Below are 224,435 nucleotides of genomic sequence, written 5' to 3' on the forward strand. Positions count from 1 at the left end.
AGGACGGGCGGCTCTCGGACTGCCGTACGGGAGTGGGCTCTTCGCGGCGGTTCGAGGAGGAGGCCGAGCCGAGGACGTTGTCCCGGCGGGCCGGCGGCTGGCCGCCGTCGAAGCCGGCCGCGATCACTGTGACACGGACCTCGTCGCCGAGGGCGTCGTCGATGACCGCACCGAAGATGATGTTGGCCTCGGGGTGGGCGGCCTCGCTGACCAGCTGGGCGGCCTCGTTGATCTCGAACAGGCCGAGGTCGGAGCCGCCGGAGATGGAGAGCAGCACGCCGCGGGCGCCGTCGATGGACGCCTCGAGCAGCGGCGAGGAGATCGCCATCTCGGCCGCGGCCACCGCGCGGTCGTCGCCGCGGGCCGAGCCGATGCCCATGAGGGCCGAACCGGCCTCGGACATCACGGACTTGACGTCGGCGAAGTCGAGGTTGATCAGACCGGGCGTGGTGATCAGGTCGGTGATGCCCTGGACACCGGAGAGCAGGACCTGGTCGGCCGACTTGAAGGCGTCGAGCACCGAGACCTGGCGGTCCGAGATGGACAGCAGCCGGTCGTTCGGGATGACGATGAGGGTGTCGACCTCTTCCCGAAGTTCGGCGATGCCGTCCTCGGCCTGGTTGGCGCGGCGCCGGCCCTCGAAGGTGAACGGACGGGTGACCACGCCGATGGTGAGGGCGCCCAGGGAGCGGGCGATGTTGGCCACGACGGGCGCGCCGCCGGTGCCGGTGCCGCCGCCTTCACCGGCCGTGACGAAGACCATGTCGGCCCCCTTGAGGACCTCCTCGATCTCCTCGCGGTGATCCTCGGCGGCCTTGCGGCCGACGGCCGGGTTGGCTCCGGCGCCGAGTCCGCGGGTGAGTTCGCGACCGACGTCGAGCTTGACGTCGGCGTCGCTCATCAACAGCGCCTGCGCGTCGGTGTTGATGGCGATGAACTCGACGCCCTTGAGACCGACCTCGATCATCCGGTTGATGGCATTGACACCACCGCCGCCGACACCGATGACTTTGATGACTGCGAGGTAGTTCTGCGGTGCTGCCACGTCGAAGGCCTCTCGCCTCGAGTTACGTGTCGCCGTATCGCGGGTCATGCGATCCGGCGACGGATGCCGATTGGGACGGTCCGTAGCGCCGACCCGAACCCTAACGTTGAAGTTTAGGGTTACCAGTGTGTCCGTTCCTTGAAGTCTTCTGAACAGGACACTAAGTCGACAAGTGGCGCACGTTCAACGAACACGCCGAACCTCCCGTTTTTCTTTTCACCCTATGTGATCAGGCGTAGCGCTGCCCAACCAGGGTGCTGGCCTGCGCGGATGTGCGTCAACTCCCCGATGACGCAGGGGCGGTGGGAACCGAGACGTCGAAGTACCGCGCATCCGGCGCCGCTTTCATGAGAGCGGTGAGCGTACGGGCCTTCAGAGCGCCCCTCTCACCACTCCCCCACAAGACGGTCCGGCCGTCGCCCAACTCCAGCGAGATGTCGTCGTAGGAGCGCACTTTGACGGTCCGGGTGTCGCGGGCGACTGCGGCCGGAACGGCACGTGCGACGCGCACCGCCTCGCGCACCAACCGGTCCTCGTCGAAGCGTCGCAGGCTTGCGGCGGACGAGCCCGCGGAGGACAGGGCAAATTCCAGTGCGGGAACGCCTTTCGGAGCCCGAGAAACCGTGGCGAAACGGACACCTTCATCGTCCACTTCGATGAAGTTTCCGCCCTTTTGGACAATCAGAACCGGAGTGCGTTCAACCACTTTCAGGCCGATTCCGTGGGGCCAGGAACGGACCACGTCAACCGTGTCAATTCGGGGCAGTTTCGCGCGCAGTCGCGTCTCAATCACATCGGTGTCGACGGAAATCAGCGGTGCCCCGACGGGGACTTCGGCGGCCTCGCGCACCTGCGCGGGGGTCAGAACCCGGGTTCCGGAGACCGACACCCGTTCCACGCGCAGCCATTGAGAGCCGTACAACAGCCATACGCTGCCCGCGCCGAGGAGAACGAGCGCGACGGCAAGGATGATGATCGTACGAAGGCGGGTCAGCCTCAACCTCCGTGCCGGAGGCGGGCCGGACGACTCCTGCTGGCTTTCACCGCGTTCGGCGGTGGTCGGTCCGGCCACGCTCCCTGCCCTTCGTTCATGCGGTCCTAGTGATGTGCACGACGGGCGGCGATCGCCTCGTACACCATGCCGACGAGCAGGTCGTCGGCGTCCCGGCGGCCGAACTCGGCGGCGGCGCGGGACATCTCGTACAACCGGTGCGGGTCGGCGAGCACGGGCAGGACGTTGGCCCGTACCCAGTCGGGCGTCAGTTCCGCGTCGTCGACCAGCAGTCCGCCGCCGGCCTTGACCACCGGCTGGGCGTTCAGCCGCTGTTCGCCGTTGCCGATGGGCAGCGGTACGTAGGCGGCCGGCAGTCCGACGGCGGAGAGTTCGGCGACGGTCATCGCGCCCGCGCGGCAGAGCATCATGTCGGCAGCGGCGTACGCGAGGTCCATCCGGTCCAGGTAACTTACCGGGATGTACGGGGGCATTCCCGGCATCTGCTGTACGTGCGGCAGTTCGTTCTTCGGGCCGACCGCGTGCAGGATCTGGATGCCGGCCTGCTGCAGCCAGGGCGCGACCTGCTGGACGACCTCGTTGAGGCGGCGGGCGCCCTGTGAGCCGCCGGAGACCAGCAGCGTGGGCAGGTTGGGGTCGAGGCCGAACATCGCGCGGGCCTCGGGGCGGGCGGCGGCCCGGTCGAGGGTGGCGATGGTGCGGCGCAGCGGGATGCCGATGTAGCGGGCGTCGCGCAGCTTGCTGTCCGGGGTGGAGACGGCGACCTTGGCCGCGTAGCGCGAGCCGATCTTGTTGGCAAGGCCCGGGCGGGCGTTGGCCTCGTGGATCACGATCGGCACACCGAGGCGCTTGGCGGCGAGGTAGCCGGGCAGGGCCACGTACCCGCCGAAGCCGACGACCGCGTCGGCCTTGGTGCGCTCGAGGATCTGCTCGGTCGCCTTGATCGTGCCGCGCAGCCGGCCCGGGACGGTGATCAGTTCGGGCGTCGGCTTGCGTGGCAGAGGTACGGCGGGGATCAGCGCGAGCTCGTAGCCCCGCTGCGGAACCAGCGTGGTCTCAAGGCCGCGTTCCGTGCCCAGGGCCGTGATCCCCACGGTGGGGTCCTGCCTGCGCAGGGCGTCCGCGAGGGCGAGCGCGGGCTCGATGTGGCCGGCGGTCCCCCCACCGGCGAGTACGACATGCACCGAAATTCACCGCTCTCCGGACGAGCGCGCCGCCGAGGCACGCCGTCGCATCGTGTTCCATCTCCGAGGCCCCCGTGCCGACGCGGCGCCTCCCGCCCGCTTTCTACCAAAGCGAGGTTGCCGCATCGAAAGCGCCGCCCGCGCAGCGGGCTCGTCACGCGCGAACGCGATCAGCAGCCCGATGGCGAACATGGTCGGCAGCAGGGCGGACCCTCCGTAGGAGAACAGCGGGAGGGGGACGCCGGCGATCGGCAGCAGGCCGAGCACCGCACCGATGTTGATCACCGCCTGCGCGGTGATCCAGGTGGTCACGCCTCCCGCGGCATACCTGACGAAGGGGTCCTCCGTGCGTCCGGCCACGCGGATACCCGCATAGCCTAGAGCCGCGAAGAGGGCGAGCACCGACAGCGTCCCCGCAAGGCCCAGTTCCTCACCGGTGACGGCGAAGATGAAGTCCGTGTGGGCTTCCGGGAGTTGGCCCCATTTTTCCACACTCGCGCCGAGTCCGGATCCGAAGATTCCGCCGGATGCGAGCGCGTAGATCCCGTGCACGGCCTGCCAGCAGTCGACCGGTCCGGACTGTGGTGAGGTCGCGCCGATGCAGGACAGGCGGGCCATGCGGTTCGGGCTGGTCTTGATGAGGATCACACCGAGAACGGCGGCGATCGACAGCACCCCGGCGAACAGCCGCGTGGGCGCACCGGCCAGCCACAGCAGGCCGAACAGGATCGCCGTGAGGATGATCGCCGTACCCATGTCGCCGCCGAGCATGATCAGCCCGAGCAGCATGAAGGCGGCCGGAACGAGCGGCACCAGCATGTGCTTCCACTGGTTGAGCAGCCTCTTGTCCTGCTTGCGGGCGAGCAGGTCGGCGCCCCACAGCACCAGGGCGAGCTTGCCGAACTCGCTGGGCTGGATCTGGAAGGAGCCGCCGAGCGAGATCCAGTTCTGGTTGCCGTTGACCGACATCCCTATCCCCGGCACCTGCACCAGCGCCATCAGGAAGACGGCGCCCGCGAGGATCGGGTAGGCCAGCGCGCGGTGCAGCTTGACCGGCATCCGGGAGGCGACCAGCAGCAGTACGCCGCCGATCACGGCCGCGAGCAGCTGCTTGCGGAAGAAGTACGAGCCCGGCAACGACATCTGCAGCGCGGTGATCTGGGAGGCCGAGTAGACCATCACCAGGCCGAGCACGGTGATCAGCAGACTGCCGCCGAGGATCAGGTAGTACGCGGTCAGCGGCCGGTCCCAGGCACGCTTGGCGTTGAGGTACAGACGGCGTAGGGGGTTGTCGCGGGGCGACCGGCTCACGGCGGGCCGTCGGACGGCCCGCTGCACGGGCGGACGTCCGGTACGACTACTGGGCATCAGCGCCTCCGCTACGTCGGTCAGGAGCCGAGTTCGCGAACCGCCTCCGCGAACGCGTCACCGCGCTTGTTGTAGTTGGCGAACATGTCCATCGAGGCGCAGGCCGGGGCCAGCAGCACCGTGTCGCCTTCGACGGCGAGCCGCTGGGCCTCCTGGACAGCCGCGAGCATCGCCCCAGTGTCGGTCCGGTCGAGGTCGACGACGGGTACTTCCGGCGCGTGTCGCGCGAGGGCTTCGCGGATCAGGGCGCGATCGGCGCCGATGAGCACGACTCCGCGAAGTCGCTTTGCCGACTTGGCGACCAGCTCGTCGAAGGTCGCGCCCTTGGCGAGCCCGCCCGCGATCCAGACGATGGACTCGTACGCCGCCAACGAGGCTTCCGCGGCATGCGTGTTGGTCGCCTTGGAGTCGTCGATGTACGCGACCCCGTCCACGTCGGCCACATGCGCGATGCGGTGCGCGTCCGGGGTGAAGTTCCTGAGGCCGTCCCGTACGGCCGCTGCGGGCACCCCGAAGGCGCGCGCGAGGGCCGCCGCCGCAAGGGCGTTGGCGATGTTGTGCGGGGCCGGCGGGTTGACGTCGGCGACCTCGGCGAGCTCCTGGGCGTTCTTCTGCCGGTTCTCGACGAAGGCGCGGTCGACCAGGATGCCGTCCACGACACCGAGTTGGGAGGGGCCCGGGGTGCCGAGGGTGAAGCCGATGGCCCGGCAGCCCTCCTCGACGTCGGCCTCGCGCACCAGGTCCTCGGTGGCCTTGTCGGCGACGTTGTAGACGCAGGCGACGCGATTGCCTTCGTAGATACGGCCCTTGTCGCGCGCGTACGCCTCCATGGAGCCGTGCCAGTCGAGGTGGTCGGGCGCCAGGTTGAGGACAGCCGCCGAGTGGGCGCGCAGGGAGGGCGCCCAGTGCAGCTGGTAGCTGGACAGCTCCACGGCGAGGACGTCGTACTGCTCCTCGCCGAGCACCGCGTCCAGGAGCGAGACGCCGATGTTGCCGACGGCGGCCGTGCGCAGGCCCGCCGCCTTCAGGATCGACGCCAGCATCTGGACGGTGGTGGTCTTGCCGTTGGTGCCCGTCACCGCCAGCCAGGGGGCCGCGTCGGGTCCCCGCAGCCGCCAGGCGAGTTCGACGTCGCCCCAGATCTCCAGGCCGGCTTCGCGAGCCGCGACGAACAGCGGCTTGTCCGGCTTCCAGCCCGGTGCGGTGACGACGAGTTCGGTGCCCTCCGGCAGGGTCGCGCCGTCACCGAGGCGCACGGTGATGCCCAGAGCCTCCAGTTCGGCGGCCTGTTCACGCGCGCGTGCGTCGTCGCCGTCGTTGACGACCGTGACAACGGCCCCGCGCGCGTGCAGCACCTTGGCCGCCGGGATACCGGAGACGCCGAGCCCGGCGACGGTGACGTGCTTGCCCTGGAAGTCGGAAGGCACCGAGGAGATCACTTGTCCGCTGCCCATCCCGCGTAGAAGAGGCCCAGTCCGACGATCACACAGATGCCCTGGATGATCCAGAAGCGGACCACCACAAGAACCTCGGACCAGCCCTTGAGTTCGAAGTGGTGCTGGAGTGGCGCCATCCGGAAGACGCGCCTGCCGGTGAGGCGGAAGGAGCCGACCTGGATGACCACCGACATGGTGATGAGGACGAACAGGCCGCCCATGATGGCCACCAGCAGCTCCGTGCGGGAGAGGATGGCCAGGCCCGTGAGGACACCGCCGAGCGCGAGCGAACCGGTGTCGCCCATGAAGATCTTGGCCGGCGAGGTGTTCCACCACAGGAAGCCGAGGCAGGCACCCATCAGCGCGGAGGCGATGACCGCGAGGTCCAGCGGATCGCGCACCTCGTAGCAGGCGTTGGGGTTGGTCAGGGTCTGCGCGTTGGCGCAGGACTCCTGGAACTGCCAGACGCCGATGAAGGTGTAGGCGCCGAAGACCAGCACCGAGGCGCCGGTGGCGAGACCGTCCAGACCGTCGGTGAGGTTCACGCCGTTCGACATCGCGAGGATCATGAACAGCGCCCAGACCACGAACAGCACCGGGCCGATCGACCAGCCGAAGTCCGTGATGAACGACAGCTTCGTGGAGGCCGGGGCGTTGCCGCGGGCGTCCTGGAACTGCAGGGCCAGCACCGCGAAGCTGATGCCGACGATCAGCTGGCCGGCCATCTTCGCCTTGGCGCGCAGACCCAGCGAACGCCGCTTGACGATCTTGATGTAGTCGTCGAGGAAGCCGACCAGGCCCATGCCGACCATCAGGCCGAGCACCAGCAGACCCGAGTAGCTCGGGGTGTAGCCGGTGATGAGCTTCGAGAGGAAGTACGCGGCCACCGTCGCCAGGATGAAGGCGATGCCGCCCATGGTCGGCGTACCGCGCTTGCTGGCGTGCTCGCGCGGGCCGTCGTCGCGGATGTACTGGCCGTAGCCCTTGCGGGCGAGGAGCTTGATCAGCAGCGGGGTGCCGACCAGGGTCAGGAAGAGGCCAATGACTCCCGAGAACAGGATCTGCTTCATCATCGGGCGGCAACCTCACCCTCGGCACCCGTCTCGAGCAGCGCCTGGGCAACGCTCTCGAGCCCCACCGAACGGGACGCTTTCACGAGTACGACGTCCCCCGGGCGCAACTCGCTGCGCAACAGGTCGATCGCCGCCTGTGCGTCGGACACGTGCACCGACTCCTCACCCCACGAACCCTCGTTATATGCGCCCAGTTGCAGCCAGGACGCTTCCCTGCCCCCGACCGCGACGAGCTTGCCGACATTGAGCCGGACAGCTAGCCGCCCGACCGCGTCGTGCTCGGCGAGCGCCTCGTCCCCGAGCTCGGCCATCTTGCCGAGCACCGCCCAGGTCCGCCGCCCCCGGCCCATGGCCGCGAGCGCGCGCAGGGCGGCTCGCATGGACTCGGGGTTCGCGTTGTAGGCGTCGTTGACGATGGTCACGCCGTCCGGCCGCTCGGTGACCTCCATGCGCCAGCGGGAGAGGGAGCCCGCCTCGGAGAGCGCGGTGGCGATCTCTTCCGCGGACATGCCCAGCTCATGGGCGACGGCGGCCGCGGCGAGCGCGTTCGACACGTGGTGCTCACCGTACAGGCGCATGGTCACGTCGCTTGCACCGGAGGGTGTGTGGAGCCTGAAGGCGGGCTGTCCTGTGTCCGTGAGTCGCACGTTCTCGGCACGTACGTCCGCTTCGTCGGCCTCTCCGAAAAGGATCACCTTCGCCTTCGTACGGGATGCCATGGCCCGTACGAGGGGGTCGTCCGCGTTGAGGATCGCGGCACCGTCTTCCGGAAGGGCCTCCACGAGTTCGCCCTTGGCCTGCGCGATCTGCTCGCGGCCGCCGAACTCGCCGATGTGGGCGGTGCCGACGTTGAGGACGAGGCCGATCTTCGGGGGCGTCAGATCCGTGAGGTAGCGGATGTGGCCGATGCCGCGGGCGCCCATCTCCAGCACGAGGAACCTGGTCTCGTCGGTGGCGCTGAGTGCGGTGAGCGGCAGCCCGATCTCGTTGTTGAGCGAGCCCGGCGTCCACACCGTGGGGGCCTTGCGCTGCAGGACCTGGGCGATCAGGTCCTTGGTGCTGGTCTTGCCCGCGGAGCCGGTGAGGGCCACGAGGGTGGCGCCGAGGCGTCGTACGACATGACGGGCGAGGGCGCCGAGGGCGCTCTGGACGTCCTCGACGACGATCGCGGGGACACCGACGGGGCGCGACGCGAGAACCGCGACCGCACCCGCTTCGACGACCTGCCGGGCGAAGTCGTGGCCGTCCACGCGTTCGCCGACGAAGGCGACGAAGAGGCTGCCGGGTTCCACCTCGCGGGAGTCCCGGACGACCGGAGCGGTGACCTGGACGGACGGATCCGGTATGTCATGCGTCTGCCCGCCGACGACTGCTGCGATCTCGGCGAGAGAGAGGGCGATCACAAGTTCATCCCTGGGTCTTCTGGATGGCTTCTCGAAGCACCTGGCGGTCGTCGAAGGGACGGACCACCCCGGCGATGTCCTGGCCCTGCTCGTGTCCCTTGCCCGCGACCAGCACGGTGTCTCCGGGCCGCGCTCGGGCGACGGCGGCGGCGATCGCGGCGGCCCGGTCCTCGAAGACCTGGACCTCACCGCGTTCGTGTGCTGGTACGGACGCCGCGCCCTCGAGCATGGTTGCAAGGATCGCGAGGGGGTCCTCGGAGCGGGGGTTGTCCGAGGTCAGTACGGCGGTGTCGGCAAGGCGGGCCGCGGCGGCGCCCATCGGCGCGCGCTTGGTCTTGTCCCGGTCGCCTCCGCAGCCGAGCACGACGTGCAGCTTGCCCTCGGTGACATGCCGCAGGGCGCGCAGCACCGATTCGACGGCGTCGGTCTTGTGGGCGTAGTCGACGACCGCGAGATACGGCTGGCCGGCGTCCACGCGCTCCAGTCGCCCGGGCACGCCCGGCACGGCCGCGATGCCGTCGGCGGCGGTCTGCGGGTCGAGCCCGGCGGCGGCAAGGGCGACGATCGCGGCGAGGGTGTTGGCGACGTTGAAGGGGCCCGGCAGCGGCGCCTTGGCCTCGATGCGCTCGCCCTGGGGGCCGATCACGGTGAACGTCGAGTCGAGTTGGCCGATCTCGACGTCCTCGGCGCGCCAGTCGGCGTCCGGGTGGCCCTCGGCGGAGAAGGTGACGACCGGGACCGAGGCCTCGTGGACCAGCCTGCGGCCGTACTCGTCGTCGAAGTTGACGATGCCGAGTTTGCTGCGTTTCGGGGTGAACAGCTGTGCCTTGGCCCGGAAGTAGTCCTCCATGTCGGAGTGGAACTCCATGTGCTCCGGGCTGAGGTTGGTGAACACGCCGATGTCGAAGACGCAGCCGTCGACCCGGCCGAGCACCAGCGCATGGCTGGAGACCTCCATGGCGACCGCCTCGACACCGCGCTCGCGCATGACGGCGAACAGGGCCTGCAGGTCGGTGGCTTCGGGGGTGGTCCGCTCGGACTTGATGCGCTCGTCGCCGATGCGCATCTCGACCGTGCCGATCAGGCCGGTGTTGTTCTTGGTCTTCAGACCGCCCTCGACGAGGTAGGCGGTGGTGGTCTTGCCGGAGGTGCCGGTGATGCCGATCTGGAGCAGGTCGCGGCCCGGGTGACCGTAGATCGTGGCCGCCAGCTCGCCCATCTGCCCGCGCGGGTCGTCGACGACCAGGACCGGCAGGCCCGTCGCCGCGGCACGCTCGGCACCGGTCGGGTCGGTCAGCACGGCGACCGCGCCGAGGCCGGCGGCCTGCGTGACGAAGTCGGCGCCGTGCAGGCGGGCGCCCGGGAGGGCGGCGTACAGGTCGCCGGGGCGGACGGCGCGCGAGTCATGGGTGATGCCCGTGACCTCGGCGGAGCCCTGCGGCGCGGCGGCACCCAGCTGATCGGCGAGCTCCGCGAGGGGTGTCGCGGAAACCTGCACCGGCCTGGGCGGCCCCGGGTATGTCACGGATGCGCCCTTCTGGGTGGTTTGGGACTGATCAGCGTGTGGCACGGCGGTGAGCGTACCGGGCGCACCCGCTTGCGAGCTAAATAGGGGCCCGCGCGCAGCGCGGTCCGGCAAGGGCGGTGGCGGGAGACGGGTGGGCGAGGGGCTGGGGGCGCCCGGGTTGCCGGAGTCGGGGGTGATCATGGTCACGGAGCGTTCCTGGCTGGTTGCGCTGATCAGGGCTAGAAGGTGACGGGCAGGTTCGCGGCCTTCGCGCCGGTGGGCGGGACCTGGAGGGTCTTCAGTGCGAACTCCATCACTTCCTTGTAGATGGGTCCGCAGATCTGGCCGCCGAAGTAGCTGCCGCTCGTGGCGTTCTGGATGGCGCAGTAGACGGTGATGCGGGGGTTGTCCGCGGGTGCGAATCCCGCGAACGACGAGGTGTAACCGTGGTACTTGCCGGTGGCCGGATCCACGCGGTTGGCCGTACCCGTCTTGCCCGCGACCCGGTAGCCGGGGATGCGCGCCTTGTTGCCGGTGCCCTCCCGGTCGTCCACGACCGACTCCAGCATCTGGGCGAGGGTCCTCGCCGTCTTGGCGCTGACGACCCTTGTCTTCTTGGGCTTGGCGGCCGGTGTGAAGCGTCCGTCCGGTCCCTTGGTGCCGCGCACCAGCGTGGGTTCGACGCGTACGCCGCCGTTGGCGATCGTCGAGTAGACGGAGGCCGCCTGCATCGCGGTGACGGACACGCCCTGGCCGAAAGGAATCGTGTACTGCTGCGAGGTCGACCACTTGTCGGGCGGCGCGAGGATGCCCTTGGTCTCGCCCGGGAAGCCGAGTCCGGTGTAGCTGCCGATGCCGAACTTGCGCAGGTAGGAGTAGAGGACCTGGTTGGCCTGCTTCTGCGTCTTGCCGAGCTGGCCGGTCGCCAGGATGGTGCCGATGTTGCTGGACTTGGCGAGCACGCCGTTGAGCGTCAGGTCCCAGGTGTCGTGGTCGATGTCGTCCTTGAAGAGCCGGTCGCCGCGGTGCAGCCGGTTCGGCACGACGACGTGCGTCAGCGGTGTGGCGACGTTCTCCTGCAGTACGGCGGCCATCGACATGACCTTGGCGGTGGAGCCGGGCTCGTAGGCGTCCTCCACCGCCCAGTTGTGCAGGACGTCCCCGTCCGCCTTGGACAGGTCGTTCGGGTCGAAGCCGGGCGAGTTGGCCATGGCGAGGATCTGGCCGGTCCGGGTGTCCTGCACTATCACGTAGCCGCGGTCCGCCCCGGACTTCCTGACCTGCTCGGAGATCGCGTTCTGCGCGGCCCACTGGATGTCGCGGTCGATGGTGAGCTCGACATCATTGCCGGGCACCGCAGGGGTCTCGGTGGAGCCCACGGTGGGCACCAGACGGCCGCCGGACTGGGCGTAGCGGATCTTGCCGTCCTTGCCGGCCAGCTCGTTGTTCAGCTGCTGCTCGACGCCGCCGCCGCCCTGGCCCGAGTCGTTGACCCAGCCCAGTATCCCGGCGCCGAGGTCGCCGTTGGGGTAGATGCGCTTGGTGCTGGGGGTCGAGAAGACGCCGGCGAGGGCGTTGACGGTGGACTTGTCGGTCTGGGCCTTCGCGTTGAGCGCGGCCTTCAGGTCCTTGATCTGCGTCCACACCTGCGGGATCTGGCGGCGGGCGAGCAGGACGTAGCGCAGCCCCTTGTTCTTGGGGCGGAGCTTCTGGACGATCTTGTCCTGGTCCATGCCGATGATCGGCGCGAGGAGCGCGGCCGCCTGCTCGGGCCCGTCGTCGACCTTCAGCTGTTTGCGGGTGAACATCGTGGGGTCGGCCGTGATGTCGTACGCGTCCACGCTGGTCGCCAGCTCCACGCCGTTGCGGTCGGTGATGCCGCCGCGCTCGGCGGGCAGGATCTGGCCGACGTACCGGTTCTGCTCGGCCTTGGCGGCGTACGCGCTCGCGTCGACCGCCTGCACCTGCAGCAGTCGTACGACGAAGGCGATCAGCACCAGCGTCAGCGCGAGGCTGACCATGCGCAGCCGGGGGCGGGGGCTGCCCAGCCTCAGGATCTTGGGGGCCCCGGGACGGGCCGCTGCCGGGCGGCGGGCCGGGCGGGCGCCGGGGCCCGGGCGGCGCCGGCCGGAGGCGGGCCGGTCGGCACGCGCGGGGCCGGGCACGCGGCGGCGCGGCGGTTCCCTGTCGGACACTTCCGTCACCTGCCGAAGGTCGGGGTCGTCGGGTTGGAGGCGGCTTCCGAGACGGGGATCTCGGCGGGGGACGTGCTGGGGACCGTGGTGAAGACGACGGGCTCCGGCGGGCGCAGCACGAGCGGTGGCTCGGCGTAGCCCGCCCCGGAGGCGGTCGAGGGGACGCCCTTCACGGTGCCGTCGGGGCTCAGGAATGCGGGATCGCCACCCGGGATCATGCCGAGCTCGCGGGCGCGGCGCTGGAGGGCCTCCGGTGCGGAGTAGGAGTCGATGTCCCGCTGCAGCGCCTGTTCCTCGTCGGTGAGGTTCTTGGTGTCCTTCTGCAGGTCGTCGAGCTTGAACGAGCCCTCGCTGAGCGCGGAGTTCAGCACCAGGAGCCCGATCAGGCCGCCGCCGAGAAGGAGTACGACGAGGAGGACGAAGGGGGTGCGCGCCGCCTGTCCACGAGTTCCCGGTCCGGGGAAGAGCCGTGCGAGACGAGCGGCCCGCCCCCTCAGTTCGGGTTTCCTGCTCACTCGGCCTCCAGTGAGTCCGGTTTTCCAACCCGCCTACGCGCCAAGTCGTTCACACCCGGCTCACTCACTCACGTCCTCCCTGATGCGCTGGGCGCCGCGCAGTCGCGCCGGTGCCGCTCGCCGGTTCTCGGCGACCTCTTCCTCGGTGGGAAGTTCGGCACCGCGGGTGAGCAGCTTGAGCCGGGGTTGGTACTGCTCGGGGACGATCGGCAGCCCGGGGGGCGCGGTGTTGGCGGCGCCGGCCGCGAACACCTGCTTGACCAGGCGGTCCTCGAGCGAGTGGTACGACAGGACGGCGATCCGTCCGCCCACGTCGAGCGCCTTCACGGCGGCCGGGATCGCCCGCTCCAGGACGGAGAGTTCGCCGTTGACCTCGATGCGCAGCGCCTGGAAGGTGCGCTTGGCGGGGTTGCCGCCGGTGCGCTTGGCGGCCTGCGGCAGCGCGTCCCGGATCAGCTCGACGAGCCGCGCGCTGTTGCTGAACGGCTCCTTCTCGCGCTCGCGCACAACGGCGGCGACGATCCGCTTGGCCTGCTTCTCCTCGCCGTACGCGCGCAGGATCCGGACGAGTTCGCCCGCCGGGTAGGTGTTGAGGACCTCCGCGGCGCTCATGCCGGCCGTCTGGTCCATGCGCATGTCGAGCGGGGCGTCCTGGGCGTAGGCGAAGCCGCGGTCCGCCTCGTCGAGCTGCATGGAGGAGACGCCGAGGTCGAACAGGACGCCCTGCACGCGCGCGATGCCGAGCCTCTCGAGTACGTCCGGGAGCTCGTCGTAGACCGCGTGCACCAGCGTGGCGCGCTCCCCGTACGGCGCGAGCCGCTCGCCGGACAGGCGCAGCGCCTCCTTGTCGCGGTCGAGGGCGACCAGCCGGGCCTCGGGGAACTGCGTCAGCAGGGCCTCGCTGTGGCCGCCGAGGCCGAGGGTGCAGTCGACGACCACCGCGCCCGGCCGCTGCAGGGCGGGGGCCAACAGGTCCAGGCACCGCTGGAGCATCACCGGGACGTGTCGACTCTGGCTCAAGGGGCCCTCTCAGGTCCGGCGCGGGGCGTACGCACCGCCGGGTCCCCGCCCGCTCGTGAAGGGGAGGTCTGCCGGCGCCAAGAGCGTCAGCCGACCGCGAGCGGGAGGAGGCCGAGCCGTACGTACGCGCCGCGCACGTGGGGAGACCGTCCGTGCCTGGGGCCTCCGGGAAAATCAGTCCAGCAGGGAGAGCCTCGCCTCCCGCTTCGCGTCACTTTAGTCCACGGTGTCTCGCGGTCAATCAACCGGCCTGCGCGTCGCGGACCTGCATGAGTGCGAAGCGGCATATCCGGGAAAATCACCCGTACGGCTTCGCCCCCGCCGCCTATGTGGGTTACCTCACAAGAGGACCGTGATGACGCTCTTTTCCCGCTCTCACACCAGGACCGGATCGCATGTGACCAGTACCGTCATAGGTATGACGACTTCTGCATCCGTTCCCACCGAGTCCGAAGGCGCCATACACGGCGGCACCGTCACCGACCGCCTCGTGGAGGCGAACGAGCGGTACGCCGCGGCATTCACCGACCCCGGGATGGACGCCCGCCCCGTGCTGCACGTCGCGGTCGTGGCCTGCATGGACGCCCGTCTCGACCTGCACGCCGCGCTCGGCCTGGAGCTCGGCGACTGCCACACCATCCGCAACGCGGGCGGTGTGGTCACCGACGACGTGATCCGCTCGCTCACCATCAGCCAGCGCAAGCTCGGCACCCGCAGCATCGTCCTCATCCACCACACCGGTTGCGGCCTGGAGGCGATCACCGAGGACTTCCGCACCGAGCTGGAGATGGAGGTCGGCCAGCGCCCGGCCTGGGCCGTCGAGGCCTTCCGGGACGTCGACCAGGACGTACGGCAGTCCATGCAGCGCGTGCGCACCTCGCCTTTCCTCCTCCACGCCGACGACGTGCGCGGCTTCGTCTTCGACGTGAAGACGGGTCTGCTGCGCGAGATCGATCCGACGTAACGGCTCCCGGCCCCTCTCGTTTTTCGCAAAACCCGCGCATCCTGGAGCCCAAGCGCCGTAAAACCCGACATATCGCAGCCAGTTGTCCACAGTCGAGTGACACGAATCGGTAACGGCAGCAAGAATGCGGTGTGTGGCATCCCGCGGAACTTTCCACGCGTGGTGTCCGTGTTCCAGGGGTGGGCCGGTCCGCACAGCAGAGCGTCGGCCCGGAGAAAGAACGGGCCGAGGAGGGCCGGGTGACGACCTATGACGATCGAGCGAGCCTTACAGATCTGACTGCCACTGTGGAGCGGGTCCGCAGTTCGGTGGAAGGAGTGATCGAGGGCAAGCCCGAGGTCGTACGGCTTTCGCTGACCGTACTGCTCGCCGAGGGACATCTTCTGATCGAGGATGTCCCCGGCGTGGGCAAGACCATGCTCGCGAAGACGCTGGCGAAGTCCATCGACTGTTCGGTGCGGCGCATCCAGTTCACGCCCGACCTGCTGCCCTCGGACATCACCGGTGTGTCCATCTGGGACCAGCAGCGCCGGGACTTCGAGTTCAAGCCGGGCGCGATCTTCGCGCAGATCGTGATCGGCGACGAGATCAACCGCGCCTCGCCGAAGACGCAGTCCGCGCTGCTCGAGTCGATGGAGGAGCGCCAGGTCACCATCGACGGGCAGACCTACGAGCTGCCGAGCCCCTTCATGGTGGTGGCCACGCAGAACCCGGTCGAGATGGAGGGCACCTACCCGCTGCCGGAGGCCCAGCGCGACCGCTTCATGGCCCGGGTCTCGGTGGGCTACCCCAGCGTGGAGGCCGAGCTGCAGATGCTCGACGTGCACGGCGGCGTGTCCCCGCTGGAGGACCTGCAGCCGGTGGCGCACGCGCACGACATCGTGAAGCTGATCGAGGCGGTCCGCGGCGTCCACGTCGCGGAAACGGTCCGGCGGTACGCGGTGGACCTGGTCGCCGCCACGCGCAGCCACCCCGACCTCAGACTCGGCGCCTCGCCGCGCGCGACGCTGCACCTGCTGCGCGCTGCGAAGGCCTCCGCAGCACTGAGCGGCCGGGAGTACGCCCTGCCGGACGACGTGCAGGCGCTCGCCGTCGCCGTCCTGGCGCACCGTCTGCTGCCCACCGCGCAGGCCCAGCTCAACCGCCGTACGGCCGAGCAGGTCGTGCAGGAGATCCTGCAGCGCACCGCGGTGCCCGCAGCGCCCCAGCAGCAGGGCAACTTCGGCGGTCTTGGCCATGGCGCTCCGGCGTATCCCCAGCAGCCGCCGCGGAGGCTGTGATGACCTCCGGGGGGACGGGGCACGCGGAGGCCGACCGGGGCGAGAAGGGCGGCATCCGTACGGCCCTGGCGGGTCTGACCACCCGTGGACGCTCCTTCCTGGCGGCCGGTATCGCGGCCGCCATCTGCGCCTACGTCCTGGGCCAGAGCGACCTGCTGCGGGTGGGCCTGCTGCTCGCCGTGCTGCCCCTGGTGTGCGCGCTGTTCCTGTACCGCACGCGCTACCGGGTGGCCGGCAGCCGTCGGCTCTCCCCCGCGCGCGTGCCCGCCGGCAGCGAGGCCCGCGTCCATCTGCGGATGGACAACGTCTCGCGGCTGCCCACGGGCCTGCTGATGCTCCAGGACCGGGTGCCGTACGTGCTCGGCCCGCGGCCCCGCTTCGTGCTGGACCGGGTCGAGCCTGGCGGCCGCCGCGAGGTGTCCTACCGGGTCCGCTCGGACCTGCGCGGCCGCTACCCGCTGGGCCCGCTGCAGCTGCGCCTGACCGACCCGTTCGGCATGTGCGAGCTGACCCGCTCCTTCTCGTCGTACGACACCCTGACGGTGATCCCGCGCGTGGAGGCGCTGCCGCCGATCCGGCTGAGCGGGGAGGCGAAGGGGTACGGCGACGGGCGGCAGCGCTCGCTCGCGCTGGCCGGCGAGGACGACGTGATCCCGCGCGGGTACCGCTACGGCGACGATCTGCGCCGCGTCCACTGGCGCTCCACCGCCCGCTACGGCGAGCTGATGGTGCGCCGCGAGGAGCAGCCGCAGCGCGCGCGGTGCACGGTGCTGCTGGACACCCGGGGCATCGCCTTCGAGGGCGCGGGCCCGGACTCGGCCTTCGAGTGGGCCGTGTCGGGCGCGGCGTCCGTGCTGGTGCACATGCTCGAACGGGGCTTCTCCGTCCGGCTGTTGACGGACACCGGCAACTCGGTGCCGGGCGAGGGCGCCGACGGGTTCGCGGGCGCGAGCCAGGAGACGGCCGACTCGGCGGGGTTGATGATGGACACCCTCGCGGTGGTCGACCACTCGGACGGCTCGGGCCTGTCCCGGGCCTACGACGTGCTGCGCGGCGGGAACGAAGGGCTGCTGGTGGCCTTCTTCGGCGACCTCGACGAGGAACAGGCGGCGGTAGTCGCCAAGATGCGGCAACGCAGCGGCGGCGCGGTCGCGTTCCTGCTGGACAGCGATGTGTGGGTGCGGGAACCGACCGATGTGGCCGGGCCGTTGGACATGCGTGAGGAGCGGCTGCGGATGCTGCGGGAGGCCGGCTGGACGGCCGTGAGCGTGCCGCGGGGCGCTTCGCTGGGCGAGCTGTGGCGGCAGGCGGACCGCGACCGCGCGGGTCTCGCGGCGACGGGCGGGACGAACGGCGAGGGGGCGAGGTCATGAGCGGTCGGGCCCGACTGGCGCTGTGCGCCTGGGCGGCCACGCTGATGGCATCCACCGCCCTGCTGCCGCTGGTCTCGCCGGCCACCTGGATCCTGCAGGTGGCGTTCCTGCTGGGCGTGCAGACGGGCGTGGGCGCGGTGACCCGGCGGGTGCCGCTCGCGCGGCCGCTGACGGTGGCGGCGCAGGCGCTCGTCACGCTGATGCTGCTGACGCTGGTCTTCGCCCGGCAGCAGGCGTTCATAGGGATCGTCCCCGGCCCGGAGGCGTTCCGCCACTTCGCCGACCTGCTGCAACAAGGCGGCGACGACATCGCTCGGTACGCGATCCCGGCACCGCTGGAGTCCGACGGCATCCGGCTGATGCTGATCGGCGGGGTCATGATCATAGGGCTCGCGGTGGACACCCTCGCGGTGACGTTCCGCAGCGCGGCTCCGGCCGGGCTGCCGCTGCTCGCGCTGTACTCCGTCGCCGCCGGGCTGTCCGACGGCGGCGCGGACTGGCTGTGGTTCCTGGTCGCGGCGGCCGGCTATCTGCTCCTGCTGCTGGCCGAGGGGCGGGAGCGGCTCTCCCAGTGGGGCCGGGTCTTCGGCGGCGGCCCACGCGCTCCGGGCGGGGAGCCCGGCGCGGTGGCGCCGATCCGCACCGGGCGGCGCATCGGCGTGGTCGCGCTGGGCCTCGCCCTCGTGGTGCCGGCCGCGCTGCCCTCGATGAGCGGCGGCCTGCTGGACGCCGCCAGGACGGGCGTGGGCTCCGGCACCGGAAGCGGCGGCACCATCTCCGCGGTGAACCCGCTGGTGTCGCTGCGCGACAGTCTGAACGTGGACGAGGACCGTCAGGTCCTGTCCCTGAAGACCAACAGCAACGACATCTCGAACCTGTATCTGCGGATCGTGTCGCTCGACGACTTCGACGGCAGCACGTGGAAGCCGGCCAAGCGGCACATCGTCGCCGTGCCGAAAGACTTCCCGACGCCGAACGGCCTGGGCCCGGACGTCAAGCGCGCGGAGATCCAGACCCGTATCTCGGCCGCCGACTGGTACGCCCAGGACTGGCTGCCGATGCCCTATCCGCCCAGCGGCGTGGACATCGAGGGCAAGTGGCGTTACGAACCGGTGGGCATGACGCTCGTCGGCGACCACGGCCAGACCACGCGCGGCAAGACCTACCTGGTCAAGAGCCTCGACGTGCAGCCGACTGCGGAGCAGCTCGCCAACGCGCCGGAGCCGCCCGCCTCCCTGAGGCGCGACTACACCAAGGTGCCGGACTCGGTGCCCGCGGTCGTCGCGCAGACCGCCCGCAAGGTCACCAAGGGGGCGGCCAACTCCTACGAGAAGGCGGTCAAGCTCCAGGACTACTTCGCCCTGACCGGCGGCTTCCAGTACAGCACCCAGGTGCAGGTCGGCACCGGCCCGCAGGCGATCGCCAAGTTCCTGAAGGACAAGGAGGGCTTCTGCGTCCACTTCTCCTTCGCGATGGCGGCGATGGCCCGCACCCTGGGCATACCGGCCCGGGTCGCGGTGGGCTTCGCCCCCGGTACGCCGCAGGCGGACGGCTCGGTGTCGGTGGGTCTGAAGGACGCGCACGCATGGCCCGAGCTGTACTTCGAGGGCGTGGGCTGGACCCGCTTCGAGCCGACGCCGAACCGGGGCGTGACTCCCCCGTACACGCAATCGGAGACGCCGGGCAACGGCCTCCCGGACGTCGTGCGGCCCTCGCAGACGGCGGGCTCCTCCTCGTCGACGGCACCGTCGGCGAGCACGAGCTGCTCGGTGCAGGACAAGAAGGACAACCTGTGCGCCGGCGCGGTCCCGCTGGACACGGTCAAGCCTGGTGACGACGGTCCCCCCTGGTACCAGATCGCCGCGTGGACGCTGCTGGGTCTCCTGGTGCTCGCGCTGCCGCTGCTGCCCATGCTGTGGCGGCTGCGACGGCGTTCGGTTCGGCTGGCCTCGGCCCAGCACGCCTCGTCCGGCCTGGCCTTGGCCAAGGGCGAGCGCAGACGACGGGGCGCGGGCGAGGCGACCACGGACGACGTCGCCGTGACCGCCCCGCCGATGTCGGTGCAGGCGGACGCGCGGTTCGCCGCGGAGGTGACCGCCGGGTACGTCCTGGCCGTCTGGCGGGAGCTCACCGACACGGCCTGGGACTACGGCATCGTGCCGGACGACGCACTGACCCCGCGGAAGGCGGCCGCGCGGATCGTGCGGCTCGGGGAGCTGGACCCGGCGACGGCCCAGTCGGTGCACCGGGTGGCCGGTGCCGTGGAACAGGTGCTGTTCGCGCCGGAGCCGCAGGCGGTGCCCGGACTCGCCGAGGAAGTGCGCAGGCTGCGGGCGGCGCTGCGGGCGAGGGTCAACTGGACCACGCGCGTGCGTGCGGTCGTCGCTCCTCGGTCGGCGATCCGCGCGGTGTGGGACGTCATGGACCGCTGGACGGCCCTCAAGGCCCGCACGGCCGAGAGCTGGTCGAGCGTGCTGGTGCGACTGCGGCGCCCGTCCGGGCAGCAGAGCGGCTGACGGTCCGAACGTTCGGCCCCGGCCCCGGCTTCTCCGGGGGCCGGGGCCGGCTGCTGTGGTCCCGGCACTGTGCCCCTGTTCCGGGCGTGCGTGAGGGGGTGACCACCCTCGGGTGGTCACCCCCTCATCTGCATATGGGAGCTGCTCGTCGAGCGAAGAGGAGCTAGTGGCCCTGCTCGTCGCGGCGCCGCTGCCAGCGCTGCTCGATCCGGTCCATCATGGAGCGCTTCTGCCGGCCCTGACGGCGCGCGTGCGGGGCGCCTGCGGCGGGCTGCTCGCCCGGCTTGGGGGCCTTGCGCCAGCCGGTCACCGCGAGAACCGCGCAGCCCAGCATGACGAGGAAGCCCACCACGCTCAGCCAGACCTGCTTGGCGACCATTCCAGCCATGAGGAGCGCGATACCCACGAGGAAGCCCGCGACCGCCTGGTAGACCCGCCGCCGGGTGTACGTACGCAGCCCGCTTCCCTCGAGCGCCGACGCGAACTTGGGATCTTCGGCGTACAGCGCTCGCTCCATCTGCTCGAGCATGCGCTGCTCGTGCTCCGAGAGCGGCACGGAGTCCTCCTCATCGTGCGGTCGCCGGGGCGACCCGGGGGTCCCTTCAGGATAGGCAGGGAATCGCCCCCGTGAAACCCGCCCCTCTGCGCCAATTGGCCAACCGGAACCCGCCATGGACGTCCCGGCTCGCTGAATCTTGCATTCCCCAGCGGCCGACCCGTCATGCCGGGCGGTCTCCCTCGATCATACGGCGCTGGACGCCCGATCGGGGGGCCTGTGGCGTACTCCATCCGCACCCAAGTCCCTGATCAGCGGCGCGACGCGGGAGGCGGCTCAGGCCTCGGCCGCCCCCGGGGTCTCACCGAGCACGTGGAGCTGGGTGGCCACGGAGTGGAAGGCGGGGAGTTCGGCCGCCGCCTCCTCGAGCTTCAGCAGTGCCTCCACGGCACCCGGTTCGGTGTCCACGAGGACGCCCGGGACGAGGTCGGCGAAGACCCGCACGCCGTGCACGGCGCCGACCCTGAGGCCCGCGCCCTCGACCAGCCCGGTCAGCTGCTCGGCGGTGAAGCGGCGCGGCACGGGGTCGCCCTCGCCCCAGCGGCCGTTCGGGTCGGCGAGGGCCTGCCGGGCCTCCTTGAAGTGGCCGGCGAGGGCCCGCGCGAGCACGGCGCCGCCGAGGCCGGCGGCGAGCAGGCTGAGGACGCCCTCGGACCGCAGGGCGGCCACCGCGTTGCGCACGCCCTCGGCCGGGTCGTCGACGTACTCCAGGACGCCGTGGCACAGCACGACGTCGTAGCCGCCGCGCTCGACCACGTCGAAGAGGCCGTGGGCGTCGCCCTGGACGCCCGTCACGCGGTCGGCTACGCCGGCTTCGGCGGCGCGGCGCTCCAGCGCGAACAGGGCGTTCGGGCTGGGGTCGACGACGGTGACCTGGTGGCCGAGGCGGGCGGCCGGCACCGCGAACTTGCCGCTGCCGCCCCCGGTGTCGAGGACGTCCAACGCCTGGCGTCCCGTGGCCTTGACCCGGCGCTCGAGGGCGTCCTGGAGGACCTCCCAGACCACGGCGGTACGGAGGGAGGCGCGGGGACGCGTGGGGTCCGACACGGCAGTTGACTCCTCGGCGCGGCACCGCCCATGGCACGGCGGAGCGAACGGGACGCCTCCCCGGCCCGGGCTGCGGGAGGAAGGCTTCAGGCGCCCTCCACCCTATTGCCTCCGCCGCCGCACCCGGCCACCACGGTGGCGTGCCCCAGCGGACGTCTCGTACAGCGGACCTGCTCATCCGGTGTCCGGTAAGTCGCGGTCGCGCTCCGGGTCGGCCTGCGGGTGGTCGGCGTCCTGGCGCGGCTGCGGGAGGACCGGCTGGAGGACGAGCATCCGCTCGACGAGGCGCAGGAACATCGCCACGTCGCGTATCAGGTCGTCGGCGTCCCGGCGGCTGGCCGCACCCTGGATGCCGGCCTCGGCCCGGGCGCGGCGCCGGGCGCCGGAGGCGAACAGCGCGCTCCACTCGGCGAGTTCGGGCGCGATTTCGGGGAGCACTTCCCAGGCGCTCCTGATGCGGGCCCTGCGTCGGGAGCTCGGCTCCGGGCGGCCTCGCGCGGCGAGCACGGCGGCGGCCGTGCGCAGGGCGGCGAGATGGGCCGTGGCGTAGCGCTCGTTGGGCGTTTCGAGGACGGCTGCCTCGTCCAGTCCGGCGCGGGCCTGGGCGAGCAGGTCGAGGGCGGCGGGCGGGGCGGCGGTCCGGCGCAGCACCGGGTGCACGTCGCTGGCCGGACCGGTCAGTGAGGGGGCAGGGCCGGTGGCGCGGCGCCGGCGGGCGGCTGCTGCGTGGTAGCTGGCCATGACGAACCTCCTGTCGTCTTTGTGACGGCGCTGTGGCCGTATGTGTCCATCGTGCGGTATGGCACTGACAATCCGTTCTGACCTGCGCCTTTGCTTCGATCGAAGGTTCGGGATAGTTTTTGCACTGACCAGTCAGTTCAAATTCAGGGGATGGGGGGAGCCGTGTCCGGAACCGGAGTCACGGCCCATGGCCTCGGACTCAGGGGCCCGCGCGGCTGGGCCTTCCGCGACGTCACGTTCGACGCGGAGCCCGGCTCGCTGATCGCGATCGAGGGAGCGTCCGGCTCCGGCCGTACGTGCCTGCTGCTCGCGCTCACCGGGCGGATGAAGGCCACCGAGGGGACGGCGACCGTGGGCGGGGCACGGCTGCCCAAGCAGTTGGCGGCGGTGCGCCGCGTCAGTGCGCCGGCCAACGTCGCCGGGGTCACCGACCTCGACCCGGCGCTCACCGTCGGGGAGCACCTGCGCGAACGGGCGCTGCTGCAGCGGAGGTTCGGCGACTCGCTGCGCGCGCTGCTGCGCCCGCGTGCCGAGCGGGCGGCCCAGGCGCAGTTGCGGATCGACACCGCGCTGGCTGCCGCGGGGCTGGACCGGGAGTCGCTGCCCAAGGGCTCCCGGACGTCCGTACGGGATCTCGAGCGGCTGGAGGCGCTGCGGCTCTCCATCGCGCTGGCTCTGCTCGGCCGTCCCCGGCTGCTCGGCGTCGACGACACCGACCTCAAGCTCTCGGACGCCGAACGGGCCGAGGCCTGGGCGCTGTTGAGGTCGATCGCCGAGTCCGGGACGACCGTCCTGGCGGTGTGCAGCGAGGCTCCCGAGGACACCGTCGTCGTCACCACTGCGGGGAAGGAGAAGACCGATGCGCTCGCCGAAACTGGCCGCTCTTGAGCTCAGGCGCTTCGGCAGGGGCAAGCTGCCGAGGGCCGCCCTGGTGGCGCTCCTGGTGCTGCCGTTGCTGTACGGCGCCCTGTACCTGTGGTCGTTCTGGGACCCGTACGGCCGTCTGGACCGCATCCCCGTGGCGCTCGTCAACGACGACAAGGGGGCGACGGCCGACGGCAGGAAGGTCGAGGCGGGCGACGACATCACCGAGGGGCTGCGCGACAGCCAGGTCTTCGACTGGCACGAGGTGAGCGCCGACGAGGCACGCGCGGGCGTGGAGGACGGCAGGTACTACCTGTCGCTGACCATGCTGGCCGACTTCAGCCGGCGGATCGCCTCCAGCGCGGGCGCCTCCCCCGAGGCGGGCGCGCTCCAGGTGCGTACGAACGACGCGAACAACTACATCGTCGGGCAGATCTCGCGGACGGTGTTCAGCGAGGTGCGGACGGCCGCGTCCACCAAGACGTCGCGGACCTTCCTGGACAAGATCTTCATCTCGTTCTCCGACATCCACGGTGCGACGGTGAAGGCGGCGAACGGCGCCGACAAGCTCAACGGCGGCATCGGGAAGGCGGAGAAGGGCTCGAAGGACCTCGCCGACGGGCTGACGGACGCCAAGGACGGCAGCGGCAAGCTGTCCAAGGGCCTGAAGAAGCTCGACACGGGCGCGGGCGACCTGGAGGACGGTTCGAAGCAGGTCGCGGCGGGCACGCAGACGCTCGCCGACAAGGTCAACGCGGTCGACAAGAAGGTCGGCCCGTTCCTGAAGGACAACGAGAAGACCATCGGGGACACCGCCCGGCTGGTCGCCGACTCCTCCAAGGCGATCCGCCACAACCTCGACACCCTGGTGAAGACGGCTCCGGTCGCCGCCAAGGGCGCCCACGCGGCCTCCGACACGCTGGACGACGTCTACAAGGCACGCTGCGAGGACGCCGTACTGCCGGATCCGGCCTGCTCGGACCTGAAGAAGGCGAAGGACGCGGCCGCCGACGTGGCGACGGTCGCAGACGACCTGAACACGCTGATCGGCGACCAGGACGGCGACCTGAAGAAGCTCGACAAGAACCTGGCCACGCTCCAGACGCAGGCCCAGGCGCTCGCCGACCGCGCACCGCACCTCTCCGAGGACCTCGACGACGCCGTATCGAAGATCAACAAGCTGAACGAGGGCGCAGGGAAGGTCGCCGCGGGCGCGAAGAAGCTGCACACGGGGCTCGGCACGGCCGACAGCGGCGCCGGAGACCTGGACGAGGGCGTGGGCAAGCTCAAGACGGGCGCCGAGACCCTCAACGGCGGCATGTACAAGCTCGTCGACGGCTCCGGGAAGCTCGCGGGCGGGCTGCACGACGGCGCCGGGAAGATCCCCGACTACGACAAGAAGGACCGCGATCAGCGCACCGAGGTCATGGCCGACCCGGTCCAGCTGGTCTCCAAGGACCTGCACAAGGCGCCCAACTACGGCACCGGGTTCGCCCCGTACTTCATTCCGCTGTCCCTGTGGGTGGGTGCGATGGTGGCGTACATGCTGATCCCGCCGATGAACCGGCGTGCGCTCGCCGCGGGCGCCTCGGCGTGGCGGATCGCGCTGGCGGGCTGGCTGCCGGTGGTGGCGGTCGGCGTGCTGCAGACGGTGGCCCTGATGTCGGTGCTGCACTGGGCGATCGGTCTGCAGATGGTGCGGGCGGCCGGGACGGTGGGCTTCCTGTGCCTGGTGACGGCGTGCTTCGCGGCGATCGTGCAGTGGCTCAACGCACGCTTCGGAGCGGCCGGCCGGATCCTCGTACTCGCCCTGCTTATGCTGCAGTTGACGTCCGCGGGCGGCACCTATCCCGTGCAGACCAGTCCGGGCTTCTTCAACGCGATCCATCCCTTCCTGCCGATGAGTTACGTCGTGGAGGCCCTGCGGAGGCTCATCACGGGCGGCGGCATCGGACCGGTGTGGCACGCGTGCGTGGTGCTCGTCGCGTTCACCGCGGGCGCCCTCGCGCTGACCGCGGTGTCGGCCCGCCGGCGTCAGGTGTGGACGCTGGACCGGCTGCACCCGGAGCTGAGCCTGTGAGCCCGCGGGTGACTTCTCCGGGGACGGCTCCTGTGACAATCAGGACCATGGAAAGCAGCAGCGCCACGCCGGGCGTCAGCACCCGCCGCGAGGCCACCCGGCAGAAGCTCTACGAGGCGGCCGTCACACTCATCGCCGAGCAGGGCTTCTCCGCCACCACGGTGGACGAGATCGCGGAGCGGGCCGGGGTCGCGAAGGGCACGGTCTACTACAACTTCGCGAGCAAGTCCGTCCTCTTCGAGGAGCTGCTGCGGCACGGGGTGGGACTTCTCACCGCCTCCCTGAGGGAAGCGGCCGAGCGGACGGCCCGGGACGGCGGCAGCAAGGTGGACGCCCTGGATGCGATGGTCCGGGCGGGCCTCGTCTTCATCGACCGCTACCCGGCCTTCACGCAGCTGTACGTGGCCGAGCTGTGGCGCACCAACAGAGCCTGGCAGTCCACGCTGATGGTGGTGCGGCAGGAGGCCGTCGCGGTCGTCGAGGGCGTGCTGCGCGAGGGCGTGGAGAACGGCGAGTTCAGCGACGAGATCGATGTGTCGCTGACGGCGTCGGCGCTGGTCGGCATGGTTCTGGTGGCCGCGCTGGACTGGCAGTCCTTCCAGCCCGAGCGCTCCCTGGACGACGTCCACGCGGCGCTGTCCCGGCTGCTCCAGGGGCGCGTGAGCGGCCACCGCCAGGAGCGCTGACGACACACGAAAGCGCCGGTCCGATGTGGCCGCGTCCCCCGCGGGCCACCTCGAACCGGCGCCTTCTCGTGCTCCCCCGTACTTCCCCCTGGTCCCCCCGTTGGGCCCCCGTTTCGGTCGTTCCCCCGGGTCCCCCGTGCCTCGCTCCCGCCGACAACCGCCGGCGGAAGGAGCGGATCCGGTGCCGCCCCGTTCCGGCGCCCCGTGTCGCCGGTGCCGGAGCCGTGCCCCTTTTCCGTGTCTCCACTGTCTCGTTCACGCAGGTCGGGGCCCATCCGCGCGCGTACTCAACTCACTCACTAGGTACGGATACTCAGCCGTGCGCACTCACCCCCAGAACGCTCCGTTGCCCACTGGTTACGTTCGCCCCCGCGCCGGTACTCCCCTCATGCGCACCACTCGTGCCGTGACTGTCAGTGGCGGTCGATAAAGTCGCAGGCATGGGACGGATTGCGGTGATCGGCGCCGGGATGGGCGCGATGGCGGCCGCCGCCCGGCTGGCCGTCGCGGGCCACCGGGTGGCGGTGTACGAACGCACGGAGACGTACGGCGGCGCGGTGCGCCGGTTCGAGCGGGACGGGTTCGGCTTCGACACCGGCCCCGGGCTGCTGACACTGCCGGCCGTGTACCGCGATCTGTTCATCAAGACCGGCAAGCAGCCGCTGGAGGAGTGCGTCGAGCTGGTCCAGGTCGACCCGTCCTCGCGGCACGTCTTCGCGGACGGCACCGAGGTGTCGCTGCCGAACGCCTCGCGCGCGGGCGTCGTCGCCGCTCTGGACGAGGCGCTCGGGGCGGGCGCCGGCGCCCGCTGGGGCGACTTCCTGTTGCGGGCCCGCGAGGCCTGGGACCGCACCCGCCGGCCACTCCTCGAGGAACCCCTGTGGCCCAACTGGTCGGTACTGGCCGAGCGCGAGCCGTACCCGGCGGTCCCGCACAAGCGGCTGCTGCGCACCCGTCGGGCCGTCACACTCGCCGAGATCGGCGCCTGGGAGTTGCGCGACCCGCGTCTCGCGGCGCTGCTGGACGGCTACGCCCTCACATACGGCGTCGACCCGGGCACCGCCCCGGCGAGCGCGGCCGTGCTGCCGTACATGGAGCATGCCTTCGGCACCTGGTATGTGCGGGGCGGCATACGGGAGTTGGCGCGCGCGGTGTACGAGCGGTGCCTGGCGCGGAAGGTCGAGTTCGTCTTCGGCGCGGAGGTCACCGGGGTCGTGGAGAAGGACGGCCGGGCGGCGGGTGTGGAGCTGGCCGACGGAGCGGTGGCGGAGGCGGACACCGTCGTGGGTGCTGGGCCCTGGCGGCTGCGCGGTCTCGTGCCGGGGCGGGAGCTGTACGGGGCGAAGGACCTCGCACCCGGCGCCGAGGGCCTGCATCCGGGCCGGGTGGTGGTCTGCCTCGCGCTGCGCGGCGGGCGGGAGCCGGACGCTGTGCACCGCACGGTGGTGCACGCACCGGCTGCGGCGGACGAGCTGTCCCTGTTCGGTCCGGGCGGAGTGCCCGAGCGGCCCACGGTCCGGGTCGACCGCCCGGACGACCCGGCCCTGCGCCCCGACGACGCGCACGAGTCCGTGGTGCTGACCGCGACGGTGCCCTCCGGGACGGGGTACGACTGGGCCGCGCCGGGGGCCGCCGACGCCTTCGCGGACCGGATGGCCGCCGCCGCCGAGCACGCGATACCGGGGCTGCAGGAGCGGACGCTGTGGCGGGAGGTCCGTACGCCCGTGCACACAGAGCGGGAGACAGGGGCCGAGGGCGGCGCCGTCCCCCCGCCCTCGCTGGCGTCCGCCGAGGGAACACTGCACCCGTCCAACTGCCCGGCGATACCGGGCCTGTTCACCGCCGGTGGCTGGTCGCACCCCGGTGGCGGGCTGCCGCACGCGGGCATGTCGGGCGCGCTGGTGGCGGGGCTGGTCGTGGAGGGGCCGGAGTTCCGGGGCTCTCAGTGAGCGCCTGCCGCTGAGGGGTCCTCAGAAGGAGGGGCCTCAGAAGCGGTACTGCTCGTCGTACCCGGCGCCGCCCTGCTGCTGTTGCTGCTGTCCGTTGCCCTGGTACGGATACGGCTGCTCCTGCGGGAGTTCGCCGCCGTAGTAGGTCTCGTCGGTGCGCTGCTGCGGGACCCAGACGCCCCCGGACGGGGTCTCGCCACCGTACGTACCGGTGGCGTACTGGTCCTGGCCGTAGGCCTGCTGGCCGTACTGCCCGTACGAGGTGTCGTAGCCGCCGCCGTAGGTCTGGGTGCCGATGTACGGGTCGGAGTAGGCGGCGTACTGCTGCTGGCCGGTGGTGTCGTAGCCGTACTGCTGCTGGTCGTAGCCGGTGTAGCCGTCGTACGCGTAGCCCTGGTCGGCGCCCTGGGCGGCCGTCGCGTACTGGCCCTGGCCGGTGTTCGCGTCGGCGGCGGCCGCGTATGCGGAGTCGCTGTATATGCCGTAGGAGCCGGTGTCGTCGGGCAGCGGCTGCGGCTCGTACACCGCGGTGGACTCGGCGGCCGCGGGCCGGGCGGGGGCGAAGACGTCGTCGCGGTCGTACTCGTCGTCCTGGCCGTAGGCCACGCTGTCGCGGTGGTACGAGCCTGTGTCGCCGTAACCGCCTTCGCCCGGCTCGAGGTCGGAGACCTCCAGCGTCGGGTCCTGGCGGTCGGGCTCACCGCGGCCGCGCTTGCTGCCGCCGAGGCCCGAGCGGCTGACCGCCCAGCCGGAGGCGAAGCCGCGGCGGAACGACAGCGTGACGTAGGTCTGGCCGACCGCGAAGGCGGCCGCGCCCAGGCCGATGACGATCACTGAGGGGATCAGCACACCGACCACGACGCCGAGGAAGCCGACGAAGGCGAGCAGCCGCCAGCGCAGCCGCGCCTTGTACTGCAGCAGCACTTCACCCAGCAGCCACAGCGCCACGATTCCGAACGCGATGTAGAGGACCGTCCAGCCCATGTACGCCCCTCTCCCAGTCGCCGCTACGCAGTGTGTCGTATACCCGTGCGGCCGGTCTAGGCCTGCGGGGGATGGTGCAGGCCCAGGTTCTCGTAGATTTCCAGCGTCGCCGTGGAGTTGTTGAGCGTGATGAAGTGCAGTCCGGGCACTCCCTCGGCCAGCAGCCGTGCGCAGAACTCCGTGGCGAATTCAATGCCAATGGAGCGTACAGCGGTCGGATCGTCTTTTGCTGTGAGGATCCGCTCTTTCAGGGCGGAGGGGATGTGGGCGTTGCTGAGCTGCGGCAGCCGCTCCAGCATCTTCACGCTGGTCACCGGCATGACCTCGGGGATGACGGGGGTCTCGCAGCCGGCCGCGGCGACTCGGTCACGCAGCCGCAGATAGGACTCCGGCTGGAAGAACATCTGTGTGATGGCGTAGTCGGCGCCGGCCCGGCACTTGTCGACGAAGTGGGTGACGTCCGCGTCCCAGTCGGCGGAGCGCGGGTGCATCTCCGGGAAGGCCGCGACGCCGACGCAGAAGTCGCCCGACTCCTTGATGAGACGGACGAGTTCGGCGGCGTAGGTCAGGCCCGTCGGGTGCGGCACCCAGTCGCCCATGGGGTCGCCGGGCGGGTCGCCGCGCACCGCGAGCATGTTGCGGATCCCGGCGTCGGCGTACTGGCCGATGATGTTGCGCAGCTCGGCGAGGGAGTGGTTGACCGCGGTGAGGTGGGCGACCGGGGTGAGCGTGGTGTCGGCGGCGATCTGCTCGGTCGCCTTCACCGTGCCCGCGCGGGTGGAGCCGCCCGCGCCGTACGTCACGGAGACGAAGCTGGGGGCCACGGCCTCGACCCTGCGGAGCGCGTTCCAGAGGTTCCGCTCGCCCTTCTCCGTCTTGGGAGCCCAGAACTCGAACGAGTACGTCGTCTTGCCCGTCGCGAGCATGTCGCGGACGGTGCGCGCGTGGTCAGTCCTGGTGGATGCGGTTCCGAGGGCCATACCCGCAGGTTAGCCAGGGGCAGACGGTCCCCCAACCGGACGTCGGAAATTTGCCCGATTTGTCGAGTTGTTGTCCACGCCTTGGACAAACGTGAGACGGCTGGAGGCGGTGGGCCGTCCCTACGCCTGCCGCAGGCGCTTCGTGAATTCCGCCGCCGCGGCGCCCGGGTCCTCGGCCTCCGTGATCGCGCGGACGACCACGACCCGGCGGGCGCCGGCCTCCAGCACCTCGTCGAGGTTGCCGAGGTCGATGCCGCCGATGGCGAACCAGGGGCGGTCGGTGCCGAGGGCCGCGGTGTGGCGGACCAGGTCGAGGCCGGGTGCGTGGCGGCCGGGCTTGGTGGGGGTGGGCCAGCAGGGGCCGGTGCAGAAGTAGTCGACGCCCTCCTGGACGGCGGCTGCCTCGGCTTCCGCCTCCGCGTGTGTGGAGCGGCCTATGAGGACGTCGTCGCCGAGGATCGCGCGGGCCGCGGGGACCGGGAGGTCGCCCTGGCCGAGGTGGAGTACGTCGGCGCCGGCGGCGTGCGCGACATCTGCGCGGTCGTTGACGGCGAGGAGCTTGCCGTGGCGGGCGCAGGCGTCGGCGAAGACCTCGAGGTGCTCCAGCTCCTCGGCCGCCTCCATGCCCTTGTCGCGCAGCTGCACGATGTCGACGCCGCCCGCGAGGACGGCGTCCAGGAACGCGGGCAGGTCGCCCTGCTTCCTGCGGGCGTCCGTGCAGAGGTAGAGCCGGGCGTCGGCGAGCTGGGCGCGGGCGTCGGTGCCGGACGTGACGGGCATGCGGGGTCCCCCGGTGTCGGTGGTGTACGGGCCGCGGACCGGTGCGGTCGGCCGCGACCGGGCCGTAGTGAACCACAGGCGTGGCTCGGCCATGGCCGCGGTGGACCGCGGCCGTGGCCCTCGCCGGCCACGGCCCGTACGCCGGACGGTGTTCAGTCGGCCTGTTCGGTCAGGCCTGTTCGGATCAGACGGCGAGCGCCTGGGCCCGGCGCTTCACCTCCGTGCCGCGATTCTCGCTGAGCGCCTGCGCGGGGGTGCCGGGCAGGCTGTCGTCGGGGGTGAAGAGCCACTCCAGCATCTCTTCGTCGGAGAAGCCGTCGTCCCGCAGGAGCGTCAGGGTCCCGGTCAGGCCCTTGACGACCTTCTGCTCGGCCCCGTCGATGAAGGCGGCGGGGACGTGCAGCGCGCGGTTCTCGCCGCGGCGTACGGCGATGAGCTGGCCCTCCTTGACCAGCTGCCGCACACGCGTCACCTCGACATCGAGCATCTCTGCGATGTCGGGGAGGGTGAGCCAGGCGGGGACGAGAGCATCGATCTTTGCGTCAATCTCGGTCACGGAACAAGCCTGCCATCCCGCACTGACAGTCGGAAGCCGGGAGGGCCCGACCTGCGCTTTCGCGCTACGCCGTGGCCGCCTTCAAGGGCCGTGCCGGATCGGCCAGCAGCGCCGGATCCATCGGCGTGCCCGCCTCGATCAGGCGCCTGCCCTGCGCCAGGTCCCGCGGGCGGCCCACCGCCAGCAGGGCGACGAGGCGGTTCTCACGGAGCCAGCAGACGGACCAGGCGGGGCCGGAGGGGTCGCCGCGCCACAGGGTCGTGTCGGCGGAGGTGTGGTGGCCGGCGTACTGGACGAAGCGGCCGAACTGCTCGGACCAGAAGTAGGGGACGGGGTCGTAGACCGCGAGGGGCTCATCGGTGGCCTCGCCGATGATGTTCGCGGCGACCGTGCGCGGGCCCTGGAGGGCGTTGTCCCAGTGGTGGACCAGCAGGCGCTCGCCATACCTTCCCGAAGGGAAGGATGCGCAGTCGCCGACGGCGTACACGTCCGGTGCCGAGGTGCGCAGGTGGTCGTCGGCCACGACCTCGCGGTGCGCCCCGAGGTCGATGCCGGAGTCGGCGAGCCAGGCCGTGGCGGGGCGCGCGCCGATGCCGACCACGACCGCGCCCGCGGGCAGCCGGGCGCCGTCGTCGAGGACGACCTCGCCGGGTTCGACGCGCTCCACGCGCGCGTGTGTCCGCAGCGAGGCGCCGGCGTCGGCGTACCAGCCGGTCATCGGCGCCGCCACCTCGGCGGGCAGTGCGCCCGCGAGCGGCCGGTCGGCGGCCTCGACGACCGTCACCGTGCAGCCCGCCTCGCGCGCGGCGGTGGCGAACTCGGCGCCGATCCAGCCCGCGCCGACGACCACGATGTCGTGCTGCCGGGCGAGCACGGGCCGCAGCCGCTCGGCGTCGTCCAGGGTGCGCAGCAGATGCACGCCGGGCACGCCCTCGGCGCCGGGCAGCCGGATCGGTTCGGCGCCGGTGGCGAGGACCAGGACGTCGTACGGGACGGGCCCGGCCTCGGTGTCCAGTTCGTGCTCGCCGGGGCGCACGCCCAGTGCCTCGCGCCCCAGCTGCAGCTCGATGCCGAGCGACTCGAAGTCGACGTCGAAGGCGGAGCCCTCGGACTTGCCGAGCAGGACGGCCTTGGACAGCGGCGGCCGGTCGTACGGCTGGTGGGGCTCGGCGCCGATCAGGGTGACGGTGCCGGTGAAGCCCTGTTCGCGCAGGGCGACGGCGGTCTGCACACCGGCCATTCCCGCGCCGACGACGACCACGCGCCGCCCCGGTGACGTGCTCGCTTCCCGTGTCTGCTCGCTCACCTGATCACCATAGACAACTGACAAATTGTCAGTCAGGAGTCGTGCGCCGTGACCTGCTGCACAAGGGCCGGCTCAGGCGTCGGCGACCTGCTCCACCACGCTCGTCCCGCTGCCCGGCTGCGACTCCCACTCCCAGGTCTCCTCCAGCCTCACGCGTCCGTCCGGCAGCTCCACCACCGTCGACACGCAGTGCCCCGAGGACGTCGTCCCGTCGTGCTTGAGCTGCACATACCGGAAGTCCAGCCGGTCACCCGACCGAGTACCCACCAGATGCCCGCGTACGACGTCGCCGCCCGCGTACTCGGCCCAGATCTCGCCGTCCTTCTCGTGGTACGTGAAGCGGGTACGGGTACCCACCTGACCTGGGGCCTGGTCGGCGACGGGCGCGAGGACGAGGCCGTCCAGCGAGCGGGGCATGACAGGAGGCTCCCTTACAGAGGCGTCGGGGGTCGGGCTAGGGTGGCCAACGTACAAGCACTCGCGGGAGCCCGGACGCACCGGGCTGAGAGGGAGGCTGGCGGCCTCCGACCGTACGAACCTGATCCGGGTCATGCCGGCGAAGGGAGGGGCTGGACGCCCATGTCGTCACGTACGTCAGACGTCCTCGTCATCGGGGGCGGAATCATCGGCCTGGTCACGGCCTGGCGCGCCGCGCAGCGCGGGTTCGCCGCGGCCGTCGTGGACCCCGAACCGGGCGGCGGGGCCGCCCAGGTGGCCGCCGGGATGCTGGCCGCGGTCACCGAGCTGCACTACGGCGAGCAGACCCTGCTCGGCCTGAATCTCGCCTCGGCCCGCCGCTACCCGGACTTCGCGGCCGAGCTCACCGAGGTCACCGGGCTCGACCTCGGCTACCGCCGGTGCGGCACGCTCGCCGTCGCGCTGGATGCCGACGACCGCGCCCACCTGCGCGAACTGCACGCCCTGCAGCGGCAGTCGGGCCTGGAGTCCGAGTGGCTGTCGGGGCGCGACTGCCGGCGCCTGGAGCCGATGCTCGCGCCGGGCGTGCGCGGGGGGCTCAGGGTCGACGGCGACCACCAGATCGACCCGCGTCGCCTGGCGCGCGCGCTCGTGGCCGCGTGCGAGCGGGCCGGCGTCGTCTTCCACCGGGTGTGGGCCGAGCGTTTCCACGTCGTACGGGACCGGGCAGCCGGTGTCACCACGGCGGACGGCGCCGAGCTGGGCGCGGGCCAGGTGGTGCTGGCCGCGGGCAGCCTCAGCGGGCGGCTGCCGGGCGTCCCGCACGATGCACTGCCACCCGTGCGACCGGTGAAGGGGCAGGTGCTGCGGCTGACCGTGCCGCAGCGGTTCGCGCCCTTCCTGAGCCGCACCGTGCGCGCCGTCGTACGCGGCAGCCATGTCTACCTGGTGCCGCGCGAGAACGGCGAGCTGGTGATCGGCGCGACCAGCGAGGAGCTGGGCTGGGACACCACGGTCACCGCGGGCGGGGTGTACGAGCTGCTGCGCGACGCGCACGAACTCGTCCCCGGGATCACCGAACTGCCCCTGACGGAGACACGCGCGGGCCTGCGCCCCGGCTCCCCCGACAACGCCCCGCTGCTCGGCCCGACGGAACTGCCCGGCCTGCTGCTGGCCACCGGCCACTACCGCAACGGTGTGCTGCTCACGCCGGTCACCGGCGACGCCATGGCGCATGCCCTGGCCACCGGTGAACTCCCGGACGAGGCCCGCCCGTTCACCCCGAAGCGCTTCGCGCGCGTGGAGCAGCCCGCATGAACATCTCCGTCAACGGAGAGCCCCGGGAGTTCGCCCCCGGCACGGCTCTCGACACCGTCGTGCACACGCTGACCCCGGCCCCCTCCGGAGTGGCCGCCGCCCTGAACGAAACCGTCGTCCCGCGCGCGCAGTGGCCGTCGACGTCCCTGACCGACGGGGACCGCGTCGAGGTCCTCACCGCCGTCCAAGGAGGCTGAACCATGGCCGACGACCCCCTTGTCATCGGCGGTACGTCCTTCACGTCCCGCCTGATCATGGGCACCGGCGGTGCCCCCAGCCTCGAGGTGCTGGAGCGGGCGCTCATCGCCTCCGGCACCGAGCTGACCACGGTCGCGATGCGGCGCGTGGACCCCTCGGTGCACGGTTCCGTTCTGTCCGTCCTGGAGAAGCTCGGCATCCAGGTGCTGCCGAACACGGCCGGCTGCTTCACCGCAGGAGAAGCCGTGCTCACCGCCCGTCTCGCCCGCGAGGCCCTCGGCACCGACCTGATCAAGCTCGAGGTCATCGCCGACGAGCGCACCCTTCTGCCCGACCCGATCGAGCTGCTGGACGCCGCCGAGACCCTGGTCGACGACGGCTTCACCGTGCTGCCGTACACGAACGACGACCCCGTGCTGGCGCGCAAGCTGGAGGACGTCGGCTGTGCGGCGATCATGCCGCTGGGCTCGCCGATCGGCTCCGGGCTCGGCATCCGCAATCCGCACAACTTCCAGCTGATCACCGAGCACGCGCGCGTGCCGGTGATTCTGGACGCGGGTGCCGGTACGGCGTCGGACGCGGCGCTCGCCATGGAGCTGGGGTGCGCGGGTGTGATGCTCGCCTCGGCCGTGACGCGGGCGCAGGAGCCGCAGCTGATGGCCGAGGCCATGAAGCACGCGGTGGACGCGGGCCGGCTGGCGTTCCGGGCGGGCCGCATCCCTCGCCGCCACTTCGCCGAGGCGTCCTCGCCCCACGAGGGGCGCGCGCACCTGGATCCCGAGCGCCCCGCGTTCTGAACGGACGTTCGAAAAGATCCGGAAGTCGGTGCGACGTCCGTCACAGCTCGGCTGCAGTACCGCCCCGATCCCGCAGGAACCAACGGCCCTGTCAGTCGCGGCTCGTACACTCACCTGCGTGGATACGACCCTTCAGGACCCTCTGGTCGGGCAGGTGCTCGACGGGCGCTATCGCGTGGACGCGCGGATCGCGGTCGGCGGGATGGCCACGGTCTACCGGGCCCTGGACACCCGCCTCGACCGCGTGCTCGCGCTCAAGGTGATGCACCCGACGCTTGCGGCCGACGGCTCCTTCGTCGAGCGGTTCATCCGGGAGGCCAAGTCGGTCGCGCGCCTCGCGCACCCGAACGTGGTGCAGGTCTTCGACCAGGGCACCGACGGGTCGTACGTCTATCTCGCCATGGAGTACGTCGCCGGGTGCACCCTGCGTGACGTGCTGCGCGAGCGCGGGGCGCTGCAGCCGCGCGCCGCCCTGGACATCCTCGAGCCGGTGCTCGCCGCGCTGGGCGCCGCGCACCGCGCCGGGTTCGTGCACCGGGACATGAAGCCGGAGAACGTGCTGATAGGGGACGACGGCCGGGTCAAGGTCGCCGACTTCGGCCTCGTACGTTCCGTGGACACGGTCACCAGCACGACCGACACCGTCCTCGGCACGGTCTCCTACCTCGCGCCGGAGCAGATCGAGCACGGCACGGCCGATCCCCGGGTCGACGTGTACGCGTGCGGTGTCGTCCTCTACGAGATGCTGACCGGCGACCGGCCGCACGCCGGGGACTCCCCCGCCACCGTCCTGTACAAGCACATCCACGAGGACGTCCCGCCCCCGTCGGGCGCCGTGCCGGGGCTGCCGTACGAGCTGGACGAGCTGGTCGCCACGGCCACCGCGCGCACCCCCGACATCCGTCCGTACGACGCGGTGGCGCTGCTCGCGCAGGCCCGCGAGGCGCGTGCCGCGCTCAGCGCCGACCAGCTGGACGCGATGCCGCCGCAGGCGCTCGCGCCGGAGCACCTGGACATCTCCGAGGACCGTACGAGCGTCATCCCGCGCGCGCTGACGCTGCCGCGGCTGCTGCCGGTCAACGAGGACGAGCCGGAGCCCGCGCTGCACCGCACCAGCCGGCTGGAGTCACCCCCGCCACCGCCCCCGCGGCGGCGCGGTGCGCGCTCCCGGCGCGGTCCGCTCGCGATCGTCGCCGCCGTGCTGCTGATCCTCGGTGTCGGCACGGGCGTGTGGTACATCAACTCCGGCCAGTTCACCAAGGTCCCGCCGGTGCTGGCGAAGACCCAGACGCAGGCCACGCAGCAGCTGCAGAAGGCCGGTCTTGACCTCGGGTCGGTCAAGCACGCCTACAGCGACACGGTGAAGCGCGGCACGGTCATCACCTCGGACCCGGCGCCCGGCTCCCGTATCCGCGACAACGCCTCGGTGTCGCTCACCATCTCCGACGGCCCGCAGACGGTGAAGGTGCCCGACCTGAAGGGCTACCGCCTGGACAAGGCACGGACCCAGCTGAAGGGGGCCGGCCTCGAACCGGGCATGATCACCCGTGAGTTCAGCGACGACGTGCCCAAGGGCTTCGTGATCTCCACGGACCCCGAGGCGGGCACCACGCGGCGCGGCGGCTCGGCGATCGCACTGAACGTCAGCAAGGGCAGCCCGGTGGACGTCCCGGACGTCACCGGCGAGGACCTGGAGGACGCGAAGGCCGACCTGGAGGACGCAGGCCTGAAGGTGAACGTCGCCGCCGAGCGGGTCAACTCGGAGTACGACAAGGGCCAGGTCGCCCAGCAGACACCCGAGGGCGACAGCCAGGCCGCCGACGGCGACACGGTCACACTGACCCTGTCCAAGGGCCCGGAGATGGTCGAGGTCCCGGACGTCACCGGCGACAGCGTGGACGACGCGAAGAATGCGCTGGAGGACGCCGGCTTCCAGGTGGACGAGGACCGCGGTCTGCTGGGCCTGTTCGGCGACACGGTCAAGAGCCAGTCCGTGGAGGGCGGGGAGACGGCGCCCAAGGGGTCGACGATCACCATCAAGATCCGGTGATCCGCGCGGGCGCTCGACCCGAGATCCGGTGCCGGAGCAGGTCGTACCGCATGACACCCTGAACGGGTGAAGAGCCAGCACCTTGCCCCCTCCCGCAACCCCGTCGGCGGCCACGTCCCCGTGGCCGGCGGCCTCCACTCCGTCGGCCTGTCCTACGCCCACGACCTGAAGGCCGAGACCGTGCAGGTCTTCGTCGCCAACCCGCGCGGCTGGGCCACGCCCGCCGGCAATCCGCGGCAGGACGAGGAGTTCCGCGCGGTGTGCGAGGCCGAGTCGATTCCGGCGTACGTCCATGCCCCGTATCTGATCAACTTCGGCTCGCACACCGAGGCGACCGTGGAGAAGTCGGTGGAGTCGCTGCGGCACTCGCTGCGCCGCGGGCGGGAGATCGGGGCGCTCGGCGTGGTGGTGCACACCGGCAGCGCGACCGGCGGCCGGGAGCGGTCCGTGGCCCTGAAGCAGGTACGGCAGTACATGCTGCCGCTGCTCGACGAGCTGACCCACGACGACGACCCGTTCCTGCTGCTGGAGTCGACGGCCGGGCAGGGCGCCTCGCTCTGCTCGCGGACCTGGGACTTCGGGCCGTACTTCGAGGCGCTGGACGCCCATCCGAAGCTGGGCGTCTGCCTGGACACCTGCCACATCTTCGCGGCCGGGCACGACCTGACCGGGCCGAGCGGCATGCACCAGACCCTCGATCTGCTGGTGGACACGGTCGGCGAGGGCCGGCTGAAGCTGATCCACGCCAACGACTCCAAGGACGTGGTCGGCGCGCACAAGGACCGGCACGAGAACATCGGCGCAGGTCACATCGGCGAGGACCCGTTCCGGGCGCTGATGACCCACCCCGCGACCGAGGGCGTACCGCTCGTCATCGAGACGCCCGGCGGCAAGGAGGGGCATGCGGCGGACGTGGAGCGGCTGAAAAAACTGCGCGATTCCTAGCCCGTTCCGGAATACCCCTAGGGGGTATACGGTTCCTGCTCGGTGCAGGAACCGTTACCGGCATTGGGGGCAGTCATGCAGCACGAGGCACACGCACACCAGACACAGGCACAGGCACATCAGACACACGCACACCATCACCCGGCGGCCGCGACCTGGAGCACGGCCGCCCAGGCCACGCTCCACTGCCTCACCGGGTGCGCCATCGGCGAGGTGCTCGGCATGGTGATCGGCACCGCGCTGGGCTGGGGCAACGTCCCGACGACGGTCCTGGCGATCGTCCTCGCGTTCTTCTTCGGCTACTCGCTCACCCTGCGTGGGGTGCTGAAGGCCGGCCTCGGTTTCCGTGCGGCCTTCCGGGTGGCGCTGGCCGCGGACACGCTGTCCATCGCCGTGATGGAGCTGATCGACAACGGCGTGATCGTCGTGTGGCCGGACGCGATGGACGCGGAGCTGATGGACGCGCTGTTCTGGATCTCGCTCGCGCTCTCGCTCGTGATCGCCTTCGTGGTCACCGTGCCGGTCAACAAGTGGATGATCGGGCGCGGCAAGGGCCACGCGGTGGTGCACCAGTACCACTGAGACACCCGCAGGACGCCGGGAGTCAGAGCTCGGGACCGTCCCCGGGCTCCTCCTGGTAGGAGTAGCGCTGTTCCTTCCACGGGTCGCCGACGTTGTGGTAGCCGCGCTCCTCCCAGAAGCCGCGGCGGTCGGCGGTCATGTACTCCACGCCGCGCACCCACTTGGGGCCCTTCCAGGCGTACAGATGGGGAACGACGAGGCGCAGCGGGAATCCGTGTTCCGCCGTCAGCAGCTCGCCGTCCTTGTGGGTGGCGAAGATGGTCCGCTCGGAGGCGAAGTCCGCAAGGCGGAGGTTGGAGCTGAATCCGTACTCGGCCCACACCATCACATGGGTGACGGCGGGCGCGGGCGGCGCGATCTCGAGGATCGTACGGGCCGGAATGCCGCCCCATTCGGCGCCGAGCATGCTGAACTTCGTGACGCAGTGCAGGTCGGCGACGACGGTGGTGTACGGCAGGGCTGCGAACTCCTCATGGGTCCAGCAGTGCTTCTCGCCGTCCGCGGTGGCGCCGAAGACCCTGAACTCCCAGCGCTCCGGACGGAACTTGGGGACGGGTCCGTAGTGCGTGACCGGCCAGCCGCGCTGCAGCCGCTGCCCCGGCGGAAGCTCGGGCTGAGCTGCTCCTCCCGAATCGCGTTCTCCCGATTCACGCTCCACCGGCTGACCCATGACTCCATCCTGACAGACCGGGAACAGTGCGCTTGACCGCCCCTTTCCAAATCGGGGCAACTACGACTAAGCATGCACTTACTTACTAAGTGAAGACTTACTGGACGATCTTCGTCGCCAGTGCAATCATGCGGCGCAACCTGCCAGTTCCCCCGCGTTGGAAGGAGCCTCTGCGATGCAGGGCGACCCCGAGGTCATCGAATTCCTCAACGAGCAGCTCACCGGTGAGCTGACCGCGATCAACCAGTACTTCCTGCACGCGAAGATGCAGGAGAACTTCGGCTGGACGAAGCTCGCGAAGTACACCCGGCACGAGTCGTTCGACGAGATGAAGCACGCCGAGGTGCTCACCGACCGGATCCTCTTCCTCGAGGGGCTGCCGAACTACCAGCGGCTCTTCCATGTGCGCGTGGGGCAGACGGTCAAGGAGATGTTCGAGGCGGACCGGCAGATCGAGGTCGAGGCGATCGACCGTCTCAAGCGGGGCGTCGAGGTGATGCGGGCCAAGGGCGACATCACGTCGGCGAACATCTTCGAGTCGATCCTCGAGGACGAGGAGCACCACATCGACTACCTCGACACACAGCTGGAACTGGTCGAGAAGCTCGGCGAGGCGCTGTACATCGCCCAGCTGATCGAGCAGCCGGAGAGCTAGGCGGCTTCCTCGAGGTCCGCGATCTCCGAGAGCGCCGGCTTGCCCTGATCGGCCAGCTCCCGACGCGGGCACGCGCCCCTGCCGAGCAGCGCCTGAATACGGCGTACACACGAACCGCAGTCCGTGCCCGCCTTGCAGGCCGACGCTATCTGCCGGGGCGTGCAGGCACCGTCCTCCGCGTGCTTTTTGACCTGCTGCTCTGTGATGCCGAAGCAACTGCAGACGAACACGCGGTTCACCTCCCGGCGGGATCGTGGTGCCATCCCCGTTGATCGGTGAGGCTAACCTAACCTTACCCGTCGCTCAGGAGTCGCAAAAGTGGAGCGGGGCGCGGATCGTATGTGATCCGCGCCCCATTCACGTCCCTGTAACAGGCACCCCTGTCACTGGTCCCTGTACATCTCCGCGACGAGGAACGCCAGGTCGAGCGACTGGCTGCGGTTCAGGCGCGGGTCGCAGGCCGTCTCGTAGCGCTGGTGCAGGTCGTCGACGAAGATCTCGTCGCCGCCGCCCACGCACTCGGTGACGTCGTCACCGGTGAGCTCGACGTGGATGCCGCCCGGGTGGGTGCCCAGGCCCTTGTGGACCTCGAAGAAGCCCTTGACCTCGTCGAGCACGTCGTCGAAGCGGCGGGTCTTGTGGCCGGAGGCCGCCTCGAAGGTGTTGCCGTGCATCGGGTCGGTCACCCAGGCCACGGTGGCGCCGGAGGCGGTGACCTTCTCGACCAGCTCGGGGAGCTTGTCGCGGACCTTGTCGGCGCCCATGCGGACGATGAAGGTCAGCCGGCCCGGCTCGCGGTCGGGGTCGAGGCGGTCGATGTACTGCAGCGCGTCCTCGGCCGTAGTGGTCGGGCCGAGCTTGATGCCGATCGGGTTGCGGATCTTCGAGGCGAACTCGATGTGCGCGTGGTCCAGCTGCCGGGTGCGCTCGCCGATCCACACCATGTGCGCGGAGACGTCGTACAGCTGCCCCGTGCGCGAGTCGACCCTGGTCAGCGCCGACTCGTAGTCGAGCAGCAGCGCCTCGTGCGAGGAGTAGAACTCGACGGTCTTGAACTCCTCCGGGTCGGTGCCGCAGGCCCGCATGAAGTTCAGCGCGTTGTCGATCTCCCGCGCGAGCTGCTCGTAGCGCTGGCCGGACGGGGACGACTTCACGAAGTCCTGGTTCCAGGCGTGCACCTGACGCAGGTCGGCGTAACCGCCGGTGGTGAAGGCGCGCACCAGGTTGAGCGTGGAGGCGGAGGCGTTGTACATCCGCTTCAGGCGCTCGGGGTCCGGGATGCGGGCGGCCTCGTTGAAGTCGAAGCCGTTGACGGAGTCGCCGCGGTAGGTCGGCAGCGTCACGCCGTCGCGGGTCTCGGTGCCCTTGGAGCGCGGCTTGGAGTACTGGCCGGCGATCCGGCCGACCTTCACGACCGGCACCGAGGCGGCGTACGTCAGCACGGCGCCCATCTGGAGCAGGGTCTTGAGCTTGTTGCGGATGTGGTCCGCGGACACGGCGTCGAAGGCCTCGGCGCAGTCGCCGCCCTGGAGCAGGAACGCCTCTCCCTTGGCGACGGCCGCCATCCGGGCGCGCAGCTGGTCGCACTCGCCCGCGAAGACGAGCGGCGGATACGACTCGAGGTCCGCGATCACTGCGCGCAGAGCCTCGGTGTCGGGGTACTCGGGCTGCTGCGCCGCGGGCAGGTCTCGCCAGGTGTTGCCAGCGCTCGCGCTGGTCTTAGCGTTCACGGTCACCCCGTAAACATTACGGGGTCGTGTCGACTGATTTTCCCCGTGCTCGTCTGGTGAGACGGAGGGATCACGGTCCGGACGGCGGGCTCGATGGTGCGGTAGGGTGCCTCGCATGTTCGCGCTTTCGACCCAGAACTGGTGGTGGACCGCTCATCCGGCGGCCCACTGACTGCGCGTACGCAAGACTTCGCGAAGGCCGCCCGAGGGGCGGCCTTCGGCGTTTCCGGGGTCGTTCCTCACCGATATCGACATCGACGGAAGAGGAACCATGGATCTCGTACGGCTCCTGCACGACCCCCGCCCTTTCGCCCTGCTCCGCCGCCGCACTCCCGGCCACGACGAGCACACGGTCGAGCTGCTCCTCGGCCCGGTGACCACGTACGACCGCCTCGCCGACCTCCCCGACGAGGGCCTCGCGCTCGTCCCTTTCCGCCAGATCCGCGAACGCGGCTTCGACGTCCGCGACGACGGGACGCCGCTGACCTTCCTCACCCCCGAGGAGTCGTACGAGATCCCGCTCGCCGAGGCCCTGGAGCAGCTCCCGGCGCAGGACGTGCGCGTCGAGGGCGGGGGCTTCGACGTCGACGACGAGGAGTACGGCAAGATCGTCGGGCGGGTGCTGCGGGAGGAGATCGGGCAGGGCGAGGGCGCCAACTTCGTGATCCGGCGGACGTACGAGGGTGGGATCCCGGGGTTCTCCCGCAAGGACGCCCTCGCGCTGTTCCGGCGGCTGCTGGAGGGCGAGCGGGGCGCGTACTGGACGTTCGTCGTGCACACCGGGGAACGCACGCTGGTCGGGGCCAGTCCCGAGGTGCATGTGCGGATGTCCGGCGGCACGGTCGTCATGAACCCGATCAGCGGGACGTACCGATATCCCGCCGAGGGGCCGACGCCCGAGCACCTGCTGGACTTCCTCGCCGACGGCAAGGAGATCGAGGAGCTGTCGATGGTCGTCGACGAGGAGCTCAAGATGATGTGCACCGTCGGCGACATGGGCGGGGTCGTGGTCGGCCCGCGGCTGAAGGAGATGGCCCATCTCGCGCACACCGAGTACGAGTTGCGCGGCAAGTCGACGCTGGATGTGCGGGAGGTCCTGAAGGAGACCATGTTCGCGGCCACCGTCACCGGGTCGCCGGTGCAGAACGCCTGCCGGGTCATCGAGCGGCACGAGGTCGGCGGGCGCGGCTACTACGCGGGCGCGCTGGCGCTGCTCGGCCGGGACTCCGGCGGCGCCCAGACCCTCGACTCCCCCATCCTCATCCGCACCGCCGACATCTCCTCCGACGGGCAGCTGCGGGTGCCGGTCGGCGCCACGCTGGTGCGCGGGTCGGACCCGGCGAGCGAGGTCGCCGAGACGCACGCGAAGGCGGCGGGAGTGCTGGCGGCTCTCGGCGTACGACCGTCCCGGCCGCGTGCGGAGCACGCGCGCGTACGTCTCTCCGACGACCCACGCGTGCGTGCCTCACTCGACGGGCGCCGGGCTTCCCTCGCGCCGTTCTGGCTGCGGATGCAGGAGCGGTCCGCGGAGCTCGCCGGACACGCCCTGGTCGTCGACGCCGAGGACACCTTCACGGCGATGCTCGCGCACGTGCTGCGGTCGAGCGGCCTGGAGGTGACCGTCCGGCGCTACGACGAGACCGGGCTGCGGGAGGCGGCGCTCGCGCACGAGGGGCCGGTCGTGCTGGGCCCCGGCCCCGGTGACCCCTCCGACCTGGACGATCCGAAGATGCGCTTCCTGCGGGACCTGACCGCCGAGGTGATCCGGGAGAACCGGCACGGCGTGCTCGGCGTCTGCCTGGGCCACGAGCTGATCGCGGCCGAGCTGGGCCTGGAGATCGTACGGAAGGAAGTGCCGTACCAGGGGGCACAGACGACGATCGAGCTGTTCGGGCAGGCTGAGACCGTCGGCTTCTACAACAGCTTCGTGGCGCGCTGCGACGACGAGGTGGCCGAGGAGCTGTCCGCGCACGGCGTGGAGGTGAGCCGGGCGGACAACGGGGAAGTGCATGCCGTACGGGGACCCGGATTCGCCGGCGTGCAGTTCCACCCGGAGTCGATCCTGACGCTCAACGGGGCAGCTGTCGTACGGGAGTTGGTGGGTCAGCTGCGCGGGACCAGCACGTTCTCGGAGCGGCGGCCGGCCGTGTAGTCGAGGACGTTCCTCACCGTGGCGTCGATGATCTGGCCGACGGCGTCCTCGGTGTAGTACGCCTGGTGGGAGGTGACCAGGACGTGCGGGAAGGTCACCAGTCGGGCCAGGATGTCGTCCTCGATCGCCTCCAGAGACCGGTCGACGTAGAAGAGCCCGGCCTCCGCCTCGTACACGTCCAGGCCGACGCCCGTGAAGCGGCCCTCGCGCAGTTCGGCGACGAGGGCCGCGGTGTCGATCAGGCCGCCGCGGCTGGAGTTGATCAGAATCGCGTCGTCCTTCATCGTCTTCAGGGCTTCGGCGTCGATGAGGCGCTGGGTCTCCGGCATCAGCGGGACGTGCAGGGTGACCAGGTCGGACTCGGCGAGGAGTTGCTCCTTGGGGACGTACTTCATGCCGAGTTCCAGGCAGCCGGGGTTCTCGGCGACGTCCCAGCCGAGCAGCCGCATACCGAAGCCGTGGGCGATCCGGGTGAAGGCCTCGCCGATCTTGCCGGTGCCGAGGACGCCGACGGTGCGGCCGTGCATGTCGCGGCCCATCAGACCGTCGAGGCGGAAGTCGAAGTCACGCGTGCGCGTGGAGGCGCGGACGATACGGCGGTTGACCGCCATGGCGAGGGACCAGGCGAACTCGGCGACCGAGTACGGCGAGTAGTACGAGACCCGCGCGATGGTCATGCCGAGGCGTTCGGCGGCCTCGATGTCGATGTTGTTGAACCCGGTGGAGCGCTGGGCGATCATCCGCGTGCCGCCGGCGGAGAGGAACTCCAGGACGCGGGGGCCGAGTTCGGCGTTGACGCTCGTGGAGACGACCTCGTAGCCGTTGGCGATGGGTGCCGTGTCCTCGTTGAGGAACACGTCCAGGCACCGGACCTCGTGGTGCCCCCGGAAGGCCCGCTCGATCAGGGGCTTCTCGTCCGCCTGCACGCCGAAGGCCAGGATTTCCACGAAACGGCTCCCGTTCTGGTGGGTTATGGGCCGAATATACGGCCCATAACCCGCGCGTGCCGGTTCGGAGCCCGTCAGCCGAAGAAGACCCCGACCTCCTCGTACAGCTTCGGATCGACCGTCTTCAGCTTGGCCGTGGCGTCCGCGATCGGGACGCGGACGATGTCGGTGCCGCGCAGGGCGACCATCTTGCCGAAGTCGCCGTCGCGGACGGCGTCGATGGCGTGCAGGCCGAAGCGGGTGGCGAGCCAGCGGTCGAAGGCGCTGGGGGTGCCGCCGCGCTGGATGTGGCCGAGGACGGTGGTCCGGGCCTCCTTGCCCGTGCGCTTCTCGATCTCCTTGGCCAGCCATTCGCCGACGCCGGACAGGCGGACGTGGCCGAAGGAGTCGAGGGACTCGTCCTTGAGCACCATGTCGCCGTCCTTCGGCACGGCACCCTCGGCGACGACCACGATCGGGGCGTACGACGCCTTGAAGCGGGAGGTGATCCAGGCGCACACCTGGTCCAGGTCGAAGCGCTGCTCGGGGATGAGGATGACGTTGGCGCCGCCCGCGAGCCCGGAGTGCAGCGCGATCCAGCCGGCGTGACGGCCCATCACCTCGCAGACCAGGACCCGCATGTGGGACTCGGCGGTGGTGTGCAGACGGTCGATGGCCTCGGTGGCGATGCCGACCGCGGTGTCGAAGCCGAAGGTGTAGTCGGTGGCGGACAGGTCGTTGTCGATGGTCTTCGGGACGCCGACGACGGGGACGCCGTACTCGTCGGTGAGGCGCGCGGCCACGCCCAGGGTGTCCTCGCCGCCGATCGCGATGAGCGCGTCGACCTCCAGCTTGGCGAGGTTCTCCTTGATCCGGCGGATGCCGTTCTCCTGCTTCAGCGGATTGGTGCGCGAGGAGCCGAGGATGGTGCCGCCGCGGGGCAGGATGCCGCGCACGGCGGGGATGTCGAGACGCACGGTGTCGCCCTCGAGGGGTCCTCGCCAGCCGTCCCGGAAGCCGACGAAGTCGTAGCCGTACTCCTGCACGCCCTTGCGGACGATGCCCCGGATGACGGCGTTGAGCCCGGGGCAGTCGCCGCCTCCGGTCAGTACTCCGACACGCATGGAAATGTCCCTTCGCCACGGTTGCCTGGTGACAGCCACGCTAATGGTGATCCAGGTCACAGAGGGATGGGCGGGAAGGGCAATTCCGGTGAATCAGCAGGCGGTTGGTTTACTCGTCGTCAAGTCCGCGCTCGATCGCGTACCGCACGAGTTCCACCCTGTTGTGCAGTTGCAGCTTGCCGAGGGTGTTCTGGACGTGGTTCTGGACCGTGCGGTGGGAGATGACCAGGCGTTCGGCGATCTGCTTGTAGCTCAGCCCCTTGGCGACCAGGCGCAGCACCTCGGTCTCGCGGTCGGTGAGCTGCGGGACCTTGGGGTCGTCGGCGTCGGCGGAGGGCGCGGGCTCGGAGGCCAGGCGGCGGTACTCGCCGAGGACCAGTCCGGCCAGGCCGGGCGTGAACACCGGGTCGCCGACGGCCGTGCGGCGCACCGCGTCCAGCAGCTCCTCGGTCGACGCCGACTTCAGCAGATAGCCGGTGGCTCCCGACTTCACCGCTTCCAGTACGTCGGCGTGCTCGCCACTCGCGGAGAGGACCAGGACGCGCAACGCCGGGTTGTGCCCGACGAGTTCCTTGCAGACCTGGACGCCGGGCTTCAGCGGCAGGTTCAGGTCGAGCACGAGCACGTCCGGCGCGGCGGCCTTGGCGCGGCGTACGGCCTGGTCGCCGTCGCCCGCGGTGGCGACCACGTCGAAGCCGGACTCGGTCAGGTCGCGGGCGACGGCATCGCGCCACATGGGGTGGTCGTCGACCACCATGACCTTGATCGGGCCCTGCTGCTCACTCATCGATGCCCCGCCTTCCCCCGTGGGTCCTTCGCGTTCTTCGGTACCTTCAGTTCGACCTCCGTGCCCTGCCCGGGCACCGAGATCAGTTCGGCGCTGCCGCCGAGTTCGCGCAGCCGGCCCCGGATCGACAGGGCGACACCGAGCCGCCCCTCCCCCTCGGCCTGCGCGAGGCGCCCTTCGGGGATGCCGGGTCCGTCGTCCCGTACGGTCACCACGACCTCGTCGGGCTCTTCCTCGACGAGGATCCACGCGCGCGCGTCCTCGCCGGCGTGCTTGCGTACGTTGTCCAGGGCGGCGCCGACGGCCGCGGCCAGCTCCTTCGCGGCGGGCGCGGGCAGCAGCACCGGAGCGCCGGGCTCGGCGAAGCTGACCTTCGCGGCGGCGTACGAGGCGAGCAGCGCGCGCAGGTCCACCGGGGCGTCCTCGTCGTACGAGGGCTCCTCCACGGCTCGTACGACCGCGCCCTCGGCCGCGTCCTCCGAGGCCCGCGAGACGGGCAGCAGGCCGCCGGAGACCAGCGTGCGCAGCGCCACTTCCTGCTCGCCGGCCATCCGGCCCAGCTCGCCCGCCTCACCGCCGATGACGGCGCCGCGGCGCTGCACCATGGCCAGCACCTGCAGCACGCTGTCGTGGATGTCCCGGGCGAGCCGCTCCCGCTCCCGGGTCGCGGCCTCGATCTCCAGGGCGCGGGCGAGGGTGCGCTCGGAGGCGCGGGCGACCTCGACGACGTAGCCGATGGCGATGGAGGCGACCCAGACGAGGATCACGTTGTGGACGGTGTCGCGCGCGGGGGCGCCGCGCTCGATGAGGTTGGCGGCGGCGACCGGTGTGGAGGCGAACGCGGCCCAGCGCCAGCCGCCCTTGATGGCGTACGCCAGGACCGAGCCGGCGGTCCATATCGACGGCAGGGTGGGGCCGCCGCTCTGGATGTGCTGCTCGTTGACCGCGAGCGGGGTGAGCAGGATGCCGGTGAGCGCGATGGCGAGGTCGATGGCGAGGAAGCGCTTGGTGCAGGCGGCCGCGCTCTGGACGCGGGGCAGGGTGGCGAGGGTCCAGAGGAACAGGACGACGTAGTAGACGATGGCGACGCCCGCGTGGTCGTACTCGTCGTAGGCGGTGGCGAACAGGCCGACCGCGTACAGCATCGTGAGCACCCGGTACGCGGAGAGCGCACGCCACAGCGGCTGCTCGACCGACATTCTCATGACCCGCTCGCGCCTGGCCATCTCCCCACCCCCCACAAGAAAGGCCCCCCGCACAGGCAAGAGCCTAGGCCCCGGACTTCTCCTTCTTGGCCAGCTCCTTGGCCTGTTCCTTCTCGGCCTTCGCCGCTTCCGCGATCTGGCGCTTGGCCGCGGTCGCGTAGATGTCGACGTACTCCTGGCCGGAGAGCTTCATGATCTCGTACATGACCTCGTCGGTCAGCGCCCGCAGTACGAAGCGGTCGTGCTCCATGCCCTGGTAGCGGCTGAAGTCGAGGGGCTGGCCGATGCGGATGCCGGGGCGCATCAGCTTGGGCATGACCTTGCCGGGCGGCTGGATCTTCTCCGTGTCGATCATCGCGACCGGGATGACCGGCGCGCCGGAGGCGAGCGCCACGCGCGCGAGGCCGCCGGGCTTGCCCCGGTAGAGACGGCCGTCGGGCGAGCGCGTGCCCTCCGGGTAGATGCCGAACAACTCGCCGCCCTCCAGGACCTCCAGGCCGCTCTTGATCGCCGCCTCGCCCGCGCCGCGCGCACCGGAGCGGTCCACCGGGAGCTGGCCCACGCCCTTGAAGAAGGCGGCCGTCAGCCGGCCCTTCACTCCGGGTGTGGTGAAGTACTCCGCCTTCGCGATGAAGGTGACCTTGCGGTCGAGGACCGCGGGCAGGAAGAACGAGTCGGAGAAGGAGAGGTGATTGCTCGCCAGGATGGCGGCGCCCTCGGCCGGAATGTTCTCCAGGCCTTCCACCCAGGGTCTGAAGGCGACCTTCAGCGGTCCCCCGATGGCGACCTTCATCGTGCCGTACAACAACCGAGTGCCTCCTGTTTCCGTCGATCAGACCTTAACCCGGCGCACTGTCAAAGGAGCCGACGGCCCTGGTCGGTGTCAGTGCGGTCGCGTACGGTGAAGCACACCTGGACTTCACGTCACTCTCATGAACAGTCACTCTCATGAACAGGAGACCGATGGTGCCGGTCCTTCCTGGAGCCGAGCCGTACCGCCATGAGGGCGGGGAGATCGGCGTCCTCCTCTGCCACGGCTTCACCGGTTCCCCCCAGTCGCTGCGCCCCTGGGCGGAGTACCTCGCCGAGCAGGGCCTGACGGTCTCGCTGCCGCTGCTGCCGGGCCACGGCACGCGCTGGGAGGACATGCAGCTCACCGGCTGGCAGGACTGGTACGCGGAGGTGGACCGCGAGCTGCGCGCCCTGATCGAGCGCTGCGAGCAGGTGTTCGTGGCGGGCCTGTCCATGGGCGGGGCGCTGGCGCTGCGCCTGGCCGCGCGGCACGGGGACGCGGTCAGCGGCGTCGCCGTCGTCAACCCGGCGAACAAGGTGCACGGCCTTTCCGCGTACGCCCTTCCGGTGGCCCGCCACTTCGTCCGTACGACGAAGGGGATCGCCAGCGACATCGCCAAGGAGGGCAGCGCGGAGCTGGGCTACGACAAGGTGCCGCTGCACGCGGCGCACTCGCTGCGGAACTTCTTCCGGCTGGTCGACGGCGAGCTGCCGCAGGTCACGCAGCCGCTGCTGCTTCTGCACTGCCCGCAGGACCATGTCGTGCCGCCGGCCGACTCGGCGCGGATCCTCAGCCGGGTGTCGTCGCGGGACGTGACGGAGATCCTGCTGGAACAGAGCTACCACGTCGCGACGTTGGACCACGACGCGGACCGGATTTTCGAGGAGAGCCTCGCGTTCATCGGCCGGCTCGCACCCAGTCTCGGCAAGGAAGGGACGGCCGCAGGTGGCTGAGCACGACTCGGATCGCGAGGACCGCGAGCCGGAGGAGCAGGGCGTCCCGTTCGACGAGGACGCCGCCTGGGCCGCGATCGTCGCCGGGTACGGCGAGGAGCCCAAGGACCCGCCGGGCAGCAAGCCCTTCAGGTCGGTGGAGGACCTGGCCCTGCCCGAGCCGGACGCGGAGGAGCCCGAGGCCGACGCACCGAAGCAGGAGAAGCCGGCCAAGCCGCTCGGCGGCTCCGTCTCCTTCGCGCCCGGCGTCGGCCCGCGCGACTACACGACCACCGAGCCGGCCGAGGACGACTTCGACGAGGACGACGAGGGCCACTTCGTACCGCCGGAGCCGCCGCCGCTGCCCGAGGCCGACGCGACCGCGAAGTTCGCCTGGCTCGGGGTGATCGGCGGCCCGATCCTGCTTCTGCTGGCGGTGCTGTTCGGCTGGGACATGACCTGGTGGCTCGCCACGCTCGGCATCGGCGGCTTCCTGGGCGGGTTCGCCACGCTGGTGATGCGGATGCGGACGGACGACGAGGACGACGGCGATCCGGGACGCGGAGCCGTCGTCTAGCTCGCAGGGATTTTGAGGGCGGCCAGGACCGGCAGGTGGTCCGTGGCCGCCCTCAGGTCTGTCTCCGTCACTCCGGGGTGGCCGAGCGGGACCCCGCAGCCCAGCACCTCGATGCCCTTGGTGGCGAAGATCGCGTCGATGCGCTGGAAGGGCGTGACCGGCGTGAAGGTGAACTCGCTGCCCCAGGGGGCGGTGGCCCAGCAGTCCTGGAGGCCGTCGGCGAGGCGCTCGAAGGTGCGGCCGGTGGGGCGGTCGTTGAGGTCGCCGCCGGCGATCGCGTGCTCTGCGCCGAGGCCCGCGAGACGGTCCAGGAGCATGCCGCCCTGCTCGTACCGCTCGTCCTTCTGCAGGGAGAGGTGGCAGCTCAGGACACCGAGGCGGGCGGCGCCGAAGCGGACGACGGCGGTGGCGAAGCCGCGCCGGTGGAGGCCCGGGGTGAGCGGGAGGAGCACGTCTTCCGTCCGCTCCACGGTGGCCCTCAGGTTGCACAGGATCGCCGGGCCCGCGGCTGTCGCCCCACCGGTGAGGATGACCTGGCCGGAGGCGGCCGCCAGCCGGGCCAGCTTCTTGCGCCAGCGGAAGAAGCGGGGGGCCTCCTGGATCAGGACCAGGTCGGGGGCGCAGGCGGTGATCACTCGGGCGAGGGCGCGGGTGTCGTCACGCATGGAGCGGATGTTGTAGCTGAGGACGCGGATGACGGCTGAACCGTCTGGTTCGGTACGGGAGTTGGGCAGCAGCGGGATCGAGGTCGCCATGGCGATCAACATACGACGAGGCCCGCCGTCCCGGGGGCGGGCTCGGCGGGCACGGTCGTACGAAACCAACTGGTGCTACATGATCGGGTCGGGCTCGCGCGCCAGGTCCGCCGCGCCCACCAGGCCCGCCTTGTTGCCCAGCTGGGCCGCGATGACGTCCGCCACCGGGCGCCAGTTGCCGCCCACCAGCCAGCGCTTGTAGGACTTGCGGATGGGGTCGAGGACCAGTTCGCCCTCGTCGGAGAGGCCGCCGCCGACGATGAAGGCGGAGGGGTCGAAGAGCGAGGCCAGGTCCGCGAGGCCTGCGCCGGCCCAGCGGGCGAGCTCGCGGTAGGAGTCGACGGCGACCGGGTCGCCCTGGCGGGCGGCCATGGAGATGTGCTTGCCCTCGATGCCCTCGGGGCTGCCGTCACCGAGGCCGAGCAGGATCTCGGCGTTCTCGGGGGTCGCGTTGGCGCGCTGCTTGGCGTATCTGACCAGGGCGCGCCCGGAGGCGTACTGCTCCCAGCAGCCCTGCGAGCCGCAGCCGCACAGCAGGCCGTCCGGGACCATGCGGATGTGGCCGAACTCGGCGGCGACGCCGAAGTGGCCGCGGCGCAGCTTGTTGCCGATGATGATGCCGCCGCCGAGGCCCGTGCCGAGGGTGATGCAGATGACGTTGCGGTGGCCCTTGCCGGCGCCGAACTTGTACTCGCCCCACGCGGCCGCGTTGGCGTCGTTCTCCACGACGACCGGGAGGCCGACGCGGGCCTGGACCTTCTCCTGGAGCGGCTCGTTGCGCCAGTCGATGTTGGGCGCGAAGTAGACCTCCGAGCGCTGCCGGTTCACGTAACCGGCGGCGCCGATGCCCACGCCGACGATCTCGTGCCCGGCGCGCGCGCCCTCCACGGCGGAGGCGATGGCGTCCACGATCGCCTCGGGCGTACCCGGGGTCGGCACCTTGTGGGTCGAGAGGATGTTGCCTTCCTCGTCGACCACACCGGCCGCGATCTTGGTACCGCCGATGTCGACGCCGATGGTGAGTCCCATGAATCCCTCAGTTTCGGTCGAGCCCCGCTACGGCCAACCGTACCCGAGGCCCTGGCGTGGGGTTCCCGTCGTCCGACCGGCGGACGGGCCCCACGGCCTCTGAGGGTGTCAGTCCAGGTCGATGCGCTGCCCGGGGCCCGTGCCCTCGCCACCGTCCCTGTTGTGCTCGTCCAGGTCCTTGTGCAGGTCGGTCGTACGGGCCGTCCAGCGCTGTTCCTGGGCCTGGACCGCGGAGCGGTAGGCGGCGAGCAGTTCATTGCCGGCCGCCGCCAGGTGGTCGAAGACGTCCGGGTTGCGCTCTATGACCGGTTCGACCGCGGCCTTTGCCTGCTGGACGACCTGCTTGACCACCTGCTGGGCGGCGGGTCCGGCCACCGCGCCGAACAGCGGCGACTGGATGGACGACAGCTTCTCCGAGACGGCGTCGACGAGCTTGCGCAGTTCCTCGGCGGCCGAGCCCGGGGGCGGGCCGTACTCGGCGCGGCGGCGGGCCTTCTCCGCCGCGAGATCCTCGGCGCACGCCGTCGCCCAGGCGTCGGCGTCGGTCGCCCGTACCTCGTCGATCGCCTCGTGCTCTTCGGCGTCGGACGGGGGGAGCTCTTCGCTCATGACGACCTCCTGACTACGGTTCGTCTCTACGACGTTACCCGAATGGGCGTACGTGGTTCACGGCCTGTCCGGCCACAGACCCGGGTCCGGCGCGAACCGGATGCGCAACTCGCCCTCGCGCAGCGCCGCCCCGTCGACGGTGCAGCGGCGCAGGGCCGACGGCAGCGGGACGATACGGCGGAACTGCCCGGCGGCGACCACGAGTTCGTCGCCGCGCCGGATCAGGTCCAGATCGTCGCGTATCGCACCGGGCAGCGGGATGTGCCAGACGAGCACGCCGTCGTCGGCGAGCCGGTCGGTGACGGGCCACTCGACGGTGGAGGTCGTGTCATTGACGCCGGGGACGGCGAGGGCGGTGAGGTCGTCGGTGCCGCGCGGGTCGTGCCCGAGGTGGGCGACGGTCCGGACGTCGTACGGCTCCTGCCACTCCTCCAGGGCCTTGCGCTGCTGGGCGACGGGGCCGGCCAGCCAGTCGTGCGCGGCGGCCTCGGGCAGCACCCGGTTGGCGACCAGGGCGTCGGGGCGCAGGCCGCGCAGGGCCAGGGCGAGCCCGGCGGCGCGTACGGCGTCGGCGCCGGCCGGGCCGGGTTCGGCGACCAGCCGTACGACGGTGTTCCGGTCGGCGAGGACGGCCTCGACGGCGCCGAGTTCCAGGTCCCAGCGGGCGACGGTCTCGTACAGCCACTCCGAGGGCATGGGGACGCCGGCCAGCCGCCCGAGGACGGGGCGCAGGGCACGGGCCGCCTGCCGTTCGGGCGGGAGCAGCCGGCGCAGATAGCGGCGCAGTTCCTCGGGCAGCGCGAGCAGGGCGAGGGCCTGCGGGGTGGCCGGGAGGTCGACGATCAGCAGGTCGTGGGCCTCGGCGAGGGCGGCGTCCCGGAGGGCCCGCAGCAGGGTGAGCTCCTCGGCACCGGGGAGGGGCGTGACCTCCTCGGCGTCCAGCCGGGAGGCTCCCAGGAGATCGAGGACACCGGCGGCACGTTCCTGGAAGCCGGCGAGATCGTCCCGGAAACCGGCGGTGGCGTCGGGCCGCCACGCGGTGAGGTTCGGGGCGGCCCGGACGGGGGCCGCCCCCGTCGCCACGCCGAGCGCCGCACCGAGGGTGTCGGTGCGGTCGGCACTGAGGACCAGGGTGCGGGTGCCCTGGCGGGCGGCGGCGAGAGCGGTGGCGGCCGCGACCGTCGTACGCCCGCTGCCGCCAGGGCCCGTGATCAGGATGGTGCGCATGAGGCTGAACGGTACCTGTGCCTGGCCGGCGGCTGACCCGTGGCCGACGTCGGCCCGTCGCCCCTGGGGGCTGCCGACCCCGGACTCCCGCTTCGGCCAGGAGGGAGCCGCCTACTTCTCGCCGGCCTCCACCCGCTTCTTCAGCCCCGCCAGCGCCCGGTCGATGATGACCTTCTCGGCCTTCCGCTTGATCATCCCCAGCATCGGGATCTTGACGTCCACGGTGAGCTGGTACGTGACCTCGGTCGCCCCCGCCCCGGCCGCCTTCAGGATGTACGAGCCGTCGAGCGACCGCAGCATCTGGGACTTGACCAGGGTCCAGGAGACCTCGTTCTCGCCGGTCCAGGTGTACGCCAGCACCTGGTCGTCCTTGATCGCGCCGGCGTCCATGACGAGGCGGACCTGCTCCGCGCGGCCCTGGGCGTCGGATTCGAGGACCTCCGCCTCCTTCACCTCGCCGGTCCAGTCCGGGTAGCGGGCGAAGTCGGCGATCACCCCCATGACGTCGGCCGGTGCCGCCTCGATCGTGATGCTCGAGCTGGTGTGTTCCGCCATCGCCGTGGCTCCTCCAGATGCGGGCCGGTAAAGAGGTCGTCCTACGCACGGTGTGCGCAGCGTGAAGGCTACCGCGCACATGACCACCCGACTTCACCCCCACCTGCGTTAGGGCCTGCCTTTCGGGCCGGCTCGGCGTCGCGGGCCCTGGGACGCCCTCCCCCACTGCCTCACAGGCGTGGGGGACCCCCAGCGGCGTTGCCGTCACTCTCGGCTTCGCTCGAGCGGGGGGACCCCCATGGCCCCGCTCGGGCAGGCCGAGAAGTGCCGTCTCCCAAGGCCGACCCGGCCCGAAAGACAGGCCCTGATTCACCATTCAAGCGCCCACGGCTTCCCGCTCCCCGCGAAGTGCCCCACGTTCACGCACTCCGTGGCACCGATCCGCATCCGACGTACCAGCGGCTGGTGGACGTGGCCGAACAGGGCGTAACGGGGTCGGGTTCTGCGAATTGCCGCCAGCAGGGCGCGGCTGCCGCGCTCGAAGCGGCGGGCCACCGTGTCGTAGACGAGCTCCGGGACCTCCGGCGGGATGTGCGTGCACAGCACGTCCACCTCGCCCACCGCTTCGATCTTCGCCGCGTACTCCTCGTCGCTGATCTCGTACGGCGTGCGCATCGGGGTCCTGAGGCCGCCGCCGACGAAGCCGAAGGTCCGGCCGCCGATCTCCGCGGTCTCGCCGTCCAGCACGGTCGTGCCCGGTCCGGCGTACTCCGGCCAGAGAGGCGGCATATCGACATTGCCGTACGTCGCGTACGTCGGTGTCGGGAACGCCGCGAACATCTCGGCGTACTGCTTGCGCACCGCCTTCTCGATCGCGGCGGCCCGGTCCATGCCGATGCCGCCCCACAGCCGGGCCCCGAACTCCCTGGCCTCCTCGAAACGGCGGGCGGTGCGCAGTTCGACGATGCGGGAGGCGTTCTCCTGGCCGAACAGATCGGGGAAGATCCCGCGCGAGTGGTCGGCGTAGTCCAGGAAGAGGACCAGATCACCCAGGCAGATCAGGGCATCGGCGCCCTCGCCGGCTCGGGCCAGGTCACGGGCGTTGCCGTGCACGTCGCTGACCACATGGACACGTGTCCTGCGGTTGCCGGCTGGTGTGGATGCCATGGTGATCAAGGGTAAGCGTGTGGGGTGTACGTGAACAGTGGCGGCGGGACCTGCGGTTACTGGCCGGTCAGTTAGCGGGTGGACTACCGTACGCGTAGGAACACCAACCTGTGTGACGCAGCGAACATCTCGCCGGGAACCCCTGTCGAAGAAGCCATACCGGCGGGTAACGTCCGGGCAGTCCAGTCGTGCTCAGTATTTCAACCACTGAATCCCTGAGCACCTGCCCGAGCCTTGGACCCACCGTCGCATCACACAACGTCGTGGCGCCGGCGCCTTATTAGGAGCAGCAGTCTTGCGCGAGTTCAGCCTTCCGGCTTTGTACGAGGTCCCTGCGGACGGCAATCTCACCGACATCGTCCGCAGAAACGCCGCGCAGCATCCCGACGTGGCCGTGATCGCCCGCAAGGTGGGCGGCCAGTGGCAGGACGTGACGGCCACGGCCTTCCTGGCGGAGGTGCACGCGGCCGCCAAGGGGCTCATCGCCTCCGGCGTCCAGCCCGGTGACCGGGTCGGCCTGATGTCCCGCACCCGGTACGAGTGGACGCTGCTGGACTTCGCGATCTGGAGCGCGGGCGCGGTCACCGTGCCGGTGTACGAGACCAGCTCGCCGGAGCAGGTGCAGTGGATCCTGTCCGACTCGGGCGCCACCGCCATGATCGTCGAGCTGGACAACCACACGGCCGCCGTCGAGTCGGTGCGCGACCATCTGCCCGCCCTCAAGCACGTCTGGCAGATCGAGGCCGGCGCGCTCGAGGAGCTGGGCAACCTCGGCAAGGACGTCACCGACGCGATGGTCGAGGACCGCAGCTCGCTGGCGCGGGCCGACGACCCGGCGACGATCGTCTACACCTCGGGCACCACCGGCCGCCCCAAGGGCTGTGTGCTCACCCACCGCAGCTTCTTCGCCGAGTGCGGCAACATCGTGGAGCGGTTGCGTCCGCTGTTCCGCACGGGCGACTGCTCCGTGCTGCTCTTCCTGCCGCTCGCGCACGTCTTCGGCCGGCTGGTGCAGATCGCGCCGATGATGGCGCCGATCAAGCTGGGCCTGGTCCCGGACATCAAGAACCTCACCGACGAACTGGCCTCCTTCCGGCCGACGTTGATCCTCGGTGTGCCGCGCGTCTTCGAGAAGGTCTACAACTCGGCGCGCGCCAAGGCGCAGGCGGACGGCAAGGGCAAGATCTTCGACAAGGCGGCGGACACCGCGATCGCGTACAGCCGCGCGCTGGACACCCCGTCCGGTCCCTCGCTCGGTCTGAAGATCAAGTACAAGACGTTCGACAAGCTCGTCTACAGCAAGCTGCGCGCGGTGCTCGGCGGCCGCGGCGAGTACGCGATCTCCGGCGGCGCCCCGCTGGGCGAGCGCCTGGGTCACTTCTTCCGCGGCATCGGCTTCTCGGTCCTGGAGGGCTACGGCCTGACCGAGTCCTGTGCCGCCACCGCCTTCAACCCCTGGGACCGCCAGAAGATCGGCACGGTCGGCCAGCCGCTGCCCGGCTCGGTGATCCGTATCGCGGACGACGGCGAGGTGCTGCTGCACGGCGAGCACCTGTTCAAGGGGTACTGGAACAACGAGGCGGCGACCGCGGAGGCGCTGGCCGACGGCTGGTTCCACACCGGTGACATCGGCACCCTGGACGAGGACGGCTACCTCAGGATCACCGGCCGCAAGAAGGAGATCATCGTCACCGCGGGCGGCAAGAACGTCGCCCCGGCCGTGATCGAGGACCGCATCCGGGCGCACGCCCTGGTCGCGGAGTGCATGGTGGTGGGCGACGGGCGGCCGTTCGTGGGCGCGCTGGTCACCGTCGACGAGGAGTTCCTGGGCCGCTGGGCCGACGAGCACGGCAAGCCGGCGGGTTCCACCGCGGCGTCGCTGCGCGAGGACGCGGACCTGCTGGCCGCGATCCAGTCGGCAATCGACGACGGCAACGCCGCGGTGTCGAAGGCGGAATCGGTGCGGAAGTTCCGCATTCTGCCCTCCCAGTTCACGGAGGAGTCGGGCCACCTGACGCCGTCGCTCAAGCTCAAGCGCAATGTGGTGGCGAAGGACTACGCGGACGAGATCGAGGCCATCTACGCGAAGTAGCAGGCCCCTTGACGGTTCGTCATGGCGCGGTGTCCTCTGCGAGGACCCGCGCCATCGTCCGTTCGGCGAGCGCGGTGATCGTCACGAACGGGTTCACGCCGATCGAGCCGGGCACGAGCGAGCCGTCGGTGACGTACAGCTTCGAATACCCCTTCACCCGGCCGTAGTTGTCGGTCGCCCTGCCGAGCACGCAGCCGCCCAGGGGGTGGTAGCAGAAGTCGTCGGCGAAGACCTTGTTGGACGAGCCGAAGAGGTCGTAGCGGTAGATCGTGGCGTTCGCCGAGTTGATCCGGTCGAACAGCTTCTTGGCCATGCTCACCGACACCGCGCTCTGTGCGGCGCTCCAGCCCAGCTTCACGCCCCCGCTCGTCGAGTCGTACGTGAACGCCGCGCGCTCGGGGTTCTTGGTGATCGCCAGGTAGAGGCTGACCCAGTGCTCCAGGCCCGTCGGCAGCGGGGCGATCTCCGCGAAGACGGGGTTGGCGGTGTTGGCCCAGTCGTCGATGCCCATGACCGGCATGGTCGACTGGTTGGCTCCGACGGTGTCCCACAGGTGGTTGGCGCGGCCCAGCATCACGTTGCCGTTGGTCCCCCACCCGGCGCCGACGCTCGCGTCCAGCGCGGGCAGCGTGCCCGTCTCCCGTGCCCGGACGAGGAGTTCGGTGGTGCCGAGGCTGCCGCCGCCGAGGAAGAGGTACGTGCAGCCGTACTGCTTGGTCTCGACGACCGCTCCGGTGTTGTCGATCCGGTCGGCGGTGAGCAGCCAACTCCCGTCGCTCGCCCGGCTGATGGCCTTGACCCGCTCCATGGTGTTGATGGTCACGTTCCCGGTGCCGAGCGCGGAGGCGAGGTAGGTCTTGTCGAGGCTCCGCTTGCCGTAGTTGTTGCCGTAGATCACCTCTTGGCCGAGCGCGGACTTGGTGGCCGTACCGGCCGCCTCGCGCTGCATGTAGTCGAAGTCGTAGACGTTCGGCACGAAGGTGGTCTTCAGGCCGGCGTTGGCCGCGGCCTTCCGGGAGGTCCGGGTGAACCGGTACCACTCGGTCGACTCGAACCACGTGGGGTCGACGGTGTTGACGCCGAGCATGGAGCGGGCGCGCGGGAAGTACGTGTTGTACATCTCCGCAGCGTCCACGGTCGGGAACTGCTCGGCGAAGTACGACTGGAGCGGGGTGACCGCCATGCCGCCGTTGACCAGGGAGCCGCCGCCGACACCGCGCCCGACGTACACGGACATGTTGTCGTAGTGCACGCGGTCCAGGACGCCGGGGTACGGGCTGATGTCCTTGTTGACCACGTCCAGCCACAGGAACGTGGCCAGCGGGGCCTCCGTGCGCGTCCGGAACCACATCGAGCGCTGGTCCGGGGCGGCGGTGGAACAGAAGATCTTGCCGTCGGAGCCGGCCGTGTTCCACAGGCGGCCCATCTCGAGGACGAGGGTACGGATGCCGGCCTGGCCGAGGCGGAGGGCGGCGACCGCGCCGCCGTAGCCCGAACCGACCACGATGGCGGGGGAGTTGTCGACGGCGGCCGCTTCCTCGGCGGCCTGGGCCGACTGGAGTCCGATGCGGGTGAGACCGGCCGCGGCGGCGGTCTGGAGGGCTACCATGCCCAGGATTTGACGTCTCGTCAGCTGACGCTGCATCAGTTTTGCTGTCATGCGCGCAGCATCGGCGGATTATTTCCCTCCGCCTAGAGCAACGTCTTCAACTTCTCCGCCAACAAATCCCAGCGCCACTTCTCCTCGACCCACTCCCGTCCCCGCTCCCCCATGCGGCGCCTGAGTTCCGCGTCCCCGAGGAGTACGACGATGCGGTCCGCGGTCTCCTCGGCGGAGCCGCCGCGCACCACCCAGCCGGTCTCGCCGTCGAGTACGGCGTCGGGCGCGCCGCCCGAGTCGCCCGCGACCACCGGCAGCCCGGTGGCCGACGCCTCCAGGTAGACGATGCCGAGGCCCTCGACGTCGAGGCCGCCGCGGCGGGTGCGGCACGGCATGGCGAAGACGTCGCCGGCGCCGTAGTGGGCGGGCAGCTCGGACCAGGGCACGGCGCCCGTGAAGCGCACCGAGTCGGCGACGCCGGTCTCGTGCGCCAGCTTGCGCAGCTCCTTCTCGTAGGGCCCGCCGCCGACGATCAGCAGTACCGCGTCCGGCTCGGCGGCGAGGATGCGCGGCATCGCGAGGATGAGCGTGTCCTGTCCCTTGCGCGGCACCAGCCGGGACACGCACACGACCACGGGCCGGTCCGTCAGCCCCAGCCGCGCCCGGACCACGTCACCGCCCGACTCCGGATGGAAGGTTTTCTCGTCGACGCCCGGCGGCAGCTGCACCATCCGTCCGGCCGCCTGGGGCGTCAGCGCGGCGGCGATGCGCGAGCGCGTGTACTCGCCGAGGTAGGTGATCGTGTCCGTCGACTCCCCGATCCGGCGCAGCAGCTGCCGCGCGGCCGGCAGCTGCGCCCACCCCGCCTCGTGCCCGTGGGTCGTGGCCACCAGCCGCTCGGCACCCGCCTTCCGGAGCGCCGGCGCCATCAGGCCGAGCGGCGCCGCCGCCCCGAACCACACCGACGTACAGCCGTGCTCGCGCAGCAGCCCGACCGCCCGCCGGGTGGCGCCCGGCGTCGGCAGCAGCATCGTCGTCGCATCCCGTACGACCGTGAAGGGCTGCTCGGCGTCGAAGGCGGCCGTAGCCTCGATCCCCTCCTTGCTGCGCTTCCAGGTGGACGCGTAGACGACGAGGCGCCCGGGGTCCAGGCGCAGTGCCATGTTGTGCAGGAACGCCTGGATACCGCCCGGACGGGGCGGGAAGTCGTTCGTCACGATCAAGGTCTTGTGCATCGCCGCCGACCCTATCCAACGCTCGCGCACAGCTCGCCACGGCCACGTTTATGGCGAGCACACAGCAACGCAGGACATCATGTCCACACAGGACGAGGAAGCAGGCCAGGCCGGGAAAGTCAGCGAACAGGGGCTCAGGTGGACATTGCGGGTGCAAGGCGGTCCCTGGCGGGGCTGCTGGGGACCTGGGGCCTCACCAGGCTGCTGTTGCTGCTGTTCGTCTTCAAGGTCCACGTCTTCCCCGGCCCGGACGTCACCAGCGACGTGTCCGTGATCTACCAGGGCTGGTACGAGACGCTGCGCACCGGCACCTTCCCGCTGGACGACGTCACCTGGCAGTACCCGCCCGCCGCCGCCCTCGCGATCCTCTCCCCCGGGCTGCTGCCCTTCCTCGACTACGCGTCCGCCTTCTTCGTCCTCGCCTTCGTGGCCGACCTGGCCGTCCTGTGCCTGATGCTGTACGCCGGTCTGCGCCCGGGCAAGTCGCTGCGCGGCGCCTGGGTGTGGGTGGTGGGCGTACCGCTGCTCGGGCCCACCGTGTACGCCCGCTACGACGTGATGGTGACCGCGGTGGCGGTGGCCGCGCTGCTCGCCGGCGCCCGCCATCCGCGCGTGATGGGCGCCCTCGTGGGCTTCGCGGCGATGCTGAAGGTGTGGCCGGCGCTGCTGCTGGTCGGCGTCCGCAAGCGTGCCGCCTGGGGCTGGGCGGCGGGCACGGTGGCCGCGCTGGCGGCGCTGTTCGCGGTGTCCATGCCGGGCGCGTTCTCCTTCCTGACCTTCCAGCGCAACCGCGGCACCGAGGTGGAGTCGCTGGGCTCGCTCGTCTTCCACGTCGCCCGGCAGTTCGGCTGGGACGGCCAGGTGCTGCTGAACTACGGCTCGGTGGAGTTCCTCGGCCCGTATGTGAGCCTGGTCAGCTCGGCCGCGCTGTTCCTGACCGGCGTCGCCTTTGGCTGGATGCTGCTGTGGCGGCTGATGGCGACGCGCTTCCTGCCGAACACGCTCGCCGACGCGGCCTTCGTCGGGGTGCTGATGTTCACGGCCACCAGCCGGGTGATCAGCCCGCAGTACATGGTGTGGCTGGTCGGCCTGGCCGCCGTCTGCCTGTGCTTCCGCAGCAGCCGCATGCAGCTGCCCGTGTACCTCGTCCTCGCGGCGGCCTTCGTGACGGTGCTGGAGTTCCCGATCTGGTTCGCGCACGTGGTCGCCAGCGACACCCTCGGCGTCACCCTCCTGATCCTCCGCAACGGCCTTCTGGTCGTCGCCGCCCTGCTCGGGGCCGTGGAGCTGTGGCAGTCGACGGTCTCCCGCGAGCCGGTCCCGCCGCTGCCCACTCAGGCGACCCGCACCAAGGAGACCTCCACCTCCTCCTGACGCCGGGTACGGGCGAACAGCACCGCCACCACCGCGCACTGCACGGCCATCGCGAGCGCCAGCGCCAGGCACACGCCCGGCAGGCCGAGCCCCGACAGGCCGTACGCGAGCGGGAGTTGGACAGCCGTGCCGAGCACCGTCACCCGCAGCAGCACCGGCGCTCCCCCGCTCCCCTCGAAGACCCCGCCGAGCGCGATGAAGCCGGCCATCAGCAGCAGGTACGGCCCGATGCAGCGCAGGAACAGCACACCGGCGTGCGCGACCTCGGGCCCGGCGCCGAAGGCGGCCATGATCCAGGGGGCAGTGCAGAACAGGAGCACGGCCGCCCCCAGCCCGACCGTCCCCGACACCAGCACCGCCTGCCGCCCGATGGCCCGCCCCGCGTCCCGTCCGGCGCCGCGGGTGTGGGCGGTGTGGATGGACGCGGCCTGCCGCACCGAGTAGAAGGCCATGGTGGCGATGTACATGACCTTGTACGCGATCGAGTACGCGGCCACCGCCGTCACCCCGAGCCGGGCCACGATGGCGACCAGGACCAGCGCGCCGCCCTGCCGCACGGTGAAGTCGGCGGACATCGGCAGCCCGGTCCGCAGCGTGCGCCGCAGCGCGGCCCCGACGGGCTCGGCGGGCGGGACCCCCAGTGCCGTACGCAGCAAGGCGTTCCGGCGCAGTGCGGCCAGCCCCGCCCCGAGGGCCACGCAGCGGCACAGCACGGTCGAGGCGGCGGCGCCGCGGACCCCGTAGAGGTGGATGAGGAACGGGTCGCACACGAGGATCAGCCCGTTCGCGAGCAGCGCCAGCCGCATGGGCGTCTTGGTGTCGCCGGCGCCCTTGAGGATGCCGTCGACGAGGTTCTGCGCGAAGAAGACGGCGATGCCCGGCAGCGAGATCGCGAAGTAGGCGACGGCGAGCGGCACGGCCGAACCGTCGCCCCCGCCCAGCACCAGCCGGGCCAGCGGCTCGCGCAGCAGCAGCCCGCCCACCGCGACCACCGGCGTCACCAGCGCGCACAGCGCCCAGCCCCCGCGCACGGCGGCCCGCACCGCCCCCGGATCCCGCGCCCCTCTGGCGTGCGCGACCAGCACGGTCGTACCGGAGGCGAAGACCAGTGAGACGCCGAGCAGCACGTTCTCGGTGTTGGTCGCCACGGCCACGGCGGCCACGGCCGGACCGCCCAGCCGGGAGACCCAGACGGTGTTGATGATCCCGGCGGCGACGGTCGCGAGGAGCGAGAAGTAGACCGGGCGGGCGAGCGAGACGAGCTGTTTCCGGTGAGCGTTCACGACGATCCGACCCTCTCGATACGAGCTACCTCGATTCGAGGTAGCTCGATAAGAGGTACCATCGACGCACCGCGCCCGCAAGGAGGAAACGTTGCTGGAACTGTCGATCCTGGGCTTCCTGGCCGAACAACCGCTGCACGGCTACGAGTTGAAGGAGCGCATCAAGGCCCTGAGCGGCCACGTCCGCCCGGTCAGCGACGGCGCCCTCTACCCGGCCCTCACCCGCCTCGTCACCGCCGGCAAGCTCGACCAGCACACCGAGCCGGGCGCGAGCGCGGCCCCGCGCCGCATCCTCTCCCTCACCGACAAGGGCCGCGAGGACCTGCTGGAGCGCCTGCGCCACCCGAAGCAGCCGGAGATCACCGACCAGGTCCGCTTCAACACGGTCCTGGCCTTCCTGCGCCACCTGCCGGACCGCCACGAACAGGCCGCGGTCCTCCGCCGCCGCCTGGAGTTCCTCGAGGCTCCCTCCAGCTTCTTCTACGACGCCGGGAAACCCGTCCGCGCGGAGGAGGCGGACGACCTCTTCCGGCAGGGCATGCTGCGGGTGGCGCGGGCGACCGGCGAGGCGGAGCGGGCCTGGCTGGAGGAGGCCATCGGCCTTCTGGACAAGAAGAATTGACCTGGATCAGCCGAGTTGAGCCCGGAGGTAGTCCCGCCACTCCTGCGTGAACTGCTCCAGGGTCGTCCCGAGCACCTTCTTCAGCGCGGTCTCGACCGAGCCGGCCCGCTGCCCGTGGTCGCCGACGGCCCGGTAGAACTGTTCGAGCTTCACCGCGTCCCAGTGCTCGGCGATCAGCCGGCAGGCCAGCCAGCCGCCCTCGTAGGCCTGCGCGAGCTTCGTCGCGTCGCCGCTGAACCCGAAATCCTTGTCGGTCGGCAGATCCGCCGGCACATTCCCCGCGGCCACCGCCCGCGCCAGCTCCGGCGCGGCCTCGGACGGGGTGCGGTCCGTGCCGCGGTAGCCGATCCAGTCGGCGTACCCCTCGGACAGCCACAGCGGGGTGGCCGCGGTGGTGTGGGCGCGGGTGGCGACATGGGTGGTCTCGTGGGTGAGCACGACCTGCTTGCCGAGGGTGCCGAGGAGGGCGTACGCGTCCGGGTTGACGATGATCCGGTCCGCGGGCGCGGTCGGCGGGCCGCCCACCTCGCCGGTGGTGACCGCCGCGATCCCGCGGTACTGGGAGGCGGGCGAACCGAGCAGCCCCGCCATGCCGTTCACCGAATCCGGTACGAGCACCACGACATGCCGGGCCCAGTCGCTCCCCCACGCCCCCGACACGGCCGGCACCGCGGTGTCGGCGAGATCGGCGTAGGTGTGCAGCGACTCGTTGGAGTGCCCGACGCCGAGGACGAGGCTGTGGCTGCCGCGTACGACGGTCACCTGGCCCTGGTCCCACAGCTGCTGGGCGGACTTCCGGGCGGGCTTGTCGGCGTCCACGTGCCAGCGCCCGTCCGTTTCCCGACTCAGGGTCAGGGTGCGGCCGACGGTGACGGGGGCCTTGTCGTAGCCCTGGAGCTCGTAGCGCAGTTCGGCGTCGGCGGTGGCCCGGTCGCCGGTGCGGTGCAGGGCGGTGACGCGGTAGGACCAGGACGCGAGGGGCACCCCGCGCAGGTTCTCGAACCAGCCGAGCGCGCCCGTCTTCAGGAAGGCGCTCTGGTCGCGGTCGAGGACGGCGGTGGACCGCCGGTCGAGGAGCCGCTGCAGATCGGCCCTGGCACTGTCGGCGGCGGGCTGCCCGCCGCACCCCACCAGCGAGACGAGCAGCAGCACGAGCGCCACCGCTGAGAACCTCGACGCCCGCCTGCGACCAGCCATCTTACGATCGTACGGTCGATGAAGGCGTGTGGTCAGACCCTGGTGACCGAGGACACCGGCATCATGCCCACCGGGTCGTAGCGCACGGGCGCGCCGGGATAGGGCGCGTGGATCACCTGGCCGTTGCCCATGTACATCGCGACATGGCTGGCGTCGGAGTGGTAGGTGATCAGGTCGCCGGGCCGTGCCTCGGAGAGCGGGATGTGCTGCCCGGCGTACCGCTGCTCCTGCGAGGTGCGCGGCAGATGCATCCCGGCCTGCGCGTACGCCCACTGCATCAGGCCCGAACAGTCGAAGCCGGAGGGGCCGTTGGCGCCCCAGACGTACGGGCGGCCGAGCGCGGAGCGGGCGGCGGCGATCGCGGCGGCCGCGCGCGCCGAGGACGGCAGGGCGCTGCCGAAGTCCGGGATGCCGCCGGCCCGGGAGGCGCGGGCGTAGGCGGCGCGCTCCGCGTACGGCAGGGAGTTGAGCAGCCGGCGGGCCTTGGCGAGCTTCCGCTCGACGGCCTTCTTGTGCGTGGCGACGGCCTTGCGGCTCCGCTCCAGCTCGGCGAGTTCGCCGACCGCCTCGGCGCGCTCCTGGGCGAGGTCGCGCATGGCCGACTGCAGGTCATCGAGTTCGCCGGCATCGTGGGCGGTGATCCGGTCGAGGACGGAGGCCTTGTCGAGGTAGTCGGCCGGGTCGTCGGAGAACAGCAGGGCCAGGGCGGGGTCGATGCCGCCGGAGCGGTACTGGGCGCCCGCCAGCGAACCGAGCCTGTCCCGCATGGTGTTGATGCGTTCCTGCTGCCGGGCGATCCGGTCCTGTGCGTCACCGACCTGTCTGCGCAGCGTTGCGGCGCGCTCGTCGGCCTTGTTGTAGGCCTCGGTCGCCTTCTCGGCCTCCGCGTAGAGGCGGTCCACCTCGGCCTTGGTGTCCTCGTGCGGGGCGGCGTTCGCCGGTACGGCGCCGAGGGCGGCGGCCGCGGCGGACAACACACACAGGGCGGCACCGGCGCCCTGATTGAACCCGGACGTCGGTGCAAGGCGGCGATGGGACCCCACGGGAAGCCGCGCTCCTTCCGTTGGCGACAGGGACTGCCTCCCCGCCGCAGCGGGGAAACGCGGCAGACAGTAGCCGCGCGGCAGCGCCTCGGCCAAAGACCTCCGTGGGCACACACAGTGACGCCCCGCCTCTGACGCAGGTCATCGGCGGGGCGTGCGGTCAGCGCGGCTTCGCGCAATTCGCCCGTTCGGGCGGCGTGGTGTCCTGATCTTGAAACAACCCTCGGCGGGCGCTGGTCAGATGCGGACGCCGAACTGGAAGGGCATGTTCCCGATCGACTCGTAGCGCACGACGGTGCCGGTGCGCGGCGCGTGGATCACCTGTCCGTTGCCCGCGTAGAGGCCGACGTGGTGCATGTCGCTGTAGAAGATGACCAGGTCGCCGACCTTGAGCTGGCTCTGGCTGTAGATGCGCGTGCCGTAGCTGGCCTGGGCCTGCGAGGTGCGCGGGATGGAGACGCCGGCCTGCGCGTAGGCCCAGGAGGTCAGGCCCGAGCAGTCGTAGGAGGCGGTGCCGGTGGCGCCGTAGACGTACGGCTTGCCGAGCTGGGTCTGGGCGGCCTTGAAGGCGGCGGCCGCACGGCCGGAGGCGGAGGCGTCGTCGCCGAGGTCCACGCGCGAGGCGGCGTCACGGCTGGCGCGCTGGTCCGCGGCGTTGAGCGCCGCCCGCTCGGCGGCCGTCAGGGTGTTGAGGAGCTTCTGCGCCTCGGCGAGCTTGCCCTGGACCTGCTTCTTCTTCTTGGCCAGTTCGGTGCGGGTGGAGGCGAGGTCCTTGAGCTTGTCGGAGGCCTCGGCCCGCTCCTGGGCGAGTTCGCGCTGCTTCTCCTGGATCTTCTTCAGCGCCTCGACCTGCTGTGCGCTGAGCTGGTCGGCGGTGGACGCCTTGTCCAGGTAGTCGTCGGGGTTCGACGAGAGGAAGAGCTGGAGGGAGGAGTCGATCGTGCCGGTGCGGTACTGGGCCGCCGCCGCCAGACCTATCGAGTCGCGCAGGGTGTTGAGCTCTTCCTGGCCGCGCGCCACGTTGTCCTGGATGGTGGAGATCTCCTTCTGGAGCTTCTCCTGCTTCTCCTTGGCGCCGTTGAGCTTCTCGGTGGCCTGCTCGGCCTCCTCGTAGAGCTTGTCGACCTTCGCCTTGACCTCGTCCTTGCTGGGCTTCTCGCTCGGCGCGGCGTTGGCGGCCTGCGCGCTGAACGCGACAGCGGCGGCGGCTGCGGTGGTCAGCACGGTCACGCGTGTGCGACTCGGCTGCTTGGGTCGGCGATGGGACGGCACGGAGGTGAACTCCTTCTTCTGAGTGATCACCCGCTCGGAGGTTCGGAGCCAGACCCTAGTGATGTTCCTGTGATCAGATCAAATCCTCCCACCAAAAAAACCCGTCACGCAATGCATTCTTTGCACACAACTCACATGGTGTGATCCACGGTTGACGCTACGTTGCGTGACGATCCCGCCAATTCGGGCATTAAACCTGCAAGTTCGACGTTTGAGACAGGCGCTGCGGCAGGCGCTACGACAGCCGCTTCAGAAGCATCGCCGAGGCGACCGGCCGCGCCCCCGCGCGGGCCACTCCGTCGGCCACTTCCCGGTCGGTCGAGGCGACGATGACGGGCCGGCCCGGCGGCTCGGCGCGCACCAGCTGGCGGATCAACTCGTCCGCGGTGACGCCCGGTTTGGAGAACAGCACCCGCACCCCGCGCGGCGGCGCGAGCAGCACCGGCGCGGCCAGCTCGGCCCCGTCGAAGACACAGGTCACCTCGGCGCCGGTCTGGGCGGCGAGCTGGGAGAGCTGCCCGAGGAGCCTCAACCGCTGCTTCTCCAGGGGCATTTGGGGATAGCCGGTCTTGGTGACGTTGTAGCCGTCGACGACCAGGTGCGCCTGCGGCAGGGCGAGCAGCTGGTCCAGGATGGCCGGATCATGCTCGGACAGGGCCCGTGCGGCGATGTCCTTCGGGGTCATTCGTCCCGGTTCGACCGCATCGACGGTCTCGGCGGGCCGTACGGACACGGGCGGCAACGCCAGCTCCCGGCGCAGCCCTTGGGCCGCGTCCAGCACGGTGTCCAGAAGCAGACGCACGCGCATGTCCTCGACGCTGCGCCCCTCCCGCGCTGCTTTGCGCGTGGCCTCCAGGGCGGCCTCCGCCTCCCCGAGCCGCGCCTTGAGCCGCCGGGTCTCGCTCTCGGCGGCGGACACCTGGGCCTGCCCGTCGGTGCGTACGGCCTCGATCTCGGCCTGTGTCTTGCGCAGGGCCGCCTCGCCCCGCTTGACGTCGCTGAGGGCCGCACGCAGCTTGCGGTGCAGCGAGTCGGCCTCCTTCTTGGCGGCGTCCAGCTCGGTGCGCAGCTGCTCGGTGTCGGCCCGGGTCTGCTCACGGGCGGCGGCGAGCTCCTCGCGCAGCCGCTCCAGCTCGACCCGGCTCTCCTCGTCGGCACGCTCGGCATCGGCCCGCTGGGCCTCCTCGCCGGCCGCGGTCACGAGCTTCACCCAGCCCGTGGGGCGCAGAACATAGGCCGCGGCCGCCACGTCGAGCGGATCCGCGGCCGGGGGCGGCGAGCCGGAGTCGAGAGCGCCGGCGAGCTCCGGCTGGGCCTCTCTGAGCTTCTCCCCGATGCGCTGCCGGAACAGCGGATCGGTCTCCAGCGCGGCCGCCATGGCGTTGCCGGCGAACTTGGCCCGACGGTTCGGGGCGAACCGGGCGTACTGCCGCAGTTGGGCGGGCAGTTCGGCGACGGTCAGCCCGCCGAACCCGTCCGAGACGATCTGTACGACTCTGCGGCGCACTCCGTCGGGCAGCGGACGGTCGAGCACCTCGGCGGCGCCGTCGCCCGGCCCCCCGCCTGTGGTCTCCACCATCCGTCACACCCCAATACCTGTGGGGCCGCTCCGCTCAGGAGTCGGCGCCCGGCCTGTCCACGAGTTCCACCTGGTCCACGGCGTTGCACCAGCGGCAGCGCACCGACTCGATGGTCTCACTGACCACCTCGCGCTCCTCGACCTTCGGCTCGCCGGCCAGATCGAGGTGGATGTACTCGACGACCTTCGACGAGCGGGTCACGTCGAAGCGCGTGAGGTTGCCGCAGAGGGTGCAGCGCCACCGCGTCGTGGCGGTCGGGAGGGGAACCGTCATCGTGACCGTGCTCTTTCCTTCTAGTGTCCGTGACGCGCCAGCTTCCCTGGGCGTGTGGCTCGTAACCCTACGGCCTGGCGGGGACTCGCCGCCCGTCCGCCCACGGCGGCGAGGCGGTCTGTGCGAGTGCGTCCCGTTGCGTCATGCTCTGTGTTCATGATCAGCAACTGGAGCGGGACGGTCGGCAGAGCTTTCCGGACGGCCCGCAGGCCGTCCACACCGGTCACGTACGGCCTGATCGCCCTGTGCTGCCTGATCTTCCTGGCCGGCCCGGCAGCGGGCCTCAATCCGGCCTACGGCTCCGGAGACGCGCTGTTCGCCGCCCAGCGTGCCTATTTCCACCGCTGGGGCGTGGTCCCGGCCGAGCTCTTCGAGGGCTCCCCCAGAGCCGCCCTGACCCCGGCCACGGCCCTGTTCGTCCACGGCAGCTGGGTACACCTGCTCGGCAACATGCTCTTCCTCTACGTCTTCGGGGTGATGACCGAGGAACGGATGGGCCGCGTGCAGTTCACCCTCTTCTACGTCGGCTGCGGCTATCTCGCGCTGCTGGGGTACGCGGCGGCCAACGCCGAGTCCGAGCAGTCCCTGGTGGGCGCGTCCGGGGCGATCTCCGGGGTCCTCGGTGCGTTTCTGTACCTGTTCCCCGGCGCCAGGGTGACCAGTCTCCTCCCGTTCCTCTTCTTCCTCCCGCTGCGCTTCCCGGCCTGGGTGGTCCTGCCCTTCTGGGCGGCCCTGCAGTGGCTGGCGGCGCAGCGGGCGGCACAGGGGCCGGGGGTGGCGTATCTGGCGCACCTGGTGGGCTTCGGGCTGGGCTTCGTCTACGCATGGGCCCGTTTCCGCCGTACGACTAGAGTGAACTCCGCCCCAGCTCCGGCCCCCGAGGGAGAGAACCAGCCGTGATCACCGCGATCGTCCTCATCAAGACCAGCGTGGACCGGATCCCCGAGATCGCGGAACGGATCGCTGCGCTGGAGTCCGTGAGCGAGGTCTTTTCCGTCACCGGTACCTACGACCTGATCGCCATGGTGCGCGTGAAGCAGCACGAGGACCTGGCGGAGGTCATTCCGGGCAGCATCAGCAAGATCCCCGGCGTGGAGGCCACGGACACGCACGTCGCGTTCCGCACCTACTCCCAGCACGACCTGGAGGCGGCGTTCGCGATCGGTCTGGACAACTGACCGCCTGAACACCGCCTCCGGGCGTCGATCACCTACCGCCTCACACCGCCGGGACGCAGCGGCCGTCCTCCGTGCGGTACTGCCACTTGGCGCCGTTGGTCACCAGTTCCCGCACCGCGGTGACGAAGCGCTCGACGTGCTCGTCGGGGGTGCCGGCGCCGAAGCTGACGCGGATCGCGTTGAGGGACTTCTCGCCCGGGGCGGCCTCGGGGGCGCCGCACTCGCCCTGGGTCTGCGGGTCGCTGCCCAGGAGGGTGCGGACCAGCGGGTGGGCGCAGAAGAGGCCGTCGCGGACGCCGATGCCGTACTCGGCGGAGAGGGCGGCGGCGAAGTGCGAGCTGTTCCAGCCCTCGACGACGAAGGAGATCACGCCGACCCGCGGGGCGTCGTCGCCGAAGAGGGAGAGGATCCGGACCTCCGGGACCTCGGCCAGGCCCGCCCGCACCTTCTCGATCAGGTGCTGCTCGCGGGCGACCAGCGTGTCGAAGCCGGCCTCGGTGAGGGCCTTGCAGGCCGACGCGATGGAGTAGGCGCCGATCACGTTCGGGGAGCCCGCCTCGTGCCGGGCGGCGCTGTCGTGCCACTCCACGTCCACGCCGCCGTCCTCGCGCCGGGTGACCTTGCGGCTGGCGCCGCCGCCCGCGAGGTAGGGGTCGGCCGCCCGCAGCCAGTCGGCGCGGCCGGCCAGGACGCCGGAGCCGAAGGGCGCGTACAGCTTGTGGCCGGAGAAGGCGACCCAGTCGACGTCGAGGTCCTGGACGGAGACCGGGTGGTGCGGGGCCAGCTGGGCGGCGTCCAGGACGATGCGGGCGCCGTGCGCATGGGCCGCGGCGGCCAGCTCACGGACCGGCCACAGCTCGCCGGTGACGTTCGAGGCGCCGGTGACGCAGACCAGGGCCGGGCCGTGGCCCCCTTCAATGGACACAGTGCGGTCGGCGAGGGCGCGCTCCAGGGTCTGTACGGCCTGCTGCGGGGTGCGCGGGGCGTTGAGGTAGGTGACCCGGGCGTCCTTCCAGGGCAGCAGCGAGGCGTGGTGCTCGGTCTCGAAGACGAAGACCTGGCAGTCGGCGGGGAGCGCGGCGGCGAGGAGGTTCAGGGAGTCCGTGGTCGAGCGGGTGAAGATCAGCTGGTCGTCGGCGCGGCAGTCCAGGAACTCGGCGACCGTCCTGCGGGCGTTCTCGAACAGGTCGGTCGACAGCTGGGAGAGGTAGCCGGCGCCGCGGTGGACGCTGCCGTAGTACGGGGCGTAGGCCGCCACGTCGTCCCAGACGCGCTGCAGGGCGGGGGCGCTGGCCGCGTAGTCGAGCGCGGCGTAGGTGACTTCGCCGCCCGTGACGAGCGGGACGGTGACATCCCGGCCCAGAACGGGCAGCGGGGCACAGACAGAGGTGGCGGCGGCAGCGGTGGAGACAGACATGGCGAACTCCTGTGAGAGGTAAGCGCCCGGGGCTGGAAGCCCCAAAAGGACGCAGCGCCGTACCGGACGGTGCGTCGACGGCACGGGAGAAAGTGAAAGGGGTATGCGGAGGCGGGGCTCGGCGCCCTATCGCATTCGCTTGCTCACAGAAGACTCCCTCGAACGACCAGGACCCCTGGTTTCGAGAGGGGCCCGCGCTTGCCGTAGACCTCGCTGCCTACGGCCTGGTCTTCACCCGGGGCACCCCGCCACGGACGGAGGGTTGCCGGACAGTCGGCCGGGGCCTCATGACTGTCACTCATGACCTGGGAAGGAACGTACGTGAAGTGATCGCGGTCCCGCAACTCGTGTCCGAATTACGGGACCGCGCTCCTCTGTCATGCGTTGCTGGCGGCGACCCAGCGCTCCAGCGCCCGCTTGGCCGACCCCGAGTCGATCGACTCGGCGGCCTTGGCCATGCCCGCCCGGAGCTGCTCGGCGAGGGAGGCTTCCGTCGGGTCCAGGGCGGCCAGGGCGGCCGCCGAGTTCAGCAGGACGGCGTCGCGCACGGGGCCCGTCTCGCCGTCCAGCAGCCGCCGGGCGACCTCGGCGTTGTACGACGGGTCACCGCCCCGCAGGGCCTCCACCGGCACCAGCTCGATGCCGACGTCCCGCGGGTCGAACGACTCCTCGGTGACCTTGCCGTCCCGGACGATCCAGACGTGCGAGGTGGCCGTCGTCGTCAGCTCGTCGAGGCCGTCGTCGCCGCGGAACACCAGGGAGGAGTTGCCCCGCTCGGCCAGGACGCCCGCGATCATCGGCGCGATGCGCGGGTCGGCGACACCGACCGCCTGGGCTTTCACCTTCGCCGGGTTGGTCAGCGGACCGAGCGCGTTGAAGACGGTCCGGATGCCCAACTGGCCGCGCGCGGCGGCGACATGACGCAACGCCGGGTGGAACTTCACCGCGAAGCAGAAGGTGATGCCCGCCTCCTCCGCGACCTCGGCCACCCGCTTCGGCGTCAGGTCGAGGTTGACGCCCAGCTTCTCCAGGACGTCCGAGGCGCCCGACGCGGACGACGCCGCCCGGTTGCCGTGCTTGACGACCTTCGCGCCCGTGCCGGCCACCACGATCGCCGACATGGTGGAGATGTTCACCGTCTTCGCGCCGTCGCCGCCCGTGCCGACGATGTCGACCGTGCGGCCCGACACCTCGATGACGTTGGCATGCTCGTACATCGCCCGGACGACACCGGTGATCTCCTCGACGGTCTCGCCCTTGGCGCGCAGGGCGACGACGAAGCCCGCGATCTGGGCATCCGTCGCCTCGCCGCGCATGATCTGGTCCATCGCCCAGGCCGTCGCGTCGGCGCTCTGGTCACGGCCGTACAGCAGGGCGTTCAGTACCTCGGGCCAGGAACGGCCCGCCGCGGTGTCGCCTCCAGCGGGGGTCACAGCGCTCATAAGGCCGCTCCTGGGTGTCGTAGAAGAGTGGGAACTCCTTGAGGAGTCCGACCCCACCCTATCCAGCTCAGGGGCATGGAGAAGGGCCCCGTCCGAACACCGGACGGGGCCCTTCTGCCGCGCTGTGGCGAGCGCAGCGATCAGTGGTGGCCGTGGCCGCTCGTGATCTCCTTGTACTCCTCGACGGTCGGCTTCGGGATCTGGGACTCCTCGCCGAAGTACGCCTCGCTGAGCTTGGCGCGCAGCTTCTCGGCGCCCTTCACCTTGCGCTCGACGCCGTTCTCGTCGACCGTCGGGCCGATCTCGAGCGGCTTGTACTGCTCGTGCGCCGTGAGGGTGTGCAGTGCGTCCTGGCTGAGCGGCTCGTGCACCTCGATGAACTCACCGTGCGGCAGGCGCTTGATGATGCCCGACTCGCGGCCGTGCAGCACCTTGTCCTTGTCCCGGCGCTGCAGGCCGAGGCAGATCCGCTTGGTGGCGATGAACGTGAGCACCGGCACGATGAAGAACGCGCAGCGGACGAACCAGGTGATCGCGTTGATCGACAGGTGGAAGTGGGTCGCCCAGAGGTCGTTGCCACCACCGACGAGCAGCACGAAGTACCAGGAGATCCACGCCGCACCGAAGGCGGTACGCGTCGGGGCGTTGCGCGGGCGGTCCAGGATGTGGTGCTCACGCCGGTCGCCGGTGACCCAGGACTCGATGAACGGGTAGACCGCGATCGAGACCAGGACCAGCGGGAAGATCACCAGCGGGATGAACACACCCAGGACGAGCGTGTGGCCCCACAGGTTGATCTCCCAGCCCGGCATGACACGGATCAGACCCTCGGAGAAGCCCATGTACCAGTCGGGCTGGGCGCCGGTCGACACCTGGTCCGGACGGTAGGGGCCCATGGCCCAGATCGGGTTGATCGAGGCGATCGCCGCGATGGCCGCGATGACACCGAAGACCAGGAAGAAGAAGCCGCCGGCCTTCGCCATGTACACCGGCAGCAGCGGCATGCCGACGACGTTGTTGTTCGTCTTTCCGGGACCCGCGAACTGCGTGTGCTTGTGGTAGAAGACCAGGATCAGGTGGCCGACCACCAGGCCGAGCATGATGCCCGGCAGCAGCAGGATGTGGATCGAGTAGAAGCGGGCCACGAAGTCGCCGCCCGGGAACTCCCCGCCGAAGAGGAAGAACGACAGGTACGTGCCGACGATCGGCACGGACAGGACCGCGCCCTCCATGAAGCGGACACCGGTGCCGGAGAGCAGGTCGTCCGGGAGCGAGTAACCGGTGAAGCCGGTGAACATGCCCAGGACGAACAGCAGGAAGCCGAACAGCCAGTTGACCTCACGCGGCTTGCGGAACGCACCGGTGAAGAACACGCGCATCATGTGCACGAACATGCCGGCGAGGAAGATCAGCGCCGCCCAGTGGTGGATCTGCCGGATCAGCAGACCACCGCGCACATCGAAGGAGATGTGCATGGTCGAGTTGAACGCCTCGGACATCAGCTGGCCCTGCAGCGGGACGTAGCTGCCGTGGTACTCCACCTCGTTCATCGACGGGTGGAAGAACAGCGTCAGATACACACCCGTGAGGATGATGATGATGAAGCTGTAGAGGCAGACCTCGCCCAACATGAACGACCAGTGGTCGGGGAAGATCTTGCGCATGTTGGACTTGGCCAGGGAGTAGATCCCCAGGCGGCCGTCGGCCCAGTCGGCGACCCGCTCGCCGGCGGGCGCCTTGCCGCGGCGTGCGGCGTTGTTCCCGTTGGTCTCGTTGGTGCTCATCCGCGCTCCCAGAATGCAGGACCGACGGGCTCTTCGAAGTCGCCGAGCGCCTCGAGGTAGCCCTCGTCGTTCACGCCGATGCGCAGCTGCGGCAGGGCGTGACCGGCGGGGCCGAAGATCACTCGGGCACCGTCGGAGAGGTCGAAGGTGGACTGGTGGCAGGGGCACAGCACGTGGTGCGTCTGCTGCTCGTACAGCGAGATCGGGCAACCGACGTGGGTGCAGATCTTCGAGTAGGCCACGATGCCCTCGTAGGACCACTCGAGTTCCTGCTTGTCCTTGATGTTGTCCGGCTGGATCCGGACGATCATCAGGGCCGCCTTGGCGATCTCGGTCTGGAACTCCTCGTCGTGCTCCTCCAGGCCCTCGGGCTTGGCGAAGGTGAGCGAGCCGACCGCGACGTCCGAGGGACGCAGCGGCAGGTTCGTGTTCATGTTGACGAGCAGCTTGCCCTTGGACCACAGCGTGTGGCGCAGCTTGGTCCCGGGCAGCGGACCGAGGTCGCGCAGCAGCATGACGCCGGAGAGCGGGAACAGGGCCAGCGCACCGAACATCGTGTTGCGGATGAGCTTGCGGCGGCCGAGCGCGGACTCCTTGGCGCCCTGCTTGAAGTCGGCCATGACCTTGGTCTTGACCTCGGGCGACGCCTCGATGGGGTGGCGCTCGTCGGCGATCTCCACGTCGGACATCAGGGTGCGGGCCCAGTGGACCGCGCCCGCGCCGATCGCGAACAGGGCCAGACCGAGGGTCAGGCCGAGCGCGAAGTTCAGCGCGTTGATGTGCCCGATCGGGAAGACGTAGATCGCCCTGTCGTGCGGGATGGCCACGTACGAGGCGATGAAGCCGACCGTGGCCAGCATCGACACCGTGAACAGCATGGCCACCGTGCGCTCGGACCGCCTGGCGGCCCGCTCGTCGATGTCCTGCACCCGGTGCTCATGGGGCGGCAGACCGGGGTCCGCGAACGGGTCCTTCTCGTCCGCGATGCCAACGGTGCCGTGCGCGTCCTGCTCAGCGGGCAGGTTCTCTTCTGGAATGTCTTGGCTACTCATGACTTCTTGGCCTTTGCGGTCCGAGCGGCGACCCAGACGGCGACCGCGATCAGCGCGCCGAGTCCGAAGATCCAGGCGAACAGGCCTTCGGAGACCGGGCCGAGACCGCCCAGCTCAAGACCGCCGGGGCTTTCGGTGTCGTCTCCGTTGACCGCGTTCAGGTACGCGATGATGTCCTTCTTGTTCTGCTCCGACAGCGTGGTGTCGGGGAACGACGGCATGTTCTGCGGGCCGGTCTGCATGGCCTCGTAGATGTGCTTCGGGTCGACGCCCTCGAGGCTCGGAGCGAACTTGCCGTGCGTCAGCGCACCGCCCTTGCCGGTGAAGTTGTGGCACTGCGCGCAGTTGGTGCGGAACAGCTCGCCGCCCTTGGCGATGTCGGCACCGTCCGGGCCGTACTCCGCCTTGGTCGGGATGGAGGGACCGGCGCCGAAGGAGGAGATGTACGCCGCGAGCTGGTCGATCTCGGCCTGCGTGTAGATGACCTTCTTCTTCGGGACCTGCGCGCCCGGCTGCTGGGCCGGCATACGGCCGGTGCCGACCTGGAAGTCGACGGCCGCGGCGCCCACGCCCACGAGACTCGGACCGTCGGAGGTGCCCTGACCGCCGGTGCCGTGGCAGCTGGCGCAGCCCACGGCGTAGAGCTTCTTGCCCTCGTCGATGGCGAGAGACTGGGCGGTTTCATCGGCCTGCGCCTTGCTCGCGGGTGCGAACGCGGCGTACAGCCCCCCGGTGCATGCCAGCGCGAGGAGTAGGACGACGAGCGCCGCCATGGGATGGCGTCGTCGTGCGGAGAGCTTTTTCACGGATTACCCCGGTGTCAGGATCTTCTGCGTCGATGCTTTGGGTATGTGCGCCGCGCGGGCGCACGCGGGAACGGGCCCGGCTACTTGATCAGGTAGATCGTGGCGAAGAGGCCGATCCACACGACATCGACGAAGTGCCAGTAGTAGGACACGACGATGGCCGCGGTCGCCTGCTCGTGGGTGAACCTCCTCGCCGCGTACGTGCGGCCGAGGACGAACAGGAAGGCGATGAGGCCGCCCGTCACGTGCAGGCCGTGGAAGCCGGTGGTCAGGTAGAACACCGAGCCGTACGGGTCGGAGGAGAGCGAGAGCCCGTCCTTCTTCACCAGCTCCGTGTACTCGAAGATCTGACCACCGATGAAGATCGCACCCATCACGAACGTGATGATGAACCAGCCCCGGAGCTTCTTCACGTCCCCGCGCTCGGCGGCGAACACGCCGAGCTGGCAGGTGAGGGAGGAGAGCACCAGGATCGTGGTGTTGGTCGCGGAGAACGGAAGGTTGAGATGGCTCGCCATCTCCTTCCAGTGATCCGGACCGGTCACCGATCGCAGGGTGAAGTACATCGCGAAGAGGGCCGCGAAGAACATCAGCTCGGAACTCAGCCAGATGATGGTTCCGACGCTGGTGAGGTTCGGCCGGTTGACCGACGGGTGCGCGTGCCCGGTTTCTACTGTCGTTGCTGTCGCCACGACCGACATTATGTCGGTCGCTTATCCCGCCCTCACTCCGGGGGGTGCCGTTCGGAGTGTTGCTCCCGTCGATACCGGTGTTGACGTGGTGTTGAACGGAGTAACATCCGCCGCAACGGGCCTTTCCGTACGACGCCGACGTCTCGGAGGAACAATGCAGCCGACCGCCACGGTGCTGGTCTACAGCGACGACTCCAACACCCGCGAGCAGGTGCGGCTGGCGACCGGGCGAAGGCCCGCTCCCGACGTTCCCGTCGTCGAGTTCGTGGAGTGCGCGACGCCGGCCGCCGTCGTCAAGGAGCTGGACCGGGGCGGGATCGATGTCTGCGTCCTGGACGGCGAGGCCGTGCCGATGGGCGGCATGGGCGTGTGCCGGCAGATCAAGGACGAGGTGTTCAACTGCCCGCCGGTGCTGCTGCTCATCGGGCGGCCCCAGGACGCGTGGCTGGCCACATGGAGCCGTGCGGACGCCGCTGTGACGCTGCCGGTGGAGCCGGTGGAGTTCGCGTCGGCCCTGGCCTCCCTGCTGCGGAAGAAGAGCCTTCAGCAGAGCGCCTAGACGCCTCACACGGACTGTGGGCGCAGCCTCGCCGCATCCTCCGGGCGGGGCCCGTCCGGTGTCCCGCTCACCAGGGCGCTGCCCTGGCGCCATTTCTTCCAGTCCAGGTTCCAGTCGCCGAAGCCGTTGCCGAACGTCTCCATGGTGTCGCCCTGGGAGTTGACGACCCTCACGACGTCGCCCTCCTCGACATGGTCGAAGAACCACTCGGCGTTGCCGGTGCTCATGCCGGTGCAGCCGTGGCTGACGTTGGCGTATCCCTGGGAGCCGACGGACCAGGGGGCGGCGTGGACGTACTCGCCGCTCCAGGTGACGCGGGTGGCGTAGTAGACGGGCAGGTCGTAGGAGTCCGCGGAGCCCTCGGAGATGCCGACGGTGGCACTGCGCATACGTACGAAGTACTCCTTGCCCAGTACCACCTTGACTCCGTTGCGGGTGTCGAAGCCGGGCTTGCCGGTGGTGACGGGGATCTGCTTGATCTCCTCGTCGTTCTTGTAGAAGGTCATGGAGTGGGACGCCGCGTCGGTGACGGCGATGACGCGGTCGCCGATGGTCAGCTTCAGGGGCTTGGTCTTCGTGCCCCACAGCCGGTCGCCGACCTTGACGCCGTCCAGGTCGCTGCGCACCTGGACGGTGGCGTGCGCGGGCCAGTAGTCCTTGGGGCGGTAGTGGAGTTCCTTGTCGTCCACCCAGTACCAGGTGCCCTGCACGGCGGGCACGGAGTCCACCCGTAGCGCCCGTTCGACGACGGCGCGCTGTGCCTTGTCCTTGACGGGCTTGTTCAGCTTGGCGGTGATGGGCTGGCCGACGCCGTACTGGCCGGACTTGGGCCCGAATTCGACGGTCAGGCGCTTCTTGGTGGTGGGCTTGCTGGTGTCGAAGGCGAGGACCTTGCGGCCCGGCGCCCCGTCCTCGTCCTCCGTGCTCACCCGCACGGTGTAGTGCGCGTCGGCGGCCAGCGGGGAGGTGCTGTGCCAGCGGGTGCCGTCGGCGGAGAGTTCGCCCGTCACAAAGCGTCCTGTGGCATCTATGGCCGTGACGTCCGTGATGCGGCCGTCGTCGTCCTCGGCGGTGACCTCGAGGGGCTTGTCGGGGTCGGCCTTCTTGCCGGCCCCCTTCGGCCCGTTGAAGGAGATCTGGTCCGTCGCGTCGTACGGCTTGTCGGTCAGCGGGTTGCCGCCGCCGCTGCAAGCGGTGCCGCCCGCACCGAGGGCGACCACCAGCATCGTGCAGCTGACGACGGTACGGGTGCGCGGAGTGTGGTTCATGTCCCCGACGCTATGGACGTTCGTCAAGCACGGCGCGCCGGGTGACTCGTACGAGGGAACATCATTGCGGCAAACGCAGGAGCCCGGACCCTCCTGACGGAGTGTCCGGGCTCCCGTTGTGCTCGGGTCGTGCTACTGGGTGCGGTTCTCACCGCGGTAGTACTCGAAGACCCAGCCGTACAGGCCGACCAGGATGATCGGCGCCGAGAAGTACAGCAGCCACCAGCCGATCGCGATCGACAGGAAGGCGAACGCGCCACCGACCGCGAGGGCCAGGGGCTGCCAGCTGTGCGGGCTGAAGAACCCGACCTCGCCGGCGTCGTCCGCGACGTCGGCCTCCTTGTTGTCCTGCGCACCCGCGTCGACCCGCCGGGCGGTGAAGCCCAGGTAGAAGCCGATCATGATGCACAGGCCGAAGGCCAGGAAGAGCGCCGTGGTACCGGCCGGCTCCTTCGACCACACGCCATAGACAACCGCCATGGCGAGGACGAAGACGCTCAGCCACATGAACATCTTGCCCTGAACCTTCACTTGCCGGCCTCCTTGCCACCAGCCAGAGCCTTCTCACCGTGAGGCGCGTTCTCGAGCTGGTCGAGGGCCGCGATCTCAGGGTGGTGCAGGTCGAACGCCGGGGATTCGCTGCGGATCCGCGGCAGGGTGAGGAAGTTGTGCCGCGGCGGCGGGCAGGAGGTCGCCCACTCGAGCGAGCGGCCGTAGCCCCACGGGTCGTCGACCTCGACCTTCTTGCCGTACTTGGCCGTCTTCCACACGTTGTAGAGGAACGGCAGGATCGACATGCCGAGCAGGAACGAGCTGATCGTCGAGATCGTGTTCAGCGCGGTGAAGCCGTCGGCCGCCAGGTAGTCGGCGTAACGACGCGGCATGCCCTCGGCGCCCAGCCAGTGCTGGACCAGGAAGGTGCCGTGGAAGCCGATGAACAGCGTCCAGAAGGTGATCTTGCCGAGGCGCTCGTCGAGCATCTTGCCGGTCATCTTCGGCCACCAGAAGTGGAAGCCGGAGAACATCGCGAAGACGACGGTGCCGAAGACGACGTAGTGGAAGTGCGCCACCACGAAGTACGAGTCGGAGACGTGGAAGTCCATCGGCGGCGAGGCCAGGATGACACCGGTCAGACCACCGAAGGTGAAGGTGACCAGGAAGCCGGTCGCCCAGAGCATCGGGGTCTCGAAACTCAAGGACCCCTTCCACATCGTTCCGATCCAGTTGAAGAACTTCACGCCGGTCGGTACGGCGATGAGGAACGTCATGAAGGAGAAGAACGGCAGGAGCACACCGCCGGTGACGTACATGTGGTGGGCCCACACCGTCACGGACAGGCCGGCGATCGCGATGGTCGCGCCGATCAGGCCCATGTAGCCGAACATCGGCTTGCGGGAGAAGACCGGGATGACCTCGGAGATGATGCCGAAGAACGGCAGCGCGATGATGTACACCTCTGGATGGCCGAAGAACCAGAAGAGGTGTTGCCAGAGCAGTGCGCCGCCGTTTGCCGAGTCGAAGACATGCGCTCCGAACTTGCGGTCCGCCTCCAGGGCGAACAGCGCGGCCGCGAGAACCGGGAAGGCGAGCAGGACCAGCACCGCGGTCAGCAGCACGTTCCACACGAAGATCGGCATGCGGAACATGGTCATGCCCGGCGCGCGCATGCAGATGATGGTGGTGATGAAGTTGACCGCACCGAGGATGGTGCCGAAGCCGGAGAAGGCCAGACCCATGATCCACAGGTCGGCGCCGATGCCCGGCGAGCGGACCGCGTCCGACAGCGGGGAGTAGGCGAACCAGCCGAAGTCGGCCGCACCCTGCGGGGTGAGGAAGCCGCCCACCGCGATCGTCGAGCCGAACAGGTAGAGCCAGTAGGCGAACATGTTCAGCCGCGGGAACGCCACGTCGGGCGCGCCGATCTGCAGCGGCATGATCCAGTTCGTGAAGCCGGCGAACAGCGGCGTCGCGAACATCAGCAGCATGATCGTGCCGTGCATCGTGAACGCCTGGTTGAACTGCTCGTTCGACATGATCTGCAGACCAGGCCGGGCGAGTTCGGCGCGCATCAGCAGCGCCATGACGCCGCCGATCAGGAAGAACGCGAAGGACGTGACGAGGTAGAGCGTCCCGATCGTCTTGTGGTCAGTGGTGGTGAGCCACTTGATCACGACGTTGCCGGGCTGCTTGCGCCGGACCGGCAGCTCGTCCGCGTAGTGGGACTCTGCCGCGGCACCCTGGGGTTCGTTGAGGATGCTCACAGGTTGTTCGTCTCCCGGTTCTTCTCGTGGCTCGTCTGCGCGATGCCGGCGGGAACGTAACCGGTCTGCCCCTTCTTGGCGAGGTCCTTGAGGTGCTGCTGGTAGCGCTCGGGGGAGACGACCTTCACGTTGAACAGCATCCGGGAGTGGTCGACGCCGCAGAGCTCGGCGCACTTGCCCAGGAAGGTGCCCTCCTTGTTGGGGGTCACCTGGAAGGCGTTGGTGTGGCCCGGGATGACGTCCATCTTCATCAGGAACGGCACCACCCAGAAGGAGTGGATGACATCACGCGAGGTGAGGACGAAGCGGACCGTCTGTCCCTTGGGGAGCCACAGCGTCGGACCCGGGTTGCCGGTCTGCGGGTTCCGCGTGCCCGGCGTGCCGACGTCGTAGACACCGCCGGCGTCCGCCGGGAAGTCCTTCTTGAACCGGTCCGGGATCGCGGCCAGGTTCTTGTCGGTCTTCGCGTTACCGGGGACACCCTCGACGGGCGTGATGTAGTTGAAGCCCCAGCTCCACTGGTAGCCGACGACGTTGACCGTCACTTCGGGCTTCTTGTCCGTGAGGCTGAGGAGCTTCGTCTCGTCACGGGCCGTGAAGTAGAACAGCACCGAGACGATGATGAGCGGAACGACCGTGTACAGCGCCTCGATCGGCATGTTGTACCGGGTCTGCGGAGGAACCTCGACCTTGGTGCGGCTGCGCCGGTGGAAGATCGTGCTCCACAGAATCAGGCCCCACACCAGCACGCCGGTGGCCAGCGCGGCAGCCCAGGAGCCCTGCCACAGGGAGAGGATCCGCGGAGCCTCTTCCGTGGTCGGGGTGGGCATACCAAGGCGGGGGAAGTCCTTGTATGTGCAACCGGTGGCGGTCGCCAGGACCAGGCCCGCGGTCATTGCCTGCAGCAGCTTCCGCCGCATCGGGCGCCGCGGCGAGCGGTCGGAGCCGTTGGGACTCACGTAGCGCCTTCCCGAGAGTCTCGCCCGCGCGGATTGGCTGCGGCCTGCCTTCTTCGGTGGTCGGTCGCCGCCCTGCGTCGGGCAGGGGTTTGGATGTTTATGCGGACCAAACCCTAGCCGACGCCCTCCGGGGGTTCAGCGGGAGGGGTGCCTAGTCACTCGGTGGGTTCGCTTGTTTGGCGGGTGCGGGTTGTCGGTGGCTGGTCGCGCAGTTCCCCGCGCCCCTTCGGGACGCTTGCCTGACCGGCGGTTTAGCGTTGCCGTCATGGCCTACTTCGACGCCGCTTCCGCCGTCCCGCTCCATCCCGTTGCCCGTCAGGCGCTGTTGGCCTCTTTGGATGAGGGATGGGCCGATCCCGCCCGTCTGTACCGGGAAGGCCGCAAGGCTCGGATACTTCTGGACGCCGCGCGGGAGGCTGCTGCCGAGGCGGTGGGGTGTCGGGCGGACGAGCTCAGCTTCACCTCGTCCGGTACGCGGGCCGTACACGCCGGGATCGCGGGGGCGTTGGCCGGGCGGCAGCGCGTGGGACGCCACCTGATCGTGTCAGCTGTTGAACACTCCTCCGTGCTCCATTCGGCCGAAGCCCACGAAACCGCCGGGGGGACGGTCACGCAGATCGCGGTGGACCGGCAGGGCATGGTGGCGGCTGCGTCATACGTCGACGCACTGCGCCCCGACACCGCGCTGGCCTGTCTGCAGTCCGCCAATCACGAGGTCGGAACCGAGCAGCCGGTGGCCGAAGTGGCTGCGGTGTGCCGGGAGGCCGGGGTGCCGTTGCTCGTGGATGCCGCCCAGTCGCTCGCGTGGGGGACGGTCGAGGGGGACTGGTCGCTGTTGGCGGCCAGTGCGCACAAGTGGGGTGGGCCGTCCGGGGTGGGGCTGCTTGTCGTGCGGAAGGGGGTGCGGTTCGCGGCCCAAGGGCCCGTGGACGAGCGGGAGTCGGGGCGGGCGCCGGGCTTCGAGAACCTGCCCGGCATCGTCGCGGCGGCGGCTTCGCTGCGGGCCGTGCGTGCCGAGGCGGAGCAAGAAGCCGTGCGGCTGCGGGAGCTGACGGAGCGGATTCGGGTGCGGGTGGCGAAACTGGTGCCCGATGTGGAGGTCGTGGGCGATCCGGTGCGGCGGCTGCCCGGGATCGTCACCTTCTCCTGTCTCTATGTCGACGGGGAGACATTGCTGCACGAGCTGGACCGGGAGGGTTTCTCCGTCTCGTCCGGGTCGTCCTGTACGAGCAGCACGCTGACGCCCAGCCATGTGCTGAAGGCGATGGGGGTGCTGAGTGAGGGGAATGTGCGGGTTTCGCTGCCGCTCGGGACGCCGGAGGAGGACGTCGAGCGGTTCCTGGCGGTGCTGCCGGGGGCGGTGGCGGGGGTGCGGGAGAAGCTGGGGGCGCCGGTTCCAGTGACGGTGCGGCAGGAGGACGCGCTGGTCGTGGACGCGCTGGGCAAGCTGTGCCCGCTGCCCGTCATCGAACTGGCCAAGGTGATCGGCGACGTCCCGGTGGGCGGCACGGTCAGGGTGCTGGCCGACGACGAGGCGGCCCGCCTGGACATCCCGGCGTGGTGCGCGATGCGGGGGCAGGAGTACGTGGGCGAGGAGCCGGCGGAGAAAGGAACGGCATATCTGATCCGCCGGGTGAGCTGAACGCCCTCAGGGGCGCGGGGAACTGCGCGACCAGCCCCCACGCGCCCGGGGACGGCGAATCAGCCCAGGTACCCCTGAACCTCGGCCGCCGCATCATGCCCGTACGCCTTGGTGAAGCGGTCCATGAAGTGGGCCCGCCGCAGCTGGTACTCCTGGGTGCCGACCGTCTCGATGACCAGGGTGGCGAGCATGCAGCCGACCTGCGCGGCCCGCTCCAGCGAGACCCCCCACGCCAGTCCCGACAGGAACCCCGCGCGGAAGGCGTCGCCGACGCCCGTGGGGTCGGCCTTGCGGTCCTCGTCGGGGCAGCCGACCTCGATCGGGTCCTCGCCGTCGCGCTCGATACGGACGCCGCGCGCGCCGAGCGTGGTGACGCGGTGGCCGACCTTGGCGAGGATCTCGGCGTCGGACCAGCCGGTCTTGGACTCGATCAGGCCCTTCTCGTACTCGTTCGAGAAGAGGTAGGTGGCGCCCTCCAGCAGTATCCGGATCTCGTCGCCGTTCATCCGGGCGATCTGCTGGGAGAAGTCGGCGGCGAAGGGGATCTGGCGGGAGCGGCACTCCTCGGTGTGGCGGAGCATCGCCTCGGGGTCGTCGGCGCCGATCAGGACCAGGTCGAGGCCGCCGACACGGTCCGCGACGGTCTTCAGCTCGATCTGGCGGGCCTCGCTCATCGCGCCCGTGTAGAAGGAGCCGATCTGGTTGTGGTCGGCGTCCGTGGTGCACACGAAGCGGGCGGTGTGCAGGGTCTCGGAGATCCGGACCGAGTCGGTGTCGACGCCGTGCCGCTCCAGCCAGGCGCGGTACTCGTCGAAGTCGAAGCCGGCGGCGCCGACCAGGAGCGGGTTGGTGCCGAGCTGACCCATGCCGAAGGCGATGTTCGCGCCGACGCCGCCCCGGCGTACGTCGAGGTTGTCGACCAGGAAGGAGAGCGAGACCGTGTGCAGCTGGTCCGCGACGAGCTGGTCGGCGAAGCGGCCGGGGAAGGTCATGAGGTGGTCGGTGGCGATGGAGCCGGTGACTGCGATGCGCACGGCGGGGACTCTCCTGAGGGGAGACGGATTGACAGTTCACGCTACCGGGTCGTAGCAGTGCTCTGAAGTGGCCAAAACTACCCGATAGTAGATCTTTCTTCGCGGGGTGCTGCATGCATACGGTTCCGCTATGACGAACCTCAAGGTCCACTCCCCGGCCCCGGTCGACCTCGAAGGCGACATGGCGTCCCTGTGGGGGGACTGCGCCAGGATGGTCCCGCACTGGGCTGCTCCCGACCGGGTTGCTTCCCACCCGGTCTCCCCGTCACTCATCCACGGCGTGCAGGTACCGCCGAAATCGGCCCGGCTGCTGGACGCGATGTCGGACTACGGCGACTGAATCCGGCTGCGCAATCCGGATCGGCGCGTTCGAGGGAACCGCGCGCTCCCCCGGTGCGTCCCATCGCCGTCCCCCGTAAAGGGGATGCGCGATACGACCCCCCGCAGGCCGTTTTGACAGGGCCGGGTCAGGGTCACGGACAGCACGTGAAGGAGCGATGCGGTGACTACCGAGCGACCCGACGACGACGCCGAGGAGCAGGGTGCCGTGGAGGAGCAGGGTGCCGAGGGCACCGAGGCTCCGGGGGTCACGGAGGGCGATACGGAAACCCCCGAGGCGGGCGCCCCTGAGGGGGAAGGTGCCGAGGCCGAGGAGACCACCGCGTCCGAGGCTGCCACGGCCGAGGGGGATGACGACGACATCCCCGACGCCACCCCCGGCCCCGAGGCCGAGCACCCCCGCCCGCCCCGCCGCCGCTCCCCCGTGCTCATCGCCTCCGTCGCCGCCGCCGTGCTGCTCGTCGGCGGTGGCGGGGCCTACCTCGCGGCGTCCGCCGCCGGCGGATCCGGTGGCGGTACGAACTCCGGGACGCCCGGTGACGACGGCACTCCCCCGCCGCTGGCCCTCGACGGCTACTCCGAGGGCGGTACGAACGGGATCGCGCCAGGCGAGCCCAACCCGTACGGCGTAACGTACAAGATCGACGGCAGTCTCCCCGACGGACCGGACTCGGCGCCCGTGTACCGGGCCTCCGGCGAGGTCACCAAGGACGAGGTGGCCCGGCTGGCGAAGGCGCTCGGGCTGGACGGGACGCCCGTGGCGACCGGGCAGGCCTGGCAGGTCGGACCCGGCAAGGACGGCTCCGGGCCCAGCCTCGTGGTGAACAAGCAGGCGCCGGGGACCTGGACCTTCCATCGGTACGCGGCCGGGACCGACGCCTGCCAGAGCATGACCGCATGCACGAAGGACCCCGCCAACCCGGCCGGCGACACGGTGAGCGAGGCGGCCGCGAAGAAGGCGGCGGCGCCGGTCCTGAAGGCGTTGGGTCAGGACGACGCGAAGGTGGACGCGAGCCAGGTCATGGGCGCCCAGCGGGCGGTGAACGCCGACCCGGTGGTCGGCGGACTGCCCACCTACGGCTGGTCGACCGGCCTCACGGTGAGCGCACAGGGCGAAGTGGTGGGCGGCAGCGGTCAGTTGAAGGCGCCGGTCAAGGGGGACACGTACCCCGTGCTGGGCGCGCAGAAGACGCTGGACCTGATGAACGCGGCGCCGACCACCGACCACCGCATGGGCATCGGCGGCTGCGCCAGCCCCGTTCCGCTGAAGGACCGGCTGGAGGCGCCCTGCGGCCAGTCGACCTCGACCTCCGCGGCGACGGCCACGCCCGCGAAGGAGACCGTCACCGTCGACAAGGCGGTGTTCGGGCTGGCCGCGCGGGCCGTGGACGGACGTCAGGCGCTGGTGCCGTCCTGGCTGTTCCAGGTGAAGGGCGCGGGCGCGCAGAACGGCTTCACGGTGACGTATCCGGCCGTGGACCCGAAGTACCTGGCCTCGAACTCGCCCTCCGGGGAGCCCACCCCGTCGGCGACCGCACCGAGCGACGAGCCGACCTCGGGGCCGGTCACGCGGGACGTCGCGGTGGAGGGCTACACGGCCGACGGCAGGGACCTGACGGTGACCTTCACCGGCGGGGTGTGCGCCTCCTACGAGGCGAAGGCGAGTGAGAACTCCGACAAGGTGACCGTGACGGTGACCGAGACCAAGGAGCGGGGCAAGGTCTGCATCATGATCGCCAAGGAGATCGAGAAGACGGTGCAGCTGGACGAGCCGCTGGGCGACCGGAAGGTCGTCGGCTCGGACGGCAAGGAGATCCCGCAGGTGAAGCAGGGGGCGCGGCTGCCGCGGACGTCGGCCGGGGTGCAGTAGCGCCGCAGATACGCGAAGGCGGCGGCCCTGTCGGAGGGGGCCGCCGCCTTCCGCTGTTCGTCTGTGCCTTCCGGGCTCAGCTGAAGGAGTCGCCGCAGGCGCAGGAGCCCGTCGCGTTCGGGTTGTCGATCGTGAAGCCCTGCTTCTCGATGGTGTCCACGAAGTCGATGGACGCGCCGCCCAGGTACGGGGCGCTCATACGGTCGGTGACGACCTTCACGCCGCCGAAGTCCTTGACCACGTCGCCGTCGAGGGAGCGCTCGTCGAAGAAGAGCTGGTAGCGCAGGCCGGAGCAGCCGCCGGGCTGAACGGCGACACGCAGGGCCAGGTCGTCACGGCCTTCCTGGTCGAGCAGGGCCTTGACCTTCGCCGCGGCGGCGTCGGACAGGATGATGCCGTCGGTGACGGTGCTGGTCTCGTCCGATACGGACATCTACATCTCTCCCGGGTTGTACGGAGACTGCTTGCCGACGATTGCAACCGCCGGGGCCGCGGATTCATTCCGGGCCGAGCAACTTGTCTTTTCGCCTGTCCTTTCATGCTCGCACACCGGCGAGGAAGCGAACAGCGGCCCGGAGGTCGCCTGCCGGTGAGGCACCGGGATTCATGTCACATCGACGTTATGACCATCGTCAAAGTGACGTGAAGCGGGTTATGATAGATAGCGTCAGTTCGACGAGAAGCACTCCCGCAGAGAACATCCGCAGAACAGAAAGGGTGCGTGTCGTGACCACCGCCCAGACCACGGAGCTCGACGTACAGCCGACTCCGCTCGCCCTGCTGCTGCTCGGCCGCGAGGCCGACCCGAAGAGCGAGCGGGGCGTCGAGTGCCCCGGCGACCTGCCCTCCCCGTCCGACCCGGACCTGGTGGCCCGCGCCCGCGCGGCCAAGGAGAAGCTCGGCGACAAGGTCTTCGTGCTCGGCCACCACTACCAGCGCGACGAGGTCATCCAGTTCGCCGATGTCACGGGTGACTCCTTCAAGCTGGCCCGGGACGCGGCCGCGCGCCCGGAGGCCGAGTACATCGTGTTCTGCGGTGTGCACTTCATGGCCGAGTCGGCGGACATCCTGACGTCGGACGACCAGAAGGTGGTCCTGCCCGACCTCGCCGCCGGCTGCTCGATGGCCGACATGGCGACGGCCGAGCAGGTCGCCGAGTGCTGGGACGTGCTGACCGAGGCGGGCATAGCCGAGCAGGTCGTGCCGGTCTCGTACATGAACTCCTCCGCGGACATCAAGGCGTTCACGGGCAAGCACGGCGGCACGATCTGCACGTCGTCCAATGCCAAGAAGGCTCTGGAGTGGGCCTTCGAGCAGGGCGAGAAGGTGCTGTTCCTGCCCGACCAGCACCTGGGCCGCAACACCGCCGTCCGCGACATGGGCATGTCCCTCGAGGACTGCGTCGTCTACAACCCGCACAAGCCGAACGGCGGGCTGACGGCGGACGAGCTGCGCGCCGCGAAGATGATCCTGTGGCGCGGCCACTGCTCGGTGCACGGCCGCTTCTCGCTGGACTCGGTGAACGACGTGCGCAAGCGCATCCCGGGCGTGAACGTCCTCGTCCACCCCGAGTGCAAGCACGAGGTCGTGGCCGCGGCCGACTACGTCGGTTCGACGGAGTACATCATCAAGGCCCTGGAGGCCGCGCCCGCCGGCTCCAAGTGGGCCATCGGTACGGAGCTCAATCTCGTACGGCGCCTCGCCAACCGTTTCGCGCCCGAGGGCAAGGAGATCGTCTTCCTCGACAAGACGGTCTGCTTCTGCTCGACCATGAACCGCATCGACCTGCCGCACCTGGTCTGGGCGCTGGAGTCGCTGGCCGAGGGCAACCTGGTCAACCGGATCGAGGTCGACAAGGAGACCGAGGCGTTCGCGAAGCTGGCGCTGGAGCGGATGCTGGCGCTGCCGTAGGGCTCCTGCGGCGCCCGCTCACCCCGCCGAGGGGTGAGCGGGGTCCAGGCTGAAGACCGTCCCGTTCGGTGTGTTCACGACCACCGCCCCGCCGTACAGCGACACCCTGGACTTGGTTGTGTCACCGCTGGCGAGTTGGTCGGCCTGGGCGCCGGTCTCCCAGAGCAGCGTGCCCTTGCGGGAGTCGAGGGCCGCTACTCGGCCGCTGATGCTGGCCAGGTAGAGCGTGTGGGTGGTGGGGTCGTAGGTGGGCCGGCCCGAGTCCTCGACGCTGGTTCGGGTCTGCCAGAGCTGTTTGCCGGTCAGCGGGGAGACCGCGGTGACCTGGCCGTTGGCTCCGGTGATCCAGACGGTGTCGGCGGCGAGGCGGATCGAGCCCGTGTAGGTCTTCGTGAGTTCTGTCGTGGTGGTGGCGCCGGTGTCCGGGTCGAGGAGCCGGATCTCGCCGAACGTGTTCTTCTGGTCGAGGCGGGCCGGGCCGGAGCCGCCGTCGACCGCGACGGCGACGGCGAGGCGGCCGTCGACGGTGCCGATCAGGCCGCTCCCGTTCGGGGTGCTCAGACGGCGGGTCACCGTTCCGTCGGTCTTGTTCAGTTCCAGGAGTACGGCGTCCTTGGACTCGTCGTCCGGGAAGCAGTGCGCGTACAGGCGGGAGTCCGCCGTCTCGAAGGTGCAGTAGTCGCCGGCGGGCAGCTGGGCGGTCCAGTGGTCGGTGCCGGTGCGCGGGGAACGGGCCGTCACCAGCCGGCCGCTGGAGTCGGGGGTCATGACGAGGTCGCCGGCCATGAGCTGGTCGACGCTCGGCCCTCCCCGGTCGCGGACCCACAGCTGATCGCCGGTCTCGGTGTCGAGGGCGACGATGCTCGACTTGGTGCCCCCGTCGGCCGCGTAGACGTCGTGCTGGAGGAGCATCGCGTCGTCCCGCACCCCGAGGAGTTCGAAGCTGTTCCCCGACGAGTCCGTGCCCTCGGCGGAGGTCGCGAGGGACGAGCGCCAGACGGTGGCGCCGGTACGGCCGTCCAGACGGACCGGGAGGATGGTGTTGCCCGCGCAGTAGACCGCCTTCTCGTACGTCTGGCAGATGGCGTCGGCCGTGTCCTCGCCGGCCTTCGCCAGCGGGTTGACCTCTCCCGACTGTGCGGTCTCGAACATCGTCGTCTGCCAGGCCTGCCAGCCCTTGGGCACCGCCGGCCAGCGGGAGCTCCCGGACGTGGCGACCGAACTCGTCTCCTGGGGGGTGTCCGAGAATCCCGGGCCGAAGCGTATGTACCAGAGCAGGCTCAGGCTCACCGCGCCCAGCGTGCCGACGGTCACCAGCAGGGGGCGGCGGCCCCAGCGAGCCCGGCGGCGGGGCCTGGGCAGGCCGGTCACCGCCGCCGGGTCGGCGCCGCCGTAGGTCTCCTCGACGGTCCGCAGGTCGGCCAGACGCAGGGTCGTGGTGTCCGGGTCCATGGGGTCGGGCTCGGGCAGGGCCTCGGCGAACTCCTTGGCCAGTACGTCCAGTTGGGGCCGGTCGGCGGCGTCCTTGACCAGGCAGCGCTCCAGGACCGCGCGCAACGGCCCCGGTACGCCGTCCAGTCCTGGCGGCTCGTGGACGACCCGGAAGGCGGTCAGGTACGGGCTGTCGGCGTCGAAGGGGCCGCGTCCGGTGGCCGAGAAGACCAGGAGCGCGGCGAGCGAGAAGACGTCCGAGGCGGGTCCGACCGTGCGGGCGTCGGTGAACTGTTCCGGTGACATGAAGGGCGGGGTGCCGATCATCTGGCCGGTCTCGGTGAGGGTCTGGTGGTTCTCGGCGGCGCGGGATATGCCGAAGTCGATGACGCGGGGGCCGTCCTCGGCCATCAGGACGTTGGCGGGTTTGAGGTCCCGGTGCACGACTCCGGCGCGGTGGATGTCCTGCAGCGCCTCCACCAACCCCAGGGCCAGCCGCCGCAGTTCGGTGCCCTTGAGGGCGCCGTGGTCGCGGATCCGTTCGGCGAGGGAGCTGCCGGGGACGTACTGGGTCGCCATCCAGGGCCGTACCGCCTCCGGGTCGGCGTCCACCACGGGCGCGGTGAAGGCGCCGCTGACCTTGCGGACGGACTCGATCTCCTGCCGGAAGCGGGCGCGGAAGACCTTGTCCTCCGCGTACTGGGCGTGCACCACCTTGACGGCGACGTCACGGCCCGAGCGCGATCTGCCCCAGTAGACGACGCCCATGCCTCCGGAGCCGAGCCGGTCGACCAGCTTGTACCCGCCGACCGATTTCGGGTCGTCCTTGTGCAGTGGCACCGCCGGGATCCCCTTCACCGTAAAGCAGTTCGAGGCACAAGATACATAACCGCGAAACGGCGGCGGCCGGGTGCCGAACCACAGAGGGTTCGGCAGCCGGCCGCCGTGGGACTCGGGCCGTCAGACGCCCGCGGGCTGCGGCTCCTGCACCGGAGTGCCGGTTTTCGCCGCCTTCTTCGCCGCCCGCTTCTTCGCCCGGCGCTCCTTGCGGAGTTCGAGCATCGCGTAGAGCGTCGGGACGAGGAGGAGGGTCAGCAGCGTCGACGTGATCAGGCCGCCGATGACGACCACCGCGAGCGGCTGGGCGATGAAGCCGCCCTCGCCCGTGACGCCCAGGGCCATCGGGAGCAGGGCGAAGATCGTCGCCAGGGCCGTCATGAGGATCGGGCGCAGACGGTGCCGGCCGCCCTCGACCACGGCCTCCACGACGCCGTAACCCTGCTTCCTGTACTGGTTGATCAGGTCGATCAGCACGATCGCGTTGGTCACCACGATGCCGATCAGCATCAGCATGCCGATCATCGCGGGGACGCCCATCGGAGTGCCGGTGGCGACCAGCAGGCCGATCGCGCCCGTCGCCGCGAAGGGGATCGAGACCAGGAGGATCAGCGGCTGGGCCAGCGAGCGGAAGGTCGCGACCAGCAGCATGAAGACGATCGCGATCGCCGCCAGCATCGCCAGGCCCAGGTTCTTGAAGGCGCTGTCCTGGTCGGAGGTGACTCCGCCGATCTCGGCCGTGGCACCCGCCGGGAGCTTCAGGGCGTTGATCTTCGACTGGAGCTTGGTGCTGACCGCGCCCGTGTTGTCGCCGGTGGGCTTGGCGGTGATGGTGGCGGCGCGCTGGCCGTCGATACGGGTCATGGAGACCGGACCGTCGACCAGCTTCACCGTGGCGATGTCACCCAGCTTCACCGGGCCCAGCCGGAGGTCCTTCAGCTGGTCCGAAGTCACCGCCGGCTTCGCCGACTTGATGACGACGTCGCGCTCGGTGTCGTCCAGGATCGCCTTGGCGGCGGTGGTGCCCTTGACCGCCTGGGCGACGGCGGCGCCGAGCGTCTGGTCGTTGAAACCGGCCGCGGCCGCCTTGGAGTTGGCCTTGACCGAGATGCGCGGCACGCTCTGCGACAGGTCGCTCGTCACGTCGGTGACGTGGTCCAGGCCCGCCACCGCGGTGCGCACCTGCTCCGAGGCCTTGCTCAGGACGTCCGCGTCGGCCGCCTTCACGACCACGCTCAGGTCCTGGTTGCCGAAGCCGTCACCGGCCGAGACCGTGGTCGTACCGATGCCGGAGAGCTTCTTCAGGCCCGCCTCGATGGAGTCGGTGACGTCCGTGGACTTCGCGTCGTCCTTCAGCATCACCTGGTACGAGGCCTGGTTGGTGTCCGTGCCGCCGCCGAAGGCCGCCAGGAAGCCGGACGAGCCGACGGTCACCTGGTAGTCCTTGACGCCCTTGGTGTCCGCGAGCAGCTGCTCGACCTTCTTGGCCTGCTCGTCGGTGGCCGCCAGGCTGGTGCCGGGCTTCAACTCCTGCTTGACGGTGAGGACTTCCTGCTCGCCCTGGTCGAAGAAGTTCGTCTTCAGCAGGGGTGCCATGGCGAAGGTGCCGATCAGGATCACGGCCGCGAGCAGCACGCTGGTCAGCCGGCGGCGGGTCGCGAAGCGCAGGACGGGGACGTAGAAGCGCTGGAGGCGGCTCCTCGCCTCCTTCTCCTCGGCCGTGCGGCGGGCCTCCTCGGCGTCGTCCGGGGTGCCCTTGGGGGCGCGCAGGAACCAGTACGACAGGACCGGTACGACCGTCAGGGAGACCAGCAGCGATGCCAGCAGGGCCGCCGTCACCGTCAGGCTGAACGGGCCGAACAGCTGGCCCACCATGCCGCCGACCAGGCCGATCGGGAGGAAGACGGCGACCGTGGTGAGGGTGGAGGAGGTGACCGCGCCGGCGACCTCGCGGACCGCCTTGAGGATGGCCTCCTGGCGCTCCTCGCCGTAGCCGAGGTGCCGCTTGATGTTCTCCAGGACCACGATCGAGTCGTCGACGACCCGGCCGATGGCGATGGTCAGCGCGCCGAGCGTCAGCATGTTGAGCGAGAGGTCCCGCGTCCACAGCACGATCAGGGCGAGGACGACCGAGAGCGGGATGCTCACCGCGGTGACGAGCGTCGAGCGGATCGACGCGAGGAAGACGAGGATGACCAGGACCGCGAAGAGCAGGCCGAGCCCGCCCTCCGTCGTCAGGCCGCTGATGGACTTGGAGACCGCCGGGCCCTGGTCGCTGACGACCGTGATCTTCGTGGCGGAGCCCAAGTCCCCCCGCAGGTCGGGGAGTTTGTCCTTGACCGCGTCGGAGATGGCGACCGCGCTGCCGTCGTGGTCCATGGTGACCTGGACGGCGAGGGAGGGCTTGCCGTCGGTGCGGGTGATGGAGTCGGCGGTGGCCTGCTGCTGCTCGACGGTGGCCACGTCACCCAGGCGGACCGGCTTCTTCGCCGAACTGCCCTCGCCCGTGACCATCAGGTCCTGGATCTGGGCGAGCGAGGTGAAGCCGCCGCCGACCTGGACGGTGCGGTTCTGGCCGTCCTCGGCGAAGGAGCCGGCCGGGACGGTCGCGCCGCCCGCCTGCAGGGCCTGGGCCAGGGACTGGGTGGTGAGGCCTGCGGCCGCCAGCTTCTTGTCGTCAGGCGTGACCGAGACCTGCAGGTCGCGCACGCCGCCGACGGTGACCTGGCCGACGCCGCCGATGTTCTTCAGGTCCGGCACGACCGTCTTGTCGAGCTGGTCGGCGAGGGCCTGCTGGTCCTTGTCGGAGCTGACGGCGAGGACGACGGTCGGGATGTCGTCGGTGGAGCCGGCGACGACCTGCGGGTCGACGTCGTCCGGGAGCTGGACGCGGGCCCGGTTGACGGCCTGCTGGACGTCGGCGACGAGCTGCTTGGTGTCGGGTCCGTAGTCGAAGGACGCCATGATCACGGCGTTGCCCTCGCTGGCCGTGGAGGTGACGCCCTTGATGCCGTCGACCGCTTCGAGGTTGTCCTCGAGGGGCTCGACGACCTGCTTCTCGACCACGTCCGGGGAGGCGCCCTGGTAGGGCGCGAGCACGGACACGACCGGCAGTTCGATGGAGGGCAGCAGTTGCTGCTTGAGCTGGGGTATCGCTATCGCCCCGAAGGCGATGGCGATGATGGACATCAGACCGATCAGGGCCCGTTGCGCGAGGCTGAACTTGGACAGCCAGGACATGGGTCAGGAATCTCTCTTCTGGAGCGGCAGAAGTGGTGGCTCCTAAACCCTGTGGCATCTGTGAGTGCTGTTTCGTAGCCCCCAGGTCCATTTCCTTGTACGGCGCATACTCCGGCCGCAGTACGGCCGGGTTGAGCTCACTCCACCCTTGGACGTACCAGCCCGGACTCGTACGCGATCACGACGAGCTGGGCCCGGTCGCGGGCGCCGAGCTTGGCCATGGCCCGGTTGACGTGCGTCTTCACGGTGAGGGGGCTGACCTCCAGGCGCTCGGCGATCTCGTCGTTCGAGTGGCCGCCGGCGACCTGGACGAGGACCTCGCGCTCGCGGACGGTGAGGGCGTCCAGCCGTTCGGTGCGGGCGGGGTCGCGGTCGTCGTCGCCCGCGCCGCCCTGGGCGAGGAAGCGGGCGATCAGGCCCTTGGTGGCGGTCGGGGAGAGCAGGGCCTCGCCGCCGGCCGCGACGCGGATGGCGGCGAGCAGCTCGTCCGGCTCGCTGCCCTTGCCGAGGAAGCCGGAGGCGCCCGCGCGCAGCGACTGCACCACGTAGTCGTCGACCTCGAAGGTGGTCAGGATGACGATCCGCACATGCGCGAGGGTGGGGTCGGTGCTGATCATCCGGGTGGCCGCGAGGCCGTCCGTGCCCGGCATCCGGATGTCCATCAGCACGACGTCGGCCCGCTCCTCCTTGGCCAGCCGCACCGCCTCCGCGCCGTCGGACGCCTCACCGACGACCTCCATGTCGGGCTCGGAGTCGACGAGCACGCGGAAGGCGCTGCGGAGCAGGGCCTGGTCGTCGGCGAGCAGGACGCGGATGGTCATGCGGGGTCCTTTGCTGCACATGGGGCGGTTGTCCTACGACAACTTCCGCGGGGTGCGCAGAAGTTCCGCACGTCGGTCATACGGCGTCTTCCGCCGCCCGGGAGCGGGTCTTGACCGGCAGGATCGCATGGACGCGGAAGCCGCCGCCGTAGCGCGGGCCGGTGGTGAGGGTGCCGCGCAGGGCGGTGACGCGCTCACGCATGCCGAGCAGGCCGTGGCCGCCGCCGTTGTCGGGTTCGCCGTCGGGGGCGGTGTCCTCGCCGGTGCCGTTGTCGAGGACCGTGACCTCGATGTTCGGCCCGACGCGGACGACGCTGACCTCGGCCTTCGCCTCCGTACCGGCGTGCTTCTGGACGTTGGTGAGGGCTTCCTGGATGACGCGGTAGGCGGCGAGGTCGACGGCGGCGGGCAGGGTGGTGCCGTGGTCGGCGCGGGCGACCTCGACGTGCTGGCCCGCGCTGCGGAAGGTGCCGACGAGTTCGTCGAGGCGGTCGAGGCCGGGGGCGGGCTCGGTGGGGGCCTCGGGGTCGCCGGACTGGCGCAACAGGCCGACGGTGGCGCGGAGTTCGTTGAGCGCGGAGCGGCTGGCCTCGCGGACGTGGGCGAGGGCTTCCTTGGCCTGGTCGGGGCGCTTGTCCATGACGTGCGCGGCGACTCCGGCCTGCACGTTGACCAGGGCGATGTGGTGGGCGACGACGTCGTGCAGGTCGCGGGCGATACGCAGCCGCTCCTCGGCGACCCGGCGGCGGGCCTCCTCCTCGCGGGTGCGCTCGGCCCGCTCGGCGCGTTCGCGGATGGCCTGGACGACGGCTCTGCGGCTTCGTACCGCATCCCCTGCGGTCGCGCCGATGCCGGTCCAGGCGAAGATGGCGAGGTTCTCCTGGGCGTACCAGGGAAGCGGGCCGAACAGCATGGAGGCGCCGGTGAGGACCGTCATGGTGAGCAGGCCGAGGCGCCAGGTGGTGGGGCGGTCGGTGGTGGAGGCGACGGTGTAGAGGGCGATGACGGCGGACATCGCGACGGGGGCGCGGGGGTCGCCGACGATGCACTCCACGAGGGAGACGGTGCCGGTGAGGGCGAGGACCGTCCTGGGGGCGCGGCGGCGGAAGACCAGGGCCAGGGCGCCGAGGGCCATGAGCACGAGGGCGAGGACGTCGGGGGTGCGGACGCCCCAGGTGACGCCGTTCTTGCCGTGCGGGTCCACGAAGGAGCCGGCCACCATGCAGGCGAGGACGCCGGCCGCCAGGGTCGCGTCCAGCGCGAGGGGGTGCGCCTTCAGACGACATCTGGTGCGCTCGATTGTGCCGCTCACGCTTGAACAGTACGGGGCGCTCGACCGAGCCGGAACTGGTGGTAGCCGTACCTTGCCGCACCGTTGACCGGGGGCCTGCAGCCCCCGGACCCCGTCACCCGGGAATCAGCCCGTCGTCGCTGAGCAGCTCCCGGACCTCCTCCAAGGTCGCGTCGGCCGACGGGAGGATGAGTTCCGACGGTTCGAGGGAGTCGTCCGGCAGCGGGGTGCCCAGTTCGCGGACCTTGGAGAGGAGGGCCGTCAGGGTGCGGCGGAAGCCGGGGCCGTCGCCGTTCTGCATCTCCCGGAGGAGCTCGTCGTCCAGTTTGTTCAGTTCGGTGAGGTGGCTGTCCGCCAGCCTCACCTGCCCCTCCCCCATGATCCTGACGATCATGTCGCCCATGTCGGCCTCCTAGGCGTGGCCCCTACTGCTTGTCGAAGCGCGGGGTGTCCTGCGGCTGCTGCTGGGACTGCGACTCGCCCGTGCCGCCCTCGATCGCCTGCTGGGGCGATCCTCCGGCGAGCTCCGCCTTCATGCGCTGCAGTTCCAGCTCTACATCCGTACCACCGGAGAGCCGGTCCAGCTCGGCCTGGATGTCGTCCTTGTGCATGCCGGACTGGTCGTCCAGGGCGCCGGAGGCGAGCAGTTCGTCGATGGCGCCGGCCCGGGCCTGGAGCTGTGCGGTCTTGTCCTCCGCGCGCTGGATCGCCAGGCCGACGTCGCCCATCTCCTCCGAGATGCCGGAGAAGGCCTCGCCGATGCGGGTCTGGGCCTGGGCCGCGGTGTAGGTGGCCTTGATGGTCTCCTTCTTCGTACGGAAGGCGTCGACCTTGGCCTGCAGGCGCTGGGCCGCCAGGGTGAGCTTCTCCTCCTCGCCCTGCAGCGTCGCGTGCTGCGTCTCCAGGTCCGTCACCTGCTGCTGGAGGGCGGCGCGGCGGGAGAGCGCCTCGCGGGCCAGGTCCTCACGGCCCAGCGCGAGCGCCTTGCGGCCCTGGTCCTCCAGCTTCGTGGACTGCGACTGCAGCTGGTTGAGCTGGAGCTCCAGGCGCTTGCGGGAGGTCGCCACGTCGGCGACGCCGCGGCGCACCTTCTGGAGCAGCTCCAGCTGCTTCTGGTACGAGTAGTCGAGGGTCTCGCGCGGGTCCTCGGCCCGGTCAAGGGCCTTGTTCGCCTTCGCGCGGAAGATCATCCCCATACGCTTCATGACACCGCTCATGGGCTTCGCGCGCCCCCTTCTGACGGACTTCCAGCTCCAGCTCTGCGACAGAACCCACAGTACGGGCCCTGCATCCATTGACGCACTGTTCCGGGACGGATGCGCTCATCCCCAAGGACGACTGCGTCCGGCCCCGCTCCGGCGTAGGGAGTAGGTGCCCCCCTGGGAAAACCGCACCCTCTGTCCCTTACATGACGACTGGTGTTGCCGGATCGTTCCCCGCCGGGCTGGGGTCCAACCCCGGGCACCCCGTACCCTTGGGTTTTGTGTTCCGTAGCCGTTCCAAAGATGAGAAGGTCCCCACCGACAAGGTGCCGGTGACCGACTCCAACGAGTCCCGTCACCCCGAGGCCAAGAAGGGCCGCCCCACGCCGAAACGCAGTGAGGCCCAGTCCCAGCGCCGCAGCGTGGCCAACACGTCGATGACGCGCAAGGACGCCTCCAAGCGTCAGCGCGAGGATCGTCGTGCCGCGCTGGAGCGACAGCGCCAGGCGCTGGCCGGCGGTGACGAGCGGTACCTCCCCGCCCGCGACAAGGGCCCGGTCCGCAAGTTCACGCGTGACTTCATCGACTCGCGGTTCAACGTGGCGGAGTTCTTCCTGCCCATGGCCGTGGTCATCCTGGTGCTCAGCGTGGTGCGGGTGGCTTCGCTGCAGAACATCGCGCTGCTGCTGTGGCTCGTCGTGATCGTGCTCATCGTGCTCGACGCGTTCGTCACCGGCTTCCGTCTGAGGAAGCGGCTCGCCGAGCGCTTCCCCGACCAGAACCGCAAGGGTGCCGTCGCCTACGGCCTGATGCGTTCCCTCCAGATGCGTAGGCTCCGGCTGCCGAAGCCGCAGGTCAAGCGCGGAGAGCGGCCCTGAGCACGACGTCTTTCTCCGGGGGCGCGGCCGATGCCTGGCTGAGCAGGCTGGGCGGTCTGCGTGATGTCGTACGGCAGGAACTGGTGGCGCGGCAGCTCGACGAGCAGATCGTGGCGCGGTTCCCGGTCGGGCAGCGGCTGCGGGTGCTCGACGTCGGGATGGGCCAGGGCACGCAGGCGCTGCGGCTGGCCCGGGCCGGGCATCAGGTGACCGGTGTCGAGCAGGATCCGAAGATGGTCGCGGCGGCGCGTGAGGCGCTGTCCGGTGAGCCCGAGGGCATCCGGGAGCGGGTGCGGATCGTCGAGGGCGACGGACGGGACACCGGGGTGCACTTCCTGCCCGGCAGCTTCGACGTCGTGCTCTGCCACGGCGTACTCATGTACGTCGAGGAGCCGGACCCCCTGCTGGCCGGGCTCGCCCGGATGCTCGCCCACGGCGGGCTGCTGTCGCTGCTGGTGCGCAACGCCGACGCGTTGGCGATGCGGCCGGGCCTGTCCGGCGACTGGGCCGGCGCGCTGGGCGCCTTCGACACCGTCTCGTACACCAACCGGCTGGGCCTCGACGTCCGGGCCGACCGGCTGGCGACCCTGACCGCGACGCTCGCCGGGATCGGCGCGCCGCTGCACGCCTGGTACGGGGTGCGGGTGTTCACGGACACGGCGGCCGACGACGCGGAGATCCCGGCCGACGTGGAGGCCCTCCTCGCGGCCGAGGAGCGGGCCGGACGGACGGATCCGTACCGCTCGGTGGCGGCGCTGCTGCATCTGTGCGGAGTGCGCGGCTAGGTGTGCTGTCCGGCCGATCAGGTCGGCCCCGGGAGACAGCGCCTCTCGCACCGACCCGAGCGGGGTCTGGGGCGTGCAGCTGCAAGGCGGAGGAGGGCGTCGACGCGGAGCGTCGGCAACCGACGACAACGCCGCTGGCGGTCCCCACGCCCTTAAGGCAGTGGGGGAGTGCGTGCCAGACCCCGCGACGCCGGACTGATCCGAAAGACAGGCCCTGAGCCCATTCGGGTGCGCACCGCAAGCCGGGTATTCGGCCCGAAGTCAGACTCGGGGCATGGACGTTTCCCGTATCCGTGCGCTGCGGCTGCTGGTGCCCGGCGCCGCGCTCTTCTGTTCGTTCGCGCTCGTCACGGGCTGCTCCGGCTCCGGTCCCTCCTCGGCGAAGGAGAAGTCGACGTCGCAGGCCGCGCAGGCCGCCGTTCCGATGTCGGGCAACGACCTGCAGAGCGCCTACCAGAGAGTGATCAAGGACGTTCTGCCGTCGGTCGTCCAGATCCAGGCCAGCAACGATCTGGGGTCCGGGATCGTGTACGACGACAAGGGGCACATCGTCACCAACGCGCACGTGGTCGGCGACGAGAAGACCTTCAAGGTGACGACGGCGGGCAGCGAGGACACGTTCACGGCCAAGCTCGTCTTCTCGTACCCGGAGCAGGACCTCGCGGTCGTCAAGCTGGACAGGATTCCGAACGGGCTGAAGGCGGCGGCCGTCGCGGACTCGTCGAAGGTCATGGTGGGACAGATCGTGCTGGCGATGGGCTCGCCGCTCGGGCTCTCGTCCAGCGTGACGCAGGGGATCGTGTCGGCGACCGGGCGGACCGTCACCGAGGGCAGTTCGGACGGCGGTACGGGGGCGACCATCGGGAACATGGTGCAGACGTCGGCGGCCATCAACCCCGGCAACAGCGGCGGCGCCCTGGTCAACCTCGACGGGCAGGTCGTCGGCATTCCGACGCTCGCCGCCACCGACCCCAACTTCGGGGGCAGCGCGGCGCCCGGCATCGGGTTCGCGATCCCCTCGTCGATGGTGAAGACGGTCGCCGACCAGATCGTCAGGGACGGCAAGGTCACCGACTCGGGCCGGGCCGCGCTCGGCATCACCGGCCGTACGGTCGTCGACGACAGCTTCCAGCCCGCCGGGGTGGCCGTGGTCTCGGTGAAGAGCGGCGGGGCGGCCGACAAGGCCGGCATCCAGGCCGGGGACGTCATCACCAAGCTGGGCAACACGGACATCACCACGATCACGTCCCTGTCCGAGGCACTGGCCGCGGACAGCCCGGGGGACAGGACGACGGTGACGTACACACAGAACGGCAGTCAGAAGAAGGCCGACGTGACGCTGGGCGAGCAGTGAGCAGGGGGCGGCTCGCACCGCCCCCTCCTTGTGGGCTACGCCTCCTCGGCGTGCAGGCTCATCGGCCCGTAGATCTCCGTGGAGTCCTCGTACAGCCGTACCTGGTCGGCGCCGCCGTCCTGCAGGGCCTTCCAGTGCTCCCCGATCCAGGACTCGGCGTCACCCTGCGTGGTGAACTCCTCGGGCTGCACCGCGGGCGGGACCTCCGCCCCGTCGGACTTCTCGAACCGCCACGTCCATGCCGCCATGTAGGCCTCCCGTGTCCGAACACCTGCAAAACAGAAGCCGGATCTTGGTCCGGCTCCTGCGTGAAGACTAGTCGGATGCGCAGCACCTGCGCAGAGACGCGAAAATCACTTCCGTGGAAGTGACTCTGCTCGGCACCGGTGCCCCCGCGGGACTCCCCCGCCCCGACTGTCCCTGCGCGGCCTGTGCGGTTGCGCTGGGCGAGGACGCGCGGGCGGCGACCGCCGTACTTGTGGACGGGACCCTGCTGCTCGATCTGACGCCGGGCGCGGCGTTCGCGGCCGCGCGGGCCGGGCATTCGCTCGGCGGTGTGCGGCAGGTGCTGCTGTCGCATCCGCACGACGGGCCGGCCGTCGAGGTGCCGGCGGGGCTGCCGCAGCCCGCGCGGGTGCCGGACGGGCGGGAGTTGGCGCTGCTGACGGGGCATCGGGTGCGGGCGGTGTCGATGGACTCGCCGGGCACCGGGTACGCGGTGACCGGGCCGAACGGGCAGCGGGTGCTGTATCTGCCGCCCAAGGGCGCGCCGGCCGGGCTGGAGAACGGCTCTGTGGAGTCCTACGACATGGTGCTCGTCGATGTCGTGGGGCGGCCGGACGCGCTGGCGAAGCTGCGGGCGGTGGGGGCCGTGGGGCCGACCACCGATGTCGTCGCCGTCCATCTGGACCATGACGTGCCGCCGGGGCCCGAGCTGCGGCGCCGGCTGGCCGCCGCGGGGGCGCGGGCCGTGCCGGACGGGGCGACGCTGACCGTCGGTGTGTACGAGGACGTGCCCGATGTGCCGCGCCGGACGCTGGTGTTGGGCGGGGCGCGGTCCGGGAAGTCGGTGGAGGCCGAGCGGCGGCTGGAGGCCTTCCCGGACGTGCTGTACGTGGCGACGGGCGGCTCGCGCAACGGGGATGTGGAGTGGGCCTCGCGGGTGGCCGTGCACCGGGATCGGCGGCCCGGGTCGTGGCGTACGGCGGAGACCTGCGATCTGGTGCCGCTGCTGGCGGCGGAGGGGCCGCCGCTGCTCGTCGACTGTCTGTCCCTGTGGCTGACGGACGCGATGGACTCCGTCGGGGCGTGGGACGACGCGGAGTGGGCGGACGGCGGGGAGCGGGCCCTCAGGGAGCGGGTGCAGGAGCTGACCGAGGCGGTGCGGGCGACCCGGCGGACCGTGGTCGCCGTATCCAATGAGGTGGGGTCGGGCATCGTGCCCGCCACGGCGTCCGGGCGGCGCTACCGCGACGAACTCGGGCGGCTGAACACGGCGTTCGCCGGAGAGTGCGAGCAGGTGGTGCTGGTGGTGGCGGGACAGGCGATGGTGCTACGGGGCTGACGGCATCCGGCGTGCGATGACGCGGTACGTCTGCGGGAACCGGCCCAGGACGTGACGGCTCGTCGCGACGAGCGTGCAGTCGTGGGACTCGAGCCGGGTGCGGAGTTCGTCGGACTGAAATGAGGGGGTCTCCACGAGGAGGAGGCCGCCGGGGCGCAGGACCGTGAGGGCGGCGCGGAGTTCCTTGTCGGTGTCCGGGACGGGCGAGCGGTGGCGGAGCAGTGAGACGACGTCGTAGCGGGCGCGCAGGATCGTGGTGATGTGCGGGTCCGTCACGTTTCCCGTGAACGCCTCCTCGATGCGCTCGGCATGGCGGGCGTACGCCACGCTCGTGGTGGGGTCGAGGCCGTCGAAGGAGGTGTAGGGGAAGAACTCCTTCGCCGTCTCCGGGAAGTGAGCGTCGCCGGTGCCCACGTCCAGCCAGCTCTCCGGTTCGGGCAGGAGCCGGTGGATCGCGCGGGCCGTCGAGCGGTGGCGTCGTTGTCGGTCGAGGACGCTGACACGGGTGCGCAGGCGTTCCATGGGGGCTCCCGGAGACGTAGAACAATCCGCTGCAAAACGGAACATATGACGTCTCCATCTCGGGAGCAACGACGTCACGCGCGCGTGGTGACCATGTGGCGCTGTCCTGTTCGATCGGTGCCGGTACTGTTCGGCGAATGAGCTCGCTTAATCTCGACGACTTCACCGATCTGATCGAGCGCCCCGACGGTGGGGTGCGCCGCGACGCCGAGGCGCGCCGGGAGCGTCAGGTCGTGCCGCCCGGGTCGCTGGGCCGCCTCGACGACCTGGGTGAGTGGCTGTCCGCGGCGCAGTCCGCCGTGCCGGTGCGGCCGATCGAACGGCCGCGGGTGGTGCTCTTCGCCGGTGACCACGGAATCGCCGAACGGGGCGTCTCCGCACAGCCCTTGGGCACCGCGGACAGGCTGGTGCGGGAGGTCCTGGAGGGCGGCCGTCCGGTGTCGGTGCTCGCCCGGCGGCTGGGCGTGCCGGTGCGGATCGTCGACATGTCCCTGGACTGCGACCCCGAGACCCTGCCCGACGAGGTCGTACGGCACCGGGTGCGGCGCGGCAGCGGGCGTATCGACGTCGAGGACGCGCTGACGCTCGAGGAGGCGGAGGCCGCGTTCCTCGCGGGCGTCGCGGTGGCCGACGAGGAGGCGGACGCCGGTACGGATCTGGTGGTGCTCGGCGATGTGAGCGTCGGCGGGACCACGGTGGCGGGCGTACTGATCGCCGCGCTGTGCGGGACCGACGCGTCGGTCGTCACCGGCCGGGGCGGGCTCGCGATCGACGACCTGGCGTGGATGCGCAAGTGCGCGGCGATCCGTGACGCGCTGCGCCGGGCCCGGCCGGTGCTCGGGGACCAGCTGCAGCTGCTGGCGACGGTGGGCGGCGCGGACGTCGCCGCGATCACGGGCTTCCTGCTGCAGAGCGCGGTGCGCAAGACGCCGGTGATCCTGGACGGGGTCGTGGTGGCCGCGTGTGCGCTGGTGGGCCAGCGGATCGCGTTCCGGGCGCCGGACTGGTGGCTGGCCGCGCACGACAGCGGCGAGCCCGGACAGGCGAAGGCCCTGGACCGGATGGCCCTGGAGCCGCTGCTTTCGCACGGGGTGACCGTGGGCGAGGGCGCGGGCGCCCTGCTGGCGCTGCCGCTGGTGCAGGCCGCGGCCGCGCTGGCCGCCGAACTGCCCGAGAAGCCGCAGGTCGTGGAGGAACCGGAGAAGGAAGAGGAAGACGAAAAGGAAGACAGCGAGTAGGCCGGAGAAGGGTCGGAAGTCGACCGACCCCAGCCGAAAGATGGAGTGGTTGGCCAGGGCATCCCCCATATGATCCCCTCTCATGGGAGATGCCCGAATTGACGCCTTGCAGGTACGCACCCCGGCACCGCCGGGTGAGCCGGCCCGTCCGTCCACCACCGCCTCGCGGCGGGCCGCCGCCTTCGCCGTCTGGTACCTGCGAGCCGTCGCCTTCGTCAACTTCCTGAGCGCCGTATGGGTCTCCCTGGGGCAGGACGTGCGGCGGCACAACCAGGAGAACTTCTTCACGCCGTACTTGCTGACGGCCGGCTTCGCCTCCGGTGTGTTCACGGCGTTCCTCGCCATCACCATGCGGCGCCGCAAGCGCGCCGCATGGATCCTGAATCTCGCCCTCGCGGGCCCCTTCCTCGCGCTGTTCGCCTTCGCGATGTCGTTCGCGGAGATCCGGCAGTACGCCCAGAACTGGATCTCCCTCGGCCTGACCGCCGCCTTCCTCGCCGCTCTGCTGGTCGGGCGGCGCGAGTTCTACGCCAAGGGCGACCGCTCGAACCCGAGGCTCGCCGCGGCCGTCGCGGTGGGCGGCACGCTGGTGGCCTCGCTGCTCGCCGCGCTGCTGGTGACGGTCACCAACCAGGCGCCGGACGCGGCGAGTTCGACGTTCCCGGAGCGCTGGCGCTACGGCACCTTCCGCCTGGTCTCGGTCGCCGTCGACGAGTCCCACTTCCCCGGTGTCGACGCGCCCAACTGGGTCAACGTCGCCATCAACGTGCTGAGCACGCTCCTCGTCCTCGCCGTCTTCTACGCGGCCTTCCGCTCCCGGCGCGCGGTCGATCCGCTCACCGAGGACGACGAGAAGCAGCTGCGGGCGCTGCTGGAGCGGCACGGGGAGCGGGACTCGCTGGGGTACTTCTCGCTGCGGCGGGAGAAGAGCGTCGTGTGGTCGCCGACCGGGAAGGCGGCCGTGGCGTACCGGGTCGTGGGCGGGGTGTCGCTGGCCTCCGGTGATCCGATCGGCGACCTGGAGGCCTGGCCGGGCGCGATCGAGCCGTGGCTGGCCGAGGCGCGCGCCCACGGCTGGATCCCGGCGGTGATGGGGGCCGGCGAGGAGGCCGGGACCGTGTACGCGCGGCACGGTCTGGACGCGCTGGAGCTGGGCGACGAGGCCCTGGTGGAGGTCGCCGAGTTCACCCTCGAGGGGCGGGCCATGCGGACCGTGCGGCAGGCCTACAACCGGGTGAAGCGGGCCGGGTACAGCGTGCGCATCCGGCGGCACGAGGACATTCCGGCCGACGAGATGGTGTATCTGCTGAAGCGGGCGGACGACTGGCGCGACGGGGCGACCGAGCGCGGGTTCAGCATGGCGCTGGGGCGGCTCGGGGACCCCGAGGACGGGCAGTGCGTGATGCTCGAATGCACCGACGGCGACGGCGAGTTGAGGGCGCTGCTGTCCTTCGTGCCGTGGGGGCCGGGCGGGCTCTCGCTCGACCTCATGCGGCGCGACCGCGACTCCGACAACGGGCTGATGGAGTTCATGGTGATCGAACTCCTGCGCCGCGCCGGAGAGATCAAGATCACCCAGGTGTCACTCAACTTCGCCATGTTCCGTTCGGTCTTTGAACGTGGCGCACGTCTTGGTGCCGGGCCGGTGCTGAGGCTGTGGCGCTCGCTGCTCAGCTTCTTCTCGCGCTGGTGGCAGATCGAGTCGCTGTACCGCGCCAACGCCAAGTACCGGCCCATCTGGGAGCCGCGCTTCCTGCTCTTCGAGAAGAGCGCGGACCTGCCGCGCATCGGCATCGCGTCGGCCCGCGCGGAGGGGTTCCTGGAGGCGCCGGGGCTGCCGAAGTGGCTGCACCGCAGGCACCTCGAAACGCACCGATAGAGCGCCCGGACATGCACAGATGAGGACCACCGGATGAAGAGGCTCGCCCGCTGGGCCCGCGCCGAATGGGGGCTCCTGTACATCACGGTGCGGGAGCCGCTGGTCAAGCGGCGCTGGCGGGCGTTCCCGATGACCCTCGGGGTGGTGGTCCTGACGGCGGTCGTCCAGGTCGTGCAGAACCAGTCGTGGGGCTATGGGTTCGTGCAGAACATCGGGGCGGTGCGGGCCGAGGACCCGCTGTGGCTGGCGCTGCTGCGCACTCCCCTGTCGCTGTTCGTCCCGGCGCTGGACCTTCCGGTCTGGGGTGCGCTCGCGCAGATCCTGTTCGTGTTCGGGATCGCGGAGATCTGCATCGGCCGCTGGCGCACGCTCGTCATCGCCTACGCCGCCACCCTCGCCGGGACGCTGTACGCGCGCCTGGGCATCCGGCTGGGCTTCGACAACCCCTTCGGGCTGCCCTCCTCGGACGCCCGGGTCGTGGACACCGGCCCGTCGGCGGCGGTGGTGGGCCTCGCCGTGTTCCTAGGGTGGCGTTACGGCGCGTATGTCACGGCGTGCGCGGTGACTGCGGCGATGGCGGTCGAGGTCTTGCTGAAGGGCAACCTCGCCGGCAAGGAGCACATGGCGGCGATCGCGGCGGTGGGGGTGCTGTGCCTGATCTCGGCAGTGCGGCACCGTCACCGGCCGATCGCGCGGTTCGGCTCGGGATCGGGCTTTCCGCCGACCAGATCCTGAAACTTCCGGCGCGGGCCCGCCCATCGCTTGTCGTGGTGGTAGGCGCGCAGGATGGCCCTGGCGCGGGCGCGCGGGCGGCGGCGGTAGAAGCGTCTGGCCCACGGCGAGGCGGGGCGGGCCAGCCGGACGATTCCGATCAGGCCGATGAACGGGACGATCACGCTGAAGATCGCCATCCGGGCCTTGCCCTTGCTCAGGACGGCCAGCGAGAACAGGAAGTTGACCACGACGGTCGAGATCACGCTGCCGCGGTCCTGCAGCTCGTCCTGGGTCATGTCGTTGACCCCGAACGGCGAGAAGCCCGCCAGCATCAGCCCCACCAGGGCCGCCGTGAGCACCACGACCTCGACGCTCTTGCGGCCCTCCTCGGTCCAGTAGACGTCGTCGAGATGCAGGATCAGCGCGAACTCGTCGAGGACCAGGCCCGCGCCCATGCCGAAGACGACCGCGAAGACGGCCGCGCCGAACCCGTACCGGCTGCTGGCGACCGCCCCGAAGCCGCCGAGGACGGTGAAGACGACACCGGGCACCACGTGGTGGATGTGCAGCCCACCCGCCTTGACGTTGCCGAAGGGCCCCTTGCCCGCCCGGATGAGGCGGGTGACGAACCGGGTGATCAGGAACGTCAGCACGAACGCGGTCAGCGCGAGGAGCAGCGGCAGCTTGCCGGGCTCGATGATGTTGCGCTGCAGCCAATGTCCCATAAACGCACTTTATCCACGGGTGCCGCCGCTCTCCTGGCGACCGCCGGGTAACCTGCGCCGGTGCCCGAACCCTCCAAGACCCCCTGGCCGGACGGCCTCCGCTTCGCCTTCGGCACCCTCACCGTGCTCCCGGTGACGGTGACCCGCTGGGACCGGGACGCCGCACGCGGCGGCATGCTCTGCGCCCCGCTGGCCGGGCTGGTCGTCGGCGGGTGCGCGGCCCTGGTCGGCGTACTGCTGCTGGCGCTGGGCGCGGGCGCGCTGCTCGCCGCCGTCGCCTCCGCCGCCGTGCCGGCCGCGCTCACCCGCGGGCTGCACCTCGACGGGCTCGCGGACACCGCGGACGGGCTCGGCAGCGGCAAGCCCGCCGAGGACGCGCTGCGGATCATGAAGCAGTCGGACATCGGGCCGTTCGGGGTGATCACCCTCGTGCTCGTCCTGCTCGCCCAGGTGGCCGCACTCGCCCAGGCCTACGGCGACTCGTGGGCCCGGGGGGCGCTCGCCGCCGTGGTCTCGGCGACCGCCGCCCGCCTCGCGCTCACCCTGGCCGCCCGGGCGGGTGTGCCGGCCGCCCGCCCGGAGGGGCTGGGGGCGGCGGTCGCGGGCGTGGTTCCGGTACGGGCGGCGCTGCTCACTGCGGTTCTCGTGTCCGGGGCGGCCGCGGCCGGGGGTGCGCTCGTGGGGATGTACGACATCGTCCGTACGGCGGCGGCGGTGATCGTCTCTGTCGCCGTGGCCGAACTCCTCCTGCGCCACTGCACGCGCCGCTTCGGCGGGGTGACCGGCGATGTGTTCGGCGGGCTGGCCGAGACGGCTGCGACGGTTTCGCTCATCGTGCTCTCGCTGGGGCAGTAGTCTCTTCCGCCGTACACGGACAAGTGATCGTGATCGGGGGATGTTCGTGCCGAAGCTTCGTCGTGCCGTGGCCTGGTTCATCGACTTCGCGCTGGTGCTCACGCTGGCGACCGGGCTGGCCGTGCTCACCTTCCACCGGATATCGGCGCTCGTCACCGATGTGCCGGAACTGGCCACCCGCGGCGGTCTCGACCTGCTGACCTCGCGCGGTGACGTGATCGACGCCTCTCAGGACCTCGGGCTGTCGCTGTGGGACAAGGCGGTCCTCGACGTCGAGGAGGCCTTCGGGGTGCTGATCGTGGCGACGTTCCTCTATCAGTGGGGCTGCCTGGCGCTTGCCGGTCGGACCGTCGGCAAGGGGCTGCTCGGGCTGAAGGTGACTCCGAGCGCCCCTCGCCGGGCCGCGGTGCGCGCCGCGATCACCACGACCGCCGACATCGCGATCTACGCCGTCGCCTGTGTGCTGCTGGTCGAGGGGTACTTCTTCCTGTCGGTGCTGGTGTGGACGCTGGCCGTCGTCGTGTTCTTCGTCAACGCGCTGCCGGTCTTCTCGCCGACCCGGCGCTCGCTGGCCGACCGGGTGGCCGGCACGGCGGTCACCGGGCTCGGGATCAGCACGCCCGGCGCCACACCCCCAGTTCGTACTTTTTGAGCATCGAGCTCAGCTTCAGACGGCGGGACTGTGCGCAGAAGCGGCTCGTCGGCAGCTCGTACTCGACGTGGAAGACCGCCTTGTCCGCCTTGATGAAGGGCTTCATGGCGGCGCACTCGCCGTACTGGGCGCACTGTTCGTTGACCGCGAAGTCGAAGTCCCGTACCAGTGCCGGGATTTGGTCCAGGTCGTTCTTCAGGCCGACCGCCATGCCGCGGTCGTGGGCCAGTTTGGCGATCAGGCGGTTGTAGCGGAGCTGGTCGGCGGCCTCGAGGGGGAAGCCGGTGCGGTTCTTGTAGCCGTCCATGTTGTCGGGCTCGACCGCGTCGAAGCCCTTCTTGCGGCACATGTCGAAGCGGTCCGCCATCAGCGGTTCCAGTACGTCGGTGCGGCGGATGTCGAGCCAGCGCTCGCCCTTCCAGCCGTTGCCCTTGCCGATCACCGACTGCGGGAACTTCCTGGCGTCGGGCCGCCAGTCCTCCCAGGCACCGGTGGAGAGGTAGCAGATGACCTTGCGGTCCTTGCGGTGCAGCGTGGTGACCGTCGCCTTGGGCTGGTCGAAGCCGTCGATGTCGTAGACCGGCGCGTCGACGGAGGTGTCGACGCGCCCGCTGAGCTGCCACTGCCAGGCCACGCCGGGGCGCGGCTGCCAGCGTTCGCCGGACGGCTCGGAGTCGGGCACGGTGCTGCAGCCCGCCGACAGCAGAAGCAGGGCGAGCAGGGGGATGGTGCGTCTCAACGCGCTGGCTCCAGGGTGTGGGGAAGCGTTCCCCACGGATGATCTCCGACGCCGGTTGCGGCGCAGCACACCGAGGCCCCCTTCGGGCCCTGCTCCCAGGTGACGGGTTCGCGCCCGCTGCCCGTCGGCGTGCACGCACGCGCGTAGGCTCATCTCGAGTGTTCGCCGCACCGGGGAAGGCCCCGCTGGAAACGCACCCTGAACTCGGATCTAGGGTCGGCTGTCGGGCCCGGTCGACCCACACAGATCGACTACAGAAACTTCACATCGGAAGCGAGATTTCACCACCGTGACTGCTCTCACTCTCAGCACCGCCGCGGCGTCCGGTCTGCGGGCCGACGCGATCGTGATCGGTGTGGCCAAGGGCGCGAAGGGCCCGGTCGTCGCACCGGGCGCCGAGGCCGTGGACAAGGCCTACGACGGCAGGCTCGCCGGCGTCCTGGAAACCCTCGGTGCCTCCGGCGCCGAGGGCGAGGTGACGAAGCTGCCGGCACCGTCCGGCTTCAAGGCCCCGCTCGTGGTGGCGGTCGGCCTGGGTTCGGAGCCCGAGAAGGACTCCGGCTACGCCGCCGAGTCCCTGCGCAAGGCCGCCGGTGCCGCCGCCCGTACCCTCGCCGGCGCCAAGAAGGCCGCCTTCGTCCTGCCGGTCGGGGACGCCTCGGACGTCGGCGCGATCGGCGAGGGCGTGCTGCTCGGCGCGTACTCCTTCGACGCCTACAAGGAGAACGGCAAGGACGAGAAGGCCAAGAACGGCAAGGCCCCGCTCGCCGAGGCCGCGCTGCTCGGCGCCAAGCCCCGCGACAAGGAACACAAGGCGGCCGTGGAGCGCGCCACCGCCGTCGCCGAGGAGCTCAACCGCGCCCGCGACCTGATCAACACCCCGCCGAACGACCTCGACCCGGAGGCGTTCGCGGCGGTCGCGACGGCCGCGGCCAAGGAGCACGGCATCAAGGTGCAGGTGCTCGACGAGAAGGCGCTGGAGAAGGGCGGCTACGGCGGCATCCTCGGTGTCGGCGCCGGCTCCGCGGCGGGTCCGCGGCTGGTGAAGCTGTCGTACACCTCCTCCAAGGCGAAGAAGCACCTCGCGCTCGTCGGCAAGGGCATCACCTACGACTCGGGCGGCATCTCGCTGAAGCCGGCGGGCCACAACGAGACCATGAAGTGCGACATGAGCGGTGCGGCGGCGGTCTTCGCGGCCGTGGTCGCCGCCGCGCGTCTCGGCCTCGAGGTCAATGTGACCGGCTGGCTGGCGCTCGCCGAGAACATGCCGTCGGGTTCCGCGACCCGGCCCGGTGACGTGCTGCGCATGTACAGCGGCAAGACGGTCGAGGTCCTCAACACGGACGCGGAGGGCCGTCTGGTCCTGGCCGACGCGCTGTGGGCCGCCTCCCTGGAGAAGCCGGACGCCATCGTGGACGTCGCGACCCTGACCGGCGCGATGATGCTGGCGCTGGGCAGCCGGACGTTCGGGATCATGGCCAACGACGACGCGTTCCGCTCCGCGCTGCACGAGGCGGCGGAGGAGGTCGGCGAGCCGGCCTGGCCGATGCCGCTGCCGGAGCACCTGCGCAAGGGGATGGACTCCCCCACCGCGGACATCGCCAACATGGGTGAGCGGATGGGCGGCGGCCTGGTCGCGGGGCTGTTCCTGCGGGAGTTCGTGGGCGAGGGCATCACCTGGGCGCACCTGGACATCGCGGGGCCGGCCTTCAACGAGGGCGGGCCGTTCGGCTACACCCCCAAGGGCGGTACGGGCACGGCGGTGCGGACGCTGGTTCGGCTGGCCGAACTCACCGCGGCCGGCGACCTCGGGTGAGGTTGCTCTGAAGGAAAGGGGGCTCCGCGCGCGGGTAGGGCGGAGCCCCCTCATTCATGCGCCTCATCGGTCCGCTCGACCGAACGTGGGACGTCTCACACACCGGCCCGGCGTCTCGAACGTCCCGGACAAGTGCGAAGATGGGGCTCGGCAGGACAGGGCCCCCACCACAGGGCCGAAGAAAGAGCGGCCGGACACCAGCCGCCGACCGGTCACGGACGACCGGCGTGGCGCACATGCATGGAGGACGTGACGTGGCGAACGACGCCAGCACCGTTTTCGACCTAGTGATCCTCGGCGGTGGTAGTGGCGGGTACGCCGCGGCCCTGCGCGGGGCGCAGCTGGGCCTGGACGTCGCCCTGATCGAGAAGGACAAGGTCGGCGGTACCTGCCTGCACCGTGGGTGCATCCCCACCAAGGCCCTGCTGCACGCGGGCGAGATCGCCGACCAGGCCCGCGAGAGCGAGCAGTTCGGTGTGAAGGCCAGCTTCGAGGGCATCGACATCGCCGGGGTCCACAAGTACAAGGACGGCGTGATCTCCGGCCTGTACAAGGGGCTCCAGGGTCTCGTCGCCTCCCGCAAGGTGACGTACATCGAGGGCGAGGGTCGTCTCTCCTCCCCCACCTCCGTCGACGTCAACGGCCGGCGCATTCAGGGCCGCCACGTCCTGCTGGCGACCGGCTCCGTGCCGAAGTCGCTGCCGGGCCTGGAGATCGACGGCAACCGCATCATCTCCTCCGACCACGCCCTCGTCCTGGACCGCGTGCCCGAGTCCGCGATCATCCTGGGCGGCGGCGTCATCGGCGTCGAGTTCGCCTCCGCCTGGAAGTCCTTCGGCGCGGACGTCACCGTCATCGAGGGTCTGAAGCACCTCGTCCCGGTCGAGGACGAGAACTCCTCCAAGCTTCTTGAGCGCGCGTTCCGCAAGCGCGGCATCAAGTTCAACCTGGGCACCTTCTTCTCCAAGGCCGAGTACACCGCCGACGGCGTCAAGGTCACCCTCGCCGACGGCAAGGAGTTCGAGGCCGAGGTCCTGCTGGTCGCGGTGGGCCGCGGCCCGGTCTCCGCCGGTCTCGGCTACGAGGAGCAGGGCGTCGCGATCGACCGCGGCTACGTCCTCGTCGACGAGTACATGCGCACCAACGTCCCGACCATCTCCGCCGTCGGCGACCTGGTCCCGACGCTCCAGCTCGCGCACGTCGGCTTCGCCGAGGGCATCCTGGTGGCGGAGCGTCTGGCCGGTCTGAAGACCGTTCCGATCGACTACGACGGTGTGCCCCGGGTGACGTACTGCCACCCCGAGGTCGCCTCCGTGGGCATCACCGAGGCCAAGGCCAAGGAGATCTACGGCGCGGACAAGGTCGTCGCTCTGAAGTACAACCTCGCGGGCAACGGCAAGAGCAAGATCCTGAACACCGCGGGCGAGATCAAGCTCGTCCAGGTCAAGGACGGTGCCGTGGTCGGCGTCCACATGGTCGGCGACCGCATGGGCGAGCAGGTCGGCGAGGCCCAGCTGATCTACAACTGGGAGGCGCTGCCCGCCGAGGTCGCCCAGCTCATCCACGCCCACCCGACGCAGAACGAGGCGCTCGGCGAGGCCCACCTGGCCCTGGCCGGCAAGCCGCTCCACTCGCACGACTGACCCTCGGTCGACGAAGCGACGACTCAGACTTCCGCAATTCGTAAGGAGCAACCGAAACCATGGCGGTTTCCGTAACCCTTCCGGCGCTCGGCGAGAGCGTCACCGAGGGCACTGTCACCCGCTGGCTGAAGGCCGAGGGCGAGCGCGTCGAGGCCGACGAGCCGCTGCTCGAGGTCTCGACCGACAAGGTCGACACCGAGATCCCCTCCCCTGCCGCCGGTGTCCTCGCGTCCATCAAGGTCGCCGAGGACGAGACCGTTGAGGTCGGCGCCGAGCTGGCCGTCATCGACGACGGCACGGGCGCGCCCGCTGCCGCCCCGGCCCCCGCCGCTGCCGAGGCTCCGGCCCCGGCCGCCGAGCCCGCCCCGGCGCCGGTCGCCGAGGCCCCGGCCGCCCCGGCCCCCGCGCCCGCCGCCGCCCCCGCTGCCGCTCCGGCCGGTGGCGCGTCCGGCACGGACGTGGTCCTCCCCGCGCTCGGCGAGTCCGTCACCGAGGGCACCGTCACCCGCTGGCTGAAGGAGGTCGGCGAGGAGGTCGCGGAGGACGAGCCGCTGCTCGAGGTCTCCACGGACAAGGTCGACACCGAGATCCCCGCGCCGGTCGCCGGTGTGCTGCTGGAGATCGTGGTCGGCGAGGACGAGACCGCCGAGGTCGGCGCCAAGCTGGCCGTCATCGGCGCCCCGGGTGCGGCTCCGGCCGCTGCCCCGGCCCCCGCCGCTCCGGCCCCGGCTGCCGAGGCGCCCGCCCCGGCTGCCCCCGCTCCGGCCCCGGCCCCGGCGCCTGCCGCTCCGGCTCCCGCGCCCGCCCCGGTTGCCGCCGCCCCGGCTCCGGCTGCCCCGGCCCCCGCGCCGGTCGCTCCGGCCCCGGTCACCCCGGCTCCCGCCGCGCAGGCCACCGACGAGGGCGCCTACGTCACCCCGCTGGTGCGCAAGCTCGCCGCCGAGAACGGCGTCGACCTGGCCGGCGTCAAGGGCACCGGCGTCGGCGGCCGTATCCGCAAGCAGGACGTCATCGCCGCCGCCGAGGCCGCCAAGGCCGCCGCCGCTGCTCCGGCCCCCGCTGCCGCCGCCGCTCCGGCCGCCAAGAAGGCCCCGAGCCTGGAGGCCTCGCCGCTGCGTGGCCAGACCGTCAAGATGCCGCGCATCCGCAAGGTCATCGGCGACAACATGGTCAAGGCGCTGCACGAGCAGGCGCAGCTGTCGTCGGTCGTCGAGGTCGACGTCACGCGTCTGATGAAGCTGCGCGCCCGGGCCAAGGACGCGTTCGCGGCCCGCGAGGGCGTCAAGCTCTCCCCGATGCCGTTCTTCGTGAAGGCGGCGGCCCAGGCGCTGAAGGCGCACGCGCCCATCAACGCCAAGATCAACGAGGCCGAGGGCACGATCACCTACTTCGACACCGAGAACATCGGTATCGCGGTGGACTCCGAGAAGGGCCTGATGACCCCGGTCATCAAGCACGCCGGCGACCTCAACATCGCTGGTATCGCCAAGGCCACGGCCGACCTGGCGGGCAAGGTCCGCGCCAACAAGATCACGCCCGACGAGCTGTCCGGTGCGACCTTCACCATCTCCAACACCGGTTCGCGCGGTGCGCTCTTCGACACGATCATCGTGCCGCCGGGCCAGGTCGCGATCCTCGGCATCGGTGCCACGGTCAAGCGCCCGGCGGTCATCGAGACCGAGGAGGGCACGGTCATCGGCGTCCGCGACATGACCTACCTGACCCTCTCCTACGACCACCGTCTGGTGGACGGCGCCGACGCGGCCCGTTACCTGACCGCGGTCAAGGCGATCCTGGAGGCGGGCGAGTTCGAGGTCGAGCTCGGCCTGTAGGGCTCGTTGTCCGTACGACGGTGCCCCCGCCCGGAGCTTTCCGGGCGGGGGCACCGTCGTTCTACCGTGGCGTCAGCGTGTGATCGCTCCAGTCCCACAGGGTCTCGACCCACACGTTGGGGACGTCCAGGTGCGGCGCGTACGTCAGATGCCGCGTCCGGTAGGCGTGCAGGACGTCGTAGGTGGCGTCGAGGCAGTCCCGGGAGGTGAGTTCACCGGTCTTGCGGTCGAAGCCGACGAGGAAGCCGCGGCTCTCGACGGTCCGGATCATCGCCCAGGCGTTGTTCACGTCGCTGGTCGAGGAGGAGACGCAGCGGTAACGGCTGTACGGATGGCTGGACTTGCCGGGGTAGTGGGCGTCCCGGGACATCTCGCTGAGCATGCGGGCGTACGTCCCCTTCGCGTGCCAGGCGCCGATGTAGCCGCCGGGCGGGGTGTAGAGCTTGTTGGTGGGGTTCTCCACGGCGCCGTAGACCCACTGGTTCGTGCCGGTGACCCGGAAGCCCCAGCCGACGTGCCCGAACTTCTGCGCCCCGTCGGGCTTGACGAAGACGCAGGCACCGCCGGGTCCGGCGGGCTGCTTCGCGGACGCGAGCGAACCCGCCATGCCCTGGATCTGCGTGCCGCTGCTCCCGGACGGCTCGCCGGTCGCCGCCCTGCTGGGCGCGTCCGATGCCGCCGTGGGCATCTGCCGGCACCCCGTCACGCCGATGACCGCGGCCGCGGCCGCCGCCGCGACGGTCCATCCGAGCCTGCTGCGCCGTACCCCTGTGTTCATGCCGTCCCCCTGATGGTGCAGGGGCGCCCCGCTCGGGTACCCCTTGCCGACCGCGACGGCATCGGCGGCCCGGGGGTTCTGCCGGTGACACGGTGGTGACGACTCCGGGTCCGGCCCGGTACGGGTCTTTACAGCAGCGACGCTCTGTATGGCGTGTAAGTCTCGTCTCACCTGCACGAAAGCGCCCCCGTGCGCCCCTCCTGAAGTCGTCCGCGGCCTTATTGTCTAAACGTCAAACGCCCCAGGGGCCGATGGGCGGCCCCTCCCTAAGGAGCCCTCATGACCGCGCCCGTCGTCCACTCGCTGCGCGAGCAGATCCGCGAGCACATCGTGGAGGGGATCGTCAGCGGGCGCTGGAAGCCGGGCGAGCGGATCGTGGAGCGCCGTATCGCGACCGAACTGGAGGTCAGTCAGACGCCGGTGCGGGAGGCGCTGCGCGAGCTGGAGTCGCTGCGGCTGATCGAGTCGGCGCCGAACAAGGGCGTACGGGTGCGGAATCTGACGGCGGCCGACCTGGAGGAGAGCTATCCGGTCAGGGCCGGTCTGGAGGCGATCGCGGCGGAGCTGGCCGCGGAGCGGCTGGCGGAGGACTGCTCGGCGCTGGAGCCGCATGTGGTCGCGCTGTACGAGGCCGACCGCAACGCCGACGGCACGGGCCAGGTGCGGCACACGGTGGCCTTCCACCGCGAGCTGGTGCGCGCGGCCGGCAACTCGGTGCTGCTGCACACCTGGGAGGGCCTGGGCATCGAGGTCTTCACGGCGCTGTCGATCCGCTGGCTGGGCACGGTGCAGCAGTCGTACGCGGAGGAGCACGAGGAGCTGGTCCAGGCGTTCCGGCGCCGGGATCCTCGTATCGCGGAACTGGTGAAGGCCCATGTGCTGGGCTGCGCGCCGCGCGCCTGAGCCCTGAGCGAGGCGGCGCTCAAACGTGCCTCCGACCTGCGAGAACCCTCGAAAAATTGCGGCACCCGGTGCCTGCCCGAAAGGCACCGGGTGCCTATTTTCTCGTGATCAAGATATTTTGCCCGCAACCCTTTGATCGATCATCGATCAGGGAGTTAGAGTCGCCGACGGGCCGCGCGGCGCAAGCCGCAACGTGTCACAGCACAGAGGCCCGCCGCCCTGTCCTGCCAAAGACCAAGGGCACCCCCGAACCCCTTACCGATGAGGGAACCCCCTTCGACTGAGGAAGGCGGCGACATGACCGACCCCAACGCCATCCAGCCGAGCGAGCTCGACCAGCTCCCCGACCGGGACCCCGAGGAGACCGCCGAATGGCAGGCCTCCCTGGACGCGGTCGCCAAGGCGGCGGGCCCGCACCGCGCCGCGTACCTGATGCGCCGCACGCTGGAGAGGGCGGAGGGCAACGGCATCGCGCTGCCGAAGCTCCTCGAGACCGACTACGTCAACACCATCCCCACCGCCGCCGAGCCGGGCGTGCCCGGTGACGAGGAGATGGAGCGCCGCATCACCGCGTGGAACCGCTGGAACGCGGCCGCGATGGTGACCCGGGGCAGCAAATACGGCGTCGGCGGCCACATCGCCACCTTCGCCTCCGCGGCCTGGCTCTACGAGACCGGCTTCAACCACTTCTTCAAGGGCAAGGAGGCCGACGGCTCGGGCGACCAGCTCTACATCCAGGGCCACGCCTCCCCCGGCATCTACGCCCGCGCCTTCCTCGACGGCCGGCTGAGCGAGCAGCACCTCGACAACTTCCGCCGGGAGTCCGGCGGCAACGGCCTCCCGTCGTACCCGCACCCGCGCCGGCTGCCCTGGCTGTGGGAGTTCCCGACGGTGTCGATGGGCCTCGGCCCGCTCTCCGCGATCTACCAGGCGCGCTTCAACCGCTACCTGACGGCGCGCGGCATCAAGGACGTCTCGCAGTCCCACGTCTGGGCCTTCCTCGGCGACGGCGAGATGGACGAGCCGGAGTCGACGGCCGCACTCGCTCTCGCGAGCCGCGAGGGCCTCGACAACCTCACCTTCGTCATCAACTGCAACCTGCAGCGCCTGGACGGCCCGGTGCGCGCGAACTTCAAGATCGTGCAGGAGCTGGAGGCCCAGTTCCGCGGCGCCGGCTGGAACGTCGTGAAGTCGCTGTGGGGCTCCGCCTGGGACGAGCTGTTCCAGCTCGACACCACGGGTGCGCTCGTACGCCGCCTGCGCGAGGTACCGGACGCGCAGGTGCAGACGTACCAGACGCGCAACGCGGCCTACATCCGCGAGGACTTCTTCGGCAAGGACCCGGCGCTCGTCGAGATGGCGAAGCTGCTGAGCGACGACAAGATCCTCGAGTGCTTCCACCTCTCCCGCGGCGGTCACGAGGCGCGGAAGGTCTACGCGGCCTACAAGGCGGCGCTGGACCACAAGGGCGCCCCGACCGTGATCCTGGCCCAGACCGTCAAGGGCTTCACCCTCGGCGAGGGCTTCGCGTCGAAGAACGCCAACCACCAGATGAAGAAGCTGACGGTGGACGAGTTCAAGCAGATGCGTGACCTGCTCGAACTCCCCATCAAGGACAGCGACTTCGTCGACGGCCAGGTCCCCTACGGCCACCCCGGCGCCGACTCCCCCGAGGTCCGCTACCTCCAGGAGCGCCGCGCGGCCCTCGGCGGCCCGGCCCCCGCCCGTCGTACGCACGCGCTCGCGCCGCTGCCCGCCCCCGCGGAGAAGGCGTTCGCCTCCTTCGACAAGGGCTCCGGTACGCAGAACGTGGCGACGACGATGGCCTTCGTACGCCTGATCAAGGACCTGGTCCGCGACAAGGAGACCGGCAGGCGCTGGGTGCCGATCGTCCCCGACGAAGCGCGCACCTTCGGCATGGAGTCGCTGTTCCCCTCCCTCGGGATCTACTCCCCCAAGGGCCAGACGTACGAGCCGGTCGACCGCGACCAGCTGATGTACTACAAGGAGGCCAAGAACGGCCAGATCCTCAACGAGGGGATCACCGAGGCCGGTTCGATGGCCGACTTCATCGCCGCTTCGACGTCGTACGCGACGCACGGCGAGGCGATGATTCCGTTCTACATCTTCTACTCGATGTTCGGCTGGCAGCGCACGGCCGACCAGATGTGGCAGCTCGGCGACCAGCTGGGCCGCGGCTTCCTGGTGGGCGCGACGGCCGGCCGTACGACCCTGACGGGCGAGGGCCTGCAGCACGCCGACGGCCACTCCCCGGTGATCGCGGCGACGAACCCGGCGGCGCTGTCGTACGACCCGGCGTTCGCGTACGAGGTGGCGACGATCGTGCGTGACGGTCTGCGCCGCATGTACGGCGAGGCGGCGCCGGGCGAGGACCCGAACGTCTTCTACTACCTCACCGTCTACAACGAGCCGCTCCCGCAGCCCGCCAAGCCCTCCGGCCCGGGCATCGACGAGGGCATCGTCAAGGGCCTGTACCGCTTCAACACGGCGGAGTCGGCGGGGGTCTCGCCCACGGCCAACGCCCCGCGCATCCAGCTGCTGGGCTCCGGCACGGCGATCCACTGGGTACTGGAGGCGCAGAAGCTGCTCGCGGAGGAGTGGGGTGTCGCGGCCGACGTCTGGTCGGCGACGTCCTGGACGGAGCTGCGCCGGGACGCCCTGGAGGCGGACGCGGCCCTGCTCCGCGGCGAGGAGCGCGTCCCGTACGTCCGCCAGGCGCTGCACGGCGCCGAGGGCCCGGTGCTCGCGGTCTCCGACTACATGCGCCAGGTCCCGGACCAGATCGCGCAGTGGGTCGAGCAGGACTACTCCTCGCTGGGCGCCGACGGCTTCGGCCTGTCGGACACCCGCGAGGGCGCCCGCCGCCACTTCGGCGTCGACGCCCAGTCCATCGTCGTGGCGGCCCTGGCCCAGCTCGCCAGGCGCGGCGAGGTCAAGGCGACGGCGGTGAAGGAAGCGCGGGGGAAGTACGGCCTGTAAGCCCCCTGCGCTCCTGAGCGCCCCCGAACGGCCCCGGCGAGACAGACACCGGGGCCGTTCGACCTGTGTGTGGGTTGCGGTGGGGGTGCTGCGCTGGTCTCCGCGCCGACGGTCGGTGCGGGGAAGGCACTCCTTTGGACACACCCATTGAGGTCCCGGGAGACAGGGAGCGCCCGGCCAAGGTGGCCAAGTACTTCGCCCCGGGTCCCATCCCCACGAGCACGGAACAGGCCGGTCTGGCCGTGTGCTCCGCGGCCGCCGCGGGTGGCGTGGCGTTGTTTGCGCTGGCCTCGGGCACCGCCTTGCTGCTCGGCGCGCTGCTCGCCGGAGCCGGGGCTGCGGGGGCCTACATGTGCGCCCGCGCCATCCTCCGCATCCGTCGTGGCAACCGCGACAGGGAGCTGAAGTACGAGGTGGCATCCGGCGTCGATACCCCGGAGGGCGGGACGATGGCCGACTGGCTGAAACAGTCCGTCGTCGAGATCATCAAAGCAAGTCCGGTGGGGAAGGACGGAGTCGAGAACCCTCTGTGCGTCGTCGGTCTCCCCTACGCCGACCAGACGGCCCTCGTCACCCGCTACGGAGCCGACCACTTCCGGCGTTTCACCCGGTACGACGTGATCATCCTCCGGGTGACTCCCTGGAATGTGGCCGCATATCGCTACTCGCTCGACATGGGTACCGGCGGATTCCAGGAGACGGCCCGTCACAAGTACCGTCGCGAGCAATTTCCCGTGCCCGACATCGACTGGCTGACCGAGAGCCCGAAGGGCTGGATCGTGGACCGGTGGCGACGGCCCGTGCACATCACGCGATGGTGCCGTTGGCAGATCAGTGTGCCGGGGCGAGAGCTCGGCGTCGCCGTGGATCTCGAATCGGACGACTGGAACTGGCAGGAGGACGGCATGACCACCCTGCGCGAACACGGCGAGCGGGTCTCCCGAAGGATCGACGACCTGCTGAGCTAACGCTTCGGTTGTCAGTGGCCCCGGTCATCATGGCCGTATGCGTGCTGCCCGCCTGATCAAGATGGTGCTGCTTCTGCAGTCCCGGCCGTCCATGACCGCGGCCGAGCTGGCGCGGGAGCTGGAGGTGTCCGAGCGGACGGTCACGCGGGATGCGCAGGCGTTGTCGGAGGCCGGGGTTCCGGTGTACGCGGATCGGGGGCGGGCCGGGGGGTACCGGCTGATCGGCGGGTACCGGACGCGGCTGACCGGGCTGGCCAGGAGTGAGGCGGAGGCGCTGTTCCTGTCCGGGGTGCCGGGGGCGCTGCGTGAGATGGGGCTGGAGGACGCCGCCTCCGCCGCCCGTCTGAAGGTCTCGGCGGCTCTTCTGCCGTCCTTGCGGGACGCGTCGCGTACGGCGGCCCAGCGCTTCCATCTGGACGCGCCGAACTGGTTCACCGAGCCGAAGGCGCCCGGGCTGCTGCCCGCCGTCGCGGACGCGGTGTGGGACGACCGGCGGGTCACCGCGCGCTACCGCAGGCGGGACGGCGAGGTCGAGCGGGAGCTGGAGCCGTACGGGCTCGTGCTGAAGGCCGGTGTCTGGTACCTGTGCGCGCGGGTGGCCGGACCGGGCGGCGGTGCGCACCGCGTCTACCGCATCGACCGGTTCACGGCGGTGGACGTGTCGGCGGACCGCTTCCCGCGGGCCGAGGAGTTCGACCTCCCCGGCTTCTGGGAGGAGCAGGCCGAGCAGTTCGCGCGGTCGATCCTGCGGGCCGAGGTCGTCGTACGACTGTCGGCGGACGGCGTGCGAAGACTTCCGTACGTCGTCGATCCGGCGTCCGCGCGGGAGGCGTTGGCGGCCGCGGGGTCCCCGGACGGGGACGGGTGGCTGACGGTGACGCTGCCCGTGGAGTCGGAGAAGGTCGCCCACTCGCAGCTCACGGGGCTCGGCCCGGAGGCGGAGGTGCTGGCGCCCGAGAGCCTGCGCAGCCGGTTCGCCAAGGACGCGGCACGGCTGGCCCGGCTGTACGACGGGCTGAACGGGACATAACAATCCGCCGCACTCCACGTGCGCCCCACCCGCCCAGGGCCGATGCTGTACCCGTGATGGAAGAGTCGGAGTTCTGGGAGCTGGTGGACGCCGCCCGCGAGGCCGCCGAGGGCGACCCCGAGGAACAGGCGGACCTGCTGGTGGAGCGGCTTCTGGAGCTCGATCCGGAGACGGTCCTGGACTTCGCCCGTCACTTCGAGTCCCGTTACAACCGGGCGTACACCTGGGACCTTTGGGGCGCGGCCTGGGTGCTGCTCGACGGGGCGAGCGACGATGCGTTCGACTTCTTCCGGTGCTGGCTGATCGGCCAGGGCCGCGAGGTGTACGAGGGGGCCGTGCACCATCCCGATTCGCTGGCCGAGCTGCTGGACGACTTCGACGAGGAGATCGACGGCGACGGGGAGGAGCTGGGCTACGCGGCGGACGAGGCCTACGAGCAGCTCACCGGGACCGTCGCGCCCGATCTGGGTATCCCGCCCGCGGCCTCCGAGCCGGAGGGCGCGCCCCTGAACTTCGAGAACGAGCGCATCCTGGCCGAGCGCTACCCCAAGCTGTGGGAACGCTTCCGGGACTGACGACCACGCCTTCATCCGCGCAGCAAAGGGGGATCATGGCCCGCATCCCGTACCCGGAGCGTCCGGCCGACGGCGTGGCGAAGCTTCCGGTGCCGCTCAACGCCTTCCGCATGCTCTCCCACGCCCCGCCGCTGACGGACTCGGCGATCGATCTGGGCCTGGCCGTGCTGCGTGAGTCGACGCTTCCGGTGCGGTTGCGCGAGCTGGTCGTGATGGCGGTCGCCAGCGGTACGCGCTGCGAGTACGAGTCCGTCCAGCACCGCCCGATCGCGCTGAACTCCGGGGTGACACCCGCGCAGTTGGCGGCGATCGCCGAACGGCGCCCGGGCGGGCCGGAGTTCGACGCGACGGAGTCGGCGGCGGTGACGGCGGCCTTCGAGCTGGTGGCCGGGCACACCCTGACGGAGGGCACGTTGTCGGCCCTTCGCGCCCGCTTCACCGACCGGCAGGTGGTCGAGATCGTCACGACGGCCGGCTACTACGTCATGCTCGCGGGCCTCATGAACGGCCTCGGGGTCGACGTCGATCCCTCCGGGGAGCGTTTCCTGGGCCTGTCCGGCGCGGGCGGCGACGGCTGAGGGGACCAGGGGTCAGGGGTGTCCGGCGGATCAGCTGGGCGTCGCGGGCCCTGGCACGCCCTCCCCCAGAGGGGCCCCAGCCGCGTTGTCGTCAGTCGCCGACGCTCCGCGTCGACTCCCTCCTCCGCCTTGCAGCTGCACGCTCCCCCATGACCCCGCTCGGGGCGGTCGAGAGGCGCTGTCTCCCGGGGACGACCTGATCCGCAGGCCACCCCCTAGGCGACGGCCCGACGGCGGGTGGTGTCCGACGGGATGTAGGCCTGCGTCTGGTCGGCCTTCACCGCGTGGTGCATCGGGGCCGCGTTGGCCTGGTCCAGCGCGGACGCGGTGACGGCGGCCGGGCCCAGGATCACGGCGGCGGCCGCGCAGAGCGCCGCCCAGGGGCCGCGGGCACTCCGCTGCCGGCCTTCGGTCTTGTGCGTGGTGTTGTTGAGACTGTTCACTTCTTCCCCACCTCCAGTCAGTGCGTGTGCATGACGATAGGGACCGCGCCTCGGGAAGATCCGTGAGGCGGCTACGAGAAACCTGTGAGGCCATGACCAGCCCGTACGTAAGGGAGATCACTCGCGAGGAACATCTGGCCCATCTGCGGCAGCACCCCGACGCGAGTCATCTGCAGATACCGGAGTGGGCCGATGTGAAGCCCGACTGGCTGGCGGAGAGCGTCGGCTGGTTCGAGGGCAAGCTGATGGTCGCCGCGGCACTCGTGCTGTACCGGCCGCTGCCCGGCACCCGCCGCTTCCTCGCCTACCTCCCCGACGGGCCCGCGATCGACTGGTGGAGCCCGCGCCTGGAACAGTGGCTCGATCCGCTCGTCGCCCACGTGGAGGAACGCGGCGCGTTCTCCCTGCGGATCGGCCCGCCCGTCGTCGTACGGCACTGGGAGGCGGCCACCGTCACCGCGGGCATCGCCGACCCCGGCGTACGGCATCTGCACGATCTTCCGGCGGCCGGTATCGACGGGTACGCGCTGGACGCGGCCGAGCGGCTGGCGCGGCTCGGGTGGCGGCGGTGCGAGAAGGACGACGGCAGCGGCTTCGGGCTGGGGCAGCCGCGCTACGGCTGTCGGATCCCGATCGCGGGACGGTCGGTGAGCGAGCTGCGGGAGGCGCTCGCCCCGCACTGGGAGCAGGCGTTGCGCACGGCGGAGCAGGCGGGCGTCCGCGTCTCCTGGGGCTCGGCCGCCGACCTGCCCGACTTCTACCGCCTGTACGCCGCGACCGCCGCCCACGACGGCTTCAAGGCCCGCCCGCCGGAGTACTTCGCGCGCATGTGGAAGGCCCTCAACGCCGAGGACGACGACCGGCTGCGGATCTATCTCGCCGAGTACGACGGCGAGGTGCTCTCCGCCGCCCTCATGATCAACGTGGGTTCCTGCGCCTGGCACTCCTACGCCGCCTCCGGCCGCCGGGGGCGTGAACTGCGGCCCAGCAGCGCGCTGTTGTGGCGGATGCTGTGCGACGCCCGGGGTGCGGGCGCCGACACGTACGACCTGCGCTCCATCACCCCTGCCCTCACCGAGGACCGGCTGCTCGGCCGGCTGCGTTTCAAGACGGGTGCGGGTGGCCGGGCCGTGGAGTACCTCGGTGAGTGGGAGCGGCCGGTGGGCAGCCAGGGCAGGGTGCTGCAGCGGGCCGTGCGGGTCTATCTCGGGCGCAGGTGAGCCCGCCTACGGGATCCGGCCCTGCAGCCGCGCCGCCTGCTGTCTGATCGCGGGGAGGCGGGCCATGAGGGCCAAGCCGGGGCAGCTGGTCATGTAGGCGTCCTTGTGGCCGGCGAGGGCGGGCAGGGTGGCGGTGGTGCCGGCCGCGTAGCGGCTGAGGCTGTTGCTGGAGACCAGGTGGACCTCGCTGCGCGGGTCGATGCCGGCGAGCCCCAGCTTCCAGGCGGCGAGGGCGGCGATCGCGTCCGTCATCGCCTTGGGCACGGCGACGCCCGCCGTGAAGGTGCCGATGGCGGCGATGCCGGCGGTGCGGTGGTTGAAGCCCTGGGTGTGGGCGCCGGTGACGGGGCGGTCGACGCCGCCCGAGCGGCCCTCGTAGACGGTGCCGCAGCGGTCGACGAGGAAGTTGTAGCCGATGTCGTCCCACTGCCGGGCGCCGGTCTGGCCTGCGTAGAGGTAGCGGATGATGCGGGGGACGTCGGCGCAGTCGTAGCCGTTGGGCGAGTCGGTGTGGTGGACGAAGACCGCGACGACCTTGTCGTCGTAGCGCGGGGGCGGCTGGACGTGCCGGGCGAGGGAATCCAGCCAGACCGACCGGGGCACGATGTGCGGCCTGGCCGCGGTGTACACGGCGGCGGGGCGGGCGGCCACCGGCGGCCGGTGCTTGGCGCCCGTGTGTCCGATGCCGTCCGCGCACAGCACCAGCCCGAGGGCGGCGGCCAGTCCGGGCAGCCAGGACAGCAGCAGGCGCGCGGGGCGGGGTATGTGCGCGCGTGCTGGCCGTGGTCCTCGCGATCTGCGGACACGCATGGCTTCACTCTCGGCCCGATCCGTTGCGCCCGCGATGTGTGCTGTGCCACCCGGTGGAACCATCGTCCTGGTCCGAGACGTTTTTCCTGATGCACGCACGCGTGGCGGGTTCCGGCCTCCACGCGCGCGTGGCTGATCACTGGGCCCGTCCTGCGCGTATTAGGGGATCTGAGAGAAAGGCGGCTCCGTGGACCTGCTCGACATCCTGCTGTTGCTGGTGGTTGTGGCCTACGCGGCGTCCGGCTACCGGCGCGGACTGGTGGCCGGCTGCGTCTCGCTCGCCGGGTTCGTGGGCGGCGCGGTGATCGGCGTGTGGGTGCTGCCGTGGGTGATGGACCTGGTGACGGCGGGGACGACCCGCGCGACCGTGGCCGCGGTGCTGACGGTGCTGGTGCCGGCGGTGGTGGGGCACGAGCTGGCGGGGCGGCTGGCGCTCCGGCTGCGCCGGGAGCTGGACCAGGGGCCGCTCAGGGTGGCCGACGGGGTCGGTGGGGCCGCGGCCAACTCGGTGGCGGTGCTGATCGTGGCGTGGGTCGCCGCGAGCGTCCTGGGCGCGTCCTCGTCGCCGCTGGTCACGACCGCGATTCGGGACTCGGCGCTGCTCGGCGCCGTACAGGACGCCATGCCGAACACGACGCCCACCTGGTTCTCGCGGGCCACGTCGGCGCTCACCCAGGCGGGCTTCCCGCAGGTCTTCAACCCGTTCGAGAACGAGTCGACGGCCGAGGTCGCCAAGCCCACCGGCGACAGCGTCACCGTGAGCGCCACCAACGCGGCCAAGCTGAGCACGGTGAAGATCGAGGGCGTCTCCGGCGACCAGGGCCGCGAGGGCAGCGGGTTCGTGTACGCGCGCGAGCACGTGATGACCAACGCGCATGTGGTGGCGGGCATCGACGACCCGAGCGTGCGGATCGGCGGGGTCGGGCGGTCGTACGAGGCACGGGTGGTGCTCTTCGACCCGGAGAAGGACGTGGCCGTGCTGTATGTGCCCGGTCTGCGCGCGCCGGTCCTGAAGTTCGACGACGGCGCCTCGCGCGGCGACTCCGCGGTCGTCGCCGGCTATCCGCAGGACGGCGACCTGAACCTCCAGGCGGCCACCGTCGCCAACCGCGTGCGCGCCACGGGCCAGAACATCTACAGCGACGGCATGGTGACCCGGGAGATCTACTCGATCCGCTCGACCGTGCGCCCCGGCAACTCCGGCGGCCCCCTGCTGACGACCGGGGGCCGGGTCTACGGCGTGGTGTTCGCCCGCTCCACCTCGGACAACGAGACGGGTTACGTGCTGACGGCGGCCGAGGTCTCCTCCGATGCCGGGCGCGCGGCGAGCGCGACGGCGGCGGTGGACACGGGGGACCTGGTCACGTCGTAGCAGCTCCCCGGCTCACAGACGGCATCCCATGAAAATGTCGTCCACGTACTCGCCGTCGAGGAGGAACTCCTCGGGCAGCACGCCTTCCACCACGAACCCCTCGGCCTCGTAGAGCCCCCGGGCCGGGGCGTTGTGCCCGAGCACGCGCAGGGTCAGCCGGCGTGCCCCCTGCCGGCGGGCCTCCTCCCGCACGGCCCGCAGCAGCGCCCGGCCGACGCCCGCCCCGCGCGCCTTCTCGGCGACGACCAGCCCCTGGATCTGGCGGACGTGGGAGTTGGACGCGAGAGGGGTCGGGTACCCCAGCCGGATGTAGCCGACGAGTTCCCCCTCGAGCTCGGCGACGAGATGGTCGCGCGGCCCGAACCGCTCGTCGAAGAAGGGTTCGTACGGCGGCTGGGGTCTCGGTCCGACGGAGTGCAGCGTGGACCAGTGCGTCCGGTCGAGGAGACCCAGTGCGTCCTCGTCGTCGAGGGTGGCGTGACGTATGTGCGGTACGGGCATGACGGCCACCCTATGTGCACCCCACGCGCAGAATGGGGGGCATGGAACGTTCCCGAATCGCGGTGGCCGGTGCGTCCGGGCTGATCGGCGGCGCCCTGGTGCGGTCCCTGACCGCCGACGGGCACCAGGTGGTGCGGCTGGTGCGCCGGGCGCCCCGGGCGAAGGACGAGGTCCGCTGGGACCCCGAGGGCGAGCGCGTGGACGCGGCCGGGCTCGCCGGGTGCGACGCCGTGGTCAACCTCGCGGGCGCCGGGGTGGGCAACCGCCGCTGGACGGACGCGTACAAGGCGCGGATCCGCCGCAGCCGGGTACTGGGCACCACGGCGCTGGCCGAGGCGATCGCCTCGCTGGACGAGAAGCCGCGGGTGTTCGTGAACGGCAGCGCGATCGGCTACTACGGCGAGACGGGCGACCGGGAGGTCGACGAGGGCGCACCGCCCGGGAAGGGCTTCCTGCCGGAGCTGTGCGCGGTGTGGGAGGCCGCCACCGCACCCGCGCAGGAGGCGGGCGTGCGGACCGTGTTCGCCCGCACCGGGCTCGTGGTGGCCCGGCACGGCGGCGCCTGGGGGCGGCTGTTCCCGTTGTTCAAGGCGGGGTTGGGCGGCCGGTTGGGAGACGGCCGCCAGTACTGGTCGTACGTCTCGCTGCACGACGAGGTCGCCGCGATCCGGCATCTCGTCGACACCGACGGCCTGTCCGGCCCCTTCAACCTCACCGCCCCGAACCCGCTGACGAACCGTGAGATCACCGCGGCGATGGGGCGCGTGCTGCACCGGCCGACACTGTTCACGGTGCCCGCGCCCGTGCTGCGCACCGTGCTCGGCGAGTTGTCCGGGGACGTGCTGGGCAGCGCACGGGTGCTGCCGAAGCGGCTGCTGGAGTCGGGCTTCACGTTCGCGTTCCCGGACATCGAGGCGGCGATCCGTGCCGCGCGGTGAAGGCCGCGCGACAGCCGCACCGTGACCGTATGCGACCACCGTGCGACCGTGCCCTGTTCATGCGCGACTGTCCTTGACCGATCACGGCCCTAACCTCGACCCGAACTCGGGTATTCCCAGAGCCTGTTGGGGGCATGACGTCTCCACCGGCCGCGCAACCTCGAGGAGGGGCACGTGCTTGAGCCCGCGTACCAGGCGGACGTCGTCATCGTGGGAGCCGGGGTCGCCGGGCTCTCGGCGGCACATCGGCTGACCAGCGCAGGAGTGACGACCGCGGTCCTGGAGGCCGCCCCGTGTGTCGGTGGCCGCATGTCGACCGAGAAGGTCGACGGGTTCCGCCTCGACCGCATCGGACAGCTGCTGTCCACGGCGTACCCCGAACTGCGCCTCACACCCGGCCTCGACGCCCTCGTCCTGCGCCCGTTCGCGCCGGGCGTCCTGCTGCACAGCGACGGCCGCCACCACCGCGCGGGCGCTCAGACGGGCGCAGGGGGCGCAAGGGGCGCACTCCATGCAGTACGCGCCCTGGCGAGCGCCCCCGCCAAGAGCGCCCCGCGCACCGGCGCACCGCTGGGCACGGCCGTCGATCAGGCCCGGCTGGGCGCGGCGCTCACGCGGCTCGCCGGGATGCCCGTCGAACGGCTGCTGTCCCGGCCCGAGTTGCCCGCCGGCCAGGCCCTGGCCGCCCGCGGTGTGCCCGCCCGTACGATCGACGGCTTCCTGCGTCCGCTGCTCGCGGCCCTGCTGTGCGACCCGGACCTGACGACGTCCAGCCGATGCGCCGACCTCGCGCTGCGCGCCTTCGCGTGCGGACGCCTGTGCCTGCCCGAGGGCGGCGCCGAGATGCTGCCGGAACTGCTCGCCCGGGCCCTGCCGCCGGGCACGGTGCACACCGGAGTCCGGGTCACCTCGGTCTCCACCAGCAAGGTGACCACGGCCGAGCACGGTGAGATCCGCTGCCGGGCCGTACTGCTGGCCACGGACGCCCGCGATGCCGCCGAGCTCCTGCCGGGTCTGCGCGTACCGGACTTCCACCCCCTGACGCTGGTCCACCACACGACGGACGACCCGCCGGCAACGGGCGCGTCCCTCCTCCTGGACGCCGACCGCGGCGGCCCGGTGGCCCACACGGCGATCGTGAGCGCGGTGGACCCGACCCGGGCCCCCGCAGGCCGCGCACTCATCACCTCCACGGTCCTGGGCCGCCCCCCGGTCGACCTGGACACCGCCGTACGCATACACCTCTCACGCCTCTACGGCACCCCCACCCACCGCTGGGAAACCCTCGCCGTCCACCACACCCCAGAGGCCGTCCCCGCCATGCGCCCACCCCACGACCTCCGCCGCCCCGTAAGGCTGTTGGCGGGCCTCTACGTCTGCGGCGACCACCGAGACACCAGCACGGTCCAGGGTGCCCTCCACTCGGGCCACCGCGCATCGACGGCGATCCTGACGGACCTGGGAGCATCCGGATCCATGCACAGGGCGGACCCCCTCCCCACAACGGAGGCCGCCTGAAGCGGCTTTGGGCTTTTGGCTTTCAAGGGGCCGCGGGACTGTATCGACATGCGGCTCCGCCGCGTGGGCGCGACCAGCCACGACGGTGGCGCGCAAAGCACAACACGGTCGGAGTCACGGCGAACAACTACCCCAGTGCCGCGACCTTGTCGCGATATCCCCGCACAGGCGCCGCGTCCTTGTACGGCTCCAACCGCCGCTCGAATTCCCGCACATACTCAACCGCCCGCACCGACCGCATCTCGGCGGCCGCCCCCGCCGCTTCCGCCCCCAACGCACAGGCCTGATCAAGCTCCCCCAGCCCCAGCCGCGCAGAGGCGAGCACCACCCGGCAGAACAACCGACTCCGGGCAAAGGAGGGCGCCCGCAGCTGAAGCGACCGCTCGGCATGCTGCGCCGCCGCACGAAACTGCTGCAGATCCCGGTGCGCATGCCCGAACTCATCCGCTAGCTGCGCCTCGTCGAAGAACCGTGCCCAGTAAGGGACTTCGTCCCCGGCCCGCGCAGCCTCCAGCGCCCGCTCCGCACGCACCAGCGAGCCCGTGCAGTTCCGCACCTCCCCCAGCACCCCGTGCCCGCGCGCCTCGGCCGAGTGCAGCAACGCCTGCACGACGGGCGGCGCGTTGGTCCCGACCCCCTGCTGGGCGACCCGCGCGAGCTGCACGGCCTCGCGCCCGTGCCCGAGATAGACGGCCTGCCGGCTCATGGTGACCAGGACGTACGAGCCGTACGCCCGGTCCCCCGACGCCTGCGCCAGCCGCAGCGACTGCACGAAGTACCGCTGGGCGAGCCCGTGCGCGGCGATGTCGTACGACGTCCAGCCCGCGAGCCGCGTGAGGTCGGCCACGGCCGCGAACAGCCGCCGCCCCGTCTGCTCGCCGTACGTGCCGCGCAGCATCGGCTCGCACTCGTGCTCCAGGTAGCGCACCAGGGCCTGGCGGGCGTGGCCGCCGCCGTACATGTTGTCGAGGGTGCGGAACAGTTCGCCGACCGAGCGGAGCGCGGCGATGTCGCCGCCGGTGACCTTCTGGCCGGGGCCGCGCTCGGCCCGGCCGCGCTGCTGCGGGACGACCGGGCGGCCCTGGGCCGGGACGCGGAGGAGCTGTTCGCCGCGGGCGACCTTGTCGTCGGCCCGGCCGATCAGCCAGTCGCGGCTGGGGACGACGAGCCCGGCCGGCGTGAACGCGATCTTGCGCAGCTCGGCGTGCGAGCCGGAGTCCTTGCGCCACAGCCCGCCGACGATGTCGACGGCTTCCTCGGGGGAAGCGGCGAACTCGAGCCCGGCGTAGACCGGCGCACAGGCGTCGAGCCCGAGGTCCTGGGCGGTGAGGCGGCGGCCGAGGCGGCGGGTGAAGACCTCGGCGATCAGGGCGGGAGTGGTGCCGCGGGGCTGCTGTCCGCGCAGCCAGCGGGTGACGGACGTCTTGTCGTATCTGAGATCAAGCCCGTGTTCGAGGCCGAGCTGATCGACTCGACGGGCGAGACCCGCGTTGGAGAACCCGGCTTCTGCGATGAGCGCGGCGAGCTGTCGGTTGGGCGTGCGCTGCGCGGGTCGTTCCGTCATCTGCGGTGCGGTCTCCTGCCTTTCGGGCCTCCAGGGCCGCTGCCGGCCCTGCTGCGCCCGGATTGCCTGTGAGCAGCCCTTATGGCCTCTGTGAACGGCGCGAATGTAGCGGAGAGTGAGCAGGCGCTCGCACACTTCGACGTTCGTTCATCCGATCGTGTGAGGATTGCCCGCGGGGCTGACGCAGAGCGGTCGGTCGTACAGTGGCGTAGGCACGTTTCGTGCCTTACGACCTTCTAGGGAGGCGCTTGCCGTGAGTGAGCTGCGGTTCGTCCGCATGGGATTCGGTGCCGAGGCCGTCGAGTACCAGGTGGCGTGGGACGAACAGCGCCGGGTGCACGCGGCGCGTTTCGCCGACGAGATCCCCGACACCGTACTGCTCCTCGAACACCCTCCGGTGTATACGGCCGGACGGCGCACGGCGGACAACGAGCGGCCCCTGGACGGCACTCCCGTGATCGACGTGGACCGCGGCGGCAAGATCACCTGGCACGGCCCCGGACAGCTGGTCGGCTATCCCATCCAGAAGCTCCCGCGTCCGGTGGACGTCGTCGCGCACGTACGACGCCTGGAGGACGCGCTGATCCGCACCTGCGCGGAGTTCGGGGTGGAGACCACCCGGGTCGAGGGCCGCAGCGGTGTGTGGGTGCTGGGCGACCCGGTGGAGCAGCGGCCGGCGCTCGGCGGGCTCTCCCTCGACTTCGACCCCCGTCTGCACGACGAGGAGTTCGACCCGCGCATGAACGGCCCGGAGTACGCCCCGTCCAACGCCGGCCAGCGCCGCGAGGACCGCAAGATCGCGGCGATCGGCATCCGCGTGGCCAAGGGCGTCACGATGCACGGCTTCGCGCTCAACGTGAACCCGGACAACAAGTGGTTCGACCGCATCATCCCGTGCGGGATCCGGGACGCGGGCGTGGCGTCCCTGGCCGACGAACTCGGCCGGGACGTGACGATCGCCGAGGTGCTGCCGGTCGTGGAGCGGCATCTGAAGGACGTACTGGAGAACGCGGAGCTCAAGCCCCGGGAGATCGAGAAGGCGACCGCCTGACGCCGGGAATCAGCCCTGGGGCCAGGGGGTTGGCCTGACAGCAGGGGCGAGTAAACACGGGCGTACGCTGGTGTACGCCGAAGAATCGAAGCTACAGGGAGCCGATGTGTCCGCAGTCACACCCGACGGACGCAAGATGCTGCGCCTGGAGGTCCGCAACAGCCAGACCCCCATCGAGCGCAAGCCCGAGTGGATCAAGACCCGGGCGAAAATGGGCCCCGAGTACACGAAGATGCAGAACCTCGTGAAGAGCGAGGGCCTGCACACCGTCTGCCAGGAAGCCGGCTGCCCCAACATCTACGAGTGCTGGGAGGACCGCGAGGCGACCTTCCTCATCGGCGGCGACCAGTGCACCCGGCGCTGCGACTTCTGCCAGATCGACACGGGCAAGCCGGAGGCGCTGGACCGCGACGAGCCGCGCCGCGTCGGCGAGTCCGTGGTCACGATGGACCTGAACTACGCCACCATCACCGGCGTCGCCCGCGACGACCTGGAGGACGGCGGTGCCTGGCTGTACGCGGAGACGGTCCGCCAGATCCACGCGCAGACCGCCGAGCGCGAGGCCGGCCGCACCAAGGTGGAGCTGCTCGCCCCCGACTTCAACGCGGTCCCCGAGCAGCTCGAGGAGGTCTTCTCCTCGCGCCCCGAGGTCTTCGCGCACAACGTCGAGACGGTCCCGCGGATCTTCAAGCGCATTCGCCCCGGCTTCCGCTACGACCGCTCGCTGAAGGTCATCACGGCCGCCCGCGACTACGGCCTCGTCACCAAGTCGAACCTCATCCTCGGCATGGGCGAGACCCGCGAAGAGGTCAGCGACGCGCTGCGGCAGCTGCACGAGGCGGGCTGCGAGCTGGTCACCATCACGCAGTACCTGCGCCCGTCGGTGCGCCACCACCCCGTCGAGCGCTGGGTGAAGCCGCACGAGTTCGTGGAACTCAAGGAGGAGGCCGAGCAGATCGGCTTCTCCGGCGTCATGTCCGGTCCGCTCGTGCGGTCCTCGTACCGGGCCGGCCGGCTGTACCAGATGGCCGTCGAGAAGCGCGGTTCCTACGTCGCTTCGCAGGCCGTCTGACGTTTGCGCCGACCATCTCCGATGGCACGGAGTGCCACCTCTCCGTGTGAATCTGAGCACAAGAAACTACTCGCCGGTAACGGCCGATTCGACGCGGTTCTGACCGTCCTCGCAGATGAGGGCGCCGTCAGGGCCGCGTCAGTGTTTTGACCCGTTGCATCAAGGCTTCATTGGTGTTTGACCGGTCGGTCACGCCCTGGTAACACCAATCAGTGACGCTGGACTCACACCACGTACACCCACACCGAGCGCCCGTATCCGAGGGGGGACCTCCACCATGCAGGCCGCGCCCGTTCGCGCCACCGCGATCCCGTCGTTCACCGATGCACTGCGTGCCGTCGAGTCGCTGCTGATGAGCAGCGGCCAGCGCACCGCCCGTCGCAACGCATGGACCTCCGTCCTGGAGGACCGCCGCCGCGCCAAGGACCGTGTCGAAGCCCAGCGCGTGATCGAGCAGACCCTCGTCACCCACCCCTGAATCCCGTCCTCCGGGCACTGCCGTCGTACGGCGCTCCCGGGGCCACGTAGACTTCGTGGCATGGCGAGGAAGGACACGGCAGCGGACGCTGCGAACCCCGGGCGACTCAAGCAGATCGCTCTGACCTACAAGATGACCCGCAAGGCCGACAAGAAGATCGGTCTTGTACTCGCGGCTGTCGGCATCGGCATCTTCGGTGTTTTCCTCGCGATCGGCTTCTTGATCGGTCACCCCATCTATCTCGGGATCCTGGGCCTGTTGCTCGCCTTCCTCGGGACGGCGATCATCTTCGGGCGCCGGGCCGAGCGGGCGGCCTTCGGGCAGATGGAGGGCCAGCCGGGCGCTGCCGCCGCGGTGCTCGACAACATCGGCCGGGGGTGGACCACCACTCCGGCGGTGGCCATGAACCGCAGCCAGGACGTGGTGCACCGGGCCGTCGGCAAGGCCGGCATCGTCCTGGTCGCCGAGGGCAACCCGAACCGGGTGAAGAGCCTGCTGGCCGCCGAGAAGAAGAAGATGAACCGCATCGTCGCGGACGTGCCGGTGCACGACCTGATCGTCGGCACGGGCGAGGGCCAGGTCGAGCTGAAGAAGGTGCGGACCACCATGCTGAAGCTTCCGCGCGTGCTCACCGGCCCGCAGGTGACGGCCACCAACGACCGGCTGCGCGCCATGGGCGACCTGATGAGCAACATGCCGCTACCGAAGGGCCCGATGCCGAAGGGCATGAAGCTCCCGAAGGGCGGACCGAAGGCCCGCTGAGCGCCTCTTCAAGGCCGCTGACTCCCTCGTACGAGAAAAGGGGGCGCCCGGATCACCGTCCGGACGCCCCCCTTCGTCGTACGAGCGCTAGATACGGACCTCGACCGTGCGGGCCAGGCGGTCGTGGAGGCCCCTGCCGTCGCGGTCCCAGATCAGGGCCGGGACCGCGAGGCACAGCAAGGCGGTGCGAAGGGCGGCGCGCAGCGGGTTGGGGCGGCCCGTGTCCAGGGCGACCACGCGGAGACCGAACAGGCGCTTGCCCGGAGTGAAGCCGATCGTGCCGACCGTCAGGACGCCGAGCAGGAAGAAGACGAGCAGGGCCCAGTTGCCGGTGGCCTGGTTGTAGCCGTGAGTAATAAGACCGTATGCGATCAAGAGGCACAGGCCCCAGTCGACGACGAGGGCTCCGAACCGGCGGCCCGGGCGGGCGATCGAGCCCGGCCCCTCCTCCGGCAGACCGAGCTGCTCGCCCCGGTATCCGAAGTCGACACCGGCCCTCTCTGCGGCCTCACGCGGGCCCGAGAGCCACGAGCCGATTGCATCCCTGTTGTCCACCCGTCCACCGTACTGCGCGCGTTTCGCGATACGGACAGGTGGGGTACACCGGGCTGGGTCCGGTTAACTTGTGCGAAACAAATGGGTCACGCCCGAGAAATCACGCGTCCCTAGTGTCGAGGACAGCGTGTGCCACCGCACTGGCCGCACGAACGAACTACCACCCCGGCAGGACGGTCGGGAGTAGGAGGAGCTGGATGTTCCAGAACGCCGACGAGGCCAAGAAGTTCATCGCGGACGAGGACGTCAAGTTCATCGACGTCCGCTTCTGCGACCTGCCGGGCGTCATGCAGCACTTCACGGTGCCCGTCGAGGCGTTCGACCCGGACGAGGAGCTCGCCTTCGACGGATCCTCGATCCGTGGTTTCCAGGCGATCCACGAGTCCGACATGGCCCTGCGCGCGGACCTGTCGACCGCCCGGGTCGACCCCTTCCGCCGCGACAAGACCCTCAACATCAACTTCTTCATCCACGACCCGATCACGGGCGAGCAGTACTCCCGTGACCCGCGCAACGTGGCCAAGAAGGCCGAGGCCTACCTCGCGTCGACCGGTATCGCGGACACCGCGTACTTCGGTCCCGAGGCCGAGTTCTACGTCTTCGACTCCGTCCGCTTCGCGACCAGCGCGAACGAGAGCTTCTACCACATCGACTCCGAGGCCGGCGCCTGGAACACCGGTGCCCTCGAGGACAACCGTGGTTACAAGGTCCGCTACAAGGGCGGCTACTTCCCGGTCCCGCCGGTCGACCACTTCGCCGACCTGCGCGCCGAGATCTCCCTGGAGCTGGGCAAGGCCGGTCTGCAGGTCGAGCGCCAGCACCACGAGGTGGGCACCGCCGGCCAGGCCGAGATCAACTACAAGTTCAACACGCTGCTCTCGGCCGCCGACGACCTGCAGCTCTTCAAGTACATCGTGAAGAACGTGGCCTGGCGCAACGGCAAGACCGCGACCTTCATGCCGAAGCCGATCTTCGGCGACAACGGCTCGGGCATGCACGTGCACCAGTCGCTGTGGGCCAACGGCGACCCGCTGTTCTACGACGAGGCCGGCTACGCGGGCCTGTCGGACACCGCCCGCTACTACATCGGCGGCATCCTCAAGCACGCCCCGTCGCTGCTCGCCTTCACCAACCCGACGGTGAACTCCTACCACCGTCTGGTCCCGGGCTTCGAGGCGCCGATCAACCTGGTGTACTCGCAGCGCAACCGCTCCGCGGCCATGCGTATCCCGATCACCGGCTCGAACCCGAAGGCCAAGCGCGTCGAGTTCCGTGCGCCCGACTCCTCCGGCAACCCGTACCTGGCGTTCTCCGCGCTGCTGCTCGCGGGCCTGGACGGCATCAAGAACAAGATCGAGCCGGCCGAGCCGATCGACAAGGACCTCTACGAGCTGGCTCCCGAGGAGCACGCCAACGTCGCGCAGGTCCCGACCTCGCTCCCGGCCGTTCTCGACTCCCTCGAGCGCGACCACGAGTTCCTGCTCGCCGGTGACGTCTTCACGGCCGACCTGATCGAGACCTGGATCGATTTCAAGCGCGCGAACGAGATCGCCCCGCTGCAGCTGCGCCCGCACCCGCACGAGTTCGAGCTCTACTTCGACGTGTGATCGACGCCTGAACCAGGCACAGCGCCCGCGCCCCCGCTGTCGTACCGACAGCGGGGGCGCGGGCGTATGTTCTATTCTGCCGGTGACACGACACGGGGGTGGACGGAATGCCGCTGGACGAACACGACGACCCGGAGCGGGAGTTCGACATCAGGTGGGCGGACGCCGCCGACCACAAGGAGCCCTCTGCGCGGGCGCGGATGCTCGCCGCGCGGTGGAAGGAGAACCCGCCGAACCCGCAGCCCTTTCGTGCCGATCCGGAGCCCGTGGCGCCCCGCCGGTCCTCGTGGGTGTCGACGGCCATCGTGCTGGGGTGTGTGGCCGCGGTGATCCTGCTGCTGGGCTACGCGCGGTTCCAGGCCCCGTACTAGAACCGGTTGCGGCCCTGCCGCGGCTGCTGACAGGGACCTTTTGCAGCCCCTAGGGCCGATCGGGACCACTTCATGGGAGTGGCCGGGTGCACACTGGCAGTGGGACGAGTGCCTGACTGCGGGGTGAGGCAGATGCAGAGCCGCTTCCGGAGCGACCGGCGGTTGACCGTGCGGATGACGGTCACGATGTTCCTGCTCGGATTGCTGTACGTGGCCTTCGTCGCCGCGTTGATCGTGTTGCTGAAGTCCTGGTTGCTGGTCGTCGCGCTGGTGGCGGTGATGTTCGTCGCCCAGTTCTGGTTCTCCGACCGGATCGCGATGTTCGCCATGCGCGGGCGGGTCGTGGAGCGCGAGGAGTATCCCGAGCTGCACGCGGTGGTCGACCGGCTGTGCGCGATCGCCGACATGCCGAAGCCGGTGGTCGCCGTGTCCGAGATGGACATGCCGAACGCGTTCGCGACCGGGCGCAATCCCGACCACGCGGTGGTGTGTGTGACGACCGGGCTGCTCAGGCGGCTGGAGCCCGCCGAGCTGGAGGGTGTGCTCGCACACGAGCTGTCGCACGTGGCGCACAAGGACGTCGCCGTGATCACGATCGCGTCGTTCCTCGGTGTGATCGCGGGGCTGATCGTGCGGTTCGCCTTCTACAGCCAGTTGTTCGGCGGCGGGCGGCGGGATCAGAACACCGCGGCGGTCTTCGCCGCCGTGATGGGGGTGTCGGCGGCCGTGTACGCGATCAGCTTCCTGCTGATCCGGGCCCTGTCCCGGTACCGGGAGCTGGCCGCGGACCGGGCGGCGGCGCTGCTCACCGGGCGGCCCTCGGCGCTGGCCTCCGCGCTGACCAAGGTCTCCGGCGACATCGCCCGGATCCCGACCAAGGACCTGCGGACGGCGCAGGCCTTCAACGCCTTCTACTTCACCCCGGCGACGGGCAAGGAGCCGGGCATCGAGCGGTTCTTCTCCACCCATCCGTCCCTGGAGCAGCGGCTCGACCAACTGGGACGGATCTCGGCGGAGTTGGGTGAGGCGGCAACCCCCGGAAAGGGATGATGCATGGGGCTTCTGGACATTCTGCTCGGCCGTACGAAACCGGCCCTGCCCGACCTGGACCGGCTCTTCGCGCTGCCGTCGGCGGCCGTGACCCTCGAGGCCGCGGCCGGTTTCACGCCGACCGGCACCGGCGCGGTGTGCTTCGCCACGGTCGAGGGCGGGGCCTTCGAGCAGACGCACCGGGAGGTCCAGGCGCTGCTGGACGCGGACGCCGACCGGGACGGCCCGCCGGTGGAGCTCAAGCAGGACGAGTACGGCTACTCGTGGCTGGTCTCGCGCCGCTCCCCCGAGCAGTTGTCCGAGCTGGTCAACGACCTGCACGCGGTGAACAGTTCGATGGAGGTCAACGGCTTCGGCCCCCAACTGCTGTGCTCCCTGGCCGGGTTCGAGGCCGAGGGCGGCAAACGGCTCGCGCTGGTCTACCTCTACAAGCGCGGCACGTTCTACCCGTTCGCGCCGCTGCCCGGTGGTGGGCAGCGGCGCGACAACGCGCTGGAGCTGCAGGTGAAGGCGGCCCTCGGCGACGACCTGCGGATGGAGCAGGATCTGAACCGCTGGTTCCCGGTGTGGGGCGCGCCGGGGCTGTGACCGGCGCTCACCAGCGGCTCGGATCGCCTCACTTGCTCTTCTCGCGCTCCTGGCGCCGGGACTCCAGGGGGCGCTCGCGGCGGTAGCGGCGGTCCCACTTGGCCTGCATGTCACGGCGCTTGCGGTAGGCCTGGTACGTCGACGGCATGGCCCCTCCCGAGGAGGAACCTCCCGACGACGCGGCGCCGCCGCCCGACGAGGACGTCGGGGACGAGCTCCGCCCGTACTGCAGGTACAGGAAGAGCACGGCGACCGCGGCCAGCCACCAGACGTGGTTTTCGAATCCTAAGACGACCAGGACGACGGTCCCGGAGATGACGATGGTGCCCATGACGGGCCTCCGTTTGGGCGTGGGTGATCGAGCGGTGATGGTGTGTCTCTCCCGACGGGGCGCTGGGGGAAGGGCGTCCGTCCGTCGGTGCGTTAGAGAGTAGCCCCGAGTCCGCAGGGTGATGCCTGTCCTGCGGAAAGCGGTGGTGGGCAGCTCCGCAACGTGTGTCCAGAGTACGGACGCGATCACTCGCCGTGCATCTGCTTTTCCGCGCCCGCCCACGCCCTCGCCTACTCCGCGGGCACTTCCAGTCGCCGTTCCACTACCTCGCGGGCGACGTCCGTCAGGCGGCGGCGGTGCGAGCGGGCATGGGTGCGCAGCAGGCGGAAGGCCTCGTCGACCGAGATCGAGAGGCGGGCGGCGAGCGTGCCCTTGGCCTGTTCGATGACGATACGGCTGGTCAGGGCCTGCCCCAGCTGGTCGGCCAGGGCGCGGCTCTCGTTGAGCCGGCGCTCCCGCTCCAGGGTCCAGCCGGCCACGTCGGTGAACGACTGGCCCAGCTCCAGCAGCTCGGGGCTCAGCGGGGTGCCGTCGCGGCCCAGCAGTACCAGGGCGCCCAGGGTGTTGTGGCCGACGTGCAGGGGCAGGGCGGCGGCCCGGCCGTAGCCCAGCTGTACGGCCCGGGCGGCGTACCGCGGCCAGTCCCGCTGGGCCCGCTCACCGTCGAGGGGGGTGTCCGGCACCGGGCGGCCGGTGCGCCGGGCTTCCGGGCCGGGCCCTTCGCTCCAGTGGGCGGCGTCGCGCGCCAGCCGCATCAGTTCCTCACCGGTACCCGCCACCTGGGGCGGGGTGTGATCGTCGGGCGCGTACAGGACGATCGCGGCGCAGTCGTCGAGCAGCTCGGATCCGTGGGCCGCGAGGGCCGCGAGGAGTCCGGTCGGGTCGGAGGGGTCGGTGACCGCGCTCGCGGCGAGGTCGACGAACGCCTTCGCCAGCCGCTGCTGTGTCACGGGCTTGCTCATGAGCTTCCAATCACCTCTCGGACGTCGGCCGCGCAGGGATGGGTCCTCGGATACCCCGCATCAGCCGAGACGAAGCTCGCCGCGCAGAATGCGCTCGGACACGGAGTGCGCCGAGGTGCTCTCGGCGAAGGCTCGTGCCTTGATCAGTTCCAGTGCGTCGGCCACCGGGCAGTCGAGCTGCACGGAGGTCATGCCCGCGGCCTGGTGAACCAGGGCGCGCAGGTCGGTGCCCCCGTACAGCTCCGGGTCGCCGTCCGGGTTGAGGATCATGGTGCGGGTCAGGACCTCGGCGACCTCGGCGAAGATGTCCGAGTCGGCGAGGCGCGGGGCCGGATCGAAGACCGTGAGGGCGCCGACGCAGGTGCCCGACATGCGCAGCGGTACGGCCGCCACCTCCTCGATGCCGAGCTCGGTCACCGCAGGCCCGTAGCCGGGCCAGCGGTCGGCCAGCGCCGAGCCGACCGCCGACACCGCACGTGCCTGGCTGGTCGCGTCCTGGGCTGGGCCCTCACCGAGCAGGAACTCCAGCTCCTGGGCAGCACGGGACTGTTCGTCGGAGGCGGCCAGGGAGAGCTGGTCGAAGGTGGCCCCGACCAGCGTGAGAGCGGCGCTCTTGGTGCCGCACGCCGCCGCGACACCTGTCATGAACAGGGGCCGCGGCGTGCTCTTCGCCTCGGCCCAGCCCGCGAGCCGAATCGCGTAGCCCTCGTGGAGCCGGGCGGCGGCCAGGTGACAGGCTGCCGTGGAACGGTGGACGGCGGCCATCCGCAGGTGGACGCCCTTGCTCACTTCGGTGGTCGCCTGCTCGGCGAGGAGGTCGTGCCGTTCGGCGCTGCTGGTCTCGTGCGCGGAGCGGGCACGCGCCAGGGCGGCTCTCCGCTCCGCGGAAGCCATGGGATCCGGGGATCCGCCTCCAGTGGCCATAACGGAATCGTACGCCCCGGCTTCTCACCCGGAGGCGTTTGCCCGGCCTTCCTCCATGAGCAGGACGACTCCGCCGTTGTGACCGTCGAAGGGGCTGCACTGCACCAGGCAGGTGATCGCTCTGCCCAGGCGGTTCACGGCCGGCACCGGCATCGGTGCTCCCCGTCCGCCGGTGTCGACGCAGCGCTGGATGGTCTCGCGCAGCTTCTCGGTGGGCAGCCCGAAGTCGAGGCCGTAGAAGGGCTGGTCGAGGACCTCGTCTGGGCGCAGGCCCCACAGGTCGGCGGCACCGCGGTTCCAGCTCTTGACCTTGAGGCTCTGGTCGAGAACGACGACTCCGGCGGCGACGGAGGTCAGTACGGCCTCCAGGAAGGTGCGGGCCTCGTCCAGCTCCTCGGTGCGCACCCGCATCTCCTCGTTCATGGTCTCCAGTTCCTCGTTGCCCGACTGGAGTTCCTCGTTGGTGGTCTCCAACTCCTCGTTCGTGGACTGCAGCTCCTCGTTCGTGGTCTCCAGCTCCTCGATGCTCGACTGGAGTTCCTCGTTGGTGGTCTCCAGCTCCTCGTTCGTGGACTGCAGCTCCTCGTATGCCGTCTCCAGGTCCTCGCGTACGCGCTTGATCTCGGACTTGAGCTGGGTGGCGACCGTGACGTCGGTGAAGGTGATGTTGGTGGCGGCGACCAGGCCGTCGGCGCCGCTGAGGGGCTGGACGAGGATGTCGTAGTACTGGAGGTCCTCGCCGGTACGGCGCTCGGCACCGTTGACGCGCAGGGTGCGGCGCTCGTGGGTGGCCTGTTCGATCAGGGAGCGCAGTTCGACGGGGCGGTAGGAGATCTCCAGGTCCTGGAAGGGACGCCCGATGTCGTTCGGGGTGAGGCCGAACTGCACGCGCGCGTGGCTGTTGACGAGCAGGACGGTGCCGGCGGAGTCGATGGCCACGGAGGGGCTCGGGGTCGCGTCGAGGATGAGGTCGCGCAGCTGCCGATGGCGGGCCACGGTGTGCAGTTCGGTGCTCATCCCGGCCCTGATCTTCACCGGTGCGGGGTGATACGGCGGCGTGGCCTCGCCCGGGCGTCGCCGGAACATGCGCTGGCGCATGCTCATGACGGAGAACCGGTCGGAGTCGTTGAGCAGCATCTCGGCCTTGCCGAGGAAGAGGAAGCCGCCCTCGCGCAGCGCGAAGTGGAAGCGGTCGACGATCTGCGTCTGCGCCTCGACGTTGAAGTACATCAGTGTGTTGCGGCAGATGAGCAGGTCGAGGCGGGAGATCGGGGCGTCGCGGGTGATGTCGTGACGGCCGAAGATGACCCGGCGGCGCAGGTCGGGGCGGAAGCTGAAACGGGCGCCGTTCTGCTCGAAGTACTTGTCGCGCAGATCGGGTGCGAGCGGTGTCAGGACCTTGGCCGGATACAGACCGGTGCGGGCGTCGCGCAGCGCCTCGTCGTCCATGTCGGTGCCGTAGATCTTGACCCGTTCCAGGGTCTCGTCCAGGCCCAGCGTCTCGGCGAACATGATCGCCAGCGAGTAGGCCTCCTCGCCGCTGGAGCAGCCCGCGCTCCAGACCCGGATCTCCTCGTCGGAACCGCTCTGCGCGAGCAGCTCGGGCATGACCTCGCGTTGCAGGAAGGTCCAGGCCTCGGGGTCACGGAAGAAGGAGGTGACGTTGATCAGGATGGTGTTGAACAGCGCGTTGAACTCGTCCGCGTTCGTCTCCAGGAGGTCGCGGTAGTCGTTGTACGACGTGACCTCCACGTCCGCCATCCGCTTGCGGATCCGGCGGCCCAGCGAGGACCGCTTGTAACCGGTGAAGTCGAAGCCGCGGGCGTCCCTGAGGAAGCCGAGGAGTTCCTCCAGTTCCTCGTCGGTCTCCAGGTCAGGCTGTCCGTCACCCATCGCGTCCGTCACCACTTCTCTGCTACTGCCTCTTGGTCTCGACCAACCCGCGGATCACCGCGGCGATCTCCTCCAGAGGTAGCACGAAGTCCACTGTCCCCGTACCCACCGCTGCATCTGGCATACCTCGGAATTCCGCCGTCGCCGGATCTTGGACGATGACGGTGCCGCCGCGCGACTTGACCGCGTCCACCCCCATCGCGCCGTCCCGCCCGGTCCCGGTGAGCACGCAGGCGATGGCCCGCGGCCCGTACGCCCCCGCGACCGACTCGAACAGCAGGTCGGCGGAGGGTCGCACGAAGTGCACCAGCTCGCTGTCGGTGAGGGTGAGCGTGCCGCCGGGGCCGACGAGCAGGTGCCGGTCCGGAGGTGCGATGTAGACCGTGCCGGACCGGGCCTGCTCGTGATCCTCTGCGAGCTGCACGGCCAGCGTCGTACGGCGGCCCAGGACCTCCGCGATCACGGTGCGGTGCCGGGGGTCGAGGTGCTGCACGACCAGGATCGGCACCGGAAGCTCGGCGTCCAGGCCGCCGAGCAGGGTGACCAGGCCGTTGATACCGCCGGCCGAGGAGGCGACGGCGACGACCTCGAAGCCGTCGGAGGTGGGTGCGAAGGGCTGCACGGTGACAGATTAGGCCTGCTCGGGAGGTCATGGGGGGTGCATCACACCTCGGGTGCCGCGGTGACCACACCGGCGGCGACCGCGGCGCCCAGGGCCGCGTGGTCCGCGGCCGTCTGGCCGGCGTAGCCGAGGGCGAAGTCGGCGACGGCCTGCTCGAAGGTGTCGGCGCCGCCCAGGTAGGCGGCGATGGCGATGCGGTCGCCGGAGCGGGCGTGTGCGCGGGCCAGTGCGGTGCCGCACAGGCGGGCGTAGGCCAGGAGGGTGGTCGGGTCCATGCCGGCGACGTCCGCGGAGCCCTTCATGTCCCGCAGCTGCCGCCAGTAGAAGGCGCGGCCCTGGGGCCCGCTCATCCAGCCCAGGAAGATGTCACTGGCGGCCTGCAGCAGCCGCTGACCTGCGACGACGCGATGCCCGGGGTGAACGTACGGCCCGTGCGGCAGATGCTCCTCCAGTACGGACTTGCGCGCCTCCTTGATCTGCAGGAACAGCGGGTCGTCGGCGTCCCGTCCGGCGAGCAGGACGACGAAGCAGCGCAGGCCGACGCTGCCGACGCCGACGACCTTGCGGGCGGCGTCGACGAAGCGGTAGCGGTCCAGGAGCAGCCGGCGCTCCTCGGAGAGGGTGGAGCGGTAGTCGCTGAAGATCTTGCGCAGGGAGGCGGTGTCGGAGGCGCCGGCGGGTTCGAGGAGCGGCGGGTCGTGGATGAGCCGGCGGCGCCCGTCGACGATCTCGGTCAGCTTGCCGAGGGCGTGCAGGCTGGTGCGGCGCCGGGCCCTGGTGAGGCTGGAGGCGACCTGCCGGCGGCGGCGCGCGGAGCGGGCCAGCGGCAGCAGGCTCTCGGCGTCGATGCGCTCGTACCAGACGTCGAGCTCGCCCCGGCGGGCCAGCCGCCGCATGGTCGTGCGGTATGCGGCCGCCGATTCCGCGGCCGCCCGGCGGACCTTGTCCTCGGGGTGCCCGTTCTCGCGGGCGGCCACGGCCACGCTCGCCGCGAGGCGCTGGACGTCCCACTCGAAGGGGCCGGGGAACGTCTCGTCGAAGTCGTTGAGATCGAAGAGCAGCGCCCGCTCCGGGGAGGCGTACAGCCCGAAGTTCAGCAGGTGGGCGTCGCCGCAGAGCTGCACGGTGAGCCCGGTGTGGGGCCGGGACGCGAGGTCGGCGGTCATCACGGCGGCCGAGCCGCGCAGGAAGGCGAACGGCGACGCGGCCATCCGCCCGTACCGGATGGGCAGCAGCTCCGGCAGCCGGTCGCGCCCCTGCCGTTCCAGTACGGCGACGGGGTCGGACCGGTCGACGGGCGGGACCCAGTGGCCGTGGGCGGAACGGGGCACGCGCTTACGGGCGGCCCGGCCGGCCTCGGCACGGGTCACGGGCGTGGTCATCGCACCCACCGACGCATGCCGCGCTTGCCCATCACGCCTCCGGTTCCGTTGCTGTCCACGCTCTCCTGATCGCAGTGAAGGCGGGGCCGGGGGTGTGCGCATGCCGGGTCCGGCGATCGGGTGACGGCCCGTTGTCAGTGGGGTCCTGCAAGATGGGGGCACGGGTGGTGCGACGGGGAGGCCGGGATGGGCGAGGGCGTGCGGTACATCGGGGTGGCCGAGCGGCGGGCGCGGCTGGCGTTGCGGCAGCGGCTGGCCCCGGTGGCGCGGGCGGGGAGCCCGGAGGAGGTCGCCGGCACGCTGGTCGCGCTGCACGGGTCGGATCCGGCGACGGTGCATCTGGCCGTGGGCGCGCGGCTCGCGGACTCGGCGCGGACGGTGGCGGAGACCGAGCGGGCGCTGTACCAGGATCGGTCGCTGGTGCGTATGCACGGCATGCGGCACACCGTGTTCGTGTTCCCGACGGACCTGACCGCCGTCGTGCACGCCTCGACCGGAATCACGGTCGCCGGGCGCGAACGGGCCTCGCTGCTCAAGGACATGGCGAAGGCCGGGGCCCCGGACGCGGCCTGGCTGAAGGACGTCGAGGAGTCCGCGCTGGCCGCGCTCGAGCGGCGTAGGCAGGCGACCGCGGCCGAACTCGCCGAGGACGAACCGCGGTTGAGAGAGCAGTTCGCGTACGCGGCCGGCAAGAGCTACGAGGGCGTGCACACCGTCTCGACCCGGCTGCTGAGGGTGCTGGGCGTGGAGGGCAAGGTCGTACGGGGGCGGCCGCTCGGCTCGTGGACGTCCAGCCAGTTCCGCTGGGCCGTGGCGCCGCCGCACCCCGAACTCGACGTGGCCGAGGCGCAGTCGGCGCTGCTCGGCCGCTGGCTCGCGGTGTGCGGACCGGCCACGGAGGCGGACCTGAAGTGGTGGACGGGCTGGAAGGTCACGGATGTACGGCGTGCGCTGGCGGCGATCGGCGCGCAGGCGGTGTCGCTGGACGAGGGCACGGGGTACGTCGTCGACGGCGACGTCGCTCCGGTGGCGGGCCCCGCCCGGCCGTGGGCGGCACTGCTGCCCGCGCTGGATCCGACGGCGATGGGCTGGCGGGAGCGCGACTGGTACCTGGCCCCGGAGCTGCGGCCGCCGCTGTTCGACTACAGCGGCAACGTGGGACCGACGGTGTGGTGGAACGGCCGGGTGGTGGGGGGTTGGGCGCAGCGTCCCGACGGGGAGATCGTCTGGCGCCTGCTCGACAGGGACGGTGTGGGGCGTGAGGCGGAGGCGGCGATCGCGGTGGAGGCGGAGCGGCTGCGCGGGTGGGTGGGGGCGACCAAGGTGACACCGCGCTTCCGGACACCGCTGGAGAAGGAGTTGGCGGCCTAGGGCTCTTCTGATGGATCTCCGTGGGAGAAGGAGCGGCGTTCGGTGCGTGCTCTCGGCGTGCCGGGCGGAAGCCCTCGTAGCGGAGCTACTAGGGCTTTTGACCGGTGCGGCGAGAGGGCGTGCCGGGCGTCGCGACGCCGCGGAGATCCATCAGAAGGGCCCTAGCCGCGAGGGCGCGGGAGGGGCCGGTCGCACAGGAACTTCCCGTACACATGGGATCGTCCCGCACGGGGCCGCCCCACAAGTCGCCTGCGCACAAGGAACCCAGCGGATGCACGAGCCCGGTTCGCCCGCCCCCTGCTGCATGCCGCCGGGCGGCGGCCCTGCCGAGCCTCTGCGGATCTCGCCGCCCTCAGCCCGGAGCAGCTCTGCCGATCCCGAGGGGATGGTCCTGCTCCCCGGCGGCGAGTTCCTGATGGGCGCGGAGGACTCCGAGGGGTTCCCGGCCGATGGCGAGGGACCGGTACGGGCCGTGCGGCTCGACCCGTTCCGTATCGACGCCTGCGCGGTGACCAACGCGCAGTTCGCCGCCTTCGTGGCCGACAGCGGTCATGTCACCGACGCCGAGCGCTTCGGGTGGTCGTACGTCTTCGCGGGCTTCCTGCCCGGCAGTCTGCGGCGCGGCGCACCGCGGCCCGAGGCCACGCCCTGGTGGTGCGGTGTCGAGGGTGCCGCATGGGACCGTCCGGAGGGTCCCGGCAGCACCGTCGACGACCGGGGCGACCATCCGGTGGTGCATGTGTCCTGGCACGACGCGACCGCCTACGCCGCCTGGGCCGGCAAGCGGCTGCCCACCGAGGCGGAGTGGGAGTACGCCGCGCGCGGGGGCCCGAAGCAGCAGCGCTATCCGTGGGGCGACGAGCTCGACCCCGGCGGCGAGTACCGCTGCAACATCTGGCGGGGCACCTTCCCCACCAAGAACACCGCCGCCGACGGCTACCGCGGCACGGCCCCGGTCGACGCCTTCGAGCCCAACGGCTTCGGGCTGTACAACACCTCGGGCAACGTGTGGGAGTGGTGTGCCGACTGGTGGACCACCGACCACGGCACCGCGCGCCCGCTCCACAACCCCACCGGCCCGGCCACCGGCACCGCGAAGGTCATCCGCGGCGGCTCCCACATGTGCCACCGCTCCTACTGCAATCGCTACCGGGTGGCCGCGCGCAGCGCGAATTCTGTGGACAGTTCCAGTGGTCACACCGGTTTCCGCTGCGTACAGAGCCCCTGAAGGGCTGTCCACGAACCTCCCGGGCATTGGTCAAAACTTCACCATCTGTCTTCTGCTCGACCGCCACTGTTTCCTAATCTGCGACGTCGCACGCACTGAAAAGTTGTATTCAACTCGTGAGAGGTCGCTGAAAATATGGTGAGCGTCGAGCAGGGCTCCCTGAAGGAGGCCAGGGGTCCCGGCGACCTCAGGCGTGACGTCGGACTGATCGGTCTGATGTGGGCCTCCGTGGGTTCCATCATCGGGTCCGGGTGGTTGTACGGCGCCGAGAAGGCGGTCGTGGCCGCCGGTCCCGCGGCGATCATCTCGTGGGTGATCGGTGCGATCGCGATCGTCCTGCTGGCCCTCGTGCACGCCGAACTCGGCGGCATGTTCCCGGTGGCCGGCGGCACGGCACGCTATCCGCACTACGCCTTCGGCGGCCTGGCCGGCCTGTCCTTCGGCTGGTTCTCCTGGCTGCAGGCGGCCACCGTGGCGCCGATCGAGGTCGAGGCGATGATCGGCTACGCCGGTCACTGGAGCTGGGCGCAGGGCCTGGAGCACAAGGACCAGACGCTGACGGCCTCCGGCATCGTCGTCGCCGTCCTCCTGATGGCCGTCTTCGTCGCGGTCAACTTCTTCGGCGTACGGGCCCTGGCACACACCAACAGCGCCGCCACCTGGTGGAAGATCGCCGTCCCGCTGGGCGCGATCTTCGTCATCGCCGCGGGCAACTTCCACCCCGCCAACTTCCACTCGGAGGGCTTCGCCCCGTTCGGCGCCAAGGGCGTGCTCAGCGCCATCAGCGAGAGCGGCATCATCTTCGCGCTGCTGGGCTTCGAGCAGGCGATCCAGCTGGCGGGCGAGAGCCGCAACCCGAAGCGGGACCTGCCCCGGGCGACCCTCGGCTCGGTCGCGATCGGCGCGGTCATCTACGTCGCCCTGCAGATCGTGTTCATCGCCGCGCTGCCGCACAGCACCTTCGCGAAGGGCTGGACCCACCTCGACTTCCCGGGCATCAGCGGCCCCTGGGCGGGCCTGGCAACCCTGGTGGGCCTGGGCTGGCTCGCGTTCGTCCTCTACGCGGACGCCATCATCTCCCCCGGCGGCACCGGCCTGATCTACACCACCGCCACCTCCCGCGTCTCCTACGGTCTGGCCAAGAACGGCTACGCGCCGAAGATCTTCGCCGCGACCGACAAGCGCGGTGTGCCGTGGTTCGGCCTGATCATCTCCTTCGTGACCGGCGTGATCTGCTTCCTGCCGTTCCCGAGCTGGCAGCAGCTGGTCGGCTTCATCACCTCCGCGAGCGTCCTGATGTACGCGGGCGCACCGCTGGCGTACGGCGTCTTCGCGGACAAGCTGCCGAACCACGAGCGCCCGTACCGGCTGCCCGCCGGCAAGGTGATCTCCCCGCTGTCGTTCATCGTGGCCAACCTGATCATCTACTGGGCCGGCTGGGACATCCTGTGGCGCCTCGGCATCGCGGTCGTCCTCGGCTATCTCCTCCTCGGCGGCTACGCCTGGTGGGCCAACGCCACGGGCCAGCCCGACGCACCGCGGATGGACTTCAGGGCCGCCCAGTGGCTGCCGGTCTATCTGCTGGGCATGGGCGTGATCTCCGCACAGGGCGGCTTCGGCGGCACCGGCAACATCGGCCTGTGGTGGGACATCCTGGTCATCGCCGTCTTCTCCCTGGTCATCTACTACTGGGCCCGGGCCACCGCCTCCCGGTCCGAGGAGATCGAGCGGAGCATCGAGGAGGTCGTGGTCACCGACGCGCCCGCGCACTGACCCGTAAACCCGTCATGGCCCGTCGGCCGCGGCTCTCCCCTGCCGTGGCTGACGGGCCACCGTCATAATGCTCGCGTGACTTCCACGACCCCCCACCCCAACTCCCCTTCCCCGCAGCACTTTCCGGTCGTGATCGTGGGCGCCGGGCCCGCCGGTCTCACCGTCGGCAACATCCTGCGGGCCGCCTCGATCGACTGCCTGGTGCTGGAGGTGGAGACGCGCGAGTTCATCGAGCACCGGCCCCGGGCCGGTGTGATCGAGGAGTGGGCCGTACGCGGGCTCGAACAGCGAGGCCTGGCAGGCAACTTGCTGAAGCGGGCCCAGTTGCACACCCAGTGCGAGTTCCGCGTCGGCGGGCAGCGGCACCGGTTCTCCTACACCGAACTGACGGGGCATCACCACTTCGTCTATCCACAGCCGTTGCTCGTCACGGATCTCGTACGGGAGTACGCGGACCTGCGCGGCGGCGAGATCAGGTTCGGCGTGCGGGACGTCCAGCTGCACGACGTGGGCACGGAGCGGCCGTCGGTGTCGTACACCGATCCGGAGACCGGCCAACGCCGCCTGGTGCACTGCGAGTTCGTCGCCGGATGCGACGGGGCGCGCGGGGTGACGCGGAGCGTGCTGCCGCCCGAGCGGGCCCAAGTCGCCCGGCACGACTACGGCATCGGCTGGCTGGCGCTGCTCGCGGAGGCGCCGCCGTCCAGCGACTGCGTCGTCTTCGGCATCCATCCGCGCGGCTTCGCGGGGCACATGGCCCGCAGCCCCGAGGTCACCCGCTACTACCTGGAGTGCCCGCCCGGCGACGACCCGGAGAACTGGTCGCACGAACGCGTCTGGGCCGAACTGCAGGAGCGGCTCGGCGCGGCCGACCGGCCGCCGCTCACGGAGGGGCGACTGATCGAGAAGCGCGTCCTCGACATGCACAACTACGTCGTCGAACCCATGGCGTTCGGCCGGCTGTTCCTGGCCGGGGACGCCGCCCACCTCACCGCGCCCATCGCCGCCAAGGGCATGAACCTCGCCCTGCACGACGCGTTCCTGCTCGGCGACGGGCTCGTCGCGTACCTCACCAAGGGCGACGCCGGCACCCTCGACGGCTACTCGGCGGCCTGTCTCGGGCGCGTGTGGGACTACCAGGAGTTCTCGCAGTGGCTGTCGGAGGTGTACCACGGCACCTCGTCGGGCGACGCCTACCGCGCGGGCACCACGCTCGCCCGGCTGCGCCGCCTCTTCGAATCCCCCACCGCGGCGGCCGCGTTCGCGGAGCAGTACCTCGGCAAGGATTCCGGTTCCTGACGGGGCGACAGAACACACAGACCGCGCTACACCGTCCATAGGGCATCCAACGGGGGACGCCCACCCGGCATCGTGGGGTGGTCCAAGTGCCTTTCCGCAAGGGGGACATCACCGTCAAGCAGATCGGTCCGAAGACCTGGGAGCTGTTGGCCCCCGTGGAATACGAGGGCCGTGACCGCGATTTCATCGTCCCGCCCGGCTTCACCACGGACTTCGCGTCGGTCCCGACGGTCTTCGTGTGGCTGATTCCGCGCTACGGCGTCTACACCAAGGCCGCGGTCCTGCACGACTTCCTGTGCTGCAACAGCGCACTCGTCAGCCGCAGGGACGCCGACGGCATCTTCCGTCGCGCCCTGCGTGAACTGGGCGTCTCGGTGCTGCGCCGGTGGATGATGTGGGCGGCCGTCCGGGCGGGCGGCCACTGGTCCGGTGCCGGGGTCGGGCAGTGGGTGCTGTGGCTGCTGGTGGCGACGCCGGCCGTTGCGTTCCTGGCCGTGCCCACACTGGTCGTGACCTTCTGGCTGCTTCTCTTCCTTGCCGCCGAGTGGCTCGTTTACGCCGTCACCCCGCCCGGAGTCGCCCCTCCGGCCAACCGGCCCCACTTCACCGGCGCCCCCGGCACTGCGGGCGAGGCGAGCGCGGGCGGGCTGCCCGTGTCACCGCCGGACGAGCCCGGGCCGAGCCCGCAGGTGCAGCCGGAGACACCGTGATCCTCAGTCGTGCAGCGGCCGGTCGCTGAGCCGGTGGTCCGCCACCTTCAGCGCCTCGTCCACCAGCCGCCGCAGATGGCCGTCGCGCAGTGAGTAGACCACCCGGCGCCCCTCCTTGCGTGTGTTCACGAGCCCCGCGAGCCGCAGCCGTGCCAGGTGCTGGCTGACCGCGGGCCGGGCCGCCCCGCACGCCTCCGTGAGGGTCGTGACATCGGCCTCGCCGCCGGTCAGGGCGTGCAGCAGGGTGAGGCGGGTGCGGTCGCCGAGGAGGGCGAGGAGTTCGGCGGCGAGGGCGAACTGTTCCTCGCCCGGGGTGCGCGGATGCGCATCGTGCGCAGTTGATAGGTGCATGCGTGCGCTCATACGCACATAATGGCCTCGTGGGCGTCCCGCGTCCACATCCGCGCGCACCGGAAGGGGCCATCGTGAGCGACCGGCACCACGATCACGACCACGGCGAGCATCAGCACCCGCACGCCCACACGCACCCCCACCCCCGCTCCAGGCTGCGCCACCTCCTCACCCCCCACTCCCACGAGAGCGCCGACAAGCTCGACTCCGCGCTGGAGTCCTCGGCCCGCGGCATGCGCGCGCTGTGGGTCTCACTGGCCGTCCTCGGCGCAACGGCCGTGGCGCAGGCGGTGGTCGTGGTCGTGTCCGGGTCGGTGGCGCTGCTCGGCGACACGGTGCACAACGCCGCGGACGCGCTGACCGCCGTACCGCTGGGCATCGCCTTCGTGCTGGGGCGGCGGGCGGCCACGCGACGGTTCACGTACGGCTACGGGCGGGCCGAGGACCTCGCGGGGATCGCGATCGTGCTGACGATCGCGGCGTCGGCGGCGTTCGCGGCCTGGGCGGCGGTGGAGCGGCTGCTCGATCCGCGGCCCGTCGCGCACGTACCGGCCGTGGCGGTGGCCGCGCTGGTCGGGTTCGCCGGGAACGAGTGGGTGGCCCGGTACCGGATCCGGGTGGGCCGGGAGATCGGCTCGGCCGCGCTGGTCGCCGACGGGCTGCATGCCCGTACGGACGGATTCACATCACTGGCGGTGCTGTTGGGCGCGGGCGGCTCGGCGCTGGGGTGGCAACTCGCCGACCCGCTCGTGGGGTTGGCGATCACCGCGGCGATCGTGCTGGTGCTGCGGGACGCGGCGCGCGAGGTGTTCCGGCGGGTGATGGACGCCGTCGACCCGGAGTTGGTGGACCGGGCCGAGCGGGCGCTGCGCGAGGTGCCGGGCGTGCGGGAGGTCGGTGAGCTGCGGCTGCGCTGGATCGGGCACCGGCTGCGGGCCGAGGTCGCGGTGGTGGTCGACGGCGAGGCGACCGTGCGGGCGGCGCACGGGACAGCCGTCGAGGCCGAACACGCGCTGCTGCACGCCGTACCGAGGCTGACGGCGGCCCTGGTGCACGCCGATCCTGCGCCGGCACCGGGCGAGGCGGACCCGCACCTGACCCTGGCGCATCACGCGAGCCGCTAGGTCGTGTCCGCAAAGTCAGGGCAGCCAGAGTCGTAGGCAGGCGAGGGTGACCAGGGCCTGGTAATGGCGGGCGCGTTTGTCGTAGCGGGTGGCGAGGGCTTTGTTGTGCTTGAGCCGGTTGAAGCAGCGTTCGACGACGTTGCGGCGCCGGTAGGCCGCCCGGTCCAGCCGGCACCGGCTCTCACCCCGCCGGATACGGCCGTTGATCTGGTCGATCCGTTCCGGGATGGCGGCCTTGATGCCCCGCCTGCGCAGGTAGGCGCGGATCTTCGCGGACGAGTAGCCCTTGTCCGCCGCGACCAGCGCGGGGCGGGTGCGAGGGCGGCCGGGCCCGCACCGCTCGATGCGGATGCGGGCCATCACCGCCTCGAACTGGGTGCAGTCGTTGACGTTCCCGGCGGTCAGGGTGAAGGCCAGGGGCCTGCCCTCACCGTCGCAGGCGAGGTGGATCTTCGTGGTCAGTCCGCCGCGGGAGCGGCCGATCGCCTCGCCCGGCCAGTCCTGCCCCCTTTTCGCGCTCCGGCCGCGTGCTGGTGGGCGCGCACGGTGGTGGAGTCGATGGACACGATGGTCCAGTCGACGGCACCGACGGCATCGGAGTGCTGCTGGATGTGGGCGAGCAGTCGGTCCCAGGTGCCGTCGGCGGACCAGCGGCGGAAGCGTTCGTAGACCGTCTTCCATGGCCCGTAGCGTTCGGGCAGGTCTCGCCAGGCCGCGCCGGTGGACAGCTTCCACAGGATGCCGTTGAGGACCTGCCGCCGGTCGCGGACAGGGCGGCCCATCCGCGGCGGAGCCAGTAACGACTCAATGACCGCCCATGCTTGATCAGTCAGCTCGTGACGACGCACCACGAACAGTCCAACGCACCAACCACTTTGCGGACACGACCTAGGGCAGCGTCCGGCGGATCAAGCCGGCGTCGCGGGGAAGGCCTCAGGCGCCCAGCCCCTCCAGCACCACCGCGCCCGGCAGTTCCGCGAACGCCTTGCCCGGGACCAGGAGCTTGCCGCGGCGGCGGCCACTGCCGACCAGGACGTACGGGAGGTCGACGACGGCCGAGTCCACCAACACCGGCCAGTCGGCGGGGAGTCCGATCGGGGTGATGCCGCCGTACTCCATGCCGGTCTCCCCCGTCGCCGTGTCCATGGACGCGAACGAGGCCTTGCGGGCGCCGAGTTGGCGGCGGACGACGCCGTTGACGTCGACCCGCGTGGTGGAGAGCACGATGCACGCCGCGAGTGTCGTCTCGCCGCCCCGCTTGCCCGCCACCACCACGCAGTTCGCCGACTGCTCCAGCAGCTCCCGGCCGTAGTGCTCGACGAAGACGGCGGTGTCGGCCCACTGCGGGTCGGTGTCGACGTAGACGATCTGGTCGGCGGGGACACTGCCGGTCCAGTGGCGTACGGCGTCGGCGACCGGGCGGGTCAGTTCGTCGAGGGCGTCGGGGGCGGCGACGGCGATGTCGAAGTGTCCGATGGGTGCGCGCATGCTCCGCACGCTAACAGGACTGCCGGCACGCGCCTCAGCGGACCGGCGGAACCGAGACCGCCATGACCATCTCCATCGGTACGTCGCCCTCGTTGCCGTACGTGTGCGGGGTGTTGGCCTCGAAGGAGACGCTCGCGCCGGCCGGGACGCGGTACTTCTCGCCGTCGACGGTGAGCGTCAGCTCCCCCGCGGTGACGTGCACGAGCTCGACCGTGCCGGTGGGGTGCGGGTCGGACGCGCTGCTGTCGCCGGGCATGAGGCGCCAGTCCCACATCTCCAGCGGGCCGGGCGCCTCGGTGCCGGCGAGCAGACGGTTGTAGCTGCCCGCGTCGGTGGACCACAGCCGGACGGCCTGCTCCGCGGAGACGATACGGACCTTGGGGCCCTGCCCGTAGTCGAGCAGCGTGGTGATGCTGATGCCGAGGGCGTCGCCGATCTTGACGACCGTGCCGATGCTCGGGTTGGTGCGGGCCTGCTCGATCTGGATCAGCATGCCGCGGCTGACTCCTGCGCGGGCGGCCAGCGCGTCCAGCGTGAATCCGCGCTCGTTGCGCCAGCGCTTGACGTTGCGCGCCAGGGACTGGGTCAGCAGGTCGAGGTCCGACACATTCCGTCCAACTCTTCAGAGCTCGAGGACCACACCCTCGAGGGCAATATTCTGGATGACAGGGTTCACTTGATTGAACTACCGTGTGGTGCACCCGATCATTCACCGAACTGTACTGCGAGGCGAAACGTGACAGCACTCTTCGCCCTGGCCACCAGCCTCCTGTGGGGTCTGGCCGACTTCGGCGGCGGGCTGCTGACGCGGCGCACGCCGGCGCTGACGGTCGTGGTCGTCTCCCAGACGATCGCGGCGGCCGTGCTCGGCGCGGTCGTGGTCGTCACCGGCGGCTGGAGCGAGGCCGGTCCGCGGCTGTGGTTCGCGTTCGCGGCGGGTCTGGCCGGGCCGGTCGCGATGATCTGCTTCTACAAGGCGCTGGCCCAGGGCCCGATGGGCGTGGTGTCGCCGCTCGCCACGCTGAGTGTGGCCGTGCCGGTCGGCGTCGGGCTGTTCCTCGGCGAGCGGCCGGGGCTGCTGCAGGCCGCGGGCATCGCGGTCGCCGTCACCGGCGTGGTGCTCGCCGCCGGGCCGCAGCTGCGGGGTGCGCCCGTGCAGCGGCAGACGATCCTCCTCACGCTGGTCGCCGCGCTCGGCTTCGGCACCGTCTTCGCGCTGATCGCCGAGGCCTCGACCACCGTCACGGGCCTGTTCCTCGCCCAGTTCGTCCAGCGCGTGACGAACGTGCTCGCGGGTGGCGCGGCCCTGTATGTCTGGGTGCGGCGGGGCAACCCGGCGCTGCCGGACGGCCGCTTCCCCTGGGCATCCGTGCCGGCGCTCGCCTTCGTCGGCCTCGCGGACGTCGCGGCGAACGGCACGTACGCGATCGCCGCCCAGCACGGCCCCATCACGGTGGCCGCCGTGCTCGCCTCGCTCTACCCGGTGGTGACCGCGCTCGCCGCGCGCGGCTTCCTCAGCGAGCGGCTCCGCGGCATCCAGGCGGCGGGCGCGGGCCTGGCCCTGGTCGGCACACTGCTGCTGGCCACCGGCTGACTCAGGACTCGACGTCGTCCAGCTCGGCCAGCTTTGCCGCAGCTTCCTCGTCCAGTTCGGCCAGCTTCGCCGCCGTCTCCTCGTCCAACTCCGAGAGCGCGCGCAGCTGGTCGGGGGTGACCCCGTCGGGGATCGGCACCGGCGCGGGCGTCCGGAGCGGCGGCTGCCAGCCCTCCGCGGCCGTCCAGCGCCGTACGACACGGGCCGGCGCCCCCGCGACCACCGCATGGTCCGGCACCACGCCTCGCACGACCGCCCCCGCGGCCACGACCACGTTCCGCCCGATCCGCGCACCCGGAAGGATCACCGCGCCGGTGCCGATCCAGCAGCCGGGACCGATCTCCACCGGCTCCATGCGCGGCCACTGCTTGCCGATGGGCTCGTGCGGATCGTCGTACGAGTGGTTCGTGGACGTCACGTACACGTACGGCCCGAAGTAGCAGTCGCTGCCGATGGTGACCGTCGTGTCGGCGATGACATGGCTGCCGCGGCCCAGGACGACGCCGTCGCCGATGCGCAGGATCGGGTCCGGGCCGAGGTCCAGGTCGGGCATGAGGCCGGCGGTGAGGGTGACCTGTTCGCCGACGATGCAGTGGGAGCCGATGTGGATCCAGGGTTCACCGAAGACCGTGCCGAGCGGGAAGGCGAGGCGGGTGTGGGGTCCCAGGGCGCCGAAGCGGAACCGTCCCGGCCGCTCCGCGGTGACCGAGCCAGTGCGCTGCACCCAGGCCCAGCCCGCGTGGACGGCGCGCTGGGTGAGGCTCCGCCGCCAGGATGAGAACGTGTTCTTGCGCTTCGGCACCCGCTCACCGTACTCAGCGTGAGCTGCGGCCAAGAGGTCGAGGAGCTGTGATCTTCACCCCACAAGGCCAGCAAGCCCCACACCGGGTCCCGTGGGAGCACACGCCGCCGCGGCGCGGTTCACCCGCAAAGGATGAGGTGGGGGTGGCGGGGCCGTGGTGCGCTGGTGGGATGACCCGGTGCGGCATCGTGAGACCCCTCGACCTCGTGGGACGGGTGGCGGGGTTCGCGCTGGTGACCGCCGGCTCGGTTGCCGACCGCGTCATTCGCACGGTGACGTCCGCCGTCGTGGACCGGCTCGACCTGGACGAATTCGCCGCCCGCATCGATGTGAACCGCATCGCCGACCGCGTGGACGTGATGCGCGTGGCGGGGCGGGTCGACGTCGACCGGATCGCCGATCAGGTGGACGTCGACCGGATCGCCGACCGGGTGGACGTCGACCGGGTCGCGGCGCGGGTGGACGTGGACCAGGTGGCGGGGCGGGTCGACGTCGACGGCATCGCGGCCCGCATCGACCTGGACCGGATCGTGGAGCGCATCGACGTCGACCGGATCGCCGCGCGGCTGGACATGGACGCCGTGATCGCCCGGATCGATCTGGTCGAGCTCACCAGGGCCGTGCTGGAGGAGATCGACCTGGGCCGGATCGTGCGGGACACCAGCGGCGGCATGGCCGAGGAGACGGTCGACGCACTCCGGTCGCGGAGCATGCGGGCCGACCGGAGGGTGAACCGCGTCGCCGACCGGCTGCTGCACCGATCCGGCGCGGCCACGGCACAGACCGACGGCCACGGACCGCCCCTCGGACAGTCGCCGTGACACGGGAGGACGACCTGGTCGCCGTGACACCGGGGGACGACCGGGAGCAGGACCCTCACAGCGATGCGGCGGGTGTCGTGACGCGGTGCCTCGCGGGGCTGGTCGACGCACTCGTGGTGGCGGGCATCGGCATCGCCCTGCAGCTCGCGTTCAGCGGCCTGCGGCTGCTCGTCACCGGGCCGCCGATGCGCATGCCCGACCTCTCCGTCTGGCTGACGGGTGTGCTCGGCTGGGCCATCGCCGTGCTCTACCTCGCCGTGAGCTGGGCCTCGACCGGCGGCACCGTCGGTGACTGGCTGCTGGGACTGCAGGTCACCGGCCGCGCCGGGCGGCTGCTCGGGGTGACTCGCGCACTGCTGCGGGCCCTGCTGTGCGTCGCGTTCCCGGTGGGCCTGTTCTGGATTCCCTTCAGCCGGCGCCATGCATCGGTCCAGGACATCGTGACGGCCAGCCGGGTGCGGTATCACCGGTTCTGACCCGCCGACACCCTCCCGTGCGGCAGCAGGGCCGCGGCGCCCAGCCCACCGAGTCCGACGACGCCCAGGACGATCATCGCGGTGGCGTACGCGCCGAAGGCGGGGTCGGCGACCAGGATGGTGCCGGCGATCGCCGTGCCGACCGAAGAGCCCAGGTTGGACACGCTGCGGGACAGGCCGGAGATCTCGCCCTGCCGCTCCTCTCCGAAGCTGGACTGCACCACGTTGACCGAGGGCGTCAGCATCACCCCGAGCCCCAGGCCGATCAGCAGCAGTCCGGGCACGAACGCCCAGGCGCCGGACGCCTGGCGGGCCATGGCGACGAGCACCCCGATGCCGCAGACCGTCACCGCGAACCCGGCCATGACGAGGGTCCGCTGCTCCCGTCGTTCGGCGAAGCGCTCGGCGGCGAGCGAGGAGGCGAGCAGGCCGAGCGTGGCGGCCGTGAAGACGACCCCGGTGCCTATGGCGTCGTAGCCGCGCACGACCTGCAGGTAGGCGGCCGTCACGAACGAGATGCCCATCAGCATCAGCCACTGGAGGTGCTGGGTGACCAGGCCGAGGTTGGAGGTGCGGTTGCGGAACAGGCTCAGGGAGAGCAGCGGTTCGCGGCCGGTGCGTTCCTTGACCCGCGACCAGCGCAGGAACCAGGCCAGGACGAGCGCGCCGGCCAGCAGCATCCCGGCGGCCAGCCAGCCGTTGTCGTCGGTGGCCAGGATGCCCATCACCAGCAGGACGAGACCGGCGGCCGACAGAATTGCCCCGACGGTGTCGAAGTCCCGGCCGGGGTCCGGCGGCAACGGGTCCTCGACCCGGCGGCCGAGCACGATGATCACCGCGACCACCAGTGCCTGGAAGACGAAGGCCGCCCGCCAGCTCAGCACCGAGGTGATGAGCCCGCCGATCAGCGGTCCGGCGGCCGCGCCGATGCCGCCCAGCGCCATGACCGTGCCGAACGCCCGGGCACGCGAGGTCATGTCGGTGAACAGCAGCGTGGTGAGGACGTACACGGGCGGGATGAGCAGGGCCGTACCGATGCCCTGGAGGATCGAGTAGCCGAGGATGAGCACGCCCAGGCCCGGGGCCGCCGCGCAGAGCAGGGCACCGACGCCGTACACGACGAGGCCCGCCACCAGGCACCGCTTGCGGCCGTGGCGGTCGGTCAGTTTGCCGCCGGGGATCATCAGGGCGGCCATGACGAGCAGGAACGACGTGATCGCGATCTGCACGCCCTGGACGGTGGTGTCCAGGTCCTCGCCGATGTCGGTGATCATCACGTTCATGTTGGAGCCGGCGAAGCTGCAGATGAACTGCGCCAGGGCGAGCGGAGCGAGGATCCGCCGCGTGGTACTCCGCGACGGGCCGGGGCGGCCCGCGGGGGTGGGGGTGGGCGGCACGGGCATGGCGGCTCCCGGGCGTCGGCCGTGAGCGCCCGGAACGTCCGGTCCCGAGCGCTCGAAACCCTGCCATCGTCCAGGGGCGTCGATCACCCGTCATCACCCTTGCGAGGTGACGCCGGAACCTCGGGTTCGGCGTAGAAATCATCCAAGAAGGGCCGCGCCCTGCGGCCGTCCCGAAGACGGAGGCCCTGCCATGGCCACCACCACTACCAAGCACCATCGCTCGGAAGGCGCCCTGGCGGCGGCCGGCGGACTGACGGCCTTCGCCTGCGTGATGCTGATCATGTGCGGCATCCTCGACATCTTCCGCGGCATCATGGCGATCGCGGACGACGAGGTCTTCCTCAACACCCGTAACTACGTGTTCAAGTTCGACCTGACGAGCTGGGGCTGGATCCACCTGGGCCTCGGCGCGGTGGCGGTGGCCGTCGGCATCGGTCTGGCCATGACGGCGACCTGGGCGCGGGTGATGGGTGTGGGCATCGCCGCGCTGCTGATCATCGCCAACTTCCTGTCCATCCCCTACTACCCGTTCTGGTCGCTGACCCTGATCGCGCTGTACGCCTTCGTCATCTGGGGCCTGTGCGTGGTGGAGCGGGACGCGGAGTACTGAGGTCCGGAGGCGACACGCATGGCGGACGAACGGGCCGAGCGGATCGCCGAGTTCATCGCACCACTGCGGGTGCGGCCGGGGTCGAAGGTGGACCTGTCCACCGACTTCGACCCCGGCTACAAGGCGGGCATCGCCGGCAAGAAGGACGGCCAGGAGCTGCTGCGGACCGGCGTGACACTCCTGGCCGACTACCAGCGACGGTTGGCGGCCGAGGGCAGATACGGGGTGCTGATGTGCCTGCAGGCCCTGGACGCCGGCGGCAAGGACGGCACGATCCGGCACGTGATGAGCGGGGTGAACCCGCAGGGCGTCCATGTGGCGAACTTCAAGGTGCCCTCCAGCGAGGAACTCGACCACGACTACCTGTGGCGCTACGCCTGCCGGCTGCCCCGGCGCGGCGAGATCGGCATCTTCAACCGCTCCCACTACGAGGAGGTTCTGGTGGTGCGGGTGCACCCCGAGCACCTGGACCGGCAGCGGCTGCCGGAGGAGGCGAAGCGCAAGGGCGTGTGGCGCCGGCGCTACCGGGAGATCAACGACTGGGAGCGCTATCTGTACGACAACGGCTTCCGGGTGGTGAAGCTGTTCTTGAACCTGTCCAAGGAGGAGCAGCGCACCCGCTTCCTCAAACGGATCGACGTACCCGAGCGCAACTGGAAGTTCTCGGCGGCGGACGCCCGTGAGCGCTCCTGGTGGGACGACTACCAGATGGCGTTCTCCCGCATGCTCTCCGCCACCAGCACCAAGTGGGCACCCTGGTACGTGATCCCCGCGGACCACAAGTGGTTCGCGCGCATTTCCGCGGCCGCGGTGCTCGCCCACACCCTGATCGACATCGATCCGCAGTACCCGGAGGTCGGCGAGAAGGTTCGGCACGAACTGTTCGTGGCGAAGGAGGAGTTGGTCGCCTCGGCACCGCCCGGCGCACCGGCCGACCCGTACGCGGCGAAGGCCGAGGCCGACACGGAACGGAGGAACGGACGATGACCTCCTCGGCGGACGCACGGCCCGGCCCGGCGGAGCCGGCCGAGGCCTGGTACGCACAGCCGCCCGGCGCGGTGGCGGCGGCCCTCGGCGTGGACCCGGCCGTCGGCCTCACGACCGCGCAGGCGGCCGAGCGGTTGAGCCGGGACGGTCCCAACGCCCTTCCCGAGGAGGAACCGACGCCGACCTGGCGCCGGGTGCTGGACCAGTACCGCAGCTACATGCAGATCATCCTGGTCGCCGCGGCGATCGTGTCGCTGTTCATCCAGGAGTGGGCCACCGCCGTGCTCCTGCTCGTCCTGACGGTGATCAACGCGGTCATCGGCATGCGGCAGGAGGGCAAGGCGGAGAGCGCCATGAACGCCCTCAAGTCGATGATGAAGGCGACCGCGCGGGTGCGGCGGGACGGGACGGAGAGCGAGATCCCCGCGGAGGAGGTCGTCGTCGGGGACGTCGCGCTGATCACCGCCGGGGACGACGTGCCCGCCGACGGGCGGCTCGTCACCGCGAGCGCCCTGCAGATCGACGAGTCGGCGCTGACCGGCGAGAGCACACCCGCGGCGAAGGACAACGAGACGCTGCGGGGCGCGGGGCTGGGCCCCGGGGACCGTACGAACACGGCGTTCATGAACACGCCGGTCACCCACGGCAGCGGCACCATGATCGTCACCGGGACGGGCTCCGGCACCGAACTGGGCAAGATCTCCGGAATGTTGTCGGCCACCGAACGCGAGGCGTCGCCGCTGACCAAGGAGCTGGACCGGCTGACGCTGTGGATCGCGAGCGCGGCCGGGCTCACGATGATCGTGATGTTCGTGCTGGGGCGCAACCGCGGCGAAGCGTGGGACGCGCTGTTCGTGAGCGCGGTGTCCCTGGCGATCGCCGCCGTCCCCGAGGCGCTGCCGACGGTGACGCAGACGATCCTGTCGCTCGGCGGCCTCGACCTGGCCCGGCATCACGCGATCGTGAAGGACCTGCCGTCGGTGGAGACGCTGGGCTTCACCTCTGCGATCAACTCCGACAAGACCGGCACGCTGACACTGAACCAGATGACCGCCGTGGAGGTCGTGGACGCCTTCGACCGCTACACCGTCTCCGGCACGGGTTACGGCCTGGAGGGCCGGGTCCACCACGCGGCCGGGCGCTCGTCCGACATCGAGGACGCGATCCTGCCGTACCTGGTGGCGAGCGACGCGAAGCTGGTGGACGGCCGGGTGGTGGGCGACCCCACCGAGGGCGCCCTGCTGGTGCTCGGCCACAAGGCGGGCCTGGACGTCGAGGCGACGCGCGAGCGGTACCCGCGCCTTGCCACCCTGCCCTTCGACCCCTCCTACAAGCTGATGGCCACCTTCAACGCGGCCACCGACGCGCGCGGCCGGGAGGTCGTGCGCTGCTTCGTGAAGGGTGCGGCGCCCGCCGTGATGGGGCGCGCCGCAACGGCCCTGTCGGACGGTGCGGCGATCCCGTGGGACGCCGATCTCGACAAGCGGGCGCACGAGCAGATGGAGCGGATGGAGCGGGCGGGCCGCCGGGTGATGGCCGCCGCGACCCGTGATCTGGCACCGGGCGACTTCACGGCCGACGACGACCTGCTCGCGCATGTCACCGGCCTGCAGATGACGAGCCTGGTCGGCATGGAGGACCCGCCGCGCGAGGAGTCCCGGCAGGCGGTGGAGGGCGCCCGGGCGGCCAACATCCGGGTGCGGATGGTCACCGGCGACGACGTCATCACCGGTGCCGCCATCGCCGAACAGGTGGGCATCGAGGGCGGCGCGATCCTCGGCTCGGACTTCGCCGCCCTCTCGGAGGCGGAGCGTCTGGAGCGCATCGACGACATCGGCGTGATCGGCCGGGTCGCCCCCGAGCACAAGGTGCTGCTCGCCGACACCCTCAAGCAGAAGGGCGACGTGGTGGCCATGACCGGGGACGGCGTGAACGACGCCCCCGCCATCAAGGCGGCGGACATCGGGATCGCCATGGGTTCCGGCACCGAGGTGGCCAAGAACGCCGGCCGGCTGATCCTGTCCGACGACAACTTCGCCACGATCGTCTTCGCGGTCGAGCAGGGCCGCAAGATCTACGACAACCTCACCAAGTACATCCGCTTCGTGCTGGTGCTGCTGGTCGTGTTCGTGCTGACCTTCCTCGGCGCGACCCTGTTCAACATCGCGGACGGCGAGCCGTTCACACCGCCGCAGGTGCTGTGGATCCACTTCTTCGTCAACGCCGCCTTCGGCTTCGCCCTGGGCTTCGACCGGGTCAGTCCGGGACTGATGGTGCGCCGTCCGCGGCCGCGCGGCGAGCCGGTCATGACGACGGGCCTGATGGTGACGGTGGGGCTCGCCGGTCTGGCGATCACGATCGGCCTGCTGTCGATGATCAAGCTCGGTGAGACGCGCTTCGACAGTGCCGCGATCGGCAACTCGATCGCGTTCACCTCGTTCGCGTTCTGCCTGATCGTGGCCGCCGTGGAGTGCCGCAGCGAGACCGAGACGGTGCTGACGACGTCGACCTTCGACAGCAGGCAGATGAACTGGGCGATGTTCGGCGAGTTCGTCCTCGCCGTGCTGGCGACCCAGACGGACGTCTTCAACCGGCTGCTCGGCACCACTCCGCTCACCGTGGGCCAGTTCGGGTGGGCGCTGCTGCCGGCCCTCGCCCTGCTCGGGCTGTGGGAGGCCGGCAAGGCCGTCGCCCGCCGACAGCAGCCGGCGCCCGTCCCGGAGGGCTGAGGAGCCGAACTCCCCGCGGAGGCCGCGATGTCAGCTGACGAGTCCAGAGGCCGCTTCGTCCCGCCCGGACTGCGTACGCTCCTGGCCTACCGCCGGGAGTGGCTCGTCAAGGACGTCGTCGCCGGCGTCGTCCTCACCACCCTGCTGGTGCCGCAGGGCATGGCCTACGCGGAGCTGGCGGGGCTGCCCGCGATCACCGGGCTGTACACGTCGGTGCTGTGTCTGCTGGCCTACGCCGTCTTCGGGCCGTCCCGGATCCTGGTGCTGGGTCCGGACTCCTCGCTCGGCCCGATGATCGCGGCGACGGTCCTGCCGCTGATCGCCTCCGGCGGGGACAGCGGGCGGGCGGTGGCGCTGGCCTCGATGCTGTCGCTGATGGTCGGCGCCATCACGGTCCTGGCCGGGGTGTGCCGGCTGGGCTTCATCGCGGACCTCATCTCCAAGCCCACCATGATCGGTTACATGAACGGGCTGGCGCTGACCATCCTGATCGGGCAGTTGCCGAAGCTGTTCGGCTTCAAGACGGACGCCGACGGGCTCCTCGAGGAGTTCGGCGCCTTCTTCCGGGGCCTGGCCGACGGGAAGACGGTGCCGGCCGCGCTCGCGGTGGGCGCCGCGGGGATCGTGCTGATCCTGGTGCTGCAGCGCCGGCTGCCCAAGGTGCCCGCGGTGCTGGTCATGGTGGTCCTCTCGATCGCGGCGACCTCGGTCTTCGACCTGGGCCGGCACGGAGTGAGCCTGGTCGGCGAACTGCCGCAGGGATTCCCGCCGTTGACCTTCCCGGACGTCGACCTGGACGATCTCGCCCCGCTGTTCGCGGGGGCGCTGGGCATCGCCCTGGTGTCCCTGGCCGACACGATCTCCAACGCCTCGGCGTTCGCCTCCCGCACCGGCCAGGAGGTGCGCGGCAACGAGGAGATGACGGCGATCGGCGCGGCGAACCTGGCGGCCGGGCTGTTCCAGGGCTTCCCCGTCAGCACCAGCGGATCGCGGACCGCCGTGGCCGAGCGCGCGGGCGCCAGGAGCCAGCTCACCGGGATCGTCGGTGCGGGCCTCATCATCCTCATGCTGGTCCTGCTGCCGGGGCTGTTCCGCAACCTGCCGCAGCCGGCGCTCGCCGCGGTGGTCATCACCGCCTCGCTGTCGCTGGCCGACCTCGCCGGCACCGCCCGGCTGTGGAAGCAGCGCAGGACCGAGTTCCTGCTGTCGATCTCGGCGTTCCTCGGGGTGGCGCTGCTCGGTGTGCTGCCGGGGATCGCGGTCGCCGTGGGCCTGTCGATCCTGAACGTCTTCCGGCGGGCCTGGTGGCCGTACAACACCGTGCTGGGCCGGGTGCCGGGGCTGCCCGGCTTCCACGACGTGCGCTCCTACCCCGGTGCCGAGCAGCTGCCCGGCCTGGTGATCCACCGCTTCGACGGGCCGCTGTTCTTCGCCAACGCCAAGGCCTTCCGCAACGAGCTCATGCGGCTGACCCGCAACGACCCGCCGCCCCGCTGGGTGCTGCTCGCGGCCGAGCCCGTCACCGACGTGGACACGACCGCCGCCGACGAACTGGAGGAGCTGGACGAGGCGCTCAACGAGCGGGGCATCAGCCTGGTGTTCGCCGAGCTGAAGGACCCGGTGCGGCAGAAGATCGAGCGCTACGAGCTGACCCGCACCATCAACCCCGACCACTTCTTCCCGACGCTGGAGGCGGCGGTCGCCGAGTTCCAGCGCCGGACGGGTGCGGAGTGGACCACGGTCACGACCGAGCGGCCGCCGGCGGGTACCGCCGCCGAACAGCCGCCCGGTTGAAGCGACTTGGGCTCAGTCGCCGTCGGGCGCGATCGACAGCACGTGCGTGCCCCATGCCGCCAGGTCGACGAAGAGCCCGGGCCCGGTCAGCTCGGCACCGTCGCGGGTGTGGCGCACGCGGTCGAGCAGCCCGGTCAACGTCCAGGTACCGGCGCCGAGTTCGGGCCACGGCAGCCGCACCCTGCCCTGGGCCGGGGCGTCGGAGAGGTTGACGACCGTCACGAACCGTCCGGCCGATCCCACCCAGCCCGAGGCGACCAGACTGCGGTGGGAGTCGTTGTCCGGCCAGCCCGCGCAGTCCAGGAGCCGCCAGCGTCCGGCGCGCATCCCGCTGCGGTGGACGGCGGCGAGCAACCGCTCGTGGAACGCGCGCAGTTCGGTGTCGGCGGGCTCTTCCGGACGACGGTCCAGGAAGACGGGCAGCCGGGTGCGGCGGCCGGTGAACTGTCCCTCGTGCCACAGCGTGGCCCCGGGCAGGGTGACGATCAGCACGGCCGCGGCCCGCTCCTTGGCGGGGTGCATCGTGTGTGCGGCGCGCGGCTCGTCGTGGTTCTCCAGGAACCGTACGAGCCGGCGCTGGTAGGCCTCGTCCGCCAGCAGGTGCTGCCGTACCGCTTCGGGGCTCTCGTGCAGTACGCGGTCGTAGAGCCGCTTGTCGTAGCAGAAGTCGAACCCCTGCTGCTGGAGGGCCCATTCGAGGTCCCAGTACGCCTCGGCCATGAAGGTCATCCGGGGGTGCCGGGCGTGGACGCCGGAGATGACCGTGGGCCAGAACTCCTCCTGGGGGCGCGGCCCGGCCCTCCCGCCCCAGGTCCGTTCGAAGACGTCGTTGGTCAGCAGCATCGCCATGTCGCAGCGGACCCCGTCGCACAGGTCCCCGATGTGTCCGAGCACGTCCGTGGTGGCCGTGCGCAGGGCGGGCGCGAAGGCGTTGAGCTGGACGACGTCCGGCCACGGCGGGAAGAAGGGGTCGCGGCCGCGGGCCAGGACGTTGCCGGCCACCGTGAGGAAGGCGGCCGGGTCGCGGCGGGCGTCTTCGTCGCTGCCCCGCACGAAGTACTCGGGGTGCTCCCAGGTCCAGGGGTTGTCGGGGGCGACATGGTTGGGCACGTAGTCGAGCAGCAACCCCACCCCCCGCCGGTCGAGTTCGGCGCGCGCACCGGCCAGGCCCGCGGCTCCGCCGAGGCCCGCGTCGACCTCGTAGCGGCGGATGCAGTACGGCGACCCGGCGATCTCCTCCTCGCGGATGTCCGGCACGGCGTCGGTGAACGCCTCGCGCAGGGACGGGTCGCGCAGGGCGATGGACCGGCCCTCGGGGCTGCGCTCCCACACGCCCATGAGCCAGACGGCGTCGACGCCGTGCGGGGTGATCTCGTCCCAGGCGTCCTTCGGTACGTCGCGCAGTCCCGTGATGCGCCCGGTGCGGGCCGCGATCTCCCGCAGCCAGACACGGGTGTTGACCTCGTGCACGACGGGCTGGGCGGGAAGCTCGCCGGTCATCGCTTCGTCCTCCTGCCTGCCGGCTCGGCGAGAAAGTCGCCGGGGGTGAGGGTGCCGAAGACCGTCATCAGGGTGGCGACGAGGCCGGTCCAGCCGGTCTGGTGGGCCGCCCCGATGCCGGCGCCGTTGTCGCCGTGGAAGTACTCGTGGAAGGAGATCAGGTCCCGCCAGTGCGCGTCGTCCTGGAACTTTCCCTGGCCGCCGTAGACCGGCCGGCGCCCGTCCTCACCGCGCAGGAACAGCCGGGTGAGCCGGTCGGAGATCTCCCGGGCGACCTCGAAGAGGGTCATCCGGGTGCCGGACCCGGTCGGGCACTCGACGGTCAACTCGTCGCCGTAGAAGCCGTAGAGGTTGAGCAGCGCCCGGATGACGAGGGCGTTCATCGGGAACCACACCGGACCGCGCCAGTTGGAGTTGCCGCCGAACATGCCGGTGTCGGACTCGGCGGGCAGATAGCCGACCCGGTACTCCTCGCCATGCACCCAGAAGCTGTAGGGGTGTTCGGCGTGGTGGCGGGAGAGGGAGCGGATGCCGTACGGGCTGAGGAACTCGTCCTCGGACAGCAGGTGCCCGAGGACCCGGAGCAGCTTCTTCTCGTCCACGACGGACAGCAGGCGCGGTCCGCCCGTGACGCCCGCCTGGGCGGATGCGAGCGTCACGGAGAGGGAGGGGTGGCGGTCGGCGAAGCGGCGCAGGCGCTCGCCCAGGCCGGCCACCTTCGCGAGCTGCTGCGGGCGGAAGACGGTGGCCGCGCACAGCGGCAGCAGGCCGACCAGCGAGCGGACCTTGAGGCGCACGGCCTGGCCGTCGGGCAGCCGCAGGACGTCGTAGAAGAACCCGTCCTCCTCGTCCCAGAGTTCGTCGCCGAGGTCGCCGATGCGGTCCATGGACGCGGCGATCCACAGGTAGTGCTCGACGAACTTGAGGACGAACTCCTCGTACGCCGGGTTGTGCTCGACGAGTTCGACGGCGATCTGCAGCATGGACTGGCAGTACAGGGCCATCCAGGCGGTGCCGTCGGCCTGTTCGAGGGTGCCGCCGGTCGGGAGTGGGGCGCTGCGGTCGAAGACGCCGATGTTGTCGAGGCCGAGGAAGCCGCCCTGGAAGACGTTGCGGCCGCCGGGGTCCTTGCGGTTGACCCACCAGGTGAAGTTGGTCAGCAGCTTCTGGAAGGCCCGTTCGAGGAAGGCGTGGTCGGCGCGGCCGGTGGTGCGCTCCTCCATCATGTAGACGAAGTAGGCGGCCCAGGCGTGCACGGGCGGGTTGACGTCCGCGAAGTTCCACTCGTAGGCGGGGATCTGGCCGTTGGGATGCAAGTAGGCGTCCTGCAGGAGCAGTTCGAGCTGCTCCTTGGCGAAGCGGATGTCCACCGTCGACAGGGCCACGGTGTGGAAGGCCAGGTCCCAGGCGGCGAACCAGGGGTACTCCCACTTGTCGGGCATGGAGACGATGTCGTCGCTGACCATGTGGAACCACTCGCGGTTGCGCACACCGTGGCGCGGCAGGCTCCACGGGTCCAGGCCGTGCTCGTTCAGCCAGGCCTCCAGGTCGAAGAGGTAGTACTGCTTGGTCCAGAGCATCCCGGCGAGCGCCTGCCGCAGCACCCGTGCCTCGTCCTCGTTCGCGCCCTTGGGCGTCAACTCCTCGTAGAAGGCGTCGGCTTCGGCGATACGGTCCTTGAACACCGTGTCGAAGCCGCGGGCGAGGGACAGCTTGGAGCCGGAGGGGCCGAGGCGCAGGCGCAGGGTCTCGGAGCCGCCCGCGGGGATGGTGAGAGTGTGGTGCGCGGCGGCCTTGGTGCCCTGCTGGGCCGGGTTGACGGCGCCGCTCTCGCCGTCGACGACGTACCGGCCGATGCCGTCCTTGACGTACGGGGAGGCGTTGGACGTGCCGAAGAGCCGCTCGTTGTTCGTCTCGTTCTCCGTGAACAGAACGGGCACGGAGGCGGCGAACCGGCAGTCGTAGCCGCCGAGTTCGGGGTGTTCGACGTGGATCGTGGTGGTTGAGCGTGAGCCGTCGACCGCGGTCAGCCGGGGCTTGTCGGCGCCCTCCTCCCAGGACCAGGTGTTGCGGAACCAGAGCGTGGGCAGCACATGCACGCTCGCCTCGTCGGGGCCGCGGTTGGCGACGGTGATGCGGGCCAGCACGTCGTCGAAGTCCGCCTTGGCGTACTCGACCGTCACGTCGAAGTAGCGGTCGTCGTCGAAGACGCCGGTGTCGATCAGCTCGTACTCGAAGTCCTGCCTGGTCCGTGACCTGTTGACGGTCACGAGGTCGTTGTAGGGGAACTCCGCCTGCGGGTACTTGTACAGGTACTTCAGGTACGAGTGACTGGGCGTGCTGTCGAGGTAGAAGTAGTACTCCTTGACGTCCTCGCCGTGGTTGCCCTCGCTGTTGGTGAGGCCGAAGGCGCGTTCCTTGAGGATCGGGTCGCGCCCGTTCCACAGGGTGAGCGCCAGGCACAGCCGCTGCTTCTCGTCGCAGATGCCGCCGAGGCCGTCCTCGCCCCAGCGGTAGGCGCGAGAGCGCGCGTGGTCATGGGGGAAGTACGACCACGCGTCGCCCGCGTCGCTGTAGTCCTCGCGGACCGTGCCCCACTGACGCTCGCTCAGATACGGCCCCCACAGCCGCCACCGTCCGTCGTCGTCGCCCCTCGGGCCGATGCGCTCACCGCTCATCCCCATACCCCCTGCCGCAGATCCACCGGGCGACGCCAGTGTGTTGGGGGCTCCGGACGGGTGCCTCACCTGCCGTGGGTGAGACCGCGCCGCACCGCGAGGCCGGGTAGCGGACTCTCACCTTCGGCGGGTGACGCGGAGCGGGAGCGGGCGCGGCTGGATGGAGTGCCACCAGCTCGCCATCACGTCGAAGGGAGCGGCCATGGCCGGGATCGGGCCGGTACAACTGCTGACGGTCGAGTTCGGGCCCGACGCGAAGTTCGAGGGAAGGATCGTCGACGAACTCTGGGCGCTGGAGCGCAGCGGCCAGATCCGTGTGCTCGACCTGCTCTTCGTGCAGAAGGAGTCCGGCGGCGACCTCGTCACCGCCGACTACCAGGCGGAGGGCATGGGAGACACCGTGGCCGCGCTGCTCGGCATTCCGCGCCGGGCCCTCAGGGAGGCCGCGGCGGCCTTCCCGTCCCTGTCCGAGGGCAACGCCTTCGGGCTCGCCCTGGACGAGGTCCGCGACCTCGCGCGGGATCTGGACCCGGGCACCGCGGCCGGGTTCGTGCTGCTGGAGCACATGTGGGCCAGGGATCTGCGGGCGGCGATCCGCGAGTCCGGTGGCGTGCCCGTGGCGGAGGGCTTCCTCACGGAGGAGGTCCTCGAGGGGGTGATCGCGGAGATCGCCGCCGCCATGGCACGGCTCGACGACGCCGAGGAACACAGCCATGCGGGCCGGAGGTCCGGCCCGGACACCAGGAGGTCCTGATGACCGAACTCGTCGTGCTCGGCTTCTCCGACAAGGACAAGGCCGAGGCCGTACTGCGCCTGTCGCAGGAACTGTCCCGGCAGGAGCTGCTGGACCTGGAGGACGGGGCGCTCGCCTGGCGCACCCAGGACGGCAAGGTCCATGTCCGCCAGTCCTTCAGCCCCACCGCGGCCGGTGCCGCCGGCGGCGCCCTGTGGGGAACGCTGTTCGGCCTGCTCTTCCTGATGCCGGTGTTCGGGGCCGCCGTCGGTGCCGCCACCGGGGCGGTCGCGGGGAAGCTCACGGATGTCGGCATCAACGACGCGTTCATCAAGGAGATCGCGGGCACGCTGGAACCCGGCCGGGCCGCGGTCTTCGCACTCGTACGACGCTCCACGCCCGACCGGGTCCGGGAGGCGCTGCGCCCGTTCCAGCCCACCGTGCTGCGCACCTCGCTGACCAAGGACCGGGAGGAGGAGCTGGTCTCCGCCCTGCAGGGGTGAACCACCGACCCCGATGTGCAGGCATGCACCATGCCCTCCAAGGGTGAACAACTGACCGTTGTACCAACTTCACCCGGGTGAGATGGGGTGTTCACCATGGGCCCCCCGCCCGGGTGGGACCACACTCGTCTGACGTGCACCAGCCAGCTCCGAGAGCGAGGTGGCGGCGATGGACGAGATGGACGAGTGGCAGCAGCGGCAGCGGCCGCCGGGGACGCACGTCACCTCCCCGGCGACCGCTCCCCCGGCCCGGATCGGCGTGCCTCCGCTGCCGGCGTGGCTCGTCCCCCGCCCCCGGTTGACGGACCGTCTCTCCCGCGGGGTGCTGGGACCGTTGACCGTGGTGGTGGGGCCCGTGGGCGCCGGCAAGTCGGCACTCGCCGTGGAATGGGCGCACACCCGGGACGCACCCGGCCCGGTGGCCTGGGTCACCTGCGACGGCGCGGGCGAGCAGCCCGAAGTCTTCTGGTCCCGGGTGCGGGCGGCCCTGCGCGAGGCGGGCGTCGACCTGCCCGCGCTGTCGGCCGTACCGCGCCCCCGGGCGGGCGAGGCGCTCCTGCCCGACGCCGCCTCCCGCCTCTCCCCCACCGCCCTCCCCTATCCGGCCTCTCCTGCGTCCCCTGCCGCCGCCCCCGCATCCGCGCCCGCCTCCCCCTCGGTCTCCCCCGCCGTCTCGGCCTCCGTCCCGGTTTCCACGGCCGACTGGCCCCTCCAAGTCGCCGCACTGGCCGCCGCGCTGGCCGCCCGCGAGGACCCCGTCGTCCTCGTACTGGACGACTTCCAGCCGGAGACCGGCTCGCCGGTCGCGCAGGGGATGGTCAGTCTGCTGCGGCACGCGGCCCCCGTACTGCGCGTGGTCGTGGTCTCGCGCCGGGACCCGCCGCTGCACCTGCACCGCCACCGGCTGGCCGGTGAACTCGCCGAGGTGCGCACGGCCGACCTCGCCTTCGACGACCGGGAGACGGCCGCCCTGCTGGCCCAGCACGGCGTCGAGGTGCCCCGGCCGGTGGTGAGCACGCTGCGGAAACGAGCGGACGGCTGGGCGGCGGGACTGCGCCTGGCGGCCATGTCCATGGAGGAGCACCCCCAACCCGAGAAGTTCGTGGCGCAGTTCGCGGGCGACGACGAGGCGGTCGTCAGCTACCTCGTCGAGGAGGTCCTGGACGGCCAGAGCCCCGCCATGCGCAGGCTGCTGCTGACGACCAGTGTCCTGGAGCACCTCAACGCCGAACTGGCCACCGAGCTCGCGGGCAAGGAGGCCGGAGCGCACTTCGCGGCCCTCGTGCGGCAGAACTCCTTCCTCCAGTACGCCGGAAACGGCTGGTACCGCTGTCACCGGATGTTCGCCGACGTGCTGCGGGTGCGCCTGCGCCACGAGGCGCCGGACCTGGTCCCCGGTCTGCACGGCCGGGCGGCCGCATGGCTGGGCGAGCACGGGCTCCTCTCGGAGGCGGTACGGCATGCACTCACCGCGGGCGACTGGTGCTACGCCAGCCGTCTGGTCGTGCATCAGCTGGCGATCGGACAGGTTCTCGCCCTCACCGAGGCCCGGCTGCCCGGCGAACTGGTGCGGCTGACCCCCGCGGACGTCCGCGGGCTGCCCCGGCACTCCCTCGACCCCGAGTCCGCGCTCGTCGCCGCGGCGGCCGCCCTGCGCCGCGGCGAGGAACCGGCGTGCGCCAGGGCCCTGGAGCTCGCCGACCGTCTGCTCGGCGAGCTGCCCGGCGAGGAGGCCGACCGGATCGCGCGCTGCCGGCTGTCCCACGCCGTCATCCGCATGGCCCGGGACCGGTGCCGCGATCCGCAGGCGGCCCGGGCCGCGGCGGCCGACACCGAATGCCTCTTCGCCGATGTGCCGCGCGCCCTGCTGGCGGACCGCCCCGAACTGCGGGCGCTGGCCCTGTCCATCCGCGGCCGCGCCGAGCTGCGGGAGGGCGGCCTCAAGGCGGCCGAGGCCTCGCTGACCGCCGGGCTGAAGGCAGCGGGCGCCGCCGACAACGGCGTACTGCGCCGGGACTGCCTCACCGAGCTGGCGCTGCTGGAAGTACTGCGCGGGCGCTTCCGGGCCGCGGACGAACTCGCCGCGCACGCCCAGCGGCCGCCGCTGCCGGCCTGCACGCCCGGGGACCCGTCCCGGGCGGCGCTGCACGTCGTGCGGGCCTGGGTCGGCACGGCCCGGTTCGAGTCGGCCCGGGCGCGCAGTGAACTCGCCCGCGCCCATGCCGCGTTGCGCACGGCGCCCGACCCGTTCGTGGCCGGTATCGGCTCCCTCGTCGCCCAGCTCGTCAGCGCCGTGGAGAGCGGGACACCGCCGCCCCCCGAGACCGTCGAGGCCATCCCCGACGCCGCCGACTGGCTCGCCGAGAGCCTGCGCCGCCCGGTGCGGCATGCGTGCGCCGCCTCGGTCGGTGCGATCCGCGCCCATGCGCTCCGGCTGCCGCGGGCCGACGGCCGTACCGTCGTGACCGACCGCCGGCAGGAGGACGATCGGTCACCCGTCGACCCGCTCAGCGCCCGGGAGCAGGACGTGCTGCAACGGCTGGCGCAGATGATGACGACGGAGGAGATCGCCGAGGAGCTGTATCTGTCGGTCAACACGGTCAAGACGCACCTCAAGAGCGTCTACCGGAAGCTCGCCGTGACCCGGCGGTCGGCCGCGGTACGGCGAGCTCGCGAACTCCAACTGCTCTGAGGGTTCTCCTTCCGGGCTCCGGGGCTCGCAGGAGTGGGCTCCGGGGTCACAGGAGCCGCAGCTGCCGCGCCCGGTCGAGGGCTTCGGTGCGCGAGGAGACACCGAGTTTGCGGTACACCGCGCGCGCGTGGCTCTTCACCGTGTTGTGCGAGATGAAGAGGTCCGAACCGATCTGCCGGAGCGGTACGTCCTCCTGGAGCCGCACGAGGACGGTGTGCTCACGTTCCGTCAGGGTTTCGGCCGGCGCTACGGGGTCCGGGCGGCCCCGACCGTTCCGAGGCAGTGCGGCCAGAACGGCCGACGCCTCGTCCACCAGTACGCCCGCACTGCGCGGGTCACCCACAGCGACCGCGATGTCCACGAGCGTGTCGGCGACCCACACCAGACAGGTCGCCACCACTGTGTCCGCGCCGGGCTCGTCCGAACCGAGGGCACGCAACCGCCCGTGCAGCGCGGACACCCGCCGGGCGTCCGCATCCTCGAAGGCCCTCTCCTTCCGCCTTCGTTCGCTGCCCAGCACCGCAGGCATGTCCCTCACCTCCTCAGCAGTAGGCGGTACACACCAACGGTGCGGTCCGGGCGCCCGGCGCCGGAAGGGGCCCTACGGACATTTCGTCAAGGAATCGGAAAATGTCAGGGGAAAGTGTCTAGGCCGACGCACCCGAACCGGGGTCCGCGCCGCCCTGTCCGCCGGGCAGCCGCCGTACCTCGACCAGTTCGAGTCCGAGGGCCTGAATGCGGTCCAGGATCCCGTACAGGGCGGCCTGGTCGAGCCCGGCGCCGTGCAGGATCGTCTCCGGCGGGTTGACCGTGACCGTCAGTTCGGCGAAGGCCGTGAGGAAGGGCTGGCCGATCCTGCCCTTGATCCGGATCTCGAAGTCGCCGCCGACGGTACCCGGCTCGTCCCGCTCGGGTCCCGGGCGTTCCTGCGCGGTACCCATGGCGGTCACCTCCGCTGCCGCGGGCCGGGGACTGGGGATTCCCCCCATTCTCCGGGACTCCGGGCCCGGCACATCACACAGCCGGGGTGACGGCGACGGCGAACGGCGCCCGGGCGCCTGCCCGGAGTCATCCACCGCGGGTGAACCCCCGCCGCCTCGTCCGCGGGATGCTCCTGGCTCCCGAGGAGGAGGTGTCCGACATGGCGGAGCAGACATCGGCAGGGCAGACACAGTACGGCGGCGCACCGGCGCCGCAGCCGCGGATCACACCCCTCATGCTCGGCGGAGTCGTGTTCGCCGCGTGCATGATGGGCATCATCGGCCTGTACCACGCGGTTGTCGGCCTGGCCGCCCTCATCGACGACGACTTCTACCAGCAGATACGCAACTACCCGTACGAGTACAACGTCCGCGCCTGGGGATGGCTCCACCTGGGCTCCGGCATCGTCGTCTTCGCCGCCGCCTGCACGCTCTTCTCCGGCAAGCTGTGGGCGCGCGTCGTCGGGATCGTCGTGGCGTCGCTGAGCGCGCTGGAGAACTTCTTCTTCGCGCCGTACTACGCGGTCTGGTCGGTGATCATCATCGGGCTGGACGTGCTGGTGATCTGGTCCCTCGCCACCTACGGCCGTGCCCAGGCCCACAAGGCCTACGGCGCCCCGATGTAGGTCCGCCGCCGCAGGACGGGGCCGTTCAGGACGTCCGGGCCAGACCGAGCCGGACGAGGCGGCGCCAGTTCAGCGGCGGCAGTGCCGCGCGCATCCCCGGGCGGTGGCGCGGCACCAGTACCCGCAGCGCCCGTGGCCGTATCTCGCAGCGGACGGGCACCGGCAGCATCAGTGCCTCGCCGTCGACGCCGGCCGGGATGGAGGGCCGGTCGGCGTCTACGACCACCTCCGGCGCCGTCGCCGTGGTCAGCCCGGCGGCTCGTCCGCCGACCATCAGCCCGGCGGCCTGCGCGGCGCTGTTCACGTCGACGCCGACGGCGCCCAGCTCGCCGCCGTCGAGGCGGGCACGGCGGCCCAGGCCCGCGATGTCGCCGGTGCCGTAGGGGTTGTTGCTGACCAACAGGGCCTGTGGCGTGGTGAACGTCGTCTCCCCGGCGCGGGCGGTCAGCCGTGCGCCCTCGTGGCCCATCAGCAGGTCCGGCAGGAGTTCCAGGGTGGTGCGGGCCTTGTCGTCCCGGTAGGCGGGGCTCTGCACGACCGCGGCGTAGGCGCCGAAGGACACGTTGTTGACGAAGGTGCGGCCGCCCGCGCGACCGAGGTCGACGCGCAGTTCCACGCCGTCGCCCAGCGCGTCCAGCGCCTTGGACGGGTCGTCGCGGTCCAGGCCCAGGTCGAGGGCGAAGTGGTTGCGGGTGCCGGCCGGGATCACCAGGAAGGGCAGGTCGAGCGAGGCGGCAACATCGGCGACCAGGGCCTGGGTGCCGTCCCCGCCGGCGACGCCGAGCAGATCGGCGCCCTCGGCCGCGGCCTTGCGCGCGAGCTCGGCGACATCGGTCTCGCCGGGCCCTTCCAGGAGCCGTACCTGAGCGCCGAGGGCCTCGGCCTTCTCCCGCAGTCCGAAGCGCTCGACCTTTCCGCCGCCCGAGCGCGGGTTCATGATCAGTACGGCGTGGCGGGCCGGCACGGCCGGCCGCTCCGGCATGGGCACGTCGGCGTCGGACCGGCGAAGAGCACGCCGCCCCGCGCCGACCGCCAGCAGCCACAGCGCGGCGGACACGGCGACGACCCACGCCAGATTCGCGCTGGTGTACTGCACCAGCACCCACACCGGTGCGGCGACGGCCAGCAGCAGGGCGAGCAGGCGCGTCACGCGCCGCCTGGTCAGCACCCACCAGATGGCCGCGGCGGTGATCGCCGTGCCGGCCAGTCCGACGCCGACCAGGGCGATGGTCCGCAGTCCGGCGAAGGCGGCCAGGACCAGGACCGACGCCGTGGCAGCCGCCAGCGACGCACGTGCCAGCCACCGCTGCCGGGACGTCGTGGATTCCATGACCACACCATCGCTCCCGGCCCGCCGGAGCGCATCACCCTCGACAGGCGAACCCGGCCGCCCGCCTGCATCACACCCCCAGGGTGACGGCGCGGCTGCCGCTCCGAGCGACAGTCGTACCGGCAGGAAGGGAGCCCGCCATGACCGGAACCAGGCGCATGCATCTCACCCCGCAGGAGCGGGCGGCCCGCGGCCGGGCGGCCCGGACCCTCGTACCGCCCGACAGCCACGCGGAGTTCACGCCCGCCACGGACCGGCCGGACCCCGTCGCCATGGTCGAACAACAGTCCGCGGGCCGGCTCACGGACCTCGTGCCGATCCGCTACGGCCGGATGATGGAGTCGCCGTTCCGCTTCTACCGCGGCGCGGCCGGCGTCATGGCCGCCGACCTGGCCGGCACGCCCTCCAGCGGCTTCACGGCCCAGCTGTGCGGGGACGCGCACATGCTGAACTTCCGGCTGCTCGCCTCCCCCGAGCGGCATCTGATGTTCGACGTGAACGACTTCGACGAGACCCTGCCGGGCCCCTGGGAGTGGGACGTCAAACGTCTGTCGGCGAGCCTCGTCATCGCCGGCCGGGCCAACGACTTCAGCACGAAGGAACGGGCGGGCGTGGTCCGGGAGACGGTGCGCTCGTACCGGGAGTGGATGGACACCTTCGCCGGCCGGCGCAACATCGACGTGTGGTACACGCGGATCGACGCGGACGAGTTGTTCGCCGCGCTCTCCGGCGAACTGGGCCGCGGCGAACAGCGCCGCGTGAGCCGCACGCTCGCCAAGGCGCGCAGCCGCGACCATCTGCACGCCTTCGAGAAGCTCACCCACGTGGTCAAGGGCGAACGGCGCATCGCCCCCGACCCGCCCCTGGTGGTACCGCTGGAGGACCTCCTCCCCGGCGTCGAGCGGGAGCAACTGGAGCAGCAGCTGCGCGAGCTGATCGACCGCTACGGCCACACCCTGCCCTCGGACCGGCGGGCGCTGCTGCACCAGTACCGGGTGGTGGACATGGCCCGCAAGGTGGTCGGTGTGGGCAGCGTGGGCACCCGCTGCTGGATCATCCTGCTGCTCGGCCGGGACGACCAGGACCCGCTGCTGCTGCAGGCGAAGGAGGCAGGGGAGTCCGTGCTCGCCGAGTTCACGGCCCCGAGCGAGTACGCGAACCAGGGCGAGCGGGTCGTCGCGGGCCAGCGCCTGATGCAGGCGACCAGCGACATGTTCCTCGGCTGGGAGCGGGTGGAGGGCCTGGACGGCAGGCAGCGCGACTTCTACGTCCGCCAGCTGCGCGACTGGAAGGCCATACCGCAGGCCGACACCATGTCACCGGACGTGATGCGGCTGTTCGGCCGGCTGTGCGGGGCGAACCTGGCCCGCGCCCACGCCCGCTCCGGCGACCGCATCGCCATCGCCGCCTACCTGGGCGACACGGACGTCTTCGACCGCGCGGTCACGGCCTTCGCCGAGCTGTACGCCGACCGCAACGAGCAGGACCACCGGGCGCTGACGGAGGCGGTGCGCGACGGCCGGGTCACCGCGGTGTCAGCCTGAGGGCGGCGGCGTGAGTCCCAGCCGCCGCGCGACCAGGTCGTCATGGGCGATCACGTATCCCACCGCGATGCCCACGACCACGGTCGCGAAGAACAGAATCAGCCAGGACAGCAGGGTGAAGACGGAGCCGAGCGGCCCGTACCGCTCGACGCTCAGCCGCAGGGAATGCGGCAGCCACAGCCCGGAGACGACCGAGAGCAGGACGACGCCGAAGCCGGTGAGCAGGGCGCCGGGCAGCAGGGGCAGCCAGCCGACCCGCCCGACCAGCAGCAGATGCTGGGTCCACCACCACAGCAGACACGAAGCGAGCAACTGCAGCGGCACGCCCAGCACGGGCCCCGCACCGAAGCCGTCGCGCAGCGTTCCCTGGAGCAGCAGAGCCGCGATCCACACGACCAGCCACGCAGCCCAGCGCCAGAGCACACTGCGCAGCCCGGAGCGCGGCAGATGCCAGGAGCGCTCGCACAGCCGCTGCAGTGCCCGGCTGAAGGCCGTGGCCGACACCAGCGCCAGCAGGACACCGACCGCACCCCAGGTCTCCCGCGCCTGGTCGCCGCCCGTATAGACCTCGTCGACCTGGGCGAGAACCGGACCCGAGGTACCGAGCAGCATCCGCAGCGTGCGCCGGAACTCGTCCCGGACCGCTTGCGGGGAAAACGAGGCGATCGCGAAGAGCAGGGGCAGTGCGGTCAGGAAGGCCTGCGCCGCGAGCCGGGTCGCCATGTCCAGCAGCCCCACACTCACCAGCTGACGGCCGATGCGGCCCACCAGAGGGCGGGCGAGACCCGGGAACGCCATGGCCGTGCCCCCCTCGGACCACCGAAGACTGTCGGCCGATCACTCTCTCCCCGACCCGGCCGCCGTACTTCACCCGCAATGGGTGAGGCGCGCCCCGCCGCGCTCCACCGGCCGTTCATCGCCTACGGTGCGTCCTGTACCGGCGACGAGGAGAGGGCAATGGGGCACAAGGCGTTGATCACGGGCATCGGCGGCAGAGAACCGAGGATCGACTCGGAGGCGTTCGTGGCACCGACGGCGTCGGTGATCGGCGACGTGACGCTGGAGGCGGGGGCGAGTCTCTGGTATGGCGCCGTCGCACGCGGCGACGTCGAGCGGATCTCCGTGGGCGCCCGGAGCAACATCCAGGACAACTGCACCCTGCACGCCGACCCCGGCTTCCCTGTCACCATCGGCGAGCGCGTCTCCGTGGGCCACAACGCCGTGGTGCACGGCGCCACGGTCGAGGACGACTGCCTGATCGGCATGGGCGCGACGGTGCTGAACGGCGCGGTGATCGGGGCGGGGTCCCTCGTCGCCGCGCAGGCTCTGGTGCCGCAGGGGATGCAGGTGCCGCCCGGGTCACTGGTGGCGGGGGTGCCGGCGAAGGTGAAGCGGGAACTGACGCCCGAGGAACGCGAGGGTGTCACGCTGAACGGCACGCTGTACGCGGACCTGGCGAAGGCACACCACGAGGTGCACGAGAAGCCGTAGGACTCAGTCGACGGCCGGGACGGGCTCCGCCTCGGCCGCTTCCCTCTCGGCCGTCGCCTTCTTCGCCTTGCGCCTGATGACCAGCATCGACGTCAGGCCGATCAGGACCGCCACCGCCAGGCCCAGGTACGAGAACCTCTTCAGCCAGTCCTCGGCGACGACACCGACGTAGTAGATGACGGCCGTGGTGCCGCCCGCCCAGCAGATGCCGCCGAGGACGTTGGCGATCAGGAACTTCCAGTACGGCATGTGGAGCACGCCCGCGAGCGGCCCGGCGAAGATGCGCAGGAGGGCGACGAAGCGGCCGAAGAAGACCGCCCACATGCCCCACTTCTCGAAGGAGCGCTCGGCGGTGGCGACATGTCCCTCGCTGAAGTGCCTCGGGAACTTCCTGCCCAGCCAGGCCAGCAGCGGGCGGCCGCCCTTGCGGCCGATCGCGTAGCCGATGGAGTCGCCGACGACGGCACCGGCGGTCGCGCACACGCCGAGGAGGACCGGGTTGATGCCGGAGTGCTGGGAAGCCATGAGCGCCGCCGAGACCAGGACGATCTCGCCCGGCAGCGGGATGCCCAGGCTCTCCAGACCGATGACCAGTCCCACCACCGCGTAGACGGCTGCCGCGGGCACCGTGTCGAGCCACTCCTGGACGTGCAACGCCGGCTCCTCCCGTTTCGTGACCCTCTGTGACTGCGTCCGGGGGTGTTCCCGGCGTGCGCCGCACGGGGGCGCACGCCGGGAAGCCTACCGGGTCAGCCCGCGGAGGCCGCGTCCCACAGATCGCACTGGTGCTCCCGGTGGACGGAGGTGCTCAAGGCGTTCCCGCCCTTGGACGCGGTCTTCAGGGAGAGGATCACGCCCGGACCGGCGGGCATAGTGGGCTGCCCCGCGGCCCGCGGCACACCGTCCCGTACGAAGGATCCCCAGTACTGGACCATCTGCCGGGACAGTGCCTTCTGCTCGGCGTCGAACGGGGATTCCAGACCGAAGTGCTTGAAGAGGTACTGGATCTCGTTCACGTGCGTCGCGCCGAAGTCGAAGTCGGTGTGCAGGTTGCGCAGGGAGGCGAAGGGCGGTGAGGTGCGGTCGGCGAACTCGTACGAGTAGACCGGGCCGCGGGCCGCGAGCAGCCCGTCGAGCCGCAGCGCCGAGCAGCTGAACAGCACGTCGCCCAGCGCGGTGGCGTACGCGATGGTCGGCGTCGGGTAGTCGGCGAGCGGATAGCGCTGCAGCGCCTGCTCGCCGAAGTCGTTCCGCATGACCTCGGGATACTGCTCGGCGGTGAGCGGCGTGCCGTTCAGATCGAAGTTGGCGAAGGCGAACAGCCGCCCCTCGTCCTTGTTCGAGCCGTTGATCACCGGCACCCGGGACGCCGTCCCGTCGGCGATGGCCTGCTCGGGCTGCACCGGCAGGAAGGCGCCGCCGGTCACGGGGCCCCAGTCGAAGTCGCCCTGGGCCTCGAGGACTTCGCGGGCGGACTTGCCGCGCAGGCAGGCAACGGTCGTGCAGCCGAGCTTCTTGGCGAAGTCGGCTCCCTGCGCCACCGCGTCCTGATGGGTACGGGCGCCGCAGTCGTCGTAGGCGCCGCTCTCGATGATGCCCGCCCGGAACAGGCCCTTGGCCGTCGGCGAGGCCAGCTGGGTGCAGACCGAGCGGCCGCCCGCCGACTCGCCCGCGATGGTGACGCGGGCCGGATCGCCGCCGAAGCGGCCGATGTTGGCGCGCACCCAGCGCAGCGCGGCCTGCTGGTCGAGCATGCCGAAGTTGCCGGAGACCTTGTCGCGCGTCTCACCGTCGAGACCCGCCGTGGCGAGGAAACCCATCGCACCCAGGCGGTAGTTGACGGTCACGACGACCGTCCCGGTCTGCCGCGCGAAGGTGTCCGGTACGACGTCCTGACCGGCGCCGGCGGTGAGCCCGCCGCCGTGGAACCAGACCAGGACCGACCGCTTGGCGGAGCCCTCGGGGACGTAGACGTTGAGGTCGAGGCAGTCCTCGGTGTACGACGGCTGGTCGTAGCCGGGGTCCCAACTCGACGTCTGTACGCACTTGTTGCCGAAGTCCCGCGTATCCCGGACCCCTTGCCAGGGCCGCACGGTCCGCGGCTCGCGCCAGCGGAGCGTGCCGACCGGTGGCTGGGCGTACGGGATGCCGAGGAACTGCCGTCCCTCGGCGGTGGTTTCGCCGCGCACGAGTCCCGCGTCGGTGCGGACGACCGGGTCGCCACCCGATGGCGCGGCCTGCGCCGCCGGGAGGGGCGCGACGAGTGCCGCCGCGAGGGCCGCCAGGCCGATGGCGATGCGCCGTATCACGTGCCCACCTCCACGCTGGTACGCAACCGCAGATCACGCGAGGACGCTCCGACCCAAACCGTGCGACGGCCGGTCCCGAGCACCCAATCGTGACGCTTCGGGTCCCATGAGGACAATGTGCGTGCAGCGACTTCCACGGCGATCCGCCGCCGCTCGCCCGCACGCAGCACCACCCGCCCGTAGCCGCCCAACACCCTTACCGCCTGGTCGAGTCGGAGCTCCGGCGACGGTCCGACGTACACCTGCGGCACGTCCACGCCCTCGCGCCGGCCGGTGTTGCGGACGGTGAAGGACACCTCCAGTCCGCGCCTCGTCCGGCGCGCACGGAGGTCCGCGTAGGAGAAGGAGGTGTACGACAGCCCGAATCCGAAGGGGAACAAGGGCCGTACGCCCTCGGCGTCGTACCAGCGGTAGCCGGCGTGGATGCCCTCCGAGTACTCCTCGACGCCGTCGGTGCCCGGGTAGCGGCGGGGGTCACCGGCGACGGGGTGGTGCGCGTCGTCGGCCGGGAAGGACTGGGTGAGGCGGCCGCCGGGGTCGCTGTCGCCGAACAGGACGACGGCGGTGGCGGCCGCGCCCTCCTGGCCCGGGTAGTACATCTGGAGCACGGCGCCGGTGCGCCGCAGCCAGGGCATCGACGTCGAGGACGAGGTGTTGAGGACGACCGTGGTGCGCGGGTTGGCCGCCGTCACGGCCTCGATCAGCTTCGTCTGGTTGCCGGGGAGCGCGACGGTCGTGCGGTCGAGGCCCTCGGTGGCGTCCTCGTAGGCGAACACGACGACGTCACGGGCGGCGCGCGCAACCTTCGCGGCTTCGGCGACGTCCTGTGCCCGGGTGGCGCCGGTGATGCGGCGCAGCCGGAACAGCTGTCCGGCGTCCCCGCCCTGCGCGGTGATCTGCAGTCTGTGGGCGCCCTTGGTGAGGCCGAGCGTCTTGCGGCGGACGGACAGGCCGTCGGGGTCGGCGGAGACCAGGCCGCCCGAGAAGTACTCGCCGTAGCCGGGGGCGAGCGGGAAGAGGTCCTCGCCGTCGAGCAGGACCTTGGGGCGCAGGGTGGGGGCGGCGGAGTAGTGGATGACGAAGGTCCACTCGTCGGCCTCGGAGGCGGTGAGCGTGCCGTCGTAGGTCCAGGTCTTTCCCGCGCCGACCTGGACGCCCTCGCTGTCGAGGGCCGGGCTGAGCGCCGATGCCGGGATCGCCTTGCCGAAGAGGTCCTCGCCGAGTGCGTAAGTGACCTTTCCCGCACGGGACTTGATGGCGTCGAGCGGGCTGTCGGCGCGGTCGGGGACGACGTGCGCGCTGCCGCCGCCGCTGACGAAGGGCAGGGTGCCGGTCGGGCCGATCACCGCGACGGTGCCGCCGGGGGCCAGCGGGAGGGTGCGGTGCTCGTTGCGCAGCAGGGTCGCGCCTGCCTTGGCGACCTCCAGGGCGACGGCCGCGCCCGCCGGTGCGTCGCGCTCCGGGCGCGGTGGCGCGCTGCCGTCGAGGAGGCCGAAGCGGTCCATGACGGCGAGGACGCGGCGCACGGCCCGGTCGACGTGGTGCTCGGGCACGCTGCGGTTCTTGACGGCCGTCTTGAGCGCCGTACCGAAGTACGTGCCGTCGGGCATCTCCATGTCGAGGCCCGCGGCGATGGCCTTGACCGTGCTGTGCGCGGCGAACCAGTCGGTCATCACCCAGCCCGCGAAGCCCCACTGCTCGCGCAGGACGTCCGTGAGCAGCGTCTTGTTCTCGCAGGAGAACGTGCCGTTGACCTTGTTGTAGGCACCCATCACGGCGCCGGCGCCGGCGCCGACGGCCGCCTCAAAACCGCGCAACTCCAGCTCGTGCATGGTCTGTTCGTCGACCCGCACGTCGATGGAGTCGCGGTCCTTCTCCTGGTTGTTCATCGCGAAGTGCTTGACGGTGGCGATGAGGTGCTCGCCCTGGATGCCGCCGATCTCCGCGGCGACCATGTCGGACGCCAGCAGCGGATCCTCGCTGAACGTCTCGAAGTTGCGGCCCGCGTACGGGGTGCGGATGAGGTTGACCATCGGGGAGAGCAGCACGTCCTGGCCGAGTGCGCGGCCCTCGCGCCCGATGACCTGCCCGTAGCGGCGGGCAAGGTCCGGGTCGAAGGCGGAGGCCAGCAGGACGGGGGCGGGCAGGGCGGTGGCGTGCTGGGTGACGCGGACGCCGGCCGGGCCGTCGGCGAGGCGGAGCGGGGGGATGCCGAGGCGAGCGACCCCGGGGATGTAGCCGGCCTGGCCGAGCGAGTCGGGGTCGGTGGCGCCGTGCAGGAGGGAGATCTTCTCGTCGAGGGTGAGCTTGCCGATGAGGCCTTCGACGCGGGGGCCGGCCCCCGCCTCGGGTCTGTCCAGCGCGTGTGCGGGAGGGGTGAGACCGCTGGTGGCCGCCGCGGCGACCGCGATCGCGCCGCCCAGCAGACGCAGCGCGGATCTCCTGGAGACAGTGTCGGTCATGAGCCGTCACTCCTTCGGTGTGCGGGCACGACGTTGTGAACCGCCGCACGCCCCGGTGACCCGGCTCTGCGTTCGGCATGTGAACGCATTGAGCGTCAGTACCGACCTGACACCCCGTCGGACACCACGGCGCGGCGGGAAAACTATGACCGGAGGTGACTCGTGTCAATGATGCGAACAAGAAACGGTTCGAATGCCGACAAGAAACGAAGACGGGCCCATCCCGGTGCGGGATGGGCCCGTCGGGGCGGGTCCGCTTCAGCGCGGGGCGGGCCCGAGGGCGGTGGTGACCGCGTCCAGTACGTGCGCCGGCCGCGTGCGGACCACGTCGAGCGGGACCGGTAGCGGGGTGGGCGCCGGGGAGGGCGCGGTCTCGCTGTCGACCGGGGCGAACCGCTCCTCGTACGGCCCCTCGTGCCGCTCCCCCTCGGGCTTCTGCTGCGGAGCCCGGCCGCCGGGCGGCGGTTTCGGCGCGCCACTGGAAGTGCCGGGAGAATTGGGCGAGTCGGGCGAGTCGGGGATGTTCGGGGCTTGCAGGGCTGGTGGGCGACCGCCCTTCTGCGCTTCGCCCTTCTTCTCCGTGAGACCCGCGCCGTCCTCGACCTCGAGCATCCACCGCTGGGCGGCGGATCCGTCCCGTTCGGCCACCGTGACGCCCTTGCCCTTCCCGGGCGCGACCAGCAGCCCCTTGCCGCCGCGCAGCAGGAGTTCGCCGCGGACCGTGAGGTCGTAGCGGACCTCGCCCGCGTGCACGACGCAGCCGGCCAGGACCACCGAGCGCCGGCCGGCGTCGGAGGCCAGGCACAGGGTGGGGTCGGCGCCGCTGCGCAGCAGCCCGTCGTCCTGGTACGACCACTGCTGGGACACGGCGGACGAGCATGCCGCCAGCACGGCCGCGGCGCGGGACTCGACCCGGCCGCCGTCGACGTCGAGGCAGAGCCCGGCGGAGGCGTTGCGGAGCCTGCCGCGGCCGACCTCGACGGGCTGTCCCGCGGAGGCGGCCGACGGCGACCCCGCCGACGAGGTGTCGTTCGCGGACGTCGACGGGCGAAGGGTGCTGCTGCTCTGCGCCCCCCAGGTGGCGTGCGGGTCGGGGACACCGTTGTCGTCGGACCAGCTCCTGGTGGCGAGAACGGTGGCGAGCAGCGCGAGGGTCGTCACGCCGATGCCCACGGCCACGGCCTTGGTGTGCCTGCGCGACACGGCGGGACGGTGCCGTCCGCCGCCCCCGGAGCGCGCGCCGGCACCCCAGGGCCGTTTGCCGCCGCGTCCGGCCGGCGTCGTGCGGTCCCCGCCGCGGCCGGGGCGGGAGTCGAGATAGCGCCGGGCACCCCAGCCGAGCACGGTCTCGGCGAGGAGTTCCTCCAGCCCGCCCTCGAAATGGCTGAGCTGTTCCGCGGCGTGACGGCAGTAGCGGCACTCCGTCAGATGCTGCTGGACATCGGGCAGCAGGGCGCCGCCCCGGCGTATCGGGACGTCGAGGAGACGGTTGTAGAAGCGGCATTCCTTGCCGGGCGCGAGTTCCCGGTGGGCGCGTACACAGCCCGTCCGGAATTGCTCGCGCGCCTGCTCGAGGGCCGCGGACGCGGTGGGCACGTCCACCCCCAACAGACCAGCCGGTACGGTTATGGGTTCGGCCTCGACCTCCACATGCCAGAGCAGGCATTGCGAAGCACCCGGAAGGGCCCGGAATGCCCGCTCGGCGAGCTGTCGCCTTTCGGGCGTCACGGACCGTGCGGCACGCAGTCCGCGACCGCCGGTCGGTTTGCGGAGTTCCGGCAGGAGAGCGGAAATACCGTCGTCCGCGGCCCACTCCTTGACCGTCTCCCGTACGACCGTGAGCAGTTGCGGACGCAGCGCACCGCCGGCCGGCCTCCCGAGCACCCGGTGGAACGCCGCGGCGCCCGCCATCGACGCCGGACTCTCCCCGGAGACAAGGCATATGACTGCGTAGTCGTACGTCGCCTGCCAGTGCCGCGCCAGCAGCAGAGCGCCCGCCCGGGCGCCCTCGACGCCCGGGCCCAGCTGTGCGACCAGATTGCGGTCGGACTCCGCCGGCCCCGATCCGGGCCGCGGCGGGTACGGCGGGCGTGGGGGGTAAGGGGATTGCACTGAACCATTTCCTTCCAAGCCGCAGGACGACAAACGGAATGCATGCGTCCACCGGAAAGCAGGTGCCTGATTGGTGCATACCTATGCGCGTCGGGTACCGGGACCGCTATAGGGCCGCTCACTTTCGCACAATTGACGCACAGGAAACAAGGAGTTCGAGTGACCCAAGTTCAAAACGCGGTAACTTCAGATAAGTTACCGGCGGTACCCGCACCCTCATTCGAAATAACCGGCGCATGAACGCCAACTTGTGTGCGCCGAAAGGCAGTTGGCACACGAAATCTCCACCGCGTGCGGACGCACAGCGAGCTCCGAAGTTTCTCTCGGGAAGCTCTCATACCGGTACGCCAGCATGGGCCGCATGATCGCCCCCCACGCTTCGAGCGCCCCCGCCACCGCCCGCACGGTCACCAAGGCCGTCGTCCCGGCCGCCGGACTCGGCACCCGCTTCCTGCCCGCGACCAAGGCCACTCCCAAGGAGATGCTGCCGGTCGTGGACAAGCCGGCCATCCAGTACGTCGTCGAGGAGGCGGCCGCGGCCGGCCTGGACGACGTGCTGATGGTCACCGGCCGGCACAAGCGGGCCATCGAGGACCACTTCGACAACGCCTTCGAGCTGGAGCAGGCCCTGGCCGCCAAGGGAGACGCGGTACGTCTGGACGCCGTGCGCGACCCGGCCCGGCTGGCCAACATCCACCACATCCGCCAGGGCGAGCCCCTCGGCCTCGGACACGCGGTGCTGTGCGCCCGCCGGCACGTCGGCGACCAGCCCTTCGCGGTCCTGCTCGGCGACGACCTGATCGACCCGCGAGAGACGCTGCTCAGCCGGATGCTCGACGTCCGGGACCAGTACTCCGGCAGCGTCGTGGCCCTGATGGAGGTCCCGCCGGAGCAGATCCACCTCTACGGCTGCGCGGCCGTGGAGGCGACCGGCGAGGACGACGTGGTGCGGGTCACGGGCCTGGTGGAGAAGCCGTCGCGCGAGAACGCCCCCAGCGCCTACGCCGTCATCGGCCGCTACGTCCTCGACCCGGCCGTCTTCGACACCCTGGAGCGCACCCCGCCCGGCCGCGGCGGCGAGATCCAGCTGACCGACGCGCTCCAGGAACTCGCCGCGGGCGGCACGGTGCACGGGGTCGTCTTCGACGGCCTGCGCTACGACACCGGCGACAAGGCCGACTATCTGCGCACGGTGGTCCGCCTGGCCTGCGACCGCGACGACCTGGGCCCCGAATTCGTGGCCTGGCTCAAGGAGTTCGTGGCGGGACTGGAGGGCGAAACGGTGACCGGCCGGAGGCAGCTCGCGGCCTGAGCACACGGCGATGCACGCCGAGGGCCCGGGTCACGTCTCGGGTGACCCGGGCCCTCGGCGGCAGCGGCTCTCAGCCGTTCGGGCGGAGCGTCCAGACGACCGTCATCTCGCCGGTCACGGCACCGTCCCCGCGGCGGATCTCGATCATCACCGGGAACTCGGGGCGACCCCCGGCGTCCAGCTCGGCGACGACCTCGGCGGCCGGGCGGCCGAGGACCGCGGTGGCGGTGACGACTCCCATCGCGAGCTTCTTGTACGCGATCTCGGCGCTCACCGCGAGCGGCACCGCACGCGCGAGCTGTTCCCCGAACGCGGCCAGCACGACCGTCCCGCTGGCGGTCTCCCCGAGCGTGAACATCGCTCCGGCGTGCGGCCCGCCCACGTGGTTGTGGTACTCGCCCTGGTCCGGCAGGGCCACGACCGCCTTCTCCGGCGTGGTCTCCAGGAACTCCAGGTTCAGGGTCCGGGCCATCGGCACGGTGGCGGCGAGCATCTCGCCGATCGACATCTGGTCTGCGCTCATGACGGCAAGGTTACCCGCGAGTAGCCTCGGCTGGCCAGAGCCGCTCCCGGCGCCGTTCGATGATCGTCGTATCCTTACGGCCCATGTGGCCAGGAGAGCAGTCGCCCGGGGGCCGGCCCGATCAGCAGCAGGACGCCAATCCGTACCGGCAGCCCGGATACCAGCAGCCCAACCCGTACCAGCAGCAGCCGTGGCAGGCCCCGACCGCTCCGGCGCTGCCCGAGACGCGTGGTGCGGGGCGCCGTACGAAGGTGGTCGCTCTTGTCGCGGCCACGGTGGTCGTGGTGACCGCCGCCGTGACCGGAGCCGTCCTGCTGACCGGCGGCAGCGACGACCGGGCGGATCCCGATCCGACTGGTTCGGCGAGTCCGCAGGCTTCCGGCAGCGGGAACCCGCGGGCGTCCGACGGCACGAAACCGACCATCGCCGGCTGGAAGGTCGTGGCCAACCCACAGCTGGGTGTCCTCTTCGACGTTCCGGCCGACTGGGCGCCCCAGTCGCCGAGTTGGGTCTCGTACGTCTCGGAGAACGACGATCCCGACGACACGCCCCTGGTCGCCATGAAGGCACCCGCGGTCCTCAAGCAGCAGTGGTGCGGGGCCGACGACGACAAGGACGGCAAGGTCGACTACACGTCCCTGGCGAGCGCGGGCACCCGGCGGAACAACGGCGCGAAGAACACCGCTGAGATCGCCCGCGCGGACTCGGCGACCTGGGTCTACGGCAGCTACACCCAGCCGGACCACAAGAAGGTCACGACCGGACCCGTCACCTCCTTCACCACGGCCTCCGGACTCACCGGCAGCGTCGCCACGTCCCGGTCGTCGGGTGTGAAGAAACTGCACAAGTGCGCCTCGGACGGAAAGGCGACGACCTTCGCCTTCAAGAACGCCGCGGGCGATCTGGCGTCCTGGTCGTTCGTGGGCGCAAGGGGCGTGGGCGAGGAGGTCCCGGACGCCACGGTCAGGAAGGTCCTGAGCACCGTACGGCTCTACACACCCCCCGAGGACTCCTGATTCGCTACGGCCCTGACGAACCGCAGTGACCGAATCGTGTCCCCGGCGGCACTAGGGTGACTGCACATGTGGCCAGGACAGCAGCCGCCCGGGGGCGAGCAGAACGCGCAGGGGCAGAACCCCCAGGCGCCGAACAACCCGTACCAGCAGCCGGGATACCAGCAGCCGAATCCGTATCAGCAGCCCGGATTCCAGCAGCAGCCCAACTCCTATGCGCAGCAGCCGCAGTGGGGCCCGCCGGATCCGGCCGGGGCGCCGCAGCCGCCGAGCGGCGGTGGCGGCAACAGAACGAAACTGGTCGCGATCGTGGCGGCCACGGCCGTGGTCGTGGCCGCCGGCGTCACCGGCTTCCTGGTGCTCGGGGGCGACAAGGACGACAAGGCGGACGGTGGTTCGGGCAAGAAGGTGCGCCAGTCGCCCTCCGCGTCGGTGAGCCCGAGCGACTCCGCGTCGGCGGCGGACGACAACCCGCGCGGCGGCGACACCGCGAAGGCGACCATCGCCGGCTGGAAGGTCGTGGTGAACCCCAAGTGGGGCACCGCCTTCGACGTACCGGCCGACTGGGAGGTCGACTCCCCCGGCACGCTGATCGGCTTCGAGGACAAGAGCAAGGACGCCGGCAGCAAGCCGCTGATCACGATGTCGGCACCGGCGTACTACAAGTCCAAGTGGTGCACGTCCGACGACGACAAGGACGGCAAGACGGACGACACCGCGCTCGCCGCGGTGGGTACCAAGGGCGCGGACGGCGCGAAGAACACCGACGAGGTCGCCGTGAACCAGGTGCCGTGGTGGGTCTTCGGCGGGTACACGCAGCCGGACAAGAAGAGCATCACCTTCGACAAGACGGCCAAGAAGTTCACGACGACCTCCGGCATCTCGGGCAGTTACGCCTGGGCCCGGTCGAAGAACAGCCCGGAGATCGGCAAGTCGAAGTGCGCCAGCGACGGCAAGGCCATCTCGTTCGGCTTCAAGAACTCGGCCGGGGACTTCGTGGCCTGGAACCTCTACGCCGCGACCGGCGTCAAGGGCGAGGTCCCCGACACGACCATCCTGAAGATCATGAGCACGGTGCGGCTGTCGGGCGAGGATCCGACGGGGTGAGCGGCAACCGGTAAGCGGGGACGGTCAGTTGGAGATGCCGCTCGCGGCGTCCCTGTGCGTGCGGTTCACCCGATGCCGAACGCCCCGTCGGGGGGCTCGGGTGACGGTACGGCGTCCTCGTCCCGTACCGGTCGGGCGCCGCGGGTGAACTCCCGGATGCCCGGCCCGTATTCGACCCGGGCCGGGAAGGCGTCGCCCGCCGTGAGGCGGGCCAGGGCCACCGCGTCCAGGGGATGGTGCGCGGCGGCGAGCACCGCGTTGCCGAAGCGGCGGCCGCGCAGGACGGCCGGTTCGGCGATCAGCACGAGCTCCTCGAACACCGCCGCGAAGGTGGCGAGTTGGGAGCGGAGGAAGGCGAAGGGCGCGGCGTCGGCGAGGTTGGCCAGATAGACGCCCGTGTGGCGCAGTACGCGGTCGGCCTCGCGGGCGTAGGCGAGGGTGGTGAGGTGCGCCGGGACGCGGGAGCCGCCGAAGACGTCGGCGACGAGCACGTCCGCGGAGTGTGCGGGGGCGGATTCCAGCCAGGCGCGGGCGTCGGCGGTGTGCAGGGTGATGGCGGCGCCGTCCGGCAGCGGCAGGTGCTCCACGACCAGCTCCAGCAGGGCCCGGTCCGCCTCGACGACGTCCTGCCGGGAGCCGGGCCGGGTCGCCGCCAGGTACCGGGGCAGGGTGAGCGCGCCCCCGCCGAGGTGCAGCACGTCCAGTGGACTCCCCGGCTCCGCGACGATGTCCAGTACATGCCCGAGCCGCCGCGCGTACTCGAACTCCAGGTGCTCCGGCTCGTCCAGATCCACGTACGACTGCGGCGCCCCGTCGACGGTCAGCAGCCAGGCCCGCTTCCGGTCGACGTCGGGCATCAGCTTGGCGGTGCCGTGGTCGACGGTCCTGGTCACGGGTATGGGTTCGGTCACAGCTTCATTGTGGGCCCCTGCAGTGCCCCGAAGGCGCGCGGGGAACCGCGCGGCCGGCCACAGCCGGCCGGCAGTCCCCCGCACACTTCGGCCGCCCTCACACGAGGGCTGTCACGGTCCCGGCTCCGACGGTCCGTCCGCCCTCACGAATGGCGAACCCGAGCCCGGGCTCCAGAGGAACCTCACGCCCCAGCTCGACGGTCATGGTGACCGTCTCCCCGGGCCGCGCGACCGCCACCGCGCCGAGGTCGACGTCACCGACCACGTCCGCGGTCCGGATGTAGAACTGCGGGCGGTACCCCGTCGACACCGGTGTCGTACGCCCGCCCTCGCGCGTCGACAGCACGTACACCCGCGCGGAGAAGCGGCGACTGGGCGCCACACTGCCCGGCGCGGCCACCACATGCCCGCGCCGCACCGCGTCCCGGGGAACGCCTCGCAGCAGCAGCGCCACGTTGTCGCCGGCCTGCGCCTCCTCCATGGGCTTGCCGAAGGTCTCCAGGCCGGTGACGACGGTCTCCAGCCCGGCGCCGAGCACTTCGATCCGGTCGCCCACGCGGACGACACCGCGCTCGACCGCGCCCGTGACCACCGTCCCCCGGCCGGTGATCGTGAGCACGTTCTCGACCGGCAACAGGAACGGCGCGTCCAAGTACCGCTCGGGCATGGGCACATACGTGTCCACCGCGTCGAGCAGCGCCTCGATGGACGCCGTCCACCGCGGGTCGCCCTCCAGCGCCTTGAGCCCCGAGACCCGTACGACGGGTACGGAGTCGCCGCCGTAACCCTGCGCGGTGAGCAGCTCGCGGACCTCCAGCTCGACGAGGTCGGTGAGCTCCTCGTCGCCCGCGTCGGCCTTGTTGAGCGCGACGACGATGTGGTCGACGCCCACCTGCCGGGCGAGCAGCACGTGTTCGGCGGTCTGCGGCATGATCCCGTCGACCGCGGAGACGACGAGGATCGCCCCGTCGAGCTGCGCGGCACCGGTGACCATGTTCTTGACGTAGTCGGCGTGGCCCGGCATGTCCACGTGCGCGTAGTGGCGGGTGTCGGTCTCGTACTCGACGTGCGCGATGTTGATGGTGATGCCGCGCGCGGCCTCCTCCGGGGCGCGGTCGATGCGGTCGAACGGCACGAACGTGCCGGTGCCGCGCTCGGCCAGCACCTTGGTGATGGCGGCGGTCAGGGTGGTCTTGCCGTGGTCGACGTGACCCATGGTGCCGATGTTCAGATGTGGTTTGGTGCGCACGTAAGCCGTCTTGGGCATGGCGATACCTCGAAGCCTCTTCGTCAGGAGAGAGATGGGGACCCCAAGGACTCGCCGACCCTCCCCCTGCGGGGTCCGCCGGACGATCCGGAGAGGGTCAGCTTCGGGCGCCGTCGACTGCGGCGACGAGTACGGGAACGGCAGCCTTCGGGGCATCCGCGACCGCGGATGCTGCGAGGTGGAAGGCGTACCGGAACATGACGTCGATCATTGCCGACGCTTTGCCCGGCGTCGAATGGTTTTTCCCCCGGGGGCCGGTTCACGCCCCGATGTTCTTCAGCGCCTCCCGCACCGACAGCGGCGCGAACCGCCCACGCTCCCGCGCCAGGAACGCCCGTACGGCCTCGGGGTCGGTCTTGGCGTACTCGCGCAGACACCAGCCGATGGCCTTGCGGATGAAGAAGTCGGGGTGTGCGGACTGGCGCAGGCAGTAGCCGAAGAGGCGTTCGGTGTCGGTGCGTTCCTTGTAGCGCAGCTGGTGCAGCAGGGCGGTGCGGGCGACCCACAGGTCGTCGTCCACGATCCAGCGGTCCATGTCGGCCGTGAGCTTCGGGTCGGCCGTGACCAGGGCGCCCACCGTGTGCGCCGCGAGCGCGTCGACCGTGTCCCACCAGGAGACGGTGGTGACGAGGTGCCGGGCCACCGGGAGGAAGCCGGAGGAGCACGCGCGTGCGTGGCGGCGCAGATAGTCCACGGCGAAGTAGTGGTACTCGCGTTCGGGCAACTGCCAGCAGCGCAGGGCGATCGCGGTGCAGTCGACCTCGTCGGGGCGGGGCAGGCCCTCCACGACGGTGCGGGACAGGGCCCTGCGGACGGGTGTGGTCAGGCCCAGGAAGGGGGCCACGTCCTTCATGTACGCCCGCATGGGCGCGGCTCGCCCGGGGTCGGCCGCGGCGGCGTACGTGGCGGTGAGCCGCTCCAGCACGGTGTCGGCGAGTGTGCTGAACGGCACGTCCACGATGCCCGCATCTGTGACGCCCATGGGACGAACCATACGGCGATCACACACATTGGTCGGTTAGTGTCACCGGATGCTCGATGCCACCACCCGCTCTGGGGGCACCGCCACGGCCTCTCCCCGGGCCGCCGCCACGGAGCTCGCCGTCGCCGTACCCGTCCCGGCTCCACAGGGCCTCGGCGCGCGCTGCACGCGCGTGCTGCTCTCGCCGTGGTCGCGGTTGTCCCTGCTCGTCGTCCTGCTCGCGGCCGCCGCGAGCGCGGTGCTGCTCTTCGAGCCGCAGCGGCTGCTGGCGCACGGCTGGCCGCCGCAGCTCGGCGGAGCCGCGGCGGCCATGGTGTTCGCGGGGGCCTACGGACTGTGCACGGTCGCGTTCGTGCCGCGGCCGCTGCTGAACCTCGCCGGGGGCGCACTGTTCGGCTCCCAGATGGGCATAGGCACGGCCCTGGCGGGCACGGTGCTCGGGGCCGGAATCGCCTTCGGCCTGGGCCGGGTGCTCGGGCAGGACGCGCTGCGTCCGCTGCTGCGGGGCCGGCTGCTGAAGGCGGCGGACGGGCAGCTCAGCCGGCACGGCTTCCGCTCGATGATGGCGGCCCGGCTCTTCCCCGGGGTGCCGTTCTGGGCCGCGAACTACTGCGCCGCCGTCTCCCGCATGGGCTGGGTGCCCTTCCTGCTCGCGACGGCCCTCGGCTCGATCCCGAACACCGCCGCGTACGTCGTCGCCGGCGCCCGCGCCTCGTCGCCGACGTCCCCGGCCTTCCTGATCGCGATGGCCTGCATCGCCCTGCCGGCCCTGGTCGGCACGGTGGTGGCATGGCGCAAGCGGCACCACATCCGGGGCTGCTGACCGCCTACGCGGCTTCCAGGATCATCGCGTTGGCCAGTCCGCCCGCCTCGCACATCGTCTGCAGGGCGTAACGCGCTCCACGCGCGCGCATGGCGTGCACCAAGGTCGTGGTCAGCCGGGTGCCGCTCGCGCCGAGCGGGTGCCCGATGGCGATCGCGCCGCCGTGCACATTGACCTTGGCGAGATCGGCGCCGGTCTCCTGCTGCCAGGCCAGGACGACGCTGGAGAACGCCTCGTTGACCTCGAACAGGTCGATGTCGCCGAGGGTAAGACCGGCCCTGCGCAGCACCTTCTCGGTCGCCGGGATGACGCCGGTGAGCATCAGGAGCGGGTCGGAGCCGGTGACGGAGAAGCTGTGCAGCCGGGCGAGCGGGCGCAGCCCCAGCCGGGCGGCGGTCTCACTGGACGTGATCAGCACGGCGGAGGCGCCGTCGTTGACGGGGCTGGCATTGCCCGCGGTGACGTTCCACTCGATCTGCGGGAAGCGCTCGGCGAACGCCGGGTCGTGGTAGGCGGGCCGGAGTCCGGCCAGGACCTCGGTGGTGCTGTTCGGCCTTACGCACTCGTCGCGCGTGACACCCTCCAGGGGCGCGACCTCGGCGTCGAAGAGACCCTGCTGCCAGGCCGCGGCGGCCTTCCGATGCGACGCGACGGCGAAGGCGTCCATCTGCTCGCGGGTGATCGACCACTTGGCGGCGATCAGCTCGGCGCTGATGCCCTGCGGGACCAGGCCCTCCGGGTAGCGCTCGGCGACTCCGGGTCCGAAGGGGTCCTTGCCGGGCGGCACGTTCGACCACATCGGTACGCGGCTCATCGACTCGACACCACAGGCGACGACGAGGTCGTACGCCCCCGACATGACGCCCTGCGCCGCGAAGTGCACGGCCTGCTGGGAGGAGCCGCACTGGCGGTCCACCGTGGTCGCCGGGACCGAGTCGGGGAAGCCCGCCGACAGGACCGCGTAGCGGGTGGTGTTCATGGCCTGCTCGCCGACCTGGTCGACGGTGCCGCCGATGACGTCGTCGATCAGCGCCGGGTCGACGCCGGAGCGGTCGACGAGGGTGCGCAGGGTGTGGGCGAGGAGCTCGACGGGGTGGACGTGCGCGAGGGAGCCGTTCGGCTTGCCCTTGCCTATCGGGGTGCGTACGGCTTCGACGATCACTGCGTCACGCATGGTGCGGCCTCCACGACAACTGCCGGACAACTGCCAGGGACTACCGGTGAGTAGGAAATCCAAACTCACCATAACCGAGCGGGTTGGAAAATCAAACCCTCTCCTAGACTGGGCGTCATGGCCGCCACCAAAGACCCGCGCCCCTGTTCCATCGCCGACGCCCTGGCGCTCGTCGGCGAGAAGTACTCCCTGCTCGTCCTGCGGGAGGTGTGCCTGGGCAACGGCCGCTTCGACCAGCTGGTGCGCAACATCGGCGCCCCGCGCGACGTCCTGACCACCCGGCTGCGGCGGCTCGTGGACGCCGGGATCCTGACGAAGCGCGTCTACAGCGAGCGGCCGCAGCGCTTCGAATACCGGCCGACCCGTGCGGGGCTCGAACTGGAGCCGGTCCTGATGACCCTGATGGAGTGGGGCGACCGCCACCTGCGCAAGGACGGCGACCGCCCCATGGTGATCGAGCACATCTGCGGCAACGAACTGGTCCCCGTTGTCACCTGCCGGGCGTGCGGCGAGGCGGTGCGGCACGAGGACCTGACCGCCCACCCGCAGGCCACGGGCTGGACGGTGACGGGTCCGACAGCGGCCTGAGCATGGTCATGTTCAGGTAAACGTCGACGTCGGGCGGGCACAGGCGCCCCTATGCTCCCGCTGTGAACAGTCCCCTCAGCAAGGCGCCACTGCCGCTCGCCCGGTGCACGCAGGCCGTCATACCCGTGGCGGCAGTCGCGGACGTCTTCCGGGCCCTGGCCGTCAGGGCTCACCGCCTGCACCCGACAGACGCGTCGCTCAACAGGTCGGGGTTCGCGTCGATGGTGTTCGTGTACCTGACGACCGCGGCGATCGTGCTCTTCCTGGTGTGGTTCAGCCGCTGCCGGCGCAACGCACAGGTGCTCTCCCCCGGCGCCGTCACGGGATCCGGCGCATGGGCCGTCCTCGCCTGGCTGATCCCGATGGTCAACCTGTGGGTCCCGCGGGGGCTGGTCCTCGAGGTACAGCGCGCGAGCAGCGCCGACACGACAACGACGGGCCGCGACGAGGTCCTGGTCAACGTCTGGTGGGCGGCGTGGGCCGGGCACACCGTGCTCACCGCGGCGTCCCAGCTCGGCGGCGGGACCTCGCTGCCCCTCCTGGTGGTGGCGGAGGTCCTCGAAATCGCCGCGGCGGTCCTCGTGGTGCTCGTGATCCAGCGCATCACCACGCTGCAGAGCAGGGCTCTCGCCGCCGGTTCGCCGGTCGCGCCCCTCACGCCCGCCGCTTAGGGGCCCTGGTACACGTCCAACCGCCCGCACATCCCGAACTTCCCGTACGCCGAAGGCAGTTCGGCCCGTACGACAGCGTCCGCGAGGTGGCCGGCGTCGCCCTTCTCGAGGCGGTCCAGCTGCTCCCCCGTCGCCGCCGCGGCCGCCTCGGCGCCCCGCTGCCAGCGCTCGCGCCACTCGGCGAGACGAGGGCGTACCAGTGCCGCGGCGGCGCGGTGGAAGGCGGCCAGCGGTGCGGGGCCGTCCGCGTCGCGCAGGGCGCGGTAGCCCTCCAGGGCCAGGTCACGGCGGGCCCGGGCGACGCGGGCCTGCTCCTCCTCCGGTGCGTCCGTCGGGATCCTGGTCGCGGCGGTGTACGTCCCGGGGTCGGTCAGGTACTGCGGCGGCAGCGTCAGCACCGCGTCGCCCGCCTCCGGCAGCCCGCTGTTCTGCATCAGCACCGTGATGCGCAGGTCGTCCTCGTTGACCAGCCGGTGGATGGTGCCCGGCGTGAACCAGGCGACTGTGCCGGGTACGAGGGGCGTGACCTCGTACCCGGACGTCGTGAGCGTCTGCACCGCGCCCCGGCCGCCGGTGACGACGTACCCCTCCGAACAGGTCAGGTGCATATGGGGAGTTCCGCCGCAGACGCCGTCGGCGGCGGGCCAGTCGTAGACGGACAGGTGCGAGACGGCCACTCCGCCGGGCAACCCCGTGAAACCGTTCACCACGGATGCGCCTCCAGGTACTTGGCGATCTCCTCCCGCTCCCAGGCCCCGTCCGCCACGACGACGCGGTAGCGGCGGGTGAGCGTGTCGCCGGGGGCGAGTTCCAGTTCGTCGTAGAACGCCCAGGAGGGGGCCACCGCGGCGAACGGCTCGTTGCGCACGAACCAGTGGGCGGGGTGCGTCCCTTGGGAGCCGTCGTGATCGTTCTCGGGGGCGTGCGCGAAGACGAGGGTGGCGTGGCCGTCGGTGCCGTCGTGTTCGCCGGAGTAGGCGAGCCAGGGCGCCTGTTCGCCCATCAGGCCCGGACCCTCGGACTCGGGGCCGATGATCCGGCCGTCGCGGAAGGCACGCGGGCCGCGCCAGAACAGGCCGGTGTAGCCCGCCAGTTCACGCCCCGCGGTGGTCGGACTGCCGAACAGCAGCGGCTCGTCACGGCGGTTGGTGACGGCACTCGTCCAGGTCAGCGCCCAGGAGCCGGACTCCCGGTCGACGTCGTGGATCTCGATCCGGCGCTCCTCGTCGACCCACAGTTCGCCGTTGTACGGATGCCAGGTCAGCCGCTCCGCGATGACGACACGATCGTCACGGACCGCCACCTCGTCGAAGGACACGTGGGCCATCGAGCCGACGCGCTCGGGGAGTTCGAGGTAGCCCTCACCGTGGATGTACGAGTTGCCGCCCCACAGGTTGGCGCCCGACAGATGCGAGGCCGTCAGCTGCAGGCCCTTGTGCCAGCGGTGGTCGTTGGGCCGGTAGTCGGTGACGACGTCGCCGGCCAGGGTGCGCAGGGGGTGGACGTACGGCTTCGGCGACTCCCAGGCCGCCTCCGGGGCGTAGACGTAGCTGAGCAGCTCGACGCCGGTGGACGGTTCGGTGATCGTGATCCGGTCGCCGTGGGCGTGGACGAGGCGCAGGCCGGTCATGCGGAGACCTCCTCGGCGACGACGGGAGCGGGTGCCCAGCCGGGGGTGTTGCCGTGCATGGCCGTGTAGAAGGGATCGCCCAGGCCGATCTCGCCCGCCCTCACCGTCGCGTCCGTGAATGCCGACTTGTACAGCGCGGCGATCAGCTCCAGGCTGGTGCGCCCGTCCGCGCCGCTGCTGCGCGGCCGCTCCCCCGCCCGCATGCTCGCGACCAGCTCCCGCAGCTGCTCCAGGTGCGAGCTCGGTACGTCCGCGCCGAAGTCCTGCCAGGCGGCGACCTCGTCGCCGGACACGTCCGGGGCGGGGGTGATGCGCCAGTTCGCGTTGCTGTGGCCGTAGAGGTGGGTCAGTTCGACGGTGGCGCGCTCGCAGTCGATGCGGATGCGGCTGACCTCGTCGGGGCTCAGGACGCTGTTGACGATCGTCGCCAGGGCGCCGTTCTCGAAGCGGACCAGGGCGGTGGAGACGTCCTCGGTCTCCACGTCGTGCACCAGGCGCCCGGCCATCGCGCGCACCTCGCTCCACGGGCCGAGCAGGTCCAGCAGGAGGTCCATCTGGTGGATGCCGTGTCCCATCGCCGGCCCGCCGCCCTCGGTCGCCCAACGGCCGCGCCAGGGCACGGCGTAGTAGGCGGTGTCGCGGTACCAGGTGGTCTGGCAGTGCGCGACGAGCGGCCGGCCCATGGCCTTCTCGGCGAGCAGACGTCGTACGTGCTTCGAACCCGAGCCGAAGCGGTGCTGGAAGACGATCGAGGCGTACGGGCCGCCGTCCTTGCCCTCCTCGGCCTCCACTGCGTCGTAGTCGGCGAGCGTCGGCACCGGCGGCTTCTCGCACCACACCCACGCCCCGGCACGCAGCGCGGCGATGGTCTGGTCGCGGTGCAGTGTCGGCGGGGTGCAGATGCTCACCAGGTCCGGTTGCTGCTCGCGCAGCATCTGCTCCAGGTCGGTGTACGCGTGCGGGATCCCGGCCGTCCGGCAGAACTCCTCGACCGCGGTGGCATCGATGTCAATCGCGGCGACGACCTCCGTCTCGCCCTCCTCCGCGAGCTTGGCCAGCGCGGACAGGTGCGAGCCCCGCCCGATGGCACCGGTGCCGACGAGCGCCGCCCGGATACGGCGGCCGGTGAGCGGGGCGGAGGGAGGCCGGGACGCCCCTGGGCGGGTCTCGGACGTGGACATGGACCTGATCAGCACTCCTCCGGGGACGACGAGCCGGCGAGGAAGAACAGCAAGCACTCACCCGACAAGCAGGCAACTCACGCAGCAAGCGCTTTCCCCTCCGGTGAAAAGTAAGCTCCGCCCCCGTGGCCGGTCAACACCACAAACGCCGAGGCCGCCGGCCGCCTGCGAAACCCCTGTGCCGGGCCTGTCGTCCGGGGACGCTACGCTGCCGTGTGATCTCCGCGCCCGGCGGCGGCGATCACCGTGCCCGGCGGCGCGGTACGCCCGGCGCCCCTTCCTCCATCAGCACTTGGACTCCGTAACTTCATGTCTTGGTTTGAATCCCTCGTCCTCGGACTCGTCCAGGGGCTGACCGAGTTCCTTCCCGTCTCCTCCAGCGCGCATCTGCGGCTGACCGCGGCCTTCTCCGGCTGGAAGGACCCGGGCGCGGCCTTCACGGCGATCACGCAGATCGGCACGGAGGCAGCCGTGCTCATCTACTTCCGCAAGGACATCGGGCGGATCATCTCGGCGTGGGCGCGTTCGCTGGCGAACAAGGAGATGCGCAAGGACCACGACGCGCAGATGGGCTGGCTGGTGATCGTCGGCTCGATCCCGATCGGTGTGCTGGGGCTGCTGTTCAAGGACCAGATCGAGGGGCCGTTCCGCGATCTGCGGATCACCGCGACCATGCTGATCGTCATAGGCGTGGTCATCGGCATCGCCGACCGGCTGGCGGCACGCGACGAGACCGGCGGCCGCCACCGGGCGCCGAAGCAGCGCAAGACCCTCGAGAACCTGGGCGTGAAGGACGGCCTGATCTTCGGCCTGTGCCAGTCGGCGGCCCTCGTCCCCGGCGTCTCCCGCTCGGGTGCCACCATCAGCGGCGGCCTGTTCATGGGCTACAAGCGCGAGGCCGCGGCCCGCTACTCCTTCCTGCTCGCGATCCCCGCGGTGCTGGCCTCGGGCCTGTTCGAGACCAAGGACGCGCTGGAGAGCGACCATGTCTCATGGGGCCCGACCCTGTTCGCGACGGTGATCGCCTTCGCGACCGGATACGCCGTCATCGCGTGGTTCATGAAGTGGATCTCCCACAAGAGCTTCATGCCGTTCGTCTGGTACCGCATCGCGCTCGGCATCGTGATCATCGCCCTGGTCTCGGCGGGCGCGCTCAGCCCGCACGCGGCGGAGTCGGCGGGCTGACCTGCTCTTCGGGCAGGGCGAGCGCCGAGGGTTCAGGGTCGATCGCCGTGCCGTTCGCCACGTAGGCGATCGTGCGGTACCAGCCGGCGAGGACGAGGAATTCCAGGGCCTCGCGTTCGTCGAGGTGCTGGCGCAGGCCTGACCATGCCTCGTCGGTCAGCCGCGAGCCGGTGTGCAGTTCGTCGACGGCGCGGAGCAGGGCCGTCTGGCGGGACGACCAGGCCGGGTCGTCGGGGGTGCCGGTCGCGGTCAGGGTGATCTGCCGCGGCGTGAGACCGGCCACTTCGGCGTACGCCGCCATGTGCACACCCCACTCGTAGCCGCAGCCGCTCCGGGCACAGACGCGGGCGATCACGAGTTCGCGGTCCGCGTCGGACAGTCGGCCGTGGACGAGGAGGCCCGCGCCCAACGCCCGCATGCGTGAGGCGAGTTCGGGGTGGCGTTCCAGGACCTTGAAGAGCATCAGGGGTTCACGGTCGACGCCCGGAGGCATCCACCGGTGCAACGCGCGGTCGGCTTCCGGGGTGTAGGGCGGCGTGACGCCGTCGATGCGCTGTTTCATGCCCACCGACTCTTGCGCTTCTGAAATCGAAGCGCAAGGGTGAAGGGGGAACATTCATGAGCGACGCACCCCGATGACGCACCGCGGTGCGGATCGAACCGAGAGGAGGCCAGTTGGGATCGGCGCCCACTCCCGGCCGCCCCGTACGCGGATCCACCACCGGCCGTCCCGTCATGGCCGCGCTGGACCTGCTGGGCCGGCGCTGGACGCTGCGCGTGATCTGGGAACTCCATCAGCACGGCGACCCGATCGGCTTCCGGGACCTGCAACGCCGTTGCGACGGCATGTCCTCCAGCGTCCTGTCCACCCGGCTGACCGAGCTGCGCGAGGCGGGCATCACAGCCCCGACCTCCGAGTCGACCTGGCACCTCACACCGCTCGGCGCCGACCTGGTCACTGCGATGCGGCCCCTGCTGGACTGGTCACGGGTGTGGGCCGAGCAACAGAAGTGACGGTGCTTCAACACCGCGCCGCGATGCGGGAGTTAAACCGCCCCGCACAGGACCGCCACGAAAATCCGTGACCAATCACATACGTCCTCAGTAGCCATCCGGTAGCGCACTGTCAGTGCTTGCCCCTAGGCTTGTACACATGTCCCCCGATTCCGTGACCCGTGGTTCCGTGCGCTCTGCTGCCGAGGTGAACGAGCAGATCCGTGCCCTGTGGATGCGCGCGGGCGGTTCCCTCTCGGCTCAGGAGCGCGCGGAGTACGAGCTGTTGGTGGTCGAGTGGGCGGCGGCGATCCGGAGCGACGTCATCGAGGCTGCCTGAAGAAGACCCTCTGCTACGGCAGTTGTGGCGCCGTGGGCAGCATGACGTGCTGCCGGACGAGTTCGTACGACCTCAGTCGGTCGGCCAGCGCATAGACCGGCGTCACCAGCATGAGCTCGTCCGCACCCGTCACGTCCACCAGCTCCCTCAGACGCTTGTCCACGATCTCCGGTGAGCCGTGGGCCTGTTGGGCGCGGAAGCCCGTCAACGCCCGTGCCTCCTCCGGAGTGAACGAGTGGGCGGCCGCCTCCTCGGGCGTCGGGAAGGGAATGTCTCCCCGCCCCTTGAGCAGTCCGGCCTTGACGACGTCCATCGGGCCCGCGAGGTGGACCGCCTCCTCCTGCGTCTCGGCGCACACCGTTTCCACGCAGACCAGCACGCGGGGACGCCCGCACCAGCGGGAGGGCGAGAAATGCTCGCGGTAGTGATCGAGCGCGGCGAGGGTGTTGTCGGGGCGGATGTGGTGGGCGAAGGCGAGGGGCAGCCCGAGTTCCGCGGCGAGCGCCGCACCGGCCGTGCTCGACGCCAGCAGCCACGGCTCCGGCAGCGGGCCCAGCGCGACCTCGTCCACCAGGAAACGCAGCGTCTCCGCCACGTCGTCGCGGTACTCGTCGTCCGTCGCGGGCCCGGCCCCGCGCCGCAGTGCCCGCGCCGTCGGCTCGTCGAAGGTGCCGGGGCCGCGGCCGATGCCGAGGTCGATCCGGTCCGGGTGCAGCGCGGCCAGTGTGCCGAACTGCTCCGCCAGCATGATCGGGGCGTGGTTCGGGGCGAGCACACCCCCGGAGCCGAGACGGATCGACGACGTCGAGGCGGCGGCGTGCGCGGTCAGGACGACCGGCGGAAACGCGCCAATGGCCGGGGAGTGGTGATGCTCGGCGTACCAGAGCCGCAGGTAGCCGAGGTCGTCCAGGCGCCGGGCGAACTCGGCGGTGTCCCGTAGCGTGTCCGCGGCCCGGGCGCCCGCCTGGACCATGGCCACTTCGAGCGCGCTGAGCGGAACGTCGATCATCCGGCCAGTATAGGAAGGGATGTTGGCGGCGAACCTGCCAACTTCCGCGCTCGCGCCCGCCGTTCGCATCGCACGGGTCGCCGCACGCCTCTTGGCCCGGCCCGTCCCATGCCCAACACTGAGCCGATGACACAGCGAGTGGAGCTGGCGACCGTCATGGACCGGCTGGCCGTCGACGAGCTGGTCACCGACTACGCGGTGGCGGTGGACGACGGCGACTGGAGGGCGTACCGGGGGCTGTTCACGCCCGACGGGCGCGCGGACTACCGCTCGGCCGGCGGTATCGAGGGGGCCGCGGGGAAGGTCGCCGAGTGGCTCGCCGAGAGCATGCTGCTGTTCCCGATGCGGCAGCACCTGATCGTCAACCGCCGGGTGCGGTTCGGGCCCCTGGAGCAGGACGTCGGCGACACCGCGCGCGTGCAGGCCGACTACGTCAACCCGATGCGGTTCGCCAAGGACGGCGGAGAATCGGCCGCGCCCGACTTCGTGTGCGGCGGCCGCTACCGCTTCGGCCTGCTGCGCACCCACGACGGCTGGCGGCTGCGCGAGGTGGTCGTACAGGAGAAGTGGCGCCGGCTGCCCGAGCCGCACTCCGCGCCCGCGGGCGGCTGAATCCGGACCTCCTGGCCGAGATGAGCCCCCTGGCCGAGATCACCGGAAGCACGCACACTGGAGCCAGCCGCCGGGTAGGGAGGTGCCGTATGAAGACCTTCGGTCACTGGCTCGCCTCCCCGTGGCGGCGCTCGGCGCTCGCAGCGCTCGCCGGCGCCCTGCCCGTGTTCGCGTTCCCCGCGCCGTCCCTGTGGTGGTTCGCCTACGTCGCCCTGGTCCCCTGGATCGTGCTGGTCCGCTCCGCGCCGACCGGGAAACGCGCCGCGTACGACGGCTGGTGGGGCGGGTTCGGCTACATGGTGGCCGTGCACCACTGGCTGCTGCCGAGCCTGCACGTGTTCATCTTTCTCATCGCCGCGCTGCTGGGCGCCCTGTGGGCCCCGTGGGGCTGGCTCGTGCGCCGCTTCCTGGGCGGGGTGCCCGGGCCGGGGCGGGGTCTGGCCGCCCTCCTCGTGCTGCCGTCGGCCTGGCTGATGGCCGAGCTCGTGCGCTCCTGGCAGGGGCTCGGCGGCCCCTGGGGCATGATCGGGTCGAGCCAGTGGGAGGTGGAGCCCGCGCTGCGGCTCGCCTCGGTCGGCGGGGTGTGGCTGCTCAGCTTCCTGGTGGTGGTCGTCAACGTCTCGGTGGCCGTGCTGGTGTCGGTGCGTGAGTCCCGGGTGCCGGCCGTGGCGGGACTCGTCGCGACCGCCGCGGTCACCTCGGCGGCCTGGGTGTGGTCACCGCTCCCGGACGTCGACGGCCGGACGCGGATCGCCGTCGTACAACCCGGCGTCATGGACGGCGCCGACGCACGCTTCGACCGCGAGGAACAGCTCACCCGCAAGCTCGCCGGACAGGGCGTCGACCTGATCGTCTGGGGCGAGAGCAGCGTCGGCTTCGACCTCGGCGACCGGCCCGACCTCGCCCGGCGGATAGCGGCGCTCTCCCGTGAGACGGGCTCCGACATCCTGGTCAACGTCGACGCCCGCCGCTCCGACAAACCCGGCATCTACAAGAGTTCGGTGCTCGTCGGCCCGGACGGCCTCACCGGCGACCGCTACGACAAGATGCGGCTCGTACCCTTCGGCGAGTACGTCCCCTTCCGCTCCGTGCTCGGCTGGGCGACCTCCGTCGGCAAGGCGGCCGGCGAGGACCGCAGGCGCGGCTCGCAGCAGGTGATCATGAACGTCGGGCACGGCCTGCGCGTCGGCCCGATGGTCTGCTTCGAGTCGGCCTTCCCCGACATGAGCCGTCATCTCGCCCAGGACGGCGCCGATTTGCTGATAGCCCAGTCCGCGACCTCGACGTTCCAGCACAGTTGGGCCCCGGAGCAGCACGCCTCGCTCGCCGCACTGCGCGCTGCCGAGACCGGGCGGCCCATGGTGCATGCGACGTTGACCGGGGTTTCGGCGGTGTATGACGCGAGCGGGCATCGGATCGGCTCGTGGCTCGGTACGGGCGACAGCAGGTCAGTGGTATATGACATTCCACTGGCCCACGGCGTCACCCCGTACGCCCGCCACGGCGACTGGCCGGTGCACGGCGCGCTCCTGATCCTCGCCGTGTGCTGCGCGGTCGAGGGCATACGAGCCGTCCGCCTCAGGCGGCCCGGTCCTGCACCGCACGTACCACCCGCTCGCACAGTTCGTGAGTCGCCAGCGCGTCCCGGGCGCTGAGCACCTTGCCCGCGCGCACCGCGTCGAGGAAGGCCAGCACCGCCTGCTCGATGCCGCGCTGCCGCGCCACCGGCACCCAGTCGCCGCGCCGCCGCACGGTCGGCTGGCCCTTGTGGTCGATCACCTCGGCGAGGTTGAGCACCTGACGCTTGGTGTCCTGCCCGGACACCTCGAGGATCTCCTCGGCCGAACCGCTGAGCCGGTTCATCACACCCAGCGCGGTGAAGCCGTCCCCGGACAGCTGCAGCACGACGTGATGCAGCAGCCCGCCCTCCACGCGCGCGCGTACCGTCACGTCGTCGACCGGCCCCGGCACCAGAAAACGCAGCGTGTCCACGACATGAATGAAGTCGTCGAGGATCATCGTGCGGGGCTCCTCCGGCAGCCCGATCCGGTTCTTCTGCATCAGGATCAGCTCGCGCGGATGGTCCGCGCACTGGGCGTACCCGGGCGCGAAGCGTCGGTTGAAGCCGACGGCCAGGCTGACGTTCCGCTCCTCGGCGAGCGCCACCAGCCGCTCGGAGTCGGCGAGTTCGTAGGCGAGCGGCTTGTCGACGTACGTCGGCACGCCCGCCTCCAGCAGCCGGGTCACGATCTCCGGGTGCACGAAGGTGGGCGCGTGCACGAAGGCGGCGTCGAGGTCCTGGGCGAGCAGGGCGTCGAGATCCGCGTGCCGCTGCTCCCGCGGGACACGGAGGCTGTCGCCGACCCGGGCGAGCGTGGCGGGGGTGCGGGTCTGCAGGTGCAGCTCGATCCCGGGAAGGCCGCCGAGCACCGGAAGGTAGGCCTTCTGCGCGATGTCGCCGAGTCCGATGCAGCCGACCTTCACGGGACGGTCTCCTCTAACGGTTGCCTGCCGGGGTCCTGCCGGAAGCATACGGCTGCTGCGGCGGCCGCCAGTCGGCGATCGAGTCGAAGCTGCGCAGCAGGAGCGCGGGTCCCGCCTTGGACAGTGCGGCAATTGCGGTGTTGCGTACGGCGATGGCGGCGCGGTTGCTCATCAGGTTCATGCGGGCCACCTTCACGGACTGGCGCGCGACGGCGGTCGTACGGGGAAGGCGGGCCGTCGTGTACGCGGCGAGGTCGTCGCGGTGGGCGGCGAGCACGACCGCGTCCTCGATCGCCTGGTTGCCGCCCTGCCCGAGCATCGGCGGCATGGCGTGCGCGGCGTCGCCGAGCAGGGCGACCCGGCCGCGGTGGAAGGCGGGCAGCGGCCGGGCGAGGTGGTGGACGTCGTGGCGCAGGACGTCCTCGGGGCGGGCGGCGGCGAGGACGGCGGGGATCGGGTGGTGCCAGTCGCCGTAGCGGCGCAGCAGTTCGGCCCGCTCGTCGTCGGGCGCGCGCTCGCCGGCCGGCGCGAGGGCGGCGGCGTAGGCGTAGATCCGCCCGTCCTTGAGCGGGTGCGTGCCCCAGATACGGCCCCTCCCCCACGTCTCGTGCGAGGCGAACTCGGCGCCGGGCACCGGGATCACGACCCGCCACGTGGTGAACCCGGAGTAGACGGCCCCGGGGTGCTCCGGGAACAGCGACCGGCGTACGGCGGAGTGGATGCCGTCCGCCGCCACGACGAGGTCGGCCTCCAGCTCGCCGTGGGGCGTGCTCACCCGGGCCGGTCGGTCGGCGTCGCCCGGGTCGGCGAGGGTCGCCGGCGCGGCGGTGCGGACGGTGTCCGGCGGGAGCAGGGCCGCGAGGCTGGTGACGAGGGTCGATCGGTGGAGCAGGACGAGGGGGCCGCCGAAGCGCTCGGCGGCGGCGTCGGCACTGGAGCGGGAGAGCCAGCGCCCGCCGGGGGTGCGCAGACCGCCGTCGCCCTGCCAGGCGGCCAGGTCGCGGATCTCGTCGCCGAGCCCGATGACGTCCAGGGCGCGCAGGGAGTTCGGGGCGAGGGAGATGGCGGCGCCGACCGGCTCCAGGGAGGCCGCGCGCTCCAGGACGGTGACGTGCAGGCCGCGCTGGTGGAGGGCTGCGGCTGCGGTCAGGCCGCCGATTCCGCCGCCGATCACGACGGCTCGGCCGGTGGTATGTGACATAGCACTTCCTCGGGTCCGCTGCACGAATGGATAACTACACCTGTAGTGCCACACGGCCTCCACCGTACTACAGCCGTAGTACACCCGGTAGGTTGACCTCCATGTCGACCTCCACCCCCGCAGACACGCCCCCAGACACCCCCGCCACCTCCCGCCCCGACCTCGTCGCCGACACCGCCCTCGCTCTGCTCGCCGAGCGCGGGATGCGCGGGCTGACGCACCGGGCCGTCGACGAGGCGGCCGCGCTGTCGCAGGGCTCCACCTCGAACGTGGCGCGGACCCGGCAGGCGCTGCTGGAGCTGGCGGTGCGGCGGCTGGCCGAGCGCGAGGCGCGCGTGCTGGCCCTGGACGAGATGCCGGACCCGGCGGCCGGGCTCCCCTCCCTCGTCGACGCGCTGGCCCTCGCCACGCACCGCGCCCTGACCCGCAACCGCGAACTGACCCTCGCCCGCTACGAACTCGCCCTGGAGGCGACCCGCCGCCCCGAGCTGCGCGCCTACTTCGACGCGACCGGCGCCCGCTTCCGCGACCAGCTGGGCGGCATGGTCAGGGCAATGGGCTCGAAGGACCCGGCCCGGCACGTGCTGTCGCTGGTGGCCTGGGCGGACGGGCTGATGTTCTCCTGCGTGGCCGGCTCCTTCAATGCGGAGGTGCCGAGCCTGGACGAAGTACGCGCGGGGCTGCGGGAGTTGCTGCAGGGGATGCTGGGCGGCTGAAATCGCGTGGTGGATCCGGGCGGGGTGGGTCAGGATGCGTGGATGACCATCGAACGCCGTGAACCCGCGACCGACGCCGACGAACGCACCATGCTGGAGGGCTGGCTGGACTACCACCGGCAGACCCTGGCGCTCAAGTGCGAGGGGCTGACCGACGCCCAGCTCAGAACCGCCTCCGTGGAGCCGTCCTCGCTGTCCCTGATGGGGCTGGTGCGGCATCTGGCGGAGTGCGAGCGGGGCTGGTTCCGCAAGGTCCTCGCGAACGAGGACGCGGGCCCGATCTACTTCACCGAGGAGGACCCGGACGGCGAGTTCCACCTCACCGAGGCGGACACCTGGGCGGAGGCGTACGCCACCTGGCAGGCCGAGATCGAGCTCGCCCGGCGCAACGCGGCCCGCTTCGGCCTGGACGACACCTCCGAGGGCAAGAGCCGGCGCACCGGCGAGCAGTTCAACCTGCGCTGGATCTACACCCACATGATCGAGGAGTACGCCCGGCACAACGGCCACGCCGACCTGATCCGCGAGCGCATCGACGGCGCCACGGGCGACTGACGTCAGCCTGCCGCGCCCGCACCCTCCGTACGGGGTGCGAGATCACCCGTGCGGGCCAACCTCCGCCTGTCCGCCGTCCGTCGGCCCACCGGACCCGACATCGTTGCGCGGGTGCATCGAACGACGACCACCGCAACGCTCCTGGTCACCGTGGCCGTCTCGGCCCTCTCCGGCTGTGTGACCGTCCAGCGCCCGCCCGCGCCCGGCCCGCCGACGGCGGCACCGTCCCGGGAATCGGCGCCGCGCCCGGACGGCAGCGCGGAGCCACGGGTCGTGCAGGCGCCGGCCCGTGAGGCACTGGAGATGATCGAACCGTCCGGGCAGGCTCGGTCCGATACACCGGAGCCGCATCGCCCGGCGGCCACTGCGCCTTCGTCCGACCGGCCGGGCCGACCGAGCCGACCGCACGGACCGCGCAGACAGCCAGCGGCGCATCCCTCGCACCCGCATCCGCACGCCAAGATCCCCGAGGTGTCCAGGTCGCTCCCCAAGGGGTCGGTTCCCAAGACCGCGGACGTGTGCGCCCTGGGCAGGCAGTACGGGGGCTGGCGGGCGGACAGCCCGGAGGCGGTCATCTGCGAGCAGACGTACGGGCGTTGATACCGACCTCCGCCCGGCCACCCGAACGCAGCCGTCCTACGGCCGCTGCCGCGGTGGCCCCCACACCCCCTCGCCGGAGGCTCCGTCCTCCCCCAACCGCAGTTCCAGCCGGTGGATGGCCGCCCGCACCCCGTCCCCGTAGGGATCGTCCGCGAGTGCCTGTGCGGCTCCGCGGGCCCGACGCAGATGGGTGCGGGCGGCCCCGCTGCGGCCGAGCTTCACGTAGTCGGCCGCGAGGTTCAGGTGCAGCGAGGGGTACAGGGCGCGTACCGCGAGCGCTCCTTCGTGGGCGGCAAGGCGGTCGTCGGTGAGTTCCTCGGCGGCCGTCAACGCCCTTAGATCCCAGGCCAGTTCGTCCGCGGGGTCGTCCTGGGCGTCGGCCATGTAGTGAGCCAGGGTGCAGCGGTGCAGGGGGTCGCCGTCCTCGCCGATCTCCGACCACAGCTGGAGGAAGCGGTGCCGGGCCTCCTCGCGGTCGCCCGCGTGGTGCAGGATGACGACCTGCCCGATCCGCGTCATCACGGCATCCGGCGCCGCCTGCTCCTGTCCTTTGGCCACCGCGTCCTCCGCCCGCTCGTCGGCTGTGCCCTCGACGCTAGCCGCAGCCGCCCGCAATCCCGGTCAGGCGGCACCGTGCCGGGCCGGCGGGAAACCGGCCCGGGGCGGCCGGTCAGCCCAGGTTCGGGACGGTCCAGTCGATCGGCTCGTGGCCCTGCGCCGCGACCGCCTCGTTGATCTGCGTGAACGGGCGGGAGCCGAAGAACTTCTTCGCGGACAGCGGTGAGGGATGCGCGCCCTTGACCACGACGTGCCGGGTCTCGTCGATCAGCGGGAGCTTCTTCTGGGCGTAGTTGCCCCACAGTACGAAGACCGCCGGGTCGGGGCGGTCGGCCACCGCGCGGATCACCGCGTCGGTGAACTTCTCCCAGCCCTTGCCCTTGTGCGAGTTGGCCTCGCCGGAGCGGACCGTGAGCACCGCGTTGAGCAGCAGGACGCCCTGCTGGGCCCAGGGCAGCAGATAGCCGTTGTCCGGGATGGGGGTGCCCAGCTCCTCGTGCATCTCCTTGTAGATGTTGCGCAGGGACGGGGGGATCTTGACGCCCGGGCGGACGGAGAAGCACAGACCATGGCCCTGGCCCTCGCCGTGGTACGGGTCCTGGCCGAGGATCAGGACCTTCACCTTGTCGTACGCCGTTGCGTCCAGGGCGGCGAAGACCTCCTCGCGCGGAGGGTAGACGGGACCGGCCGCCCGCTCCTCCTCGACGAACTCCGTCAGCTCCTTGAAGTAGGGCTGCTGCAGTTCGTCGCCCAGAACCCCGCGCCAGGACTCGGGCAGCATGGCGGTGTCGGTCACGTCAACGTCCTTATGTCGTGCGGTCGCTTCAGGTCTCAGAACCTACAGGCGACCACTGACAACGGCCCCGACTCCCCGAACTCCGCCGCCTACCAGCTGGTCTTGCGGTACAGCTCCCACATCATCATGATCGTCGACGGGTCGAGCGCCCGCTCCGCGCCGGAGATCTCGTCGCTGGCGGCCACGAACTGCTTGCCCTGCCACAGCGGCAGCAGCCGCGCGTCCCTCACGAGGATCTGCTGGGCCTCCTCGAAGTCCGAGACCACATTGGCGCGGTCGCTCTCGCTGCGGGAGCGCGGCAGCAGCACGCCGGTGATCTCGGGCGCCGGGTACGGCGTGCCGAGCGCGTTCTGGTTGCCGACGAACGGCGCGATGAAGTTGTCGGGGTCCGGGAAGTCCGGGAACCAGCCGCGTCCGAACACCGGGTACTCGCCGTCCTGGTAGCCCTTCACATACGTCTTCCAGGGGCGGCTCTTGAGGGTGATCGTGAAGAGGCCGGAGTCCTCCAGCTGGCGCTTGATCTCCGCGAACTCGATCTTGGTGGAGGAGCCGTAGCGGTCGGTGGTGTACCAGAGGGTGAGCGGGACGCGCTGGGTGATGCCGGCCTCGGTGAGGATCTTGCGGGCCTTGGAGGTGCTGGGGCTGCCGAAGTCGTCGAAGAAGTCGGTGGTGTGCCCGGTCAGTCCCTTCGGGACCATGGAGTACAGCGGCTCGACGGTGTCCTTGTAGACCTTGTGCGCGATCGCGCCGCGGTCGATGACCTGGGCGATGGCCTTGCGGACGGCGGCCTTGCCGGCCCAGGAGTCCTTCGGGTTGAACACCAGGTAGTTGATCTCGATGCCGGAGCCCTCGACGAGTTGGAGGTTGCCGCCCGCGTCGTGCTTCTGGAGGTCGACGATGTCGTCGGCGTTGAGGCCGCGGAAGGCGACGTCGAGCTTCTTGGCCTTCAGAGCCGTGACCATGGTGGACGAGTCCTGGAAGTAGCGGATCGTCACTGCGCTGTTCTTGCGGTCGGCGTAGCCCTGGTAGTTGCCGTTCTTGACGAGCACGGCCTCCTTGCCTTCGGTGTACGAGTCGAGGGTGTACGGCCCGGAGCCGTCGACCTCGGAGTCCTTGCGCAGGGAGTTCGCCGGGTACTCCGCGGGGTCGACGATGGACATCGCGGGCGTCGCGAGGACGAACGGGAAGGTGGCGTCCGGCTTGTTGAGATGGAAGACGACTTCCTTGTCACCGAGTGCCTGGACCCGGTCGAGGCTGCCGAGCAGGCCTGCGGGGCCGCCGTTGAGATTGATTTTCCTGATGCGGTCGATCGAGTACTTGACCGCCTTGGCGTCCAGTGTGTGCCCGTCGGAGAACTTCAGGCCGGAGCGCAGTTCGCATCTGTACGTTCTGTTCGAACTGTCGGTGAAGCGGCAGTTGTCGGCCGCGTCGGGCTGCGGAGTGGTCGCGCCGGAGGGGTAACTGAGGAGCGTCTGGTAAATGTTGCGGAACAGTTCCCAGGACTGGTCCCAGGACGCGGCCGGATCCAGTGTGCTGGGGGCACTGGTCGTCCCGACGGTGATCGCCCCTTCGTCGTCGGAGGAGTCCGACGAGAGCACGCCGCATCCGGCCACCAGGGACGATATGGACGCGATGGCCGCCACCTGCCGCAGGCGTCGCTTCCGGTTGAACACGCGCTCGCTCCTCGATCTGCCGTACCAAGGGTCGGCAGACCATACCGCAGCATTCCGCCAACTCCACCTGCTTCGGCACGGCGTTCTTGATCAGCGCGTTCATGACGACGTTGTCAGAGGAATGTGATGTTCCTGTACGTGGACACGGGTGCCGCTTGTGTCCAGCGGCACCCGTGTCATGGGCATGTACAGCCCGGTGCGTCAGCCGACGCCGGCGTTCAGGAAGATCCCGCCGTCGACGACGAGCGTCTGGCCGGTGACCCAGGCGGACTGCTCGGAGGTGAGGAACGCGGTGGCGCCGCCGATGTCGGAGGGCACGCCGAGCCGGGCGAGCGGGTAGGCGGCGGCCGCCTCCTCCTCCCGTCCCTCGTACAGGGCCTTGGCGAACTGGGTCTTCACCACGGCCGGTGCGATCGCGTTGACCCGCACCTTGGGCGCGAACTCGTGCGCAAGCTGCTGGGTCAGGTTGATCATCGCGGCCTTGCTGACGCCGTACGCGGCGATGAAGGGCGAGGGCGCGATGCCCGCGACGGAGGCGATGTTGACGATGGTGCCGCCGTTGTCCTTCTGCCAGGCGTGCCAGGTCTTCTGGGCGAAGCCGAGCGCGGAGATCACGTTGGTCTCGAAGACCTTGCGGGCCACGTTCAGGTCGAGGTCGGCGATCGGGCCGAACACCGGGTTGGTGCCGGCGTTGTTGACCAGGTGGTCGACGCGGCCGAAGGCCTCCATGGCGCGCTCGACGACCTCGGTCTGGTGGTCCAGGTCGTGCGCCTTGCCGGCGACGCCGATGACGCGCTCGGCGCCGAGCTTCTCGACGGCCTCCTTGAGGGCGTCCTCGCCTCGGCCGGTGATGACCACACGGTCGCCGCGGGCGATCAGCGCCTCGGCGACGCCGTAGCCGATGCCGCGGCTGGCGCCCGTGACGATGGCGACCTTGCCGGAGAGTGCGGGCAGTTCAGTCATGAGTGGATGATCTCCTAGTCGAGCGGTCCGCCGGCGACGTACAGCACCTGGCCGGAGACGAACCCGGCCGCCTCGCCCGTGAAGAAGGCGATGGCGTTGGCGATGTCGTCCGGCTCGCCGACGCGGGCGACGGGGATCTGGGTGGCGGCCGCGGCCTTGAAGTCCTCGAAGCCCATGCCCACGCGCGCGGCGGTGGCGGCGGTCATGTCGGTGGCGATGAAGCCCGGGGCGACGGCGTTGGCGGTGATGCCGAACTTGCCGAGCTCCTTGGCGAGGGTCTTGGTGAAGCCCTGCAGACCGGCCTTGGCGGCCGAGTAGTTGACCTGGCCGCGGTTGCCGAGCGCCGAGGAGGAGGACAGGTTGACGATGCGGCCGAAGCCGGCGTCGACCATGTGCTTCTGGACGGCCTTGGACATCAGGAAGGCGCCGCGCAGATGGACGTTCATGACGGTGTCCCAGTCGGAGACGCTCATCTTGAACAGCAGGTTGTCGCGCAGCACGCCCGCGTTGTTGACCAGGATCGTCGGCGCGCCCAGCTCCTCGGCGACGCGCGCGATCGCGGCCTCGACCTGCGCCTCGTCGGAGACGTCGGCACCGACCGCGAGGGCCTTGCCGCCGGCCGCGGTGATCTTCTCCACGGTCTCCTTGCAGGCGGCCTCGTCGAGGTCGATCACGGCTACCGCGCGACCCTCGGCCGCCAGTCGTACGGCGGTGGCGGCACCGATGCCGCGCGCTCCGCCGGTGACCACGGCGACCCGCTGCTCAGTGGTGGACATTGCTGCTTCTCCTCGCCCTCGAGAAAGTACGCCCGCTTTGAAGGTACGTCCGTGCGACGTCTTGGAAAGCCGTCCGTCCGGTGTTGCGTCCGCCAGGTGAGCGACCGCTTAGTACCTTCGGCACACGTGACGCTAGAAGGCCTGGCACTCGGTGTCAACGGCACACGGCGCGGGTGTGATCCATTACCTCACCAGCAGGTCGAGCAACCGCTCCGTCTCGGCCGCCGGATCGGCGGTGAGGCCGGTGTGCACCGGTCCGGGCCGGACGACCGTGGAGCGGGGCGCGATCAGCCACCGGAAGCGCCGCCCGGCGTCGTCGCCCGCGGCCTGCCCCGCCGCGTCTCCTCCGCCGCAGACGCGCTCCACGGCCCCGAGGGCGGCCCGGATGCCGGCCACGTCCGCGTCCGGGTCGAGGGCCAGCAGCCGCGCCTCGTCGAGGTGGGTGCGGGCGCCGACGTAGGCCTTGGCGCGGCAGTAGACCAGGACACCGGCGTTGATGCACTCGCCGCGCTCCACGCGCGGCACGACGCGCAGGAGGGCGTACTCGTAGACGTCCCGTTCGTTCGCCTCGCTGCCCTTGATGATGTGGCGTTCGACCACACTGCCGGCCATGTGGATGTGGCGCTCGCTCACTTGCCCTCCTCGGCGGCGATTCCGGTGATGCGCTCGTGGACGACGGCGCCCCGGGCCAGCAGCGGCCGTGCGTAGGCCCGCCGCAGGTCGTCCGGGGTGTCGAAGCCGGGTTCGTCGGCCAGCCAGGAGTCCGGGATCTCGGCGGTGACCTCGGCGAGGAGGTCCTCGGTGACACGGGGGGCCAACTCGGCGGCGGCGCCCGCGAGATCGGGGGCGAAACGGGCCAGCGCGTGGTCGGAGGCGTCGTAGGGACGGGCCGCCGAGGCCTCGGCGCCGGGCCAGTTGTGGTGCCAGATCATGGTGGCGCCGTGGTCGATGAGCCACAGGTCGCCGCGGTGCATCAGCAGGTTGGGGTTGCGCCAGGAGCGGTCGACGTTGTTGACCAGTGCGTCGAACCAGAGGATGTGCCCGGCCTCCTCGGGGCCGACCGCGAAGGCGAGCGGGTCGAAGCCGAGGGCGCCGGAGAGGAAGTCCATGCCGAGGTTGGTGCCGCCGCTGGACCGCAGGAGCTCCTGGACCTGCTGCTCGGGTTCGCCGAGCCCCAGCACCGGGTCCAGGTCGATCGTCACCAGCCGGGGCACCCGGAAGCCGAGCCGGCGGGCGAGTTCCCCGCAGACGACCTCGGCGACCAGCGTCTTGCGGCCCTGTCCCGCGCCGGTGAACTTCATGACGTACGTCCCGAAATCGTCTGCTTCGACGAGTCCAGGCAGCGAGCCGCCCTCACGCAGGGGCGTGATGTAGCGGGTCGCGATGACTTCCTTGAGCATCGCCCCAGGTTACTGGGGTGTTGGCGGGTGCAGGCGGCGCCCCGGGGGCAGCGGTGCGCCGATACCGACAGCAAAGCGACAGCGTGCCTTTACCCACCTCTCGGCTTGAGCGAGTCAAGATCTCGACACCGTCTGAACAACGGGCGACCGGCGCCCGTACCCGTGTACAGATCTGCGAAACATGCCATGGAAGGGAACGTCAGCATGACCAGCGAATCGCTTCAGCCCACCGGGGCACCGGCCCGCCGTACCGTCGTGACGGCGGTCGGCGCGGCGGGTCTCGCCGTCGCGCTGACCGCGTGCGGATCGTCGGACGACTCCTCCTCCGGCTCGTCCTCCGACACCCAGGCCGGCGCGGACGCGAGCGGCGGTGACTCCGGCGCGAGCAGCAGCGCCTCGTCCGGCTCGGGCGGCGGCACCGCCCTCGCCAAGACCGCCGACATCCCGGAGGGCGGCGGCAAGATCTTCAAGGACCAGGGCGTGGTGGTCACCCAGCCGAAGGCGGGCACCTACAAGGCGTTCTCGTCGAAGTGCACGCACCAGGGCTGTGCGGTGAGCGAGATCTCCAACGGCGTCATCGTCTGTCCGTGCCACAAGAGCGAGTTCTCGGTGGAGGACGGCAGCGTGAAGAAGGGTCCCGCGACCCAGGCGCTGCCCGCCGAGCAGATCACCGTGAGCGGGGACTCGATCACCCTGGCGTGACGCCCGTACGCCGAGGCCGCTTGAAGCAGCCCAGCACCTCGTCCGTGGTCGCGACCGTGGCGACCAATGCGAGGGTGTGGCGGATCATCGCGGGGGTGTAGTCGGCGGGCACCCCCGCGATGGCGTCGCTCGGGACGACGGCGGTGTAGCCGCGGTTGACCGCGTCGAAGACGGTGTTCGGGACCGCCACGTTGGCCGAGACCCCGGTCACGATCAGTGTGCGGCAGCCGAGGTTGCGCAACAGGGCGTCGACGTCGGTGCCCTGGATCGGGGACAGCCCGTGCAGGCGTCGTACGACGAAGTCCTCCTCGGCGACCTCGATCGGGGCCGCCACGCGGACCGCCGTGGTGCCGGACAGCTGCTGGACGGGCAGCCGTTCGGCGGCGCGGAAGAGGCGGGCGTTGCGGTTGGCGCCGCGGCCGTCCGGACGGCGTTCGGCGATGGCGTGGACGACCTGGATTCCGGTCTCGTGCGCGGCGGCCACCAGCCGGGCGATGTTGGCGAGGGCCCCCGAGGAGCGTGCCGCGCGGGCGAGTTCGGGCAGCGCGCCGTCCGGGCCGACGACCCCCTGCTGGCACTCGACGGTGAGCAGCACGGTGGTCGCCGGGTCGAGGAGCTCGCTGAGCTGTTCGTACGACGGCACGGTTCCCCCTCGTCGGCGGTGGTCCGGAGCGGGCGAGAGTAGCCACCATTGCGCGAGGACGGAAGACGACCCATTCTTTTCTGACGTGATGTCAGAGGATCACGGGAGTTCCTCTGACACGACGTGAGAGAAAGAGGGGGCCGCATGACCGTCACTCAACGCCGGGGCCGGAAGATCATGATGACACCCGGTGAGCTGGACGAGTTCCTCGCCACCCAGCGCACCTGCCGGGTGGCCACCGTGTCCGCGGGCGGCGCGCCGCACGTCAGCACGCTGTGGTTCGCCTGGGACGGCACGTCGATGTGGCTGTACTCCGTCGTGCGCAGCAAGCGCTGGACCGATCTGCGCCGCGATCCGCGGGTCGCGATCGTGGTCGACACCGGCGAGGAGTACGACGAGCTGCGCGGCGTCGAGCTGTCCGGAGCCGTGGAGTTCGTGGGCGAGTTCCCGCGCACCGGGGAGCTGTGCGCCGAACTCGACGTCCCGGAGACCCTGTTCGCCCGCAAGAACTTCAACCTGGAGGAGATGCCGCACGACGGCCGGCACGCCTGGGTGCGGCTGACGCCGGACAAGATCGTGTCCTGGGACTTCCGCAAACTCGGGCCCGCATAGGCCTGTTGGGTCAGCCGATCTTCCGCCCCGCGTCCTGGAGTGCCTCCACCGCCGCCCGGATCGACGGGCGGCGGTCGGCGTCCGTGCGCCAGACGGCATAGATCTGGCGCTGCACGGACTGCCGCACCGGTACGGTCCGTACACCCTCCGGCACCGGCCCGCGCCCGAGCCGCGGTGCCACGCAGACGCCCAACCCGGCGCCGACCAGGGCGAGTTGGGTGGGGTGTTCCTCGGCGCGGTGGGCGACGCGCGGTTCGATGCCCTTGGAGCGCAGGGTGTGGATCAGCCACTCGTGGCAGAACTCGTTCTCGCCCCAGGTGATCCAGTCGTCGTCGGCGAAGTCCTCGAGGTCCACCTCTTCCCGGTCCGCGAGGCGGTGCGCCGCGGGCATCGCCACATCCGCCGTGTCGTCGAGGATGACGGCCTTGACGAGCCCGTCGGGCATCGGCAGCGGCCGGTTGTACCAGTCGAGGACCACGGCGAGGTCGAAGTCGCCGCGGACCACGGCGAGGACGGCGGGCTCGGGCTCCGTCTCCCGCGAGGTGACACGCAGCCCCGGATGCGCCGAGCGCAGCGCCGACAGCGCGGCCGGGAACAGTCCGCGCGCCGCCGTCGGGAACGCCGCCAGTCTGAGCTCGCCGACCACCTGACCCCGATGCGCCTCCAGGTCGGACTGGGCGAGCGCGACCTGCGACAGGATGCGCGCCGCGTGCTCGGCCAGCAGCCGGCCGGCGTCCGTGAGGCGCACACCCCGCCCGTTCTTGGCGAGCAGCTGCTGGCCGACCTCGCGCTCCAGCTTGGACATCTGCTGCGATACGGCCGACGTCGTGACATGCAGCCCCTCGGCCGCGCCGCTCACCGAGCCGTGCCGGGCGAGGGCGTCGAGGGTGCGCAGGCGCTCCAGGTTCAACATGTAAGCAATACTACGAGGTACCGGGTGCAAAAACTCGATTGTGCTACGAGGTTTCTGTGTCGCATGGTTGCGACCATGAGCACCGCCACCGCGCCACGGACCCCCGCCCGGTCCTCCTCCGCCGCCCGCCGTCCCGCCCTCGACTGGCGTCTGCGCTTCGGCGGGCTGTCCCTGATCTGGGGCTTCAGCTTTCTCCTCATCAAGGTCGGTACGGAGGGGTACGCGCCGTTCCAGGTCACGCTCGGGCGGCTGGTGTTCGGAACGGCGGTGCTCGCGCTGGCGATGGCGGTCAAAAGGGAGCGGTTGCCTCGGGGGGTGCGGACGTGGGGGCATTTGGCTGTCGCCGCGTTTCTTCTCAACGCATTGCCGTTCTCGCTGTTCGCGTACTCGGAGCTGACGATCCCCTCCACATTGGCGGGTATCTGCAACGCGACGTCACCGCTGTGGGGCATGGCTCTGTCCCTGGTCGCCCTGTCCGAGGACCGGCCGACGCGGGTGCGGGTCGCCGGCCTGGGGATCGGCTTCCTCGGCGTGCTGACGGTCCTCGGGGCATGGCAGGGCTTCCACGGCCTGGACGCCACGGGCACGGCGATGGCGCTGCTGGCTTCCCTGAGCTATCCCATCGGGTGGATCTACGTCCGTCGGACGCTGGCCGGGTCCAGTCACTCGAACCTCTCCATGACGGGGGCGCAGTTGCTGCTCGCCACGGTGCAACTGGCCGTCGTCACCCCACTGTTCACCACGCTTCCGACGCGCGTCCCCCTCGTCCCACTGCTCGCGATCGCAGCGCTGGGTGCGCTCGGTACCGGGCTGGCCGTGCTGATCCAGTACGGGCTGGTCGCCGAAGTCGGGCCGACGACGGCCCAGATGGTCACGTACTTCATCCCGGTCATCGCAACTGCCGCGGGGGTAGCGGTCCTTGGGGAGTCGCTGAGCTGGTCGACGCCGGTCGGGGCACTGATCGTACTGGTGGGGGCGGCACTCACTCAGGTCCGGCCGAAGACCGGCTGAGCCGATCGACCGCTCCGACACCCCCGTACACGGCTATACATAGTTCCGCGCCGACGACGGCTCCACGGCCTTGGCCACCGCGTCCGCCAGCGGACCGATCTCCTCCGGCCCGAGGGTCGCGACCGTGATGCGGATGCCCGACGGGGCGCTCATCCTGAAGCGCGCGCCCGGTGCCACCGCCCAGCCTGCGTGGAGCAGGCGAGCCACCGCGGCCGTCTCGTCGGGCACGGGGATCCAGACGTTCAGCCCGCTGCGGCCGTGGGACTCGACCCTTCGCTCCGCCAGCGCGGCGATCAGCAGGTCCCGGCGATTGCGGTACGCCGTTGCCACCGCTCTCGCGTCCAGGGCGTCGTCGGTCCACAGGCGCACCACCGCCCGTTGGGTGATGCGGCTGACCCAGCCGGGGCCCAGGCGGTGGCGGCCCCGCACCCGGTCGACCGTGACGCCGTCGCCGGTGAGTACCGCGAGGCGCAGGTCGGGGCCGTAGGCCTTGGCCACCGAGCGGACGAAGGACCAGTGGTGGGTGACGCCGGCCAGGGGGTGCAGGGGGAGGTCGACGATGCCGTGGCCGTGGTCGTCCTCGATCAGGAGGGTCTCCGGGTGCTCGCGGAGCACGGCGCGCAGGGCACGCGCGCGCGTGGCGGTCACCGCGGCGCCGGTCGGGTTCTGGGCGCGGTCCGTGACGATCAGGGCGCGTGCGCCCGACTCGATGGCCCGCCTTACGTCGGCGGGCAGCGGGCCCTCGTCGTCGACACCCACCGGAGCCGTGCGCAGGCCCAGCGCCGGGACCAGGTCGAGCAGGCTGCCCCAGCCGGGGTCCTCCACGGCCACGGTGTCCCCGGGCTTGAGATGCGCCGCCAGCACGCGCTCGACGGCGTCCAGCGAGCCGGAGGAGACGGTCAGGGGTCCGTCCGGCACTCCGTCCGCGTCCAGTGCCGCGCGGGCGATGCGCGCCAAGTCCGGCTCCACGGCCGCGCCCCCGTACAGCACCGGCTCGCGGTCGGCCTGCTCGCCCGCCGCCGCGAACGCCTTCGCCAGCGACGGCAGCAGGGCCGGATCCGGGTTGCCGTTCGCCACGTCGCGGACCCCCTCGGGCAGGTGCATCCCGGCGTACTCGCGCCCCGTGGTGGCCGGCTTGGGCCGCACCCGGCTGCCCCGGCGCCCGGCCGTCTCGATGACCCCGCGCTCCCGCAGGATCCGGTACGCGGACGCCACCGTATTGGGATTCACACCCAACTCCACGGCCAACTCCCGCATGGGCGGAAGCAGTTGACCCGGCTCCAGCTCGCCGGACCCCACCGCACGCTCGACGCTCGCCGCAATCTCTGCTGCGCGTCGCCCCTCGATCCGATATCCTCCTAGCACAAAGCACATTATGCACTAGTGCAATATGAAACGCAATGGAGATCGCGATGCAGGGGACCCAGCAGCAGCCGACGTCGCAGCCCGCCGCCTACACGCCGACCGACCGCACCGTCCCCACGCGTTCCGCGGACCGCGCGTCGTACGACAAGGAGCTGGTGCACTCGATACTCGACGAGGGCTACGTCTGCCATCTCGGTTTCATGCGCGACGGGGCGCCGGTGGTGCTGCCCACGCTCTACGGCCGGGTCGGCGAGCGGCTCTATGTGCACGGTTCGACGGGGTCGCGGCCGCTGCGGATGACGGGCAAGGCCGACCCGGGGCTGCCGGTGTGTCTGACGGTCACGCATGTCGACGCGCTCATCCTGGCGCGGTCGGCCTTCCACCACTCGATCAACTACCGGTCCGTCGTCGTGCACGGCATCGCGTACGACGTGACCGACCCGGAGGAGAAGCGGGTGGCGCTGGACGCGCTGGTCGACCACGTGGTGCCGGGCCGGGCGGCCGACTCCCGGCCGGCGAACAAGAAGGAGCTGGCCGCGACCGCCGTGATCCGCCTCGACCTGGACGAGGTCTCCGCCAAGCTCCGCACGGGCGGCGTGAACGACGAGCCCGAGGACCTCGCCCTCCCGCACTGGGCCGGCGTCGTCCCGCTGCGCAAGGGCTACGAAGTCCCGCTCCCCGACGCCGACCTGTCCCCCGGCATCGCGCTGCCCGACTACCTGGCGGTGCCGTGATGCTGATCCACCCCTGGGACGCCGCCCGCGACGACACCGAGTGGCAGCAGTGGCTCGGCACGCACGACTTCGGACAGCTCGCCGTCAACGGCCTGCCGGGCGAGCCGCCGTACGTCCAGCCGCTGCACTTCGCCTACGACGCCGAGCGCGGCGAGGTCGTCACCCATCTCGCCCGGCCCAACCCGCTGTGGCCGGCGCTGGAGGCCGACCCGGACGTGCTGCTGAGCGTGGTCGACGACTACGTGTACGTCCCCGGCCCCTGGCAGGCCCCGCCGGACACCCCGCCCGAGCACGGCACTCCGACGAGTTTCTACGCGGCCGTCCAACTCCGTTGCCGGGCCCATGTCGTGGACGACCCGGCCGAGAAGGCCGCACTCCTCAACCGCCAGGTCGGCCACTTCCAGCCCGCCGGCGGCTCCGCCCGGGTGGCGGTGGGCGAGGTGCCGTACGGCCGGATGCTGCCGGGCATTCGTGGGCTGCGGCTCGAAGTCGTCGACGTACGGGCGAAGTTCAAGTACGCGGGCCGCAAGCCCGAGGTGTGGGAGCGTGTCGCGGCCGGGCTGACGGCGCGGGGCGGGCCGCGCGATACGGCCGCGCGTGAGCATCTGCTGCGCAGGCGCGGGGCGTGAGAGAGGGGCCCGGGCCAAGGGCCCCTCTCCGGTTCAGCCGTGCACCGGCTCCGGTGTCGCACCCCGAGCCTCGGCCGACGCGAGGCCTGCGACCGAGGTGAGCATCAGCGCGATGCCGGTCAGGGTCGTCGCCGTCAGGCGTTCGCCCAGCAGCGCGAACCCGAGGACGGTTGCGCCGACCGGCTCGAGGAGCATGATCACGGCCACGGTGGCCGACCGTACGACGGCCGCGCCGGCGAAGTAGAGCGTGTACGCCAGGGCCGTGGGTACGGCCGCGAGGTAGGCGAACAGCAGCAGGAACAGGGTCGGGCGGGCGATCTGCGGCAGCAGTCCTCCGGCGAGCGCGAGCGGCAGCAGCCACAGGGACGCTCCCGCGAACGTGTCCACGGCCGCCGCCGAGGCATCGGCACGGCCCTGCCGCCCACGCCGACGGGCCAGCAGCGTCATGGCGCACTGGCCGCCGGCGGAGACCACCGCCAGCAGCACGCCCCACGGCCGTACCGTCGCGCCCGCGCCACCGAGCGTGACGACACCGAGCCCGAGGAGCACCCCGGCGACCGCCACGGCACCACCGCGCCCGAGCCGCTCCCCCATGGTCAGGCGTGCGGCGAGGGCGACGAGGACGGGACCGGTGCCCAGGGTGACGACGGTGGCCACGGCGAGCCCCGTGGCCGAGACGGCGGCGAAATAGGCGGCCTGGAAGACGGCCAGCCCCAGCCCGGTGGCGGTGGCCCGCGCGGCTCGCCGGCCGAGCGGTTGCCGTGGGGCCGAGGAGACCGGCCGGCGCAGGGCGCGGACGGCGGTCAGCAGGACGAGCCCGGCCGCGCAGCGCCAGAAGGACAGGGCGACGGGGCCCATGTCGCTGGTCCGGTGGATCAGCGACGCGGCCGCGCCCGCGGTGCCCCAGACGGCACCGGCGATGATGAGACAGCCAAGACCTCGCCCGACGGGCAGGCCGGAAGCAGCATTCGACACGATGTTCTCTCCGCAGGCGCGCGGCAGCGGCCGGCAGGCGGCGGCCGCGCGGAAGTCAGGGAACGGACCTCGCGCGGACGCGCGGAAGGCCCTCGGACTTCGTCTGCGGGCGACGCCGACTCAGCGCCCGGGTGGAATCGCCCTCGGCGGAGGCCGGAGAGGGATGCCGGGCGCGGTTCTCGGAGGCCCGCCTCAGGCGGCGGGCGGAGAGACGATGACGTGAGTGATCGAATGCACGAACCGGAGACTAGGCCGCGGTTTCGCGGGCCGGCAACTCACTTTCCGCGTGGGCGTCGCCGCTCGCCACCGGTGCGCCGGAGGCCTTCGAAGGGGCCGAGGACTGGGCGATGAACGCGCCCACCAGCACGATGGCGCCGCCCGCGATCTGCGGCGCGGAGAGGTGCTCGCCGAGCAGCACCCAGGCCAGCACGGTCGCGATGACCGCTTCGAGGCAGGCCACGACGCCCGCGACCTGCGGCGAGAGCCGCCGCACCGACAGTACGCCGGTGACGTACGCGAGAACCGTGGCGACCAGGACGATCCAGGCCAGCAGGGCGAGGGCGGCGACCGGCCTGCCGTCCATGTGCGCGGTACCGGTCAGGACGGACCAGTGCATGGTCCAGGGGCGGGCGACGGCGGTCAGGACCACCGCGCCGATCAGCAGGCCGTAGGCGATGACGCCGAGCGGGTCCGGTGCGTCGTCACCGGCGTCGCTGCCCTGGTCGGACAGGACGAAGTAGCCGACCTGGCAGCAGGCGGCGGCGAGCGCGAGGAGCAGTCCGACGGCGTCGAAGCCCAGGCCCGACCAGACCTCGACGACGCAGGCGAGGCCGCCGACCGCGAGGATCACGCCGAGCGCGGCGGCGCGTGTCACCGGCCGCCGCTGCACGAACCGCACCCAGCCCAGCACGAGGGCTGGTGCGAGGTACTCGACGAGCAGCGCGACGCCGACGGGGATGCGGGAGATCGCCGCGAAGTAGCAGGCCTGCACACCGGCCACCGCGAGCAGGCCGAACCCGGCGAGCAGGGCGGGGCGGCGGCGCACCAGCGCTCGGTGGCGCACGGCGACCGGCAGCATCA

General features: G+C 70.9%; 213 protein-coding genes and 2 riboswitches (2 of these 215 running past the window's edge). Of the genes, 97 read left to right on the plus strand and 116 right to left on the minus strand.

Translation table 11 applies throughout. The features are described from left to right. The 11 genes from ftsZ to rsmH all read right to left on the minus strand — a co-directional run. Positions 1–1,045: the 5' portion of a cell division protein FtsZ gene (ftsZ, locus tag ABZ880_RS03850; RefSeq protein ID WP_361256350.1), read on the minus strand. The gene continues 152 nt to the left of window position 1, outside the view; only the first 1,045 of its 1,197 coding nucleotides appear in the window; the start codon lies at positions 1,043–1,045; the stop codon falls past the left edge of the window. Positions 1,046–1,322: 277 nt separating this feature from the next. Continuing rightward, complete coding sequence (locus ABZ880_RS03855) at positions 1,323–2,117, minus strand: FtsQ-type POTRA domain-containing protein (RefSeq protein WP_361256353.1); 795 nt, start codon at positions 2,115–2,117, stop codon at positions 1,323–1,325. Between the two features lie 26 nt (positions 2,118–2,143). Then, complete coding sequence (gene murG / locus ABZ880_RS03860) at positions 2,144–3,241, minus strand: undecaprenyldiphospho-muramoylpentapeptide beta-N-acetylglucosaminyltransferase (protein WP_360832843.1); 1,098 nt, start codon at positions 3,239–3,241, stop codon at positions 2,144–2,146. 6 nt (positions 3,242–3,247) lie between these two features. Further along, on the minus strand, positions 3,248–4,609 hold the full coding sequence (gene ftsW / locus ABZ880_RS03865) for a putative lipid II flippase FtsW (protein ID WP_361256356.1): 1,362 nt from the start codon (positions 4,607–4,609) through the stop codon (positions 3,248–3,250). A gap of 20 nt (positions 4,610–4,629) precedes the next feature. Continuing rightward, a complete protein-coding gene (gene murD, locus ABZ880_RS03870; RefSeq protein ID WP_361256359.1) occupies positions 4,630–6,063 on the minus strand; it encodes a UDP-N-acetylmuramoyl-L-alanine--D-glutamate ligase in 1,434 nt (477 codons plus the stop codon). Continuing rightward, positions 6,045–7,115, minus strand: a complete 1,071-nt coding sequence (mraY, locus tag ABZ880_RS03875; RefSeq protein WP_361257071.1) for a phospho-N-acetylmuramoyl-pentapeptide-transferase — start codon at positions 7,113–7,115, stop codon at positions 6,045–6,047. The genes murD and mraY overlap by 19 nt, the downstream gene beginning before the upstream one ends. Then, complete coding sequence (murF, locus tag ABZ880_RS03880; protein WP_361256362.1) at positions 7,115–8,521, minus strand: UDP-N-acetylmuramoyl-tripeptide--D-alanyl-D-alanine ligase; 1,407 nt, start codon at positions 8,519–8,521, stop codon at positions 7,115–7,117. Before murF ends, mraY begins: the two co-directional genes overlap by 1 nt. Positions 8,522–8,525: 4 nt before the next feature. Further along, positions 8,526–10,046, minus strand: coding sequence for a UDP-N-acetylmuramoyl-L-alanyl-D-glutamate--2,6-diaminopimelate ligase (locus ABZ880_RS03885; protein ID WP_361256365.1), 1,521 nt, complete (start codon positions 10,044–10,046; stop codon positions 8,526–8,528). A gap of 221 nt (positions 10,047–10,267) precedes the next feature. Further along, positions 10,268–12,223: a penicillin-binding protein 2 gene (locus tag ABZ880_RS03890; protein WP_361256368.1), complete on the minus strand. Its 1,956-nt coding sequence runs from the start codon at positions 12,221–12,223 to the stop codon at positions 10,268–10,270. A gap of 5 nt (positions 12,224–12,228) precedes the next feature. Continuing rightward, a complete protein-coding gene (locus ABZ880_RS03895; protein ID WP_361256371.1) occupies positions 12,229–12,738 on the minus strand; it encodes a septum formation initiator family protein in 510 nt (169 codons plus the stop codon). 60 nt (positions 12,739–12,798) lie between these two features. Continuing rightward, on the minus strand, positions 12,799–13,758 hold the full coding sequence (rsmH, locus tag ABZ880_RS03900; protein WP_361256375.1) for a 16S rRNA (cytosine(1402)-N(4))-methyltransferase RsmH: 960 nt from the start codon (positions 13,756–13,758) through the stop codon (positions 12,799–12,801). A gap of 418 nt (positions 13,759–14,176) precedes the next feature. On the opposite strand from rsmH, the gene ABZ880_RS03905 reads away from it, so the two are divergent. From ABZ880_RS03905 to ABZ880_RS03920, 4 genes are all read left to right on the plus strand, one after another. After that, positions 14,177–14,722, plus strand: a complete 546-nt coding sequence (locus ABZ880_RS03905) for a carbonic anhydrase (protein ID WP_361256378.1) — start codon at positions 14,177–14,179, stop codon at positions 14,720–14,722. A gap of 239 nt (positions 14,723–14,961) precedes the next feature. Beyond that, complete coding sequence (locus ABZ880_RS03910; RefSeq protein WP_361256381.1) at positions 14,962–16,002, plus strand: MoxR family ATPase; 1,041 nt, start codon at positions 14,962–14,964, stop codon at positions 16,000–16,002. Continuing rightward, on the plus strand, positions 16,002–17,375 hold the full coding sequence (locus ABZ880_RS03915) for a DUF58 domain-containing protein (protein ID WP_361256384.1): 1,374 nt from the start codon (positions 16,002–16,004) through the stop codon (positions 17,373–17,375). The genes ABZ880_RS03910 and ABZ880_RS03915 overlap by 1 nt, the downstream gene beginning before the upstream one ends. Then, positions 17,372–19,891 carry a DUF3488 and transglutaminase-like domain-containing protein gene (locus ABZ880_RS03920; protein WP_361256387.1) on the plus strand — a complete coding sequence of 840 codons (2,520 nt, stop codon included), beginning with the start codon at positions 17,372–17,374 and terminating at the stop codon, positions 19,889–19,891. Before ABZ880_RS03915 ends, ABZ880_RS03920 begins: the two co-directional genes overlap by 4 nt. Before the next feature lie 163 nt (positions 19,892–20,054). Here the strand turns inward: ABZ880_RS03920 and ABZ880_RS03925 are convergent, their stop codons facing one another. The 3 genes from ABZ880_RS03925 to ABZ880_RS03935 all read right to left on the minus strand — a co-directional run bounded on the left by ABZ880_RS03925 (position 20,055) and on the right by ABZ880_RS03935 (position 22,235). Further along, positions 20,055–20,447 (minus strand): DUF3040 domain-containing protein, encoded by a 393-nt coding sequence (locus tag ABZ880_RS03925; RefSeq protein ID WP_099928183.1) that lies wholly within the window; start codon positions 20,445–20,447, stop codon positions 20,055–20,057. A gap of 276 nt (positions 20,448–20,723) precedes the next feature. Continuing rightward, complete coding sequence (locus tag ABZ880_RS03930; protein WP_361256392.1) at positions 20,724–21,494, minus strand: methyltransferase; 771 nt, start codon at positions 21,492–21,494, stop codon at positions 20,724–20,726. Between the two features lie 174 nt (positions 21,495–21,668). Next, positions 21,669–22,235, minus strand: coding sequence for an SAV_6107 family HEPN domain-containing protein (locus ABZ880_RS03935; RefSeq protein ID WP_361256395.1), 567 nt, complete (start codon positions 22,233–22,235; stop codon positions 21,669–21,671). A gap of 150 nt (positions 22,236–22,385) precedes the next feature. Between ABZ880_RS03935 and ABZ880_RS03940 the strand changes: the two genes are divergently transcribed. The 4 genes from ABZ880_RS03940 to ABZ880_RS03955 all read left to right on the plus strand — a co-directional run bounded on the left by ABZ880_RS03940 (position 22,386) and on the right by ABZ880_RS03955 (position 27,814). Next, positions 22,386–23,123 carry an ATP-binding cassette domain-containing protein gene (locus ABZ880_RS03940; RefSeq protein ID WP_361256398.1) on the plus strand — a complete coding sequence of 246 codons (738 nt, stop codon included), beginning with the start codon at positions 22,386–22,388 and terminating at the stop codon, positions 23,121–23,123. Then, positions 23,095–25,179 carry a YhgE/Pip domain-containing protein gene (locus tag ABZ880_RS03945; protein ID WP_361256401.1) on the plus strand — a complete coding sequence of 695 codons (2,085 nt, stop codon included), beginning with the start codon at positions 23,095–23,097 and terminating at the stop codon, positions 25,177–25,179. The genes ABZ880_RS03940 and ABZ880_RS03945 overlap by 29 nt, the downstream gene beginning before the upstream one ends. A 47-nt stretch (positions 25,180–25,226) precedes the next feature. Continuing rightward, a complete protein-coding gene (locus ABZ880_RS03950; protein ID WP_361256404.1) occupies positions 25,227–25,865 on the plus strand; it encodes a TetR/AcrR family transcriptional regulator in 639 nt (212 codons plus the stop codon). 440 nt (positions 25,866–26,305) lie between these two features. Continuing rightward, positions 26,306–27,814, plus strand: coding sequence for an NAD(P)/FAD-dependent oxidoreductase (locus tag ABZ880_RS03955; protein ID WP_361256407.1), 1,509 nt, complete (start codon positions 26,306–26,308; stop codon positions 27,812–27,814). A 36-nt stretch (positions 27,815–27,850) separates the two neighbouring features. Here ABZ880_RS03955 and ABZ880_RS03960 read toward each other — a convergent pair whose 3' ends face one another. From ABZ880_RS03960 to ABZ880_RS03985, 6 genes are all read right to left on the minus strand, one after another. Beyond that, entirely contained in the window at positions 27,851–28,798 is a 948-nt protein-coding gene (locus ABZ880_RS03960) for a hypothetical protein (protein WP_361256410.1), read from the minus strand. 56 nt (positions 28,799–28,854) lie between these two features. Continuing rightward, on the minus strand, positions 28,855–29,778 hold the full coding sequence (metF, locus tag ABZ880_RS03965; RefSeq protein ID WP_361256412.1) for a methylenetetrahydrofolate reductase [NAD(P)H]: 924 nt from the start codon (positions 29,776–29,778) through the stop codon (positions 28,855–28,857). Between the two features lie 120 nt (positions 29,779–29,898). Beyond that, complete coding sequence (thiE, locus tag ABZ880_RS03970) at positions 29,899–30,558, minus strand: thiamine phosphate synthase (RefSeq protein ID WP_361256416.1); 660 nt, start codon at positions 30,556–30,558, stop codon at positions 29,899–29,901. A 184-nt stretch (positions 30,559–30,742) separates the two neighbouring features. Next, positions 30,743–31,114, minus strand: coding sequence for an Rv2175c family DNA-binding protein (locus tag ABZ880_RS03975; RefSeq protein ID WP_329340128.1), 372 nt, complete (start codon positions 31,112–31,114; stop codon positions 30,743–30,745). Between the two features lie 64 nt (positions 31,115–31,178). Continuing rightward, positions 31,179–32,420: an FAD-dependent oxidoreductase gene (locus ABZ880_RS03980; RefSeq protein WP_361256419.1), complete on the minus strand. Its 1,242-nt coding sequence runs from the start codon at positions 32,418–32,420 to the stop codon at positions 31,179–31,181. 72 nt (positions 32,421–32,492) lie between these two features. Further along, a complete protein-coding gene (locus tag ABZ880_RS03985; RefSeq protein ID WP_361256422.1) occupies positions 32,493–32,837 on the minus strand; it encodes a hypothetical protein in 345 nt (114 codons plus the stop codon). A 53-nt stretch (positions 32,838–32,890) separates the two neighbouring features. Then, positions 32,891–33,002, plus strand: a riboswitch (TPP riboswitch). Between ABZ880_RS03985 and thiO the strand changes: the two genes are divergently transcribed. The 6 genes from thiO to ABZ880_RS04015 all read left to right on the plus strand — a co-directional run bounded on the left by thiO (position 33,000) and on the right by ABZ880_RS04015 (position 38,726). Beyond that, on the plus strand, positions 33,000–34,154 hold the full coding sequence (gene thiO, locus ABZ880_RS03990) for a glycine oxidase ThiO (RefSeq protein WP_361256425.1): 1,155 nt from the start codon (positions 33,000–33,002) through the stop codon (positions 34,152–34,154). Its footprint overlaps the riboswitch before it by 3 nt. Further along, on the plus strand, positions 34,151–34,351 hold the full coding sequence (gene thiS / locus ABZ880_RS03995) for a sulfur carrier protein ThiS (RefSeq protein ID WP_361256428.1): 201 nt from the start codon (positions 34,151–34,153) through the stop codon (positions 34,349–34,351). Before thiO ends, thiS begins: the two co-directional genes overlap by 4 nt. 3 nt (positions 34,352–34,354) lie before the next feature. Next, positions 34,355–35,149: a thiazole synthase gene (locus tag ABZ880_RS04000; protein WP_361256431.1), complete on the plus strand. Its 795-nt coding sequence runs from the start codon at positions 34,355–34,357 to the stop codon at positions 35,147–35,149. 118 nt (positions 35,150–35,267) lie between these two features. After that, a complete protein-coding gene (gene pknB / locus ABZ880_RS04005; RefSeq protein WP_361256434.1) occupies positions 35,268–37,199 on the plus strand; it encodes a Stk1 family PASTA domain-containing Ser/Thr kinase in 1,932 nt (643 codons plus the stop codon). A 66-nt stretch (positions 37,200–37,265) separates the two neighbouring features. Beyond that, complete coding sequence (locus ABZ880_RS04010; RefSeq protein ID WP_361256437.1) at positions 37,266–38,144, plus strand: deoxyribonuclease IV; 879 nt, start codon at positions 37,266–37,268, stop codon at positions 38,142–38,144. 75 nt (positions 38,145–38,219) lie between these two features. Then, positions 38,220–38,726 carry a DUF4396 domain-containing protein gene (locus ABZ880_RS04015; RefSeq protein ID WP_361256440.1) on the plus strand — a complete coding sequence of 169 codons (507 nt, stop codon included), beginning with the start codon at positions 38,220–38,222 and terminating at the stop codon, positions 38,724–38,726. A gap of 22 nt (positions 38,727–38,748) precedes the next feature. On the opposite strand, the gene ABZ880_RS04020 is transcribed toward ABZ880_RS04015, so the two are convergent. Next, positions 38,749–39,396 carry a sulfite oxidase-like oxidoreductase gene (locus ABZ880_RS04020; RefSeq protein WP_361256443.1) on the minus strand — a complete coding sequence of 216 codons (648 nt, stop codon included), beginning with the start codon at positions 39,394–39,396 and terminating at the stop codon, positions 38,749–38,751. Between the two features lie 175 nt (positions 39,397–39,571). Here ABZ880_RS04020 and bfr point away from each other — a divergent pair, with 175 nt between their 5' ends. After that, the gene (gene bfr / locus ABZ880_RS04025; RefSeq protein ID WP_361256446.1) at positions 39,572–40,051 is read left to right on the plus strand and encodes a bacterioferritin; all 480 of its coding nucleotides are present in this window, start codon (positions 39,572–39,574) and stop codon (positions 40,049–40,051) included. Here bfr and ABZ880_RS04030 read toward each other — a convergent pair. Together ABZ880_RS04030 and ABZ880_RS04035 are read right to left on the minus strand one after the other, a co-directional pair. Further along, positions 40,048–40,290, minus strand: coding sequence for a (2Fe-2S)-binding protein (locus tag ABZ880_RS04030; RefSeq protein WP_361257075.1), 243 nt, complete (start codon positions 40,288–40,290; stop codon positions 40,048–40,050). The genes bfr and ABZ880_RS04030 overlap by 4 nt on opposite strands. Positions 40,291–40,434: 144 nt before the next feature. Then, positions 40,435–41,787, minus strand: coding sequence for a class II 3-deoxy-7-phosphoheptulonate synthase (locus ABZ880_RS04035; RefSeq protein WP_361256449.1), 1,353 nt, complete (start codon positions 41,785–41,787; stop codon positions 40,435–40,437). Positions 41,788–41,896: 109 nt separating this feature from the next. On the opposite strand from ABZ880_RS04035, the gene ABZ880_RS04040 reads away from it, so the two are divergent. Together ABZ880_RS04040 and ABZ880_RS04045 are read left to right on the plus strand one after the other, a co-directional pair. After that, positions 41,897–41,953 carry a trp operon leader peptide gene (locus ABZ880_RS04040; protein WP_078912442.1) on the plus strand — a complete coding sequence of 19 codons (57 nt, stop codon included), beginning with the start codon at positions 41,897–41,899 and terminating at the stop codon, positions 41,951–41,953. Between the two features lie 99 nt (positions 41,954–42,052). Further along, complete coding sequence (locus ABZ880_RS04045) at positions 42,053–43,933, plus strand: anthranilate synthase family protein (protein ID WP_361256453.1); 1,881 nt, start codon at positions 42,053–42,055, stop codon at positions 43,931–43,933. Here ABZ880_RS04045 and ABZ880_RS04050 read toward each other — a convergent pair. From ABZ880_RS04050 to ABZ880_RS04070, 5 genes are all read right to left on the minus strand, one after another. Further along, positions 43,885–44,880 carry a 2-hydroxyacid dehydrogenase gene (locus tag ABZ880_RS04050; protein WP_361256456.1) on the minus strand — a complete coding sequence of 332 codons (996 nt, stop codon included), beginning with the start codon at positions 44,878–44,880 and terminating at the stop codon, positions 43,885–43,887. The two genes, ABZ880_RS04045 and ABZ880_RS04050, sit on opposite strands and share 49 nt — an antisense overlap. Positions 44,881–44,954: 74 nt before the next feature. Then, the gene (locus tag ABZ880_RS04055) at positions 44,955–45,983 is read right to left on the minus strand and encodes a 6-phosphofructokinase (protein ID WP_361256459.1); all 1,029 of its coding nucleotides are present in this window, start codon (positions 45,981–45,983) and stop codon (positions 44,955–44,957) included. 109 nt (positions 45,984–46,092) lie between these two features. Beyond that, positions 46,093–46,770 (minus strand): response regulator transcription factor, encoded by a 678-nt coding sequence (locus tag ABZ880_RS04060; RefSeq protein ID WP_361256462.1) that lies wholly within the window; start codon positions 46,768–46,770, stop codon positions 46,093–46,095. Continuing rightward, entirely contained in the window at positions 46,767–47,996 is a 1,230-nt protein-coding gene (locus ABZ880_RS04065; RefSeq protein ID WP_361256465.1) for a DUF5931 domain-containing protein, read from the minus strand. Before ABZ880_RS04065 ends, ABZ880_RS04060 begins: the two co-directional genes overlap by 4 nt. Before the next feature lie 43 nt (positions 47,997–48,039). Next, positions 48,040–48,780, minus strand: a complete 741-nt coding sequence (locus tag ABZ880_RS04070) for a lysophospholipid acyltransferase family protein (protein WP_361257078.1) — start codon at positions 48,778–48,780, stop codon at positions 48,040–48,042. A 161-nt stretch (positions 48,781–48,941) separates the two neighbouring features. On the opposite strand from ABZ880_RS04070, the gene ABZ880_RS04075 reads away from it, so the two are divergent. Then, positions 48,942–49,721 carry an alpha/beta fold hydrolase gene (locus ABZ880_RS04075; RefSeq protein WP_361257081.1) on the plus strand — a complete coding sequence of 260 codons (780 nt, stop codon included), beginning with the start codon at positions 48,942–48,944 and terminating at the stop codon, positions 49,719–49,721. Beyond that, positions 49,714–50,277, plus strand: coding sequence for a hypothetical protein (locus ABZ880_RS04080; protein ID WP_361256468.1), 564 nt, complete (start codon positions 49,714–49,716; stop codon positions 50,275–50,277). The genes ABZ880_RS04075 and ABZ880_RS04080 overlap by 8 nt, the downstream gene beginning before the upstream one ends. On the opposite strand, the gene ABZ880_RS04085 is transcribed toward ABZ880_RS04080, so the two are convergent. The 6 genes from ABZ880_RS04085 to ABZ880_RS04110 all read right to left on the minus strand — a co-directional run bounded on the left by ABZ880_RS04085 (position 50,274) and on the right by ABZ880_RS04110 (position 55,559). After that, positions 50,274–51,032, minus strand: a complete 759-nt coding sequence (locus tag ABZ880_RS04085) for an endonuclease/exonuclease/phosphatase family protein (protein WP_361256471.1) — start codon at positions 51,030–51,032, stop codon at positions 50,274–50,276. The two genes, ABZ880_RS04080 and ABZ880_RS04085, sit on opposite strands and share 4 nt — an antisense overlap. Positions 51,033–51,107: 75 nt before the next feature. Next, a complete protein-coding gene (locus tag ABZ880_RS04090; RefSeq protein WP_361256473.1) occupies positions 51,108–52,061 on the minus strand; it encodes an ROK family glucokinase in 954 nt (317 codons plus the stop codon). Between the two features lie 108 nt (positions 52,062–52,169). Next, the gene (locus ABZ880_RS04095) at positions 52,170–52,670 is read right to left on the minus strand and encodes a DUF5304 domain-containing protein (RefSeq protein WP_361256477.1); all 501 of its coding nucleotides are present in this window, start codon (positions 52,668–52,670) and stop codon (positions 52,170–52,172) included. A 57-nt stretch (positions 52,671–52,727) separates the two neighbouring features. After that, positions 52,728–53,897, minus strand: coding sequence for an ArsA-related P-loop ATPase (locus ABZ880_RS04100; RefSeq protein ID WP_361256480.1), 1,170 nt, complete (start codon positions 53,895–53,897; stop codon positions 52,728–52,730). Positions 53,898–54,008: 111 nt separating this feature from the next. Beyond that, on the minus strand, positions 54,009–54,452 hold the full coding sequence (locus ABZ880_RS04105) for an SRPBCC family protein (RefSeq protein WP_361256483.1): 444 nt from the start codon (positions 54,450–54,452) through the stop codon (positions 54,009–54,011). Positions 54,453–54,761: 309 nt separating this feature from the next. Then, entirely contained in the window at positions 54,762–55,559 is a 798-nt protein-coding gene (locus ABZ880_RS04110; protein ID WP_361256486.1) for a metallophosphoesterase, read from the minus strand. 295 nt (positions 55,560–55,854) lie between these two features. Here ABZ880_RS04110 and ABZ880_RS04115 point away from each other — a divergent pair, with 295 nt between their 5' ends. Next, entirely contained in the window at positions 55,855–57,651 is a 1,797-nt protein-coding gene (locus tag ABZ880_RS04115; RefSeq protein WP_361256489.1) for an AMP-dependent synthetase/ligase, read from the plus strand. Between the two features lie 19 nt (positions 57,652–57,670). On the opposite strand, the gene ABZ880_RS04120 is transcribed toward ABZ880_RS04115, so the two are convergent. Both ABZ880_RS04120 and ABZ880_RS04125 read right to left on the minus strand, forming a co-directional pair. Further along, the gene (locus ABZ880_RS04120) at positions 57,671–59,260 is read right to left on the minus strand and encodes a GMC oxidoreductase (protein WP_361256492.1); all 1,590 of its coding nucleotides are present in this window, start codon (positions 59,258–59,260) and stop codon (positions 57,671–57,673) included. Between the two features lie 83 nt (positions 59,261–59,343). Next, complete coding sequence (locus ABZ880_RS04125; RefSeq protein WP_361256495.1) at positions 59,344–60,486, minus strand: glycosyltransferase family 4 protein; 1,143 nt, start codon at positions 60,484–60,486, stop codon at positions 59,344–59,346. Positions 60,487–60,624: 138 nt separating this feature from the next. On the opposite strand from ABZ880_RS04125, the gene ABZ880_RS04130 reads away from it, so the two are divergent. Further along, positions 60,625–61,860, plus strand: a complete 1,236-nt coding sequence (locus ABZ880_RS04130; protein ID WP_361256498.1) for a glycosyltransferase 87 family protein — start codon at positions 60,625–60,627, stop codon at positions 61,858–61,860. Here the strand turns inward: ABZ880_RS04130 and ABZ880_RS04135 are convergent. Then, complete coding sequence (locus ABZ880_RS04135) at positions 61,821–63,143, minus strand: MATE family efflux transporter (RefSeq protein ID WP_361256501.1); 1,323 nt, start codon at positions 63,141–63,143, stop codon at positions 61,821–61,823. The two genes, ABZ880_RS04130 and ABZ880_RS04135, sit on opposite strands and share 40 nt — an antisense overlap. Before the next feature lie 91 nt (positions 63,144–63,234). Between ABZ880_RS04135 and ABZ880_RS04140 the strand changes: the two genes are divergently transcribed. After that, the gene (locus ABZ880_RS04140; RefSeq protein ID WP_361256504.1) at positions 63,235–63,765 is read left to right on the plus strand and encodes a PadR family transcriptional regulator; all 531 of its coding nucleotides are present in this window, start codon (positions 63,235–63,237) and stop codon (positions 63,763–63,765) included. 6 nt (positions 63,766–63,771) lie between these two features. Here ABZ880_RS04140 and ABZ880_RS04145 read toward each other — a convergent pair whose 3' ends face one another. From ABZ880_RS04145 to ABZ880_RS04165, 5 genes are all read right to left on the minus strand, one after another. After that, on the minus strand, positions 63,772–64,962 hold the full coding sequence (locus tag ABZ880_RS04145; protein ID WP_361256507.1) for a hypothetical protein: 1,191 nt from the start codon (positions 64,960–64,962) through the stop codon (positions 63,772–63,774). A gap of 32 nt (positions 64,963–64,994) precedes the next feature. Further along, positions 64,995–66,005 carry an NlpC/P60 family protein gene (locus ABZ880_RS04150; protein WP_361256510.1) on the minus strand — a complete coding sequence of 337 codons (1,011 nt, stop codon included), beginning with the start codon at positions 66,003–66,005 and terminating at the stop codon, positions 64,995–64,997. Positions 66,006–66,242: 237 nt separating this feature from the next. Continuing rightward, positions 66,243–67,277: an NlpC/P60 family protein gene (locus tag ABZ880_RS04155; protein ID WP_361257084.1), complete on the minus strand. Its 1,035-nt coding sequence runs from the start codon at positions 67,275–67,277 to the stop codon at positions 66,243–66,245. 235 nt (positions 67,278–67,512) lie between these two features. After that, positions 67,513–68,856, minus strand: coding sequence for an NYN domain-containing protein (locus ABZ880_RS04160; RefSeq protein ID WP_361256513.1), 1,344 nt, complete (start codon positions 68,854–68,856; stop codon positions 67,513–67,515). Positions 68,857–68,890: 34 nt separating this feature from the next. Next, on the minus strand, positions 68,891–69,130 hold the full coding sequence (locus ABZ880_RS04165) for a hypothetical protein (RefSeq protein ID WP_361256516.1): 240 nt from the start codon (positions 69,128–69,130) through the stop codon (positions 68,891–68,893). A 156-nt stretch (positions 69,131–69,286) separates the two neighbouring features. Here ABZ880_RS04165 and ABZ880_RS04170 point away from each other — a divergent pair, with 156 nt between their 5' ends. Together ABZ880_RS04170 and ABZ880_RS04175 are read left to right on the plus strand one after the other, a co-directional pair. Next, positions 69,287–70,030, plus strand: a complete 744-nt coding sequence (locus ABZ880_RS04170) for a rhomboid family intramembrane serine protease (protein ID WP_361256519.1) — start codon at positions 69,287–69,289, stop codon at positions 70,028–70,030. Next, positions 70,027–70,308, plus strand: coding sequence for an Lrp/AsnC ligand binding domain-containing protein (locus ABZ880_RS04175; protein WP_361256522.1), 282 nt, complete (start codon positions 70,027–70,029; stop codon positions 70,306–70,308). Before ABZ880_RS04170 ends, ABZ880_RS04175 begins: the two co-directional genes overlap by 4 nt. 40 nt (positions 70,309–70,348) lie before the next feature. Here ABZ880_RS04175 and ABZ880_RS04180 read toward each other — a convergent pair whose 3' ends face one another. The 6 genes from ABZ880_RS04180 to ABZ880_RS04205 all read right to left on the minus strand — a co-directional run bounded on the left by ABZ880_RS04180 (position 70,349) and on the right by ABZ880_RS04205 (position 77,510). Then, positions 70,349–71,725 (minus strand): aminotransferase class V-fold PLP-dependent enzyme, encoded by a 1,377-nt coding sequence (locus ABZ880_RS04180; protein ID WP_361256525.1) that lies wholly within the window; start codon positions 71,723–71,725, stop codon positions 70,349–70,351. A 189-nt stretch (positions 71,726–71,914) separates the two neighbouring features. Beyond that, positions 71,915–72,031: riboswitch (SAM riboswitch) on the minus strand. 71 nt (positions 72,032–72,102) lie between these two features. Then, positions 72,103–73,167: an anthranilate phosphoribosyltransferase gene (trpD, locus tag ABZ880_RS04185; RefSeq protein ID WP_361256528.1), complete on the minus strand. Its 1,065-nt coding sequence runs from the start codon at positions 73,165–73,167 to the stop codon at positions 72,103–72,105. Between the two features lie 140 nt (positions 73,168–73,307). After that, positions 73,308–74,951 carry a cytochrome bc complex cytochrome b subunit gene (locus tag ABZ880_RS04190; protein ID WP_361256531.1) on the minus strand — a complete coding sequence of 548 codons (1,644 nt, stop codon included), beginning with the start codon at positions 74,949–74,951 and terminating at the stop codon, positions 73,308–73,310. Further along, positions 74,948–76,003, minus strand: coding sequence for a Rieske 2Fe-2S domain-containing protein (locus tag ABZ880_RS04195; protein WP_361256534.1), 1,056 nt, complete (start codon positions 76,001–76,003; stop codon positions 74,948–74,950). Before ABZ880_RS04195 ends, ABZ880_RS04190 begins: the two co-directional genes overlap by 4 nt. Next, a complete protein-coding gene (locus tag ABZ880_RS04200; RefSeq protein WP_361256537.1) occupies positions 76,000–76,809 on the minus strand; it encodes a c-type cytochrome in 810 nt (269 codons plus the stop codon). Before ABZ880_RS04200 ends, ABZ880_RS04195 begins: the two co-directional genes overlap by 4 nt. A gap of 80 nt (positions 76,810–76,889) precedes the next feature. Next, positions 76,890–77,510, minus strand: a complete 621-nt coding sequence (locus ABZ880_RS04205) for a heme-copper oxidase subunit III (RefSeq protein ID WP_361256540.1) — start codon at positions 77,508–77,510, stop codon at positions 76,890–76,892. 145 nt (positions 77,511–77,655) lie between these two features. Here ABZ880_RS04205 and ABZ880_RS04210 point away from each other — a divergent pair, with 145 nt between their 5' ends. Next, a complete protein-coding gene (locus tag ABZ880_RS04210; RefSeq protein ID WP_361256543.1) occupies positions 77,656–78,060 on the plus strand; it encodes a hypothetical protein in 405 nt (134 codons plus the stop codon). A gap of 5 nt (positions 78,061–78,065) precedes the next feature. Here ABZ880_RS04210 and ABZ880_RS04215 read toward each other — a convergent pair whose 3' ends face one another. From ABZ880_RS04215 to coxB, 4 genes are all read right to left on the minus strand, one after another. Then, on the minus strand, positions 78,066–79,328 hold the full coding sequence (locus ABZ880_RS04215; protein ID WP_361256546.1) for an Ig-like domain-containing protein: 1,263 nt from the start codon (positions 79,326–79,328) through the stop codon (positions 78,066–78,068). 132 nt (positions 79,329–79,460) lie between these two features. Beyond that, positions 79,461–79,859: a cytochrome c oxidase subunit 4 gene (locus ABZ880_RS04220; protein ID WP_361256549.1), complete on the minus strand. Its 399-nt coding sequence runs from the start codon at positions 79,857–79,859 to the stop codon at positions 79,461–79,463. After that, positions 79,856–81,589, minus strand: a complete 1,734-nt coding sequence (gene ctaD / locus ABZ880_RS04225) for a cytochrome c oxidase subunit I (protein ID WP_361256552.1) — start codon at positions 81,587–81,589, stop codon at positions 79,856–79,858. The genes ABZ880_RS04220 and ctaD overlap by 4 nt, the downstream gene beginning before the upstream one ends. After that, positions 81,586–82,548, minus strand: a complete 963-nt coding sequence (coxB, locus tag ABZ880_RS04230; protein ID WP_361256554.1) for a cytochrome c oxidase subunit II — start codon at positions 82,546–82,548, stop codon at positions 81,586–81,588. Before coxB ends, ctaD begins: the two co-directional genes overlap by 4 nt. A gap of 265 nt (positions 82,549–82,813) precedes the next feature. On the opposite strand from coxB, the gene ABZ880_RS04235 reads away from it, so the two are divergent. After that, entirely contained in the window at positions 82,814–84,190 is a 1,377-nt protein-coding gene (locus tag ABZ880_RS04235) for an aminotransferase class V-fold PLP-dependent enzyme (protein WP_361256557.1), read from the plus strand. 59 nt (positions 84,191–84,249) lie between these two features. Here the strand turns inward: ABZ880_RS04235 and ABZ880_RS04240 are convergent, their stop codons facing one another. Next, a complete protein-coding gene (locus ABZ880_RS04240; RefSeq protein WP_361256560.1) occupies positions 84,250–85,224 on the minus strand; it encodes a carbohydrate kinase family protein in 975 nt (324 codons plus the stop codon). Between the two features lie 130 nt (positions 85,225–85,354). Here ABZ880_RS04240 and ABZ880_RS04245 point away from each other — a divergent pair, with 130 nt between their 5' ends. Then, positions 85,355–85,564 carry a hypothetical protein gene (locus ABZ880_RS04245; RefSeq protein WP_361256563.1) on the plus strand — a complete coding sequence of 70 codons (210 nt, stop codon included), beginning with the start codon at positions 85,355–85,357 and terminating at the stop codon, positions 85,562–85,564. A gap of 162 nt (positions 85,565–85,726) precedes the next feature. Further along, a complete protein-coding gene (locus tag ABZ880_RS04250) occupies positions 85,727–87,433 on the plus strand; it encodes a hypothetical protein (protein ID WP_361256566.1) in 1,707 nt (568 codons plus the stop codon). A 76-nt stretch (positions 87,434–87,509) separates the two neighbouring features. Here the strand turns inward: ABZ880_RS04250 and ABZ880_RS04255 are convergent, their stop codons facing one another. Next, on the minus strand, positions 87,510–87,866 hold the full coding sequence (locus ABZ880_RS04255) for an iron-sulfur cluster assembly accessory protein (RefSeq protein WP_030582488.1): 357 nt from the start codon (positions 87,864–87,866) through the stop codon (positions 87,510–87,512). Between the two features lie 293 nt (positions 87,867–88,159). Between ABZ880_RS04255 and nadA the strand changes: the two genes are divergently transcribed. Further along, positions 88,160–89,344, plus strand: coding sequence for a quinolinate synthase NadA (nadA, locus tag ABZ880_RS04260; protein ID WP_361256569.1), 1,185 nt, complete (start codon positions 88,160–88,162; stop codon positions 89,342–89,344). Positions 89,345–89,362: 18 nt separating this feature from the next. On the opposite strand, the gene ABZ880_RS04265 is transcribed toward nadA, so the two are convergent. From ABZ880_RS04265 to ABZ880_RS04290, 6 genes are all read right to left on the minus strand, one after another. Then, positions 89,363–91,615, minus strand: coding sequence for a serine/threonine-protein kinase (locus ABZ880_RS04265; protein WP_361256572.1), 2,253 nt, complete (start codon positions 91,613–91,615; stop codon positions 89,363–89,365). Between the two features lie 120 nt (positions 91,616–91,735). Then, positions 91,736–94,852, minus strand: coding sequence for an efflux RND transporter permease subunit (locus ABZ880_RS04270; RefSeq protein WP_361256575.1), 3,117 nt, complete (start codon positions 94,850–94,852; stop codon positions 91,736–91,738). A gap of 137 nt (positions 94,853–94,989) precedes the next feature. Next, positions 94,990–95,673: a response regulator transcription factor gene (locus ABZ880_RS04275; protein WP_361256578.1), complete on the minus strand. Its 684-nt coding sequence runs from the start codon at positions 95,671–95,673 to the stop codon at positions 94,990–94,992. A gap of 76 nt (positions 95,674–95,749) precedes the next feature. Continuing rightward, a complete protein-coding gene (locus ABZ880_RS04280) occupies positions 95,750–96,985 on the minus strand; it encodes a sensor histidine kinase (RefSeq protein WP_361256582.1) in 1,236 nt (411 codons plus the stop codon). Between the two features lie 94 nt (positions 96,986–97,079). Further along, positions 97,080–97,358 (minus strand): hypothetical protein, encoded by a 279-nt coding sequence (locus tag ABZ880_RS04285; protein WP_361257087.1) that lies wholly within the window; start codon positions 97,356–97,358, stop codon positions 97,080–97,082. 31 nt (positions 97,359–97,389) lie between these two features. Continuing rightward, a complete protein-coding gene (locus ABZ880_RS04290) occupies positions 97,390–98,169 on the minus strand; it encodes a PspA/IM30 family protein (protein WP_361256585.1) in 780 nt (259 codons plus the stop codon). A gap of 203 nt (positions 98,170–98,372) precedes the next feature. On the opposite strand from ABZ880_RS04290, the gene ABZ880_RS04295 reads away from it, so the two are divergent. From ABZ880_RS04295 to ABZ880_RS04305, 3 genes are all read left to right on the plus strand, one after another. Then, positions 98,373–99,044, plus strand: coding sequence for a DUF3043 domain-containing protein (locus tag ABZ880_RS04295; RefSeq protein ID WP_361256589.1), 672 nt, complete (start codon positions 98,373–98,375; stop codon positions 99,042–99,044). 83 nt (positions 99,045–99,127) lie between these two features. Then, positions 99,128–99,829, plus strand: a complete 702-nt coding sequence (locus ABZ880_RS04300) for a methyltransferase domain-containing protein (protein WP_361256591.1) — start codon at positions 99,128–99,130, stop codon at positions 99,827–99,829. Positions 99,830–100,103: 274 nt separating this feature from the next. Continuing rightward, positions 100,104–101,183, plus strand: a complete 1,080-nt coding sequence (locus tag ABZ880_RS04305) for a trypsin-like peptidase domain-containing protein (protein ID WP_361256594.1) — start codon at positions 100,104–100,106, stop codon at positions 101,181–101,183. Between the two features lie 35 nt (positions 101,184–101,218). Here the strand turns inward: ABZ880_RS04305 and ABZ880_RS04310 are convergent, their stop codons facing one another. Next, positions 101,219–101,431, minus strand: a complete 213-nt coding sequence (locus ABZ880_RS04310) for a hypothetical protein (RefSeq protein WP_361256597.1) — start codon at positions 101,429–101,431, stop codon at positions 101,219–101,221. A gap of 113 nt (positions 101,432–101,544) precedes the next feature. Between ABZ880_RS04310 and ABZ880_RS04315 the strand changes: the two genes are divergently transcribed. Beyond that, entirely contained in the window at positions 101,545–102,747 is a 1,203-nt protein-coding gene (locus ABZ880_RS04315) for a bifunctional adenosylcobinamide kinase/adenosylcobinamide-phosphate guanylyltransferase (RefSeq protein ID WP_361256600.1), read from the plus strand. On the opposite strand, the gene ABZ880_RS04320 is transcribed toward ABZ880_RS04315, so the two are convergent. Then, positions 102,736–103,269, minus strand: a complete 534-nt coding sequence (locus ABZ880_RS04320; protein ID WP_361256603.1) for a methyltransferase domain-containing protein — start codon at positions 103,267–103,269, stop codon at positions 102,736–102,738. The genes ABZ880_RS04315 and ABZ880_RS04320 overlap by 12 nt on opposite strands. Before the next feature lie 137 nt (positions 103,270–103,406). Here ABZ880_RS04320 and cobT point away from each other — a divergent pair, with 137 nt between their 5' ends. From cobT to ABZ880_RS04335, 3 genes are all read left to right on the plus strand, one after another. After that, entirely contained in the window at positions 103,407–104,507 is a 1,101-nt protein-coding gene (gene cobT / locus ABZ880_RS04325) for a nicotinate-nucleotide--dimethylbenzimidazole phosphoribosyltransferase (protein ID WP_361256606.1), read from the plus strand. Positions 104,508–104,589: 82 nt separating this feature from the next. After that, positions 104,590–106,386, plus strand: a complete 1,797-nt coding sequence (locus tag ABZ880_RS04330; protein ID WP_361256609.1) for a phosphatidylglycerol lysyltransferase domain-containing protein — start codon at positions 104,590–104,592, stop codon at positions 106,384–106,386. Between the two features lie 33 nt (positions 106,387–106,419). Continuing rightward, a complete protein-coding gene (locus ABZ880_RS04335) occupies positions 106,420–107,121 on the plus strand; it encodes a hypothetical protein (RefSeq protein ID WP_361256612.1) in 702 nt (233 codons plus the stop codon). Here ABZ880_RS04335 and ABZ880_RS04340 read toward each other — a convergent pair. Then, on the minus strand, positions 107,064–107,825 hold the full coding sequence (locus ABZ880_RS04340; RefSeq protein ID WP_361256615.1) for a hypothetical protein: 762 nt from the start codon (positions 107,823–107,825) through the stop codon (positions 107,064–107,066). The genes ABZ880_RS04335 and ABZ880_RS04340 overlap by 58 nt on opposite strands. Before the next feature lie 60 nt (positions 107,826–107,885). Here ABZ880_RS04340 and ABZ880_RS04345 point away from each other — a divergent pair, with 60 nt between their 5' ends. Together ABZ880_RS04345 and ABZ880_RS04350 are read left to right on the plus strand one after the other, a co-directional pair. Continuing rightward, positions 107,886–108,680, plus strand: coding sequence for an adenosylcobinamide-GDP ribazoletransferase (locus tag ABZ880_RS04345; RefSeq protein ID WP_361256618.1), 795 nt, complete (start codon positions 107,886–107,888; stop codon positions 108,678–108,680). Between the two features lie 46 nt (positions 108,681–108,726). Next, positions 108,727–109,332, plus strand: a complete 606-nt coding sequence (locus tag ABZ880_RS04350; protein ID WP_361256621.1) for an RDD family protein — start codon at positions 108,727–108,729, stop codon at positions 109,330–109,332. On the opposite strand, the gene ABZ880_RS04355 is transcribed toward ABZ880_RS04350, so the two are convergent. Beyond that, positions 109,292–110,071, minus strand: coding sequence for an endo alpha-1,4 polygalactosaminidase (locus ABZ880_RS04355; protein ID WP_361256624.1), 780 nt, complete (start codon positions 110,069–110,071; stop codon positions 109,292–109,294). The two genes, ABZ880_RS04350 and ABZ880_RS04355, sit on opposite strands and share 41 nt — an antisense overlap. A gap of 289 nt (positions 110,072–110,360) precedes the next feature. Here ABZ880_RS04355 and ABZ880_RS04360 point away from each other — a divergent pair, with 289 nt between their 5' ends. The 3 genes from ABZ880_RS04360 (at position 110,361) to sucB (ending at position 115,362) form a co-directional block, all read left to right on the plus strand. Next, on the plus strand, positions 110,361–111,887 hold the full coding sequence (locus ABZ880_RS04360) for a leucyl aminopeptidase (protein WP_361256627.1): 1,527 nt from the start codon (positions 110,361–110,363) through the stop codon (positions 111,885–111,887). 254 nt (positions 111,888–112,141) lie between these two features. Next, positions 112,142–113,530: a dihydrolipoyl dehydrogenase gene (gene lpdA / locus ABZ880_RS04365; protein ID WP_361256629.1), complete on the plus strand. Its 1,389-nt coding sequence runs from the start codon at positions 112,142–112,144 to the stop codon at positions 113,528–113,530. A 59-nt stretch (positions 113,531–113,589) separates the two neighbouring features. Then, a complete protein-coding gene (sucB, locus tag ABZ880_RS04370; protein ID WP_361256632.1) occupies positions 113,590–115,362 on the plus strand; it encodes a 2-oxoglutarate dehydrogenase, E2 component, dihydrolipoamide succinyltransferase in 1,773 nt (590 codons plus the stop codon). A 61-nt stretch (positions 115,363–115,423) separates the two neighbouring features. Here sucB and ABZ880_RS04375 read toward each other — a convergent pair whose 3' ends face one another. Then, positions 115,424–116,140 (minus strand): hypothetical protein, encoded by a 717-nt coding sequence (locus ABZ880_RS04375; protein WP_361256635.1) that lies wholly within the window; start codon positions 116,138–116,140, stop codon positions 115,424–115,426. A gap of 279 nt (positions 116,141–116,419) precedes the next feature. Between ABZ880_RS04375 and ABZ880_RS04380 the strand changes: the two genes are divergently transcribed. The 6 genes from ABZ880_RS04380 (at position 116,420) to ABZ880_RS04405 (ending at position 123,194) form a co-directional block, all read left to right on the plus strand. Then, positions 116,420–117,043, plus strand: a complete 624-nt coding sequence (locus ABZ880_RS04380; RefSeq protein WP_361256638.1) for a GntR family transcriptional regulator — start codon at positions 116,420–116,422, stop codon at positions 117,041–117,043. A 297-nt stretch (positions 117,044–117,340) separates the two neighbouring features. After that, positions 117,341–120,043 (plus strand): pyruvate dehydrogenase (acetyl-transferring), homodimeric type, encoded by a 2,703-nt coding sequence (gene aceE / locus ABZ880_RS04385; protein WP_361256641.1) that lies wholly within the window; start codon positions 117,341–117,343, stop codon positions 120,041–120,043. 182 nt (positions 120,044–120,225) lie between these two features. Next, a complete protein-coding gene (locus tag ABZ880_RS04390) occupies positions 120,226–121,011 on the plus strand; it encodes a hypothetical protein (protein WP_361256644.1) in 786 nt (261 codons plus the stop codon). A gap of 37 nt (positions 121,012–121,048) precedes the next feature. Beyond that, a complete protein-coding gene (locus ABZ880_RS04395) occupies positions 121,049–122,041 on the plus strand; it encodes a WYL domain-containing protein (protein ID WP_361256647.1) in 993 nt (330 codons plus the stop codon). Between the two features lie 56 nt (positions 122,042–122,097). Further along, positions 122,098–122,616 (plus strand): DUF4240 domain-containing protein, encoded by a 519-nt coding sequence (locus ABZ880_RS04400; protein ID WP_361257090.1) that lies wholly within the window; start codon positions 122,098–122,100, stop codon positions 122,614–122,616. 35 nt (positions 122,617–122,651) lie between these two features. Beyond that, positions 122,652–123,194, plus strand: a complete 543-nt coding sequence (locus ABZ880_RS04405) for a carboxymuconolactone decarboxylase family protein (RefSeq protein ID WP_361256650.1) — start codon at positions 122,652–122,654, stop codon at positions 123,192–123,194. 215 nt (positions 123,195–123,409) lie between these two features. Here ABZ880_RS04405 and ABZ880_RS04410 read toward each other — a convergent pair whose 3' ends face one another. Further along, the gene (locus ABZ880_RS04410) at positions 123,410–123,637 is read right to left on the minus strand and encodes a hypothetical protein (protein WP_361256653.1); all 228 of its coding nucleotides are present in this window, start codon (positions 123,635–123,637) and stop codon (positions 123,410–123,412) included. Between the two features lie 92 nt (positions 123,638–123,729). On the opposite strand from ABZ880_RS04410, the gene ABZ880_RS04415 reads away from it, so the two are divergent. After that, entirely contained in the window at positions 123,730–124,857 is a 1,128-nt protein-coding gene (locus ABZ880_RS04415) for a peptidoglycan bridge formation glycyltransferase FemA/FemB family protein (protein ID WP_361256656.1), read from the plus strand. A gap of 6 nt (positions 124,858–124,863) precedes the next feature. Here ABZ880_RS04415 and ABZ880_RS04420 read toward each other — a convergent pair whose 3' ends face one another. Continuing rightward, positions 124,864–125,604 (minus strand): peptidoglycan recognition protein, encoded by a 741-nt coding sequence (locus ABZ880_RS04420; RefSeq protein WP_361257093.1) that lies wholly within the window; start codon positions 125,602–125,604, stop codon positions 124,864–124,866. Between the two features lie 250 nt (positions 125,605–125,854). Here ABZ880_RS04420 and ABZ880_RS04425 point away from each other — a divergent pair, with 250 nt between their 5' ends. Continuing rightward, the gene (locus ABZ880_RS04425; protein WP_361256659.1) at positions 125,855–127,039 is read left to right on the plus strand and encodes a MarP family serine protease; all 1,185 of its coding nucleotides are present in this window, start codon (positions 125,855–125,857) and stop codon (positions 127,037–127,039) included. Positions 127,040–127,051: 12 nt separating this feature from the next. Here the strand turns inward: ABZ880_RS04425 and ABZ880_RS04430 are convergent, their stop codons facing one another. After that, entirely contained in the window at positions 127,052–127,540 is a 489-nt protein-coding gene (locus ABZ880_RS04430; RefSeq protein ID WP_361256661.1) for a GNAT family N-acetyltransferase, read from the minus strand. Between the two features lie 41 nt (positions 127,541–127,581). Here ABZ880_RS04430 and ABZ880_RS04435 point away from each other — a divergent pair, with 41 nt between their 5' ends. Continuing rightward, positions 127,582–128,478 carry a TIGR01777 family oxidoreductase gene (locus ABZ880_RS04435; RefSeq protein WP_361256664.1) on the plus strand — a complete coding sequence of 299 codons (897 nt, stop codon included), beginning with the start codon at positions 127,582–127,584 and terminating at the stop codon, positions 128,476–128,478. Between the two features lie 174 nt (positions 128,479–128,652). After that, entirely contained in the window at positions 128,653–129,996 is a 1,344-nt protein-coding gene (locus ABZ880_RS04440) for an NAD(P)/FAD-dependent oxidoreductase (protein ID WP_361256667.1), read from the plus strand. A gap of 127 nt (positions 129,997–130,123) precedes the next feature. Here ABZ880_RS04440 and ABZ880_RS04445 read toward each other — a convergent pair whose 3' ends face one another. Next, positions 130,124–131,560 (minus strand): regulator, encoded by a 1,437-nt coding sequence (locus ABZ880_RS04445; protein WP_361256670.1) that lies wholly within the window; start codon positions 131,558–131,560, stop codon positions 130,124–130,126. A 253-nt stretch (positions 131,561–131,813) separates the two neighbouring features. On the opposite strand from ABZ880_RS04445, the gene lipB reads away from it, so the two are divergent. The 4 genes from lipB (at position 131,814) to ABZ880_RS04465 (ending at position 134,923) form a co-directional block, all read left to right on the plus strand. Next, the gene (lipB, locus tag ABZ880_RS04450) at positions 131,814–132,611 is read left to right on the plus strand and encodes a lipoyl(octanoyl) transferase LipB (protein WP_361256673.1); all 798 of its coding nucleotides are present in this window, start codon (positions 131,814–131,816) and stop codon (positions 132,609–132,611) included. Positions 132,612–132,717: 106 nt separating this feature from the next. Beyond that, positions 132,718–133,683, plus strand: coding sequence for a lipoyl synthase (lipA, locus tag ABZ880_RS04455; protein ID WP_361256676.1), 966 nt, complete (start codon positions 132,718–132,720; stop codon positions 133,681–133,683). Between the two features lie 277 nt (positions 133,684–133,960). Further along, entirely contained in the window at positions 133,961–134,161 is a 201-nt protein-coding gene (locus ABZ880_RS04460; RefSeq protein WP_361256678.1) for a hypothetical protein, read from the plus strand. Positions 134,162–134,221: 60 nt separating this feature from the next. Continuing rightward, a complete protein-coding gene (locus tag ABZ880_RS04465; RefSeq protein ID WP_361256681.1) occupies positions 134,222–134,923 on the plus strand; it encodes a DUF4191 domain-containing protein in 702 nt (233 codons plus the stop codon). Positions 134,924–135,010: 87 nt separating this feature from the next. Here ABZ880_RS04465 and ABZ880_RS04470 read toward each other — a convergent pair whose 3' ends face one another. Next, a complete protein-coding gene (locus ABZ880_RS04470; RefSeq protein WP_361256683.1) occupies positions 135,011–135,478 on the minus strand; it encodes an RDD family protein in 468 nt (155 codons plus the stop codon). 197 nt (positions 135,479–135,675) lie between these two features. On the opposite strand from ABZ880_RS04470, the gene glnA reads away from it, so the two are divergent. From glnA to ABZ880_RS04490, 4 genes are all read left to right on the plus strand, one after another. Next, a complete protein-coding gene (gene glnA, locus ABZ880_RS04475) occupies positions 135,676–137,085 on the plus strand; it encodes a type I glutamate--ammonia ligase (RefSeq protein WP_361256686.1) in 1,410 nt (469 codons plus the stop codon). A gap of 113 nt (positions 137,086–137,198) precedes the next feature. Next, positions 137,199–137,456, plus strand: coding sequence for a hypothetical protein (locus ABZ880_RS04480; protein WP_361257096.1), 258 nt, complete (start codon positions 137,199–137,201; stop codon positions 137,454–137,456). A gap of 132 nt (positions 137,457–137,588) precedes the next feature. Further along, positions 137,589–138,506, plus strand: coding sequence for a zinc metalloprotease HtpX (htpX, locus tag ABZ880_RS04485; RefSeq protein WP_361256689.1), 918 nt, complete (start codon positions 137,589–137,591; stop codon positions 138,504–138,506). Between the two features lie 3 nt (positions 138,507–138,509). Continuing rightward, positions 138,510–139,094, plus strand: coding sequence for a hypothetical protein (locus ABZ880_RS04490; protein ID WP_361256692.1), 585 nt, complete (start codon positions 138,510–138,512; stop codon positions 139,092–139,094). A 28-nt stretch (positions 139,095–139,122) separates the two neighbouring features. Here the strand turns inward: ABZ880_RS04490 and ABZ880_RS04495 are convergent, their stop codons facing one another. The 6 genes from ABZ880_RS04495 to ABZ880_RS04520 all read right to left on the minus strand — a co-directional run bounded on the left by ABZ880_RS04495 (position 139,123) and on the right by ABZ880_RS04520 (position 145,208). Beyond that, positions 139,123–139,425 carry a hypothetical protein gene (locus tag ABZ880_RS04495; RefSeq protein WP_361256695.1) on the minus strand — a complete coding sequence of 101 codons (303 nt, stop codon included), beginning with the start codon at positions 139,423–139,425 and terminating at the stop codon, positions 139,123–139,125. Positions 139,426–139,655: 230 nt separating this feature from the next. Beyond that, complete coding sequence (locus ABZ880_RS04500; protein WP_361256698.1) at positions 139,656–140,387, minus strand: GAF and ANTAR domain-containing protein; 732 nt, start codon at positions 140,385–140,387, stop codon at positions 139,656–139,658. 60 nt (positions 140,388–140,447) lie between these two features. Continuing rightward, the gene (locus ABZ880_RS04505; RefSeq protein WP_361256701.1) at positions 140,448–141,311 is read right to left on the minus strand and encodes a GAF domain-containing protein; all 864 of its coding nucleotides are present in this window, start codon (positions 141,309–141,311) and stop codon (positions 140,448–140,450) included. Positions 141,312–141,335: 24 nt separating this feature from the next. After that, the gene (locus tag ABZ880_RS04510) at positions 141,336–143,204 is read right to left on the minus strand and encodes a CheR family methyltransferase (protein WP_361256704.1); all 1,869 of its coding nucleotides are present in this window, start codon (positions 143,202–143,204) and stop codon (positions 141,336–141,338) included. A gap of 22 nt (positions 143,205–143,226) precedes the next feature. Continuing rightward, entirely contained in the window at positions 143,227–143,826 is a 600-nt protein-coding gene (locus tag ABZ880_RS04515) for a chemotaxis protein CheB (RefSeq protein ID WP_361256707.1), read from the minus strand. A 41-nt stretch (positions 143,827–143,867) separates the two neighbouring features. Then, positions 143,868–145,208, minus strand: coding sequence for a DUF2252 domain-containing protein (locus tag ABZ880_RS04520; protein ID WP_361256709.1), 1,341 nt, complete (start codon positions 145,206–145,208; stop codon positions 143,868–143,870). Between the two features lie 186 nt (positions 145,209–145,394). On the opposite strand from ABZ880_RS04520, the gene ABZ880_RS04525 reads away from it, so the two are divergent. From ABZ880_RS04525 to ABZ880_RS04545, 5 genes are all read left to right on the plus strand, one after another. After that, positions 145,395–146,579 carry a winged helix DNA-binding domain-containing protein gene (locus ABZ880_RS04525; protein ID WP_361256712.1) on the plus strand — a complete coding sequence of 395 codons (1,185 nt, stop codon included), beginning with the start codon at positions 145,395–145,397 and terminating at the stop codon, positions 146,577–146,579. Between the two features lie 385 nt (positions 146,580–146,964). Further along, on the plus strand, positions 146,965–147,807 hold the full coding sequence (locus tag ABZ880_RS04530; RefSeq protein WP_361256715.1) for a formylglycine-generating enzyme family protein: 843 nt from the start codon (positions 146,965–146,967) through the stop codon (positions 147,805–147,807). Positions 147,808–147,942: 135 nt separating this feature from the next. Further along, positions 147,943–149,580, plus strand: a complete 1,638-nt coding sequence (locus tag ABZ880_RS04535) for an APC family permease (RefSeq protein WP_361256718.1) — start codon at positions 147,943–147,945, stop codon at positions 149,578–149,580. 75 nt (positions 149,581–149,655) lie between these two features. Further along, positions 149,656–150,879 carry a 4-hydroxybenzoate 3-monooxygenase gene (locus tag ABZ880_RS04540; RefSeq protein WP_361256721.1) on the plus strand — a complete coding sequence of 408 codons (1,224 nt, stop codon included), beginning with the start codon at positions 149,656–149,658 and terminating at the stop codon, positions 150,877–150,879. 86 nt (positions 150,880–150,965) lie between these two features. Further along, entirely contained in the window at positions 150,966–151,589 is a 624-nt protein-coding gene (locus ABZ880_RS04545) for a DUF1353 domain-containing protein (protein WP_361256724.1), read from the plus strand. Positions 151,590–151,592: 3 nt separating this feature from the next. On the opposite strand, the gene ABZ880_RS04550 is transcribed toward ABZ880_RS04545, so the two are convergent. Continuing rightward, entirely contained in the window at positions 151,593–151,952 is a 360-nt protein-coding gene (locus ABZ880_RS04550) for a metalloregulator ArsR/SmtB family transcription factor (protein ID WP_361256727.1), read from the minus strand. Positions 151,953–152,014: 62 nt separating this feature from the next. On the opposite strand from ABZ880_RS04550, the gene ABZ880_RS04555 reads away from it, so the two are divergent. Then, on the plus strand, positions 152,015–153,064 hold the full coding sequence (locus ABZ880_RS04555) for a cation diffusion facilitator family transporter (RefSeq protein ID WP_361256730.1): 1,050 nt from the start codon (positions 152,015–152,017) through the stop codon (positions 153,062–153,064). Between the two features lie 15 nt (positions 153,065–153,079). Here ABZ880_RS04555 and ABZ880_RS04560 read toward each other — a convergent pair. From ABZ880_RS04560 to ABZ880_RS04570, 3 genes are all read right to left on the minus strand, one after another. Next, positions 153,080–153,912 (minus strand): IS5 family transposase gene (locus tag ABZ880_RS04560; protein WP_361257099.1). Its coding sequence is split into 2 segments (ribosomal slippage): positions 153,080–153,573 and positions 153,573–153,912, totalling 834 coding nucleotides; the frame shifts between segments, so codons are not numbered across the junction. 85 nt (positions 153,913–153,997) lie between these two features. Beyond that, positions 153,998–154,552 carry a YbaK/EbsC family protein gene (locus ABZ880_RS04565; RefSeq protein WP_361256733.1) on the minus strand — a complete coding sequence of 185 codons (555 nt, stop codon included), beginning with the start codon at positions 154,550–154,552 and terminating at the stop codon, positions 153,998–154,000. Positions 154,553–154,586: 34 nt separating this feature from the next. Further along, positions 154,587–155,159, minus strand: coding sequence for an XRE family transcriptional regulator (locus ABZ880_RS04570; protein WP_361256735.1), 573 nt, complete (start codon positions 155,157–155,159; stop codon positions 154,587–154,589). Positions 155,160–155,288: 129 nt separating this feature from the next. Between ABZ880_RS04570 and ABZ880_RS04575 the strand changes: the two genes are divergently transcribed. Beyond that, complete coding sequence (locus ABZ880_RS04575; protein ID WP_361256738.1) at positions 155,289–156,146, plus strand: DMT family transporter; 858 nt, start codon at positions 155,289–155,291, stop codon at positions 156,144–156,146. 1 nt (position 156,147) lies between these two features. On the opposite strand, the gene ABZ880_RS04580 is transcribed toward ABZ880_RS04575, so the two are convergent. Beyond that, positions 156,148–156,948 (minus strand): acyltransferase, encoded by an 801-nt coding sequence (locus tag ABZ880_RS04580; protein WP_361256741.1) that lies wholly within the window; start codon positions 156,946–156,948, stop codon positions 156,148–156,150. 188 nt (positions 156,949–157,136) lie between these two features. Here ABZ880_RS04580 and ABZ880_RS04585 point away from each other — a divergent pair, with 188 nt between their 5' ends. Both ABZ880_RS04585 and ABZ880_RS04590 read left to right on the plus strand, forming a co-directional pair. After that, positions 157,137–157,769 (plus strand): hypothetical protein, encoded by a 633-nt coding sequence (locus tag ABZ880_RS04585; protein WP_361256744.1) that lies wholly within the window; start codon positions 157,137–157,139, stop codon positions 157,767–157,769. Beyond that, positions 157,766–158,245, plus strand: a complete 480-nt coding sequence (locus ABZ880_RS04590) for an RDD family protein (protein ID WP_361256747.1) — start codon at positions 157,766–157,768, stop codon at positions 158,243–158,245. The genes ABZ880_RS04585 and ABZ880_RS04590 overlap by 4 nt, the downstream gene beginning before the upstream one ends. Here ABZ880_RS04590 and ABZ880_RS04595 read toward each other — a convergent pair. After that, entirely contained in the window at positions 158,233–159,648 is a 1,416-nt protein-coding gene (locus ABZ880_RS04595; RefSeq protein WP_361256750.1) for an MFS transporter, read from the minus strand. The genes ABZ880_RS04590 and ABZ880_RS04595 overlap by 13 nt on opposite strands. 190 nt (positions 159,649–159,838) lie before the next feature. Between ABZ880_RS04595 and ABZ880_RS04600 the strand changes: the two genes are divergently transcribed. The 4 genes from ABZ880_RS04600 to sulP are packed head-to-tail and all read left to right on the plus strand — an operon-like array spanning position 159,839 to position 165,768. Next, on the plus strand, positions 159,839–160,258 hold the full coding sequence (locus tag ABZ880_RS04600; RefSeq protein WP_361256753.1) for a hypothetical protein: 420 nt from the start codon (positions 159,839–159,841) through the stop codon (positions 160,256–160,258). Positions 160,259–160,276: 18 nt separating this feature from the next. Further along, positions 160,277–161,245, plus strand: coding sequence for a polyphosphate kinase 2 family protein (locus ABZ880_RS04605; RefSeq protein ID WP_361256755.1), 969 nt, complete (start codon positions 160,277–160,279; stop codon positions 161,243–161,245). Continuing rightward, positions 161,242–163,974 carry an HAD-IC family P-type ATPase gene (locus ABZ880_RS04610; protein ID WP_361256758.1) on the plus strand — a complete coding sequence of 911 codons (2,733 nt, stop codon included), beginning with the start codon at positions 161,242–161,244 and terminating at the stop codon, positions 163,972–163,974. The genes ABZ880_RS04605 and ABZ880_RS04610 overlap by 4 nt, the downstream gene beginning before the upstream one ends. Positions 163,975–164,001: 27 nt before the next feature. Beyond that, positions 164,002–165,768: a sulfate permease gene (sulP, locus tag ABZ880_RS04615; protein WP_361256761.1), complete on the plus strand. Its 1,767-nt coding sequence runs from the start codon at positions 164,002–164,004 to the stop codon at positions 165,766–165,768. 12 nt (positions 165,769–165,780) lie between these two features. On the opposite strand, the gene ABZ880_RS04620 is transcribed toward sulP, so the two are convergent. Together ABZ880_RS04620 and ABZ880_RS04625 are read right to left on the minus strand one after the other, a co-directional pair. Then, entirely contained in the window at positions 165,781–167,268 is a 1,488-nt protein-coding gene (locus tag ABZ880_RS04620) for an alpha-amylase (protein WP_361256763.1), read from the minus strand. Then, the gene (locus tag ABZ880_RS04625; RefSeq protein WP_361256765.1) at positions 167,265–169,946 is read right to left on the minus strand and encodes a glucosidase; all 2,682 of its coding nucleotides are present in this window, start codon (positions 169,944–169,946) and stop codon (positions 167,265–167,267) included. The genes ABZ880_RS04620 and ABZ880_RS04625 overlap by 4 nt, the downstream gene beginning before the upstream one ends. A 130-nt stretch (positions 169,947–170,076) precedes the next feature. On the opposite strand from ABZ880_RS04625, the gene ABZ880_RS04630 reads away from it, so the two are divergent. From ABZ880_RS04630 to ABZ880_RS04640, 3 genes are all read left to right on the plus strand, one after another. Further along, on the plus strand, positions 170,077–170,700 hold the full coding sequence (locus ABZ880_RS04630; RefSeq protein WP_361256768.1) for a DUF1269 domain-containing protein: 624 nt from the start codon (positions 170,077–170,079) through the stop codon (positions 170,698–170,700). Further along, complete coding sequence (locus ABZ880_RS04635; RefSeq protein ID WP_361256771.1) at positions 170,700–171,182, plus strand: DUF1269 domain-containing protein; 483 nt, start codon at positions 170,700–170,702, stop codon at positions 171,180–171,182. The genes ABZ880_RS04630 and ABZ880_RS04635 overlap by 1 nt, the downstream gene beginning before the upstream one ends. Before the next feature lie 169 nt (positions 171,183–171,351). Continuing rightward, complete coding sequence (locus tag ABZ880_RS04640) at positions 171,352–173,874, plus strand: LuxR C-terminal-related transcriptional regulator (RefSeq protein ID WP_361256774.1); 2,523 nt, start codon at positions 171,352–171,354, stop codon at positions 173,872–173,874. A 46-nt stretch (positions 173,875–173,920) separates the two neighbouring features. Here the strand turns inward: ABZ880_RS04640 and ABZ880_RS04645 are convergent, their stop codons facing one another. After that, the gene (locus ABZ880_RS04645; protein ID WP_361256777.1) at positions 173,921–174,403 is read right to left on the minus strand and encodes a LuxR C-terminal-related transcriptional regulator; all 483 of its coding nucleotides are present in this window, start codon (positions 174,401–174,403) and stop codon (positions 173,921–173,923) included. Positions 174,404–174,521: 118 nt separating this feature from the next. Continuing rightward, positions 174,522–174,815, minus strand: coding sequence for a hypothetical protein (locus tag ABZ880_RS04650; protein WP_361256780.1), 294 nt, complete (start codon positions 174,813–174,815; stop codon positions 174,522–174,524). A gap of 200 nt (positions 174,816–175,015) precedes the next feature. Between ABZ880_RS04650 and ABZ880_RS04655 the strand changes: the two genes are divergently transcribed. After that, positions 175,016–175,480, plus strand: coding sequence for a hypothetical protein (locus ABZ880_RS04655; RefSeq protein WP_361256783.1), 465 nt, complete (start codon positions 175,016–175,018; stop codon positions 175,478–175,480). Positions 175,481–175,505: 25 nt separating this feature from the next. Here the strand turns inward: ABZ880_RS04655 and ABZ880_RS04660 are convergent, their stop codons facing one another. Next, complete coding sequence (locus tag ABZ880_RS04660; RefSeq protein ID WP_361256786.1) at positions 175,506–176,810, minus strand: diacylglycerol kinase family protein; 1,305 nt, start codon at positions 176,808–176,810, stop codon at positions 175,506–175,508. 140 nt (positions 176,811–176,950) lie between these two features. Here ABZ880_RS04660 and ABZ880_RS04665 point away from each other — a divergent pair, with 140 nt between their 5' ends. Continuing rightward, positions 176,951–178,354, plus strand: coding sequence for a DUF2252 domain-containing protein (locus ABZ880_RS04665; protein WP_361256790.1), 1,404 nt, complete (start codon positions 176,951–176,953; stop codon positions 178,352–178,354). On the opposite strand, the gene ABZ880_RS04670 is transcribed toward ABZ880_RS04665, so the two are convergent. Continuing rightward, the gene (locus ABZ880_RS04670; RefSeq protein WP_361256793.1) at positions 178,346–179,152 is read right to left on the minus strand and encodes a YhjD/YihY/BrkB family envelope integrity protein; all 807 of its coding nucleotides are present in this window, start codon (positions 179,150–179,152) and stop codon (positions 178,346–178,348) included. The genes ABZ880_RS04665 and ABZ880_RS04670 overlap by 9 nt on opposite strands. A gap of 159 nt (positions 179,153–179,311) precedes the next feature. On the opposite strand from ABZ880_RS04670, the gene ABZ880_RS04675 reads away from it, so the two are divergent. After that, positions 179,312–179,845, plus strand: a complete 534-nt coding sequence (locus ABZ880_RS04675) for a gamma carbonic anhydrase family protein (protein WP_361257101.1) — start codon at positions 179,312–179,314, stop codon at positions 179,843–179,845. Positions 179,846–179,848: 3 nt separating this feature from the next. Here the strand turns inward: ABZ880_RS04675 and ABZ880_RS04680 are convergent, their stop codons facing one another. From ABZ880_RS04680 to ABZ880_RS04695, 4 genes are all read right to left on the minus strand, one after another. After that, the gene (locus tag ABZ880_RS04680) at positions 179,849–180,499 is read right to left on the minus strand and encodes a DedA family protein (RefSeq protein WP_361256796.1); all 651 of its coding nucleotides are present in this window, start codon (positions 180,497–180,499) and stop codon (positions 179,849–179,851) included. A 95-nt stretch (positions 180,500–180,594) separates the two neighbouring features. Further along, positions 180,595–182,154, minus strand: a complete 1,560-nt coding sequence (locus ABZ880_RS04685) for a carboxylesterase family protein (RefSeq protein ID WP_361256798.1) — start codon at positions 182,152–182,154, stop codon at positions 180,595–180,597. Beyond that, positions 182,151–184,616: a glycoside hydrolase family 3 N-terminal domain-containing protein gene (locus ABZ880_RS04690; protein ID WP_361256801.1), complete on the minus strand. Its 2,466-nt coding sequence runs from the start codon at positions 184,614–184,616 to the stop codon at positions 182,151–182,153. Before ABZ880_RS04690 ends, ABZ880_RS04685 begins: the two co-directional genes overlap by 4 nt. Before the next feature lie 258 nt (positions 184,617–184,874). Then, positions 184,875–186,728: a ricin-type beta-trefoil lectin domain protein gene (locus ABZ880_RS04695; RefSeq protein WP_361256804.1), complete on the minus strand. Its 1,854-nt coding sequence runs from the start codon at positions 186,726–186,728 to the stop codon at positions 184,875–184,877. A gap of 361 nt (positions 186,729–187,089) precedes the next feature. Here ABZ880_RS04695 and galU point away from each other — a divergent pair, with 361 nt between their 5' ends. Then, positions 187,090–188,040: a UTP--glucose-1-phosphate uridylyltransferase GalU gene (gene galU, locus ABZ880_RS04700; RefSeq protein ID WP_361256807.1), complete on the plus strand. Its 951-nt coding sequence runs from the start codon at positions 187,090–187,092 to the stop codon at positions 188,038–188,040. A gap of 70 nt (positions 188,041–188,110) precedes the next feature. Here galU and ABZ880_RS04705 read toward each other — a convergent pair whose 3' ends face one another. Then, positions 188,111–188,548, minus strand: a complete 438-nt coding sequence (locus ABZ880_RS04705) for a DUF4442 domain-containing protein (RefSeq protein ID WP_361257104.1) — start codon at positions 188,546–188,548, stop codon at positions 188,111–188,113. A gap of 98 nt (positions 188,549–188,646) precedes the next feature. Here ABZ880_RS04705 and ABZ880_RS04710 point away from each other — a divergent pair, with 98 nt between their 5' ends. Both ABZ880_RS04710 and ABZ880_RS04715 read left to right on the plus strand, forming a co-directional pair. After that, a complete protein-coding gene (locus ABZ880_RS04710; protein WP_361256810.1) occupies positions 188,647–189,579 on the plus strand; it encodes a hypothetical protein in 933 nt (310 codons plus the stop codon). Positions 189,580–189,645: 66 nt separating this feature from the next. After that, positions 189,646–190,683 carry a hypothetical protein gene (locus ABZ880_RS04715; protein WP_361256813.1) on the plus strand — a complete coding sequence of 346 codons (1,038 nt, stop codon included), beginning with the start codon at positions 189,646–189,648 and terminating at the stop codon, positions 190,681–190,683. A gap of 65 nt (positions 190,684–190,748) precedes the next feature. Here ABZ880_RS04715 and ABZ880_RS04720 read toward each other — a convergent pair whose 3' ends face one another. From ABZ880_RS04720 to ABZ880_RS04730, 3 genes are all read right to left on the minus strand, one after another. Continuing rightward, positions 190,749–191,594 carry a fused MFS/spermidine synthase gene (locus tag ABZ880_RS04720; RefSeq protein WP_361256816.1) on the minus strand — a complete coding sequence of 282 codons (846 nt, stop codon included), beginning with the start codon at positions 191,592–191,594 and terminating at the stop codon, positions 190,749–190,751. Between the two features lie 97 nt (positions 191,595–191,691). Continuing rightward, positions 191,692–192,861 carry an elongation factor Tu gene (tuf, locus tag ABZ880_RS04725; RefSeq protein WP_361256819.1) on the minus strand — a complete coding sequence of 390 codons (1,170 nt, stop codon included), beginning with the start codon at positions 192,859–192,861 and terminating at the stop codon, positions 191,692–191,694. 259 nt (positions 192,862–193,120) lie between these two features. Then, positions 193,121–193,843 (minus strand): DNA alkylation repair protein, encoded by a 723-nt coding sequence (locus ABZ880_RS04730; RefSeq protein WP_361256822.1) that lies wholly within the window; start codon positions 193,841–193,843, stop codon positions 193,121–193,123. Positions 193,844–193,892: 49 nt separating this feature from the next. Between ABZ880_RS04730 and ABZ880_RS04735 the strand changes: the two genes are divergently transcribed. Continuing rightward, complete coding sequence (locus ABZ880_RS04735) at positions 193,893–194,666, plus strand: TVP38/TMEM64 family protein (protein WP_361256825.1); 774 nt, start codon at positions 193,893–193,895, stop codon at positions 194,664–194,666. 4 nt (positions 194,667–194,670) lie between these two features. Here ABZ880_RS04735 and ABZ880_RS04740 read toward each other — a convergent pair whose 3' ends face one another. Further along, a complete protein-coding gene (locus ABZ880_RS04740) occupies positions 194,671–195,840 on the minus strand; it encodes a thiolase family protein (RefSeq protein WP_361256828.1) in 1,170 nt (389 codons plus the stop codon). 117 nt (positions 195,841–195,957) lie between these two features. Between ABZ880_RS04740 and ABZ880_RS04745 the strand changes: the two genes are divergently transcribed. Both ABZ880_RS04745 and ABZ880_RS04750 read left to right on the plus strand, forming a co-directional pair. Beyond that, entirely contained in the window at positions 195,958–196,428 is a 471-nt protein-coding gene (locus ABZ880_RS04745; RefSeq protein WP_361256830.1) for a helix-turn-helix domain-containing protein, read from the plus strand. Between the two features lie 62 nt (positions 196,429–196,490). Further along, a complete protein-coding gene (locus tag ABZ880_RS04750; RefSeq protein WP_361256833.1) occupies positions 196,491–197,099 on the plus strand; it encodes a DUF4328 domain-containing protein in 609 nt (202 codons plus the stop codon). On the opposite strand, the gene ABZ880_RS04755 is transcribed toward ABZ880_RS04750, so the two are convergent. Genes ABZ880_RS04755 through ABZ880_RS04765 form a run of 3 tightly spaced genes read right to left on the minus strand, consistent with a single transcriptional unit; the run spans position 197,096 to position 199,910 of the window. Continuing rightward, complete coding sequence (locus ABZ880_RS04755) at positions 197,096–197,809, minus strand: cupin domain-containing protein (protein WP_361256836.1); 714 nt, start codon at positions 197,807–197,809, stop codon at positions 197,096–197,098. The two genes, ABZ880_RS04750 and ABZ880_RS04755, sit on opposite strands and share 4 nt — an antisense overlap. After that, entirely contained in the window at positions 197,803–198,729 is a 927-nt protein-coding gene (locus tag ABZ880_RS04760; RefSeq protein ID WP_361256839.1) for a PmoA family protein, read from the minus strand. The genes ABZ880_RS04755 and ABZ880_RS04760 overlap by 7 nt, the downstream gene beginning before the upstream one ends. Then, positions 198,726–199,910 (minus strand): Gfo/Idh/MocA family oxidoreductase, encoded by a 1,185-nt coding sequence (locus ABZ880_RS04765; RefSeq protein ID WP_361256842.1) that lies wholly within the window; start codon positions 199,908–199,910, stop codon positions 198,726–198,728. Before ABZ880_RS04765 ends, ABZ880_RS04760 begins: the two co-directional genes overlap by 4 nt. A 309-nt stretch (positions 199,911–200,219) precedes the next feature. Between ABZ880_RS04765 and ABZ880_RS04770 the strand changes: the two genes are divergently transcribed. Beyond that, a complete protein-coding gene (locus ABZ880_RS04770; RefSeq protein ID WP_361256845.1) occupies positions 200,220–201,095 on the plus strand; it encodes an undecaprenyl-diphosphate phosphatase in 876 nt (291 codons plus the stop codon). Here the strand turns inward: ABZ880_RS04770 and ABZ880_RS04775 are convergent. Continuing rightward, the gene (locus ABZ880_RS04775; protein ID WP_361256847.1) at positions 201,064–201,657 is read right to left on the minus strand and encodes a carboxymuconolactone decarboxylase family protein; all 594 of its coding nucleotides are present in this window, start codon (positions 201,655–201,657) and stop codon (positions 201,064–201,066) included. The genes ABZ880_RS04770 and ABZ880_RS04775 overlap by 32 nt on opposite strands. A gap of 173 nt (positions 201,658–201,830) precedes the next feature. Between ABZ880_RS04775 and ABZ880_RS04780 the strand changes: the two genes are divergently transcribed. Both ABZ880_RS04780 and ABZ880_RS04785 read left to right on the plus strand, forming a co-directional pair. Continuing rightward, positions 201,831–202,109: a helix-turn-helix domain-containing protein gene (locus tag ABZ880_RS04780; RefSeq protein WP_361257107.1), complete on the plus strand. Its 279-nt coding sequence runs from the start codon at positions 201,831–201,833 to the stop codon at positions 202,107–202,109. 139 nt (positions 202,110–202,248) lie between these two features. Beyond that, positions 202,249–202,428 carry a hypothetical protein gene (locus ABZ880_RS04785; protein WP_361256850.1) on the plus strand — a complete coding sequence of 60 codons (180 nt, stop codon included), beginning with the start codon at positions 202,249–202,251 and terminating at the stop codon, positions 202,426–202,428. Between the two features lie 13 nt (positions 202,429–202,441). Here the strand turns inward: ABZ880_RS04785 and ABZ880_RS04790 are convergent, their stop codons facing one another. Next, a complete protein-coding gene (locus ABZ880_RS04790; RefSeq protein WP_361256853.1) occupies positions 202,442–203,437 on the minus strand; it encodes an LLM class flavin-dependent oxidoreductase in 996 nt (331 codons plus the stop codon). A gap of 126 nt (positions 203,438–203,563) precedes the next feature. On the opposite strand from ABZ880_RS04790, the gene ABZ880_RS04795 reads away from it, so the two are divergent. Then, positions 203,564–204,049: a nuclear transport factor 2 family protein gene (locus tag ABZ880_RS04795; RefSeq protein WP_361256856.1), complete on the plus strand. Its 486-nt coding sequence runs from the start codon at positions 203,564–203,566 to the stop codon at positions 204,047–204,049. An 89-nt stretch (positions 204,050–204,138) separates the two neighbouring features. Continuing rightward, complete coding sequence (gene lnt / locus ABZ880_RS04800; RefSeq protein ID WP_361256859.1) at positions 204,139–205,704, plus strand: apolipoprotein N-acyltransferase; 1,566 nt, start codon at positions 204,139–204,141, stop codon at positions 205,702–205,704. Here the strand turns inward: lnt and ABZ880_RS04805 are convergent. Continuing rightward, a complete protein-coding gene (locus ABZ880_RS04805; RefSeq protein WP_361256862.1) occupies positions 205,628–206,533 on the minus strand; it encodes a Gfo/Idh/MocA family oxidoreductase in 906 nt (301 codons plus the stop codon). The genes lnt and ABZ880_RS04805 overlap by 77 nt on opposite strands. A gap of 13 nt (positions 206,534–206,546) precedes the next feature. Continuing rightward, positions 206,547–207,734 carry an FAD-dependent monooxygenase gene (locus ABZ880_RS04810; protein WP_361256865.1) on the minus strand — a complete coding sequence of 396 codons (1,188 nt, stop codon included), beginning with the start codon at positions 207,732–207,734 and terminating at the stop codon, positions 206,547–206,549. Between the two features lie 101 nt (positions 207,735–207,835). On the opposite strand from ABZ880_RS04810, the gene ABZ880_RS04815 reads away from it, so the two are divergent. The 3 genes from ABZ880_RS04815 (at position 207,836) to ABZ880_RS04825 (ending at position 209,605) form a co-directional block, all read left to right on the plus strand. Then, entirely contained in the window at positions 207,836–208,450 is a 615-nt protein-coding gene (locus tag ABZ880_RS04815) for a TetR/AcrR family transcriptional regulator (protein WP_361256867.1), read from the plus strand. A gap of 42 nt (positions 208,451–208,492) precedes the next feature. After that, positions 208,493–209,005: a DinB family protein gene (locus ABZ880_RS04820; protein WP_361256870.1), complete on the plus strand. Its 513-nt coding sequence runs from the start codon at positions 208,493–208,495 to the stop codon at positions 209,003–209,005. 471 nt (positions 209,006–209,476) lie between these two features. After that, positions 209,477–209,605, plus strand: coding sequence for a hypothetical protein (locus tag ABZ880_RS04825; protein WP_361256873.1), 129 nt, complete (start codon positions 209,477–209,479; stop codon positions 209,603–209,605). Positions 209,606–209,641: 36 nt separating this feature from the next. On the opposite strand, the gene ABZ880_RS04830 is transcribed toward ABZ880_RS04825, so the two are convergent. The 7 genes from ABZ880_RS04830 to ABZ880_RS04860 form a co-directional block, all read right to left on the minus strand. Then, complete coding sequence (locus ABZ880_RS04830; protein ID WP_361256876.1) at positions 209,642–210,163, minus strand: hypothetical protein; 522 nt, start codon at positions 210,161–210,163, stop codon at positions 209,642–209,644. A 112-nt stretch (positions 210,164–210,275) separates the two neighbouring features. Beyond that, a complete protein-coding gene (gene ung / locus ABZ880_RS04835) occupies positions 210,276–210,959 on the minus strand; it encodes a uracil-DNA glycosylase (protein WP_361256878.1) in 684 nt (227 codons plus the stop codon). Between the two features lie 89 nt (positions 210,960–211,048). Continuing rightward, a complete protein-coding gene (locus ABZ880_RS04840) occupies positions 211,049–212,632 on the minus strand; it encodes an ABC transporter substrate-binding protein (RefSeq protein WP_361256881.1) in 1,584 nt (527 codons plus the stop codon). A gap of 201 nt (positions 212,633–212,833) precedes the next feature. Continuing rightward, positions 212,834–213,595 carry an SDR family oxidoreductase gene (locus tag ABZ880_RS04845; protein WP_361256884.1) on the minus strand — a complete coding sequence of 254 codons (762 nt, stop codon included), beginning with the start codon at positions 213,593–213,595 and terminating at the stop codon, positions 212,834–212,836. Between the two features lie 14 nt (positions 213,596–213,609). Further along, positions 213,610–214,371, minus strand: coding sequence for a 3-oxoacyl-ACP reductase FabG (gene fabG, locus ABZ880_RS04850; protein ID WP_361256886.1), 762 nt, complete (start codon positions 214,369–214,371; stop codon positions 213,610–213,612). Positions 214,372–214,554: 183 nt separating this feature from the next. Then, positions 214,555–215,004, minus strand: a complete 450-nt coding sequence (locus ABZ880_RS04855) for a DUF3037 domain-containing protein (protein ID WP_361256889.1) — start codon at positions 215,002–215,004, stop codon at positions 214,555–214,557. Then, entirely contained in the window at positions 215,001–215,771 is a 771-nt protein-coding gene (locus tag ABZ880_RS04860) for a HipA family kinase (RefSeq protein WP_361256892.1), read from the minus strand. Before ABZ880_RS04860 ends, ABZ880_RS04855 begins: the two co-directional genes overlap by 4 nt. 204 nt (positions 215,772–215,975) lie before the next feature. Between ABZ880_RS04860 and ABZ880_RS04865 the strand changes: the two genes are divergently transcribed. Next, the gene (locus ABZ880_RS04865; protein WP_361256895.1) at positions 215,976–216,473 is read left to right on the plus strand and encodes a Rieske (2Fe-2S) protein; all 498 of its coding nucleotides are present in this window, start codon (positions 215,976–215,978) and stop codon (positions 216,471–216,473) included. Here the strand turns inward: ABZ880_RS04865 and ABZ880_RS04870 are convergent. After that, positions 216,460–217,116, minus strand: a complete 657-nt coding sequence (locus ABZ880_RS04870) for a cysteine hydrolase (protein WP_361256898.1) — start codon at positions 217,114–217,116, stop codon at positions 216,460–216,462. The genes ABZ880_RS04865 and ABZ880_RS04870 overlap by 14 nt on opposite strands. Before the next feature lie 144 nt (positions 217,117–217,260). Here ABZ880_RS04870 and ABZ880_RS04875 point away from each other — a divergent pair, with 144 nt between their 5' ends. After that, entirely contained in the window at positions 217,261–217,728 is a 468-nt protein-coding gene (locus tag ABZ880_RS04875) for a pyridoxamine 5'-phosphate oxidase family protein (protein ID WP_361256901.1), read from the plus strand. A gap of 10 nt (positions 217,729–217,738) precedes the next feature. On the opposite strand, the gene ABZ880_RS04880 is transcribed toward ABZ880_RS04875, so the two are convergent. Further along, on the minus strand, positions 217,739–218,641 hold the full coding sequence (locus ABZ880_RS04880; protein WP_361256904.1) for a LysR family transcriptional regulator: 903 nt from the start codon (positions 218,639–218,641) through the stop codon (positions 217,739–217,741). A gap of 75 nt (positions 218,642–218,716) precedes the next feature. Here ABZ880_RS04880 and ABZ880_RS04885 point away from each other — a divergent pair, with 75 nt between their 5' ends. Further along, positions 218,717–219,652 carry a DMT family transporter gene (locus ABZ880_RS04885; RefSeq protein WP_361256907.1) on the plus strand — a complete coding sequence of 312 codons (936 nt, stop codon included), beginning with the start codon at positions 218,717–218,719 and terminating at the stop codon, positions 219,650–219,652. A 33-nt stretch (positions 219,653–219,685) separates the two neighbouring features. Here the strand turns inward: ABZ880_RS04885 and ABZ880_RS04890 are convergent, their stop codons facing one another. Next, positions 219,686–221,017, minus strand: coding sequence for an aminotransferase class I/II-fold pyridoxal phosphate-dependent enzyme (locus ABZ880_RS04890; RefSeq protein WP_361256910.1), 1,332 nt, complete (start codon positions 221,015–221,017; stop codon positions 219,686–219,688). Between the two features lie 47 nt (positions 221,018–221,064). Here ABZ880_RS04890 and ABZ880_RS04895 point away from each other — a divergent pair, with 47 nt between their 5' ends. Then, complete coding sequence (locus tag ABZ880_RS04895; RefSeq protein ID WP_361256913.1) at positions 221,065–221,751, plus strand: pyridoxamine 5'-phosphate oxidase family protein; 687 nt, start codon at positions 221,065–221,067, stop codon at positions 221,749–221,751. Continuing rightward, entirely contained in the window at positions 221,751–222,380 is a 630-nt protein-coding gene (locus tag ABZ880_RS04900) for an FMN-binding negative transcriptional regulator (protein WP_361256916.1), read from the plus strand. Before ABZ880_RS04895 ends, ABZ880_RS04900 begins: the two co-directional genes overlap by 1 nt. Before the next feature lie 33 nt (positions 222,381–222,413). On the opposite strand, the gene ABZ880_RS04905 is transcribed toward ABZ880_RS04900, so the two are convergent. Together ABZ880_RS04905 and ABZ880_RS04910 are read right to left on the minus strand one after the other, a co-directional pair. After that, the gene (locus tag ABZ880_RS04905) at positions 222,414–223,355 is read right to left on the minus strand and encodes a DMT family transporter (RefSeq protein WP_361256919.1); all 942 of its coding nucleotides are present in this window, start codon (positions 223,353–223,355) and stop codon (positions 222,414–222,416) included. A 247-nt stretch (positions 223,356–223,602) separates the two neighbouring features. Further along, positions 223,603–224,435, minus strand: the 3' portion of a protein-coding gene (locus ABZ880_RS04910; protein WP_361257110.1) for an EamA family transporter. It continues 178 nt past the right edge of the window; only the last 833 of its 1,011 coding nucleotides appear in the window; its start codon lies off the right edge, out of view; the stop codon is at positions 223,603–223,605.

The sequence above is a fragment of the Streptomyces sp. NPDC047043 genome, assembly GCF_040644055.1.
GTDB lineage: Bacteria > Actinomycetota > Actinomycetes > Streptomycetales > Streptomycetaceae > Streptomyces.

Excerpts from the sequence above, each read along its gene's own strand:
- ftsW (WP_361256356.1), bottom strand. The coding sequence starts at position 4,609 with ATGCCCAGTAGTCGTACCGGACGTCCGCCCGTGCAGCGGGCCGTCCGA.
- murD (WP_361256359.1), bottom strand. The coding sequence starts at position 6,063 with ATGGGCAGCGGACAAGTGATCTCCTCGGTGCCTTCCGACTTCCAGGGC.
- mraY (WP_361257071.1), bottom strand. The coding sequence starts at position 7,115 with ATGAAGCAGATCCTGTTCTCGGGAGTCATTGGCCTCTTCCTGACCCTG.
- ABZ880_RS03905 (WP_361256378.1), top strand. The coding sequence starts at position 14,177 with ATGACGACTTCTGCATCCGTTCCCACCGAGTCCGAAGGCGCCATACAC.
- ABZ880_RS03915 (WP_361256384.1), top strand. The coding sequence starts at position 16,002 with ATGACCTCCGGGGGGACGGGGCACGCGGAGGCCGACCGGGGCGAGAAG.
- ABZ880_RS03920 (WP_361256387.1), top strand. The coding sequence starts at position 17,372 with ATGAGCGGTCGGGCCCGACTGGCGCTGTGCGCCTGGGCGGCCACGCTG.
- ABZ880_RS03935 (WP_361256395.1), bottom strand. The coding sequence starts at position 22,235 with ATGGCCAGCTACCACGCAGCAGCCGCCCGCCGGCGCCGCGCCACCGGC.
- ABZ880_RS03940 (WP_361256398.1), top strand. The coding sequence starts at position 22,386 with ATGGGGGGAGCCGTGTCCGGAACCGGAGTCACGGCCCATGGCCTCGGA.
- ABZ880_RS03945 (WP_361256401.1), top strand. The coding sequence starts at position 23,095 with ATGCGCTCGCCGAAACTGGCCGCTCTTGAGCTCAGGCGCTTCGGCAGG.
- ABZ880_RS03950 (WP_361256404.1), top strand. The coding sequence starts at position 25,227 with ATGGAAAGCAGCAGCGCCACGCCGGGCGTCAGCACCCGCCGCGAGGCC.
- ABZ880_RS03955 (WP_361256407.1), top strand. The coding sequence starts at position 26,306 with ATGGGACGGATTGCGGTGATCGGCGCCGGGATGGGCGCGATGGCGGCC.
- ABZ880_RS03960 (WP_361256410.1), bottom strand. The coding sequence starts at position 28,798 with ATGGGCTGGACGGTCCTCTACATCGCGTTCGGAATCGTGGCGCTGTGG.
- metF (WP_361256412.1), bottom strand. The coding sequence starts at position 29,778 with ATGGCCCTCGGAACCGCATCCACCAGGACTGACCACGCGCGCACCGTC.
- thiE (WP_361256416.1), bottom strand. The coding sequence starts at position 30,558 with ATGCCCGTCACGTCCGGCACCGACGCCCGCGCCCAGCTCGCCGACGCC.
- ABZ880_RS03985 (WP_361256422.1), bottom strand. The coding sequence starts at position 32,837 with ATGCCCCGCTCGCTGGACGGCCTCGTCCTCGCGCCCGTCGCCGACCAG.
- thiO (WP_361256425.1), top strand. The coding sequence starts at position 33,000 with ATGTCGTCACGTACGTCAGACGTCCTCGTCATCGGGGGCGGAATCATC.
- thiS (WP_361256428.1), top strand. The coding sequence starts at position 34,151 with ATGAACATCTCCGTCAACGGAGAGCCCCGGGAGTTCGCCCCCGGCACG.
- ABZ880_RS04000 (WP_361256431.1), top strand. The coding sequence starts at position 34,355 with ATGGCCGACGACCCCCTTGTCATCGGCGGTACGTCCTTCACGTCCCGC.
- ABZ880_RS04015 (WP_361256440.1), top strand. The coding sequence starts at position 38,220 with ATGCAGCACGAGGCACACGCACACCAGACACAGGCACAGGCACATCAG.
- ABZ880_RS04020 (WP_361256443.1), bottom strand. The coding sequence starts at position 39,396 with ATGGGTCAGCCGGTGGAGCGTGAATCGGGAGAACGCGATTCGGGAGGA.
- bfr (WP_361256446.1), top strand. The coding sequence starts at position 39,572 with ATGCAGGGCGACCCCGAGGTCATCGAATTCCTCAACGAGCAGCTCACC.
- ABZ880_RS04045 (WP_361256453.1), top strand. The coding sequence starts at position 42,053 with ATGGATCTCGTACGGCTCCTGCACGACCCCCGCCCTTTCGCCCTGCTC.
- ABZ880_RS04055 (WP_361256459.1), bottom strand. The coding sequence starts at position 45,983 with ATGCGTGTCGGAGTACTGACCGGAGGCGGCGACTGCCCCGGGCTCAAC.
- ABZ880_RS04060 (WP_361256462.1), bottom strand. The coding sequence starts at position 46,770 with ATGAGTGAGCAGCAGGGCCCGATCAAGGTCATGGTGGTCGACGACCAC.
- ABZ880_RS04065 (WP_361256465.1), bottom strand. The coding sequence starts at position 47,996 with ATGGCCAGGCGCGAGCGGGTCATGAGAATGTCGGTCGAGCAGCCGCTG.
- ABZ880_RS04085 (WP_361256471.1), bottom strand. The coding sequence starts at position 51,032 with ATGGCGACCTCGATCCCGCTGCTGCCCAACTCCCGTACCGAACCAGAC.
- ABZ880_RS04090 (WP_361256473.1), bottom strand. The coding sequence starts at position 52,061 with ATGGGACTCACCATCGGCGTCGACATCGGCGGTACCAAGATCGCGGCC.
- ABZ880_RS04095 (WP_361256477.1), bottom strand. The coding sequence starts at position 52,670 with ATGAGCGAAGAGCTCCCCCCGTCCGACGCCGAAGAGCACGAGGCGATC.
- ABZ880_RS04100 (WP_361256480.1), bottom strand. The coding sequence starts at position 53,897 with ATGCGCACCATCCTGATCACGGGCCCTGGCGGCAGCGGGCGTACGACG.
- ABZ880_RS04105 (WP_361256483.1), bottom strand. The coding sequence starts at position 54,452 with ATGGCGGAACACACCAGCTCGAGCATCACGATCGAGGCGGCACCGGCC.
- ABZ880_RS04110 (WP_361256486.1), bottom strand. The coding sequence starts at position 55,559 with ATGGCATCCACACCAGCCGGCAACCGCAGGACACGTGTCCATGTGGTC.
- ABZ880_RS04120 (WP_361256492.1), bottom strand. The coding sequence starts at position 59,260 with ATGGTAGCCCTCCAGACCGCCGCCGCGGCCGGTCTCACCCGCATCGGA.
- ABZ880_RS04125 (WP_361256495.1), bottom strand. The coding sequence starts at position 60,486 with ATGCACAAGACCTTGATCGTGACGAACGACTTCCCGCCCCGTCCGGGC.
- ABZ880_RS04145 (WP_361256507.1), bottom strand. The coding sequence starts at position 64,962 with ATGGCTGGTCGCAGGCGGGCGTCGAGGTTCTCAGCGGTGGCGCTCGTG.
- ABZ880_RS04160 (WP_361256513.1), bottom strand. The coding sequence starts at position 68,856 with ATGGTGGAGACCACAGGCGGGGGGCCGGGCGACGGCGCCGCCGAGGTG.
- ABZ880_RS04165 (WP_361256516.1), bottom strand. The coding sequence starts at position 69,130 with ATGACGGTTCCCCTCCCGACCGCCACGACGCGGTGGCGCTGCACCCTC.
- ABZ880_RS04170 (WP_361256519.1), top strand. The coding sequence starts at position 69,287 with ATGATCAGCAACTGGAGCGGGACGGTCGGCAGAGCTTTCCGGACGGCC.
- ABZ880_RS04180 (WP_361256525.1), bottom strand. The coding sequence starts at position 71,725 with ATGTCTGTCTCCACCGCTGCCGCCGCCACCTCTGTCTGTGCCCCGCTG.
- trpD (WP_361256528.1), bottom strand. The coding sequence starts at position 73,167 with ATGAGCGCTGTGACCCCCGCTGGAGGCGACACCGCGGCGGGCCGTTCC.
- ABZ880_RS04190 (WP_361256531.1), bottom strand. The coding sequence starts at position 74,951 with ATGAGCACCAACGAGACCAACGGGAACAACGCCGCACGCCGCGGCAAG.
- ABZ880_RS04195 (WP_361256534.1), bottom strand. The coding sequence starts at position 76,003 with ATGAGTAGCCAAGACATTCCAGAAGAGAACCTGCCCGCTGAGCAGGAC.
- ABZ880_RS04205 (WP_361256540.1), bottom strand. The coding sequence starts at position 77,510 with ATGTCGGTCGTGGCGACAGCAACGACAGTAGAAACCGGGCACGCGCAC.
- ABZ880_RS04210 (WP_361256543.1), top strand. The coding sequence starts at position 77,656 with ATGCAGCCGACCGCCACGGTGCTGGTCTACAGCGACGACTCCAACACC.
- ABZ880_RS04215 (WP_361256546.1), bottom strand. The coding sequence starts at position 79,328 with ATGAACCACACTCCGCGCACCCGTACCGTCGTCAGCTGCACGATGCTG.
- ABZ880_RS04235 (WP_361256557.1), top strand. The coding sequence starts at position 82,814 with ATGGCCTACTTCGACGCCGCTTCCGCCGTCCCGCTCCATCCCGTTGCC.
- ABZ880_RS04245 (WP_361256563.1), top strand. The coding sequence starts at position 85,355 with ATGACGAACCTCAAGGTCCACTCCCCGGCCCCGGTCGACCTCGAAGGC.
- ABZ880_RS04255 (WP_030582488.1), bottom strand. The coding sequence starts at position 87,866 with ATGTCCGTATCGGACGAGACCAGCACCGTCACCGACGGCATCATCCTG.
- ABZ880_RS04270 (WP_361256575.1), bottom strand. The coding sequence starts at position 94,852 with ATGTCCTGGCTGTCCAAGTTCAGCCTCGCGCAACGGGCCCTGATCGGT.
- ABZ880_RS04275 (WP_361256578.1), bottom strand. The coding sequence starts at position 95,673 with ATGACCATCCGCGTCCTGCTCGCCGACGACCAGGCCCTGCTCCGCAGC.
- ABZ880_RS04285 (WP_361257087.1), bottom strand. The coding sequence starts at position 97,358 with ATGATCGTCAGGATCATGGGGGAGGGGCAGGTGAGGCTGGCGGACAGC.
- ABZ880_RS04290 (WP_361256585.1), bottom strand. The coding sequence starts at position 98,169 with ATGAAGCGTATGGGGATGATCTTCCGCGCGAAGGCGAACAAGGCCCTT.
- ABZ880_RS04295 (WP_361256589.1), top strand. The coding sequence starts at position 98,373 with ATGACGACTGGTGTTGCCGGATCGTTCCCCGCCGGGCTGGGGTCCAAC.
- ABZ880_RS04305 (WP_361256594.1), top strand. The coding sequence starts at position 100,104 with ATGGACGTTTCCCGTATCCGTGCGCTGCGGCTGCTGGTGCCCGGCGCC.
- ABZ880_RS04310 (WP_361256597.1), bottom strand. The coding sequence starts at position 101,431 with ATGGCGGCATGGACGTGGCGGTTCGAGAAGTCCGACGGGGCGGAGGTC.
- ABZ880_RS04320 (WP_361256603.1), bottom strand. The coding sequence starts at position 103,269 with ATGGAACGCCTGCGCACCCGTGTCAGCGTCCTCGACCGACAACGACGC.
- cobT (WP_361256606.1), top strand. The coding sequence starts at position 103,407 with ATGAGCTCGCTTAATCTCGACGACTTCACCGATCTGATCGAGCGCCCC.
- ABZ880_RS04330 (WP_361256609.1), top strand. The coding sequence starts at position 104,590 with ATGGGAGATGCCCGAATTGACGCCTTGCAGGTACGCACCCCGGCACCG.
- ABZ880_RS04335 (WP_361256612.1), top strand. The coding sequence starts at position 106,420 with ATGAAGAGGCTCGCCCGCTGGGCCCGCGCCGAATGGGGGCTCCTGTAC.
- ABZ880_RS04340 (WP_361256615.1), bottom strand. The coding sequence starts at position 107,825 with ATGGGACATTGGCTGCAGCGCAACATCATCGAGCCCGGCAAGCTGCCG.
- sucB (WP_361256632.1), top strand. The coding sequence starts at position 113,590 with ATGGCGGTTTCCGTAACCCTTCCGGCGCTCGGCGAGAGCGTCACCGAG.
- ABZ880_RS04375 (WP_361256635.1), bottom strand. The coding sequence starts at position 116,140 with ATGAACACAGGGGTACGGCGCAGCAGGCTCGGATGGACCGTCGCGGCG.
- ABZ880_RS04380 (WP_361256638.1), top strand. The coding sequence starts at position 116,420 with ATGACCGCGCCCGTCGTCCACTCGCTGCGCGAGCAGATCCGCGAGCAC.
- aceE (WP_361256641.1), top strand. The coding sequence starts at position 117,341 with ATGACCGACCCCAACGCCATCCAGCCGAGCGAGCTCGACCAGCTCCCC.
- ABZ880_RS04395 (WP_361256647.1), top strand. The coding sequence starts at position 121,049 with ATGCGTGCTGCCCGCCTGATCAAGATGGTGCTGCTTCTGCAGTCCCGG.
- ABZ880_RS04400 (WP_361257090.1), top strand. The coding sequence starts at position 122,098 with ATGGAAGAGTCGGAGTTCTGGGAGCTGGTGGACGCCGCCCGCGAGGCC.
- ABZ880_RS04405 (WP_361256650.1), top strand. The coding sequence starts at position 122,652 with ATGGCCCGCATCCCGTACCCGGAGCGTCCGGCCGACGGCGTGGCGAAG.
- ABZ880_RS04415 (WP_361256656.1), top strand. The coding sequence starts at position 123,730 with ATGACCAGCCCGTACGTAAGGGAGATCACTCGCGAGGAACATCTGGCC.
- ABZ880_RS04430 (WP_361256661.1), bottom strand. The coding sequence starts at position 127,540 with ATGCCCGTACCGCACATACGTCACGCCACCCTCGACGACGAGGACGCA.
- ABZ880_RS04435 (WP_361256664.1), top strand. The coding sequence starts at position 127,582 with ATGGAACGTTCCCGAATCGCGGTGGCCGGTGCGTCCGGGCTGATCGGC.
- ABZ880_RS04445 (WP_361256670.1), bottom strand. The coding sequence starts at position 131,560 with ATGACGGAACGACCCGCGCAGCGCACGCCCAACCGACAGCTCGCCGCG.
- ABZ880_RS04460 (WP_361256678.1), top strand. The coding sequence starts at position 133,961 with ATGCAGGCCGCGCCCGTTCGCGCCACCGCGATCCCGTCGTTCACCGAT.
- ABZ880_RS04465 (WP_361256681.1), top strand. The coding sequence starts at position 134,222 with ATGGCGAGGAAGGACACGGCAGCGGACGCTGCGAACCCCGGGCGACTC.
- glnA (WP_361256686.1), top strand. The coding sequence starts at position 135,676 with ATGTTCCAGAACGCCGACGAGGCCAAGAAGTTCATCGCGGACGAGGAC.
- htpX (WP_361256689.1), top strand. The coding sequence starts at position 137,589 with ATGCAGAGCCGCTTCCGGAGCGACCGGCGGTTGACCGTGCGGATGACG.
- ABZ880_RS04490 (WP_361256692.1), top strand. The coding sequence starts at position 138,510 with ATGGGGCTTCTGGACATTCTGCTCGGCCGTACGAAACCGGCCCTGCCC.
- ABZ880_RS04495 (WP_361256695.1), bottom strand. The coding sequence starts at position 139,425 with ATGGGCACCATCGTCATCTCCGGGACCGTCGTCCTGGTCGTCTTAGGA.
- ABZ880_RS04500 (WP_361256698.1), bottom strand. The coding sequence starts at position 140,387 with ATGAGCAAGCCCGTGACACAGCAGCGGCTGGCGAAGGCGTTCGTCGAC.
- ABZ880_RS04505 (WP_361256701.1), bottom strand. The coding sequence starts at position 141,311 with ATGGCCACTGGAGGCGGATCCCCGGATCCCATGGCTTCCGCGGAGCGG.
- ABZ880_RS04510 (WP_361256704.1), bottom strand. The coding sequence starts at position 143,204 with ATGGGTGACGGACAGCCTGACCTGGAGACCGACGAGGAACTGGAGGAA.
- ABZ880_RS04520 (WP_361256709.1), bottom strand. The coding sequence starts at position 145,208 with ATGACCACGCCCGTGACCCGTGCCGAGGCCGGCCGGGCCGCCCGTAAG.
- ABZ880_RS04525 (WP_361256712.1), top strand. The coding sequence starts at position 145,395 with ATGGGCGAGGGCGTGCGGTACATCGGGGTGGCCGAGCGGCGGGCGCGG.
- ABZ880_RS04530 (WP_361256715.1), top strand. The coding sequence starts at position 146,965 with ATGGTCCTGCTCCCCGGCGGCGAGTTCCTGATGGGCGCGGAGGACTCC.
- ABZ880_RS04535 (WP_361256718.1), top strand. The coding sequence starts at position 147,943 with ATGGTGAGCGTCGAGCAGGGCTCCCTGAAGGAGGCCAGGGGTCCCGGC.
- ABZ880_RS04550 (WP_361256727.1), bottom strand. The coding sequence starts at position 151,952 with ATGAGCGCACGCATGCACCTATCAACTGCGCACGATGCGCATCCGCGC.
- ABZ880_RS04565 (WP_361256733.1), bottom strand. The coding sequence starts at position 154,552 with ATGCGCGCACCCATCGGACACTTCGACATCGCCGTCGCCGCCCCCGAC.
- ABZ880_RS04595 (WP_361256750.1), bottom strand. The coding sequence starts at position 159,648 with ATGCCCGTGCCGCCCACCCCCACCCCCGCGGGCCGCCCCGGCCCGTCG.
- ABZ880_RS04600 (WP_361256753.1), top strand. The coding sequence starts at position 159,839 with ATGGCCACCACCACTACCAAGCACCATCGCTCGGAAGGCGCCCTGGCG.
- ABZ880_RS04605 (WP_361256755.1), top strand. The coding sequence starts at position 160,277 with ATGGCGGACGAACGGGCCGAGCGGATCGCCGAGTTCATCGCACCACTG.
- ABZ880_RS04610 (WP_361256758.1), top strand. The coding sequence starts at position 161,242 with ATGACCTCCTCGGCGGACGCACGGCCCGGCCCGGCGGAGCCGGCCGAG.
- sulP (WP_361256761.1), top strand. The coding sequence starts at position 164,002 with ATGTCAGCTGACGAGTCCAGAGGCCGCTTCGTCCCGCCCGGACTGCGT.
- ABZ880_RS04620 (WP_361256763.1), bottom strand. The coding sequence starts at position 167,268 with ATGACCGGCGAGCTTCCCGCCCAGCCCGTCGTGCACGAGGTCAACACC.
- ABZ880_RS04625 (WP_361256765.1), bottom strand. The coding sequence starts at position 169,946 with ATGAGCGGTGAGCGCATCGGCCCGAGGGGCGACGACGACGGACGGTGG.
- ABZ880_RS04635 (WP_361256771.1), top strand. The coding sequence starts at position 170,700 with ATGACCGAACTCGTCGTGCTCGGCTTCTCCGACAAGGACAAGGCCGAG.
- ABZ880_RS04640 (WP_361256774.1), top strand. The coding sequence starts at position 171,352 with ATGGACGAGATGGACGAGTGGCAGCAGCGGCAGCGGCCGCCGGGGACG.
- ABZ880_RS04645 (WP_361256777.1), bottom strand. The coding sequence starts at position 174,403 with ATGCCTGCGGTGCTGGGCAGCGAACGAAGGCGGAAGGAGAGGGCCTTC.
- ABZ880_RS04650 (WP_361256780.1), bottom strand. The coding sequence starts at position 174,815 with ATGGGTACCGCGCAGGAACGCCCGGGACCCGAGCGGGACGAGCCGGGT.
- ABZ880_RS04655 (WP_361256783.1), top strand. The coding sequence starts at position 175,016 with ATGGCGGAGCAGACATCGGCAGGGCAGACACAGTACGGCGGCGCACCG.
- ABZ880_RS04660 (WP_361256786.1), bottom strand. The coding sequence starts at position 176,810 with ATGGAATCCACGACGTCCCGGCAGCGGTGGCTGGCACGTGCGTCGCTG.
- ABZ880_RS04665 (WP_361256790.1), top strand. The coding sequence starts at position 176,951 with ATGACCGGAACCAGGCGCATGCATCTCACCCCGCAGGAGCGGGCGGCC.
- ABZ880_RS04670 (WP_361256793.1), bottom strand. The coding sequence starts at position 179,152 with ATGGCGTTCCCGGGTCTCGCCCGCCCTCTGGTGGGCCGCATCGGCCGT.
- ABZ880_RS04675 (WP_361257101.1), top strand. The coding sequence starts at position 179,312 with ATGGGGCACAAGGCGTTGATCACGGGCATCGGCGGCAGAGAACCGAGG.
- ABZ880_RS04690 (WP_361256801.1), bottom strand. The coding sequence starts at position 184,616 with ATGACCGACACTGTCTCCAGGAGATCCGCGCTGCGTCTGCTGGGCGGC.
- galU (WP_361256807.1), top strand. The coding sequence starts at position 187,090 with ATGATCGCCCCCCACGCTTCGAGCGCCCCCGCCACCGCCCGCACGGTC.
- ABZ880_RS04705 (WP_361257104.1), bottom strand. The coding sequence starts at position 188,548 with ATGTCGATCGGCGAGATGCTCGCCGCCACCGTGCCGATGGCCCGGACC.
- ABZ880_RS04710 (WP_361256810.1), top strand. The coding sequence starts at position 188,647 with ATGTGGCCAGGAGAGCAGTCGCCCGGGGGCCGGCCCGATCAGCAGCAG.
- ABZ880_RS04715 (WP_361256813.1), top strand. The coding sequence starts at position 189,646 with ATGTGGCCAGGACAGCAGCCGCCCGGGGGCGAGCAGAACGCGCAGGGG.
- tuf (WP_361256819.1), bottom strand. The coding sequence starts at position 192,861 with ATGCCCAAGACGGCTTACGTGCGCACCAAACCACATCTGAACATCGGC.
- ABZ880_RS04730 (WP_361256822.1), bottom strand. The coding sequence starts at position 193,843 with ATGGGCGTCACAGATGCGGGCATCGTGGACGTGCCGTTCAGCACACTC.
- ABZ880_RS04735 (WP_361256825.1), top strand. The coding sequence starts at position 193,893 with ATGCTCGATGCCACCACCCGCTCTGGGGGCACCGCCACGGCCTCTCCC.
- ABZ880_RS04740 (WP_361256828.1), bottom strand. The coding sequence starts at position 195,840 with ATGCGTGACGCAGTGATCGTCGAAGCCGTACGCACCCCGATAGGCAAG.
- ABZ880_RS04745 (WP_361256830.1), top strand. The coding sequence starts at position 195,958 with ATGGCCGCCACCAAAGACCCGCGCCCCTGTTCCATCGCCGACGCCCTG.
- ABZ880_RS04760 (WP_361256839.1), bottom strand. The coding sequence starts at position 198,729 with ATGACCGGCCTGCGCCTCGTCCACGCCCACGGCGACCGGATCACGATC.
- ABZ880_RS04765 (WP_361256842.1), bottom strand. The coding sequence starts at position 199,910 with ATGTCCACGTCCGAGACCCGCCCAGGGGCGTCCCGGCCTCCCTCCGCC.
- ABZ880_RS04770 (WP_361256845.1), top strand. The coding sequence starts at position 200,220 with ATGTCTTGGTTTGAATCCCTCGTCCTCGGACTCGTCCAGGGGCTGACC.
- ABZ880_RS04775 (WP_361256847.1), bottom strand. The coding sequence starts at position 201,657 with ATGAAACAGCGCATCGACGGCGTCACGCCGCCCTACACCCCGGAAGCC.
- ABZ880_RS04780 (WP_361257107.1), top strand. The coding sequence starts at position 201,831 with ATGGCCGCGCTGGACCTGCTGGGCCGGCGCTGGACGCTGCGCGTGATC.
- ABZ880_RS04785 (WP_361256850.1), top strand. The coding sequence starts at position 202,249 with ATGTCCCCCGATTCCGTGACCCGTGGTTCCGTGCGCTCTGCTGCCGAG.
- ABZ880_RS04790 (WP_361256853.1), bottom strand. The coding sequence starts at position 203,437 with ATGATCGACGTTCCGCTCAGCGCGCTCGAAGTGGCCATGGTCCAGGCG.
- ABZ880_RS04795 (WP_361256856.1), top strand. The coding sequence starts at position 203,564 with ATGACACAGCGAGTGGAGCTGGCGACCGTCATGGACCGGCTGGCCGTC.
- lnt (WP_361256859.1), top strand. The coding sequence starts at position 204,139 with ATGAAGACCTTCGGTCACTGGCTCGCCTCCCCGTGGCGGCGCTCGGCG.
- ABZ880_RS04810 (WP_361256865.1), bottom strand. The coding sequence starts at position 207,734 with ATGTCACATACCACCGGCCGAGCCGTCGTGATCGGCGGCGGAATCGGC.
- ABZ880_RS04815 (WP_361256867.1), top strand. The coding sequence starts at position 207,836 with ATGTCGACCTCCACCCCCGCAGACACGCCCCCAGACACCCCCGCCACC.
- ABZ880_RS04820 (WP_361256870.1), top strand. The coding sequence starts at position 208,493 with ATGACCATCGAACGCCGTGAACCCGCGACCGACGCCGACGAACGCACC.
- ABZ880_RS04845 (WP_361256884.1), bottom strand. The coding sequence starts at position 213,595 with ATGACTGAACTGCCCGCACTCTCCGGCAAGGTCGCCATCGTCACGGGC.
- fabG (WP_361256886.1), bottom strand. The coding sequence starts at position 214,371 with ATGTCCACCACTGAGCAGCGGGTCGCCGTGGTCACCGGCGGAGCGCGC.
- ABZ880_RS04860 (WP_361256892.1), bottom strand. The coding sequence starts at position 215,771 with ATGCTCAAGGAAGTCATCGCGACCCGCTACATCACGCCCCTGCGTGAG.
- ABZ880_RS04865 (WP_361256895.1), top strand. The coding sequence starts at position 215,976 with ATGACCAGCGAATCGCTTCAGCCCACCGGGGCACCGGCCCGCCGTACC.
- ABZ880_RS04875 (WP_361256901.1), top strand. The coding sequence starts at position 217,261 with ATGACCGTCACTCAACGCCGGGGCCGGAAGATCATGATGACACCCGGT.
- ABZ880_RS04880 (WP_361256904.1), bottom strand. The coding sequence starts at position 218,641 with ATGTTGAACCTGGAGCGCCTGCGCACCCTCGACGCCCTCGCCCGGCAC.
- ABZ880_RS04885 (WP_361256907.1), top strand. The coding sequence starts at position 218,717 with ATGAGCACCGCCACCGCGCCACGGACCCCCGCCCGGTCCTCCTCCGCC.
- ABZ880_RS04895 (WP_361256913.1), top strand. The coding sequence starts at position 221,065 with ATGCAGGGGACCCAGCAGCAGCCGACGTCGCAGCCCGCCGCCTACACG.
- ABZ880_RS04900 (WP_361256916.1), top strand. The coding sequence starts at position 221,751 with ATGCTGATCCACCCCTGGGACGCCGCCCGCGACGACACCGAGTGGCAG.